Here is a 221,613-nt window from a genome sequence, read left to right as displayed (position 1 = left end):
CTCTTCTGCGTCAGCTTGTAGTCCATGTCCCGCCCCCGTAGGAAGGTCAGTCCGAGTCGCGCTCGTGCCAGACGACGACGCTGGTGTGCCTGATCGGCACGAGGTCGCCGCCGGGTGCGCCGCCCGGTTCCCCGTGCCGCCGCTGCTGCGCCAGCCGCGCCGCGACGGAACGGGTCGATTCGAGTTCGTTGGCGAGCTCCTCCAGCGCGGCGTGCGCCCTGGCGAGCTCCTCGCGGAGCCGCGCGTTGTCGCGCTGCAGCTCCAGGATGTGCTTGATGCCGGACAGGTTGACGCCCTCCTCCTGGGAGAGCCGCTGGATCTCGCGGAGCATCACGATGTCGCGCATCGAGTAGCGGCGGCCCCGTCCCGCCGTCCGGCCGGGGCACACCAGGCCCATCCGGTCGTACGTCCGCAGGGTCTGCGGGTGCAGCCCGGACAGCTGGGCCGCCACGGAGATCACGTAGACCGGAGTGTCGTCGCCGAAGGGATCAGTGTTCATGGCTCACTCCGTTCGCCGCCGCTCATGACTTCACTCCTGTCTGGCCTGCTGGAGGAGCCCGGCGCGCAGGTCGTCGCCGTCGCCGGCGTCGCGGAGCCGGACGAGCGCCTCGCGGGACTGCTCGTCGAGCTTCTGCGGGACGTGCACGTCCACGGAGACGAGCAGGTCGCCCTTCGTGCCGTCGCGGCGGGGCGCCCCGCGGCCCTTGACACGGAACTTGCGGCCGTTCGGGGTGCCCTCCGGCAGCTTCAGCGTGACGGGCTGCCCCTGGAACGTCGGCACCCTGATCTCGGCGCCGAGGGCCGCCTCGGGGAACGTCACCGGGACGGTCAGGGTCAGGTTGTCGCCGCTGCGCCCGAACACCTTGTGCGGGTGCACCTTGATGTTCACGTACAGGTCGCCGGCCGGGCCGCCGTTCTCGCCCGGCGCGCCCTTGCCCTTCAGCCTGATCTTCTGCCCGTCCGCGACGCCCGCCGGGATGCGGGCCTGGATCGTCCGGGTGCCGGTCGCGCGGCCGCTGCCGTGGCAGATCGGGCACGGGTCGTCCACGACGAGGCCCCGGCCGCGGCACTCCTTGCACGGCTCCTGGAAGCCGAAGTTGCCGAGGTTGCGGGTCTCGTGCCCGGTGCCCTCGCAGTTCGGGCACACCCGCGGCACGGTGCCGGCCTTCGCGCCGGTGCCCCGGCAGCCGTTGCAGGCCGCCTCGCTGGTCAGCTTGATCGGGACGGTCACGCCGTTCATCGCGCGGCCGAACGACAGCGTCACCTCGGTCTCGACGTCCGCGCCGCGCCGGGCGCGCCGCGTCCCCGTCGTGCGGGTGCCGCCCCCGCCGCCGCGGCCGAACAGCCCGCCGAACAGGTCGCCGATGCGCTCGCCGGCGCCGCCGGGCTGCGTCCCGCCGCCCTGCTGGCCGAACAGGTCGCCGAGGTCGAACGGGAAGCCGCCGCCCTGCTGGCCGCGGAAGCCGCCCGGCATCGACCGCACCGCGTCGTACTCCTTGCGGCGCTTCTCGTCGGAGAGCACGTCGTAGGCCTCGGAGACCTCCTTGAAGCGGTCCTCGGCTTCGGCGTCGCCCTTGTTGGCGTCCGGGTGGTACTTGCGCGCCAGCTTCCGGTAGGACTTCTTGATCTCCTCCTGCGAGGCCGTCTTCGCGACACCGAGGACCTTGTAGTAGTCCTTCTCCAGATAGTCCTTGGTGCTCACGGCGCCCCGCCTTCTGCTATCGCCACTTGCCACATGTCTTCAAGCCCCGGGCGGGGCCCGCCCCGGACGGGACGGGCCCCGCGGGGTTCACTCGCCCGGTCCGTCGTCGCTGTCGCCCGGCTCGGCGCCGGACGCGTCCGGCGCGGCGTCCGGGTCCGGGTCGGCCACCGCCACGCGGGCGGGCCGCAGGATCCGCTCGCCGATGCGGTAGCCGGGCTGGAGGACGTCGATGACGCTCGTCTCGGTCACGTCCGCCGAGAGCGAGTGCATCAGCGCCTCGTGCACGACCGGGTCGAAGGGCTCGCCCTTCTCCCCGTACCGCTCCAGGCCGAGCTTGCCGGTGACCGCCTCCAGGCTCTCCGCGACGGACTTGAACCCGCCGGTGAGCTCCTCGTGGTCACGGGCGCGGCCGATGTCGTCCAGCACCGGGAGCAGCTCGGACAGCACCTGCCCGAGGGCCTGCTCGCGGACGGCGACCCGGTCGCGCTCGACGCGCTTGCGGTAGTTGTCGTACTCGGCCTTCAGCCGCTGGAGGTCGGCGAGCCGTTCCGTCAGCTGGGTCTTGAGCGAGGAGGTCTCCTCGTCGGTGACCGTGGCGCCCCCGTTCGCCGGGGCCTCCGGGGCCGGCGACGACTCCGCCGCCTGCGCCCGGACTTCCCCCGTTTCGGGATCGATGCGCCGCTTGTCGCGGATCACCGGGCCCTCCTTCTCCTCGCCCTCGTTGGGGGAGGACGTCACGATGCATCACCCTTCGGCTTGTCGTCGTCCACGATCTCGGCGTCGACCACTTCGTCGTCCTGCGGCTCGCCGCTCTGCGCGCCGGCCGTGGGCCCGGGGTCGTCGGCGCCCGCCTGGGCACCCTCCGGGTTCTGCGCGTACATGGCCGCGCCCATCTTCTGGCTGACCTGCGCCAGCTTCTCGGCGCTGCCCTTGATGGCGTCGACGTCGGTGCCCTCCAGGGCCTTCTTCACCTCGGCGACCGCGTCGTTGACCTCGGTCTTGAGCTCCTCGGGGACCTTCTCGTCGTTCTCCCGCAGGAACTTCTCGGTCGAGTACGCGAGGGTGTCGGCCTGGTTGCGGACCTCGGCCTCCTCCTTGCGCCTGCGGTCCTCCTCGGCGTAGTCCTCGGCGTCGCGCATCATCTTCTCGATGTCCTCCTTGGGCAGCGCGCTGCCGCCCGTGATGACCATCGACTGCTCGCGACCGGTGCCCTGGTCCTTCGCGCTGACGTTCACGATGCCGTTCGCGTCGATGTCGAAGGTGACCTCGATCTGCGGGACGCCGCGCGGCGCCGGCGGCAGACCGGTGAGCTGGAAGGTGCCGAGCTTCTTGTTGTACGCGGCGATCTCGCGCTCGCCCTGGTAGACCTGGATCTCCACGGACGGCTGGTTGTCGTCGGCGGTGGTGAACGTCTCCGACCGCTTGGTCGGGATCGTGGTGTTCCGCTCGATGATCTTGGTGAAGATGCCGCCCTTGGTCTCGATGCCGAGGCTCAGCGGGGTCACGTCCAGCAGCAGGACGTCCTTGACCTCGCCCTTCAGCACGCCGGCCTGGAGGCTGGCGCCGATCGCGACGACCTCGTCCGGGTTGACGCCCTTGTTGGGCTCCTTGCCGCCGGTCAGCTCCTTCACCAGGTCGGACACCGCGGGCATCCGGGTCGAGCCGCCGACCAGGACGACCTGGTCGATGCCGTCGACCGTGATGCCGGCGTCCTTGAGCACCGAGTGGAACGGCGCCTTGGTCCGGTCGAGCAGGTCGGAGGTCATCCGCTGGAACTCGGCCCGGGTGAGCTTCTCGTCCAGGTGCAGCGGGCCCTCGGCGGACGCGGTGATGTAGGGCAGGTTGATCTGCGTCTCGGACGAGCCGGACAGCTCGATCTTCGCCTTCTCGGCGGCCTCGCGGAGCCGCTGGAGGGCCATCTTGTCCTTGCCGAGGTCGACGCCGTTGGCGTTCTTGAACTTCTCGACCAGCCAGTCGACGACCTTGTTGTCCCAGTCGTCGCCGCCCAGGTGGTTGTCACCGCTGGTGGCCTTGACCTCGACCACGCCGTCGCCGACCTCCAGCAGGGACACGTCGAACGTGCCGCCGCCGAGGTCGAAGACCAGGATGGTGGCCTCGTTCTCCTTCTCCAGGTGGTAGGCCAGCGCCGCCGAGGTCGGCTCGTTGATGATGCGCAGGACGTTCAGGCCCGCGATCTGGCCGGCCTCCTTGGTGGCCTGCCGCTGGTGGTCGGAGAAGTAGGCGGGGACCGTGATCACCGCGTCGGTGACGGTCTCGCCGAGGTAGGACTCGGCGTCCCTCTTCAGCTTCTGCAGCACGAACGCGCTGATCTGCTGCGGGTTGAAGTCCTTGTCGTCGATCTTGGTCTTCCAGTCGGTGCCCATCTCGCGCTTGACCGACCGGATCGTCCGGTCCACGTTGGTCACCGCCTGGCGCTTGGCGACCTCGCCGACCAGGACCTCCCCGTTCTTGGCGAACGCGACGACGGACGGCGTGGTCCGCGACCCCTCCGCGTTCGCGATGACGGTGGGCTCGCCGCCCTCCAGAATCGCGACGACCGAGTTGGTCGTCCCGAGGTCGATGCCGACCGCACGTGCCATGTTTCTCGTCCTCCGTCGTTTCCGGTTGCAACCCCGTTGCCGGTGTCCTCGCAGCCCCGGTCGCCCCCGAGGCGCGGCCGGTTGAGTCTTCTGTCCGCAAGAGTGCCGTCCGGTCGCGGCCTTGTCAAATGACTTGAGCCGACCCGACTCAACTTTGCTGACGTCCTCTACAACAGGACGATTGACTCACCTATTCCGGTTCCCGACTCGGCCCCGCCCGCTCGGAGTTCGGCTGCACGGAGGAGTACGCCGTCCCCCACCAGGAGGAGCGCCTCGTCCGCAAGACCCCGCCGTCGCCACGCCGCGCCTCGCCGACGATTCCGAGGTCGATGTACTCGCTCCTGCCGTACATGGACACGGTGACGAGCCGGACCGCACCGCGCACACCCGCGCTCGCCCCGCGAAGAGCGCGATCGACGTGGCTCCCGGCACTCCTGGAGGCGGCCACCCAGCCATCAATGACTGTCCGTGTTGTGCCAATGACGCGCGAGTACCGGCCCGGCCTCGGCGAAGGCTCAGTCGTCGTTTTCGAGTTCTCGGCACCGCTGGAACTGGACACCGCACACGTGGAGACTATGGGCGGAAGTATGTACATCGAGGACATCGCCCAGGTGCGGCGCTGTGGCTCGATGTTGGACCGCATCGCCGATGCGGCGTTGCCCCAAGAAGATTCGGTTGCGCTCATCGCCGCCATCCGGGAGGAGCTTCAAACTCATGTCGATGCCTAGGTTCCCGGCCGAAGCCCAGTGGCGGATCAGCAGCCACTCCGGAGCTGGCAACGATTCGTGTGTCGAGGTGGCGCTCAACGTTCCCGGTGTGGTCGGTGTTCGTGACTCGCTGGATCGGGATGGGCCGGTGCTGGTGGTCTCGCCGTCCGCGTGGCGTGCGTTGACGTCCCGAATCAAGAACGGCGAGGTGTAGCGCAGCCGGTCAGGGGCTGCGGACGACCTTCCAAGACCACCTGCCGCGACTCCAGCGCCCTGCGAAGGATCTGCTCCATCCGCTCCGGCAGGCGCACGGCCGTCTCGTGCAAACTCGACTGGCTGAACACGGCCGTGCCTGGGTTGGGGCTCTGAGAAATCGGGGCGTGTGGGCTTCTGGCGAAGACGATCGGCCTCTGCGGGTGATCAAGGGTGACCGTCCAGTACGGGACGGGCATCGCGCAGAGGAGACTCGATGACGTACAGACGCCGGAGCCGGGCCCTGCTCGGCATCCTGCTGGCGGCCGGGGCGCTGGCCGCCATTCCGCCGTCCGCGCACGCGGCGCCGAAGACGGGTGGCCTGGACCCAGGTAAGGCCTGGAAAGTGACGCTGCTGACCGGGGACGTCGTCAGCGTCCGGACGGTCAAGGGGAAGCCCCCGCTCGTCTCGGTGACTCCGGCGCCCGGCCGGGAGAAGCGTTCGTTCCGCAAGGAGATCCGGCCGGACGGGCATGTCGTCGTCATCCCGGTCGACGTCGCCGACCTGGTCGGGCACGTGATCGACCCTGAGTTGTTCGACGTCACCGCGCTGATCGCGCAGGGCTACGACGACGCCCGCAGCAAGGACCTGCCGCTGATCGTCAAGCGCGACAAGGGCGCCCGCGCCCTGCCGACGCTCGGCGGGACGAAGGACCTGCCCAGTATCGGCGCCGTGGCCGTGCGGCAGTCCAAGGGCGACGCGGGCGACCTCGGCAAGACGCTGGCCGGGATGCGGGGACCGTCGGCGAAGGCGACCGGTGGCATCCGGCACATCTGGCTTGACGGCAAGGTCAAGGCGAGCTTCGCCCCGGCCGCGACCGCGCGGCTCGACCGGAACCTGAGCCAGATCGGGGCACCGGAGGCATGGCGGTCCGGTTACACCGGGAAGGGTGCGAAGGTCGCCGTTCTTGACACCGGTGTCGACGCCGGGCACCCGGACCTCCGGGGGCGCATCTCCGCGTCGGCGAACTTCTCCGAGTCGGCCGACACCGTCGACCGGTTCGGGCACGGCACGCACGTCGCCTCGACCGTCGCCGGAACGGGCGCCGCGTCGCGCGGGGAGCGCAAGGGCGTCGCCCCGGACGCGGACCTGCTCATCGGCAAGGTCCTCGGCGACGACGGATACGGCACCGAGTCTGGCGTGATCGCCGGGATGGAGTGGGCCGCGCCGCGCGCCGACGTCGTCAACATGAGCCTCGGCGGTGATCCCACCGACGGCAGTGATCCGCTGTCCATGGCGCTGACCGACCTCACCGCCAAGTACGGGACGCTGTTCGTGGTGGCCGCGGGCAACGAGGGGACGTTCGCGTCGGTCGGCTCACCGGGCACGGCCGAGGCCGCGCTCACGGTCGGCGCGGTCGACGCCCGCGACGGGCTCGCGGAGTTCTCCAGCCGCGGCCCGGTCGGCAACAAGGCCAAACCGGAGATCGTGGCGCCGGGCGTCGGCATCCCGGCGGCCCGTGCCGGGGGCACCGCGGCGGGCACCCCGATGGGGGCGTACTACACGAAGATGTCGGGCACGTCGATGGCGACACCGCACGTCGCGGGCGCCGCCGCGCTGCTCGCCGCGAAGCACCCCGACTGGAAGCCCGCCCGGCTCAAGGCGGCCCTCGTCGGTACCGCTGACCCCGCCACCGGCGGTGACGCGTACGAACTCGGCGCCGGACGGCTCGACGTGGGCGAGGCCGCAAACGCAGCCGTCCTCACCGACCAGAGCGTCGTCGACCTCGGGACGTCGAAGTATCCGGACCACGGTGATCTGTCCACGGACCTCGGCTGGACGTCGGGCACGGACCGTCCCGTCCGGCTCGGGCTGAGCGTCGAGGTGACCGACCGGGACGGCCGTGCCGCCGGCGGCGTCGCGACCCTCCCGTCCAGCGTCAGCGTGCCCGCAGGCGGTGCCGCGACGGCGGCGTTGACCGTGGACGCCTCCCGCCTCGCGGGACGGCCCGGCCTGTACACGGCCGTGGTCACGGCCGAAGGCCACGGCGTCACCCTGGAGACGCCCGTGACGTTCTACGTCGAACCCCCGACGCACACCCTCAAGGTCGAGGGCACGCCGCTGCCGGGCACCGAACCGGCGAACTTCTCCGGCGCCGCCACGGTGGTCAACCTCGACGACCACTCGCTGTTCGCCGGCTGGGCCGAGGTCGGACCCGACGGCGGGACGGAACTCCGCGTACCCGAGGGCCGCTACTCCGTTCTCGGCACCGTGGACGACACCGGTGACTGGCGCTCGGCCCTCGCAGGCGCCCCGGAGGTGGTCGTCGACCGGGACGTGACAGTGACGCTCGACGGCACCGCCGCCGTCAAGATCGGAGCGAGCGTCGAGGGCGTCCGGACGAAGGCGGCGATGTCGTCCGCGGACATTGTCCAGGACGCCGGCGACGGGCTCTGGTACTACTCCGTGTACGCGTTCGATCCCGCCGCTGCGCCCGTCTACGTCCAGCCCATGGAAGGCGGGACGAAGGGGACGATCAAGGCGTCCACCCAGTACCGGCTGACCGCGCCCGGCGCCGTGTACGACATCGTCCACCCGCTGGGCGACGGGATCCCCGCCGACCCGACGCACGTCGTCACCGCCGCCGAACTCAAGCGGATGGCCCGCGTCGACCAGACGTTCGCCGCGTTCGACGGCGACACGGGCCGGTCGATGAGCGAGAAGCGCTACGGCCTCAGCCCGGAGGGCCTGCTGTCATTCGAAGGGAGCGGCGACGTCGAGCCCGGAACGTCCCGGACCGACTACGTCTCGACCGGCGCCGGACAGCTCTGGCTGAGCGAGGGGTTCGTCCAGATCGGTGAAGACATGTGGGTCGACCAGGGGCACTTTGCCGAACTGAAGCCGGGCGAGCGGATCGCGCACCGTTGGGGCCGCCAGCCGATGCGTCCCGGCCCGTACTCCGGTACCGGCATCACGCCGAGTGAATGCGCCCGGTACCCCACGGCCCGGACGGGCGACAACATGCGCATCGCGCTGGTCGACCTCCAGACCCGGCCGGACGGCTTCGACTGCGGGCTGCACGAGGTGAAGGGCCACATGGCGCTGTTCGCCGGGGACGAGAAGGTCGGCGAGAAGAACGGCCCGTTCGGCGACTTCACCGTCCCGTCCGGACCGGCCGAGTACCGGTTGACGTACGAGAACGACGCGTCGGCCATCCTGCCTGTGTCGACGCGGACGTCCACTTCCTGGACGTTCCGTTCGCGCGAGCCGCGCGGCCAGAAGAGCGAGAACCTCCCGCTCCTCCTCGTCGACTACGACCTGAACCTCGACCTGCACAACCAGCCCGCCGGTGAACCCGCCGTGTTCACCGTCGCGCGGATGGCGGGCTCCGGCGAGGCGAAGGTCACCGGCCTGAAGTTCTGGACGTCCGTGGACGACGGCACGACCTGGCAGGCCGTCCAGGTGAAGGATCTCGGCGGCGGGCGGTTCAGCGCACCGCTCCCGGCGCCCGTCAAGGGCCAGGCCGTGTCGCTGCGGGTCGGCGCGCAGGGCGAGGACGGCAGCGGCATCGACCAGCGCATCGTCCGCGCCTACCGCGTCCGGTAGGCCGCGGTACGGCCTGAAAGTGAAAGCGGCGAGGGGTTCCGGGTGATACGTGTGTGACCGCCATCCGCCCGACGGAAAGGCACCACATGACAGGGAAACCCCTCGCCGCGGCGCGGCCGGACCGGCTCGGCACCGGTCCGGCCGCGGCGCGGCCGTCCCTGGACGACCCCGAACGGTTCGGCGAGGTCTTCGACGCCCACTTCGCCGAGATCCACGGGTACGCCGCCAAGCGGCTCGGCCCCGACGCCGCGTCCGACATCGCCTCCCAGACGTTCCTGGAGGCGTTCCGCCGCCGCCACCGCTACGACCCGGCCCGGGCGAACGTGCGGACCTGGCTGTACGGCATCGCGACCAACCTGATCGGCAAGCACCGGCGCGGCGAGGTGCGCGGCCTGCAGGCCCGCGCGCGGCTCGGCCCCGTCCCGGACGAGGGCGGCCACGCGGACCGGGTGGACGCCCGGGTCAGCGCCGAGGGCCTGCGGGGACGGCTGGCCGGCGCCATCGCCGGGCTGCCCGCCGGCGAGCGGGACGTGCTCCTGCTCGTCGCGCTCGCCGACCTCACCCACGAGGAGGTCGCGGCGGCGCTGGACGTCCCGTACGGGACGGTCGGCTCCCGGCTCAGCCGGGCCAGGAAGAAGGTGCGCGAGGCACTCGGCGGCACGAACCCGATGCGCGAAGGGGAGGACGACCATGGATGAGCTGCGGACGATCCGCGAGGCGTACGGGGAGCCCGCCCCGCCGACCGCACGGGAGATCGCCGACGCGCGCGCCGTGTGGGACGGGAAGCCCGCACGGCGCACCCTCTTCGGATGGCCGGCCAGACTGGGCCTGGGGATCGTCGCCGCGGGCGCCGCGGCCGCCGTCGCCGTCGCGGTCACCGCCCAGGGTTCGCCGGGGGCACCGCCGTCCAGGGTCGACCTGGGCAGGCAGGCGGTGCTGGCGGCGGCGGCGAAAGCGGAGCTGATGCCGACCGGCAAGTACTGGTACACCGACCAGATCCAGGGCCAGTCGTACATGGTTCGGCCGAAGACCGGGAGCTACGCGATCGTCGGCGCGCACAGCGAGACGTTCCAGTGGGCCGCCGCGAAGCAGGGCGGGGGCGAGGCGTTCTACGGCCGCGACCTGCCCTCCAGACCGCTGACGGCGAAGGACGAGGCGGCGTGGCGGCGCGCGGGCTCGCCCACGAAGTTCAAGGTGTGGTCGAACGACCACTACTACACCTACGGCCAGAAGACGACCGGATGGGAGGTGGACGATCCCGACCCGGCGGGCGGCGGCAAGTACTTCGTGCAGGGCACCGGCCGATCGCTGACCGTCGCGGAGATCCAGCGGCTTCCGACCGATCCCGAGGCGCTGGCCACGATGTTCTACGCGCCGAAACCCCCGCGCGACAGCAAGGGCGTCCGCCCGTTCGAGCGCAAGGCCGGCCGCCCGCTCGACCGCAAGGCGGTCCGCCCGCTCGACCGGATGAGCACTCCGAGCGCGAAGCTCGGCGTGACCGCGGCACTGCTGGAGAACACGCCGTTGCCGCCGAAGGTGCGCGCGGGGCTGATGCGGGCGCTCGCCGCGCAGCCCGGAATCCGGTCGCTGGGCAAGGCGACCGACCCGCTCGGGCGGAAGGGCGTCGCGCTGGCCGCCGAGGATCGGCCGTCGACGGTGGACGGCGAGTACGGAGCGCCGCCCGAGGAGCAGGGCACCTACAAGGCGCGGTCGGAGCTCGTCTTCGACCCGGCCACCGGTGAGCTGCTCGCCGAGCAGCTGGTGCTGACCGAGCCCGGTGGGGCGTACAGGGACCGCGAGCCCGGATTCGTGATCAACTACTGGCTCGTCCGGGACACGGGCTGGACGGACGCCAAGCCGAAGCCTCCGGCCAAGCCGCCCTTCTGACCGGCCGCCCTCCTGACCCTGCCGCCCTTCTGACCTGGGGCCGCGCACGCCTCCCGCCCTCCGCCCGGGCGGAGGGCGTGCGCCCGTGAAGGCGATACCGGGCTTCGGTTGAGAACGGTATGACCGAGCACTTCCCCACAGCGAGGATCATCCCTATGGCCCCTCACCCACCGCCTGATCTGAGCGCGGACGCGGCGGACGCGGAGGCGATCGTGCGGTCGCGGCGCGACCCCGCCGCGTTCACGGAGATCTTCCACCGCCACTTCGCCGCGATCCACGGGTACGCGGCCCGGCGGCTCGGCGTGGACGCGGCCGACGACATCGCGGCCGAGACGTTCCTCGCCGCGTTCCGCAAGCGCGGGCGCTTCGACCCGGCGCGCGGGAGCGTCCGGCCCTGGCTGTACGGCATCGCGACCCGGCTGATCGGGCTGCACCGCCGCGCGGAGGGCCGCCGCTTCCGGGCGCTCGCCCGCACTCCCGCCGATCACTTCGAGGACGGCCACGAGGAGCTCGTCACGGCGCGCGTCACCGCCGGCGGCGCCGGGGCCGAGCTCGCGGACGCGCTGGCCGGGCTCCCGCGCGGGGACCGGGACGTGCTGCTGCTGGTCGCGCTCGCCGACCTGTCGTACGAGGAGGTCGGGCAGGCGCTCGGCCTGAAGACGGGCACGGTCGCCTCCCGGCTGCACCGGGCCCGGCGCCGGTTGAGGGAGTCGCTCGGCGGGACGCACCGCGCGCTGATGGTTGAGGAGTCGCCCGCGTGAACGAGAAAGAGAAGAACGTGATGGACCAGGTCCGGGCCCTGCTGCAGGAGCCTCCGCCCCCGTCGCAGGAGGTCACGGCGAAGGCGCTGGCCATGCTGGAGGACGCGATGGCGCCGGGCGGCGGGCACGTTCGGACGTCCCGGCCGCGGCGGCGGTTCGGGTGGCCGGTGAAGCTGGGCGCCGGGCTGGTCGCGGTGGGCGCGGCGGCGGCCGTCGCCATCGCCCTCACGGGCCAGGGTTCGCCCGGTTCGCCCGGTTCGCCGGGGACGCCGGGGACCGTCGACCTGAACCGGAAGGCGGTGCTCGCGGCGGCGGCCAAGGCGGAGCTGGCGCCGACCGGCAAGTACTGGCACACCGACAGCATCGACGGGCAGTCGTACATCGTCCGGGCGAAGACCGGCACGTACGCGATCGTCGGCGCGGCGAGCGAGTCGTTCCACTGGGCGGGCGTGAAGAAGGGGACCGGCGAGGCGTACTACGACCGCGACCTGCCCGCCCGGCCGCTCACCCCGCAGGACGAGGCCGCGTGGAAGCGCGCCGGGTCGCCGTCGAGCTTCCGGGTCTGGTCGAACGACCACTACTACACCTACAAGGCCAAGGCGACGCCGTGGCGGTCGAACGGCCCGGAGGTCGGCGTCTTTCCCGAGGGCGGCGGCGAGTTCCTCGGCAAGTCGATCGAGGAGTGGCAGAACCTGCCGGCCGATCCGGCCAGGCTCACCGACATCCTGCTGGGCAACGGGGAGGCGCGCTTCGGGGCGGACCCCTCGGGCGGGAAGCGCAACCCGAGGCTGAAGGCCGAGGCCGCGCAGGCGTCCGACATCTGGCGGACCGCGTCGATCCTCAGCAACACCCCGGTGACGCCGAAGGTGCGGGCGGCGCTGATGCGGGCGCTGGCCGCGCGGCCGGGCGTCCAGGCGATCGGCACCGTCGCCGACCCGCTGGGCCGCCGCGGCGTCGCGCTGGCCTCGGGCGAGCGCACCGCGACCATCGACGGCGAGTGGGGCGGGCCGAAGGCCGAGCGGGGAACCTACCGCCACCGCCAGGTGATCGTGTTCGATCCGCGGACCGGGGGGCTGCTGGCCGTCCAGGACACGCTGACCCAGCCCGGCGGCCGGTACTCGGAGATGAAGCCCGGCTTCATCATCAACTACGTGGCGACCCGCTCGGAGGGCTGGACCGACACCAAGCCGAAGCCTCCCGCGGAACTGCCCTTCTGACGCCTCCGAACTCTCCCGAACCGGGGGTGGTGAGCGCTGCCGTTATCCCTTGGCGAAAGCCACGGCGACTGCCGCCCCCACACGATGCCCTCCGCCCACCGTCCGGGCGGGGGGCATCGCCCGTGCACGGCGTCAGGGGCGCCGTGCCTCCAGGCCGTCCAGGACGCACGCGAGCCCGAACGCGAACCGGCCTTCCAGGACGTCGCCGGTCTCCTTCATCCAGATCTCGCGGATATGGGCGGCGAGCCCGGGACGTTCGGCGTCCAGCCCGCCCAGGTAGGGGCCGAGGCTCTCGACCCACTCCGCGGCGGACGTGCCGGGCTGGTCGCGCTGCCAGCTCACCTCGCTGCCGGCGGCGCCGATGACGTAGTCGACCACGGCGGACCAGGCGTACTCCAGGTCGAAGCCGGCGAACCCGGCGGCGCCGAACGCGGCCAGCACCTCGTCCAGGACGCGGGTGGCGTTCGGGCCGATCATCGGGCGGCTGCCGAAGAGGGTGACCGTCCACGGATGCCGGTGGATCATCGCGCGGAGGCTGCGGGCGTACCCGGCCGCGGCGGCGCGCCAGCCGTCCCCGGCGGGCACCTCCACCTCGGCCATGACGCGGTCGAGCGCGAGTTCGAGCAGCTCGTCCTTGTTCGCGACGTGCCAGTACACCGAGGTGGCGCCGGAGTTCAGCCGGGTGCCGAGGCGGCGCATGCTGAGCCCGTCCAGCCCTTCGGCGTCGAGCAGGCCGAGCGCGGCGTCGACGATCTGGTCGCGGCTCAGCGCCGGCTGCTCGCGCCGGGCCCGCGCGGGCCGCGTCCAGACCGACGCCGGTGCCTTCTCCGCCATCGCGTGCTCCCTCGCCGTCGTCCCTCGCCCTCGTCTCGTACAGAGTACCGCCACTTGAACAGTGTACGAGTTGAGTCATACAGTGTGCGAGCTATCTCGAACGCTGTACGAGAAAGGATGCTCCGATGAGCCATGCCCCCGATCCCCGCCGCTGGCGGATCCTCGGCGTGCTGTGCCTCAGCCTCTTCGTCGTCATGGTCGACAACACGATCCTGAACGTGGCGATCCCGTCCCTGCTGAAGGACCTGGACGCCACCACGTCCGACGTCCAGTGGGTGATCGACGCCTACTCGCTGGTCTTCGCCGGGCTGCTGATCACGGCCGGCGGCCTCGGCGACCGCTACGGCCGCCGCCGCGCGATGCTGATCGGCTTCGCCCTGTTCGGCGCCGGCTCGCTGCTCGCCGCCTTCGCCGCGGATCCCGCGCAGCTCGTCGCGATGCGCGCGCTGATGGGTCTCGGCGGCGCGCTCCTCATGCCCGGGACGCTGTCGATCATGGCCCAGGTGTTCGGCCCCGACGAGCGCGCGAAGGCGTTCGCCATCTGGGGCGCGACGTCCATGGTCGGACTCGCCGCCGGGCCGACGCTCGGCGGGTTCCTGCTGGAGCACTTCTGGTGGGGCTCGGCCTTCCTGGTCAACGTGCCGATCACCGGCGCCGCCGCCCTCGCCCTGTTCGTCCTCTGGCAGCACCGCAACCCCGAGCCGATGCTCGACCTCGGCCTGCTGCGCCGCCGCGCGTTCTCCGGCGCCGCCACCATGATCGCGATGTTCGGGTTCGCCCTGGCCGGGGTGATGTTCGCGCTGACCCAGCTGCTCCAGCTCGTGCTCGGCTACGGGCCGCTGAAGGCCGGGCTGGCGCTGCTGCCCGTCGCCGTCTCGGCGGGCGCCGGCAACGGCCTCGGCGCCTCGCTGGAGTCGCGGTACGGCGCCCGTCCCGCCCTGATCACCGGGTTCGCCGTCCTCGCGGCCGGGCTCGCGGCGCTCGGCCTGACCGACCCGCACGAAGGGTACGCCGTGCTCGCCGCCGGGCTGGTCGTCCTCGGTCTCGGCGCCGGGATCGGCACCCCGGCCGCCTACAGCACGCTGATGGCGGCCGTGCCGCCCGAGGAGGCCGGGGTGGGCTCCGCCGTGAACGACGCCGGGCAGGAACTCGGCAGCGCCCTCGGCGTCGCCGTCCTCGGCAGCGTCGTCTCCGCCGGCTACGCCGCGGGCCTGCCGGACGGCGTGTCCGGCCCCGCCCGCGACTCGCTCGGCGCCGCGCTGGCGACCGGCGACCCCGGCCTAGCGCGGGCCGCGAAGGACGCCTTCGCCGACGCGGTCGCCGCGGGCTCGCTGACGGCGGCCGGGGTGATGCTGGCCGCCGCCGTCTTCGCGGCGTTCGTCATGCGCGGCGTCGCCCGCCCGGCCGCCGCGGACGTGCCGCAGCCCGTCAGGACGTGAGGTCGGACGGGGCGGTGCCGGCCTCGGTGAGGGGGAGGCCGAGCGCCACCCGTTCGGTCAGCCAGGCGCTCGGCCGGTAGCGCGGGTCGCCGGTGGAGGCGTGCAGGCCGCGCAGGATCGCAAGGACGCGGTCCGCGCCCGCGTCGTCGGCCCACTCCAGCGGTCCGCGCGGGTAGCCGAGGCCGAGCCGGACCCCGGTGTCGATGTCCTGCGGGCGGGCGAGCCGCTGCTCGGCGATGCCGCACGCCACGTTCACGATCGACGCGAGGAGCCGCTGCGCCACGGGGGCGGGGGCGTCCCGCACGACGGTGACGTCCCGTCCGGTGGCCGAGAGGGCGGCGAGACCCGCACGGCCCGCGTCCCGGTCGAGACCCGGATGCACCATCGCGGTCAGGCGGGTGAAGAAACCCCCGAGCGGGTCAACGCCCAGGGTGCGCTCAAGAGGGAGGCCTTCGGCGGCGGCCACCGTGCTCTGCCCGAACGGGGCGACCAGCACGACGGCGCGGTCGGAGGGCTCGTCCCCCGTCTCGACCTCTATATCCGCCGTGGACAGCAGCGCACCAAGTTCCTCACGCACATCGCCGTGGACCCACACGGGGCGCGGGTCCACCGCCGGCACCGTGACCTCCGGCGGCTCCTGCTTGGCACCGTCCACATACTTGTAGAAGCCCTCGCCCGTCTTGCGTCCGTAGAGCCCCGCTTCCAGCCGCGCACGTCCGAGCCTGGACGGACGGAACCGCGGCTCCGTGTAGAACCCCGTCCAGATGGACTCCATCACGGGGTGCGACACGTCCATCCCCGTGAGGTCGAGCAGTTCGCAGGGCCCCATCTTCAGACCGAGGACGTCCCGCGCGACCCGGTCGACGTCCGCGGGCTCGGCGGCGCCCTCGGAGAGGATCTGCAGGGCCTCCGTCACCAGGCCGCGCCCGGCGTGGTTGACCAGGAAGCCGGGCGCGTCCGGCGCGAGCACCGGCTCGTGCCCGAGACGCCGGACGAGGTCGGCGAGAGCGCCCGGGATCCACTCCGCCGTGCGCGCCCCGGGAACCACCTCCACGAGGCGCATCAGCGGCACCGGGTTGAAGAAGTGCAGCCCTGCCACCCTGGACGGATCCTCCAGCGCGGCGGCGATGGCCGTCACCGGCAGCGAACTGGTGTTGGTGACGAGGATCGTCCGCGCCGGGCAGACCTTCTCCAAGGACGAGAACAGTTCCCGCTTGGTGTCGATGTCCTCCCGCACCGCCTCCACGACCAGATCGCAGTCCTGGAACGGGGTGAGCGGCTCACCGACCGGCCGGAGCCTCGCCTTGGCCGCCTCCGCCTCAGCCGCCGTCATCCGCCCCTTGGAGACGAGCTTGTCGAACATGCCGCCGATGTACTCGGCCGCGGCGACCACGGCGTCCATCCGGAGGTCGGCCAGTTCCACCGTCAGCCCGCCCGCCGCGGCGAGCTGCGCGATCCCGCGCCCCATCGCCCCGGTGCCGATCACCCGGACCGTCGTCGCCCGCCGCGCCCACTGCTCCACCGTCGCCTCCTCGCTCGTCCGCCTCCCCCGCATTCAACCCTCCACCGCCCGGGAGGGCGGACCCGCCCTCCCGGATCCGCCGCGATACTAGGTCAGCGTGGGCGAGAGGCCGGGGGAGACCAGCAGGACGAGTCCGAAGGCGATCATCACGGCGCCCAGCGGTCCGCTGACCCGTTCCCCGTACCGCCAGACCTTCTCCACGAGGATGACCGCGGCGACGACCCCCATCCAGACCAGGCTCATCATCCCCGCGGCGAGCAGGACGGCCATCAGCGCCCAGCAGCATCCCAGGCAGAAGGCCCCGTGGTGGACGCCGACGAGCAGCGCGCCCGACGGGCCCGCCGTGATCCGCTCCCCGTGCCGGACGACGACGGCGAGCGGCGAGCGGCACAGCCGCAGGCACGCCCGCTTCAGGGGCGAGAGCTGGTAGACGCCCGCGAACACCAGCACGACGGCGCCCGCGCGCACGGCGGTCAGGGCATCGCCCGCCGTGACGGCCGACTGGAAGGCCAGGTACAGGCCGTACGCGGCCGCTCCGGCGGCCGCCCACACGAGCAGGTACCCGGCCGCCAGCATGTACGCCGTCATGCCCCGCCCGTCCCGGCGCCGCACGAGCCGGTCGATCCGCACGATCACCGGTGTGACCGCCGGGAGCATCATCGCCGCCATCATCACGAGCCAGATGCCGAGGAACAGCCCGGCGCTCATGGAATGGTCCATCGGCATGGCGTCCATCCCGCCGGAGCCTCCGGGACGGGCGGCGCCGGTCAGCAGCCCGGCGCGCATGTCCGGCGTGGCCAGGCGGTGGACCGCCAGCCACGCGACCGCGGCGAGGGCGACGAGGACCCCGACGAACACGAGCTCGTGCGTCGCGGGCCGGGCGCCGGTCCGCCGCCGGGGCACCGGGACCGGCGGAGCCCTCACTCCGGTCCGCTCCAGTCGAACGGGATGTGCTTGCTGGAGCGGCCCGCCCAGTCCCAGCTGAAGCCGTAGGCGTCGGCCTGGTCGGCGAGCGCCCTGCCCCAGGTGGCGACCTGTCCGGGCCCCGTCTCGGAACCGGGCGGGTTGAGGGTCTGCACCCGTGCCCCCTCGGGCGTCGTGGGGCCCGTCAGCGCCTCGGCCCTCGCCACGACCCGGCCGGGGACCTCCGCGCTCCAGGTGGCGAGGTCGTCGTCGACCGAGATCGTGACGGGCGAGAACTCGATCCCCCGCACCTCGGGAGCGAGCATCCCCACCAGCTGGGCGGGCCACCCTCCGGCCTCACCGCCGAAGATCTTCCCGAGCGCCTCGCGCTGGGAATCGTCGGCGCGCTCGTCCAGGAAGACGGCCGCGTAGGCGTCGGAGTGCTCGCCCCACACGTTCCCCACGAACGAGCCGAGCATCAGGACGTTGAGGCCGTCGAGAGAGACGTCTCCGTACCTCCCTTCGCGGATGTGCCATGCCAGCACACCGTCGCAGTCACCGTAGGTAGGAGGCTGCGCATAGGTGCACGGGCACGGGACGGCGCACTTGCAGACGTCGAACCAGTCGCCGGCGGCATGCCAGCGAGGTGTCGCGCCGGTCTCGGTCATGGCTTCCCCCGATCGCGCTCCCCGCCGCGTCTGGAGATGCCGGCACACGGCAACCACTCCGACAATCGTCACAGAACAGCAGATCAGGAGCCAGCGGGCGCGGGTAAAACCTGCCGTGCCGGAACCGCCGCCCGGTCAGTTCCGCTCGGCCGTCCAGGAGGGGTCGCGGCCGGTCATGGCGATGAGGCGGTCGAGGGCGGGCGCGTCCTCGGGGACGTCGACGGCGGGACCGAACAGGCCCGGGACGCCCTTGCCCCCGCTCTGCTCGACGGACGGGGCGACGAAGGCCAGGCAGGACTCGATCTCCTCCGCGCTCACCTCGTAGGGCTGGCCGCTGGCGCGGGCGATGTCCCAGCCGTGGACGACCAGCTCGTTCATGGCGACGTTGCCGGCGTCCGCCCCCGGCAGGTCGATGCCGCCCGCATGGGTCATGCCCTCCCACGCGGCCGGGTCGCGCCAGGCGTCGGCGAGCGCGTCGAGCTGCTCGGGCATGCGGGTGCGCCAGTCCGGCGGCAGCAGCGGCGCCTCATCGTCGATCCCGGGCCGGTCCGTGGACGGCGGCTGCGTACCCCCTTCCGGGTAGTCCTTCTTCGCCGCCCAGGTGAAGGCGAGCGTCAGTCCGTTCACATGGTCGATGAGGGCGCCGAGCGAGGTGTCCGCGCAGGGGGTCGGCCGTTCGAGCTGGAAGTCGCGGACGCCCGCGAGCAGGGCGGCCATCCGGCGCGTCGCGGGCGCGAGATCGGGCATCGGGGTCATGGGAGTCCTCCGTTTCGGCATACCGCTGGACGGGACGAGGCTGCCGCGTCCCATCCGGTGATATGACACGTGAAGGGCCGAAAACTCATCGGTAGTCTGACCAGCGGATGTGACGCCTAAGCTACTACCGAGTAGTATTCGGGCCCCGGATGACGAGCGGTTCGTGGCGAGCCCTACGCTGACAGCCATCGCCCGTACCCCAGGAGGACGGAACAGTGTTCTGGATCACGTTGGTCATTGGGCTCGCCGGAACGGCGGTCGCTTTGGCGCTCGCCGGCCGGCGGGTGCTGTTCCTCTACGCCATCGCCAAGAGCGGTCAGCCCGACCCGGAACGGACGCTGCAGGTCAGGCGTGAGCCCGCCAAGGCCGTCGAGGGACAGGCAGTCGAGGTGCTGGGCCAGCGCAAGCTGCTGAAATGGACGCTCGCCGGCAGCGCGCACTTCGCGGTCATGTGGGCGTTCATCCTGCTGATCACCGTCTACCTGGAGGCGGGCGTCGCGCTGCTGTTCGGGCTGGACGCCAAGATCCCGGGCCTGCAGACCTGGCCGCCGATCGGCTTCGTCCAGGACACGATCGCGCTCGCCTGCACCGCGGGGCTCGCGGTGTTCACCGCCATCCGGATCAAGAACTCGCCGAAGCGGCTCGACCGCAGGTCGCGGTTCAAGGGCTCCCACCTGTCCGGCGCGTGGATCACGCTCTTCATGATCTTCAACGTGATCTGGACGCTGTTCTTCTTCCGCGGCGTCGAGTGGGCCAGCGGCAACCTCCCCTACGGCAAGGGCGCCTACTTCTCCTACCTCGTCGGGCGGCTCTTCGAGGGCATGAGCCACGACACGCTGGAGGTCCTGGAGTCCATCGGCCTGCTGCTGCACATCGCGGTCGCGCTGATCTTCCTGGTCTTCGTCGTCCACTCCAAGCACCTGCACATCTTCCTGGCCCCGCTGAACGTCATGTTCAAGCGCAGCCCGGACGGCCTCGGCCCGGCGCAGCCGATGATGTCGGACGGCAAGCCGCTCGACTTCGAGGAGGCCGACCCCGACGAGGACGTCTTCGGCCGCGGCAAGATCGAGGACTTCACCTGGAAGGGCCTCCTCGACATGGCGACCTGCACCGAGTGCGGCCGCTGCCAGTCGCAGTGCCCCGCCTGGAACACCGGCAAGCCGCTGTCGCCGAAGATGCTCGTGCTCGAACTGCGCGACCACGCCCTCGCCAAGGCGCCGTACTTCACCGCGTCGGAGGACCAGCGGGAGAAGTTCACCGACGAGCAGAAGCTCGCCATGCAGGTCGACAAGGAGCTCGTCGCCGACGACGGCGTCATCCACCCGGACGTCCTGTGGTCCTGCACCAACTGCGGCGCCTGCGTCGAGCAGTGCCCGGTCGACATCGAGCACATCGACCACATCCTGGACATGCGCCGCTTCCAGGTCATGATCGAGTCCTCGTTCCCGTCCGAGGCCGGCGTCATGCTGAAGAACCTGGAGAACAAGGGCAACCCGTGGGGGATGTCCGAGATGAAGCGCCTCGAATGGGTCGAGGAGCTGGACTTCGAGGTCGACGTCGTCGACGACAAGGTCGCCGAGGACACCGAGTACCTGTTCTGGGTCGGCTGCGCCGGCGCCCTGGAGGACCGCGCCAAGAAGACCACCAAGGCCGTCGCCGAGCTGCTGCACATCGCGGGCGTCAAGTTCGCCGTCCTCGGCCCGATGGAGGCCTGCACCGGCGACCCGGCCCGGCGGCTCGGCATGGAGTTCGTCTTCCAGATGCTCGGCCAGCAGAACGTCGAGACCCTCAACGACGCGGGCGTCAAGAAGATCGTCGCGACCTGCCCGCACTGCTTCAACACCCTGGCCAACGAGTACCCGCAGATCGGCGGGAACTACGAGGTCGTCCACCACACCCAGCTGCTCGCGCACCTGGTCGAGGAGGGCAGGCTCACCCCGGTCACGCCGATCGAGGAGAACATCACCTACCACGACCCCTGCTTCCTCGGACGCCACAACAAGGTCTACAAGCAGCCGCGCGACATCATGGCGACCGTCCCCGGCGTCAAGACCCAGGAGATGCACCGGCACAAGGACCGCGGTTTCTGCTGCGGCGCCGGCGGCGCCCGGATGTGGATGGAGGAGCGCATCGGCAAGCGCATCAACACCGAGCGCGTGGACGAGGCCCTGGAGACCGACCCCGACACCGTCTCCACCGCCTGCCCGTTCTGCCTGGTGATGCTGGGCGACGCCATCAACGAGAAGAAGAACTCGGGCGACGCCAAGGAGTCGCTGGAGGTCGTCGACGTCTCCCAGCTCCTGATCCGCTCCATCAAGGGCGAGGGCACCGCTCCCGAGAAGGAGCCCGTCGCCGCCGAGTAGGCGCGTCCCGGACGGCCCCGCTCCCGCTTTCCTCTGGGGGGCGGGGCCGTTTTCGTGGGTTGCGGTGGCCGATGAACTGGTAAGACCTGGAAATGGCCGTGCTCGCGTCCCTCCTCGCGTTCGTGATGACGCTCGCCGGAGGGCTGGCGGCGATGCGGATCCGCGACCACCGGCACCTCGTCCTCGGCCTCGCGGGCGGCCTCATGCTCGGCGTCGTCGCGTTCGACCTGATCCCCGAGTCGCTGGAGCTGACCCGGCACCGCCCGCTCGGCGTCCCCGCCCCCATGATCGGCTTCGCGGCCGGGTTCGTCCTGCTGCACGTGGTCGAGCAGGCCGTCGCCATCCACCGCGCTCACGAGGACGAGTACGCCCCGCACGTCCACGCGCACGGCGCCGGCTCCGGCGGGCTCGTCGCCGCGTCCGCGCTCGTCGCCCACAGCCTGGTGGACGGCCTCAGCATCGGCCTCGGCTTCCAGTCCGGGACCGACGTCGGCGTCTTCGTGGCGCTCGCCGTCGTCACCCACGACTTCGCGGACGGCTTCAACACCTTCACCGCCGCCTCGCTGCACCGCACCGACCGGCGGCCCGCCGTCCTGCTGCTCCTCGCCGATGCCGCCGCCCCCGTGGCCGGGGCCGCGCTCGGCACGCTCGCGTCCGTACCGGACGCGGTCCTCGGCCCCTACCTCGGGCTCTTCGCGGGCGTCCTGCTGTACCTGGCGGCGGCCGAGATCCTCCCCGAGGCGCACAGCGTCCACCCGCGGATCATGACGCTGTGCGCCACCGGGCTCGGGCTGCTCGCCGTCCTGTGCACGGTGGGCCTCGCCGGATGAGCACGGTCGGCCTCGCGGGATAAAAGCGCGGAGGGCCGCCCGGCGATGCCGGACGGCCCTCTTCCGAGCGCGGGCGGTCAGCCCGTCAGCGACGTGGCGTAGCTCTGGTTCGTCTTCAGCCACTCGTCGACGGCCTGGTCGGGCTTGCCCTTGAACTTGTTCTCCATCAGGTCCTCAAGCGAGCCCAGCTGCTTGTCGTCCATCCGGAACTTCTTCAGCCAGGCGGTGACCTCCGGCTGGTCCTTGCCGAAGTCCTCGCGGGCGACCGTGTAGATGCCGTCCGGCTTGCCCATCGCGCCCTTCGGGTCCTTCAGGTCGCGGATCGGGTACTTCGTGTACGCCCAGTGCGGGCGCCACAGCGTGACGACGATGTCCTTCTTGCCGTCGATCGCCTTCTTCAGCTCGGTCAGCATCGCCGCCGTCGAGGACGTCGTCACCGTGTACTCGTCCTTCAGGCCGTACGCGGGGAGCATCTCCTCCTGCGACACCCGGTACAGGCCCGAGCTCTTCTCGATGCCGACGATCTTGCCGTCGTACTGGCCGCCCTTGCCCTTCAGGTCCTCCAGCGACTGCAGCGGCGAGTAGTTCGGCACCGCGATCGTCAGCGGGGCCGAGTCGTACCAGGCGCCGATCTTCTCCAGCTTGTCGCCGTACTGCTTCCAGTAGTCCTCGTGGGTGCCGGGGAGCCAGGAGTCCACGAACAGGTCGACGTCGCCCTTCGACATGCCCGCGTACAGCGGCCCGGTGTCGAGGGTCTTGACCTCGACCTTGTAGCCCTTGTCGGTCAGGAGCCGCTTCCACAGCGCCGTCGCGGCCTCACCCTCGGCCCAGCCCGAGACCATGCCGATGGTGATGTTCTTGTCGCTCTCACCCCCACCGGAGTCGGAGTCGCCGCACGCGGCGGCGCTCAGGCCCAGCGTGAGCGTCAGCGCCGCGACCGTGAGGCCCTTGAACTTGAAGCGCATGCCCATCCTTTCGTCGGCTTGCATGGTGTGGGGGGAACGGGGGAAGGCGTCGAACCGGCCGGGGCCGCGGCTAGTCGGCGCCTGCGGTGCCCACGACGGCCGGGGTACCGCGGGAGAACAGTGCGCGCAGCAGGCCGGCGCCGGCGCCGCCGCCGAGCGAACCGGTCAGCCGGTCCAGGTAGATGGCCAGCACGACGACGGCGATGCCGCCCTCGAAGCCCTTGGCGACGTCGACCCGGTTGATGCCCTCCAGCACCTCGCCGCCGAGGCCGCCCGCGCCGACCATGCCCGCGATGACCACCATGGACAGCGACAGCATGATCAGCTGGTTGACGCCCGCCATGATCGACGGCATCGCGAGCGGGATCTGGATCCGGGTCAGGATCCGGTTCGGCGGCGTCCCGAACGCCTCGCCCGCCTCGACCATCTCCGGGTCGACGCCGCGGATGCCGAGCTCGGTCAGCCGCACCCCCGGCGGCATCGCGAAGATCACCGTCGCCACCACGCCGGGCACCGCGCCGATGCTGAAGAAGAAGATCGCCGGGATCAGGTACACGAACGCCGGCATCGTCTGCATGAAGTCGAGGATCGGCCGCACGACCCGGCTCACCATGTCGCTGCGCGCCGCCGCGATGCCGATCGGTATCGACAGGACGGTCGCCACCACCGCCGACACCAGCACCAGCGCCAGCGAGTCCATCGCGGACTCCCACAGTTCCATGCTGTCGATCAGCGCGAACCCGAGGACCGTGAAGACGCCCAGCTTCCAGCCGCTGACCACGAGCGCGAGCAGAGCCAGCACCAGCGTCAGCGCCAGCGGCGGCAGGACCGTCAGGACGTCCGTCAGCACCTCGACCGACGAGTCGATCGCGGAGCCGATCCCGTCGAACAACCACGACAGGTTGTCCGTACACCAGTTCACCAGGCTGTCGAACCACTCACCGACCGGAACCCGGGGCAGCTCGACCGCTCTACTCACCGTCAACGCCACTGCCCTCCTTCGTCAGCGCGAGTTCCGGCTCGGCCACGACCTCCTCCACATGGGAGTTGATCGCACCCAGTGCCGCCAGCAGCGTCACCCGCGGGATCACGCCGAGCAGCGTCCCGTCCTCGTCGGCCACGGGGACCGGCAGGTCGCTCGCGGCGCACCGCACGAACAGGTCCGCGACCGGCGTGTCCGGCGCCACCGGCGCCGGGTCCTCCGGGTCGACCAGCCCGTCCAGCGTCTGCACGTTCTCCTGCACCGCGTCGGCGATCACCGTCGCCCGCACCCGGCCGACCAGCTTCCGGTCCCGCTCGATCACGAACGCCGCCGACGTCTGGTGCTCGCGCATCGTCCGCAGCGCCGTCCGCGGACCCGTCGACGCCAGCACCGTCACGAGCGGCTTCTCCATCACCGAGGACGCCGTCAGCACCCTGGTACGGTCCACATCCGCGACGAACTGGGCGACGTAGTCGTTCGCGGGGTCGGTCAGGATCTCCTCGGCCGTGCCGATCTGCACGATCCGGCCCTCCCGCATGACCGCGATCCGGTCGCCGATGCGCATGGCCTCGTTCAGGTCGTGCGTGATGAACACGATCGTCTTGCCGAACCGCCCCTGCAGGTCGAGCAGCAGGTCCTGGACCTCCCGCCGGATCAGCGGGTCGAGCGCGCTGAACGCCTCGTCCATCAGGATGATGTCGGTGCCGGCCGTCAGCGCCCGCGCCAGCCCCACCCGCTGCTGCATCCCGCCCGACAGCTCCCGGGGGACCTTGCTCTCCCAGCCCTCCAGGCCGACCAGGGCCAGGAACTCCCGGGCCTTCTTCTCTCGTTCCTCCTTCGGGACGCCGCGGACCTCCAGCCCGTACGCGGCGTTCGCCAGGACCGTCCGATGGGGGAACAGCGCGAAGTGCTGGAAGACCATGCTGACCTTGTTCTGCCGGAGCGCCCGCAGCGCCTTCGGCGACATCTTCGCGATGTCCTGGCCGTCGATCTCGACACTCCCGGACGTGACCCCGAGAAGCCCGTTCAGCATCCGGATGAGGGTCGACTTCCCCGACCCCGACAGGCCCATGACCACGAAGATCTCGCCCTGCCGGACCTCGAACGTGGCGTCCACCACCGCGGGGGTGACCCCTAGGTCGCGAACCGCCTGCAGGTCGGCGCCCGCCCTGAGTTTCCGCTGTGCCTCGCCCGCCTTACGGCCGAAGAGCTTGGTGACGCTTTCCGCGCGGAGTACTGACACGATCTCCTTCCGGGTTCCCACGTCAAAGCGCGGAAACGGGTCGCCCTGTCCGTCCGGGCGTCCGGAGTCTCATGCAAAGAGACTGTCAACCAGACGCCAACGTTGTGCGTCGCCCGAAACTACCCGTCCAGAGAACATGTTTCATCTTTTGGTGATCTCCGTCACGTTCAGGTCACGAACCGACTACACCTTCGTCCGATGGAAGTTCAGGTAGGACCGCGAGGGCGTCGGCCCCCGCTGGTCCTGGTACCGCGACCCGTACTTCGCCGACCCGTAGGGGTACTCCGCCGGCGAGCTCGTCCGGAACAGGCACATCTGCCCGATCTTCATCCCGGGCCACAACTTGATCGGCAGCGTCGCCACGTTCGACAGCTCCAGCGTCACGTGCCCGCTGAACCCCGGATCGATCCACCCGGCCGTCGAGTGCGTGAGCAGCCCCAACCGCCCCAGGCTGGACTTCCCCTCCAACCTGGCCGCCAGATCGTCGGGCAGCGCGAACACCTCGTACGTCGACGCCAGCACGAACTCCCCGGGATGCAGGACGAACGCCTCCTCGGGATCGACCTCCACCAGCCGAGTCAGATCCGGCTGCTCCACGGCCGGATCGATGTGCGGATACCTGTGGTTCTCGAACACCCGGAAGTACCGGTCCAGCCTCACGTCCACACTGGACGGCTGAACCATCCCCGGCTCATACGGGTCGATCTTCACCCGCCCGGACCCGAGCTCGGCCCTGATATCGCGATCGGAGAGCAGCACCCCGAAACGCTATCCCACACCCCACCCCACCCGGCGATCCGGTACAGTAACCACAGCATGGAGCCCCACCAGGGCCCCCACGCGGGTGTAGTTCAATGGTAGAACTTCAGCTTCCCAAGCTGACAGCGCGGGTTCGATTCCCGTCACCCGCTCCACTAAGAAGGCCCAGGTCAGAGGCATGATCCTCCAACCTGGGCCTTGATCGTTTCATCGCCCGATCAGCGCCGTGCAATTAGCGTGCAATTACGCCACCGGCACCAGCGATCCGGCCGCCCCGTCGTCATCGTCGCCGTCCCGCTTCTGGTCGGCCTGGACGAGCGCGTTGAGCCCGTCCGCGATCGCACGGTCAGCACTGTTGGACCGGTGCTGATACCGCAGCGCCGCCCGCTCGTTGTCGTGGCCCATGCGCGCCATCAGGTTGCGCAGTGAGACGCCCATGTCCGCCGCGAGGGTGTTGCCCGTGTGCCGAAGGTCGTGGAAGTGCAGGTTCGGTACGCCGAGCGCCTCCACTACGGGCTTCCAGCGCGTGACCTTGTTGAAGCCGCTGCGGCGCAGCGGGCCGCCCTTGATGCCCGTGAACACGAGGGCATCGTCACCCTTCTTGGTGTACTTGGTGAGGTGCGCGACCAGGTGGGGGACGATCGCGTCGGGAATCGCGACCGTGCGCAGTCCTGCTCGTGACTTGGTCGGCCCGAGGACCATCTGTCCGTTCGCCCGTTCGATGTAGGCCCCGCGGACCCGGACCGTGCGGTTGACGATGTCGATGTCAGCGCGCTTGAGCGCGGTCACCTCACCCCACCGCAGACTCGCGAACGCGGCGAGGAGGATGAACGCCCGGAGCCGATCGTCACGGGTCACGTCCGCGTGCCCGTCCTCAGCCAGCTTCCACAGCACCCGTTCGGCCTCTGGCCTGGTCGGGAACGTCTGCGGGAAGCGCCGCATGTGCCCGTTCTTCGCCCTGTATCGCAGCCGGTACTCGCCGGACTCCAGTTTGCGGACGTTGCCGACCGGCCGGACTCCGACCCGTTCGGCCAGTTCGAAGACCTGGGCCACGGTGAGGACCGGACGCTCGGGAGCCTCCTCGGTGCCGGCACCCCGCACGCGGCACGGGTTCCGAAGGAGGATCTTGTCTTCCTCCACCGCCGTCATGAGGATCGCTCGGAGCAGCCGGTACGCCTTTGCCGTCATCGTCGGCGAGACGCCGGAGGCGAGGAGCGTCGACCGCCATTCGCGGATCATGGCCGTGCTCAGCTTGCCCAGCGTGACCCCGCCGAGGTGCGGCGCTATGTACTTGTTCAGGAGCCAGACGTACAACTCCACCGTCCGGGGTCGAAGGCCCGCGCGCTGCTCGATCCACTGCGCGGCGTAGTCGCCCACCTTGACCTTGGCGCGCTCAGGGTCGGTCCATTCGCCGCTGAGGATCTGTGCTTCGGCCAGCGTCAGCCACTTCTCAGCATCGCCCTTGCGCTGGAAGGTCTCAGGAGCCGTCCGCCGCTGCCCATTCGGAGCGAGGTAGCTCGCCTGGAAGCGCCCGGACGGCAGTTTCCGGATGTTGCCGAAGCGACGGTGACCCGGCTTGTTGCCCTTGGCCATTACGCGGCCCTCCAGACGTCAGAGGCGGTCATCGGCTCGACGAGACCAGCCGCGATGAACTCGTGAAGTGCGGATTCGGGGATGCGGACGAAGCGTCCGAGCTTGACGAAGCGGATGCGCCGTTCGGCCACGAGGCGACGAGGGAACCGCGGGGAGGTGTTCAGACGCTCGGCTGCCTCAGTGATCGTCAACAGCCGTTCGTTCAGGTCGATGGGAGCTGTCTGCGGCCTTGCCCTGGTCAAGCTGCGCTCCTAGCGGTCGCTTCTGACGGAGATGGGAGAGGTCTTCCGGTGAGTGCGGCGGTGACGAGTGCTTCGCCGCGTGTGAGGCCCTGGCTGTGGAATCGCCATTCGCCGATGGCGAGGATCTGGTCAGGGTCGTGGTCGTCGGGGGGTTGCCAGCCGGGGTGTTGCTCGCGGACGTAGGCGATGCGTGCTTCGCGGAGTGCGCCGAGGGTGGTGGAGTAGCGGCGGGATTTGGTGGAGAAGTGGCCGCGGAAGCCGAGCATGTGAGCCCATTGGGCGAGCCGGAGGTCTGCGAATTCGTCCAGGGCACCCAAGGTCAGGCATGCGCTCATGAGCCGCCGGGCGTGCGGTGTGATCGGTAGCTGGTCCAGGTCGTCTGTGGGGTGTAGGCGTCGGTCGAGGGTGCCGACGCATTCGGCGGCTTTGGTGGCGTACTTGGCGATGTAGCCCGCTACGGCCTGTTGGGTGAGGGCACCCGAGGAGGTGATGGCCCGGATGTCGACTTGCGCGCCCCAGGACAGCGACCGTGCCGGGATGTCCGGTGCTGCGGGAGTGGTGACCGATACGGCGCCGGCGGCGTGCCGGGCGGCGTCTTCCAGGAGCTGGACGGTGGCCCAGCCGGGCGGGGGTGTGGTCGGTCCGTTGGGGCCGTCGAAGCGGATGACGGCGTGGAAGTGGACGACGCCGCGCCGTTGGTATTCGGCGACCTTGGCGAAGGAGACCGCCAGCGTCTCGCGGAACTCCTTTTGTGTGAGCCCGGCCGCTTTGGTCAGGTAGCGGCGCAGCGCGAGGGTGAAGCGCCGCCACAGTTCCGGGGCCAGGGCGTTGAACAGCACCGACCCGGCGTAGTCGTAGCAGTCGGGGCACAGCGGTTCCCCGAGCCGGGGGTCGTCGGCGGGGTGCCGGGCGGTGCAGGACGCCGTCACGCCATGCGGGCATGGCTTGGCGTTGCGCCGGGGGTGGCAGCGCTCGACCCGTCCACCGTTGCGTTCCCGCCGCGCGTGGACGGGACCGAAGGAGGGCGCGGTCAGGGTGACGAAGGCGGCCGGATGGCTAGAGACGGTTTCGGGGATGCCTTTGCCGCCTGCCAGTCCCGCGCGGATGAGCTGGTAGGTGTCGGCCCGGTAGATCTCGGCGCAGGCCGGGCAGCGGGAGGCCCGCCGGGTCTTGCACGCCACCGGTAGCGCGCCGTCCGGCTCACGGTCGGTGGTGTAGTGGTGCAGCAGTTCCCCGGTTCCGGTGTGGACGTGGCTGACGGTGCCGGTGAGGAACACCGGTTGTGCGCAGCCGCCGGTAGCGCGGGCGCGAGCGGCCCAGCGCTCGAAGTCGGGCCGGTCGATGATCTTGGCCATCAGCCGGGCGTCCTGCGGTGTGAGGGCAGGGTGGGGCACGATGAAGGGGTCTCCTTACCGGTTTCGTGCGGGTGAAGGGGATGGCCCCCGACGTGACGGCGTGACTTGGCGGTTGAGCGGTCACGCCGGGGGCGCTGCGATCACTGGCGGATCACGGGCGGGTCATTGGCAGTTGCCGAGGCCCTGGCAGTGCGGGCAGGTGTCGCCGTAGGAGTCCAGGCCGGTTCCGCCGCAGTTGCAGCACTGCCACCACTGGCCGACCGGGGCGAGCGGGCGCGGGAAGGCGATGGCCGACCCGGTCGCCGAGTCCTGCGCGGTCACCTCGGTCGAGCCGCAGGCCGAGCACGAGGGGCCGCTCCGATGCGCGAGCAGGTTCACCCAGTGCAGACCGCCGCTGGTGACGTGGCAGGCGCGGCAGCGAAGCCGCCACGTCGTGGGGTTCTGGTCGGTCATCAGGCCACCCGCCCACTGATCTCGCCGTGGCCCTGGTCGCTGCGCTGGTCGGCGTCGAGGGTGATGTTGTCGCGGTAGCTGTCGCGGGCGCGGTACTCCTCGCGGCGCCGCTGGGGGATGTGGACGATGCGGTAGGAGACGCGGCCGAAGGTGCGGGTCGCGGTGTAGTGCCCGCCCCGGTCGGTGTCGTCGGTGACGTCGACGCCCAGCAGCGCCGCCGTGGCGTCGACCAGCGCGACCGCCGAGGCGTCGTCGCTGGCTCGGACGCTGACGGTGAGGTCGTGGCCGTACTCGTTGACGGGTACGGCCGGGTTGGCCTCCAAGAAGACGGCCAGGGCGCGCAGGCCGGTGATGGTCTGGTGGCGGGCGAACAGGTCACCGGGCACTACCGGAGCGGCCGGGCCGGTCGGGTTGGAAGGCGTGGTCATGGCGGGTTCCTCCAGCAGGGTCAGGCGACGGGCGCAGTTGCTTCGGTGCGGATCTGGCGGAGCAGGTCTGAGGCGAGCTGGTTGGAGACCCCGAGCCGGGCGCGCAGCGCATCCCGGGTGATCGGCCGCCCGTGCTCGGTTTCGTGCTCGGAGGCGACGCGGCGCGCGAAGTCGACCAGCGGCCCCGCCGGAGCCGACGAGGACGAGCCGGACGGCGACGCGGGCGCCGTAGAGGCAGGGCGTTCGCTCGGGACGGGGATGGAGGTCTGTCCGTCCTGCTCGTCCTCGTCCTGGTCCCGGTCGTCGTGGTCGTGCTGATCGCCGGGACCGGGCGCGGCAGCAGCGGCAGCCGTGGGCCGCTCCCAGACCACCCACGGGGACGAGGCCGGGTCCGCCGGGGACGGGACGGACGGCGCTCCGGACGGAGACGGGGACGGTTCGGGACGGCCGAAGGAGTTGGGGACCGGTGACGGGCGAACCGCCGTACGGGTGCCGGCCTTTCTGCGTTCCAGCATCGACACGGCGACCAGGAACGCGCCCGCCGGAGTGCCAGCGGTGATCCAGCCCCAGACCGAGGGGTCGGCCTGGGCGAGGTTGGCGGCCAGGGAGAGCAGGATGCCGCCGACCAGGACGACGGTCGGCCATGACAGCCGTCCGGTGTCACGTCCGGTGCGCTTGTCGCGTTGCCGTTCCCCGGCGGCCATGACGCAGGTGAGGTCGATGCAGACCGCGATGGCCCAGGCCATCCAGCCGTGTTGGCCGTGTTCGGTGGCGGTGTCGCGGATATGGGTGAACGATCCGGCCGCCGCGATGGCGGCCAGGACCACGACCGGCCCGGAGTCGGCCACCGCGCCGAAGATGCGCCGGGTCATGCCGCCCGCCGGGTGTCGACGAAGGCCAGCAGCGCGGCCAGTTCCGGGTCACAGCGGTGCGTGTCGGCCCAGTCGTCGACCTCAGCCGAGGACGAGGAGGCGAACGAGTCGGCGCACTGCTGGCAGCGGGCGATGTGCAGGGAACGGAACTAGTCCCACTCGACGCCGACCGGCCACACGTCCCAGGACGACACCGCCGACGGCCGGGACGAGCCCGAGGACGGCGACCAGGACGAGGAGGAAGCGGATGCGGGGGCCGGGACGGCGACGAACCGGGGACGAGGACGGGGACGAAGGACACGGATGCGAGCGACCATAGGGCAGCCTCCAGGGCCGGTTTCGGGCATGGGGCGGGTAGGGACGTGGCGCGATCAGGGCTCACGCCGAGCCGAAGAAGAGGAGAAGGAGAGGAGTGCCTATGCGGCGGGAGTGATCGGGACGGCGCCGATGAGGGTGTCCCAGTCCGGCGTCAGGTGCGCGTACTTGTGGGCGGCTTCCTCAGCCGCGGATTCGGGCACGTACACCGACCGGGCACGGTGCCAGGTGCCGTCTTGACCGGCGACCACGCACACGCCCGGGGACTCAGCGGGGATCGCACGGGCAGCGTCCAGGGCGGCCGGGTCGAGGTCGCCGAGCGTCATGTTCGCCGTCTCCGGGTCGTTGACCCGGTGGCAGACCCGGCCGGAGAGCTGTGCGCGGAGCGCGGTGACGCCGGGGCCGAGGTCGGAGCCGATGCGCTGCCCGCACACGATCAGGTGGACCGCGAAAGCCCGGCCGAGCTGGGCGACGCGCAGCAGCGCGGTAGCAGTTTTGGACACCTCCTCTTTCTCGGACTTGTCGGCCATCAGGAACAGTTCGGCGACTTCGTCCACCAGGACCACGACCGGCACCGGCCGTAGCGCCTCGGGCAGGGTCCAGACGTTGCGGGCGCCGTGCGCGCGGCAGGTGGCCATGCGGTTCTCGACCTCGCCGACCAGGTCGGACAGCAGGTCGACCGACTCTTTGCGGGTGGTGGCCAGCGCCGACAGACGGGGCGCGTAGGGGGTGAACTCGACCCCGCCTTTGAGGTCGAAGCCGACCAGCGCGACCGGTTGCGGAGCCAGGCCCTTGAGCAGGGCGTTGGCCCAGTTCGATTTACCGGACTGTGTCGCGCCGGCGTTGAGCCAGTGAGGCACCGTCCGCAGGTCGATCACCCAGTCGCGGCCGTTCTCCAGCTTGCCGGGACGCACGGTGAGCAGTTCACCGGTTTCGGGTTCGGCGATCACGTCCACCAGGGGGTCACGCATGGTCGCCCACAGGGTGACGTAGCCGGGCCGGACGTCGACCACCCGCACCGAGTGCACCCGCCAGGCGTGCGCGATCCCCTCCGCCGCACGTTCGTAGTCCGCCGGGACCTGCCCGTCATGCAGCCGCAGCCGCAGCCGCCACCCCAGCCGGGTCGGCCGCAGGATGCCGAGGCGGGGAGCGCGCTCGACGTCGACCCGCCGCACCCGCCGCTTGTGCTCGACCACCGTCGCAGCGGACCGGGACGCAGGCCCGACCACGGGGATAGCGTCGAGGGTGAGCCGGAACCGGCGCCGGTTGCGGGTGAGCTTGCAGCCCGAGGCGATGTGGTGCCACGTCAGGTACACCAGCACCGCGCGGAGCGGGAAGCCGACGCCGTACCAGAACGACACCGGGTGCCAGCGCCGCCAGGCCCAGAGCCCGGCCGCCGCAGCGGCCAGGACCCCGAGCACCACAAGCAGATCATTCATCACGGCCGCCGATCAGGCCACGCCCGCCGAAGCGGACGAGTCCGGCGATCCCGATCCCGACCCCGACGACGAGGAGGCCGGGGGCGGAGCGACCGAGGAGACGGGGGCGATGCGGTCGGCGCGGTAGGCCACGCCCCAGCGCTTCTCACCGCCCAAGACCGCCTCCCACGGGAACGCGACCAGCCCGACCGGCGTGACGACCTCCCCGATCGTCACCGACTGGTCGCCGACCACCGCCACGTTGAGCAGGTCAACCCGCCCCATCGCGTCGGCCGCCGACAGACCCACCGTGAACACCGTCTGACCGTTGCGGTCCGTCTTCACCTCCCCCGTGTCCTGATTAACCAGCTTGGGACGCGGCGGCGAGACGCACACGAACGTCAACGCCGTCAGGTCCACCGGGATGTTTCGCACGTCAGCCTCCAGGCCATCGATTGCTACCTACGTTCCTAGGTTACATAGGAAAGTGAGTAGGTCAAGTAATAGACCGAAACTTTCCTAGGAACCCACGAACCTAAGTCGGGCGGCTATGCTGCTGACATGGGAAAACCTGGTTCAGCGGACCGCCGGAAGGTGTACGTCCGCATCGCTGACGAGCTGCGGAAGGACATCGTGGCAGGGCGCTACCCCGTGGGCGAAGCACTGCCGTCCATAGCGAAGCTGGGGGAGCGGTTCGGTGCGGCCGGTGCCACAGTGGAGCGCGCGCTCGCAGTCTTGCGGGAAGAGAACATCATCATGAGCAGGCAGGGCACGCCGAGCGTTGTCACGAGGCGGCCGGAGCAGAAGGCGCCAGGCGAGCCCTCCGGAGAAGCAGCCGAAGGCCCGAGCGAAGAGTTCACTCTCCTCCTCGGACAACTTCAGGAGATCCGGGAGCATGTCCGTCGTCTCAGCGCCAAGGTTGATGACCTGGACGAGCGAACGAGGGACCTTTAGGCCGGGCCGCGTTGCCAGTCATCCCGCCGGCCCTCGAAGAGCGACGACCGCGCAGCACAGGAAGTCACGGTGCCCCACCGTCCCCCGTGCCGCACGGCCGTCACGGCCATGGCCACCCGTCAGGGTGCGTGATAGCCATGACCAGCTCGCGGACCGATGCCGCTTCCACCAGGCGCCACCCGCGGTCACAGTGCACCAGCGCCCACCACGACCGGGTGTAGCGGCCCCGCCAGCACGTCACCTCGAAACGTTCCGAGACCTCGGCGAGGGCCGCCCCGGCATCCATCAGGCCCCGTCCGTCCTCCAGGACGAGCCCGCCGCCGCGATCCACCGATCCAGCGACGTCGCCACCCGCAGCGACGCCAGGTCCACATCTGAGCAGGGCGCGAGCAGTTCCCCGGTACTGGACCGGTACCACCAGCCACCATCCCCGCCGACGACGGTGACGCTCTCGCCCAGGCCCGCAACCTTGGGGAAGTGCATCCGCAGCATGGGCAGGGTTTCGGCGTAACGGCGCTCCACCGTCCAGCCCCGCCGCCGTAGGGCACGCGCGAGCCGGTTGAGCAGCCGACGCGCGGTCAACGGCCGAGGCAGCGCGACCAGTGCATCCGGGGGGATAAGCACCCGCCGCGCCGCCTCAGCCTCCCCCCGGGCCGCCCCACCCGGCGCAGGGACGGCCCCGACCGGTGACGGCGGGGGAGTCCACGCCACCATCACCACGCCCTCTTCACTACCGGACGGCCCGCGCGGCCCCTCTCCTGCACGAGCGCCTCACGCAGCGCCGCAGAGTCCGACCGGATCACCGTGAGGTCCACGCCGGCGGCCGAGTCGTGCAGCGTCGCGACCCAGTCGCCCGGACGCCCGTCCCACCGCCGAGCCCGCCAGATCCGATGCCCGGTGAACTCCTCCCGAAGTCGACGAAGTGCCGGGTCATCGTTGTGCGCACGCGTTTCCATCGCAGGGTTCCTCAGTCGAAGTGACTCATCTCAGGCCGCCCCGGTCTCGCGAGCCGGGATAGCCGTACCGGCCCGGTGAACCCGAGCCGTGATCTGCTGTGTCCGAGCGCGGAGTTCATCGAGTTCGGCAGTGATCTCGGCGAGTTCCGCGAGCAGGAGCTGACGCTCTCCCTCGCTCAGCCCACCGGCCCGCCCCGTGGCATTGCTGCGCAGACGCGGCCCGGAGAGCCGCACCACTTTGTCTTCCGAACGCACACGACCGCTCATACCAACCACGGTGTCGTATTGATCAAGCCGTTCCCATGTCCTGGCACCGACGCAGCACTGAACTTGTCCTGCACCCGACCCTGTGAGCAGCCCATACCTACTGACACACTGAGGCCCATGGCTGAACTCAACGGCGTACCTGTCACCCCGGATGAGCTCAAAGCGCTAGCTCTCATGAACTACGGTCACTTCACCTCGATGCGCATGGAAAACCGGCACATCAGAGGCTTTTCGCACCACCTAGAGCGACTTGTCCGGGACTGCCGAGTTCTCTTCGGGCACGAGCTGGACCGCCAACAGGTCCGGGAGTACGTCAGACAGGCCACCGCCGGACGAGACGGCGCGTTCGTCGTCCGCATCACGATCTACGACCCTGACCTCGAACTAGGCCACCCCGGAGCCCGAGCCGAGCCAAAGGTTCTCGTCACGACCCGCCCGTCCGGGACATGGCCGATGTCCTCGATGCGGGTGCAATCCGTTTCCTACGTCCGCGAGCTGCCCGAACAGAAGCACGTGGGCCTGTTCGGCGCCCTGTGGCACCGCCGTAACGCCCAACTCGACGGATTCGACGATTGCGTTTTCACCGACCCGGACCTGTACATCTCTGAGGGCGCAACCTGGAACATCGGCTTCTTCGACGGACAGCAGGTCATCTGGCCTAACGCCGAAGTTCTCCCCGGCGTGACCATGCGCCTACTCCACCAGGTGCACGACGCGACATCTGTTGGCCCCGTAAACCTTTCCGACCTGCCGCGCATGGAAGCCGCGTTCGCCACTAACACAGCCATTGGCGTACGAGCAATCACGGCCATCAACGACGTGGAGTTCCCGGACGCGCACCCGATCTTGGACACCCTCCACAAGGAATACGAAGAGATCCCCGCCGAAGCCGTCTGAGTACCGCCCCGCTACGGAGAGCACCACATGCCCCCCACAGTCTCACGCTGGACCGGCCAGGAAGCCCGCGCCCTGCGGGAAGCCAAGCGCGTCAGCCAGGTGGAGTTCGCCGCGGAACTCGGCGTCAGCGAACGAATGATCGTCCGATGGGAGAAGGGGAACGTCACTCCCCGCCCCATCAACCAGCAGGGCCTAGACACCATCCTGGCGGCCTGTAGCCCGGACGTGCAGGCCCGCTTCGCCGAGATGATCGGCTTGACTGCCGCGACCACGCCCGCACAGTATCCGGGCGTGTCCTCAGAACAGCCAGAAGGCCCCCAGGCAGAGCCCGACGTGCCCGTCGGCGACGAAGACCAGGTCAGACACCCGATCGACGGGAAGTTGATGACGCTGGTCCCGGCCGGCGTCTACTTCGCGGGCGAGAACGCCGAACCGGTCTACCTCCCGGCGTTCTACATCGATGTGTTCCCCACCACAAACGCCGACTACGCCCGGTTCGTCGCAGCGACCGACTACAAGCCACCGCAGCACTGGGAGACCGGCGACATCCCCGAAGGACTCGACAACCACCCAGTCGTGTTCGTCACATGGCACGACGCCCAGGCGTACGCCCAGTGGTCCGCCAAGGCCCTCCCCAGCGCCCAGCAATGGGAGAAGGCAGCCCGAGGCACCCGAGGCGAGATCTACCCATGGGGCAACCAGCGGACCCCCGCCAAGGTCAACTGCCGCGAGGGCGGCAAGCGCAGCACGACCCCCGTTGACTGCTACGCAAGCGGCGTCAGCCCGTACGGCGCGTCTACGACATGTGCGGCAACACCTGGGACTGGTGCTCCACCGAGACCGATCCAGGCCGCTACGAGCTGAAGGGTAGCGCCTTCACGAGCCCCTTCCTACGCTGCGCCCCATCCACGTTCAACGACGCCTCAGCGGACATGCTTGACGACGACACCGGCTTCCGCTGCGTCACCCCAGTCGAAACCATGCGAGCCCTCCTCAACGTGCGGGGCCAGTCAGCCACCTGACCATCCCAGCCCGGCCCTCTGGCCTGCCGAACGGCGTGGCCGATCACCTGTCGTGAAATGATCATGTTCCACCTCTAGCGGATGCATTGGGATGGGTAAAGGGCCGGATGCGGTCGTGGCCACCGGTCACGGAATCGTAAACGGCTGGTGCGGTGGCCGCGTCTGAGCGTTGTGGGCGAGGTGGCGCCGAGCGGCGCGCATGGGCGTGTGAGGCGGGGGCTGGAGCCGATACGGCGGCGCTGGGCACAGACGCGAGCTCGGCGTGAGAGCAAACCGTTACGGGTGCGGCCGTTGGCGGCGGGGTTCTGGATGCTGGCGGCCGCAGGGGCGGCGGCGTTGGCAATCTGGCTGACCACCGCCTGGCTGCTGGACGTTGCCGATGACGCCCCGCCCGGCACCGATCGGGCCAGGATCCGGGTGGATGCCGTCCGCACTGGCCTGGCCGCCGGCGGCGGTGCGGGCGCGGCGGTCGGGTTGATGCTGGCGTTCCGGCGGCAACGGCACGCCGAGCTGTCGACTGCACTGGGGCAGTTGGACGCGGCCGAGCGACGGATCACCGACCTGTACAACGCGGCCGCCGAGCAACTCGGCTCTGACAAGGCACCAGTCCGCCTCACCGCGCTGTACACGCTGGAGCGGTTGGCCAACGACAACGAGCGGCACCGGCAGACCATCGTCAACATCATCTGCGCCTACCTGCGCATGCCCTACACCCCGCCCTCGGCCGACCGCCCCGACCCCCAGGAAGAACACCGGGAGAGGGCACGCCGCAACGCCGCCCGCTACCGCGCCGCCCGCGACAACCGGATGCCCCCTCTCGAACTCCCACCCCACGGCCCAGACCCCCGCGAGGAACATCAGGTTCGCCTCACCGCCCAACGCCTCCTCACCACCCACCTCCAGCGCACCGCCGAACACCACTGGGCGGGCCTCTCCCTGGACCTGACCGGCGCCACCCTTACCGACTTCACCCTGAACAACTGCACCGTCCGCCACGCAGACTTCTCCCACACGACCTTCTCCGGGACCGCCAGGTTCAACGAGGCGACCTTTTCTGAATCTGCCGTGTTCGACGAGGCGACCTTCTCCGGGGCCGCCTGGTTCAGCGAGGCGACCTTCTCCGGGACCGCCCGGTTCAGCGAGGCGACCTTCTCCGAAAGCGCCCGGTTCAGCGAGGCGACCTTCTTTGGGTTTGCCGTGTTCGATGAGGCGATCTTTGCTGGGGTCGCCAGGTTCAGCGAGGCGACCTTCTCTGGGACCGCCAGGTTCAACGAGGCGACCTTTTCTGAATCTGCCGTGTTCGACGAGGCGACCTTCTCTGGGACCGCCTGGTTCGGCGAGGCGACCTTCTCCGGGACCGCCCGGTTCGGCGAGGCGACCTTCTCCGAAAGCGCCCGGTTCAGCGAGGCGACCTTCTCCATGAACGCCTGGTTCCCCAAGACGACCTTCACTGGGACCGCCGTGTTCGATGAGGCGACCTTTGCTGGGGTCGCAAGGTTCGGCGAGGCGACCTTCTCCGAAAGCGCCCGGTTCAGCGAGGCGACCTTCACTGGGACCGCCAGGTTCCCCAAGGCGACCTTCACTGGGACCGCCAGGTTCGACGAGGCGAGGTTCGAAGCTGGCGCCGATATGACGTTGGCCACCGTGGTGGATGCCGCCAGCGAGCATGTGCCACCGCCAGGCTGGCGGATCGAGCCGACCGAAGGGGGCGCGGGCCGCTTCGGTCGAACTCCCGCGCCTGCGAACGGCTCCTGAGCAGCCAAGCCGAACAGGCACCCGTCAAGCATGTGATGGGACAGAGATGTCAAGCATGTCCCGGGACAGGACAACAGCAGGTGTGCGGGCCGGATGAGAACTTTCTTTACGTCTTCAAGGGCGCCCGCTACGCGGTCGCCAGCGGCCGCCCGCCCCGGCGCGCCGGGCATGCGGCCTGTCCCGTCCGGTCCCGCCGCGCCGCGCCGCCCGTCCGCCCGATATCGCCACGAGCAATAAACGATCTTGCTTGAAATGCTGGAATTGACCGCCCTCGCGTTGTTGTCGTCCTACACTCACACCATGGCGCGACGTGACGTGATCAAAGCTGGCAAGGTGTTCGTAGCGGGCGGCCTTCCCACTCTGACGTACATTCCGCGGAGTCAGAATAATCTCGAACAGAAGGTCCTTGATTATCTGGACGAAGGACACCGCATCCTCTCAGTTTCAGGGCCGACCAAAACCGGCAAGACCGTTCTCATGAGAAAAATGTTGAGGAATGAGAACGCTATATGGCTTTCCGGAGGGACGCTAAATAGCCTTGAAGATTTTTGGTCGCAAATCGCCGACGAACTCAATCTCTTCACTGAGATAGAATCAACGGATTCGTCCGCCGAGTCGGAAGGTCGCGTCAACAAGGGGGAGGCTGGCGTTGCAGTCGTCAAAGTCGCCCGCGAAGGACAGTCAGCGACCACCTACACCACAGAAAGTCGAGCGGCGCGCAATCGACCGATAGCATCTGCCGCCCGCGACGGCTTGCGTGGCGCCCTCTCTCCTCTGGTAATCGACGACTTCCACTACGTTGATCAAGAAATTCAGATGCAGATAGTCCGAGGCCTCAAGGATCTCGTCTTCGATGGTCTACCCGTCGTCGTTATTGCCGTGCCCCACAGGGCCTACGATGTGGTACGCGTAGAAAAAGAGATGACGGGCAGAGTGGAACAGCTCGAAGTCGGGTTCTGGTCGACGTCTGAACTGATGGAGATCTCTCGACAAGGCTTCTCTGCGCTGAACGTCATAGACAGGAACGACGCAATCGCAAAAAGGCTCGCGGAGGAGAGCTTTTCAAGTCCTCACCTTATGCAGGATTTTTGTCTACAAATTTGCAAGGTCAACAATATCCGCGAGAAGTCAAGAATGGCAAGCAAACTCAAATCTCCCAATTGGGCTGAATTTTTCTCAGGTCGCTCCTCGTCAACTTCAAAAACGGCGTTTGAAATGCTGGCAAGGGGACCTCGTCAACGAACGGATAGGAAACCCCGCATCCTCCATGGGGGTACAGCCACAGACATTTACGGCGCTGTCCTGTATGCGATTGCCTTCACTGGTCCACTGACTTCGCTCACTTACGAGGGGCTGCGTTCCGCGCTCAGAAATGTCCTCGACGAAGATCTGCCCCAGAGGCACGAAGTGACGAGGGTTCTCGAAGAGATGTCGAAGATCGCAAAGCGTGATCTAGAAGGAGAACCGGTCGTCGACTACGACGAGAGTCTTTCGACACTCCATATTTCCGACCCATACTTCGCTTTCTATCTAAGATGGAAGATTAACGGGAACGTAGCCCCTCACGCAGAGGCTCAGGTTTCCATACCGGCCCAGCAAATTGTTTTTGGCAATCAGGTTGCGGTCGGCCGTGATTTTCACGGCAACGTGATTCATGGCGATGTTCAGATCACAGGAGAGTCGTCAACAGGGCCGAATCAACTGCCCCCTGATAGGTGATCCAAGGCTGTGTTGCTTCAGCTCACGCAAAGCCCTCAGCCAGTGCCCCGGTTGAGCGCGAGAGAAGCGGGGGCCTCGCGGCCCCCAGCCCCCCGCGGGCCGGAGGGCACGCCCGCGCGAATCCGTCTGTCACACCGTCTCGCCGTTCGCGCGGGCGCACCCTCCGGGACGGGTGTACGTGCTAACGGCCGTGTTAACAACGGGGCCGAATGACCTTGGACGGGTGTGGACATGCGGGAGGGTGTGGCCCTGGTCAGGGCATGTGTGGGGACGGTTCTGGACGTCGCTGATCTTGCTACGGATCAGAAGGCCATTGCGCTCAGTGCGGTTATGAGTGCTGATTAGCCGGACGGCGCTACGGATTCTTGAGCCTCGCCCCAGCCATCCGGCCTGTCCACAGACGTGGAGCCCTATACTAGCGCTTTCGATTAGATCAGGCTGCCTTGGCCTTTGGTGGTCTCACCCGGTAGGGCTTGAATGTAGGAGACGCGGCCAGCGATTGCGGCGGCGAAGTTGGCGAAGCCAAGTTCTTGGTCAGGCTCGTCGAGGGTGGCCGGGGGGCCGGCGCTTGTGGTGAGGAAGCAAGCAGCGTCGTAGAGGCGTTCCCGGACGAGTCGCTGGCACAGGATGCGGTAGCGGTCGGCATAGGACGTTCCGTGAAAGATGTCGTCAACAGGGAAGACGGGCTTGGGCAGGCTCACCGGTGCCGTGGACTTCTTGGTGGCTTCGAGGAGGAAGAAGTAGCCGAGCCAGGGCCGGATTCTGCCGAAGGTGCCTTCTTCGTAGGCGCGCCAAACGTCGGCCGCGGAGCCGATGGCTTCTTCACTGCGGTTATTGACGTTGTTGCCGAATGAGGGGCCGACCTGGGATTTGAACTCGATCGCGGCAACCAGGATGCCCCGGTCGAAGACCACCACGTCCCACTTCTTGGCCGGTCTGTAGTAGCCGGGAAGTTCGATGCCGGTCTTACGGCGGATGGAGGTTCGGGGGATCCCTGCCCTGACGAACTCCTCAATGACGATCTCTTCGAGTTGTGCCATATGCTGCCCCGCCGTTACCTTGCCCCGTTCCCCAGCGTCGACCTTGCCGATCTCCACTTGCTTGCGCCCTGCTCGGTCTCGCACGTCCCAGAAGGCATCTACGGCGAATTGCGCGGGGTGTTTGGCCTGTCCGGGGTGTTTGGCCTGTCCGGGGTCTTCGGCCACTGGGGGTCTCCTTAGTCGGGGAGGTCCTCCAAGCCGTAGGCACGGAGCGCGGCCCGGGTGGCGGCTTGGACGTCGCGTTTTTCGAAGGCTTCGATGAGGGCGGTACGTGTCTGGGGGGCGATGTCGGCAGGGTCGGGGACGCGGATCTTACGGAGGTACTGCGCTTGGAACCGGAGGGTGCCGCCGCGCATCCTGACGGCGTAGGCCTGGACGAAGGCCTCAGCGACCTTGGACAGCAGCAGACCGCCAAGAACTTTGAGGTCCCACGTTTCAGAGACCACAAAGTACAGGTTGTGATGGGGGTAGTGGCCGCCCTCGTCCAGAACCGGGTGAATCGTTAGTTTCATGTCCGGGAACAGCAGCTTGGGCCGGGCGGTGAGCCGGTGGTCGACCTTGTCGATGGTCTTGTACCAGCGGGCCGGGTTCTTCTTGGCGATGTGCCGCTTGCTCAGGGCGGCCTGGTGACGTTGGAAGTAGGCCCGCAGCCGCGGGTAGTCGCCGAGGTCGACCAGGTGACCGCTGGCGGTCCAGGGGTTGATGAGGTAGCTGCCGCCCCATTCCAGGGTTCCGGACCGGGCGTCGCGGACCATCGACAACGGCAGGAGGCGATCTGGCTCCACCTGGTCGGCCCTGTCTGTGATGAACACCTTGTCAGCGCCTGTCGCGACCCCGATACCCACCCGGGTCCCGGTCGTCTCGTCCTCCAACGGCCTGAACCGGTCGCTGAGTTCCTCCAGCATCGCTAGTCGTGCCGGAGATGCCGCCGGCCAAGAGTCGTCACCGGCGAACCAGTGCGGAAGCCGCGCAGCGTGGTACTCGGCAGCGTTCACCCGGTCGGCGCTGGCCTGCGCGGACCAGGCCAGCAAGGCCCGAGCCTGCGCCGGGCCGAAGTCGCGCGTGGTGTCGGCCGCGATCGCCGAGCCCTGGGGACGGTTGCTGATGATGGTGATGGCCGGGTAGGCCGACACCTGGTCATGGAAAGCGTTCACGTCATGCATGCTCAGCACCAGGTCGACGCTGAACCGGCGGTTGACCATCTGCCGGAGGTGCCGACCGTACTGGTTGCGCATCCACCGGTCGGCGCATATGAAGCCGAGCTTCCCGCCAGGCTTCAGGCTCCGCAGCCCCAACTCATAGAAGCCCACGTAGATGTCCGCCCGACCGCCCATGGTGGGACACATCGACCGGTAGACCGCCATCCGCTCATCCGGAACGTCCTCCAACCGGATGTAGGGCGGGTTACCCACCACGAAATCCGCGCCCACAGCCCGAGAGCTCTGCAGCAAGAGGAAGTCCCCCCGGCTCACCCACCCTTGAACCACCTTGGACGCCTCAGAAGAGTCCCAGCCATCCCCCCGCAGCTGGTCAACGAGCAGACGCCGGGCGTGTTCGACATTGCGATCCAGAAGATCGAACGCTTCGACCGCCTCCTGTGCGTCCAGCAGCGACCGGCCGAACACACGGCACGAGGCCGACAGCCGTTCCACGATCGGGCCGAGGAACGCCCCCTCACCACAGGCAGGCTCACAGATCCGCAGCCCCGCCAAGTCTCGATCCGGGGTGTAGCCGACAAGATCAAGGATCAGGTCGACGACCCAGCGCCGGGTGAACACCTCACCGTTCTCCACCACCGACTCAGGCGGCAACGGCAGCGGGGACGGGGACAGCCCGACATCGAACAGCGCATCAGCGGTCACCCGCACGAAGATACCGGCCTACCAGGCCACACCTCAGGTACCCAGACCAACGAGAGTCCTGGACGGCACCCACCATCCGGCGTGCCGAGGCCGAGCGGAACGGACACCCGGACCGCCAGCCGAGTGACGGCAACGTTGACGGCAACGTCGGCCACCGACCCCACCCAACGGCACACGTCCACCACCGCCCGACCTCGGCAGACGGCACGAGCTCAGGGCGGTTGCTACTTCTGAAAAGCGGAAGGTCGGCGGTTCGACCCCGCCCCTGCCCACCTCTAAGACCAGCACAAACGTCCCCGAGCCACACGGCAGCGGGAAGTTTTTGACGACAACGCTGACGGCAGCTGCTAGCCGCAGCCATAGCGCTCTCGTCCTTTCTCCGCGCCCAAGCCAGGCAGGCCATACGGTCGAAGCATGACAACCACGCTACAAGTAACTTTCGGCATCCCCGAGCCCAGCGATTCCGAGGCGCACCGCGAGCTGGCTGACCAGATCGGCCTGGGACCTAAGGACCTCGCAGATCTTGAAGCTGCGATCGACGCGGAAGCCACGCTCGCCGAAGGCTCCTTTGGAATCGGCGCATCGGGTTTCGGAGTCTCGGTCCTTCTTGCACTCTCGGACAACGCGGTCAGCACCGTCGCTGGCCTGTTGGTCATCGGAGGGGCTCTGCGCGGATTCATCCGGAAGGTGACGGGGCGGCCGCAGGTCACGATGCCGTCGATCACCGAGAGCTACACGCAGGCCGCAATAGCTGCCGCAGGTGTTCCAAAACTCCGACACGAGCTGATCGAGATGACCTTCGTGGAGGCCAAGCCGCTTGACGACCGTCGGGAGGGCAGACACCTACCCGGTACGGCTTGGGGTGGCACGGACCCACGGGATGTATGGTGCGTCGTCTTCTATCACTCTAGACGCGGTTACAGTTTGATGATCTTCGTGTCGCCTACGGGCGTGATACTCGGCTATGTTCGCGTACCTCACGAGATGTTCTTCGACGGCGACGACTGGATCCATCGCTCCGAGGAAGAGGTACGCAACTTCCAGGTCGAGGAGTCGGACGATAACTAAAAGACCGTTGGGCGCCTGCTCAGGGCAGGCGCGCAACGGTCAACGTTTCAGACTTAGCCCAGTGCGTCACCAAGCTTCCGCAATGCGGCCCGCTTCTCGTCGAGGACCGCGTGCGCGTAGATCGTCATCGTCACCTCGATGTCACACTGCCCGACGATCTCTCGCACGACGTGAGGCGAGACGCCGAGGTCCAGAAGCAAGAGACGCAGGCATGCCGCATGTCGTGCAGTCGCATCGAGCCAAGGCCAGCGGCGGCCCGAATACGTCCCCAGCTACGGCGAAGGTTGTCCGGCTCCATGGGAGTGCCGAGGCTGGACGGTAAGACGAGCCCGTGATCCTGCCAGCGCGGCCAAGCATCGGCCCTTTCGGCATCCTGCTTCACCCGGTGCCCGCAGAGCGCGGTACGCACAGGTCCGGCAGTGGGATGGTTCGCGTTGAGTCCTCGGTCTTGGGCGGAACGAACCGCAGTTCGCGCGAGCACGAGGCGCCGTCAAGGGCGCCGCTTCGTGTCGCCGGCGGCCGCCCCGCCCCAGCGCGCCGGGCATGCGGCCTGTCCCGTCCGGTCCCGCCGCGTCGCTCGCCCGCCCTCCTAAGACGTCTATTACGAGCCCTTGCCCTGACCAGGCAAGTCGACAGGCAACGCGGGTGACCTGCTGAGGCTCGCAATCGGCTGCGCCGAAGTCAGCGGATGGGCCATCCTGTCAATAGCACAAGAGCAACGCACCAGGAAGCATCGAGGGTGAAGTGGAAGTGCATATGAATATGGAAATGGTAGTCTTCATTTGGAGTTTTACGTTGGCTATTATCCCTCCTTTGTATACTCATATCTCCAAAAGGAGGTTTGTCCGTCGGCCGCGGCCTATCGAGGATGACGTCAAGGAGGCGGAGATGTGGAGACGGGAAATAGCCTTGAAGGGAGGAAATGATAAACTTACAATCGAGCTGAAGGAACTAGAGGAAAGAAATTATCGCCGAGTGATGGAAATAGCATATCTGACGCAATGGGAAGGCCTCTTTTGTCTGATTCTACTCTCTGCTGTCGCATTCTTTGTCACAGGAATATCGGTTCATTCATTACTGGCTACAGTCCATCGGAATCACGCAGTAGGACCTTCTGAGACCGTGCAGATAATTACCGCAACGGGCGGGATTGTGGTCGCAATCGGCAGCGCAATCGCAGCCATTATAAAGGCGTATGCTCTCCTTATCCGTGCCCGTGCTGACATGGTCAGAGCGAGGCTAGGATTCGATATGGTCCCCGAACCTCTTGAGGTTGCCGATCCCCAGGCCTCGCAGCTTCCCGCGAGTAGCCCGCCAAGCCAACCGGATCCCTCTTCTCCACAAGGTTAGGCGGAATTCCTCCGTGGCTAAGCTCTACGATCGCCACAGCGCGGTTTGAGGTGGTTGCGTGGTTGAGGGCGATCGCTGCCGCGCGGCTTCCGGTGCTCGGGCCGTTGCCGGCCTGCGCTCCGGGTCCGCTTGCCCTCGGATGACCGGGTACTGTCCTGGTCGAGCAGGCTGAGGACACGCAGCTCAGCACCTACAGCCGCGTGCAATTAGCGTGCAATTAGCCACGGTGATCAGGGGTCAGTCACGGTCACTTGCGGTACGAGCGGAGGCCAGGTCAGCCGCTGTGACGGCCTGGTTCGGTATGATTCCCAAGCTGACAGCGCGGGTTCGATTCCCGTCACCCGCTCCAACCGCGAAAGCCCAGGGCAAGGAGTAGGTCCCGGCCTGGGCCCTTGCTCGTTCTGCAGCCGTCCACGGCTCTCGTGCCCGAAGCGTGCCCCCGGCGCCGCCATCAGCCTGGTGGCCGAACTCATCGACGTCCCGCATCTGGTGTGAAAGAGCCTGAAATCAGCCGTCTGACGCCTCCGTGCGACAACACCTGCTTCCGCGCCCCGCCCCAGTTGAGACCGAGGAAGCCCGCACAACCTGGTGGGCCAGCGGGCAAGACCTAGGAGCGCCCCGCAGATCGCCGCGGAAAGAGAACGAACTTCTTTGCGTCTTCAAAGGGCACCGCTGCGCGCCGTCAGACGGCCGCTCGCACTGGCGCGCCGGGCGTGTGGTCTGTTTTGCCCGGTCCCGCCTCGTCGTCGGTCGTTCGCAATCGAGCTTGTGCGTTGAGGCGTTTTACCGGGGACTTTGAGAACAGGCTAGGAATTGGGTTTCGTTCGGGGCTCGACCGTGGTCGACTCGAAGGGGTGCGGCCACGGGGCTCCAAGGGCCGTCCACCATCTCAAGTAGGGCACACCCAACACCGACGGTTCAGCGCCCTCTTCGTCCCATGTCTCTGATACTTCGTCGAGGACCGATGGCTTCACGCCGAACAGCGCGGCCGCGGCGCGGCGGCTTTCCGCGGTGTCGTTGCTGGGCAGACCATCGCCTTTTTCGTCGATCGAGGCGACATGTACGGTCGTGCCGTCGGGGCCGAGAACCTCGTTGATCACGCCGTGTTCGTCGAAATCGGAGGCCGTGATCGCCCGCACTCCCCACGCTGGCAGCAGGTCGCCCACCACTGAAGGCAATGTCACGCCGAAGTCGGCGAAAATGAAGACTCTTGACCCTTCGGAGACGACGTCGAGGGTCGAGTTGTGGGCATCCGCGAGGGCGAGTGTGAACTCCTCGGGGTCTCGCCCATCTTTTAGATCGATAACGGCCCAGCCGCTGAACGATGACACCATTCGATCGTATCAAGCTGTCGCTCCGGGGGTGCGGAACATGGGCAGTCGGACGGGAGGCTGAGGGAGATGCGGCGCGTGCTGCATTCTTCAGAACCTGGTTAGGACAGGAGCATGGTGTTGTGCGATTCGAGCGCGGTGGCCTGGAGTTGACCACGTCACTTACGTGATGGCGGGCCAGGGCGAAGATGGCGGAGGTCATCAGGTCGTGCGTTCGTGTGCGTCGACGTCGATCCGCCACGAGGCGCCCATCACGGCAATCGCTGCGACGTTCCGTCCTCGTGTTCTGTGTGGCTAGCAGCAGGCGCAGGCGGAGCCGCAGGCATCGCGGGCGTCAGGCATTGAGCCCCTGATGTCGTCGGACGTTGTGCCCTTGCGGGTGGGGACGGCGCAGCAAGCGTCGCCTCGCCAGGCGTCACGGCCTTCCTTGACCGCGACGGCCGCGATCACCAGCGCTGTGATCGGGTCGGCCCAGGCCCAGCCGAACAGTGCGTTGAGCGCCAGCCCGAGCAGCAGCACCGCTGACAGGTAGGTGCACAGCAAGGTTTGCTTCGAGTCGGCCACGGCGCTGGCCGAGCCCAACTCGCGGCCGGCGCGGCGTTGCGCAGCCGACAGAAACGGCATCACCAGCAGCGACAGCGCGGCCAGCACTAGGCCGGGCGTCGAGTGTTCCGCCTGTCCGGTGCCCAGCAGGGTGCGGACCGCGTCGACGGTGACATAGGCAGCCAGCGCGAAGAACGAGGCCGCGATGATGCGCAGCGCGCGATGCTCGCGACGTTCGACCACGGCCGGGTCACGCGCGGAGAACTGCCAGGCGACCGCGGCGGCCGAAGCGACCTCGATTAGCGAGTCGAGCCCGAACGCCACCAGCGCACCCGAAGACGCGACCGTACCAGCGGTGATCGCCGCAACCGCCTCAGCCACGTTGTAGGTGATCGTGGCGGCCACCAGCAGCCGCACCCGTCGCGCCAGCACCGCCCGGCGCCGAGGAGAAGGGCCCAGCGACAGCGTTGTCACGCCCGCACCTCAGCTCCGTTCGCGCACGCCCCCACGTCTTCACCGCCGTCGATGCCGTAGGTCGGGCACAGTGCAACGGCCTGATCTGTCGCGGCAAGAAGACGCTCGGCCGAGCGCAGCAGGTTCAGCAGTTCAGGGGTTGCGATGAAGTAGAACGACTGACGGCCCTCCGCGCGGTAGTCCACCAGCTTGCAGCCGCGCAGGCAGCCCAGGTGCTTCGACACCGTTGACTGAGCCAGCCCCAGCTCACGAGTCAGGTCGACCACGCGAGCCTCCCCACGTGTCAGCCGCTGCACGATCGACAGCCGTACCGGATCGGCCAACGAGTGAAACAGCGCCGCGGCCGGTGCGAGGGCGTCCAGCGAAGTCATTCTACATTCGGAATCAATCGCCATATGACGATGATATGCGTCGAACGTGGTCAGTCAAGCTTCTGGACCCGGGCCAGCCGGTGAACGCCGTCGGTTCGACAGGACGGCCGGAGGGGGAGCGGTGGAGGCGTCTCGGCAGCAGCGGACGCGGGTCAGCGCTTCGTCTGCGTGCCATTAGGGACGGTTAGTGAGGGGTACTCACGGTCATTGGAGGGACGGTCGAATGCCAGGTCAGCGGGGTGACGGCCGAGTTCGTCTTGGTTCCAAGGTGACAGCGCGGGTTCGATTCCCGTTACCCGCTTCACTGAGAAGGCCCAGGTCAGAGGCATGATCCTCCAGCCGCCTTGATCGTTTTGTCGGCCGATCAGCGCAGTGCATTTGGCGTGCAATTACGCCACCGGCATCGGCGGTCTCGCTGTCTCGTCGTCATCGTCGCCGTCCCGCTTCTGGTCGGTCTGGACGAGTGCGTTGAGCCCGTCCGCGATGGCGCGGTCAGCTTTGTTGGACCGGTGCTGATACCGCAGCGCCGCCTGCTCATTGTCATGGCCCATCCGCGCCATGAGGTTGCGCAGCGAGGCGCCCATGTCGGCGGCGAGGGTGGTGCGCGCGTGTCGAGGTCATGGAAGTGCAGGTTCGGGACGCCGAGCGCCTCGACCACCGGCTTCCAGCGCGTGACCTTGTCGAAGCCGTTACGCCGCAGGGGCCCGCCTTTGATGCCCGTGAACATGAGGGCATCGTCATCCTTCTTGGTGTACTTGGTCAGGTGCGTGACCAGGTGGGGGACGTTCGCGTCGGGGATCGCGGCCCTGCGCATTCCCGCCTGTGACTTGGTCGGCCCGAGGATCATCTGTCCGTTCGCCCGCTCGATATCGGCGCCGCGGACCTGGACCATGCGGTTGACGATGTCGATGTCGCAGCGCTTGAGCGCGGTCACTTCACCTCACCGCTGACCTGCGAACGCGGCGAGGAGGATGAGGGCCCGGAGGCGGCGTCACGGGTTACGTCCGCGTGCCGCTTGCGGGTGGTGAACGGTCGGATCGTGGCCGGATTCAGCGGAGGGTGAGTGGGTTTTCGGCGTCGACGTGGGTCAGCTTGTGCGGGTTGCGGACGAAGTAGAGACCGGTGATGCGGGTGTCCTCGACCCGCACCGCGAGGACACCGTCGAGTTCCCCATCGACGTACAGCGCCAACGCCGAGCTGCCGTTGATCGCGGTTGGTTCGACGGTGAGCGCGACGTCGTGCTTGGCGAGACCCTTGACCGCGAACCGCGCGACCTTGTCCGCGCCGATGACGGGCCGTGGGGTGGCCTGCTTGATGCCGCCGCCGTCGCTGATCGCCACCACTTCGGGGGCGAGGACTTCGAGCAGGCCCTGCAGGTCCCGGGTCTCGAGCGCGCGCCGGAACGCGTCGACAACCGCCTGCGCCTCGCGTGGGGTGACCGTGCGGCGCGGTCGGCGGGCTTCGACGTGGCGGCGCGCACGGTGAGCGATCTGGTGCACGGCGGCGGGGGATTTCTCCACCGCAGCCGCGATCTCGTCATAACCAAGTCCGAACGCTTCGCGCAGCACGAATACCGCTCGTTCGGTCGGGGTCAAGGTTTCGAGTACGACCATCAGGCCCATCGACACGCTTTCGGCGAGTTCCACATCGGCGGCCATATCCGGAGTGGTGAGCAGCGGCTCCGGCAGCCAGGAGCCCACATACGCCTCCCGCCGGCGCCTTACCGAGCGCAGCCGGTTGAGCGCCTGCCGCGTGGTGATGCGAACCAGGTAGGCGCGCGGGTCGTCGATGTGCGCCGCGTCGACACCGACCCAACGCAACCAGGTCTCCTGCAGGACATCGTCGGCGTCTGCCCCGGATCCGAGCATCTCGTAAGCGACGGTGAACAGCAGATTGCGGTGCGCTATAAACATCTCCGTCGCCGCCAGGGTGGCTCGGTCACTGTCGCCGCGGCTCGCCGCCTCGCCCGTGGCCCGCCGGGCCGCATCGGCTTCACCTGTCGTGTGCATGAGTTCCTTTTCTGGAGCTGGTCGTGGGACCGGGGTGCACGATGCGCGGTGTTCTCGCTTCGAACGCCGCCGCACACCGTGCCACTGGTGATAGCGACGAAACAGCGTCTACTCGCTCGGTATCTTCACGTTCTCATTCCGGGCTCGTAGCAGGGCGGGCCGGTGTTCACCGTCCTTTGGCCAGTGGTGCGAGCCGGGCTGGCGCGCCTCGGTCACCAGGTGCTTGACACTGGCGGCGCACGAGAACTCCTTGAGCTTGCGGCCCATGAACCCGGTGAAGTACAGCCGTTTCGCCGTATCGTCCTTGTGCAGGAGCTGGAAAATCCCGACACCGCGCCCGAAACTGAAGCACATGGCCTGGAATGCCAGGTCGATCGGCGCAGGCCGCTCACCCGCGATCCGGGCCAGCACCGTGTCGGCGGCGTGGGCGCCCAGGCATCCAGCGATGTAGGCGCTCATACGGAACGGCAGGTCCGATGGCGCCGACGCGTCACCTGCCGCGATGATGCGATCGCTGTCGATGCTGGTCAGCGTCTCGTCGGTGAGCAGCCGTCCGGCGGCGTCGGTGCGGAGCCCGCTGCGGTCGGCCAGATCGGGCACACCGAAACCCGCAGCCCAAACAGTCACCTGACTCGGCAGGGTGCGGCCGTCACCGAGTTCCACGGTTCCCGACCGCACCGCGGTGACCGACGTATCCGGGCCGTCGATCACCTCGACGCCCAGTCGGGCGAGGTATTTGCGGGCCGCGCGCCGGGCGCTGGGATGCATGTTCGGGCCGAGGACACCACCGCAGACCAGCCCGACACTGCGACCCTGTTCGGCGAGTTCCGCCGCGGTCTCGATGCCGACCGGGCCGCCTCCGACGACCGTCACCGCGGCCGTCGCGGGCGTGTCGGAGAGCACCGACCGCAGCCGCTGCGCGGCCTCCAAGGTCGCGACCGGATAAGCGAATTCGGCCGCGCCTGGCACCTGTGGTCCGCCGCCGAAGCTACCTACCGCATAGATCAGATAGTCGTAACCGATGCTGCCGGAGTCGGCGAGGGTCACGGTGCGCGCGGTCGCGTCGATACGCGCCGCAGTGCCGACCACCAGCTCGACACCCTCGGCGAGGACCTCCCGGTAGTCGACGATCGCATCGTGGGTCCCGCCCACCAGCTGGTGCAGCCGCAGCCGCGGGACGAACACCTGCCGCGGATTGATCACGGTCACCGTCACGTCGTCGCGCTGCGTCACACGATTGGCCGCCATCACCCCGGCGTAACCGCCGCCGACCACGACCACCTCGATCCTCTTGTCCATGGTGTCTCCTCCGACCCGAGTGGTTGAGAACAAGACACCGCATCGACGCAGATCCTGACGTTCTGTGAAGCAGATCACATCATCGGTCGGTGCTGTCAGAAAATCGCGACTGGCGGTGTCTTATGCCCGACCAGTCACACCATCGGGAAGCCGACAGGGATGCCCGCGAACGGCATGGTCTGGCAGCCCGTCGGCGATGAACGGCTCGGCGGATCGACGGCCGGTCCGAGTCGCCCCGCACCTGAAGGAACCTCATGGACCTCACCCTCTGGATCGTTGCCGGGCTACTTGCCGCCCTCGCCCTGTTCAGTGGCGCCACCAAAGTGTTCTTGCCTAAGTCCAAGCTGGACGAGTCAACGGATTGGACCGAGAGCGTAAGCGCCGGTTTCGTCAAAACCCTCGGGGGCCTCGAGATCCTGGCCGCGGTGGGCCTGATCCTGCCCGCAGCGCTCGACATTGCGCCGGTGATGGTGCCGGTGACCGCCGTCTGCTGGATTCTGCTGATGATCGGCGGGATGATCACCCACGCCCGCTACGGGCACTACAAAAACGTCGCACTGTGTCTCGCCCTCCTCGCTGCGGCCGCCTTCGTGGCCTGGGGCCGCTTCGGCCCCGAGCCGTTCACCGGCTGAAATGAGGCGTGCCCGACCCTCTAGGGCACGCCTGGAACCTCGGACTCGGCCCCTGTCCGCTCGGATGCAGTGGCGCCCGCCCTCAACGCGAGCGAGGAACGCAACGCCTTCGCCGGCGGGCGAGGAACGCAACTTCACCGTGAGGCTGTTGTGGCCCCGCAGCGCCCGGGGGTGGCGCCCCCAACCTGGGCCTTGATTGGTGTGGTCCTCCAACGCCGTTAATCATCAACGGGCCACTATGTACCGGCACCCCGTCACGCCCTCGTCGTTCTGGCCGTGCTCGGCCTGAGATAGCGCATCGAGGCTATTGGCGATAGTGCGGTCTCCATTGGTCGAGACGCCTGGCCTCATGGGGGCCCGGTCGGCCTGGAGGGATGTGCATTGGTGGCGGTCAGGGCCTGGCGGCGGTCTGCAGTGCGTCGGTTGGTAGACGCGTCCGCCGCTCAGGCCCGGTCGGTCCGTCCTGGTCAGAGGGTTGGGTTGAGGACGAACATTCCGCCCTTCTGGGAGACGGCGGAGAGCTTGGAGGCGCTGATGGTGTGCTTGCCGCCGGTCGCCTTCCAAGGATCCCAGACGGTCATGGTCTTCTTGCCGGCGTTGTAGCCGTACAGGGCCGGGACGAACGCTGGCACCGGTGGAAAGCTGAGCAGACGAAGCTGTGGGACGGTTAACGGTCAGCAGCCCGGTCCTGACCGATTGCGAAACCCCGGTTATGGTCGCGGCTGGACCGTGTTCAGGGAGCCCGCGGCGCGGTGGGAGTGTTGGTCGTAGCTTGCTAGATCATTGCAGTATTCCCCAGCCTCGGCCCGGCAGCGCGGAGTGCGGGACGACGGTAGACGGCTCGGGCAGGGTGGTGTGTGGAGGCGCGCCGGTCACCAGACTCCGAGTGGCATGACGTCCCAAGAGAGACGGATGACCGGACGTGTCTGCAACTGCAACGGATCGAGGGCTTCGCTCGCGAAGTGGATGACCAGGCCCTCATGCTCGCCTCGCTTCTCGATCGTGAGGCTCTGCAGCCTGCGAAGCCTGCCGATCGACGCGGTCTCTTCGCCCGCCTCGAACATCGTCAGGTACGCCTCGCCCGACGTGGGATCGAGTGAGAAGAGCACTTCGCGATCACCTCGCCGGAGACGGAACGACTGAAGACCGACGGGCCAGGAAAGATCCTCGTGGTCGGAGGTCGGTTCGTCCTCGAAGAGCCAGATCAGATCTGCGAGCTCGGGCATCTCCATGAGGCTGACGCTATAGGCGGCAGCGATCAACGGGGAGGTAGGCGGCGGGTGGTCGAGCCTGTTGAAGCGCGCTGGTTGGGCGCCCTGGGATCTCAGTGGGCGGGAGGCCGGGCCCCGCCTGAAAAGTGACGACTACATCGCGAGGGCCTTGAACTAGAGGTCGATCACGATCTTGCCGTGTACGTGGCGGCCGGCCTGGAGTTCGGCCGCGCGGCGGATCTGGTCGCTCGGGAAGCTCGCCGCGATCGGCACCCGGATTCGGCCCGTCGCGACCAGGCGGGCGATCTCTTCCAGGGCGCCGGGGGCGGAGTTCGCGCCGTTGGCCGCCGACACGCCCTCGACTTGCGCGGCGATGGTGCAGATGCGGTCGTCCGGGACGCCGAGTTTCCTTGCGGCGTGCACCGTCTCCGTCCCGTACAGGTCGATGGCGGCGGTGACACCGCCGGGAGCGAGGGCTCGGACCCGGTCGGCCAGACCCTCGCCGTAGGGGACCGGCTCGGCTCCGAGATCGCGCAGGAAATCGGCAGATGTCGCCGATCCCGTCCCGATCACGCGCGCTCCTGTGAGCCTGGCAAGTTGGACGGCGAACACCCCGACCCCGCCCGCCGCGCCGCCGATCAGCACCGTGTCGTCCGGGCCGGGGTCGACCACGGCGAGGGCGGCGGATGCCGTGCGCCCGGCGATCGTGAGGGTGGCGGCGGTGCGGTCGTCGACGCCGTCGGGCGTGTGATGGGCCTCGCTCGCCGCGTCCCCCTCGGCCAGGTCGATCACCACGAAGTCGGCGACCGCGCGGGACAGGGCGCCCCCGAACACCCGGTCGCCCGGCGCGAAGCCGGTCACCCCGTCACCGACCTGGTCGACCAGCCCCGCGTAGTCGGTCCCGAAGCCGGTCGGGAGGCTCAGGCCGAACCGGGCGGCGGTGTCCGCGTCGGCGGTGATGATCCAGTCCATCGGGTTGAGGCCGGCCGCGGTGACTTGCACGCGGATCTGTCCTGGGCCGGCCTGCGGAGCGGGAACCTCACAGATGTCCAGTACTTCGGGGCCGCCGAATGAATCGAGCCGAACCGCTCGGCTCCTGTTCGTCGGCGGGTGGTCGCTCTGTTCCTGCATGTACGCCTGTCTCCTTGGGGGCCGAGGGAACGCATGAAACGGACTATGCTCCGTTTCATGGCTGACTCTAACACAACCGGAGCGTGATCCGTTTTGGGTGAGGCGAAGATGCGCGCGCCGCGGGCGGACGCGGCCCGTAACCGTGACCAGTTGCTCGCGGTGGCGACCCGCGTGTTCGCGTCGGCTGACGCCGAGACGTCGATGCGCGCGATCGCCCGCGAGGCCGGAGTCGGCATCGCCACGCTCTACCGGCACTTCCCGACCCGCGAGTCGCTGGTCGATGCGGTCTACCGGGACCAGGTCGAGCGGCTGACGACCGGCGCCCGCGAGTTGCTCGACCGGCTGCCCCCGGCTGCGGCGATGCGGCGCTGGATGGACTTGTTCGGGGACTGGGTCGCGACCAAGAACGGCATGCTCGACACGCTGGTCGCGATGATCGAGTCGGGCGAGATCGCCCATGTGCAGACGCGGAGCGAGCTACTGGCGGCCGTCACCACGATTCTCGACGCCGGTCGCGCGGCGGGCGACCTCCGCTCCGACGTCACCGCCGAAGACATCGCCGCGTCCCTCATCGGCATCTTCACCGTGGCCCCCCGGCACGAGCATGAAGCCAGGGCCGGTCGCCTGCTCGACCTTCTGATGGACGGCCTCCGGCCCGCCGCCCGGCCGACCTGAGTCCGGATCGAAGTGGCCAGTGCGGTGACCACTATCGATCACCAGGTTGGTCACGCGGCTTGGGGGCGAGGACGTCCCCATCGGCGACAGTTCTCGCTGCGGACCCGCGCGCGTGCCCGCCGTTGCGCGGCCAGGATGGGTTGCAACGCTGGTCAACGGGCGGGTCTGGACGTGCCCGGGCGACCGCAGCGCAATGGTGGCCCATCGGGAATCGATTCGGCCCGGCCAGGCATCTTGATCGTCTGCCAAGGGTCCTTTCAGCGGTAGCGGCCGGAAATGGCAAGCGAAGGCCAGGGCGATTTGCTCGGCCACCGAGACGATGCGCAGACCGGTACCTGCTTGAGGCACGTCTGACGCTCGACCGCAAGGCCGACGAGGCCATGAAGGCCCATATCGAGCGGGCGTCGAATGCGCTGATGGCGTTTCTCGACACCGCCGAACCGCCGGCGAGATGACGTGACGCCAACCCCCGGCATCCTGAAGGTCGCAAGGGGTCCATGTAGCCTGCCGCAGACGGTCTGGGCGAAGGGCCGCGGCGGCGACCGGGAGGTTTCGTGGACGAGCTGTCACTCTTGGTCGTCTTCGCGGGCTGCCTTTTCGTGGCCGGGGTTTTCCTGCTGGCCAGGGCCAGGCTGTTCCGTGCCCGCGCGGTGCGCGTCTCGGGACGCATCACCAAGCTCGACGTCATCTTCAGCGAGAACGGGAGCACCATCCGGGAGGCGATCGTCGAGTTCGTCACCGAGGACGGGCGCGAGATCACGACCAAGGGTGGCGACATCGGGATGCGGAACCTGCGTGAGGGGAGCCAGGTCAAAGTCCTGTACCACCCCAAGAAGCCCGCGGTGGCTTTTGTCGAAGGCACGTCGATGCGCGGCGGCTGGGTCGGCGGAGTCTTCATCTGTTTCGGGCTATGCCTCGCGCTCGCCTTCGTCCTGACACTGCTCTTCGGCCCCGAATGAACAATGCGACCTGGCGCGCTCCGGCAGCGGGCAAGAGCGTGCCAGGTCAGCGGTGGGAGGGCTTCCCGTAGAGGGAGACCCTGTCGTCGCGTTCGAGACTGTAGTGGCGTCCGAGGAACATGGCGCTCTCGGGAGTCTCGTGGGCAATGCTGACTGCCCAGTCGCAGTACGTCCAGGTCATTGAATAGCCGGAGAGCCGGAAGTTGGCCCGGTACGACGCGCTTTGGCCCGGTGCCAGGGTTCCGATGTGGACCATTCGTCTGGTCACCGGAAAGGAAGCCCAGACCGGCTGGCGCTCAATTCGGATCGCGCCGCTCGGTTCGCGCTTCAGGCACAGCCAGTCCACCTCGGAAAGGTCGCCGTGGGTGCGGAGTTCCTCAGACGGGACGTACCCATCGGCCTCCCGCATCCAGACCTCGTGCACAAGTACTTCCCCGCCACCGTCACTCTCTGGGACGGGGAATGCCTTGGGAAGCCGGCCGCGCTTGGTCGCCTCGGCCGCACCTCTGCCGCGTCCGGTCCAGACGGTGCGAACCCGTTGGATGACCAACACGACACCGATCATGCCACCCGGCAGGCGCGAAGCACGCGCCAGCGTGGTCCACTCGGCGGGCGGTGGGTAGATGATTCCTTGACGAATAATTCGGTGACGAACTATATTGATGCCTCTGATGAGAGAGAGGTCTCATGCCCGAATCCGTGACTCCGCGCGAGATCTTTCTGAGGCTGGTGCACGGCGTCTGCGAGGAACGCTGGGAAGACGTGATCGAGTTCTACGCCGAGAAGACCCACGTAGAGCACCCTTTCCATCCACTTGCGGCGCCCCCGCTGCGGTCTCTTGAGGAGTTGCGCGCGCACTTCGGGATCGACGCACCGCCTGGCGCCTATACAGGGCACACCCTGCGTCGCCGGCCGGTCGGCATCACTGTTCACGAGACCGCGGATCCCGAGGTCATCGTGGCCGAGTTCCGGTACGAGGGGACCGTGGTGGAGACCGGCGAGCCCTTCGCCGTTCCGGCGATCTTCGTCATGCGGGTCCGCGACGGGAAGATCGTTGAGTCCCGCGATTACCTCGACCACCTGCGTTCGGCCCAAGCACGTGGTCAGCTGGGCGAGGTCCTCGCCGCTGCCGGGGGGCGATCCAACCCCTGACGGGTGAGGACGGCAGGCTCGCCTTCCAGCTAGAACCCCGTCTCAGTCCAGCCCCGCGTACGTGCGGCACTTCGCTCGCCGGGACGGGAGGCCCCAAGAGCTGAGCATCAGCATGAAGTTGCCCCACCGCCAGGTGTCGTCCCCCATCTCGGCCAGTGTCCGGACGGCGAGCTGCTGCGGTTCGGTCAGCTCCGCGAATGGCGGCAGGGGCGTGCTCCGCGGCTGCCCGAAGACGTGTTGCAGCACGGCCTCGGCCGTTGGGAAGGCATCGGGGCCGGAGCTGAGCGCCAGCCCCTTGAGCAGGGCGCCGAGAAGCCTCGGATGCGCCCGCTCCTCGATCCCCGAGAGCGTGATCGTCGCGTAGCCGCGCACGTTGCCGTCCAGATGATGGATCCCGGGTTCGGAGTTCTCGGGTGGCTGGACGGCGGCCGCCTCCAGCACGTCCAGGACGTCCGGGTCGGTGACCTCCAGGCGGGCCAGTGCGATCGCGGAGGCGCACCGGAGGAGCGCGTCCTGGCCGGTCAGGAAAGCGCGGAGCCGCGGTACGAGGTCATGGCCGGACAGCAGACCCGCGGAGATGATCGCGTTCACCGCGACGGCGGGGACGATGCCCGGCTCCAGGAGCGGCCGCAGGGCGGGCAGCGTGTCGGCCGCCTCTTCCGGGAACCAGCCCAGCGTGTACGCCGCGGCGGCCTGGATCTCCGGGTCAGGATCGCCGAGTAGGTCGCGCAGCGTCGGACTGGTGGCGCGAACGGCGTCGTATGCATCGAGTTCGGCTTCGGCGTGGTGCAGGGACTGGCCGGGTTCGAATGCGGCGAGATGCATCTCGCGGACTCTTCGCTCGCCTTCGTCCTTGGCCTCTGCGACCCACTGCTCCATTCGGCGCAGCTCTTCGTCGGGGTCGGCGGCACGCATCTCTTGGATGCCCGCGCGCCATCCGGTGATGTCGACGCCGTGCGGCAGGTACGACTCGTCGTAGCCGATGGCGATCGCGGAGAGGAGGTGCACGATGCCGGCGCGGTCCTGGACCCGGGGGTCGGCGGCCAGCGCGGCCAGGAACGGGACGGCGTGCGCGGTCGCCTCGTACCGGCTGCCCTGGTGGAAGATGTTGCCGTACAGCTCGTGTCTTGCCTTGTCGCGCTCGCCGGCTGACTCTGAGGCGAGCGCCCGGAGTTGGTCGGGCACGTCCTCGGCCGAGCCGTAGGCATGTTCGAGGGCGGCCCAGTCGACCTCGTCCAGCCCGGCAAGCGGGCCGCCTTCCCTGTCGCTCATGGCCCGTAATACTGCCAGCCGATACCGACACCCGACACCCGGCGGCAATCCGAGAGGAACATTAGTTCGCTGACTGTCTCCCGGTATGCCTGAGCTTGTTTTAAGTGCGGCAGTCGGAGGACGCGGTGCGAACGGTTTCCAGCAGGCCCGCGACTGTCAGGAGATCGCAGGTGCGGAAGTAGGCCGTTGGATCGTCTTGGGCGATGCCGGGCTGTAGACGCTTCTGGAGGACGGTCTTGCAGTTCGTGAAGATCTTGTGCTGTGCGGCGGTGAGCGAGCCACCTGATTCCAGGCACGCGATTACGCAGGTGTTCAGGTCTTCGGTGACCTGGTCAGACGCTTCGAGAAGGGTGGGGAGGCGCTTGCGGGACCAGAACCTCAGAGCGTGCAGGGCCGCCTCTTGCGGAGCGCCGTACCAGTGGCCGGGCGAGTGGCTGGGATCAAGGTCTGCGGGGCGAGGGCTTCGCTGACCCTGCAGTTTCGCGCGTCCACGCTTGGCGGCGTAGTCGCGGACATCCGCCTTCCACAGTTCGCGGCTGGTTGTGAGCGCCTCCAAGGCACGCAGCAGCGATTGCTCGTCGCGTCGAAACGGCCCCGCGATCTCCTCCAAATAGCTGAGGGTCGCATGGAAACCGAGGGGGCGATACAACTGCACGCACGATTGGAGATCTGCGACCCGCCGAGGGTAGGGCCGAGTGGGATCACGCACCTTTCGCGCGTACAAACTGAAACTCACGTTCGAAGGTTAGTACGGCGACCAAAGGGCCGCCCTCAACGCGACCCAGCCTGACGCGACGGGCTGCGCGTCAGGCTGGGGCGGTTCGTTGCGGGTCAGTGTGGGGTTTCCTGGACGATCGGGTTGGTCAATGAGCCGATCTGCTCGATCTCGATCGTGCACTCGTCGCCCGGCTTCAGCCAGACCTGCGGGTCGCGCAGGGCGCCGACGCCGCCGGGGGTGCCGGTGACGATCACATCGCCCGGGTCCAGCGTCATGGCCTCGGAGAGGAGGGAGACCAGGGCGGCCACGCCGAAGATCATGTCCTTGGTGTCGGCCTCCTGCATCGTCTCGCCGTTCAGGAGCGTCCTGATGCGCAGTCCGGCGCAGCCGGGGGGCAGTTCGTCGCGCGTGACGAGTTCCGGGCCGAAGGCGCCGGTGCCGTCGAAGGTCTTGCCCATCGTCCACTGCTGCGACTTGATCTGGAAATCCCGGACGGAGCCGTCGTTGAACGCGGAGTAGCCCGCGACGTGGTCGAGCGCCTCGTCTTCGCCGATGTGCCTGCCGCCCTTGCCGATGACGGCGGCGAGTTCGCACTCGTAGTCGAGGAGGTCGGACGCGTCCGGCCGCACCAGCGGTTCGCCGTGCGCGACCAGGCTGTTGGCGAACCGGGCGAAGACGGCCGGGTAGGACGGCGCCTCGAAGCCGCTCTCCGCCGAGTGCTCGTGGTAGTTCAGCCCGATGCAGAGGATCTTCCCCGGCCGGACGACCGGTGGTAGCAGCCGCACGTCCGGCAGGGCGAGTTCCGGTGCGCCGTCGAGGGTCTTCCCCAGGTCGGCCAGGTCGGCGTCGCTGCGCAGGAAGTGCTGGAGGTCGCCGCCGAGCTCGGAGACCGGACGGCCTCGATAGCCCTCTCCGGATTTGATCGCGACGCCCTCTTCGGTGCCGGTGGTGTAGGTGATGAATCGCACCCGTGCCTCCTGTGACTGGGGTTATGCGGCGTAGATGGCGCCGGTGACGGTGGCGGCGGCCATGGCGATGACGCTGAGGCCGAGGGTCCATGGCCAGGCGAAGCGCTGCAGCGTCCCGATGTCGGTCCGCAGCAGGGTGGCGACGAAGTAGATCGGGGCGATCAGCGGGCTGAGCGAGTGCAGGGGCATGCCGATCAGGGCGGCGCGGGCGACCACCTCGGGCGGGATGCCGAACTCTCCGGCGGTCTGCGCGAGGATCGGGACGACGCCGAGGTAGAAGCCGTCGGTCGACAGGATGATCAGCATCGGCATGGAGAGCGCCGCGGTGACGAAGGCGAAGGCCCCGCCCCAGCTCTCCGGGACGGCCGAGATGATGTGGTCGGACATCGCCTCGACCATGCCGCTCTCGCTGATGATGCCGGTGAACGCGCCGGCCGCCAGGATGAGCGTGATCAGCATGACGACGGTGCCGGCGTGCGGCTTCAGCCGCTCCTGCTGCTCGCGCAGGTTGGGGAAGTTGACCGTGATCGCGATCGCGAACGCGGTCATCACCAGCGCCGGCAGGGGCATGATCCCGAGCCCCAGGCCCACCATGAGCGCGACCGTGAGCGGGAAGTTGAACCAGAAGTTCCGGGGCTCGATCACCGTGCGGGGTTCGTGGGCGCCCCCCGGTGCGTCGGCGCCCCCCGGTGCGTCCGCCTCCGCCGGCGCTTCGAGCCCGCGCAGCCGCTTCCGCTCCGCGCGGCCGAGGACGTAGGCGAAGACGAGGCAGGCCGCGAGCGAGACGAAGAACGCCGGCAGCATGGGGACGACGATGTCGGTGATGTCGATCTTGAGGGAGATCGCCATCCGGGCCGCCGGGCCGCCCCACGGCATCCAGTTGAGGATCGGGCAGATGACGCCCAGCAGCATGGCGATGATCAGCGGGTTGACGCCGACCCGGCGGTAGATCGGATACATCGCGGACACGGTGATCAGCACGGCCGTGGCGCCGTCGCCGTCCAGGCCGACGATCATGACCAGGATCGCGGTGCCCACCACGATCCGCACCGGATCGTCGCCCACCGCGGCGACGATCCGGCGGACGAACGGCTCGAACAGCCCGCATTCGAACATCACCAGGAAATACATCAGGGCGAAGACGAGCATCACCGCGGTCGGCGCGGTTTCCGCGATTCCGGAGATCATCATGTCGCCCAGATCGGCACCGAACCCGCCGATCAGTCCGAATACCGTGGGGACGAGGATGAGGGCGGCGACGGCCGACAGCCTTTTCGTCATGACCAATGCGGTGAAGAGGCCGATCGTCCCGAACCCCAGGAGAGCCAGCATGGTGTTTCCTCTCTGCTGTGACCCCCGCCAAGGCACCCGGCAAGCGGAATGACCTCGGAAGACTTTTGCGACGAGGCCGAGCGTAGGAGCCCGGTCGCGGCGGGTCGTCACACCGTCCGGGGAGGCGTATCCCCTGGTCGGGGGACTCCTCGCCCGGTGTGGTCCGGATAACATCGCTTCGGTGGCGAATGCGGACGACGCCGGGACGGCGGTGGCGCGGGCGTCCCCGCGATGGGCGGACGCTCCCCGCGTGATGCGCTCCCTCGAACGGCGGGCCCTCCCCGTCGCCGTCGCGTGCCTGCTGGTCGACGCCGTGGTGGTGGGCGTCGCGACGCCAGACCTGCCCGTCGCGCTCCGGGCCGGGGTGCTCGCCGCCGTCGTGGGCGTCGACGCCGCCCTGGCGCTGCCCGTCCGGTACTCCGGGTGGGTCGTCGTCCTGCACGCGGTCACCGCGGTCGGCCTCGCCGTCGTGCTCCGCGGGACCCCCGAGCCCGAGCTCGACCTGGTCGGGACGGTGATCGCCGCCTACCGCGCCGGCGCGTGGCTGCGCGGCCGGTGGAGCGTCGGCGCCGTCTCCGCGCTGGCGGTGGGCGCGGTCACCGCGCAGCTGGTCGCCGACCCGGCGAACCCCCTCGCGGCCGCCACCGAGATGATGAAGGACGCGTGCATTCCCTGGCTGGTCGGCAGGTACACCTCGTCCCGCCGCGCGCACATTTCGGAACTGCGCCACAACCGGGAGAACGAATTGCGCGAGGCCGCCGCGGAAATGGAGAGGGCGGTCGACAGGGTCCGGACGTCGATCGCGCGTGATCTGCACGATGTCATTTCCCACCACGTGAGCGCGATCGGGGTGCACGCGGGCGCCGCGCGGATGAAACTCGCGGCCAAACCGGAATTCGCCGATTCGGAGATCATGGACTCGCTCGGGGCCGTCGAGTCGTCCAGCCGTTCGGCGATGGCCGACCTGCGCCGCATGCTCGACGTCCTGCACGAGAAGGCGGACTCGACCGACCAGCTCGGGCTCGCCAACCTCGTCGACCTGTTCGACGGGGTGCACCGGTCGGGGCTGGCCGTCCGGTTCCGGGTGAGCGGCGCGCCGCGCGGGCTGCCCGGCCCCGTCGACGCCGCGCTGTACCGGATCACCCAGGAGATGCTGACCAACGCGCTGCGGTACGGGGACGGGAACGTCGTGGAGGTCGATCTCGACTTCGGCGAGACCCGGATCGTGCTGACCGCGCGCAACGGCATCGGGCCGCGGTCCGAGCGCGGCGACCGCCCCTCGACCGGGCGCGGGCTGGACGGCATCCGCAGCCGGGCCGCCCTGTTCGGGGGCACCGTCTCCCACGGACCCGACGCCGCCGGCCGGACCTGGGCGACCAGGGTCAGCGTGTCCTGCGGCGCCCCATCACCAGGAGAAGCACCGTCATGTTCCGCGTACTGATCGCCGACGACCACGCGACCTTCCGGTCCGGCCTGCGCGCGATCCTCAGCACCCAGCCGGACTTCGAGTGCGTGGCCGAGGTCGCGGACGGGCGCGCCGCGGTCGCGGAGACCATCCGGCTGCGCCCGGACCTCGCGATCCTGGACGTCCGGATGCCCAAGTTCGACGGGCTGGCGGCGGCGGCCGAGATCGTCGCCTCGGGGCTGACCGGTGTCCGCATGCTGATGCTCACCACCTACGACAGCGACGAGTACCTGCACCGCGCGCTGACCGCCGGGGTGCACGGCTTCGTGCTCAAGAGCCTGCCGCCGGAGGAGCTCATCGCCGCGGTCCGGGCGGCGGCGCGCGGCGACGCCTACGTGGACCCGTCGGTCGTGCGGCGGCTCACGCCGCGCATCGCCGACGCCCTGGCCCCGGCCGAGGAGGCGCCTCCGGAGCCGCCGCCCGGGATGGCCCGGCTGACGGCGCGGGAGCGCGAGGTGTTCGTGCTGCTCGCGGAGGGGTTCACGAATCCGGAGATCGGCGCGCGCCTCTACATCGGCGACGAGACCGTCAAGACCCATGTCTCGCGGATCCTCACCAAGCTGAAGTTGCGCGACCGGGTGCACGCCGTCCGGTACGCCTACCGGCACGGCATCGTCCAGGTCGGGGACGAGCAGGACCTCTAGGACGCGCAACCGCCCGCGGGACGCGTCATCCCGCCTTCCTGGTGTTCGCGCGCACGGCCGCGAGGTCGGGGTACCCGTTCACGGCCATCAGCAGATCCGCCTCGGCGAGCAGCATCCGCAGCACGTGGACCAGCCCGGCGACGCCGCCGAGCGCGAGCCCGTAGACGTAGGGGCGGCCGATGCCGACCATGGTGGCGCCGAGGCCGAGCGCCTTGACCACGTCGGACCCGCTCCGGACGCCGGAGTCGAACAGGACCGGCACCCGGTCGTCGCAGGCCGCCACCACGTCCGGCAGGAGTTCAAGGGCGCTGAGGCCGCCGTTGGCCTGGCGCCCGCCGTGGTTGGAGCAGTAGACGCCGTCCACACCGGCGTCGACGGCGCGGCGGGCGTCGTCCGGGTGGCAGATCCCCTTGAGGATGATCGGCAGCTCCGTCAGCGACCGGAGCCAGTCCAGGTCGGCCCAGGTCAGCGGGTTGCCGAAGGTCTCCGCCCAGGCGCGGACGTCCTCCCGCGGCGCGCCGGCCGGACCGGCGAGGCGGCGGAAGACCGGATCGCCGGAGTAGTTCTTCAGGACGTGCCCGCGCAGCTGGGGGAAGTTGCCGGTGGCCAGGTCGCGGGGCCGCCAGCCGGGGATCCAGGTGTCGAGGGTGACCGCGATGGCGCGGTAGCCGGCCTTCTCCGCGCGCTCGACCAGGCTGGCCGCGAGATCGCGGTCCTTGGGCGTGTAGAGCTGGAAGAGGCTCGGCGTCGGGCCCGCGTGCTCGATCACCTCCTCCAGCGGGTCCTGCATGAGCGTGGAGAACATCGCGGGCACGCCGGTCTCGGCGGCGGCCCGCGCGACCGCGATGTCCCCGTGCCCGTCGGCGGTGACCAGCCCGACCACGCCGATCGGCGCCATGAAGATCGGGGCGGGGAACGTCTGCCCCCACGCCGTGACCGACATGTCGCGCTTCTCGGCGCCGACCAGCATGCGCGGTACCAGCCCCCACCGCGCGAAGGCGTCGGCGTTGCGGCGCTGGGTCGCCTCGTCCCCCGCTCCGCCCGCGATGTAGGAGTGCAGCGACCGCGGGAGCGCGGCGGCCGCCTTGCGCTCCAGCGTCGCGTAGTCCATCGGGAGGTCCGAGACGTTCCCGCTCAACGCGTCGAGGTAGATCTCGAACTGGTAGTCACCGAATTGGCCGGTCATGCCGTTCCCGTCCTCTCAGGAGAGTTCGACGTCGAGCAGGTAGGCGTACTGCTGGCCGGAATGCAGGTCGCGTTCCTCGACACCGCCCTGCGGGACGCGCCGTGGATAAGAAATCTTCAGAACCTTCAACTGGGGGATCGGGTAGAAGGACACGGTCTCCGGATCGACGCCGTAGATCGTCCCGACGGACTCGGCGCTGAGCTCCGGGCTCCGGACGTAGCGGTCGTAGTTCTCCTCGCCGTCGAACATCAGGTCGATCGTGACCCAGAACGGCCCCGCCACCTTCGATTCGACGTGCCGGCAGACTTCACTGACCTTGGGCATCGCTGGCCACCTTCTCTCTCTCTCGGTTCTTCAGGCGTCGATCATTTCGAAGCGGACGAGTTCCAGCGGATCGTCGAGGCTGACCACATGGTTCAGCTCGTACTGGTAGACGGGGCCGCGGTCGATGTCGCCGGGCGTGAACGCCCAGCCGTAACTGGGCAGCTCCATTCCCATCCGGATGGGCATGTGGAAGAAGTACGGGTTGCAGGCTTTCGCCATCTCGCTCGCGAGTTCCTGCGTCTTGGCCGTGATGACGCCCATCAGGCCGATTTCGAGGGGCACCGATCCCGGAGCCGGCGGCATGCCGCTCACCCCGTTGTAGCCGTACATGCGCAGGGAGATGTGGAAGTCGCCCTCGTCGAGACCGGTGGCCGACTTCGCCCGTTCGGTCATCGTGAACAGCATCTTGTCGTGGAACGTCTGGGGGGCGGCCAGCACGTCGGGATCGGCGATCCCGACGATCATGATGGTCTGGAAGAGGTTCCCCGAGGCGCCTTCCAGCTTCATCGTGTACGGCCGCGGAATCCACTCCGAGCCGGTCACCCGCACCTTCGACTCGGTCAGCTGGACGTACTCGCAGTCCGTCACGTCGAGTTCGCCGCCCGGCTCGGTCAGCCGCCACGGGTTCTTGTTCTCGTAGAGGAAGTGCCCCGAGATGCCGTTCACCGTGGCCTTGAACCGCGGGTCCACCGGCTCGACGTCGAAGCCGTCCGCGCCGATCTCGATCAGCACCCCGCGCTGGCCGGTCTTCGCCGACGTGGCCTGGCCGCCGCACTCGGCGATCTTGCCGGCGTGCCAGGACGGGCCGGCGGGCGCGCCCTTCCACAGCGGGTAGGCGGCGATGACCGCCGGATCGGAGGCGCGCCCGCCGATGATGATGTCGGCGCCGGCCTCCAGCGCGGCGAAGTAGGGCTCGGGGCCCATCAGGGCGACGATGTGCAGGCAGCGGTCGATCCGCGCCTCGTCGAGGTCGCCGAGCGGCGGCAGGTTGGAGATCCGGCCCTCGGCGAGCTTCCGCTTGACGATCTCCGGCGACTGCTCCGAGTAGAGCAGCGCGATCTTCGGCGAGTACCCCTTCTCCTTGGCGATCTCCAGGACGATGTCCCGCGTCCAGTCGACGTTCAGGTCGCCGCCCGCCTGCCCGGCCGTGCCGATCAGCAGCGGGATCTCCGCGGTCCGCTGGGCGTGCATCAGCAGTTCCAGGTCCCTTTTCACGGAGTTGCGGTCGTTCTTGGACATGCCCTTGGCGAGATAGGCCGCGCCGCTGTCCGTCGATCCCGCGTCCAGCGAGATCGCGTCGGGGTCGCGTGCGAGGGCGAGGTCGATCTCCTCCGGGAAGAGGCCGACTCCCAGTGAACCTTGCGGCACATAGACCTTGATTGACGTGCTCATGCCGGCGTCCTTTCCATAGGGAGGAATCAGTGCTGGTTGGGTGGGACGGCGCTGCCCGTCTTGCCGACGAGGAAATCCAGATCGCACCCGTCGTGCGCCTGGTTCACGGTGTCGATGTAGAGCTTCGCGTAGCCCCGCGTGGCCTTCGGTTCGGGAATTTGACGCGCTTCGAGCCGCTCCCGCAGTTCGTCGTCGGAGATGAGCAGATCGAGCCGTCGCTCGGCCACGTCGAGTTCGATGACGTCGCCATTTCGGACCACGTCCAGCGCGCCGCCGGCGGCCGCTTCGGGGGACACGTGCAGGACGACCGCGCCGAACGAGGTACCGCTCATCCGCGCGTCGGAGATGCGCACCATGTCCCTGACGCCCTGGGCCAGCAGCTTCGCCGGAATGGGCATCATGCCGAGCTCCGGCATGCCGGGAAAGCCCTTGGGGCCGCAGTTCTTCAGGACCATGACCGAGTCCGCGTCGATGTCGAGACCGGGATCGTCGACGCGCTCGTTCAGGTCGTCCTGGTTCTCGAAGACGACGGCCCGGCCCCGGTGCTTGAGCAGCCGCGGCTCCGCGGCGGACGGCTTGATGACGGCGCCGTCCGGGCACAGGTTGCCGCGCAGGACCGCGATCCCCGAGTGCGACTTGAACGGCTCCGCCACGCTGAAGATCACGTCGCGGTCGTGGCAGACGGCGCCGGCGTTGCTCTCCGCGAGCGTGCGGCCGGACGCGGTCAGCGCGCCGCCGTCCAGCAGGCCGGCCTCGCACAGGTCCCGGATGATCACCGGCAGGCCGCCGGCCTCGTGGAAGTCCTGCATCAGGTGGTCGCCGGACGGCTGGATGTTGAGCAGCGTGGGAATGTCCCTGCCGATCCGGTGCCAGTCCTCGATGGACAGCGGCACCTCCATCCGCCGCGCCACCGCGGTCAGGTGGATGACGGCGTTGGTCGAGCCCCCGATCGCGGCGTTGACCTTGATCGCGTTCTCGAACGCCGCGCGGGTCATCAGCCGGTCGAGCGTGAGGTCCTCGCGGACCATGTCGACGACGCGGCGCCCCGCCATGCGCGCGAGCACCCGGCGCCGGGCGTCGACGGCGGGGATCGCGGCGTTGCCCGGCAGGCCGACGCCCATCGCCTCCACCATCGCCGCCATCGTCGACCCGGTGCCCATGACGTTGCAGACGCCGACGGTGCGGTTGAGGCAGGACTCGGCCTCCTCCACGTCCGCGACCGTCGCCCGGCCCGCGCGCAGGTCCGCCGAGAGGTTCCAGACGTCCTTGATCCCGAAGGGCCTGCCGCGGAAGCTGCCGTTGAGCATCGGCCCCGCCGACACGCCGATCGTCGGCAGGTTCACGCTGGCGGCCCCCATCAGCAGTCCGGGGGTCGTCTTGTCGCAGCCCATCATCAGCACCACCCCGTCGAGCGGGTTGGCGCGCAGGGTCTCCTCGACGTCCATGCTGCAGAGGTTGCGCAGCAGCATGGCGGTGGGACGGGTCAGCGTCTCGCCCGTCGAGATGACGGGGAACTCCATCGGGACGCCGCCCGCCTCCAGGATCCCCTCCCGGACGTGCTGCGCCAGCTCGCGGAAGTGGGAGTTGCAGGAGGTCAGCTCGGACCAGGTGTTGCAGATGCCGATGACGGGCCTGCCGTCGAAGTGGTCCTCCGGCACGCCGCGGCTTCGCACCCAGCTCCGATGCGCGAAGCCCTTCGCGCCTCGGCCGCCGAACCAGTCCTGCGACCGGCGATCAGATGTGTCGTCCATTTTCCTCCGCCTCGTCTCAGTTCGCCTCGTCTCAGAGCGTGCGCTGCTGCCCGTCGCGGAACCGGTCGAGTTCGGGCAGGTAACCGACCGATCCCTCTTCCAAGGTCGTGCCGAAATTGCGTGCGACGCAGGACTGAAGGACGTAGAGCCCGTAAACGAGGATGAGATCGGTGACGCCTTCGGGACCGAACTGGTCGAACTGCTTCCAGTGCTCGTCCGATATGCGGTTCCGGTGGTACATGTCGTCGACGGTGCTGACGACCACGCGGTCGAAACTCTCCAGCCGTGAACTCTCGGGGCCTTCGGCGACGCCGAGAAGGTCCTCGTCCGTGACGCCGAGTTTCAGGCTCGCCTTGCGGTGCTGCGACCACAGGTATTCGCTGTCGCACAGCCAGACCGTGCGCATGCAGGCGAGCTGCCACACGCGCGGCGGGAGGCAGGTGTCGTCGATGGCGCGCTTGCCGAAGGGGGAGATCGCCTGGAGGAACTCCGGGTAGTTGATCATCGCCTTCTGCAGCTTCGACGTGCTCGGTTTGCCGCGGCGGCCCATGCGGTTCGCCTGCTCGATCTGCCGCGGGCTCAGGTTCGCGTAGTCGGCCTCGAAGACGCGTTTGGGCAGGCTGCGCGGGGCCTTGAGGTTCCGGTCGCCTTCGTGGTCCGCCACGTCACGCACCGCGCCCCAACCGGTGAGGCCGTCCTCCAACGGCACGCCCATGCTGTTGACGGCGGCCGCGAGCGAGACGAAGAAGCCGTAGGTCGTCATGATGTCCATGAGCGCGTTCGGCCCGAGCCGGCCGATCCGATACCACTTCTCGTCGTTCAGGTAATGCGTCCGGTGCAATTCGTCGATCGCCTCGACGATGTGCCTGTCCATGCCGCTCAGCCCGCCACCCGAGACGCCGGCGGCCACCTCGGCGAGTTCGTCCTCGTTGAGGCCGATCTCCAGGCATCGCTCGCGAATGTGCGACCACAGGTATTCGCTGTCGCCCAGCCAGGCCGTCCGCAGGGAGGCGAGTCCGGCGAGGCGCGGCGGCAGGTCGCCGGTCAGGGTGACGCGCGTGCCGATCCGTCCGATGGAACGGGCGAACTCGGGATAGTTGAGGAAGGTCTTCATCATGGTGGAGGTGCCGCTCTCCCCGTACGGCCCCATCTTGATGCGCACGGCCTCCTGGCGGCCGGAAAGGCCGTCCAGGTCGACTGGCGAAACGCGGGTCGGATATTGCGTCATCGGTTCTCCCAAAAAAGAGGGCGTTATCAGGGCAGGTGGATCGGGGTGACCGGTCCGCCGCCGGTCAGGACGGAGACGACGTTCTCCACCGCGACCTCGGCCATCCGGGTCCGGGTCTCGGTGGTGGCGGAGCCGAGGTGGGGTGCACGTCGAGCAGCAGCGCCGTCGTCAGGTCGGCGGTCGCGTCGACCAGCACGCCCGGGGTGTTCGTGGCGACCGCGCCGCGCGCGGTGATCGCGGCGACGTCGAGGTTGTCGTGGCCGGTGGCCGTGTTCGCCACCACGCGCAGCCGCGGCCCGGCCGTGTCGAGGACGGCCGGTCCGATCCGGTCGTTGAGCGTCGTGATCACCGCGTCGGCGCCGGCCACCGCGGCGCGCGGCTCGGCCGGCGTCAGCGGCCGGTCGTGGGGGGAGACCGTCACCGAGCCGATCCCGGTGAGCGGTGCGAGCACGTCCCCGGGCAGGGCCCGGGTGATGAAGATGCGCACCGGGCCGCCTGGTGCCGGACGCGTTTCAAGGCGAGCAGCCCCTCCGGCGTGAACTCGGGCGACCGCGCCCAGGTCACGAAGGACCGCTCTTCGGCGCGGACCTCCTCGGCCGGCGCGGGAAGCCGGCCGGCGACGGCGCGGGGGACGCGCAGGACGCCGTGCTGGTCGCCGTGCAGGAGGTCGCCGGGTTCCACGTCGAGGCCGCCGACCCGCACCGGTACCCCGATCGCGGTGAGCCGCATGTGGGCGCGGGCGACGCACAGACCGGCCGCGTGCACGGCGAAACCCATCGCGCGCAGGTCCGGCTCGTCCCGCACCCGCCCGTTGGTCACGAACCCGGAGATCGCCGGCGCGGCCAGCAGCGTCCCGTTGACCTCGCCGAGGGACGCCCCGGCGCCGGGCACCTCGTCGAGGTCCTGGACCACGACGACGACCGGTCCCTCGGCGGCGAGCACGGCCCGGTGCAGCTCGGCGACGGGTACCGCGTCGTCGCCCGGTTCGCTCGCCCGCATCGTGGCGGTGACGGCGGTGCCCAGGAAACGTCCCCCGGCGATCCGGCGGAGCGAGCCGTCGGTGTACGCCTGCCCGTCGGCGCCGGCCTCGGTGCGGCGCAGGGCGTTGCTGAGCGCGGGGGTGTCCCGGCCGGCGAGTTGCTCGCAGATGTGGACATGTTCGGACATGCTTGCTCCTCCGGTCGGGTGGGAGGTGGTGATCGCGCCCGGGCTCGTCGCCCGGGGGACATCGGGTGGCCGGCGCCGTCAGAGCAGCGGCGGGACGATCGCGTCGATCAGGTGCGGGCCGGGCTCGGCCAGCGCCCGCCGGAACTGCTCGGCCAGCTCCTCCGCGGTCGTCGCCCGCGTCGCGGGAACGCCCATGCCTTCGGCGATCCCGACGAAGTCGATCTCCGGCCGGGACAGGTCGAGCAGCTCGGCCGCCTTGGGGCCGCCGTCCGCCCCGACCCGCTGCAGCTCCAGCCGCAGGATGGCGTAGGCGCCGTTGTTCAGCAGGACCGTGGTGACGTCGAGGTCCTCCCGCGCCTGCGTCCACAGCGCCGAGATCGTGTACATCGCGCTGCCGTCGGACTGCAGGTCGATCACCGGCCGGTCCGGCGCGGCGACGGCCGCGCCGGTCGCGACGGGCATGCCGAAGCCGATCGCGCCCCCGGTCAGGGTCAGCACGTCGTGCCGCGGCGCGCCCGCGGTCGCGGCGGGCAGCGCCAGCCCGGAGGTGTTCGCCTCGTCCGCGATGATCGCGCGCTCGGGGAGCAGCGCGCCGATCACCTCGGCCCAGTTCTGCAGGGTCAGCGGCCCGGACGGCAGCGCGGGACGGGAGGGCTCCTGCAGCACCGGCTCGGTTCCGGCGGCGACCAGGTCGGCGAGGTCGGCCAACGCGCGCGGGACGTCCTGCCCGGGTTCCGCCAGTACGTGAACCCGCGCGCCCTCGGGTACCAGGTCGCTCGGCCTGCCCGGGTAGGCGAAGAACGAGGCGGGCGCCTTCGCCCCGGCGACGACCACGTGCGCGACCCCGTCGAGCTGCTGCGCGACCTGCTCGCCGAGGTAGCCGAGCCGCTCGATCGCCGGCAGGCCCGCGCCGCGTTCGAGCCGCGCAGGGAACGTCTCGGCGAACGCCCGCGCGCCGGTCGCGGCGGCGATCCGGCCGGTCGCGCGCAGCCCGGCCTCGCGGCAGGCGTCGCCGCCGATGATCAGTGCCACCGGCTCGCCGCCGGTCAGCACCCCGGCGACGTCCCGCACGGTGGTCGCGTCGACGGCCCGGGGGCCGCGCGGCGGGACGGGAGCGGCGGTCTCGCCGCCCTCGCCCCAGGACGCGTCGGCCGGGAGGAGCAGCGTCGCGATGCGCCCGGGGGCGTCCTGGGCGGCCGCGACCGCCGCGGCGGCGTCGGCGCCGACGTCCTTCGCGTGCTCGGACCGGCGGACCCAGCCTTCGAGCGAGCCGGCCACGGCCTCGATGTCGGAGTCGAGCGGTGCGTCGTAGCGCCGGTGGTAGGTCGCGTGGTCGCCGACCACGTTGACGATCGGGGTGCGCGCGCGGCGCGCGTTGTGCAGGTTCGCCAGCCCGTTGCCGAGACCCGGGCCGAGGTGCAGCAGCGTCGCGGCCGGCTTCCCGGCGATCCGCGCGTAGCCGTCCGCGGCGCCGGTGACGACCCCCTCGAACAGGCCGAGCACGCCCCGCATCCCGGGGACGGAGTCGAGCGCGGCGACGAAGTGCATCTCCGAGGTGCCGGGATTGGCGAAGCACACCTCCACGCCTGCGTCCGCGAGCGTGCGGATCAGTGACTGCGCGCCGTTCACCTGGCGGCCTCCTCGTCGGAAAGCAGACCCGGGTTGAGGATCCCGGCCGGGTCGAAGGTCGCCTTGATGCGCCGCATCAGCGCGATCTTCGCCGGGTCCTCCAGTTCCAGGAAGTACCCGGACTTCGTCCGGCCGAGACCATGCTCGCCGGAGATCGCGCCGCCCAGTTCCATGCCCAGCGCGAAGACGCCGGTCAGCAGCTTCCTCCGCTCGTCCGGGTCCTCGCAGAAGACGGCGAGGTGGACGTTGCCGTCGCCGGCGTGCCCGCACCCGGCCACGCTCGCCCCGTACGGCTCCGCGAGCCGCTTGGTCCGGCGCAGGAACTCCGGCATCGCGGCCCGCGGGACCACCACGTCGATGACGTCGTCGGCGCCGAACGCCTTGGCCGTCCAGAACGACTTCTCGCGCGCCTCGATGAGCCTGCGGGCCGAGCCGCCTTCGAGGACGTAGACGTCCAGCGCGCCGAGGGCGTCGAGCAGGCCGCCGAGCTCGCCGATGTCGTCCTGCAGCCGGTCGCCGTCGCGGTCCTCCAGCGCCACCACCAGGTACGCCTCCGCGGAGTCGCGGACGTCCGCGGGCATTCCGAGGTTGAGCCGCACGTGGTCGCTGATCGCGGTGAGCGTCAGGGTGTCGAGGTATTCGAGGATGTGCGGTTCGAGCCCGCTGGAGACGATCTTCGGGACGGCGGTCAGCACCTCGTCGAAGGTCGCGAACGGGGCGAGCACCGTCGCGCCGTGCGGCAGGCGCGGGTGGAGCCGCACGATGATCTCGGTCGCGATCGCGAGCGTGCCCTCGGAGCCGATGATCAGCTGGGTCAGGTCGTAGCCGGTCGAGACCTTCGAGATCTTGCCGCCGGTCCGGATGATCTCTCCGGTCGGCAGCACCGCCTCCAGCCCGACGACGTGGTGCCGCGTGACGCCGTACTTGACCGCGCGCATCCCGCCGGCGTTCGTCCCGACGTTGCCGCCGACGCTCGCGCTCAGCTCGCCGGGGTGGACGGTGTACCCGAGCCCGGCCTCGGCCGTCCGCGCGTCCAGGTCGGCCAGCGTGACGCCCGGCTGGACCACGGCGACGTGGTTCGCGGTGTCGACCTCCAGCACGGCGTTCATCCGCTCGAACGAGATCACCAGGCCGTTCTCCCGCGGCCGCGCGGCCCCCGAGAGCCCGGTGCCCGAGCCCCGCGCGGTGACCGGCACGCCGTGCTCGCCCGCGGCCCTGAGCAGCCCCGCGACCTCCTCGGCGCTTCCCGGCTTCGCCAGGTAGGCGGGACGCCGAGGGGCGACCCGCAGGGCCTCGTCGTGCGCGTAGTCCTCGGGGATCGCCGCGCCTGTCAGCAGATTCGCGTCCCCGACGATATTCGCGAATTGCGCCGCAACACCGCTCATCGCCATTCCTCCTCGGCCATTGGACCGAGATTAGGAAGCGGTGTCGCGGCGGATCGTCCCCCCGCCCGGGGACACCTCTCCCCCAAGCGGGGGACCCGCCGGCCTGGGGAGTGGCGTGGACATGGTCGGCGATGTGCGACTTAATGCCGACATGAAGTCAATCGGCGAGGTGGCGGCCCGGTTCGGGCTTCCGGCGCACGTGCTGCGCTACTGGGAGGCGGAAGGGCTGCTGGCACCGGCCCGCGCGGGCGACCGCCGCCGCTACACCGACGCGGACCTGCGCCGGGTGGCGGCGATCCTGATCGCGAAGGAGGCGGGCTTCGAGCTCGCGGACATCCGGACGATGCTGGCCGCCCGGTCCGCACCGGCCCGCCGCGAGGTGGTGGCCCGGCACCGCGAGCGGCTGCTGACACGGATCGCGCGGGCGCAGGCCGCACTCCACATGATCGAGGGCGACTGCCCGCACGACGACATCATGACGTGCCCGCATTTCCAGAGCCTTCTGACCGATCGCCTGGAGCAGGCCGGCGGGAGAGGCTGAAGCGGGCGGGCGGCGGTGGCCACCTTTTTGTGGGTACTTGCAGGTCGGACGCGGTGCCGTGAGGCTGGGTCATGGGCGGTCGGACGGCCCCCGGACACGGACGGAGGCGTGGCGGTGTATCAGGAGGCCGGCTCGGAAGCGGCCAGTCTCTCCAGGCGGCGGTGGCCCCATTCGGAGAGCGGCTCCAGCGCTTCGGAGAGGTCGCGGCCGAACGGAGTCAACGAGTACACGGTCTTCAGCGGGCGCTCGTCGTGCACCTCGCGATGGACCAGCCCGTCGCTCTCCATCTCCCGGAGCGCCTGAGTCAGCACCTTCTCGGTGAGACCGGGCAACCGCCGGCGCAGCTCGCCGGGACGGTGCGGGCGCGATTCCAGGAGCCAGAGCAGAAGCGTCTTCCATTTGCCATCGATCACGGCGATGGCGGCGGTCACTCCGCAGACATTCGGATCCTGAGCGCGGCTGCGCGTCATCGTCCATCCCCATTCGCACTAACGCAGGAGTTGAGCCATGCCCTCGTACAACGAACAGTCTGCCGTCACGGTGCTCGGTCTCGGGCCGATGGGCCGGGCCCTGGCCGGCGCCTTCCTGGACGCCGGCGTGCCGACCACCGTCTGGAACCGGACGCCGGGCAAGGACCGGGACCTGGTCGAGCGGGGCGCGACCCGCGCGGAGTCGCCCGAAGCCGCGGTCGCCGCGAGCGGGGTGACCGTCGTCTGCGTGGTCAACGGAGATGCGGTGGACGCGATCGTGCGCCGCGCCGCGGTGACCACGGCCCTCAAAGGCCGCGCCCTGGTAAACCTGACCGCCGACACCCCGGACCGGGCCCGGAGCACCGCGGCCTGGGCCGCCGAGCACGGCATCGGGTACCTGGACGGGGCGATCATGACGCCGACCACGACCATCGGCACGCCCGACGCGGTGTTCCTCCACAGCGGCCCGGACGAGCTGTACCGGGCGCATCGTCCCGTCCTGGACGCCCTGGGAGGCGGCCACACCCACCTGGGCGAGGACATCGGGCGGGCGGCGGCCTACGACGTCGCGCTGCTCGACATCTTCTGGACGGCGATGGCCGGCTACGCCCACGCGCTGGCCCTGGCCGGTGCCGAGGGCATCGGCGCACGCGAGCTGGCGCCGTTCGCCAAGGGCATCGGCGCCATCCTGCCGCCGATCTTCGAGCAGACCGCGGAGGACGTGGCCGGCGGCGGGTTCTCCGGCGAGGGCAACCCGATCACGTCCGCGGCGTCGTCCATGGCCCACATCATCGAGACGTCCGAAGCCCACGGCATCGACGCGCGCATGATGCGCGCGGCGGACGAGATGGCGCGCCGCGTCATCGAGCGCGGACACGGCACGTCCGGATTCATCCGCATCGTCGAGTCGATGGAAGCCCGCGGATAGGGTCGCCCCATGGTGATCTTTGGGCCGGCCGTCGACGTCCGTCCACTGTTCCCCCGCGAACGGCGGGCGCTGCTCGACCTGCTCGGCGGCCTGGCCCCCGCCGACTGGGCCGCGCCGACGGTGTGCCCCGGCTGGGACGTGCACGACGTCGTCGCGCACGTGCTCAACGACTACATGCGCCGCCTGTCGGGCAGCCGCGACGGGCACGCCGGAGCCGTCTTCGCCGATGACGAGACGCTGCCCGCCTATCTGGCCCGGACCAACGAGGAGTTCGTCCGGGCCTCCCGGCAGCTCAGCCCGCGACTGATGATCGAATTGCTGGATCACCTGGGGCCGCGGCTCGATGCCCTGTGGGCGGCTCGGGACCTCAAGGCCACCGCGGATCTGAACGTCTCATGGGCCGCCACCGACATCGACAGTCCCGCCTGGCTGGACATCGGCCGCGACTACACCGAGTTCTGGGTCCACCAGCAGCAGGTGCGCGACGCGGTCTCCGCTCCTGGCGCCGTCGAACCCGACCTCATGGCTCCGGTGCTGGACCTCTTCGCGCGGGCCCTGCCGGAGACGTTGCGGACGCACGACCGGCCCGAGAACAGCACGGCACATCTGGAAGTGCGCGGCCCGGCGGGCGGATGGTGGGCCGTGGTCCGGCAGGGTGGGCGGTGGTGTATGGCCGACGCCCGAGGGGCGCCGGCCGCGTTCGTCGCGATGGATCAGGACACCTTCTGGCGCCTGGCGACCAGAGGCATCACCGTGGAGGAGGCCCGCCGGCGGTCGACTTCGGAGGGTGACCCGGAGCTCACCAGCGCCATGACGGCGCTGCTCGCGATCGTCGCCTAGCGGGTCTGGCCGCCGAGGCTGAGTTCGTTGCCCTCCGGGTCGCGGTAGATCACTTTGGTGACGCCGTTGCCGTAGGTCTCGCGGTCCGCGGGTTCGAGGCCACGCTCGGCGAGCCCGGCGACCCGGTCGTCGAGGTCGTCGACGAACGACATGACGAGCGCCTTACCCGCGCGTTCCGGGTCCTGGACGATGTAGATGTAGCGGTTCTCGGCCACCTCCCACACCGCCTCGATGTCGTTCGGCAGGAATGACGGCTTCCCGCCGAAGAACCGCTCGTACCACGGCAACGCCGCCTGGTAGTCGGTGACGGGGACTCCGGCGAAGAGATCGAGTGACATGTCGTCCTTCTGTCCGTGATCGATGTGTCACCGGTTTCGACCACGGAAATGCCGGAAACTCATCGCCGACCGCGCGGGAGCGGGCCTCGTCGAGTCCGGGCGGACGACCCTGCCGGAGGAGATGCAGGGCCCCGCCTCGGCGCCACGGGGGAAAGCGCAGAGGCGGGGCGGGGCACGGTGTCCCGCGATCGTGCGCCTCCGATCGCGAAGTCACCAACCAGGACCGTCCGTGACCGCCCGGGTTTGCAACCTTCCGATCCGAGACGTGTTTCCCCGAGTGGCCGTGCCCCTGCGAGGCGCCGATCGAGGCCGGTTCGGAAGTTGCCATGTGGTGATTCCTCGGAACGGTTTCCTCTGGATGTCGCGCGTTGTTCGTCGTGCAATCCGGAGATGGGAGAACACATGTCGGGACCCGATTCCACCGAAAATCGTTCGATGGACATCGTGGCGGGGGGACAGGAGGAACCGAGCCCGCGGGTGAGCGTCGAACCGCCGGACGAGGACGCCTTGGACCAGGTGCTCGGCCGTGACCTTCCGGGCTACTGGGCTCTGGCGGCCGTCCACGTGAAGGAACTCGCCGCGCTCGGTGACGAGGCCGCCGTGCAGGCGCGATGCCTTCTGGCCGGTCGGCTCGACGAGATCCTCAACGACCATGCGGTGGTCTACCAGACCCGCAGCGGGGTCGCCGTACTCGTCGGTCCGAGTGAGGATCTGGCCAAGACACGGATCGGAGCCTCCCTGCTGATGAAGGCGACGCGGCGCCATCTCGCCGGCTTCGGGCTCCCTCACGCCGGCATATCCGCGCCGACCTACACGGTCGAGGCGTTCGGCGCCGAACTGCGGGAGCTGCGGCGGCGGGTGAGGGATCCGGAGGGGAGCCGGGTGAGCGCCTGAAAGCCCGGCAGCGGCCCGTGTGATTCGCTTGCGCGGCCTCGTGCTCGATCGAGCCCGCCCGGGTCGCGGCCTCCGGGCGGGACGCACGAGTGCCCTTCTTTCAGCCGTTCTTGACGGCCTTCTCGATCCACCCCATCACGCCGGGTCCGTGCCCGCCGACCCGCCATTCGTAGAGTTCGCCGGTCTTGCGCAGATCCCGGTCACCCGTCTTCCAGTCGTGGATCTGGGCGGGCCCGTCCGGCGTGTCGATGAGCCACTCGTAGCGGATCTCGTCCACGTTCAGGTCGCGGTAGTCGTCCGGGTAGGCGCCGATGTCGGGGGGCCCGAACACGGCGGTGAGACGGCCGTAGGTGGTGGTGATGGTGCCCTGGTCGTAGCCGCCGGCCGTCACTCCGCCGGCGGGGCCGCGGACTATCGTCCCGTCTTCGTTGATCTTTGCCATGGTGCCTCTGACCGTGCGTGGAACGTCCCGGGTGTCAACGCGCCGCGTCCGCCGTCAGACCGCGGCGAGCGGCTCGTGCAGCTTGGCCAGCGCCTTCTGCTGGATCTGCCGGACGCCCTCCCGGGAGAGCCCGAGGCGCTCGCCGATGACGCGGAGCGACTCCTCCGGCTCGCCGTCCAGCCCGAAGCGGCGGGTCAGCACGTACAGTTCGCGGCCGTCCAGGTTCGGCAGGCCCTCGCGGGTGACGATGCCCAGGTGCAGCCTGAGCAGCACCTCCTCCTCAAGGCTTGAGGAGGAGTCCGCCAGCCGGTCCTCCCATTGGACCGGGTGGCCGTCCTCGCACCTCAGCGGGGTCTGCAGGCTGTCCAGCCGGGGCGCGTCGAGGACGCGGCGGACCTGGGCCTCCGACACCCCCGCCCGGCGGGCGATGGCGGCGTGCTCCACGGTGGCGTCCGGCCCGGCCTCGTCGCACAGCGCCCGCTCCGCCGCCAGGATGACCGGCCGCTTCTCGAAGTCGCCGAGATTGAGGTTCGGGTAGTCGGCGTCCCGGACGGCCCGCAGCACCTCGCGCTGGATCGGCTTGAACGCCCAGCTCGCGAACGGGCCCCGGGCCGGATCGTAGGAGGAGATGGCCCACAGCAGCCCGACCTTGCCGGCGCTCTCGAAGTCCTGGCTGTGCTCGTTGGACTTGGAGGTGAACATGGAGACGTACTGCCTGACCAGGCCGTAGTTCGCGATCATGATCTCGTAGGTGAGATCGTCGAGCTCGCGTTCCACCCGGCGCACCTCGGCCTGGTCGGCGCCGGACCCGGCGTGCAGGGCGGCGAGCCGGTCCTTGAGCGCGGTGCGCCGTTCGAAGAGATCGTCGTTGTGGCTCTGGTACGTGTCGGTGGTGGGGTGGCCGTCGCGGTGCGGGTGCACGATGTCCATCTCCCTCGGCTGCTCGTGTGCTGTGCCGCTTGACGATCACTCAAAACGGGCCCGCGTCTTGACACGTGTTGACAGCGCCCCCGAGGCGGTTTCCGCGGCGCACGCACGGAGACGAAGGCGACACGGAGCGGTGAATGCCGAGGTGGCGCCCCATGTCCCCGCGGCGGGCCGCCCTCCGGGAATTTCGCCGGGGCGCCAGCGCGTTGATCTGAAATTGATCTTGTATCGGACGCCCGTTGCGGCTGCGGTGGGCGCCCGGTGCGCCCGCGGTGTGCGATCTCGGCCAGGTTCCCGGTCGGATGACCGGATACGGTTGCCGATTCACGAGCGCACGGACCTTAGAGGGGGCGGGGGGAAGACGCCGACGGCGGTTCAGGACGGGCGGCGTCCCCGCCTCCCAGAGGACGAGAGGAACCATTACGGTGCGAACGATGAGCTATGCCGGTCCCGAGTCACCGCCCGCCGGGAGGACGGCCACCGCGCACCCGTGCCCGGGCGGCCCCGACACGGCCGCTCGCTGAGGTGTCGCGACCCGATGCTTCCCGTGTGCGTGCATTCCCGCTCGGGCGTCCCGCCCGGCCGGGTGGATGACCTGACCGGCGACCTGGGCGCGGTCCTGGACAAGGAGTCGCTCATCACCGCCGGGCAGGCGATGAGCTGGCAGTCGACGTTCACCTGCGGCGCCGTCACCGCGGTCCCGCTGACGCCGGCGTCCGCCATGATCTTCAAGACTCCCGGGCCGGCGGACCCGCAGCGCTGGCACGACCGGTTCACCCGGGGGCTCGCCCACCGGATGGCCGGTGAGCTCACCATCGCGGCGGTGACGACCGAGCTGCTCGGTCACGCGGCGATGGGGGACACGAACGAGGACGCGGTCCTGCTGGGCTCGGCCATCGACGCGCTGGGCCGGCTGCTCGCCGACCTGACCGAGGCGCAGCGGCCGGAGGAGGGCGCGGACCGGATCGTCACGGACGCCAAGCGCACCCACGAGGCCCTGCTCGGCGTCGTCCGCCAGCGTGTGCACGTCCGGCGGCAGAAGGAGTTCACCGTCCACACCGTGCGGTCGGTCACGAAGGACCGGAACCGGGCCGATCTCGAACGGGCGGTCGCGCGGGTCGGGCTGCCGTGGCCGTCAAGGGCCGGTCAGGGGATCGGCGGAGAACTCGGGCTCGCCCGGTGGCGGGCGGCGATGCAGGCCCACGGCCACCAGATGTGGTCGCGGACCGAGCGCGAGGACGTCCTCGTCACTGAGTTGTGGTTGCGCGATCCCCCGGAGGCGCGGGGATCAGGTAGCCGTATCCCGTCTGGGTCATGATCAGGTCGTCGCCGAGCTTGCGGCGCAGCCGCGAGATGTGCTCGGCGAGGGTCCGGGACACGCCCCGGCTGGTGCCCCACACGCTCAGCATGAGCTCCTCCTTGGAGACCGCCCTTCCGCGGTTGACCGCCAGGAACTCCAGGACGGCGTACTCCAGGGGGGCGAGCCGCACCGGCATGCCGTCCTTGTACGCCAGCCGGGCGGTGAGGTCGATCGTGACCGGCGGGATCTCCAGGTGCTCGTTGCGGGGGGTCTCGGTCCGGCTCGGGGTGCTGGGGGCACTGCGCCGCAGCACGGCGTCGATCCGGGCGAGCAGCACCTCGGGGTTGAACGGTTTGACGATGTAGTCGTCGCCGCCGAGGCGGAGCCCGAGCGCCTGCTCGTGCACCTCGGTGCGGACGGTCAGCAGGATGATCGGTGTGGTGTTGCCCTCCTCGCGGAGCTGGAAGATCAGCGAAAGGCCGTTGACGTCGGGGAGGTTGACGTCCAGCAGGGCGATGTCGATGTCGCCGCGGCGCAGGGCCTGGCGGCCGAGTTCGCCGTTGGGTACCGACTCCACCTGGAACTCGTGCTTGCGGAGAAGGTTCGCGACCACTTTCACCAGCCGCGGATCGTCGTCCACCACCAGTACGCGTGCCACGCAAGTCATGTTATCCAGGTGAACGGTTGATGTGCTTGGGGTGATCGAACAGTCACGCGCCGCCTCCATCTGTCTTGATCGACTCTTCGGTCGGCATTGGACGATCCGCGGCGTCTAGCCGGTTCCGGGGCGTTTCGGGGTTTCTGGGCGGCTCTGCGGCGCGGGGGGTGCCCGGGCGCGGGACGGCGCACTGGTAACGTCCGCGTCGGTCACGCCGGTGTCGTCGTGACGCCTCCAGAACAGAGGACGAAACGTGCGGGTGCTTATCGTCGAGGACTCCCGGGTCGGTCAGCTCCTCCGTGCCGTCTTGCAGCGTGACGGGCACGAGCCGGTCCTCGCCGAGGACGGGGAGAACGGCTGGACGATGCTCAGCCAGGCGCCCGCGCCGGACCTGGTCGTGCTCGACCGGATGCTGCCCGACATGGACGGCGCCGACCTCCTGGACAGGCTCCGCGCCGACGCCCGCACGGCGGAGCTGCCGGTGCTGGTGGTCACCGCCTCCGCCCAGGCGTCGGCCCACCTGGACGACGGCGTGCGGACCCGCGTCCTCGGCAAGCCGTTCGACCTCGGGGAGCTCAGGGCCCTCGTGGCCTCGCTGACGGATCACTGATCCTCAGTTCCGCCGGGCGTCCACCGTTACCCGCCACGACGCGTTGCCGGTCGTGTCCTTCCCCGCCGGGGCCGCGGGTCTCTCCGCCTTGGCCGGTGGTTCCGCTGCCTTGGCCGCGGGTCTCTGCGCCTTGGCCGGTGGTTCCTCCGCCTTGCCCGCGGTGGCCAGCGGCAGCCACAGGCTGACCTTGAGGCCGCCCGACGGCGCGTCCGCCAGCTCGATCCGGCCGTTCATCGTGGTCATCAGCGTCTCGGCGATGTGCAGCCCCAGCCCGGAACCGGGCAGGTCCCGCGTGGCGGGCAGCCGGTAGTACGGCTTGAGGGCCAGATCGCGCCGGGCGGGCGGGATCCCCGGGCCCTCGTCCGCGATGCCGATCACGCCGTGAGTGCCGTCCCTGCGCGTGGTGATGGTGATCGTCCCCTCGGGGGCGTACTTCTCGGCGTTGTTGAGCAGGAGGAGCAGGCACTGCCGCAGATGCACGGGGTCGGCCATGACGGCGAGGTCCGGCTCCGCCGAGATGACGGTGCGCGCCCCCACGGACGGGAGGCTCAGCAGCGTCCTGCGGACCAGCGGCTTCACCTCGGTGGGCTCCGCCGTCGTGGTCGGCCGTTCCGTCCGGTCGTCGTCGACGAGCGAGACCAGGTCGGCGATGACGTGCTGCATCATGTCGACCGCTTCGGCGATCGCCTCCAGCGACTCGGCCGAGGACTCGTTGGAGACGGTCGGTTCGAGCAGCTGGGCGTGCCCGCGGATCATCGTGAGCGGGCCGTGCAGTTCGTGGTGGATGGAGGCGAGCACCAGGTGCCGCGTGTATTCGAGCTGCCGCTTCGCGGACTTGTCGACGAACACCGCGGTCAGGAGCTTCGGCGCGGTTCCGGCCGGCATGGCCGAGGACGAGAACTCCACCCAGCGGGAGCGGCCGGCGGTCGAGGTCAGCCGGGCGCTGCCCCGGGGCCGCTCGGCGATGCTCACCGCGTCGCCGTCCTCGTCGGTCAGCGTGAAGAGGTCGTCGACGCGCCTCCCCATGGCGGACGACCCGGGCAGGCCGGTCAGCTCCGCCATCGCCGCGTTCCAGGTGACGACCTTGCCGCGCGCGTCGACGGCCAGGATCGCGACGTCGGAGTGGTCGATCACGGTGCTGAGCCTGGAGCGTTCGCGTTCCAGCTCGTCCGCCCTCCACGGTCCCGTCCAGAACGTGGCGATCCTCTTGCCCAGCCTGGACAGCGCCGCGCTCATGGCCCGGGACGTGAGCCGCCGTGCGCTCACCGGATCCCGCCCGGCCGGTGCCGTCCGCGCGGGGGGTGGACGGCGGCGAAGGTCACGATGGGAACTGCCCGGGACGCGGGCCTGCTGGCTGTGCGGACCGTCGGCTGATGTGCCATGGAGCCCTCTTGCAGATGGGACGGTTTCTCTGAGGTATGGGGGAGAGGCCCGCGGCGGACCCCGTACGACCTGGTCCGGGGACCATGGGTCCGCCTGCGGGGTGCGGCCGCGGGCGAGGGGACGCCGCCGTTTCGGCGTCCCGGTCGGTTAAGAATGATCTTGGTCGACTCGGTCATTGTGCCACGGGGGACGGGCGGCGTGGGACGGGTTCACTGCGTTGACCTGGGGTGACCACTCGTGGTGGCTTCCTCTGGGGGTGAGGCGGCGGTGCGCTTGGCTCCGACGCCCTCGCTCCCGCCGGTCCCTGCCGCGGGGTCAGGACGGGACCGGCCATTGTCAAGAGGCGTGTCAATTGAAATTTAACCGATCGCGAGGATCGCGACGGGCCATTTAAGCAAGAAGGACGCGAAGGATTCCGGATGGCTGGCTATGCTAGTGCGGCTGGTGTTCGTAGACAGCCTCAATTGGCACCTCTGAGAAGACCTTCTCCTCCAGCGGGGTTCGCGTGCGGTCTTCGCGGAGTGTTTCGCGGGCGCCGGCGTCCGGTGCCGCCTCGACCTCTTCGCGGTCGTTCTCGGAGAGCGGCTTCCCCTCGGCCGCGTCCATCGCCGGACGGTGAGCACGACCGAATCCACGCTGCCACGTGTACTCGAAGAGGTCGCCGGCCGCGGCATGGGCCTCCAGCGTCTCGGTGTGGGAGGCCGCTTCACGTGCTCGGATGTAGTCGCTCAGCGAGATGCCGCGCCTGACCGCCGCGACCACCTCGTCCTCGGGGATGTGCATCCGGACCGCCGTGGCGTAGCCACGGGCCCGTTCACCCCAGAAGGCCAGCCACAGCATCCTTCGCGCCGAGGCGCCCGCCTTCCGCGACTCGATCAGATTCCAGATCATGGTTCCCCTTGACCGTCCACCTCGATGGGCACGCCACTGTGCCCATCGGTGGGTACCGTCCGGGGGAGTTCGGCGATGGCAAGAGCCGATATCGAATAAGCCTGCCCTGGGGAATTGCTTAGCCTGGCTATGCGGGGGTGGTGTCTATTTCAGCCCACATGCCTTCGTAATCGTCCGAGCGGCGGGTGCCGAACGTCGCCGGAGTCAGGTCGAGGCCGGTGAACCTGGCGGACCAGTCGCTCTCGTCCGGCCACCCCGGAGCGGTGTGGGAGACCTCGATCCTGACGTAGCACTTCTCGCGCTTGCGCACGAGCCGGACCGTGATGTCGAGGTCGTCGGAACGGCCCGTGTCCAGCCGGTCGCGCACGGCGCTGCCCGCCAGTTCGCTGGCGGCGACCTGCGCGGCGGCGATGACCTTGAAGTCCCGTATCCCCCATCCTCGGAGGGCCGCGCGGAGAAGCCCCTCCGCGGCCCGCACCGCCCCGAGCGTGGGTTCGTGCGCGACGACCCACCGGGCGTCGTCGTGTGCCGGGGGAACCGGGTCCGTGGCAGTTGTCTCGATCATGAGGTCTCTTCCCTCGTGGCCTGTGGTGCCCGACCGTCCGGGAATCCTCCGCCACGACAACTCCCGGTCCCGCGCCGGCGGCCGCTCCGATGTGACTGAGGCCACACCTGCGCGATGTCACGCCCCTCATCGCCCTGGATGTCGTAAGCACGTTGGTACGTCGATGCGTGAAGGGTGGAGGCGGATGGCTTACCACGTGCTCGTGATCGGCGGGGGTTACGCCGGACTGCTGGCGGCGAAGCGCATCGCGCGGCAGGTCCGCCGGGACGAGGTCCGGGTCACCCTCGTCAACGACCACGAGAACTTCGTGGAACGCATCCGGCTCCACCAGATGGCGACCGGGCAGAGGCTGCCCACCCGCACCCTCGCCGGCATGGTGCGCGGCACCGGCGTCAGGGTCGTCGTCGGCGAGGTGGTCGCCCTCGACCGTCGGGCCAGGCAGGTGAGGCTGCGGACGGAGGAGCGTTCGCGGGTCATCGGCTACGACACGCTGGTGTACGCGCTCGGCAGCGGCGCCGACACCGAGACCGTGCCGGGCGTGGCGGACCACGCGTACTCGCTGGCCGACGTCGAGCACGCGCGGGCCTTCGCGAGCAAGGCGCTGCGCGAGCTCGCCGCGTCCGGCCGCCGCGTCTGCGTCGTCGGCGGCGGGCTGACCGGCATCGAGACGGCGGCCGAGCTCGCCGAGTTCTACCCGGACCTGCGCGTGTGCCTGGTGTCGGGCGAGGTGGTCGGCCCCGGGCTGTCGAAGGGCGGACGCGCCCACGTGCGGCGCGTCATGTCGGCCCTCGAAGTCGAGATCAGGGAGCACGCCAAGGTCAAGGAGGTGACCGCCGACGGCCTGGTGCTCGTCGACGGCACCCGCGTGGAGGCCGGCGCCGTGATCTGGAACGCGGGCTTCTCGGTGCCCTCGCTCGCCCGCGAGTCGGGCCTGGAGGTGGACGACGACGGGCGCGCGCTCGTCGACGACACCCAGCGCTCGACGACGGACGCCGACCTGTACGTCATCGGCGACGCGGCCCGGGTGATCGGCCCCGGCGGGCGGGAGCTGCGCATGGCGTGCGCCACGGGGATCCCGATGGCGGTGACCGCCGCCGACGCGATCGCCGACCGGCTGACCGGGCGGATCCCGCGCGGCCACCGGTTCGGGTACATCATGCAGACCGTGAGCCTCGGACGCGGGGACGGCCTGTGCCAGTTCGTCCGTCCCGACGACACGCCGCGGCGCCTGTTCTTCACCGGCCGGCCGGCCGCGTGGGCGAAGGAGCTGGGGGTGCGCCTCGCGGCCGTGCGCTCCCTGTACCTGACCGGCCCGTACCCGGCCAGGCGCCGGCACCTGGGCCGCCCGCTCTGACACCCGCCCCTCAAGGCGCCGCGGCTTGACCACCGCCGAGGCCTACTGCCAGGGGAAGCGGTCGGTGAAGGCGGGTTTGAGGTCGTCCAGCCAGACCGCGTCGGGGTCGTAGTGGGCGAAGAAGGGCTTGCCGACCAGGTCGGCGTCGCGGCACTGGATGAAATGCAACGCCAACACCTTGTGGCCCATCACCTCCACCACCCCGTCCACGCAGACCTTGCCGGGGGTGGCCGACATCGACGGGCCTCGCACCGTCCGCGCCAGCCCCGAGACGTTCTTGTAGGCGTCCCGGAAGATCTCATACGCCCGCGCCAGCGGTACCGCGAAGTAGTCCTGCGGGCCGGTGTCACGCTCGACGAACATGTAGTACGGCACCAGCCCCAGCCGGGTCTGGGTCCGCCACATGCCCTCCCACACCGCCGGATCATCGTTGATCGTGCGGATCAGCGGCGCCTGCGTCCGGATCACCGCGCCGGTGTCGCGGATCCGGCGGCACGCCTCGGTCACCATCAGCGGCTCCAACTCCCGCGGATGGGTGAAGTGCGCCATGAACGCCAGGTTCTTACCCGACTCCACCACCTGCTCGAACAACCGCAGCATCGGCTCGGCATCGGGATCGGTGACGAACTTCTGCGGCCAGTAGGCCAGCGACTTGGTCCCGATCCGGATCGATTCCAGCTGCTCCAACTCCAGCAGCGGCTCGATGTAGCGGCGCAGCACCGGCTCACCCATGATCATCGCGTCGCCGCCGGTGAACAGCACACTGGTCACCTGCGGATGCGCCAGCAGGTAGTCGCGCAACGCGGCCGGCCGGTCCCCGGCCATCTTCAGATCGGCCTCGCCCACGAACTGGGCCCACCGGAAGCAGTAGGTGCAGTACGCGTGACAGGTCTGCCCCTGCTTGGGAAAGTACAGCACCGTCTCGTCGTACTTGTGCTGCATCCCGGGGATCTTGCCGTCCCCGAAGCTGGGGATGTTCAGCTCCATCTGCCCGGCCGGATGCGGGTTCAGCTTCATCCGCACCCGATGCGCCGCCGCCTCCACCTCGGCCTTGGGCGCATCGCGCCGCAACAGATCCGACAACACCGCCACATCCTCGGCCGGCAGCATGTCCTCCTGCGGGAACACCAGCCGGTACATCGGATCATCGGGCGCCGCCGACCAGTCGATGAGCTCCTCGACCACATAGGCGTTGGTCCTGAACGGCAGCACCGTGGCCACCGCCCGGGTCGCCAGCCGCTGCTCGGGCGACAACCCCGCCCGAGCGGTCAACTCCTCCAGGTGCTTGGCCGTGAAGGCACGGAACTTGCGACCGGTGGATCCCACCGCGGGAGCCGCGTCGTTCACCAGTGTCACGTGTTGGTACTCCTTGCTGTCACCCGCGTCGCGGGACGCGGTGGGTGCAGACGGGCTTGGCCTGGGAGACCCGGTCGACGTCCATGACGGCGACCACGGTCAGGCAGTAGTCCACGCTCGGGTTCAGGGCGGTGACCGTGACCTTCGCGGTCCCCGGCATGGCGCTGGCGAGCGTCGAGGGCGGGCGCCCCGACGGACCGCCGACGACATAGTGCGCGGCCCGCCCCCCGCTGCGGTCCGTCCAGGTGACCTCGATCGAGATCCTGCCGTCGACGATCCGCACCTGCCCCGGCACGTACTCCTGGACGGGCTTCAGCGACGTCGGGGCGGACGCGGGAGGCCGGGAGGGCTTCGCCTGGGACGTCCGCGTCCCGGGGGCCGGCGTCCCGGGCGTTCGCGCCGGTGAAGGGGCCGGCGGCGAGGACGCCGCTCGCGTCGGCCGCCCGGTGGTCTCGCTCCCGGCCGTCAGGGTGGTGACACCGACCGCCGTCCCGGCGAGGACGAGGACCGCCAGGGCCGCCGCCAGCACGGGCTTGCGGCGCCCGCGGCGGTGGACCGGAGCCGCGGGCGCGGCCAGGGCCGCCGCCGCCTCCCGGGGGTCGAAGGTGTCACCCGGCTCGGGTGCCGTCTCCTCCCATGACCATCCCGTGAGGTTCTCCCAGTCGTTGGAGGGAGAGGGCTCCACGGGCTCGACCGGGGCGTCGCCGTCGCCGGGCACGTGGACAGGGCCGGGCGCGGGAACGGGCGCGGGAACGGGTGCGGGGGCGGCGTCGGGGGCGGCGTCGGGGGCGGCCTCGGGGGCGGCCTCGGGGGCGGTGGCAGCCCGGGATGTCCGCCAGGAAGCGACCAGTTTGTCGGTCGGAGCGACGGACCTGTCCGGCGGCGGCTCCGCGGCTTCGCCCGGATGCGGCGGTTCCGGAAGGTCTCCCGGACGCGGTCGCTCCGGGGCGTCTCCCGGACGGTCCGGACGGGCGACCGGTTCGGAGGGCACCGCCGTCGGGAGCGCCCACGGCTCCGGGGGCGGCTCGGGGAGCAGGTCAGGCTCCGCGCCGCCGGTGGGCTCGGGGGCGCCGAGCATCGTCATCAGATCCGACAAGGACAGCGGCCCGGTGTTCGCGATCACTTCTGGACCGAAAAGGTCGCCGCGTTCGGTGAAGAAGCCGTGGACGAGCACGGTGGAGCCTCGCGCGGCCAGGTCGCCGGCCAGGTGCGGGACTCCCGCCCCGGGGAGGTTCTCGTCGAATTCCGGCCCGAACACGAACGCGGCCGGGGGCCCCACATGGCCGCTCTCGTGCAGCTCCCACAGCTCGGTGGCGGAGGCGACGTCGATCACGGTCCGGAACCGTCCGGTGCCGCGCAGTTTCCCTGACAGGCCCCGGTCTCCCGCCACCACGAGGTCGGGCGCAGTAGTCATCACACGTGTCCTCAGTGCTGTCGTCGTCGGCCGGACTGGGACGAATCCGGTTTCCACTGATGACAGTCCAGGCAAAAGGCCTCGCCGCCATCCCCACCCTGCGGCGGAATCGGCGGGCCCTCGGCGCTCGCGGCGCGCGTCGCGGATCCGTCCCCGATTTCGAGATGCGCATCGTGCGCCGCTCCGGACGGTCAGCCCTGGGGATCCCTCATGCGTGTGCACAGCGTGGAAGAAGACGAAGGAGTGCCTCCGATGGCGCGTGGAAGGACCGAGGCGAAGGGGCGCTCGCGCCTCGGCGGCTGGGGCGCGGCGGGCCTGGCGGTCGTGGCGCTGGCGGCGACGCTGTTCGGCGGTGGCCGGGTCGGCCAGGCCGTCGAGTCGTTCGACGGCAGCGCCTGGCTCTGGAGCCGGACGGCCGGCGAGGTGGACAGGGTCAACCCCGACAGCGGCAAGGTGGAGCAGCGCCGCGAGGTGACCGACGCCAAGGGCCACCGGGTGCAGGTCACCCAGAACGACCAGCACCTGCTCATCCACGACCTCGACACCGGGCGCGTGTCCTCCCTGGACCTGAGCGGCCTCGGCCTGTCGGGACGGCTGAACGTCGGGACCAAGGACGACCAGCATCTGGTGATGGGCTCGTCCGTGGCCGCGATCGTCGGCCGCACCACCGGCGAGGTGCGCGCGCTCGATCCCGCCACGCTGCGTCCCGTGGGGCCCGTCCTGCGGCTGCCCGGGCCGCTGGTCGGCGGCGAGTTCGACTCCGCCGGGCTGCTGTGGGTGGGGGTGCCCGGCCAGGGGACGGTCGCGGCGCTGAAGGTCTCCGCGCAGGGCGTCGCCGTCTCCCGCACCGTGGAGGTCGCCAAGCCCGGCGCCGACCTCGTGCTGAGCGTGCTCGACCAGGGCGCGCTCGCGGTCGACCGCGGCGGGCGCGACCTGGTGGTCGCGACCGAAAGCGGCGCCCGCCGGATCACGGCGCCGGTCCCGCTCGCCGGGGCGATGGTGCCCGACCGCACGCACGGCGCGCTCGCGGTCGTCACCGTCCCGGCCGCCGGTGCGCTGGTCACGCTGGGCGACGTCGGCAAGGGCGGCCCGGTCCTGTCGTCGCCGCTGCGCGATCCCGTCCAAGAGCCGGCCGTGCCGTTCGCGGGCAAGGTGTACATCCCCGTCCGGGAGACCGGGCAGGTCCGGATCCAGGACCCCACCGGACGGCAGACCGGGGTGCTCTCCATGCCGGAGGGACGCGGCGACCTGGTCCTGCAGGTCCGGGAGAACAACCTGTTCGTCAACGCGCCCGGCAGCCCGAACGCGCAGGTGGTGGACGCCGGCGGCCGGGTGAGGATGATCGGCAAGTACCCCGTCGGCCCGGGGCGGGGAGGCGACCGGCCGGGACGGACGCCCCCCGGGGACGGCCCGCCCCTGGTGGAGGCCCCCCCGGTGGATCCGCGGTTCCCCGACCCCGTGCTCCCGGACCTTCCTCCCACGCGCATCTCGCCCGCGCCGCCGCGGACGGAGGCTCCCACGCCGACCCCTCCCGGGCCCGAGCGGGGCACCAGGCCCTCGACCGCGCCCACGACGCGCGAGCCACGGCCCCCGTCCCCCGGTGGCGGGTCCGCCGCACCGAGACCCACGACGTCGAAGCCGCGGCCTGGGCCGACATCGTCGAAGCCGACGTCGAAGCCCTCCTCGAAGCCGACATCGAAGCCGTCCTCCAAACCGAAGCCGAAGCCCACGTCTAAGCCGAAGCCGAAGCCGACGAAGAACCCGTACACGCCGCAGCAGGTGTGCAACAGCGGCGGCAGCGGCGGCGACTACGTCGTGCAGCGGTCGTCGTCGTTCTCCGGCGGGCGCGTCTACCAGCTCTACAGCCCCAGCACGAAGAAGAACTGCGCGGTCACGATGAAGACCGCGAACGTCGGCAAGGGCACCAGCGTCTGGGTCCGGCTGGAGAAGCAGACCGGAGGCGCCGACGGCTATGACAGCGGCACGTTCAAGTACTACGCAGGGCCGGTGTACGTGAACGCGTCCGGCATCTGCGTCCGCTACTCCGGTGGCGCGTCCGGCGCGAGCGCGTCGGCCGGCTGGGGCAACTGCGGCTGACCGGGAGGGACGACGTTGAGCATCACCACGGTCGATTCCGCCGCGCCCACGGGCGAGGAGGCGGTGCTGGCGGCCGACGCCTTCGAGCGGATGGCGGCGGGCGTCGGGTCGGTGGCCCGCTGCGCGCCCGCGACGGTGCGGCTGGTCCTCACCGCGTTCGCCGCGGGCGGGCACGTGCTGCTGGAGGACCTGCCCGGCATGGGCAAGACGACGCTGGCCCGCGCGCTGGCCGCGGTGACCGGCGGGACGGTCCGCCGCGTGCAGTGCACCCCGGACCTGCTGCCGTCCGACATCACCGGCGTGACGATCTACAACGACCGGACCCGGGAGTTCGAGTTCCACCCCGGCCCGGTCTTCGGCAACGTCGTCATCGTGGACGAGATCAACCGGGCCTCGCCGAAGACCCAGTCCGCGCTGCTGGAGGTCATGCAGGAGGAGCAGGTCACCGTGGACGGGACGGCGCATCCGGCGCCGAGCCCGTTCCTGGTCGTCGCGACGCAGAACCCGCTCGACCTGGAGGGCACGTTCCCGCTGCCGGAGGCCCAGCTCGACCGCTTCCTGATGCGGCTGTCGCTGGGATACCCCGCCGAGGAGGCCGAGCTGGCGCTGATGCGCGGCTCGTCCCGCACCGCCCCCGAGGACCTGGACCCGGTGCTGGACGGTGAGGGCATGGCGCGGCTCGCCGCCGCCGCCGACCGGGTCATCGTCGCCGACCCGGTCTACGAGTACGTGCTGCGGCTGGCCCAGCACACCCGCCGGCATCCGCGGCTGCGGGCCGGGGTCTCGCCGCGCGCGTCCATCGCGCTGTGCGAGGGGGCGCGCATGTACGCGCTGGCCGCCGGCCGCGTGTACGTCACCCCCGAGGACGTCAAGGCCCTCGCCGGGCCGGTGTGGGGGCACCGGCTGGTGCCGCTGTCGGGCGCCGCCACCGCGCAGGAGGCCGCCCTGCTGCTGGACGAGGTCCTGGACGAGGTCCCGGTGCCCGGCCCGCACGAGAACCGGCGCTAGACATGGGAGGCGGCTCGCCCCGCCCCACCCGCCGCGGCTGGGGCCTGCTCGCGTCGGGGGCCGTCCTGGCGGGCGGGGGCCTGGCCCTCGGCTACCTGGCGCCGGCCGCACTCGGCGTGATGGCGTTCCCCACGGTCGCGCTGGCCGCGGCCCTGGCCCGGCGCCCCCGAGCGACCCGCGTGCACCGCCGCGTCACCAACGCGCGGGTGCGCGCCGGCGGGTCCGTCACCGTCACCCTCGAAACCGGCGGCGGGCACGCCGGGCGCGTGACCGCCGCCGAACGCGTCACCACGCCCGCCGGCGCCTTCGTCCTCCCGCTGGGGCGGGCCCGCGACCAGATCCGCTACGAGCTGTCCGCGGAGCGGCGGGGCGCTCTGGAGGTGGGCCCGCTCGACCTGGTGCGCACCGACCCGCTCGGGCTCGTCCGGTCCGTCCGGCGGGCCGACGACGAGACCGTGCGGCTGCTCGTCCATCCCCGGCACCACGAACTCGCCGCGCCGCCCGCGGCCGGTTCCGGCGGCCGGGACACCTCGTCGGCCGTGATCCGGGCGACCGAGGGCGCCTTCGCGGGGCTGCGCGAGCACGCGCCCGGCGACGACATCCGCCAGATCCACTGGCGGACGTCGGCCCGCCGCGGCCGCCTGATGGTGCGCGAGCACGCCGACTCGGCCCGTCCCGGCGTCAGCGTCCTCGTCGACGACCGCCGGGGCCCGGCGGAACTGGACGACCTCGCCGAGGCGGCGGCGTCGATCGTGCTGGCCGCCCCGGACGTCCCGGTCGACCTGGCCCTGGCCGGCGGCGGCCGCTCGCCCGCGGACGCGGGCGTCACCGCGCACCTGGACCTGCTCGCCGAGGCTGCGGCCCGCCCGGACGCGGACTTCCCGGCGGCCTGCGCGCGGCTGCGCTCCGGCCCCCGCGGCCGCGCGGTGGTGCTGCTGCCCGCCGCCGCGGCTCCGGCGGACGTCGCCGCGGCGGCGGAGGCCCTCTCAGCGCGCCGCGTCCTGTCCCTGGTCGGGCTGGTGGGCCCCGCGGCCGGGGCGGCGGCGCCGGTGCTCCCGTCCGGGGTCCGGCTCTTGCACGCCGACACCCCGGAGGACTTCGCCGCCGGCTGGAACCAGAGCCGCTGGTGGACGCGGTGAGCCGCGGACGGGACGTCCTCGCGGCGGTCACGGTGGCGATGGCGGCGGCGGCCCCGGCACCGCTGCTGGCCGCCGGGTACGAGCGGCCCGCACCGGTGGCGGCCGTCCTCGTCGGCACGGCGATCGCGGCGGCGGCCGTCACGGCGGCGGCGCACCGGCTGCTGCGGGGGCCCGTCGCCGTGCCGGCGGGGCTGCCCGCGGCGGCGGTCGTGCTGCTCGCGCTGGCCGCCTGGTCGCCCGGACCGGTCAAGGCGCCGGTGCCCGCGGTGGTGGACGCCGTGCTGCACTCCGGGCCCCGCATCCTGACCACCGCGCCGCACCCCCCGGCGACCGTGGACCTGCTGGCGTTCCCCGTCCTGGCGGTCTGGCTCGCCGCCGCCGTCGCGACCGCGCTGCGCCGCGACGGGCGGGTCCTGCCCGCGCTGTTCCCCTGCGCGCTGCTCCTGTGCGGGGCCGCCGCGCTCAACCCGGAGGCGATCGAGGCCGGATACCTGTCGGTGGGGCTGCTGGGAGGCGCCGCCGCGCCGGCGCTGGCCTCCGCCCCGCAGACCGCGCCGGACACCTCCCGGGCCGGGTTCGCGCTGCGGGTGAGGACGCCCTCCGCCGCGCGTCCGCGACGGCGGCCGCTTCCCCGGGTCGCCGCGGCGGGGACGGCGGTGGCGTGCGCGGTGGCCCTTCCCGGCGTCGGCGCGGCGGTCGCGATGCCCGGGATGCTGGGCGGATGGCCGGTGCGGGCGGACGATCCGCGCGGGCAGGGCGACGTCCCCGACAGGCCCCGCGAGGTGCGCAACCCGCTCGCGTACCTGTCGGGATGGGCCGCCGCCCCCGACGTGCCGCTCATGACGGTGTCGGGACCGCGCACCGATCTCCGCTGGGTCGCCCTCGCGGAGTTCACCGGCCCGGTGTGGCTGCCCGACAGCACCTACCGTCCGGCGGGATCGGTCCTGCCGCCCGCCGGCCCGGTGCCGCCGGGGTCGGTCTCGACCACGGTGCGGGTCTCGGTCCGCGACCTGCCCGGCGACTGGGTGCCCGTCCCCGGGGTTCCCACCCGGGTCGACGGGATCCCGGTCGGGCACGACACCGCCTCCGGCACGCTGCTCTCCGTGGACGGCCCGGTGACCGGCCGGTCGTACACGGCGACCGGGGCGGTCCCCGACTGGCGCGGATGGCGGGGCACCGGCGCCGCGGCCGCCTCCGGTCCGGGGTTCGAGCGCTACCTGCGGTTGCCGCCGGGCGCGCCGGCGAAGCTGGCCGGGATCGCCCGCTCGGCCGCCGGGGACGGCAGCGCGCACCAGCGCGCGTCCCGGATCGCCGAGTACCTGCGCGACTCCTACACCTTCGCGCCGGGAGCGCCGGGCGGGCACGGCTACGCCGACCTCGCCGAGCTGCTGGTGGCGCCGGGCCGCAAGGGCGGCGGCGCCACCTCCGAGCAGTTCGCCAGCGCGTTCGCGGTCCTCGCCCGCGCGGCCGGGCTGCCGAGCCGGGTGGTGGTCGGGTTCGGACCGGGGAGCGGCGGCGACACCCGCCTGATCCGTGCCGGGGACGCGGTGGCCTGGGGCGAGGTCTACTTCGAGGGCCTCGGGTGGGTGCCCTACGACCCCAACCCGCGGAAGCGCTCGGCGGTGCCCCCGCCCTCGTCGCAGTCGCCGGGAGACAAGGGAACGCACTATGACAAGGACGCCCCCAGCGCGGCGGCGGGCGGCGCGGGCGGTGCCGCGCGGTCGTCGGAAGGCGGCGGGTCCGCCCTGCTTCTGGCCGTCCTTCCGCTGGCGCTCCTCCTGTTCCTCCTGCTCTTCCTGGTCGCGGCGCCGCTGCTTCGGCTGCCGGGCCGGCGCAGGTCCCGGCGAGGCCCGCCGGCCGACCGGATCCTGGCGGCGTGGGTGGAACTCCTGGTGGCGCTACGGCTCGCGGGCTCGGCGGTGCCCGCGTCCGCCACGGCAACGGACGTGTCGGCGCGCCTCGCGACAGAGCTGCCGGGTTCCGATCCCGGACGGCTGCGCCGGCTGAACACGCTGGTGAACGCGGCCGGCTTCGGCGGCCCGGTCACGGCGGACGACGCCGCCTTCACGTCCGAGCAGGTCCGCCTGCTGGCCGCCGGCCTGCGGCGCTCCAGCCCGCTGCCCCGCCGCCTGTCCTGGTGGTGGAACCCCCGCCCACCGCTCTGGGCCCTGCGAACGACCCGGCCGGCGTCCGCCGCGAAGCGGCGCTGACACCGCTTCGGCCGCGCCTCGTCCTGCGCGGTCATCCAGCACGGTGTCGTCTTCATCACTGAGCGTCGAGCACTCCAATGACCTGCGACTTCCCAGATGCCGAGACGGCCTGCCCGGACCGCCGGGCTTATTCCCGCAACGACCGGTTGACGATCACGCCGGTTTCCGGACCGTCCAGAGCAAAGCGCCAGAGCTATGCCGAGGCGCTCGTCCCGCCGGTTCAGTCCTGGCCGACGAGCGACCGTTCGTGGAAGGGGGTCGAACACACATGCAAATGGCGGACGTGGCCCGATCGCCGTCGCCACCTGGCCCTGCGGGTCCGCCGAGCCCACCGGGCCCGCCGGCGGGGTACGCCCCCGGCCCCGGACAGGCAGGACCCCAAGCCGGCCGGTTCCAGGCGCGGGCGGTCACACCGGCGCGCCTGGCGCCGCCGCCCACCAGCTCGCTGGGGCTCGCCCGTTTCAACGGCCCCGGCCCCGCGGTCTGGTTCACCTCCTGCCACGGGGGAACCGGCGCCTCCACGCTGGCCACGCTCTACCCGGGCGGCACCTGCGCCGGACGGTACTGGCCGGTGCCCGAGCCTCCGGGGCAAGCGCGCGTGGTGCTCGTCGCGCGCACTCACGCCTCCGGCCTGATCGCGGCCCAGGCCGCCGCCCGGCAGTGGGCGGCCGGTGTGCTGCCGGGCGTCCGGCTGCTCGGACTGGTCGCGGTCGCCGACGCCCCCGGAAAGCGCCCCAAGCCGCTGAAGGAACTGCTGCGCCTCATTTCCGGAGGCGTCCCGCAGGTCTGGGAACTCCCCTGGGTCGAGGCCCTCCGCCTCGGTGACCCCCCGACGCAGGTCAGGTTGCCGTCCCCTTACGCACGGCTGACCCAAGACCTCAATCGCATCATCTCGGAGGACGCACATGCTTGACGCGATGATCACGTGGACGAGCGACCTGGTGCACCACTCGGGGCTTCACGACCTGGTCCAGGCGGATCCCACGCCGACGCCCTCCGGAGGAGGAGGCATCCCCCAGCCCGAAAACGGGGTGCGGCCGCCGGGAGCGGAGAAGTTCGAGACCATGCTCGGATGGGCCAAATGGGGTGCGCTCTTCTGCTGCGTGGCCGGCTTCCTCGTCATCGGCGCCCGGATGGGGTACCAGCACAAGCGGGGCGAGGCGGGCGGCCACATGGGAAGTCTGGCCATCGCAAGCGCCGCCTGCATCATCGTGGCGTCCGCGGTTCTCTTCGTTGAGAAATTCGCCGGGTCCTAGGCGGATGAGAGGCCTGGCGTGAAAGGCCCGAGGGCTGCCGCGCTCATCGTGACAGGGATCGTCCTGGGCGTGACCTGCTGCGTGGGCGCCGTCGCCCCGGGGACGTACGGTCAGGGCGGGCCCGGACCGAAGGGGGGAACCGCACGGCTCGCGGCGGATATCGCTCTGCCCCGGGAATCGGTGGATGAAGTCGCCGCACGCCCCGCGAGCTCGGCCGGTTCCGTTCCGGCCCAGGCGGCGGGGCGGGTGGTCCCGGCCGGTTTCGCCGAGCCGAGGGACAACGAGTACTGGGACCGGATGAGCGACATCCACACCGTCGACGGTGATCCCGGCGGCAGGCTCCAGTTCGATCCGAAAAGCGGCCGGGCGAGAGTGTGCGATGTCGAGGCCGACAACCGCGACGTGTTCGCCCAGGTATCTCTCGGAAGCAAGACGATCTCACTACGCGCCAATGGCAAGGGCCGCTGCGACGAGGCCGAGATCCCTGATGTCGGCTCTTACCAGCGGAACAAGAAGACCAAGAAGATGAAATACGGATTCTTGGTTTGCTTGGCTTATACGCAGAAACTGGAGAGGCAAGATCCCACCCCCCCAGGACAGGACATTCCGGTGCCTCCTCCGAGGGAAGTGGTGGAATGGTGCAACACGGCCACCCTGGCCAAATGGCCCGACGGAGACAAAAGCGCGGGCGGCTGTATGACGCTGGGCGGTGACGCGAAGGTCAACTGCCTCAAGGCTCAAGCCAATCCGGAGTCTTCATGCCATCTTATAGATGGCCCCGCTTATGATTACTGCATGATGGGTTCGATAGAAAAGTGCGACGTGCCTGCAAAGGCAAAGCAATACTGTGATTCCTATGGCGTCAATATCATCAGCGCTCCTGGCGCTCCCCCTTCTGGGGCTGGCGGTGGTGGTGTCCCTGGTAACGCGGAAATTCCCGGAAATAGGCCGCCTAAAGCGAACTACAGAGACCGCCCGGATGAGACCCTCAAACTGCGTGGTCACGCGGACGAGGTCTCCAAGGTCACTCCGCCGGCGGAGTTGTTGCTCGGGTGGTTGCGCTGGTTCGCGTTGGGTGGCTGTGTCGCAGGGTTCTTGCTCGTCGGCGGCAACATGGCGCTCCGGCACAAGAGGGGTGAGGCCGGTGCGCATGCCACGGGGCTGACCTGGGTGATGGTCGCCTGCATCGTATCGGCCGGAGGCACGGCCCTCGGCTTCATTTCCCTCCTCTTCTCTTGACTCTGAGGGCTTCCAGGGAAGGAGCACTCGGTCCGCCCTCGGCCGGGCTCGGTGACGCTCGCACGCATGATGTTGTTGGTTTTACCCTTTGGGGGTGTTGACCGTTGGTTCTCGACGAGCTTCTTAAAGGCGTAGGCGAGATCTTCTTGGCGGCTGCGGCGTTCGCCCTTAAATTGTTCGCGAGCTGGTTCATCAACGGCGCATATGACCTGAATATGAACACCCCGAACGGTGCGGGCGGAGTGCTTCAGACGCTTCGCCAGCATGCCAACTGGATCACCGCGATGGCGCAGGGATGCGGCTTTCTCGTTGCGGCTTTCCGGCTTGCCATAAAGCGCAGTGGCGAACCTTTTCGGGCACTCATGTCCCAGTTCTTCGAGCTGGCGATCCTGGTTCTCTGCCTGGCCACCGTGGTCCATGTGGCGAACGTGCTCGCCGATGGGTACTGCCGGTGGATCCTGTCGGGCGATGACAGCTGGACCGACAACATCATGAAGGATTTCGAAACGGTCGGTGGTGGCACTGATGTGCCCGGCACGATGGGCATGATGGTGGTCTCTGCGGTTTTTGCGGTATTTGCCACGGTGTCCGCGGTGATCCAGTGGATGCTCATGCTCTTCCGCTCCGCCGCCATGGTGATTCTCGTTGCACTTTTGCCCACCTTCGCCGCAGCGAGGTTCACCTCATATGGAGACTATGCTTACAAGCGGGCCCTGGCCATCCTGGTCTCGATCTACCTGTGGGCGCCGCTCGGCGCGACGGGCCTCGCCGCGGGCAAGCAGTTCCTGAAGTCCGACTACACGACAGACCACCTTGTCGGCCTGGCATGGATCGTCGCCATGGTCGTGGTCTATCCCACGGTCAATTCCGCCATCATGCCGGCGATCACCCAGGACACCAGCTCGTTCGGTATACGTCAGGCCGGACACTTCTGGTTCGGCGGTTCCGCGATGAATTACGCCGACGGAAAGTCTCTGCTGAGGAACCGGCTTCGCCGTGGAAGCGGCGGCAGCGGCAGCGGCACCGGGGAGGGCAACTCGATCACCTATGTCGGGCGGCCGGGTGGCGGTAGCCCGGCCGGTGGAGGCACTCCGACCCGTGGCGGTACCGGGTCTGGAGGCGGTGGCCTGACCGGCGGTGGCGGCACCGGACGCGGTGGCGGTACCGGTGGCGGCACCGGGAGCGGCACCGGTACCGATAGTGGTGGCGGCACCGGGAGCGGTGGCGGCGTCCCGACCGGTAGTGGCGATACCGGGGGCGGCGGCGGTAGCCCGGCCAGTGGCGGTACCACGGACTGGTGGACGACCGGCGGTGGCGGTAGCCCGGCCAGTGGCGCTCCGGCCAGTGTCCCGAGTGGCTCCAGTGGCGGTGGGCCCGGGACGGGTCCGATCGGTGGTTCGGGTACCGATTCGGGTGGCGACCCGAGCGGTGCGCCGGGGGCCGCCTATATCGCTCGTGCCGTTCAGGCGGCCGGTCTGGCGTCCGATCGGGCCTTCGAAGGTGCCTCTGGCGCTGCGGATCAAGCCGTCAAGGGTGCTGCCGGAGCAGTCGACAGGTTCGCTCCGGGCGGTTCGAGCGGTCCTCCCAGTTCGGGCGGTGCCACCCGACCGCTCACCCCTCCCCCCACTGGTCCCTCGGGAGCGAATCCCAATCCCCGCGACGACAGCGTGCCCGGGTGACGGCGATCGGCAGCAGGTGAAGCAGCAGCGATCATGGAAATGCGAACGGCAGCCGGTAGGCCCGGGGAATGAGGTGAGCTGAAATGGCGTCTGAGTATCGTGAGCCCACATACGGGAACTGGCGTAAACCGGTGTCTCCGGGGATCGGGCGGCTGGGTCTGGTCGGCACCCTGATCCTCATGTTCGGGCTGGTCATCCTCACCTTGGTGGCGATGGTGTCGACACGGGCCGCCGTGATCGGCGTCGTGCTGCTGGGGGTCGTCATGCTGCCGCTGGTGCTCCAGGACCGGAACGGGCGGACGGCGCTTCAGGCGATCACGGCCCGGCTGACCTGGTGGTGGGGGCGTTCGCAGGGCTGGCATCTGTACCGGTCGGGGCCGTTGAGCGTCGTCTCGCGCGGCTCCCACAAGCTTCCGGGGTTGCTCGCCGCGTCCCGGCTGGTGGAGGGCCGCGACTCTTACGGGCGCCCGTTCGCCCTGGTCGTGATCCCGTCCACGAGGCATTACACCGTCGTGTTCGAGTGCAACGCCGACGGGGCGGCGCTGGTCGACCAGCAACAGGTCGACGCGTGGGTCGCGCATTGGGGGCACTGGCTGGCCTCGCTCGGTTACGAGCCGGGGTGTGTGGCGGCGAGCGCGACCGTCGAGACGGCCCCCGACCTCGGGCACCGCCTTCGTGACGAGGTCCACGCCAACACCGATCCGAACGCTCCGGATCTGGCGCGGGCGGCGCTGGAGGAGATCGTGTGGAACTATCCGGTGGGCAGCGCCAGGGTCTCCACCCGGATCGCGGTCACCTTCGCGGCACTGCCGCATCCCGGTGGCAAGCGCCGCGACCAGGACGCGATGGTGCGGGAGATCGGGATGCGGATCCCGGGGCTGATCGCGGGGCTGGAGATGACCGGTGCGGGTTCGGCGCGTCCGATGACCGCCGACCAGCTCGCCCGGGCTGTGCGGACCGCCTACGACCCGGGCGCGCAGTCGGACATGGAGACCGGCGACGGGCCGGCGCGGTGGGAGGACGTCGGTCCGGTCGCGGCGCAGGAATCATGGGACCACTACGTCCACGACAGCGGCCGCTCCATCACCTGGGGCATGACCGAGGCGCCCCGTGGCGAAGTGCTGTCGAGCGTGATGACCAGTCTGGTGTCCCCGCATCACGACATCGCCCGCAAGCGCGTCACCTTTCTCTACCGGCCGCATGATCCGGCCTCGGCGGCCCGGATCGTGGAACGCGACCGCAGGGACTCGCGGTTCCGTCTCGACGGCACCACCAACGCCGCCCGCAACGAACTCGACGTCATGAAGAGCGACCAATCGGCCCTTGAAGAGGCCAGAGGGGCGGGGGTGACCCGGTTCACCGTCCTGGTCACCGCGACCGTCCATACAGCCGAGCAGCTCCCGGTCGCGGCCGCCGCCGTCGACACGCTCGCGGCTCCCGCGCGCCTGCGGTTGCGGCGGATGTACGGGTCGCAGGCGTCGGCGTTCGCGGCCGCGCTTCCGGTGGGCATCGTCCTGCCCGATCACCTTCAGGTCCCGGCGATGGTGAGGGAGTCCCTGTGAACGGCCCGTCAGAAGACGAGAAGGGCAAGAAGAAGGGCAAGAAGGATAAGGAGAAGAAGTCCGGCCGGCCCGAACCCAAACCCGGACTTCGGGGGTTCACCCGCCGCGGCGGGGGACGGGCCTCCTATGTGGAGATGCCGGCTGAGTGGCGTGGGACCACGGTGCAGGTGTGCGGGCTGTGGCCGTTCGGGGCGGGGTCGGGGACACCGATGATGGGTGTGCCGCTGGGCCGGGAGCTGACCACCGGCGCCGCGCTGTGCTGCGATCCGATCTCCTGGTTCCAGCGGGCCAACCTGATCCACAACCCCTCAGCGCTGGTGCTGGGCAAACCCGGGCTGGGCAAATCCACCCTGATCCGCCGGATGGTGCTGGGGCTGGTCGGGCAGGGCGTGTTCCCCATGGTGCTGGGGGACCTCAAACCCGACTACGTCGACCTGATCCGGGCGCTGGGCGGGCAGATCATCAAACTCGGCCGCGGGCTCGGGTCGTTGAACGTGCTCGACCCTGGCGCCACGGCGGCCGCGGCGGCGCGGCTGCCCGAGCAGGCGCGGACCAAGCTGGTCGCCGACGCGCACGGCCGCCGCCTGAACATGGTCGCGGCGCTGCTGACGGTGCTGCGCGGCGGGCCGATCGCCGACACCGAACGCACCGTCCTCAACGCCGCCCTGCGGGTACTGGACGAGCGCCACCCCGGCGTGCCCGTCCTGCCCGACCTGATCAAGGTGATCGACGAGGGCCCCGAACGGCTCCGCTCGGTCACCCTGGCCCGAGGAGACGAGGCCAAGTACCGCGCCGCCGTCGACCCGCTGCACGCCTCACTGCTCGGGATCCTGGACGGGCCCATGGGAGAGACCTTCGCCCGGCACACCACCACCAAGATCGACCTGGACAAACCGGGCGGTGTCTGCATCGACATCAGCGGCATCGACGACTCCGACGCCGAACTACAGGCCGCCGTTTTGCTGGCGTGCTGGTCGGACGGGTTCGGCGCGGTGGAGGCCGCGCACGCACTGGCCGATGAGGGCCTGGAACCACGACGGCACTTCTTCGTTGTCCTGGACGAGCTATGGCGAGTGCTGCGCTCCGGACGCGGCCTGGTCGACCGGGTCGACGCCCTGACCCGGCTGAACCGGCAGCGCGGTGCCGGCCAGGTGCTGATCACCCACACCATGGCCGACCTGCTGTCACTGCAGGACGAGGCCGACCGGCTCAAGGCCAAAGGCTTCGCCGAGCGCGCCGGGATGGTGATCTGCGGCGGGCTGCCACAGGCGGAGATGCCACTGGTGAACGAGGTGGTGCGGATGTCGGGTATCGAGCAGCGCATGATCGTCGACTGGTCCACCCCGCCGTCCTGGAACCCCGACGCCCGCGAGGACAGCGAACCGCCGGGGCGGGGCCGGTTCCTGGTCAAGGTCGGCGGCCGCCCCGGCATCCCGTTCAGAGTGGAACTCACCTCGGTCGAACGCGACGTCAACGACACCAACAAGCGCTGGACCAACTCGACGACCGTGCCTGCCGTCAGCCCGTCGCCAGGCCTCGGGCGAGGATGAAGCCGCCGTAGCCCTCACGGAGCGCCTCGCCGCTGATGTGGATCCGATCGACCTCCAGGCGGGCGGAGCGGTCCCGAAGGCAGCCGGCGACGTCGTCGACGGTGACCGGGACGGCCGGGTAGCGCCGGTCACCCACCGTGTAGCCCGCGGACCGCTCCATGAAGGCCGCCGCGAACGGGGCTCCTCCGCGCAGAGAACCCACGAAACGCTCGGTGGCCTCCTCGAACTCGCCCGGTGTCTCCGTGATCGACTCTGCCACGAAGAACATGGATCCGATGTCCCAGCGGTTCCGCGGCAGTTCGAAGACGTCTCCCCGCGTCAGGGTCGTCCGCCTGCGGAGCTCCGCCCACGGTTCGCTGATCTCGCGGTAGCGGGATTCCCGGGCCAGGACGTCCCAGTACGCCTGCCATGCGGGGCTGGGATCCCGCAGTTCCTTCTCCAGCCAGCGGAGATTCGCCTCGGAATAGTCCAGCAGGGTGATCGACTCGCAGACCGGCAGCATCGCCAGAGCCGGATAGATGTTCGGGCCCGTTCCGACGTCGATACCGTCTTCGACGGAGGAGGCGAATCGGAAGTGCTCACTGACGAGTTCGATCAGCTGCAGTTCGTCCGTTCGCAACTCCACGAAGTCGTAGTTCGCCTTGAAGTACGATTCCGAGTCGAATTCATTCCAGGAAACCTTATCATTGGCCAGCATGATGCACCGCCCGTGCGTGAGGAACATTCAGGTCTCAGAGCTTGAGCGTGGAGCTCACCACTCCTGAGTGAAGATGTAGTCGATCCTGTCCCGCTGCTCGGGAGCGATATGGCCGAGAATCGTCATGACGGCGTGCTCCACCATGAGCAGTTTGGAGGGCAGGACGGAGATCGTCCGATCCGCGACGAGCGGTGGCGCCTCCGGGGACATCCGGATGACCGCCGGGACGTTCCGCCACCTGCGGGACAGTGTGAGGTCCTCCCAGAGCGCGGGCTCTCCCAGACCGGCGTCCACGGCACCGAGCCGCACGAGCTGCCAGACGGAGGCGAGCAGCGCGCAGGCCAGCTGCGTGTCGTTCCAGAGTTCCACCTGGGTCGAGATCGAGTGCCGGTAGGAGCTCTCGCGCACCGCGAGGTACCTGGGCAGCGGGCGGGGCGCCGTTCTGTCGACGAAGGCCCTGCCGAGTTCGATCAAGGCGCCGCCCAGCTCGACCAAGCCGGACTCCCGGACGATGTAGTCCAGCCGGAGCCCGGCCTTCTCGGTGGCCTCGACGATGTTGGGCAGCACGTACTTGGGCGGTTTCGGATCCGCGGCATAGTCGTCGATCAGCAGGCAGGTACTGACCGGAGCGTCGTTCGGGTCACTGTCGAGCGCTCTTTCCCACATGGGTAGCAGGCGACGGAAGTAACGCTCCAGCTCCGCGGGATCCTTCCCCAAAGCTCGGGTTTCCAGATGTCCGAGCTCGATCGAGAGCCGGGTGGTGGTCAACAATGCGGTTTCCACGTTGGGCATTCACGCTTTCGTTCGAACGAATTCCGACCACATCATTCCGCGGCGGTTGGATCAGGGGTGGTGGGATCCGGGGTGGCGGTCGCGGCGGACCCACCCGCGGTTTGCTTCGCGATCTTCTCTTCGACGATCCGCTTGCCCTGGGCGAGGGTGTCGGCGTCCTTGCGCTTCCACCACGGCGTGAGCCACATCTCGACCGGGCGGGCCGTGCCCGCGACGACCGCAGCGCGGCCGAAGGGCATGGTCCTGAGCTCTTCGGGACTGAGGATGTGCTTTCCGTTCTCCTTGCCGACGAGACCGGAGAGCTCGTCGAGGTCCTTGGCACTTCCGGCGCCACCAGAAACGATCTTGATGGACGAGTTCTCCCACAGGCGTGCGGCGCCGTCCGATCCCCACCTGGCACGAGCGTCCGCCAGCGACGTCAGGTAGACGTGCACCGAGATCGAGTAGCCACCGGACTCGCCCATGTACACCGGCAGGCCGCCCATCGGGCAGATGTCGGTCGCCTGGTTCAACTCGAAGGTCAGGGGTGGATCGAGGCGTCCGGTCGGGTTCTTCATCGCCGTACCGCGGGCGGACCGGAAGTACTGCTCGATGATCGTGGTGACGACCGGCGCGATCCCGCCCCAGTCGGGCTGCTGCTTGCCGACGAAGTAGAGGGTGTTGCGGCCCTTGAGGAAATTGATGAAGTCGAACTCCTCGCCCAGGGGCGGCGAGCAGTCCTCCAGCACGTTCGGGTGCGAGAAGCAGTGCATGACCTGGATCGTGTTGGTCCAGGCCGCCTCGTCCTTTCTGACGAACTCGAACTGCGAGGCGTATCCCGGTGCGGCGGTTCCGTCGCGCTCGCCCTGGCGCAGGATGTCGAGCGCCTCGTCGCCGTTCGCCTCGTAGACCCAGCGCATCACCTCGCGGAAGTTGACCTTGCCGATCGCGCCGGCGTGCAGGAGGCAGCGGATGATGGTGAGCACTCCGGTGAGGTAGGTGCCCTCGACCCCCATCTGGAAATGGCTGGACTGGACGAGCGTCCCGGACCTGACCGCGCACACGTTCGGGTCTTCGCACCCCTGCAACGGTGACCAGCGCATCCGCTTCGGCCACCCGGTCCAGTTGAACGGGTCGAACACATACACCTCGCCGTACTGGGCCCGCACCATCGCGGTGTTGACGAACGTCTCCCGCCGGGTGGAGGTGACGATGCAGGGGCCGGGCGCGTCGATGGTGAAGGGCGTGACGAAGTGCACGTCCTTGCCCTGCCGCGGTGCGGAGACGATGATCGCCGTGTCCTCGATCGAGGCGTACAGCTTGCGCCGGGATCTGATGTCCCGTCCGAGGTAGAAGCCCACCTCCTCGGGCTTCACCTCGCTCGCCGGCCGGCTCGCGGTGGACGGCCGCACCTGCTGGGCCTTGCTGAGGACGGTCCGCGCACTGAGCAGGTTGCGGACCTCCCAGCCGGAGGCGAAGCCCAGGCGCAGCCGCCGGAACTGCCGGTGCCGCCGCACGTTCAGGAACACCCGCAAACCAACGTAGACACCCGCCGACGCCACGGCGAAGAGCATGATCAGCAGGAAGAAGAACAGCGGGCCGGCCCCCATGGCGGCGGCGGCCGCCGGCGGCCACGCGGCGTGCGGGTCGCCGGGGTTCCGGATGAAGTTGAAAGCGATCTCCGGGAAGTCCAGCGGATCCGAATCCGGCCAGCCCTTTCCCGCCAGCAGGCCGGACAGCTGGCCCGCCAGCCAGATCAGGAAGCTGAACACACCGCCCAGCAGCACGACGATGACGCCGATACCGAACAAGAAGGCGTAAACGTCGTCATCATCTCCACTGCTCACCTATGACTCCTCAAGTCTGTATCGCCGGTCGCGATGTTTCTCTGCCCGGGGCTAGTCTTCGTCGCTTACGGTCACGCTGGAGATCCGCCAGGGAGCCTCCGCCGACGACCTGGTAAGCCCCACATAGACCACGGACCTTCTGGGATCCCCGCGCCATTTATCCCGCCCCGTGGGGGTCGCGATCATCTCCCATTGCCGGTAAGCGGCGGTCGGTCCATCGGGCGGAGCTCCCTCCTCTTTCGCGAGCGGTTCGAGACGCACCGCGAGATAGGCTCGGTGCCGCCGCCATTCAGCGGGGACGTACTGCCGTACTTCTGCCTTGACCTCGGCCGCGTAGTCGGCGGTGAAGTAGCGTTCCGCGCGCAGTTTGGCGTCGCGCAATCCCGTGTCGACGGTGCTGTCGGCCGTGTACATGAGGGTCAGGGCACCCTTCGACAGTGCCGTCGGGTCCTGCTCCACGATCTGGCGGGGGATCGGCAGATCATCGGGCAGCCCGTTCGGTGACGGCACCGACGAGACGGCAGCGGACGGCGAAGTACCGGCCGCCCCACCTCGTCCGGATGATCGCGCATCGGGCCGTCCTCCGTCGCCGCCGCCGCAGCCGGCGGCGAGGGCCGCGGCCACGATGACGCAGCCGGCGGAGCGGAACGCCGTGGCCCGTCGCCCGGTCACGCCGCACCCGTGTCCGCGCCGGCCCCGGCCGGAGCCATCGCGCGGATGGTTCCGGAAGACTTCTGCCCGCTGAAACGAAGGGCCCCCAGAAAATTGCTGCCGGGGGTGAATTTGGAGAACATGACGAAGGTGCCGGTCTTCTTGGCCTCGACCATCCAGTGCGTGCCGTTTTCCTGGCCGTAGTAGATCGCCACGTGCGTGGGCGGGGGGCCGCCGAAGTAGAGTAGATCGCCAGGGGCGAACGGACCGCTACGGGGAATCTTCTTGCCGATGCCCTGGCTCCACTGCGCCTGCGTCGTCCGGGCGATTTTGATCTTCTTTTTGGACGCTTGGTAGACCGCGTACATCGCGAGGCTCGAACAGTCGAACCCCTTGAAGCCCGCGCCTCTGCCCTTCCCTGGGTCCCAGGGGCCGTTCTCAGTGCCACCGCCCCACGAGTAGGGAGTCTTTCCGCCCACGCGCTGGGGTGGCGTCGGCGCGCTGCTGTCCTCCATCGTCCACCTCGCGGCGGCATAGGCGATCTGCTGGCCGAACGATCCGGCCGCCAGGCCCGATCCGGCGGCACAGCGCGGCATGTTCACATAGTTGGGCGCTCCCAGGCTGTAGTCGCCCTTGAGGTACTTGTCCCGTACCGCCAGCACGTCTCTCACGTACGGATTGCTCTGCGGGGTGTAATTTCCGGGATTGTAGCGATGGACGGCGTTTCTTATGTCGTTCTCGCTGAGTGGTCCTCGCGGAGGGCCGTCCTTGGGGTTCGCCTTGCCGATACTGCCCCGAAGGTGGTTGGCGGCACCGAGAATCGCGTCCTGCGGATCGTAACGGTCTTCCTTTCCATCCCCGTTGCCATCGTCCCCGTACCCGCTCCCGCCGGCGGCTCCCGCCCACGAGGTCTGGAGGAATTGCATGGGGCCGCCCGCCCCCGCGTAGTTCTCCTCGCCGCGACGCATGCCCTTCAGCGTGGTCCTGCCGTGATCGGTCTCAATCTTGCCGATGGCGGCCAGCACTTGCCATGGGATGTTCTCTTCTTCGCCGATCCGTTTATAGTATTCAAAATAGTTCTCAGGAATGGAGTTCTTCTTCGCGCTCGCCTGTACCACTCCCGTGCTCCCCGTCGAGCCGCTCGGAGCACATGCCTGCATCGCGAACTGCCCCAGTGGTCCCATCTGCTGCGACATGACCGACAGGCCCACCGCGGTGACCACCACCAATGTCATGGTGCCGCTCCCGAAGATCATGGTGAGCAACCACCACACCATGGGGTTCCTCCGCACGCTGACCTCCTGGATGACGCCCGGTTTCCGGGGAACTCACCGAAAATCGTCCTGAGTTCCTGCTGTCGGACGGTTGTTTCGCTGCACCGATGAATCGCGGGCCATGGCTGACGCATATCCCTGCCCTCCGGCAGTGGATCGCCCGTTTCTCCTTTTGCCGCAACGGCGGACGCGGTCGGCAGATGAAGCCCTCGCGTCGAATGGCCCCGAACACCTGATCAGGTGATGTTCGAGGCGACGAGGTCGTCACGTCCTCCGCCGATGGGATCGCCGTGGGCAGGGCCGGGCCGCCGCCCGGTGCGAGGGCGGCGAGCGCTCCCGCAGGGCGGCCGGGATCGTTGGGCGTGGGGACGCCGAGTGATCGACCTGGCCAGGTGCGTCGGCGGCTTTTCGGGCATGGCTCACCTCCTGCGACGCTGGAGTAGACAGTCCGGCGGGCTTCCGGAAGCGCAAGCCCCCTCCGGCCTGCTGGTTCCGCCTTCGTCGTGCGGGAGTGCCTCGGGGCGGCCGGTGACCATTTTGTGGCCGGTTCGGCAGTGGCCGACGGGCATCCGGTCCTGACGGTCGTCTTCGGCCCGACACAGTTGAGTCTCCCTGGAGAGGACCGAGATGAAGTGCTTGAACCGGTGCAGCGGGGTTGTCAGGAATGCCAGTTCGGGACGAGCGCAACTCGAGTGCCCCTCCTGCGGTGCCACCTACAACCGGTGCGGTCGCTTCGGGTGCGATGGGCTTCTGCGCGCACACCGGCTGACCGGCGGGACCACCGGCTCCTGCAGCGACCAGTACTGCGGCACCACCGGCCGCGCCCCCGCGACGAGCGAGGGGTGAGGGTCGTGTACACCGCCTCCGCCACCGCCGTCACCGTCGTCCGAGGCGAGCAGAAGAAATACATGCGGTCGTGTAGACACTGGCATCTCGCCAAGGCCGGCGCGGAGCGGTGCGCGCGCCACCTGGAGGACGAGATCCGGGAGCTGGCCGGCGACCGGGCCGACCAGCTGGTCATCACGCACGCCGTCACCCGGACGGCCGGCGACTGAGCGAGGCCGGCGCCGGGCCGCCGGCACGTGTCCGGCACGTGTCCGGGACGCGTGCCGGCGGACGTCGAGAGGCGGACGTGCTGCCGAGCCCGCCCGAACGCGCACGGTAGGCGGCATGAGCGCAACGCGACGCGTCCTGGTGATCGGCGACATCGAGATAGCCCGGCTCGCATGCACGTCCCTCACCCGGCACGGCAACGACGTCACCCATCTGCTCCGGCCCAACGAGGACGACCTGCGCGGCGCGCTAGGTGACGTGGACGCGGTCGCGGTCCTCGTCCGCGGCGACGTCGTCGCGCTGCGGTACGCGCTGCTGGCCGAGCATCTGCGCCCCGGCATCCGCCTCGTGGTCATGCTCTTCGACCGGACCGTCGCCGACCAGCTGCTGAGGGCCGTCCCCAACTGCCAGGTGACCTCCCCGGCCGACATCGCGGTGCCCGCGATCGTCGGGGCCTGCCTCGGCCCGCCGGTCCTCGCCGTCGACGTCCGCAGTTCGCCCGCCACCGTGTTCGTCGAGACCGCCGACGGGGTCGCCGCCGACGTCTGGCGTCCCGACCGCCTGCCCCGCAGGATCATGCGCGGCTTCACCCGCCAGCTCCGTCCCCATGACCTGACCAGCAGGATCCTGCTCACCGGCCTGGCGGGACTGGCCGTCACGCTGCTCCTGGAATGGGCGCTGGCCGTCCTCGTCCTGCACCAGCCGGCCGCCGCGGCGTTCTACACCGCTACCCGTGTGGTCGCGACGGTCGGCTCCGGGGAGCATCCGGCGCCCGGCTGGTTCCTCGTCCTGTCGGGCACCGGGATGCTGCTGACCATCGGTTTCAGTGCCCTGTTCACCGCGGGGATCGTGAACCGGTTCCTGTCCGGCCGCAGCGTCGACATCGTCGGCCCGCGTACGCTTCCCACCCGTGACCATGTGGTCGTGGTGGGGCTGGGGCAGGTCAGCCTTCGGCTGTGCATGGCACTGCGGCACCTGCGCATCCCGGTGCTCGCGGTCGAACGCGACCCGCGGGCCGCCAACCTGCGGCTCGCCAGGGCGGCCGGGATCCCCGTCCTGATCGCGCACGCCGAGGACCGGGACGTCCTCCAGCGGCTCAGCCTGCACCGGGCCCGCGCTTTCGCCGCCATGGGCGCCGACGACCTGGACAACGTCGAAGCGGCCATCGCGGCCCTCGCGCTGGTGCCGGACCTGCGCGTGGTGCTGCGCGCGGGCGACCACGCCGTGATCAACGAGACCAGGTCGCTCTTCCCGATCGGCGACGTGTGCGACATCCCCGCGATGACGGCCCAGGCGGTGACCGGGGGAGTGAACGGGGCGTCCGTGCACTTCGTCCGTCCGCGCGACGGGGAGTCCGCGGGAGCAGGGGGCGACCGGGTCTCCAGGTGCGCCTGTCCGGTCACGGCACCGGCTGGTAACGAGACGGGACTCCGAGACCCACATGAGGCATCCACATCCTGAGCGCCAGCAGGTACAGGCCGAGGATGAGGACCGGTGACAGCCATCTGGAGACCGGCGACCGGTCGTCCGGGATGGTCAGGGTCACCAGCACCAGGGTCGCCGACGCGGTGAACCCCAGGCCGAGCACGCTGAGGAGCACACCCGACCGGTTCTGGCAGCCGAACGACCAGGCACCACCTCCGACGCAGACGTCGGCCTGGGCATGGACGAACCGGAGAAGCGAGAACAGACCGCCGACGAACCACGCCGCCGTGCCCAGTGCGACGCTGAGACTCTGGGCCCGAACCGGTGTCGGCATGCCGTCGTGCCGGACGCCACGCACGTCCCTGACCGCCATCATCACGAGCGGACCGACTGCGGCCGCCACTGCCAGAGTCCCCGCGCCCCACCCCGCGCCGCTCGCCCACAGGGGCGGGTTCTCGGGGTTCGTGCCGCTCGACGGCCAGGTCGACATGGTCATGACGTAGAGGAGCGCTATCGCGGCCCCGACCCCGCCTATCACCGTGTACTCACGAGAGCGGCCGCTCGCCGTCACCAGGTTGCTCGTCACGCGGGTGACTCCTGTCTCGCCCGAGCCCACCGTGCGTGTGCTCAGGGACAGGACCGTCCGTCCCCCGAACGGGCCGGCAACCGGTGCCGCGCGCCGCCCGTCTATCGTCGATGAGCGATGACTGGGGAGAAGAAGTGGCCGCTCGACCGGAACGCCGGGCCGGATCACCGGCGCCGCGGCATCGGCATCCGGGAGATGCGGGCCGAGGACGCGGATCGAGTCTTGGAGATCTACCAGCTCGGCCTGGACACCGGTGAGGCGAGCTTCGAGACGACCGCTCCCACCTGGGAGGAGTTCGATGCCGCCAAGCTCGACCGGTACCGGTATGTCGCGACCGGCGCGGAGGGTGACGTGCTCGGCTGGATCGCCGCCGGCCGTGTGTCCGCCCGCCGCTGCTACGCCGGTGTGGTGGAGCACAGCGTCTACATCAGCCCGGACGCCCGCGGGCTGGGCCTCGGCGCCGCGCTGCTGGACGCCTTCATCGCCGCCACCGAGGCCGGCGGCATCTGGACGGTCCAGGCCGGCATCTTCCCGGAGAACGCCGCGAGCCTCCGGATGCACGCCAGGGCCGGGTTCCGAACCGTCGGAACCCGGCGGCGCATCGGCCGCCTGAACGGCCGGTGGCGGGACGTCGTCCTGCTCGAACGGCGCAGCCCCGCCATCGAGTGAGACCGGGGGCGCACCGGGCCCGGAATTCGAGGGGTTCCGAGCCCGATGGCGGGACGGTCAGTAGTGCGGGTTGTTGGTCTGGGGGATCTCGATGCTGATCGGGAAGTCGCCCTCGGAGAGGAAGATCAGGGCCGCCTGGCGGAGGATCTCGTCGAACGTCCAGTAGAGGTCGCGCAGGGCCTTCGGCGCGTCGGTGAGGTCGAGCAGGCCTTCGCGGACGGCGATGAACGGCGGCCAGAGGGTCTTCAGGAGGTTGTCCCAGAGCGGCTCCCTGGGGATCTTCAGCCAGCCGGCGATCTCGTCGCCGAGCATGAAGCGGGTGAGGGCGCCGAGGATCGGCTTGGTGAGCAGGCCGCCGTCGATGACGGAGCCGAGGTTGAGCAGGATGTCGGCCAGCTTGATGCCCTCGGGGGTGGGGGCGAGGATCGGGTCCAGGACCTGCTCGGCCTGGGAGTCGGCCTCGTCCCACGAGGCGGGGATGTACTCGTCCAGGATGCCGAGCATGTGCGCGGTCACCTGCCACGAGTGCAGGAAGGCCGCGGACTCGGCGGCGGGGATCGGCACCTTCCACTTGACCAGGTTCTGCATGACGGTCGTGGGCAGGCTGTGCCAGGTGACCATCATGTCGGCCTGGCTGATCGGGATCTCCTCGTCGGCGACCTTGCTCCAGTACGGGGACTTCGGCAGCAGGTGCCGCACGGCCGCGTGCACCAGCCGGGTCTTGACGCAGGTGACGATCATCTCGCCGTCGGGGTCGAAGGCGTTCTCCGTCCCGACGTCGTAGCCGAGCTTGGCGGTCTTGGTGATGCGGTCCTTCATGTCCGCGCCGCCCTGGGAGTAGTAGACGGCGCGCGCCTCCTTGGGGATGGCGGTGCTCATCATCCCGCTGGCGAAGCCGTAGGTGACGCCGAGGTAGAGGCCGCGCTTCTGGTTGAACTCGAACGCCTTCGCCAGCTTGCCCTGGTCGGCCCAGGACGGGAGTTGCCGGGCCTTCTCCATGAACGCGCGCAGGTCGGCCGGCAGGCCCTCGGGCAGGGCCTGGCCGTTCTTGGTCCAGGTCCGCAGCAGCTTGTTGACCTCGGGGACGGCGCCCCGGTCGAGGAGTGAGGCGACGAGCGGGTCGGCCTCCTCGTCCCAGACCCACTTCGGGTCGGCGCCCTTCCCCGCGCCCGCGACCGACCCCTTCGGCGACCACGTCCACAGTGAGCTCGCGTTCGCGGGCGTCGCGACGCTCAGCGCGCCGAGCGCGCCCAGCGTTCCGCCCGCCATCAGCACGTTCCGCCTGCTGGGTTTCTCCATGCTTTCGCTCCTCCTCGGGGCCGAGAGCGGTTCTGATACGATGAAACACATCCTGCATCCATGTATCAGATGCTCTTCATCACAGCACACCGTGTCGGCCATCACAAGACCTAACGTGACGAACATTCGCGATTGGGACAGAATCGGTCGCGTCAGGAGGAGATCGTGGAACCTGTGCCGTCCTCGAACCCGGAGTCGCTGCTCGAACGCGCCTACGTCGACGCCGTCGAACAGGTGGCGGACCTGGACGAGGCCCGGTCGCGCGTCCTCGACGCCGCCTACGACCAGTTCTCCCGGCTGGGGATCCAGCGGTCCACCATGGAGGACGTGGCCCGCCGGGCGGGGGTCTCGCGGATCACGGTCTACCGGCGGTTCGCCACCAAGGACGCGCTCGTCGAGCAGGTGATCCGCCGGGAGTTCCGCAGGTACTTCGACCGGTTCCTCGTCGAGATCGAGCAGGCCGAGACCGCGGCGGACCGGGTGGTACTGGGCTTCGTCAGCTCGATGCGCGCCATCCGGAGGAACCCGCTGATCGGCGGGCTGATGGCCACCGAGCCGGACACCGTCCTGCCCACCATGATCAACGACGAGGGGCGGACGCTCGCGACGGTGCGCCGGTTCGTCGCGGGCCAGCTCCGCCGCGAGCAGCGCGCCGGGACCGTCCCGGACGACCTGGACGTCGACTTCGTGGCCGAGATGATGGTCCGCGTCTCCGCCTCCTTCCTGGCGATCCCGAGCGAGCTCGTCGACCTCGACGACGACGAGCAGGTCGCCGAGGTGGCCCGGCGGTTCCTGGTGCCCATGCTGGAGCCGGGCGGACCCTCGGCATAGCGGCGGCCGCCCGGCCGTGGCGTCCCGGCGCGCGGGCCGGCCCGTACCCCCGCTCCGGAGCCCGCGGCCCGGCTGCCTGCTCGGTCGTCAACCAAGCGTCGCTTAGGTGGCGGGCGATCAGCCGGGTTCCGCCGGGCGGATCGTGTCGGCGAGGCGTTTGGGGGCCGAGAGGCGCCAGGCCTCCGTGACCAGCTCGCTCACTTCGGCGGGGTCGGCGTTCGCCAGGCGGAACTCGACCCACGCGAAACGGCCGCCGGTGGCCCACGACGCGGAGAACGTCTCCGGGTCTTCGGCGATGAGGGCGGCCTGCTCCTCACGGGTGGCCTTGAGCATGACGACCTCGTCGGCGTCTCGGAGGTAGCAGAACCCCTTGTCCCGCACCCGGAAGCCGGTCAACTCGGGATGCCCGTCGTTTCGGGTGACCTCGGGCAGGCCGAGCACGATGCTCAGGAACTCGTCAACGCTCATACACAGGGATCTATCAGCCTTGTCGGACGGTGAGACCCGGGCCCGGCCGCCCGTCACGAGTCGGCGGGAACGGTCTTGACGACCTTGCCCTTGAGGTTCGCGGCGAGGTAGCCGCCGCCGTAGTCGTCGCTGAGGTAGACCATCATGGTCGGCCGGTCGCCGTTGAAGGTCCAGGCGGCCTTGGCGATGACGTACCGGCTGGTCGGCTTCGGCACCTTGAGGGTGCGTTCGGCGCGGCGCATCAGCGCGGGCAGGGCCTCCCAGTTGAAGGTGCGCATGTTCACCTTGGCGTCGCCGGTCGTGATGGCGATGCTGGGACGGCTCCGGACGGCCGCCTCCGCGCCCTTCTCGTAGGTGTAGTTGTCGAACGCGCCGCGCCGTCCGGACACGGGGGCGTCGGCGGAGGCGCGGTCCTCGTGCACCGTGAGTTCGGCGAACTCCCGGCTGCCGGACGCCGCCTCGAACTCCTTGATCACAGTGCGGACGGCGGCGGGGGCGAGCAGGCTCTTGACCTCCCCGGACTCGCCGCCGCCTTCGGTGTCGAAGGTTCCGGGGTCGTCCTCCGGCGTCTGCAGGCGGCCGGCGCTGTCCTCCGCCGTGGCGAAGGCGTCCAGCACCTTGGGGAGGACGATGACGACCGACCCGACGACCGCGGCGACCATGCCGGCCGCGATGGCGCCGATCGCGACCCCGGTCAGCCCGCGGCGCCGCGGCGGCCGCACGGGACCGGTCGGCGGGACGGGACCGGTCGGCGGGACGGGACCGGTCGGCGGGACCGGGTTCGTCCCGGGGCCCGGCATGGGGGCGATCGGGGGAGGCGGCGACACGATGCCGGTCGGGCTCGCACCGGCCACCTGGGCGAGCATCTGGTCGAGCTGGGACGGGGAGGGGCGGGCGGCCGGCTCCCGCACCAGCAGCGCCTGCAGCACGGGCGCCAGGGGACCCGCGCGGTGGGACGGCGGGATCTGAGCCGTCATCACGGCGGCCAGCGTCGCCGCGGTGCTGGGGCGGCGCAGCGGGTTCCGGCCTTCCACGGCCGTGTAGAGCAGGAGGCCGAGCGACCACAGGTCCGAGGCGGGCTCGCCCTCCTGGCCGTGCAGCCGCTCCGGCGCGATGTACTCGGGGGAGCCGACCAGCCCGCCGGTGACGGTGACGCGGGACGCCTCCTGGAGGACGGCGATGCCGAAGTCGGTCAGGACCGGCGTGCCGTCCGTCCGCAGCAGGACGTTCGCGGGCTTGACGTCGCGGTGGCAGATCCCGGCCTCGTGGGCCGCGCGCAGCGCCGCGAGGATCCCGCGCCCGACGGCCGCGCCCTCGGGCGGCGAGAGCGGCCCCTCCGCCAGCCGCTCCTGGAGGGACCGCCCGCGGACGAGCTCCATGACCAGCCACGGATGCGGCATGTCGGGCGAGTCCACGATGTGGTGGATGGTCACGACGTTCGGGTGATCGAGCCGGGCGAGGGCGCGGGCCTCGCGCATCACCCGCTCGCGCAGCATCCGCGCGACGTCCGGATCGAGGTCCGCCGTCTCGGTGTCGGAGAGCCGCACCTCCTTCAGCGCGACCTCGCGCTCCAGGGCGAGGTCGAACGCGCGCCAGACCGTGCCCATCCCGCCGCTGCCGAGCCGGTCCCGCAGCTCGAAACGGCCGTCGATCACCATCCGCCCAGACGTCACGGCGGACAGCCTACGGCCACGACCTCCTCAAAGCCGGTCAAATCGCTCTTTCAGGCAACTCGGGCGCAGAGGACGCCCTCCCGGAAGTCGCTCCATTTGTGCGAGCCTTCCGGGCATCTGGTCGCGTAGTAGCCGGTGTACTTGAGGACGTAGTCGAACTTCCTCGGAACGGTGTCCCTGCTGCATCCCCACGCGGTCATCAGACCGTGCCCGTTGATGAAGATCCTCCCCGGCTGGCCGCTCTTCTTCGAGCCCAGGAAGCACTCCCCCATGTGGAATTCCCGGCGCACGCACAGGTAGATCGCCTCCCCGTCGTGCACGGGGGATTTCCAGTAGGACTCCCCGTCCAGCGGCTCGTAGCCGCAGTCGGAGGCCGAGTCCTGGATGCCGAACACTTTCACGTAGGCGTTGGGGGCGCCGCAGGGGACCACGTTCGGCTCCTCCTCGCTCCACCCGTCGGAGTCGTAGGGGTCCTTGTGCGCGTCGAGGCAGTCACCTCGCCTGATGGCCTCGAAGGCCTTGAAGGTCGGATCGGGCGTCGGGCTGCTGGACGGCGTGCTGCTCGGCCCACCGCTCGTTCGGGGCGTCGCGGACGGCGTCGACGTGGAGCCGGCGTTACTGGAAGAGCCGTTGGAGTCGTTGTTGGCCATGGCGAGAATCAGGGCGACCAGCAGGACTCCCACGACCCCGGCGACGACCGCGGCGTTCGGCTTGGGCCGGGTGCTCTGCTGGGCAGGCCGCTGCGAGGGCTGCGGAGACCGCTGGGTCCGGTCACCGGACTTGGGCGGCTGGGGCCGGTCACCGGACTTGGGCCGCTGGACCCGGTCGCCGGACGGCGGCGGCGGCGGCGAAGCCTGCTCAGGGCGCCGCTTCCGTCCGCCGCCCGTGTCCTTGGCGAAGACCTCGGTCTCGGCGACGCGCGTGGCGATCATCCGGCTGAACTTCTCGGGCAGGGTCATGCCCTCGTCCGCCGACAGCGCCGAGCACCGCTCCAGGAACTCCTGGGCCGGCGGGCGGTCGTCGGGGTCCTTCGCCAACCCGGCCGCGACGAGAGGCCGTAACGACTCCGGAACGCCCGTCAGATCCGGTTCCTCGTGCCGGACGCGGTACCCGAGGGCGTCGGGCGGCCCCTCCCCGAACGGGTGGTGGCCGGTCGCCGCGAAGACCAGCACGGCCGCCAGGCAGAACACGTCGCTGGCGGTCCCGACGTCCCCGCCCAGGTACTGCTCGGGCGACATGTAGCCGGGCGTGCCGACCATGGTGATGCTCTGGGACGTGGCGTCCGTCGCCCGCGCGATGCCGAAGTCGATGATCCGCGGCCCGTCCTGGGCGAGCAGGACGTTGCCGGGTTTGAGGTCGCGGTGGATGACGTTCTGGTCGTGCACGGCCAGCAGCCCCTCGGCGAGCCCGGCGCCCAGGGCCGCCACCGACACCTCGGGCAGCGCGCCGTTGGTGTCGATGGCGGCCTGCAACGACGGCCCGGCGATGTACTCGGTCGCCAGCCAGGGCGGGTCGGCGTCGGGGTCGGCGTCGATCACCTGGGCGGTGTAGAAGCCGCCGATCCTTCTCGCCGCCGCGACCTCCTTGGTGAACCGGCGCCGGAACACCGTGTCGTCGGCGAAGTGCGGGTGCACGACCTTGACCGCGACGAGCCGCCGTCCGGGGGAGCGGCCCAGGTAGACCTGCCCCATCCCCCCGGCCCCGAGCCGTGCCAGCAGCCGGTAGGGCCCGATTCTCGCCGGGTCGGCGGCCTTGAGCGACCCGAGTCCCGCGCCCGCCATCCGCCCTGCCTCACGTCTGTCGAACACCACCGTCTGTCTGCAATAAGGGTACCCGCGGTGATCATCCGCATATGCGTCTTCCGACGCACTCGCGAACGAGGGTCGCCGGATGACTTCCCGGACGCGTCGCGACAGCACGGAGACTGAGGGGCGACCTCGTCCCGCTTTTGAATTGGCGTCCACCCGAACGCCGACACGGGGGAGTGACTCCGGCTGAGAAATGAGTGAGTCCATCACTGAGAGCCTGGTGGGGCCCGCAATCGGGATGCTGGTGCTTTGGGGATCCGCGGTGGCCTCGATCGCAACACAGGATTGGCTGCACGCCTGGATCCCGCGCCATTCTCGTACCAGCGTAATGCTCGCCGTTGTCTACGGAACCGTTCTGCATGCAGGCACGCTGTCGTCTCGCTTTCGCGGTCGGCGGCGACGGCCGGGAGGTGCGGGAGAATCGGGGACATGACGGACTCTGTGGTCACGACCGGAAGTGACGTCGTCGAGGAGACACGGGCGTTCAACGTCAAGCTGGCCGCGGCTCTCGCCGCCGAGCCCAAGCCGTACGACATCGGCGTGGCCGAGTCGCGGCGCCGCCGGGAGCAGGGCGAGGGGCTGCACTCGGTGCCGGTGAGGCTTCCCGAGGGCCTCGACCGGACGGTTCCGGGTCGAGCCGGTGACGTGCCCGTCCGGGTCCTGCGTCCCGCCGGCGTCCGGGGAGTCCTGCTGCATGTGCACGGCGGCGGCTGGACGTTCGGCAGCGCAGACGGTCAGGACACTCGCCTGTGGGAGCTGGCCCAGGCCGCGAAGCTGGCCGTCGTGAGCGTCGGCTACCGGCGCGCGCCCGAGGATCCGCATCCCGCCGCCGCCGACGACGTCGAGGACGTGGCCCGCTGGCTGATCACGGCGGCGTCCGCGGAGTTCGGCACGGACCGGCTGGCGATCGCCGGAGAGTCCGCCGGCGCGCACCTCGCCGCGCTCACGCTGGTGCGCCTGGGCGACCGGGCGCGGGCGTTCCGCGCCGCGCAGCTCACCTACGGCGCGTACGACCTGTCGATGACGCCGAGCCAGCGTCTCGGCACCGACAAGCTGCTCGTCCCGACCGATGTGCTGGCCTGGTTCAGGGACCAGCTCCTGCCCGGACGTTCGGCCGAGGAGCGACGCGACCCGGCGGTCTCCCCGCTCTACGCCGACCTGCGCGGCATGCCGCCCGCGCGTTTCGTGGCCGGCACCGAGGATCCGCTCCTGGACGACTCGCTCTTCATGGCGGCCCGCTGGCGGGCGGCCGGGAACGTCGCCGAGCTGGAGGTCGTGGCGGACGCGACCCACGGCTTCCTGAACCTCCCGATCACGATCACCAAGCGCGAACGCGCCCGCCAGGCCGAGTACCTCGCCGCCGCCGTCTCCTGACACCGGCCCCCCGCTGGTTTCCGGGGGCGTTGGTGCGTGCCTGCGACGCCGCATCCCGCGCCGCCGGTCGATCCCGGCGTGCTCTCGACGGGATGCCGGAGATCCGCTTGACGGAGCCAATAGCTAACGGCTATCTATTTGGCTAGCCGTTAGGGAGATGATCGGATGCAGGACGCGGTGCTGGCGATGCTCGCGAAGGAGCCGTCGCACGGGTACCGGCTGCGCGCGCGCTTGCGGGAGGCTCTCGGGCCACTCGGGGAGTCGATGAACGCTGGCCAGGTCTACGTGACCCTGAACCGGCTGGAGAAGGCGGGCCTGGTCGTCTCCGAGCGGGCGGACGGGCTGCCGGACCGGCCGGACCGCAAGGTGTACGCGCTGACGCCGTCCGGGCAGCAGCGGGTGGCGGCCTGGCTGACCGAGGTGAACTGGCCGAAACCGAACCTGGCGGAGTTCCATCTCAAGCTCGCCGCGGCGGCCGCGGCCCGGCTCGCCGATCCGGTCGAGCTGGTGGACGCGCAGCGCCGCGAGCTGCTGCGACGTCTGCGTGACGTGCAGCGCGCGACGCTGGCCGAGCCGGACGGCTCGACCGCCGGGCTGCTGCTGGAAGGCGTCGCGCTGCGACTGCAGGCGGACCTGCGCTGGCTGGAAACCTGCGAACGCGTCTGGGCAAAGGCTGATGACGAATGAACGATGACGTGCTGCAGGTCCGTGGCCTGTGCAAGGAGCACGGCCAGGGGCAGGCCCTGGTCCGGGCGGTCGACGACGTCGACCTGGACGTACCTGTGGGGCAGATGCTGGCGGTGATGGGGCCGAGCGGCTGCGGCAAGTCCACCCTGCTGCACATGCTGGGCGGCCTGGAGCGGCCGACCCGCGGGGAGGTGTGGCTGGCCGGGCGGCGGATCGACACCGTGAGCGAGCGGCAACTGGCCCGGCTGCGGCGCCGGTCGGTGGGGTTCGTCTTCCAGTCGTTCCACCTGGTGGAGGAGCTGTCGGCGGCGGAGAACGTGGAGTTGCCCGCGCTGCTCGCCGGACGTTCGGCGCGTGCGGCCAGGCGCCGCGCGGCCTTCCTGCTGGAGCGGGTGGGGCTCGCCGAGCGCGCCCGGCATCTGCCCCGGGAGCTGTCGGGGGGACAGCGGCAGCGGGTGGCCATCGCCCGTGCCCTGGCCAACGAGCCGCCGGTCCTGCTGGCCGACGAGCCGACCGGGAACCTGGACAGCGCGGCGACGGCCGACGTGCTGAGGCTCTTCGAGGGCCTGCGCGCCGCCGGGCAGACCGTCGTGATCGTCACCCATGACGCGCGGATCGCGGCCACCGCGGACCGGCTGGTCTCGATGCGCGACGGGGCGTTCGTCGACGACACCCGGCTGGCGGCGGGGAGTGCCGGGCGGCTCGGCGACCTGATCGAGATGGGGGACTGACCCCGTGGGCCGCGTCCTGCTCGTGTTCCGCCTCGTGCTGGCCGATGTCCGCCGGCATCCCGCCCAGGCCGCGGTGCTCGTCGTCGCGGTCACCGCGGCCACCGCCGCGCTGGCCCTCGGCCTGTCGTTGCGCGGGGGGACCGAGAAGCTCTACTGGCAGACCCGGGAGGTCACGGCGGGGCCGGACGTGGTCGCGCTGTCCCCGGGCGCCGACCTGAAAACGATCAATGCCCTGAAGGCTTTGGAGCACGCGTCAGGGGTGGTCGCGCACAGCGGGCCGTACCGCCAGTACTACACGAGCCTCACGGCGAACGGCTCCACGGGGGCCGCGGTGGTGCAGGTCGCCGATATGACGCCGGGCCCGGTCGACCGCCCGCTGGTGACCTCGGGCAGCTGGGTGCGTCCGGGAGGCGCCGTCCTCGAACGCGGCTTCGCCGCCGCCATGGGCGCCGGGGTGGGTGACCACGTCACCGTCGCCGGCCGCTCGCTTCCCGTCGTCGGGGTCGCCGTGACCGCGGCCCGCTCGGTCTACCCGTGGGCACTGGGGATCGGGCCGGGCGGCGGGCCGAGCGACGGCGGCGGCCTGGTCTGGCTGGCCGAGCGGGACACCCGGGCACTGGAGTCGCCCGACGTCCCGGTGACCTCCTTCATCAACCTGAAGCTGCGGGACCCCGACGAGGCCCGGGCGCTGAACAGGCATGACCCCGCTGTGGCTCCAGCGTTCGAGAACACCTGGGTGAACATGAAGACCTGGCAGCACATCGCCGAGCAGGATTTCGTCATGCTCCGGAACAGCCAGCCGATCCTGGTCATCGGCAGCTGGCTGCTCAGCTTCCTGGCCGTCGGCGGCGTGGCGACACTGGCGGCGGGACGCGCCGCCGGCCAGACCCGCAGGGTCGGGCTGCTCAAGGCGGTCGGCGCCACACCCGGCCTCATCGGCGCCGTCCTGCTCGCCGAATACCTGATCCTGGCGCTGCTCGCGGACGCGCTGGGCCTGGCGATCGCCGGGCTGGCCGCACCCACCGTCGTCAACCCCTCCGCGAGCCTGGTCAGCACCGCCATCGGCCCGAGCGGCGACACGATCGCGTTCACGACCGTCGCCGCCGTCTTCGCGGCGGTCCTCACCACCGTGGGCCCGACGCTGCGGGCATTGCGCACCGGCACCGTTTCCGCTCTGGCGGACACCGCCCGCCGGCCCAGGCGCCGGGCTTGGCTGAACAGGGTGTCGGCGCCGCTGCCGACCTCGCTCCTGCTCGGGCTGCGCCTGATCGCCCGCCGGCCCGGCCGCGCCGTCCTGTACGCGTGCACCATCGCGACGACGCTGCTCGCGGTCACCGCACTGCTGATGGTCTACGTCCAGCCGGACCGGGGCTATCCGGGCTCGGCCATGGCGACCCACGCGCGGACCGCTCAGGACCGCCACCTGCTGCTGGGCGTCACCATCGCGGTGATCGCGCTCGCCCTCGTGAACACCATCACGGTGACCTGGACCCTGGCCATGGAAGCCCGTCCCACCATGGCCATCGCCCGTGCGTTCGGCGCCACACCCGGGCAGACCGCGGCCGGACTGTCGGCGGCACAGCTCCTGCCGGCCCTGTCCGGCGCCTTCGCCGGTGTCCCGCTCGGGATCGCCCTGGTCCTGTCCTTCAGCCGTGGGGACGTGCCCAAGCCGCCCACGTGGTGGCTCCTCGCCGCCGCGGTCGCGGCGGTCCTGGCCACGGCGGCGCTCACCGCCGTACCCGCACGCATGGCGGCCCGCCGCTCCGTCGCGCGAACCCTGGGCGCCGTATCACCCTGAGCACGTCCGCCGCGATCACCGGGGTCCGGGAAGCCGCGGCGTGACGTGCCGCCCCGCACGCTCGCCGGCCTAGTGGAGGCGTTGGTGGAGCGGGGTGGCCAGCTCGGTGGTGCTCAGGACCAGGGCGACCGTGTAGTCGACCAGGTGGTCGCGGTCGATGCCGAGGTCGCCGCGGAACCAGGTGGTGAACAGCTCCCACAGGCCGGCCGTGAGGGTCAGGCCGGTCAGTTCCACGTCGACGTCCGGCAGGAGGACCTGGTCCAGGGTCTCGTGGGTCTGGGCGGCGAAGATCGCGGTCATGGTCCGGATGATCTCGACGCGGCGCCGCTGGAGCAGGGGCGAGGCGGGGAACGCGTGGGTGAGGATGTGGGCGCGGCGCGGGTCCCCGGTCAGGAAGTCGAGGATCGCGGTCACCACGGCGCGGGTGCGGGGCTGCGGCCGGCGGGGGGCCTGCCGGGCGGCGGACAGGATCACGTCGGTGCCCTGGGCGACCTGGTCGTCGATGATCGCCAGGAGCAGGGCGTCCCGGTCCGGGAAGTTCTCGTAGAAGTACCGGTCGTTGAGCCCGGCCTCGGCGCACACCTGCCGGACGGTCGTGGCGGCCCATCCCCGGGTGCCGAGCAGTTCCAGCCCGGCCTCCATCAGCGCGGCGCGGCGGCGGGCCCGGCGCTGGTCGGCGGGCACGCCGCGGTAGGGACGTGTGCGCGGGGGCTCGGAGGTCACAGCCCGATTGTGCCGCATCCCTTGACTTCGTCCGCAGATCTGGGGACGCTGATCACCAGATATTCTGGTGCAACGCTTCACCAGAATTCGCGGTCGCGACGAGGGGAGCGTGAGGCGCGTGGCCACGGAGAACCCGCCACAGCCGGCGGACATCGATCTGAGCGATCTGCGGTTCTGGGCCCGTCCCCTGCCGGAGCGGGCGGAGGCGTTCGCGGTGCTCCGCGCCCAGCCGGGACCGGTGTTCTTCACCCTGCCCAAGCTGCCGTTCCTTCCGCAGAGCCCGGGGTCCTGGGCGCTGACCCACCATGCCGAGGTGGCCGAGGCCAGCCGCCATCCGGAGGTGTTCAGCAGCGAGCCCAGCGCCACCAGCCCGGCCGACATGCCGCGCTGGATGGACAAGTACTTCAACTCGATGATCGACATGGACGATCCGCGGCACGCGAAGATCCGCCGGATCGTGTCCCGGGCGTTCAGCCCGAAGATGCTCGCCAAGGCCGAGGACGACATCGCGCGGCGGGCCACCCGGATCGTGGACGGGCTCATCGAGTCCGGCGGCGGCGACTTCGTGTCCCAGGCCGCGGCGCGGCTGCCGGTCGAGGTCATCTGCGACATGCTCGGCATCCCCGTCCGGCAGCACCGGCGGGTGGTGGAGCTGACCAACATCATCGTCGGCTACAGCGACCCCGAGTACGTGGGCGCCACCGTGGAGTACGGCGGCGACGGCCCGAAGCTCGGCCGGCTCGCGACGCTCCGCATGCTGGGCACCGTGGCGTCGGCGGGGTGGCGGCTGCACCGGCTGGCCTTCCAGCTCGGACGGGAGCGCCGCGCCGCGCCCACCGGCGACCTGACCTCGGCCCTGGTGAACGCCAACGTCGACGGCGAGCGGCTGAGCCCGCGCGAGTTCGCCGCGTTCTTCCTGCTGCTGGTGGTGGCGGGGAACGAGACCACGCGCAACGCGATCGCGCATGGCCTGAAGCTGTTCACCGAACATCCCGACCAGCGCGACCTGCTGCTGGCCGACTTCGACGGACGCATCGCCGGGGCGGTCGAGGAGATCGTCCGGTACAGCAGCCCGGTCATCTTCATGCGCCGCAACCTGACCCGCGACTACGAGATGAACGGCCACACCTACCGCAAGGGCGAGCGGGTGACGCTGTTCTACTGGTCCGCGAACCGGGACGAGGCGGTCTTCACCGACCCCGAGCGCTTCGACATCCTGCGCTCGCCGAACCCGCACGTCGGGTTCGGCGGTCCGGGCCCGCACTTCTGCCTGGGCGCCAACCTGGCCCGGCGTGAGATCACCGTGATGTTCCGCGAGCTGTTCACCCGCCTGCCCGACATCACCGCCGGGGAGCCCGACCGGCTGATGTCCGGCTTCATCAACGGCTACAAGCGCCTGCCCTGCGCCTTCACCCCACCCGGCGCCCGCCCGCGCGCATCGGCCTGAGCCGACGCGCGCGGACGGACGCGGCGAGGTCTCAGCCGACGTTGACGGTCAGGCGTTGCGGGTTGCCGTCGGCGGCGGCGCCGGAGACGTCCGGCGCCCCGTCGGGACACACGTCGTCGTACGGGAACGCGTACCCGATCGGGGTGTTGGCGTGCAGGATCCGTGCCCAGTGGTTCGTGGTCGGGTCCTTGTAGTAGTCGGACTGCGGCGTGCCGTTCGGCTGGTCGGCGCTGCTCAGGATCGTGCTGCGGTTGAACGCGGCGGCGATGCGGGCGAGCAGGCCCTTCTTGATGTCGGAGTCGCTCGGGTTGTTGGCGAACGGCCCGTCGTTGCAGGTGAAGATGTCCTTGGACGAGGGCCGCGCGAACGTGCTCCCGTCGTTGAACCTGAGCACACCGCCGCTGACGCGCCCGGTGTAGACGCCGCGCCCGCCCTGGAGATCCACCTTGAGGTCGGTTCCGGCGTACTTGTCCCACACCTGGTTGACGTAGCCGTCCCAGTACGTGGAGAAGGCACCGGGATTGGACGCCATGTGGCCCTGCGGTGAGACGACCCGCAGCACGCCGCCGCCGTTGCGGATGACGAGCTGGTCCCAGGGCTGCCCGTCCGCGTTCTTCTGCGCGACGAGACCGTCGGCGACCGCCTGCACCGCCCCGGCGGGCGCGGCCTCGACCGTGTGCCGGGAGTCGCCGACCAGGTCGAGCCCGATCGGCAGCGCGGTGAGCAGGTCGACGTAGGAGATGTTCGCGAAGATCTGCTGGGGGTTGAAGGTGAACTCGCAGAACGACCAGGTCTTCTGGTAGTTCGGGTCGGCCGGGGTCCCGAACGCCGGTTCGACCAGCGCCGGGCCGGGATTGACGAAGAAGTCGAGCGCGTCGTTCTTCACGAAGTAGATGCGGGCGCCGTACATCTGCCCGAGGGTGAGGTTCGCCGCGCCGCCGGCGCCGATCGGGATCGAGCAGTCCGCGCCCAGCGGGGTCTGCGGCGCCGAGGGCGACGGGGGATAGTACGGCGTACTGTCGGCGCGGAGCAGCATGAGCCGGTCGGTGCCCTGCTCACGGCCGGTGATGTAGGCCCTCACGGGCGCGGAACCGTGATTGGCGAGCGTGAGCGCGCACGTCGACGGCGCCGCGAACGCGGGCCTGCCGAGCAGGTCGCGCCCGAACGGGATGGCGAGAGCGGCCGTTCCGGCCGCAGCGAGGAATGATCTGCGGGTGACCAACGGGAACTCCTGGCGGGGGGAGGGTTCGGTTGCCGTTGTCTGAAACGCGCGTATCAGGGGAGCTGTAGTACAAGGTCCCGGATCGTTCCACTACTGTCAAGACTCTTTCCAATTAACCTGCACACGGGCCCCTGCCGTCCCGCGGATCTCACGGGTGCCATCCGGTGACGCCTGGTCTCGGACAGACTGGTGACCTGCCGAAGCTCCCCAGCGCGTCAGCCTCGTCTACGGAGAACTCGTCGTGAACCCACGTCCTCGCCCACTCCACCAGCGCACCGCTCGCCGGCTGGCGAATCGCATCGAGGACGCGGCCCCCGCCGCTTGGCAGGTCGACACCGGCGTGGACGTCCTCTTGGACGACGAGGCGGAGCCGGTAGACATCTCTCCCGGCCTCGTCGTGTACAGCCGGCTCCGTACGCGGAGGCTCGAATCCGGCACTTCTGGCGGGTCGAAACCGACCAGACCGCGCCGGCATTCGCGATCTACACCTACGAGCTGGACGACGCGACCGGCGGATACGTCGGAACCGGCGTCCACCATGACCGGATCACCGTCAGCGTGCCGTTCGAGATCGACATCGAACTGAAGGCCGTACGCGAGCGCTGACCCCTGAACCGTCTCGCGGGCAGCGCCGCGCGGGCGGCGGCCGCGCTTACGCGTCCCGGAACGGCCGGACCTCGACCTTTCGGTTGCAGGCTTTCGACCCCTCGGCGGCCAGCTTGAGCGCCGCGTCCAGGTCGGGCGCCTCGACGACCCAGAAGCCGGCGAGGTACTCCTTCGTCTCCAAGAACGGCCCGTCGGTGACCATCGCCTTCCCGCCCCGGTTGTCGATGACGGTGGCCGTGTCGGGCGAGGCGAGACCGCCGGCGAAAACCCAGTGGCCCTCGGCCTGGAGCCGGTCATTGAACACATCGATCGCCGCGTCCTCGTCCGGGGTGGCGAGGCCGGCCTGGTCGTGGATCACGGAAAGCAGGTACTGCATCTGAGGATCGTCTCCTGTGGTCTCTAGTCAGGTCGAGCGCAAGCCCTGGGACCTAGCCCACGTCTCGGCGTCGCGGCCCGACACCCTCGGGGATCTCGCCGTGAAGGTGCGGGGTGTACACGAGCTTGTGCGTCCGACCGTCGAGCACGGTCGACTCGATGAGCTCCAGGTCGAACTCAGCTCCGTCGTGGAAGAGCGCCGATCCGCCGGCGCGGCCGGAGATGGCGGGGAACATGATGACTTCGAGCCGGTCGACGAGGCCGGCGGCGAGCAGGGCGCGGTTCAGCGAGATGCTGCCGTGCGAACGCATCGGGACGTCCGTGGTGCGCTTGAGGCGCTCGATCGCCGTCACCGCGTCCTCGTTGAGAACCGTCGAGTTCTGCCACCCGAGCGGCTCTTCGAGCGTGCTGGAGAACACGATCTTCGGCAACTCGTTCAGGCTGTCGTAGTAAGGCTCGTCGTACTCGACGACGAACTCGCGGAACTCTCGGAACGTCGTCGCGCCGAAGACGAGCACCTGCTCCTGCGCGAAGGTGCGCACCCGGTCCTCGCGGATCTCGGGACCCTCCTTCCCCCAGTATCCGGGCCAACCGTGGGCCATGCCGTAGCCGTCCAGGCTGCAGAAGAAGTCGACAGTGAAGGTGGTGCTCATGGCGCAACTCCCTGTTTCTGCGCCGCCCCCGTTGGGCGGCTTCACTACCTCCACGAACACGACCACCCCGATCCGACACCGCCGCGGAAAAACTTTGAGGACTTCTTCCGCCCGCCGCCGATCACCGTCACGGCCCCAGGGTCGGGTCAAGCCCTCGGACGAGGGGAGAAGCCGATCTCGAACTCGCGACCAACCCGTACAACCAGGAGGCCCACCCGGCCGCGCGGGACCCGCGCTGGGCGCCGGCGATGAGGTCGATCGGTTGGGCACGCGACACGTCGATCAGCGTCGGCGGCGGCTCGCCGCCGACGCTGGCCTGGCGCTCGGCTACCTGGACGGGCTGCTCGTCAGCCACGGCATGAGCGCTTCCCCGGCACTGAGCTGACCAAAACGCTGGGGCTGCGCGTGACCTGCGGATGCTGTGATGAGCCAACGCGTAGGGCGCCACGGCCGGGGGCGATGGCGCCGTACGCAGCCATGGCGGTGCTGGACGGGACGGCGACCACGGCCGCGTGCGTGTGGGGCGTGGTTTCGTCGTCCGCCCGCGCGGCGCCGCGGTGGCGAGGAGACCAGCACGCGGCCCTTGGCGGCCTTCCTCGTCGCCACGGCGAGGGGGCGGGCTCAGTGCGTCCGGGCGGCGGACTGCACGGCCGTCCGCAGGGCCGCGCGGGTTAGTAGGAGGATGGGGCCGTCCGGGTCCTTGCTGTCCCGCACCGCCACCACGACCCCGGCCGCGTCCGCCAACTCGACGCACTCGGCGGCATTCGAGCCGCTGTGTGTGCTTTTGCGCCAGGTGAGCCCTGCTAGCTCGACGCAGTTGCCGCCGTTCTCGCCGCTGCGGCTCGCCTTGCGCCAGGTGGCCCTGTTCTGGTCCATTGCTCTTTTGCCGCCTTCCTGCTTGGGCGGGTGGGGGACGGCGGGGTGGTCGGTGGCGGGCGGTCAGTGTGTGGTGGCAGACTGGATGGCGGTGCGAAGAGCCGCGCGGGTTAGCAGGAGGACGGGGCCGTGCGGGTCCTTGCTGTCTCGCACCGCCACCACCGCGCCAGCCATCCCAGCCAACTCGACGCACTCGCCGCCATTACTTAGGCTTCGCGTCGACTTTCTCCAGGTGAGGTTGTTGAAGTCCATCGCTCTTGGGCCACCTTCTTGATCAGGTCCCGCGACATGTCTCCAGGAAGTGTTCGGTTCCGGAGGTCGACCAGAACACGTGAGATTGCAGCCAGGTCGGCGGGGTCGTCAGTTGTGAGTCCGCGAATAGCCGTCTCCACGTAGGCTACCTGGCTCATGTCGGCCATCGTAGCGACGATGAAGCTACTGCCGTTTCCGTCGTGCTCCCCGCCGCTGAGCACCACCTGGACGGTCACGTTAAGTAACTCGCCGAGTGACAGCAGGTGATGGAGTTGCTCTCTCGTCGTCTCTGGAGTGCCGACCGGCCGATATAAAACCTGCTCATCGACTAGGAAAGTTACTGAGGGGGCGCCCTCTTTCAGTAGAATCTGTTGACGTTCAAGTCGGGCTGCAACGGCCTCATCTTCACCCTTGAGAATCGTGGCCGCGTAAGACGGTGACTGCGCAAGACCTGCAATGACGCTTAGTTGATAGCAGGTCAGGTCGATCGCGTCGGCCTCGATCTTTGGCCAGTCGAACCAGATTGGTACGGGGTGACCGTCCTTGTTGAGGTCCTCCCACAGGCTGATGAGCGAGCCGCCCGCTTCCAGGTAGTCGTCTACGGCGATCACGAATGAGCGCGTGGCTCGCTTCTTCCCGTTCTCGATGCGGCTGACCTGGGGGCCGCTCACCTTCGTGAGATGAGCGATGGTCTCCTGCTTGACGTCCTTGGCTTCCCTCATCCGGCGCATCTGACGTCCGAAGGCGACGAGGGCGGGCGATTCCCGGGGGCGTTGGCGTCGCGGGGGCATGGCATCTGCCTTTCGGTGAAATCTGTCGAGCTCAGCGGGGGGATTACCGGTGTCTGCCACCTCACAGCGGTAGGCACATCGTAGCCGCGATGGTGGCTCACTGTGTATTGAAGGACACACACGGTGAGGAGAGATCGTGGGCGAGGCGGCGGGGTGTGAGGACGAGATGGTGGTGAAGCAGGACCTCAAGGTCGTCGCGGAGGTGCGGCGGTTCGTGCGGCTGGTGATCGGGCGGTGGGGCATGGACGACTTCGTCCCGTGCCTGGTGGCGAGTGAGCTGGTCACCAATGCCCTGCGGTATGCGTCGGCGTCCGATGAGGATGTGCGGTTCCGGCTGGGGCGGACCGAGGACGGTGCGCTGTGGATGGAGGTCCAGGACGCCACCTGCGACCTGCCGCACATGCAGGAGTCCGACACGATCAGCGAGGCAGGGCGGGGGCTGTTCATCGTGGATCAGTTCTGCCGGTGCTGGGGTGTCCGGCCGCTGGCGGGCAACGTCGGCAAGGTCGTCTTCGCCGTCCTCAACCCAGTTTGAAGACCGGCGGCGGCCGGCGAGGTCGTGCGGGTCGGCAGATGGTGGGGCGAGGGTGCGGCCACGTGGTCGGCTGGAGCTCGAAAACCTGTGGGAGGGGTCTTCGCCACCCTGGGACTCTGGGGGCATGGGTGGTGTGCGTTTGTTTGAGGAGTTGGTTGCGGAGGCTGAGGCCGTCCCTACCGAGGGGTGGGACTTCTCGTGGTTCGAGGGGCGGGCCACCGAGGCGCGGCCCTCTTGGGGGTATCAGCGGTCGATGGGGGAGCGCATGGCCTCGGCCAGTGCCGCGCTGGACATCCAGACCGGTGGGGGTGAAGTGCTCGCCGGCGTGCCCGAGCGGCCGCCGCTGTGTGTGGCGACCGAGGCTTGGCCGCCCAACGTCGCCAAGGCCACGGACTTGCTGCACCCGCTCGGTACGGTCGTGGTCGCCGCACCGGAGGAGCCGCCGTTGCCGTTCGCGGACGATGCGTTCGACCTGGTGGTCAGCCGGCATCCCGTGAAGCCCTACTTCGAGGAGATCGCGCGCGTCCTGCGTCCTGGTGGGACGTACTTCGCCCAGCATGTCGGCCCGGCGAGCGTCTTCGAGCTCGTCGAGTACTTCCGCGGCCCGCAGCCGGAGGAGACCAGGAACAGCCGCCACCCGGATCTGGAGCGGACGCGGGCGGACGCTGCCGGGCTGGAGGTCGTAGACGTGCGAACGGAACGGTTGCGGATGGAGTTCTACGACGTCGGAGCGGTCGTCCACTTCCTGCGCAAGGTGATCTGGATGGTGCCGGGCTTCACGGTGGCGGCTTACCTTCCCCAGCTCAAGGAGCTGCACGAGCAGATCGTGGCGGAAGGGCCTTTCGTGGCGCACAGCACCCGCACCTTGTTCGAGGCGCGGAAGCCGCGCTAACCAGACTTCGGCCCTTCAGGCGCAGCGCTCGACGAAGTCGAGGGTGGTCTGGGCTACCTCGGGCCAGGCGTGGTCGATGGTGAGGGAGTGGCCTCGGTCCGGCATCTTCACGATCTCCGTCACGGCGGGATTGTGCTTCTGCCGTTTGTAGGCGGCGTTCGCGATCGCCCAGGGCACCGTGTGGTCCTTCTCCCCGTCGATGATCAGCAGGGGACCGCGGTCGGGGTTCCTCGTGTCCGCCTTCGCCTCCGTCCACGGGTTGAGGTTCGCGTTGCCCATCTGCATGAGCGCCATCCCGGAACCGGCGACGTGGAAGGTGTCGTAGAGGTTCCGCGCCTCCTCCTCGTCCAGCGCGTTCGCCCAGCCGTAGACGAACTGGTCGAACGTGAGCGTGATCGCACGGCCCCGCGTGCGCGGGTCGATCAGGAAGGGGCCGACACCTCGGAGCACGGAGGCCGGCAGCGGCAGCACACCGCGGAAGATCCCGGGGTCGATGGCGACCGTGGTCGCCGAGAGGCCCTCCCCCGCGAGCATCTCCGCCAGCAGGCCGCCGGTCGAGTGCCCTACCAGCACCGGCTTCCTGTCCAAGGCGCTGACGACCTCCCTGGTGTGGTCGGCGATCTGCTTTAAGGTCTTCTTGGCGAGGACATCCGGATTCGCCCGAGCCTCTTCCACTGTCTCCGGATCGTCCGGCCAGTCCGGCGTCAGCGGCGCGTAGCCGGCCTGCTCGAAGAAGTCCGCCCACTTGTCCCAGCTGCTCGGCAGCAGCCAGAGGCCGTGGATGAAGACGACCGGTGTCTTGCCCGAGGCGTTGGCCGCCTCGATCTCCCGGTTCTCTCTTTCGGAAATGGACGCCATAGCGCGCCTCCTTCGTATCCGACCGGTCTCGAATCAGGCCTCGGCGCCGTTTTGCAGGAAGGCCAGCAGTTCTGCGTTGACCCGGTCCTGGAGGGTGGCGGTCAGCCCGTGAGGGGCCCCGGGGTAATAGACGTCCTTGGCGCCCTTGATCAGCCGGGCCGATTTGACCGCCGAGTCCTTGACCGGGACGATCTGGTCGTCCTCGCCGTGCAGCACCAGCGTCGGCACGTCGAACTTGGCGAGGTCGTCGTGGAAGTCGGTCTCGGAGAACGCCTTGATGCTCTCGTAGGCGTTGATGAGACCCGCTTGCATGCTCCACATCCAGAACTGGTCGAGCACGCCCTGGGAGACGGTGGCGCCGGGTCGGTTGGCGCCGTAGAACTGGACGGCCAGATCCTTGTAGAACTGCGAACGATCGTTGACGAGGTCCTCGCGCATCTTGTCGAACACCTCGATGGGCAGGCCCTCGGGATTGTCCGCGGTCTTCACCATGATCGGGGGCACGGCGGCGATCAGGACCGCCTTGGCGACCCGGCTCGTGCCGTGCCGGCCGATGTAGCGGGCGACCTCGCCGCCTCCGGTGGAGTGGCCCACCAGCGTCACATCGTCGAGGTTGAGCGCCTCGATCAACGCGGCCAGATCGTCGGCGTACCCGTCCATGTCGTTTCCCGTGGAGCCCTGGCTGGACCGGCCGTGCCCGCGCCGGTCGTGCGCGACCACCCGGTAGCCGTGCTGGACGAGGAACAGCATCTGGCCGTCCCACGCATCAGAACTCAACGGCCAGCCGTGAGAGAACGTGACGACCGGGCCCTTTCCCCAATCCTTGTAGTAGATCTCTGTACCGTCGCGCGTTTTGATCGTGCTCATGGCATCTGCTCCCTGCGAAAGGCGGGTCGATACGGGGACACCGCCGGTCTCGTCCGAGTCCGTAGCACACCTCGGCCCCGTCCGGAGTTCGCAACTCGCCACACCAAACCCGTAACTCCCTCCCCCCTGCGCGGAAACTCGTAACCTTAAGTTCGGAAAGGCTCGGATGACGGACGGCGAATTCTTCTTTGCCCGTCAGACGGTGGTCGCGGCCTCGGCCCGGGGCTCCCGGATCGGGTCGCCGGGCCGCCGCGGGCTTCGGAGGCCGAAGGCGATGACGACGGCGCCGAGCGCGGACGCCGTCACGGGCACGACCAGTGCGGTGCGCAGGGCGTCCAGTCCCGAGCCCGCCGAGACGCTGACGGCGGTGACGGTCGACAGGCCGAGCGCCGTGCCGAACTGGATGGAGGTGTAGAGCAGGCCACCCGCCAGGCCGTGCTCGTCCTCGGCGACGCCGTCGGTGGCGGCCATGGTGAGCGGCCCGTACGCCAGGGAGAAGGCCAGCCCGAGCAGGATCAGCGCCGGGAGCATGGCGGCATAGGCCCAGTCGATCCCGAGGGGCAGGAACAGCGCGTACGCGACCGCCGCGAGCGTGAGGCCGCAGAACAGGACGCGGATGTTGCCGAAGCGGTTCACCAGGCGCGGTGTCAGGACGGGCGCGAGGACGGCGTCGATGCTGATCACCAGCAGGGCCAGGCCGGTCTGCATCGCGCTCCAGCCGCGCAACTCCTGGAAGTACAGGGTCGCCAGGAACTGGAAGCCCGCGAACGCGGCCAGGAACAGCAGCGCGGCCACGTTGACGCGCACCAGCGGCGCCGAGCGGAGGATCCCGAGCCGCAGCAGCGGTGACGAAGATCGCCGCTCGACCGCGAGGAACAGCCCCAGCAGGGCCAGCCCGCCGGCGAACACTCCGGCGGTCAGGCCGGTGCCGTCGCCGGGATGCTCCAGCCGCACCACCCCGTACGCCAGGAGCAGCATCGCTCCGGTGATGGTGAAGGCCCCCGCCAGGTCGAAGCCGCCGGAGGGACGTGCGCCGCCCGTGTCGCGGACGAGTGCCAGGGCCGCCACCAGGATCAGCGCCGACAGGATGACCGGTGCGAAGAACACCCAGCGCCAGCCGAGCGAGGTGAGCGCGCCGCCCGCGACCACGCCGAACGAGTAGCCGCCCGCCGCCGTCCCCGCGTAGACGCCGAGTGCCCTGGTGCGCGCGGGCCCCTCCGGGAAGTTGGACGTGATCAGTGCCAGCCCGGCGGGTGCCATGAACGCGGCCGCGACGCCCGTGACGAACCGGGCGGCCAGCAGCATCCAGCCCTCGGTGGCGAGCCCGCCGAACCCGGAGAAGACCAGGAAGACGACGAGCCACAGCACGAACATCCGGCGGTGGCCCAGCAGGTCGGCGGCGCGTCCGCCCAGGAGCATGAACCCGCCGTAGCCGAGCACGTAGGCGCTGACGACGCCGCTGAGCATCCCGGTGGACAGGCCCAGGTCGGCGCGGATCGACGGCAGTGCCACGTTCAGCATCGCCACGTCGATCCCCTCCAGGAAGATCGCGCCGCACAGGACCAGCAGCAGACCCAGCGAGCGGCCCGTCAGATGGGATGGCCCACCGGCGGGTCCGGTGACGGAATTGGACATCGGTGCCCGACCCTCTCCATCGGGAACCGGCCCCGGGATGGTTCCCCGAGTGCCTGCCGGTTCCCTCTTGTAACCGACAGCATCGTCAGGCACCATCGGTGACCATGGAAGACGGAACTTTCGAGTCCCCCGGTTACTGCGGGGATACCGACCTCGACGACGACGTTCTCCAGTGGGACCAGCGCGCCGACTGCGAGGTGCGGCAGATCCTCGACCGCGTCGCCGACAAGTGGTCGCTCCTCGTCATCGCGCTGCTCGACAAGCGCAGCCTGCGGTTCACCGAGCTCCGCCGCGCGATCGACGGGGTCAGCCAGCGGATGCTGGCCCGGACCCTGCGGCACCTGGAACGCGACGGCCTGGTGAGCCGGACCGTGCACCCGACCGTCCCGCCGCGCGTGGACTACGAGCTGACGCCCATGGGCGCGACCCTGCACAGCACCATCCGCGCCCTCGTCGTCTGGACGGAAGAGCACCAGAACGCCATCGCCGCGGCCCGTTCCGCCTACGACAGGCGCGCCGCCGCCGAGAAGGCCGCCGCCGAACGCGAAGCCGCCGAACGCGCCGCCATCGCCCGCACCGTCCTCCCCACCAGGCCCTGACCCACCCCGGCCGGACACGTCACACGTCTTCCGGTGTCCCTTGATATGGATTGGTGAAGGACAGGCCGCCGTGCGGTCCCGCGGTTGAGGGAGGTGAGTAGCTTGTGGGAGTGGTCAGCCAGCGGCGTGTTCAGTACGGGTCTGGACGGCCGCCCGCAGGACCGTGCTCACCGCGGTTGGGGTCCGCTGTGTGTGCACTTGCGTCAGCGGGAGAAGCCCAGAGGCCGGCATGCTCTGATGGCCTATCGCGCGGAGGCAGTCCCGCGCGAGGGCAGCACGTTGATCGAGTGGAAGGCAGGGCGCGGGCCATTCGAGGCAGCCGTCTGGATGAGGTCGAGAGTGCCGTCCGGCGCTACCGCGAACGCGTTGACGATGCTCTCGGTGTAATCGCTGACGTACAGGTGGCGCCCGTCCGCCGAGAACCCGATGCCGATCGGACTCGCCATCGTGACGCGCCGAGGCTTTTCGGTGAGCCTCCCGTCGTCGCCGATCGTGAAACTCAGCACCTGGCCCGCGCGCGCATCCGGGTCGTTCCCCTCGACGCCGACCGCAGCGACGTACAGTCCGCGTCCGTCCGGGCTTATTCCGGCGCCCTCCGGGAAGTCGCCGCCGTCGACGGGTGAGTTCGGCACGGGGGTGAGCGCGCCGTCGACGCCGATGCGGAATCCGTGCACGTTGTTCGAGCCCTGGTTCACGACGTAAACAAACCGGCCGTCCGGGGTGATGACGGTCTCCGCGCCGGAGATCCCGATCTTCTTCCGTGCGACCTCGCGTCCCACGGAGCCGTTCGATCGCAGGGCGAAGCCGGTCATCACGGTCGGCGTGGTGTCGCTTGGCGAGCCGTGGCTGACGTACACGAAGCGGCCGTCGGGCGTCACGGAGACTCCCTTGGCGACCTCCGCCCCAGTGTCCACCGAGCGCAGCGGCTTGAGCTCGCCCCCTCTCCCGACCGTGAACGGCGACAGCATGCGGGTGCCCGCGTTGCTGACATAGATCGTCTTTCCGTCCGGGGCGATCGCCATCGCGAACGGTCCCGGGGTCTCGACCTCACCGAGGCGTTCGAGCGCGCCGCCGGGCCCGATCCGGAACCTCACCACCCGGTCGACCCGGGTGTTCGCCAGGTAGGCGAATCGCAGGTCGGGGGTGAAGACCATACTGCGCGCCCCGCCGCGGTCGCCCAGCGCCACCGCGTCGACCGGCGTCAGGGCGCCGGTCGCGCCGATCGAGAAGCGAGTGACATTGGCGGTGCCGCCGACGTTCGCGCTGTTCGTCACGTAGGCCGTGCGCCCGCCAGGGGACGCGGCGCTCCGGTTCTCGGTCGCCCGGCTCGGATCGGCTGCCGCGTCAGCCGGTCCGGCCTCGGATAAGGGCGCGACCACGGCCGCGGCGGTGAGCAGGCCGATGGCCGCGTCGATCGCCACCCGATCACGAGCGAGTCGTCGCATGATGGAACCTCCCCTGTGTGTTCATCGAGCCGACGCACGTCGACGGCGCCGTCACACCACCCACGTACCGCGCGCAGAATCGGTTCAAGAATTGAAAGGTGCACGTCCGGTTCGGGCCGGGCCACTGGATCTCCCACGGCAGCCTGGACCGGGCCGGTAATGGTCGAATATATTTTCGAGAATGGTGCCGGGGCTTGTGTGCGTTGATCGATGGTTGGACGAGGACGGTCAGCGGCGGGTGGTGGCGGAGGTCGATGCCGCGCCCTGGTCGTCGCAGTTGCGGCGGCGCGTCCAGCATTACGGGCACCGCTACGACTACGGCAGCCGCGGGGTGGGCGGCGCCCCGGCCCCGCCGCTTCCCGGCTGGGCGATGGCGCTGGTCCGGCGGCTGCACGAGGAGGGGCACTTCGAGCGGCCCGCCGACCAGGTGATCGTGAACGAGTACCTGCCCGGTCAGGGCATCAGCGCCCACGTCGACCGCGTGCCCGCCTTCGGGCCGGTCGTCGCCTCGGTGAGCCTGCTGTCGGGGTGCGTCATGGAGTTCACCCACCCGCAGGACAAGACACGCGTGCCGGTGCGCCTCGAACGCGGCAGCCTGTGCGTGATGACCGGCCCGGCACGGTTCACCTGGCGGCACGCCATCCCGGCGCGCAAGTCCGACCCGGGCCCGGACGGACGGGTGCCCCGCGGCCGACGCGTGTCGGTCACCCTGCGGACGGTGTTGTAGCAGGTCACAGCTCCATGAGGAGCATGCCGGCGACCGCCAGGTCGACGACCCCGGGGGCTTCGGCGTAGGAGGCGAGAGGGAGGTGTGGCGTCCGGGGAGGACGAGCGGTCATGGGGTCAGGGCGCGGGCCACGCAGTCGCGCAGGAGCGCGCGGCGGCGGTCGTGATCGGCGGTCGGCTCGTCCGAGGTGGCGACGTGGACGCCGCTGACCGGTGACCAGGCGCAGGCCATGGCGACGACCATGGCGATCAGGTCGGACGGGTCGCCCTCGCGTATCCGGCCTTCCGTCTGGGCGCGGGTGATGGCGGCGATCTTCGGCTCGTGGTCCGAAGCGTCGGACAGCCGGCCCTGGGAGCGCCGTTCCAGTCGCAGCCAGGCCATGAGGCGGACCAGCTCGGGGTGGCGCACGTTCTCGTCGTACATCCCGACGGCCCAGCCGGGGAGGTCGTTCGCGTCGATCGGGACGGCGCTCATCAGGCGGTCGGCGCGGTCGGCGATCACCGCGTCGAACAGGCCGTCCTTGCTGCCGAAGTAGCCGTAGAGCTGGGCCTTGTTGGTGCGCGCCGCGGCGATGATGCGGTCGATCCGGGCGCCGGCGATGCCGCGCTCCGCGAACTCCTCGGCGGCCGCGTCGAGGATGCGCCGGCTCGTCGCGGCGCCGCGCGTCGTCGTCGGCAGTTCGGGCACGGGACCACTGTAGCAGACAGACTAGTTGGTTTGTTTCTGCGTCCGGATCAGGCTACGGTCGAAACAGACCGAATAGTCTGTCTTTGGAGGAAGCATGCGTCCCACCACCGCTTGGCAGAGCGTCGACGACGGCTCGACCGTCCTGGAGCGGGTCGCGATCGAACGCCGGGATCTGCGCGACGACGACATCGCGGTGCGCGTCGACTACTGCGGCGTCTGCCACAGCGACCTGCACAGGATCCGCGGCATGCTCGGTGAGGGCGCGGTGGTCCCCGGCCACGAGTTCACCGGCACGGTCACCGCCGCCGGTACCGCGGTGACCGGCTTGGCGCCCGGTGACCGGGTCGCGGTCGGGACCCTCGTCGACTCCTGCGGAACCTGCCCGATGTGCCAGGTGGGGCAGGAGAACTACTGCTACGAAGGCCCCGTCTCCACCTACGGCGGGACCGAACGTGTCGACGGGACGAAGACGCGAGGCGGGTACAGCCGCGAGTACGTCCTGCGCGAGAAGTTCGCCTATCGGCTGCCCGGCGGGCTCGACCCGGCCGCCGCCGCGCCGCTGATGTGCGCCGGGATCAGCATGTGGGAGCCGATGCGGGCGGCCGGGGTCGGACCGGGCAGCCGGGTCGCCGTGGCCGGACTGGGCGGGCTGGGGCACCTCGGGGTGAAGCTGGCCGCCGCTCTCGGCGCCGAGGTCACCGTGCTCAGCCGCACCCCCGGCAAGGCCGCGGACGCTCGCGGGCTCGGAGCCGCGGACCTGCTCCTGACCACCGACGAGGCGCGGGCGCGGCAGGCGCGGGGGCGGTTCGACCTCGTCCTGGACACCGTCTCGGCCGCGCACGACCTCTCTCCGCTGCTGAGCATGGTGGGACTGGACGGCACGCTGTCCGTGCTCGGCTACCCCATGCCGACATCGGTGCGGATCATGGAGCTGGCCATCGGCCGCAAGAAGCTGTCCTCGTCGGGCACGGGCGGCCGCCGGGAAACGGCGGAGATGCTCGCCTTCTGCGCCGAGCACGGCATCGCCGCGGACGTCGAGGTGCTCCCCTCGTCGCGCGTCCAGGAGGCGCTGGAACGTCTGGACCGGGGCGACGTCCGTTACCGGTTCGTGCTGGACCTGTCCGACCTCGACCGGTCCGCGTCCTGAAGGCTTGAGGGCTACGTCGCTTCGGCGGGCGGAAGCTGGATGTGGAGGGAGACCGCGCCGGTCAGGTCCAGCCAGGCGGCGTCCGGGGTTCGGACGAGGCGTAGGACGACGTGGTCGCAGCCGGGGCAGCGGGCGACCATGCCGGGCGCCCGGTCGTAGACGCGCAGCGCGGCGACCGGGCCGGTCAGGCCGCAGTTGGCGCAGCGGCCGATGGCCGCGGTGACGTCCACGGCGAACACTTCGCCCAGCGGGCCGGCGAGCGCGTTGCCGTCCACCGGGGCGGGTGCGCCCGGGGAGTCTCGATGGGGCACGGTCATGTCTGCCTCCGCTCAGCCGAACCGTTCGGTCTTGATGCGCCGGGGGTCGTGGCCGCGGTCGACGAGGAGGTCGGCGGCCGCCTCCACAAAGGCGGTCGGCCCGCAGATGAAGCAGTCCGGGTCGGCGGGGCCGCCGTCCAGGTCGGACGGGGTCAGGCGGCCCGGCGGGCGCGGCCAGCCGTCCGGGGCCTCCCGGGTGTAGACGTGGGTGACGTCCAGAAAGGGGTCGGGGCGCCGCAGCTCGTCGGCGTAGTAGACGTCGCCGGGCGTGCGCGTTGAGTACAGCAGCCGGAACGGGGCGCCGTCCCCGGCGCGGCGGCGGGCCCGGATCATGGCCATCAGCGGTGCGACGCCGGAGCCGCCCGCGACCAGCAGGACGGGACGTCCCGTGCCCGGCCGCCACACGAACCAGCCGCCGACCGGGCCGCGAAGCTCGACCGCGTCGCCGATGTCGAGCACGTCGGCGAGGTAGGGGGAGACCTCGCCGTCCGCTATCCGCTGGACGGTCAACTCGACCCGGTCGGGTGCGGAGAGCGAGTAGCTGCGCTGCGCGGTGTACCCGTCATCGGCCGTCAGCCGGACGTCGACGTGCTGACCGGCCAGATGCCCCGGCCAGTCGGGCACGTCGAAGACCAGCGTGCGGGCCGTCGCCGTCTCGGCGCGGGACTCGGTGAGCCGCGCGACGCGCCAGGTCAGTCGCCCTGGTACCGCTGCTCGCGCCATGGGTCCCCGTAGTCGTGGTAGCCGGCGGTCTCCCAGAAGCCGGGCTCGTTCTCGGTGAGCAGGTCGATGCCGCGCACCCATTTCGCCGACTTCCAGAAGTACAGGTGCGGCACGAGCAGTCGCGCCGGGCCCCCGTGCTCCGGCGCGAGATCGTCACCGTCGAAGCCGTGGACGATCCAGGCCTGCCCGTCCAGCAGGTCCTCCAGCGGGAGGTTCGTGGTGTACCCGCCGTAGGACGACACGAGCGCGAAGTCGGCCGCGGTCTCGACATCGGCCAGCAGGACGTCCAGCGAGACCCCCTGCCAGTCCGTGCCCAGCTTGGACCATTTGGTGACGCAGTGGATGTCCACATGCGGTGCCTCGGACGGCAGGTCGAGCAGTTCGCGCCATGTCCACCGGTGCCGCTGCCCGGTCTCCGTGGTGACGGTGAACTCCCAGTCGTCCCGCGAGATCCGCGGGGTCGGGCCGGCCGAGAGCACCGGGAAGTCCTCGGTCAGGTACTGTCCGGGCGGCAGGTCGGCGGACTCGCGCCGCCGGCCGTGAAACCCGCGTGAGACGATTCCCATCACAGCCTCCTTCCGTGCTCACCCCACCTGGTGTACCCACGGCCGGGCGAGGGCGCTCAGCGGCGGGTCCGGTAATGGTGGACGATCAGGCCGACCGTGCCGACCAGGCTGACCGTGCTGAACGCGATGTTTCCGGCCATCGGCAGGCCGGCGCCGGAGAAGCAGATGTTGCCCACCACGCCGATCGCCAGCACCGCCCACAGAATCGGGCGCAGTATTCCGCCGTCGCGCTGGGTGGCCGGAACGCCGCCGGTGTTCGTCATGTCATGCTCCTTCGTGAAGAGGTCCGATCGACACTGATCACGGTAGGAACGGCGACGGCGGGAGACGATCCAGCGGGCGTGTCTTCCTTGGTACAGCAGGCTGTACTTCACGTCCGATCACGGGACGGAGATCAGCACGCCGCCCTAGTGTCGCGGGCGTTGGAGGTGGCATGCCCGTGAAGAATCGTGGACGGGCCGCCGGGCGGGGACGGGCGCGCGCCCTGCTCGAAGCGGTCGAGCGCCTGGTCGGCGGCCTCGGGACGGCCCTGCTGGCGTTCGCCGTGCTGATGTGGCTCGTCATCGTCGCCCTGCTGTGCGCCCTGGTCGTGGGCCTGCCGCTGGCGGCGACCGTGCCGCGCGCCGTCCGGGCCGTGGCCGACCGGGAGCGGGGGCGGCTGTCGCGGTCCGGGCCGGAGATCCTCGGGCCGGGGCCCGCGCCCGCCGCGCTGCGTCCCGCCCTCGGCGACCCGTCCGTCCGGCGCGAGCTGCTGTGGCTGCCGGTGCACGCGACGCTCGGCCTGCTCACCGGCGGCGCCGGGGTGCTGCTGTCGGTGAACGCCCTCCAGTACGTGACCTATCCGGCATGGTGGCGGGTGCTGCCCCGGGAGTCGGCCGAGCCGACCTTCGTGTTCTGGGACGTGCACAACGAGGCCACCGCGCTGGCCGTCGGGGTCCTCGGCGTCGTCCTGGGCGTCGTCTTCGTGATCGTCGGGCCCGGACTGGCCCGGCTGCAGGCGTGGCCGGGCCGGCGGCTCCTCACACCCGACGCCGATGCCGACCTGTCCCTGCGGATCGCGCAGCTGTCCGCGACCCGGGCGGCGGCGCTGGACGCGCACGCGACGGAACTGCGGCGCATCGAGCGTTCGCTGCACGACGGCGCGCAGAACCGGCTGGTCGCCGTCACCGTCCTGCTCGGCGCGACCCGCCGCGCGCTGGCCCGCGACCCGGCCAAGGCCGACGAGCTGATCGGGCAGGCGCAGGACGTCGCCGAGCAGGCGCTGGCCGAGCTGCGGACGGTCGTGCGCAGCATCCTGCCGCCCGTCCTGGAGGGCCGGGGCCTGGAGGGCGCCCTCGCCGGGCTCGCCGCCGACTGCGCCGTCCCCTGCGAGGTCGACGTCGACCTGCCGGGCCGCTGCGCCGCGTCCGTCGAGGCCACCGCCTATTTCGTGACGGCCGAGGCGCTCACCAACATCTCCAAGCACAGCCGGGCGCGGCACGCGTCCGTGGCCGTGCGCCTCAAGGGCGACCGGCTGGTCGTGCGGGTGGACGATGACGGGGTCGGCGGCGCGGACGCGGGCGCCGGGTCCGGGCTCACCGGCATCCGCAGCCGGATCGAGGCGCACGACGGCACCCTCGCCGTGACCAGCCCACCCGGTGGGCCGACGACAGTACAGGTGGAGCTGCCATGCGGATTGTGATCGCCGACGACGACTTCCTGCTGCGCGAGGGCGTCGCGCTGCTGCTGCGCGCCGAGGACCTCGACGTGGTCGCCACCACCGAGGACCCCGAGTCCTTCCTGAAGGCCGTCGACGACCACGAGCCGGACGTCGCGATCGTCGACGTCCGCATGCCGCCCACCCACACCGACGAGGGGATCAAGGCGGCGGTGGAGGCGCGGCGCCGCCATCCCGGGCTGGCCGTGCTCGTCCTGTCCGCCTACGTCGAGCAGTCGTTCGCCACCGAGCTGCTGACCGCCGGCGCCGAACGGCTCGGCTACCTGCTCAAGGAGCGGGTCGGCCGCGTCGAGCAGTTCCTGGACGCCCTGCACCGCGTCGCCGGCGGCGGGACGGCCATCGACCCCGACGTCGTCACGCAGCTGCTCACCCGCACCCGGCACGACAGCGCGCTGGAGCGGCTGACGGCCCGGGAGCGCGACGTCCTCGCCCTGATGGCCGAAGGGCTCGGCAACACCGCGATCGCCGAACGGCTCGTCGTGACGGAGGGGGCCGTCCACAAGCACATCCGGAACATCTTCGCGAAGCTCGACCTGGCGCCCACCGACCGCGCGGACCGGCGGGTCGCCGCCGTCCTGCGCTACCTGGAGGAGACCCAGGGGCACGCCTGACGCCCGCGGTCCAGCCTGCTGTACCACCCGGCGGGCAGAGCGCTGGACGGACGTTCGAGCAGGTGACGGGAGTGATCCGGAGGGTGCGCCGATGGTGCGATAGGTCGTGTTCGCACCACGACCCCCACCCCGATGGAGGCTCCCGATGAGCACGCCCACGCGGCCGGACACCGTCCAGTTCGCCCCGGCGCCCGTCCCCCGCCGCCGCGGACCGCTCGGACTCGTCCAGCGGCACCCGCTCCTGTCGTTCTTCACCGTGGCGTTCGCGGCGAGCTGGCTGTGCTGGCTGCCGTACCTGCTGTCCGCTCAGGGCCTCGGGGTGCTGGACTTCCGCTTCCCCGGGTTCACCGACGAGGCCCAGCTCCTCGGCATCCTCCCCGGCGCGTACGTCGGCCCGCTCGGCGCGGCGCTGCTCGTCACGCTCGTCACCGGCGGCCGCGCGGGGCTGCGCGACTGGAAGCGGCGGCTGCTGCGGATGCGGGTCGGCTGGTACTGGTACCCGCTCGTGGTGCTCGGCGTCACGGCGATGCTCATCGGCGGGACCCTGGCGCTGCCCGGCGCGGCCGGCGACCTGCGGACGCCCTCCGTCCTGGTCCTGGTGGCCTTCGTCCCCGCTCTCGTCGTCCAGATCCTGACGACCGGCCTCGCCGAGGAGCCCGGCTGGCGCGACCTCGCCCTCCCGCTGCTGCAGCGCCGCCACGGGGCCGCCGTAGGCACCCTGATCCTCGGTGTGGTGTGGGCCTTCTGGCACCTTCCGCTGTTCTTCACGGCCTGGTCGCTCGGCGGGACGCGGCCGGACACCGCCGGCTGGTGGAGCATGGTCGGCACGTTCCTCGTGATGTGCGTCGCGATCAGCTTCATCATCACCTGGGTCTTCAACCACACCAACGAGAGCCTGCCCCTCGCCCTGCTGCTGCACGCGACCAACAACAACGTCGCGAGCCTCGTCCTGCCGGAGATGTTCAAGGACACCGAGCCCTCGCTGATCCTGGTGGCGGGCAGCATCGGCTACGGGACGGTGGCGCTGGTGCTCCTGATCGTCACCCGCGGCCGGCTCGGCTACACCGGCCCGCGCGACTGACCGCACCGACCCGCACCGACCCGCACCGACAGGCACGGCGTGGCCCCGGCGGGGCCGCGCCCTGCCGCTTGTCGCTTTTGACCTGGGGTTTGGTCGGATGCGGCGGCTCGGGGGGTAGGTGGGCGTGCATGACGAAACGTGAGGACGAGTTCAAGGCGGGGGACGAGGTCACCTGGCGGAGCCACGGGTCCGAGGCCGAGGGACGGGTCGAGAAGAAGGTCACCGACCGGCGCGAGGAGGGCGGACGGACGGTCGCGGCGTCGCCGGAGGAGCCGCAGTACGTCGTCCGCAGCCACAAGAGCGGGAAGAAGGCCGTCCACAAGGCGTCGGCGCTGAAGAGGCGGAAGTCGTGACGGACGACGAGGTGGCGGCCGAGTTCGGGAAGGTCGTCAACATGACCGCCGGGGAGCTCGAACGCTGGCTGGAGACGGACGAGTCGCGGTCGGCCGGGCAGAAGGACGGCGGCGGGGAGTCGACCGGGCACGCGTCCGGGCGCAGGATCGTGGAGCTGCTCCGGGCGAAGAAGGCGGATCTGGGCGAGGACGACTACGCCCACATGAACAAGGTCGTCGGGTACGTGCACCGGCATCTCGCGCAGCGGCCGTCCGGGGACGTCACGGAGAGCAGGTGGCGGTACTCGCTGATGAACTGGGGTCACGACCCGCTCAAGTGATGGCGCCGGACAGTCGTCGGCGGGATCTCACCGGGTAGGGGGGCCTCCATGGAGAAAACGACATTCCTGGCGATCTACATGAACGATCACCTGGCCGGGGCGGCGGGCGGGGTGGCCCGGTCCCGTGCCCTCGCGCAGGCGCACGAGGGCAGGCCGGACGGGGAGCGGTTGCGCCGGCTGGCCGACGACATCGCGACCGACCGGGGCGCCCTGCTCGCGACCATGAAGGCGCTCGGCATCCCCGTCCGGCGCTACAAGAGCATCGCGATGTCCGCGGGGGAGAAGCTGGGACGGCTGAAGCTCAACGGGCAGCTGCGGGGCCGGCCCCCGCTGACCGACGTGGTGGAGGCCGAGGCCATGCGGCTCGGAGTCGAGGGGAAGGCGGCGTGCTGGCGCACCCTGCTCGCCCTCACCGGCGATTACCCCGCCCTGGACGCCGAGGAGCTGCGGAAACTGCTCGCGCGGGCCGAGGCGCAGATCACCATCCTGGAGGAGTTCCGGACGGTGGCCGCCACGGAGGCCTTCGGCGGCCGGCGCGGCCCCCGGCGGATGCCGTCCCCGGCCGAGCCCGTCTGAGAGCATGGACGTCGTCACCAGGAACAACGTGACCGTCCAGGGCCCGGCCGAGGGGCGCGTCGTCGTCCTCGCGCACGGGTTCGGTTGCGACCAGAACCTGTGGCGGCTGGTGGCCCCCCGCTTGGCCGAGACCTTCCGGGTGGTGCTGTTCGACTATGTCGGTTCCGGGCGGTCCGACCTGTCGGCCTGGGACGAGGCCCGCTACGGGTCGCTCGACGGGTACGCCCGCGACGTCGTGGAGATCTGCGAGGGGCTGGACGTCCGGGACGCCGTGTTCGTCGGGCACTCGGTCAGCGCGATGGTGGGCGTCCTCGCGGCGGCGGCCATGCCCGAGCGGATCACGGGACTGGTGATGCTGGTCCCGTCGCCGCGCTACATCGACGAGGCCGGCTACCGGGGCGGGTTCACCGCGGAGGACATCGAGGAGCTGCTGGCGTCGCTGGAGTCGAACTACCTGGGCTGGTCCGCCGCCATGGCCCCGGTGATCATGGGGAATCCGGACCGTCCCGAGCTCGGCGCGGAGCTGACCAACGCGTTCTGCCGCACCGACCCCGACATCGCCCGGGTCTTCGCGCGCACCACCTTCCTGTCGGACAACCGCGAGGACCTGCGCAACGTCACGGTGCCGACGCTGGTGCTGGACTGCGCCCAGGACGTGATCGCGCCGCCCGAGGTGGGCGCGTACGTGCACGCCGCGATCCCCGGCAGCCGGCTGCGGACGCTCGACGCGTCCGGCCGCTGCCCCCAGCTCAGCGCGCCCGAGCCCACCGCGGAGGCGATCATCGCCTTCGTCCGGGACCTGCCGCCGTGACGCGTCCCGCCGAGGAGTTCTACGAGAGCGCCCCGGTCGGCTACGTGTCCACCCGCATGGACGGGACGATCACCAAGATCAACCGGACGCTGCTGGACTGGATCGGCCGCGACCGCGCCGAGGTGCTGGACCGGCTGCGGTTCGCGGACCTGCTCACCGTGGGCGGCAAGCTCTACCACGAGACCCATTTCGCGCCGCTGCTGCACATGCAGGGCCGCGTCGACGGCATCGCCATGGAGGTCGTGGCCGCCGGCGGCGACCGCATCCCGGTGCTGGTCACGGCGGTCGTCACGAAGGTCCCGAACGGCGAGGACGGCGCGAGCGGGGCGGGCGGCGCGGCGGGCGAGAGCGGGGCGGGCGCGAGCAAGGCCGGCGGTGAGTCGCGGCAGATCCGCATGACGCTGCTTGAGGCCCGCGACCGCCGCGCCTACGAGGAGGAGCTCCTTCGCGCCCGCCGTGCGGCGGAGGAGGAGCATCGGAAGGCCGAGGTCGACCGCGACAGGTTGCAGGAGGCGCTCGACGTCCTGCAGCAGAGCCTCCTGCCTCCCCTCCTCCCGGAGGTTCCCGGCCTCCAGATCGCCTCGTCGTACCGCACCGCTTCGCCCGACCGTATGGGCGGCGACTTCTACGACGTGTTCCCCCTGGACGCGATGCGCTGGGGGTTCTTCCTCGGTGACGTGCGCGGCAAGGGCCCCAAGGCCGCCGCCATCACCTCGCTCACCCGCTACACGTTGCGCGCGGCGGCCGTTCAGGATCCCGAACCGGTGGCGGCGCTGACCGTCCTCAACACCGTCCTGGACGCGCACGGCACGGACGAGGACCTCCAGTACTGCACCGCCGTCTACGGGATGTTGACGCCGGGCCCCGCCTCTTTCACCGTCCATCTCGCCAGCGGCGGGCATCCGCCGGCGCTCGTCCTGCGGCGTGACGGACGGGCCGGGTACCTGCACACTCCGGGAGGCCAGCTCGTCGGAGCCCTGCCCGATGCGTTCTTCGCCAGCGCCGACACGGTCCTGCATCCGGGCGACACCCTCTTGCTGTATACCGACGGTCTGACCGAGGCTCGCACCGGCGCCGGCCGGGAACTGTTCGGCGAGGAGGCCCTGCGCTCCTTCGTCGCCGATCTCGCCCCCATGGACGCCAAGCCGCTGATCACCGCGTTGAACGGACTGCTCGAACAGTTCGGCGAGGCACTCCAGGACGACACGGCGCTGCTCGCGTTCAGCGTCTCTTCCTAGGCTCATGCATCCACGGCGGCATCCGGCCACGAAAAGGCTATGTGGGGCAGGTGCGGGTCGGGCGCATGGGACGAGCCGGACGGCATAGGAGGGCCGTCCGGCGGCGTCCGGCCGTCCGGCGGCGTCCGAGCGCATGGGCACTCGCGGGAACCGGGTTTCTCGCCGCGATGATGGCGGCGCAGGTGCTGTCCGGGGTGCGTCCGAGGCCGATCGTCCTGACCAGCGTCGTCGTGGCACTCCTGGCCGCGAGCGCCGTGTCGTACCTTGCCGCCCGGCACGGGCTCCGCCGGGCGGCGGCGGCCTTCGGCGCGGCGGTGGCCGTCGGGTACGTGGCCGAGTGGGTGGGAGTCCGGGCGGGCGTGCCGTTCGGGGAGTACTCCTACACGCCGGTGCTGCGACCGCAGGTGGGCGGCGTGCCGGTCACGGTGGCGGTGGCGTGGGGCGGCATGGGGCTCGCGGCCCACGCGGTCGCGGCGTCCGTCCTGCCGGAGAACCGGCTCGCGCGATGGGCGGCCGGAGCGCTGGCCCTGACCGCCTGGGACCTGTTCCTCGATCCGCAAATGCTGCGCCTCGGCCTGTGGACCTGGCCGGACGGCGGCCCGTACCGGGGCGTTCCGGTCAGCAACTTCGCGGGGTGGCTGCTGGTGTCGTTCCTGGTCATGGTGCTGATCGACGTCGTGGTTAGGCGGACGGACGTGTCCCGCGGGCTGGTCGCGCTCTACACGGTGATGGCGGCGATGGAGACGCTGGCGTTCGCGGCGGTGTTCGAGCCGCGCGACCTCCTCGTGGCGGCGGCCGGCGGCGCCGCGATGGGGGCGTTCGCCGTCCCGGCGTGGAGGCGCGCATGGCGGAGGTGATCGTGGTCGGCGGCGGAGTCGGCGGGATGGTCGCGGCACTGCTGCTGGCGCGCGGCGGCCACGACGTCCGGCTCTACGAGAGGCTCGGTCGGCTCGGCGGCAAGCTGGCGGAGCACGAGCGGGACGGCTTCGTGTTCTCGCTCGGCCCGTCGCTGCTCACGCTGCCCGGACTGTTCCGCGAGCTGGGCGTGGGCCGCCCCCTGCTGGAACTGGACGAGCTGTGCCGGTACCACTTCGCCGACGGAACGCTCCTGCGCGCCCACCGCGACCCCGCCCGGATGGCCAAGGAGGTCGACCGGCTGGCCCCAGGCCAGGGCGCCGCGTGGAGTGCCTACTACACCTGGGCCGAGAAGTGCCTGGCGGCCTCACAGCGAACCTTCTTCGCCGGGCCCCTGGGACGTCCACCGGAGCACGCCCGGCCCCGCGACCTGCTCGCGGTCGCGCCCGGCCGGACCCTGAACGGGCTGGCCCGCCGTTTCTTCGACGACCCGCGGCTGCGCCAGTACGTGAACCGGTACGCGACGTACGCGGGGTCGAACCCGTACCGGGCGCCGGCGGCGCTCGGCTGCGTCCCGGCGATCGAGCACGGGGACGGCGGCTGGTACGTGCCCGGCGGCATGCGGCGCCTCGCCGACGACCTCGCCGCGCTCCTGAGTTCGGCCGGCGTGGACGTCCGCACCGGTGCCGAGGTGGAGCGGGTGACCGCCTCTCGTTCGGCGGTCTCGGGCGTGATGCTGGCGTCGGGCGAACACGTGAGGGCGGACGCCGTGGTGGTCAACGCCGACGCCGCCGCCCTGTACGGCCGCCTGCTCCCCGACCGCCGCCGCCTGCGCCGGATCGCGACCCTCGGCACGTCGTCCTCGGCGTTCCTGCTGCTCGCCGGCGTCGACGGCCGGACCGACGGGCTGCCGCACCACTCGGTCCTCTTCTCGGCCGACTACCGGCGGGAGTTCGACGACATCTTCCTCCGCCGGGTGCCGCCCGAGGACCCCACGATCTACATCGGTTGCTCGGCGGTGGACGACCCCACCCAGGCGCCCGCCGGAGCGGAGAACTGGGTGCTGCTGGTGAACGTCCCGTCCCGCGACCCGGGCCGCTGGCCGATGTCCGTCGACGGCTACCGGGACCTGGTGCTGGAGCACTTGGCGCGCCGCGGCCACGACCTGTCGGGCCGCCTGCGCTTCGTCGAGCCGTTCACCCCGGCGGACCTCCGCGACCGCTACGGCGCCTGGGGCGGCGCGATCTACGGCACCCCCCACCTCGGCCGCCTCGCCCCCTTCCGCCGCCCCACCAACCGCGGCCCCCGCCACGGCCTGTACCTGGTAGGCGGCTCCACCCACCCAGGCGGCGGCCTCCCCCTGGTAGCAATGAGCGCCCGAATAGTAACCACCCTCCTCAACCAGGACTTCACCCCCGAAAGCCGATACCGATGAGGGTGCTTTCGGTGGGGCAGGGGGTGGCGGCCGGGGTGGTGGCGGGGCGGTTGGCGCGGGGGCGTGGACGTCCGACACCGCTGAGAGCCGGGGTGTCCGGTGAGCCGGCGGAGGCGATCTCGGTGGTGGTCCCCGCTCGCGACGAGGAGGCCCGCCTCCGGGGGTGCCTGGTGCGGGTGCTCGCCGACCCCGCGGTGAGCGAGGTGATCGTCGTGGACGACGAGTCGCGCGACGGCACGCCGCGCTTGGCCGCGGAACTGGGCGCGACGGTCGTCACGGGCGCGCCGCTGCCGGACGGATGGGTCGGCAAGCAGTGGGCGCTGCACCAGGGCGTCCAGGCGGCGAAGGGGCCGGTCGTGGTCCTGCTGGACGCCGACACGCGTCCCGAAGCCGGGCTCTGTGCGGAACTCGCCGCACTGCTCGACCGCTACGACCTGGTCAGCGTGGGGCCGCGGTTCATCTGCGGAGGCGTGGCCGAGCAGGCGCTGCACGCGTCGCTGCTGGCGACGCTCGTCTACCGGTTCGGCCCGGTCGGGCCCGCGGCGCCGTCCGCCGGACGTTTGCTGGTCAACGGCCAGTGCATGGCGTTTCGGAAGGCCCGGATGGCCGAGGCCGACGGGTTCGCCCGCGTCCGCGGCCACCTCACCGACGACGTCGCGCTCGGACGGCTCCTCGCGCGGGACGGCTGGCGGGTCGGATTCCTGGACGCGGGTCCCCTGCTCGGAGTGGACATGCACGAGTCGGCCGGCGCGGTGTGGCGGGAGTGGGGCCGGTCGATCTCCCTGCGGGACGTGACCCCGGCTCGACGGCTGGCGATGGACGTGGCGACGGTCTGGCTGACGGCCGCACTGCCCGTCCTGCGGGCCGCGATGGGACGTCCAACACCGCTCGACCTCGCCCTCCTGGCGCAGAGGTTCCTGCTGGTGGCCGCGCTGCGCGGAAGCTACGCGCGGCCGGGCCTGGGGCTCGCGCTTTCCCCGTTGCTGGACGTGGCCGCGGCCGTCCGGCTGACGCGGTCGGCGTTGTCTCCGGCGCGGGCCTGGCGCGGGCGGGGGTACGGGCGGGAGGCGGTCATGTCCGGCGGCCCGCCAGGGCGGCCTGTCCGAAGCGCAGCCCGATGAGGCACATCAGCGCCCCGGTTCCGGCGACCTGCTCGACCGGCGCGAAGAACAGTTGCAGCACCGGCAGCGAGAACACGGCGAGGCGGGTGCCCCGGGCGAACGACCGGAAGGTCAGGCTCCCCGCGACGAGCAACGCGACACCGAGCGCGAACGCCGCCGGGCAGATCACCGCGAACCCGCCGGCGAACGTGAGGATGGAGCGTCCGCCGCGCCCGCCCGCGAACACCGGCCAGGCGTGGCCGACCATCGCCGCCGCCACCGCCGCGTACACCGGCAGGACGCTCTCCCCGGCCACCGACCCCGCCGCGCTCGTCTCGGCCCCGCTCGCCAGCAGGCCGAGCAGGCCCGCCGCCGTGCCCTTGAGCATGTCGCCGGCGAAGACGGGTGCGGCCGCCTTCCAGCCGAGCCGCTCCATGACGTTCCAGAAGCCGGGATTGCGGTCGCCGACGTCACGCGGGTCGAAGCCGTGCGCGCGCCCGACGAGCACCGCGACCGGCACCGAACCGAGCAGGTAGCCGCCGATGACCGCCACGAGCACGGGAATCATCGCCTCGTTTCACCTCGTCAGGTACGCGGGTGTGGACGCCATGCGGTACATGGCGTTCGACCGTCCGGAACTGCGGGGCACCGGCGGCCTGCGGTTCTGGCGGCTGCTCGGCACGGGCCGGGGCCGGTCGATGAGTCTCGGCGCCGACCTGCGCCGCTGGGCGCTGTTCGCCGTGTGGGACGGCGAACCGGCGCTGGAGCGGTTCCTGGCGCGCTCCCGGATGGCGGCGCGATGGCGGGCGGAGGCCGAGGAGTCGTGGCATGTGCGCCTCGCGCCGATCACGTCCCGTGGCCGCTGGGGTGGGCGAGACCCGTTCGAGGACGTCCCTGCCCGCCCGGCCCCGCGCGGGCCGGTGGCTGTGCTGACCCGGGCGTCGATCCGCCCGCGCCGCCTCGTGGCGTTCTACCGCGCCGTCCCCGACGTGGACAGGCTGCTGCGCCACCAGGACGGCTGCCTCGCCTCCGTCGGCATCGGGGAGTGGCCGCTGGCCCGGCAGGCCACATTTTCCTTGTGGGACGAGGAAAATGCCGTCCGGTGCTTCGCCTACGGCCGGACCGCACACCGCGACGTCATCGGACGCGTCCGCGACGAAGGCTGGTACAGCGAGGAGCTCTTCGCCCGCTTCGCTCCCTACGGAAGCCAGGGCACATGGGACGGCCGCGACCCCCTCGCCTGACCCGCTCACACACCCGCCCCTCTGACCGCCAGGTCACGCGCCACCACGCAGGCACGCGCGATGGCGGCGGGCCCGGACGAGCCGTGCGCGACGACCACCGTCCCGTCCAGCCCCAGCAGCGCCGCACCCCCGTGCGTGTCGGCCGCGTACAGCCGCGCGACCTCGTCCAGCGGACCCGTCTCAGCAAGCCCAGCACGCGCCACCATGCCGAGCGTGGTGCGGACACAGCCCTCGATGTTCTTCAGGACGACATTTCCGGTGAAGCCGTCGGTGACGACCACGTCGACGGTCCCCGCCAGCACGTCATGCCCCTCGACGTTGCCGTGGAAGCGGACCGGCATGTCCGGCAACAACCTCGCGGCATCCCGGACAAGCCGATTCCCCTTCCCAGGCTCGGAACCGACAGACAGCAACCCCACCGACGGATCGCGCACGCCCAGCACGCCGCGCGCATACTCGGCGCCGAGCGTCGCGAACTGCGCCAGCATCTCGGCCGACGGATCGGCGGTCCCGCCGGCGTCGACCAGCACTGTCGACCCAGCCGCCGTTGGAAGCGCGACGGCCAGCGCGGGACGCAACACACTCTCGCGCCGCCCGAACGCACGCACCGCGCACGCCACGACCGCCCCCGTCGACCCCGCCGACACGAACGGCGCCCCCTCTCGCCGGGCGAGCTCGCACCCCACCGTGAGACTCGCCCCCCGCCGCGCCACTGACCGCGCCCCCGCCTCGGCCATGGGAACGACCTCGTCGGCATGGTGGACGTCCAACTCGCCCACACCGCCCTGCCGCCCCAACTCCCGCTCGACCACCTCCGCCCGTCCCACCAGAACGACCGGCACCCCGAACTCCCGCCAAGCCACCAACGCCCCCGCCACCGCCACCGCGGGCCCAGAATCACCCCCCATCGCATCCAACACAACAAACCCCCCACCCGCGTCGGAGTCTTTGGTGGGGGCGTGGTCGGGTGGTGGGGTGGGCATTTCAGGTGGTTTCTGGGCGGCGTTCGGCTCGGGTGGCGGCGTTGGCCGCTAGGAGGTGGCGGGCGTAGATCGCGGCTCGGCGTCTACGGGGGACTCGGGCGCGGCCGGTCAGGACGTCGTGGTCCGCGGCGGCGATCTCGTCCAGGATGCCGCCGTACAGCTGGTGCGCCGCGCGAATGCAGGGGCGCGAGGACGGGGTCAGCAGTTCCACGCCTTGCAGCGCTTGCCGGTAGTGGTCGCGGGCGCGGTTGGCCTCGAAAGCCACTAGGTCTCGCATTGGGCGGGTGCAGGTTCCGGAGGCTAGGTCGGTTTCGGTGACGCCGAACTTCGCCATGTCCTCCAGAGGGAGGTAGACGCGGCCCCGGGCGAGGTCTTCGGAGACGTCCCGGAGGAAGTTGGTGAGCTGGAACGCCCGGCCCAGCTCGCGGGCGGGTTCGCGTGCGGAGTGCAGGGCGCCCGGCACGGTCTCCAGGACCGGCAGCATCATCAGCCCGATGGCCGCGGCTGATCCCTCCATGTAGGCCCGCAGGTCCTCGTAGGTGTTGTAGCTGGTGACGGTCAGGTCGGCGCGCATCGACTCCAGGAACGCGTCGATGTCCGCGCGTCCGACGTCGAAGGACCGGACGGTGTGCGCGAAGGCGGGCAGCACCGGGTCGCGGACGGGCTCGCCGGCCATCGCGGCGTCCAGGCGGGCGGTGACCTCGTCCAGGGCCGCGGCGCGTGCGGCCGGGTCGCCGGGTCCGCACTCGTCGACGATGTCGTCGACGTGGCGGGCGAACCCGTAGAGGGCGTGCACGTGCCTGCGCTTCCACTCCGGGAGCAGCAGCGTGGCGAGGTAGAAGGAGCGGCCGTGCCGGGCGTTGAGGCGGCGGCAGTGCTCGTAGCTCGCGGTCAGCGCCATGGGGCGTCCTCCAGGATCCGGGCGGCGGCGAGCCTTCCGGAGATCAGGGCGGGCGGGACGCCCACACCGGGGGCGGTGTACATGCCGGCGAAGTGGAGCCGCGGGACGCGGCTGCGGCCCGACGGCCGGAACCACGCGGTCTGCCGGAAGCGGTGGTCCAGGGCGAACGGGGTGCCCGCCGAATGGCCGAGCCGGGCCCATGCGGGCGGGTCGATGATCAGTCGCGGGGCCGACGGCAGGTCGTAGCCGAGGTCGGCCAGCCGGTTCCGCAGGCGTTGGGTGAGGTGGTCCCAGTCGGCGCCGCCTGTCAGGTTGGGGGCGGGTTCCAGGACGCTGAGCGTCGCGTCTCCGGGATAGGTGATCAGCAGGCTCGGGTCGGGTTGGGGGCGGCCGGCCGTCAGGGCGCCGAACCCGTCCCGCCAGTGGCGGCCGAAATGCAGGGTGTGGTGGGCCTGGTCGGGCAGGCGTTCGTCGAGCCCGAAGTGCATGACCAGGCAGGACGGCGAGTAGCGGGGGCTGCGCAGGCGCCAGTCGCTTGCCGTCTCGGGGAGGAGCCCGGCGTGTGCGCGCGGCAGGTCGCAGGCGACGACGACGTGGCTCGCGGGCAGCCGCTCGCCTGTGTTCAGGCGGACGGCCGTCACCCCGGACGCGTCCGTCTCCACCCGCTCGGCCACGACTCCGTATCTAAAAGTTGCGCCAGATTTTTCCGCCACGTCAGCCAGCGCCTGGGGAATGGCATGCATACCGCCACGGGAAGGGAAGAAGACGCCATTCACCGTGTCCATGTGGGCGATGATCGCGTAGATGGCCAGTGCTTTGTGGGGAGCCAAGCCGACGTAGAGGGACTGGAAAGTGTGTGCCTTGATAAGGCGTTCGTCGGTCAATTGGCTGGACACCCATCGGTCCAGTCTCCGGAACCCGCCCGCCGCCGCCAGTTTCAGCAACGCGTAAGGGCGGGCCATGCTGCGCAGCCGGGTCATGTCCGCGTCGATGAATGAGGACCATTCCGCCTCGAAGAGCGTTCCGAGGCGGTGCCGGAAACGCAGGTACCGGGCCGCCTCTGCCGGGCCGCACAGCTCCCGGACGTTGCCGGCCATCCGCTCCGCGCCGGCCACCACGTCCAGCCGGGAGCCGTCAGGGAACGCCAGCCGGTACGACGGATCCAGCCGCCGGAGCGGCAGCACGCCGTCCATGTCCACGCCCGCGGCGCCGAACGTGGCGGCCAGCACGTCCGGCATGGTCAGCACGGACGGGCCCGTGTCGAACCGGTAGGGGCCGGAGGTCACCGACCCGCAGCAGCCGCCCGGCGCGCCGCGGCCCTCGACGACCAGCACGTCACGGCCCCGCGCGGCCAGGTGAAGCGCCGCGGACAGGCCGCCGAGGCCCGCCCCGACGACCACGACGGGATCGCGCGCCGTCCGGTGCCAGAGATCCACCGCTTCCTCCAGCGTCGTCCGTGAGGTTCTGCACGGTCCTTCGGGACGTGACGGCCGGGCGGTTGCATCCGCCTTCCACACCCGTCCTCGACAAGCGTGGGCCGCGGTGCGGTCAGCGGACCGTGGTCGAGTGCGCTTCCCGGCCGGCGACACGCTCGTTCATTGCGTCGCGCCGCCCGAGCATGTCCATCGTCTTGTCGCGCATTTCCTCCATGCGCAGGGCGATGCCCATGGCGAAGAATGTCGGGGCCCATTCACCGACGAAGATGCCCCATCGGTCGGCCCGTTCCAGACCGGCGTCCTCCAGCCGGTTGGACATCGCCCACGAGGCGAACGCCAGCCCGATCGACCCGATTCCCGCCATGTACATGATGTTCGACTTCAGGCCCCACTTGTGCAGTGTGTCGATCATTTTCCCTCCTTGGTTCGGTCGCCCCCGTACCCTGGGCCCGTGTACGCAAGCGCGTATTAACGGGATTTTGCCCGCGATGCGGAATGTCGGGTCTCGTCCGGGTGTGGGGGTGACATCGCGCGGGCACGGGTAGAGTCGACGCGGAAGTTCCGCCCTGTGTCCGCGGATCAGCACTGACGGCTGCCCGAGGTGACGATCATGGCGAACGATTCCGGCACCGGTTTCTCCGGTACCGACCGCACCCTGTTCCTGGCGGCGGGACGCCTGTGCCGCGCGCTGCGCTCGATGGTCGCGATCTCGCGGGCCGACGGCGTGGCGCTGATGCTCGACGACCCGGAGGCGGGGCTGCGCGCGGTGGCCGGGTCCACCGCCGAGGGGCTGGAGCTGGAGTACGCCGAGCAGTCCGAGCGGGACGGCCCGGCCCACGAGTCCGTGGCCGCCGACCACCCGGTCGCCGTGGACGACCTGGAGGGCCGCGGCGGCACCGCGTACGCGAGGCTGGCGCGCCGGGCCGCACCGGTCCGGGCCGTGCTGGCGGTGCCCGTGCACGCCGGCGGTGCCGTCATCGGGGCGCTGAACTTCTACCGGATCACACCGGGGGCGTGGACGAGCGACCAGATCGCGGTCGGGCAGAGCCTGGCCGACACCGCGGCCGACCTTCTGGTCCGGCTCCCCGTGCCTCCGCCGGCGTACGACCAGGACGGCCGTGGCGCCATGACGTCCCATTAACGGGCATCCGAGGACGGGGAACACCGTGCAGATCGACAGCGAAGCATTGGGGGCGAGCCTGAAGCGCCTGCGGAAGGCTCCGCACGAACCTGATGTCGTGCGCGCCCTGCAGCGGGTGGTCAGCTCGGTGGACCGCCTGTTCGGCTACGACGGCGCGGGCATCATGCTCATCGATCAGGAGGAGCAACTCCGCTACGTGGCCGCGGGCGACGAGGCCGGCCGGTCCCTGGAGGAGGCGCAGGCCCGCGCCGAGCAGGGGCCCTGCTACGACACCTACGTCGTGGGGCACCCGGTCACCACCAAGGACGTGCGCTCGGACGCCCGGTGGCCCCAGCTCGCGGAGGTGCTCGACGAGCGGGTGCGCGCCGTGGCCGGCGTCCCGATCCTGCTGGGCGGCAGCCCGGTCGGCACCCTGAACGTCTACCAGTCCGAGCCCGCCGAATGGGACGAGTCCGACATCGTCGCACTGCGCGCCTACGCCGGGCTCGCCGGGGAGCTCGTGGCGGCCGCGCTGGCGTCCCAGGAGCACAGCGCCACCGCCGCCCAGCTGCAGTACGCGCTGGACTACCGGGTGGTCATCGAACGCGCCATCGGCTTCCTGATGGCGACCCACGGCGAGGACGCCGTCGCGGCCTTCAACCGGCTGCGCCGGCGGGCCCGCGCCAGCCGCCGGCGCGTCGCCGACCTCGCCGCCGAGGTCCTGAGCGGGGGCGACGCCTGAACCTGCGCACGTGCCGACCATCCCCGACCCGATCTTGATCTTCCCTTCTCGATGGTCCGGCCCCTGCCCCCGTCCGGCCCGGAGATCCCGCGCAGCCCTTGGAGGCTCAGTGACCTCGGCCGACCGTTCGACCTCGCCGCCCGCGCAAGGCAGCATCAGCTGCGCCGGCGGCCTGCTTCTGCTGGACATCCTCGTCCATCCCGACGAGCCCACCACCGAGCTGCGCCTCACCGGCGAGCTCGACTGCTCCACCGCCGACGACCTGCGGCATCACATCGCGGTCGCCATCGACGCGCACGACCCGCACCGGCTCCTGCTGGACCTCTCCGAACTCGCGTTCATCGACTCCAGCGGACTGTCGGTCATGGTGCGGGCGCACCAGCTGATGGCCCGGCGCGGACGGCTGCTGTCCCTGTGCGATCCGCAGCCGCGGGTGCGCCGCATCCTGCACGTCGCCGGGCTGCACACCCGGCTGCACATCACGAACGGCAAAGCGCTCTAAACGAGACCTTTGCCATGTATCAACCTTCCTGAAAGGGGCACACCCGAGGCGCTGAGACGCACCACGAGGAGGCCCCCGATGCCCTGGTTGATGATCCTGGTACTGCTGCTCGCGCTGATCCTGTTCGGGGTCGGCTTCACGCTCAAGGTCCTGTGGATCGTGGCCGCCGTCGTCCTGCTGGTGTGGCTGCTGGGCTTCGTGGCCCGCGGCACGGGACCGTCCGGTCGGCGAGGCCGCTGGTACCGCTGGTGAGCAAGCGGCGGCAGGCGGCGCCGTCCCGTCCTATCCGGGACGGGGCGGCGCGACCGCGCCGGAGGCGTCAGCGGCGGGCCAGGCGGCGCTCGCTCGGGCCCGCCTTGTACGGGATGTCGTAGTGGGCGAAGACCGCCGGTTCGGCGGCGGCGAGCAGCTCGCCGTCGGTGTCGATCGACGGGGCGTCCTTCACCTGCTTCTTCGGGTAGGCGAGCCGGAGGTGCTCCGGGCCCAATGTCGCGCCGTCCAGCGGCGCGAACACCAGGCGCTGCCGGGTCGGCAGCCCGACCTTCACCGTGGCGAAGAACGGCTCGTCGGTCAGCGTGTCGACGTAGACGGCCTCCAGCTGGCCCACCTTGCTCCCGGACGCGTCGATGACGTCCCGGCCGCGCCACTGCCTGATGTCCTCGATCTGAAACATGATTCCGTCCAGCTTTCGGGTCATGTGTCGCGTCTACCCAGCCGACGCGAGTCATGCGCCTTTACGGGTGCGTGAAGGTGTGAGTCTGACCTGGGGCGACGTAGGCGGCCCTGTCGGACAGTCCACGGCGTTCCAGTTCCCGCCGGAAATCCTCCAAAGATGAGGTCATCACGGTGTAGTCCTCGTAGTGGACGGGCACCGCGGTCGCCGGACGGATCGTCTCTATGAGATCGGCGCCCTGGACGGCGTCCATGGTGACCAGAAGGCCGCCGGGCAGCCTGGTGCCGCCCAGATGCAGGACGGCCACATGAATGTCGCGGTGGCGCCGGGCTATTTGTTCGATTCCGTCGAACATCAGCGTGTCACCGGTGATGTAGAGGCGGAACTGCACATCGCCGGTGGCGGGTCCGAATTCCAGAAGGCTGCCCATGACCGGCGGCAGCATGTACTGGACGGGGCCGGGAGCGTGCCGGCCGGGCATGGACGTGACGCGCAGCAGCGCCCCGTCCTTGACCAGCGTGTGCGACTCCCACGTGCGCAGGCCGACGGCGTGCCGGAAGCGGTGCCATCCCTGGAGGCGGCGCGCCGCGTGGGGCGTGGTGACGATCGGCAGTCCCCGGTCGAGTTTCGCGCGCGCGACCCGGTCCCAGTGGTCGCCGTGCAGGTGGGACAGGACGACGGCGTCCAACTGCGGCAGGTCGCCGATGCGCACCGCGGGCTCGGTGAGCCGCCGCGTGGTCAGCCCGAATCCGAGATAGGCGCGCTGCCCCCGGTGCAGGAAGTTGGGATCCGTCAGCAGCGTGAACGGCCCGCAACGCAGCAGCATGGTCGCATTGCCGACGAACTGCATCGTGAGCTGACGCAGGGCGAGTTCCGGCGCGGTCTTCATATTTTCCCCCTTTCGCCTCGCCCATGCCCGGGGAAGGGGAGGCGAACCCTGGACCGGCGTTGACCGAAACATCGCACGGTCAAGGGCCTTGCTTCATAATTCGTGCATCACAAGTTGCGGCAATGGAGGCGAAACGGTGAGCGGCATGGAGAAGGCTCCTCCCGGGGTGGACATCACCGTCCCCAGCCCGGCCCGGATGTACGACTACATCCTCGGCGGAACGGAGAACTACGACGTCGACCGCAAGGCCGCGGAGGCGGTCCGGAAGAACATGCCCGACCTGGAGGACGCCGCCTGGGCGAACCGCGGGTTCCTGCAGCGGTCGGTGCGCCGGCTCGCCGAGGGCGGCATTCGGCAGTTCGTCGACATCGGCGCGGGCCTGCCGACGCGGAACAACACGCACGACGCCGCGCAGGCGGTGGCGCCCGACGCCCGCGTCCTGTACGCCGACAACGACCCGATGGTGGCGGCGCACGCGAAGAACCTGCTGGCCGGGTCGTCCGGGACGGCGTTCATCACGGCCGACTTCCGCGACCCCGACGGGCTGCTCGGGCACGAGGAGGCCCTCGCCCTGATCGACTTCACGAAGCCCGTGGCGCTGCTGCTGGTCGCGGTGACCCACTTCGTCCCGGACGAGGACGACCCGTGGGGCGTCGTCCAGCGGTACATGAGCCGGCTGGTGCCCGGCAGCTACCTGGTGCTGTCCTCCATCACCAGCGAGCGGCAGCCCGACAAGGCGATCGACACGGTCGAGGAGGTGTACTCCAAGTCGTCCACCGGAGCCGTCCGCGTCCGGGCGCGTGCCGACATCGAGCGGTTCTTCACCGGGCTGGAGATCGTCCCGCCCTATGGCGGGGCCCCGGCGGAGCTCGCCTACGTTGGGCAGTGGGGTGCCGAAGACCCTGACGCCGCCGACAGTGATGGGTCGCGGTGGGGATACTGCGCTGTGGCGAGGAAGCCGATATGAGGAAACCGTCAGTCGAGGAGCTGGGCGTCGATCCGGACGCCCTGGAGTGGAAGCGGTCGGAGACGGACGAGGGAGCCATCGAGGTGGCGTTCGTCGGGGAGTGGACGCTGCTGCGCACGTCCGGTGACCTGATCTCGGTCTTCGACGAGCATGAGTGGGCGTGCTTCCTGGACGGTGTCAAGAAGGGCGAGTTCGATCGCGCCGCTTCCTGATCCGATCGGATCTGTGATTCACAAGTTCGGAAGGCGTATGCTGATGGCGGCCGGATGTCAAGGGAGGTGGTTCCGGTGAGCGAGGCGTACGGGGCCACCATCGCCAAGCGGGGGCTGGCGCGCCGTTTGAAGGAGCTGCGCGTCGAGGCGGGATACACGGCCAACCAGGTCTGCGACCGGCTGAACTGGGGACGGGGCAAGGTCGGCCGGTTCGAGGCCAACAGCTGGGTACGGCCCGAGCTCAGCGATATCCGCGATCTGGCGCGCATCTACGAGGGCAGCGATCTCGACGAGCTCGAAGAGCTCGCCGCCCGCGCGCGCCGGCGGGCCTGGTGGCGTGACTACTCGGATGTGTACGACAACGAGTTCCCCGGCTTCGAGGGAGACGCGTCGAGCATCCGGGTGGTCATGCCGCTGGTACTTCCCGGGTTGTTGCAGACGTTGCCGTACATGCAGGCGCTCCTGTCGTCCGGTACCAGGACGCCCGAATGGCGCGAGCGCGCCCTGCGGGCACGGCTGAGGCGGCAGCAGATCCTCGACAGGGACGAGCACGCCCCGGAGCTGATCGCGGTCATCACCGAGGCGTCGCTGATGTACGAGTGGGGCGACGCCGGCGACCGGCGGGCGCAGCTCGCCCATCTGCTGACGATGTCCCGGCGTTCCAACGTGGAGCTGCGGCTGCTGCGGCTCGCGGACGGGCTGCACCCGGGCATGTCCACGCTGGTCAACATCTTCCGATTCCCCGGCGGCGAGCCGCCCATGGTCTTCCTCGAGAACGACGCGGCGATCCAGGAGATCGACACCCCCGGCGACGTGGAGGCATATGACGCCATCTTCGACCAGATCCGCCAGGCGGCGCTCGGCCCAGCCGACACCGCGGACCATCTGCAGAAACTGATCTCAACGCTGGAGTAGACCGGTATGGATCTCTCTCAGGCACGGTGGTTCAAGGCCACCGCCAGCGCGAGCAGCAACGGAGGCTGCGTCGAGGTCGCCGACCTCGAGACGGCCACCGGGCTGCGTGACAGCAGGACACCGGAGGCCGGGGCGCACGTCGTCGCCCGGACCGTCTTCGCGTCGTTCCTCGAGGACGTCCGGGCGGGACGCTACGACCGCTGACCCGGGCCGCACACAGATCCCCCAGGGCTGCACCCCTGGGGGATCTTCATGTGTGCGGCCCTCTCTCAGGCGACGTCCACGCTACAGCGGCGCGGAGGGCCGGTCCCCTGTCCGCCGGTACACGTTTCAGGCGCCCCCGGGCGACGTGGTTTGGGCCATTACGGGCACATCGGTGAACGTCTCACTCGTGGGTGGATGATCCTTGCGGTCCGCCGCCCCGGGACGCCAGAAATGTGCGAAGCTTGGAACTGTGATTCACACATAGCGAGTCGCGAACCATGAGGGCGCATGTCGCGAATGTCTGGATCACGACCGGCTCCGCTAACGACCCTGTGCTGTGAGGGTGGGCGTCATGACGAAGGCCGCAGCGATGTGCGGGATTCCCTGGAGACTGGAAAACGGCGGCTGCGCCGCCCTCCCCCTCCCCGCGGACACCTCCATCGCCAGGGTCGCCCGCGCCCACGTCACCGGCCTCCTGCCCGCGTTCGGCCTGTCGATCGGCGACGTCGACGACATCACGCTCATGGTCAGCGAGCTGGCCACCAACGTCCTGCAGCACGCGACGTCCCGCGACGGCGCCCCGGGAGCCGAACTCTGGGTCTACCAGCGCGACAACGGGCACGGCCAGGACGAGCTGGTCGTCAAGACGTTCGACACGCTGCGCGGATGGCGCCCGCCCGCCGACCCCGGCGACGACATCCTCGACCACGGCCGCGGCCTGGAGATCATCGAGCTCCTCACGCGGGGCCGGTGGGGCCACCACCCGACGCGGTCCCGGCTGCGGACGCCGGCCGTCCGCGGCAAGGCGACCTGGTTCGCCGTCCCGCTCCCGCACACCGTGCGCCGCCGCCACGTCTGGCGGGTGGACGGCCCGCACGCCACGCGGGACCTCCACGCGCTGATCGTCCGGCGCGGGATCGTCCACCTCACCCCCACCGAGAAGTCCGGTCGACCCGTCCTGCACGGCATGGGCGACCTGACCGTCTGGTGCGAGGCCGCGTCGTTCCGCTGGTGCGCCCGCTCCGGCGCGGACGGCCGTCTCCCCATCACCGACATCACCGAAGCCTGCGAACAGATCGTCCAGCTCTGCGAGACGCTGGACGATCCCGATCGCGGGTGACCCCGCCCGGCGTCGCGTGGCCCGGCGGGGGGGCGGGCCACGCGACTCCCGGGCGTCAGCCCGCGACCTCCTCCCGGACGCGCCGGGCCGCCGCGACGAGGTTGCGCAGCGACGCCTCCGTCTCCGGATAGGCGCGGGTCTTCAGGCCGCAGTCGGGGTTGACCCACAGCCGTGCGGGCTCCACCGCCCGGAGCGCGCGCCGCAGGTTGTCCTCCATCTCCTCCGCGGACGGGACGCGCGGGGAGTGGATGTCGTACACGCCGGGCCCGATGCCGTTCTCGTACCCCGCGGCGCGCAGGTCACCGACCAGCTCCATGCGGGAACGGGCCGCCTCGACGCTGGTGACGTCGGCGTCCAGCGCACCGATGGCCCCGATAATCTCCCCGAACTCCGAGTAGCACATGTGCGTGTGGATCTGGGTGGAGTCGGCGACCCCCGAGGTGGCGAGCCGGAACGCCCCGACCGCCCAGTCCAGGTAGGCGGGACGGTCGGCGGCCCGCAGCGGCAGCAGCTCGCGCAGCGCGGGCTCGTCCACCTGGATGACGCGGATCCCGGCCGCCTCCAGATCGGCGATCTCGTCCCGCAGAGCCAGGGCGACCTGGCGCGCGGTGTCGGCGAGCGGCTGGTCGTCCCGCACGAACGACCACGCCAGCATCGTCACCGGACCGGTCAGCATCCCCTTGACCGGCCTGCTCGTCAGCGACTGCGCGTACGTCGCCCACTCGACCGTCATCGGACGGGGCCGCGCGACGTCGCCGTGCAGGATCGGCGGGCGGACGTACCGCGACCCGTACGACTGCACCCACCCGTGCTCGGTCGCCGCATACCCGTCGAGCTGCTCGGCGAAGTACTGCACCATGTCGTTGCGCTCCGGCTCGCCGTGCACGAGGACGTCCAGCCCCAGGTCCTCCTGCAACGCGATGACGCGGGCGATCTCGTCCTTCATCGCCCGTGTGTAGGCCTCCTCGCCGATGCGCCCGGCACGCCGGTCAGCGCGGATCCTGCGGATCTCGGGCGTCTGCGGGAACGAGCCGATCGTGGTCGTGGCCAGCGCGGGCAGCCCCAGCGCCTCCCGCTGGGCGGCGAACCGGACGGCCCGGTCACCCCGCCGCGCGTCGCCGATCGCCTTCACCCGCTCGCGGACGGCCCTGTCGACCGCCGGCCCGGCCGCCGCGGCCTCGGCGGGCACGTCCTCGCGCAGCGCACGCCCGAGCGCGACGACCTCACCGACCTTCTGCCGGGCGAACGCGAGCCGGCTCCGTACTTCGGGGGCCGGCGACGTCTCGGCGTCCAGATCGATCGGAACGTGCATCAGCGAACACGACGTGCTCACCACCAGCCGGTCGACGAGCCCGAGCAGCGAGGCGCTGGTCGCCCTGGCCCGCCGCTGGTCCGTCCGCCACACATTGCGTCCGTCGACCACACCCGCGACGAGCGTCTTGCGAGGCAGCCCACCGACCGACGCCAGCACATCGACGTTCTGCGCCCCAGCGACGAGATCGAGCCCGACGGCCTCGACACGGCTCCTCGCGAGAACCCGCAACGCGTCCACACCGATCGTGCCGAAATAGGTGGCGACCATCAGCCGCGGCCTGCTGGTCAGCCGCCCGAGCCGCGCGTAGGCACGGGCGAGCGCGTCGATCTCCTCGGACGTCCGGTCCTCGACGAGCGCGGGCTCGTCCAGCTGTACCCATTCCGCGCCCGCCCCGGCGAGCCGCTCCAGCACCTCGGCGTACACGTCGACGAGCCCGTCGAGCAGGCTCAGCGGGCGGAACCCGTCCACCGCGGGCTTGGCCAGCAACAGGTATGTCAGCGGCCCGACGAGCACGGGCCGCGTCTCGATCCCGAGCGCCCTCGCCTCCCGGTACTCGGCGAGCGGCTTGGCCGCCGCCCCCTCCGCCAGCCGGAACCGCGTCCCCGGCCCCACCTCGGGCACGATGTAGTGGTAGTTGGTGTCGTACCATTTGGTCATCTCAAGCGGCGGGACGTCCTGCACGCCCCGCGCCATGGCGAAGTACCGGTCGAACCCGGTCAGGTGCCGATACCGCTCGGGAATCGCATCGACCAACACACTGGTGTCGAGCACGTGGTCGTAGAACGAGAACGTGTTGGACGGGACGCTGCCGAGCCCGGCGTCACGCAGCTGCGTCCAGACCTCCGCCCGAAGGCGGGCACCGGCCTCGACAAGCGCGCCGGCGTCGGCACGTCCGGCCCAGTAGTTCTCTGTGGCGACCTTGAGTTCCCGGTTCGGGCCGATCCGGGGATATCCGAGGATCGTGGTGTTCATGGCGGCTTCCCTCGCTCTGCCACGGGCGGACACGCGGGAGGGCGCACGGCCTTGCCGTGTCGCGGGCCGTCCCACGAGGCCGCGGACCACCGCACGCCGGCCGGCGCACGGGCGGAGGCAGGTCTTCGGACTCGCGGGCATCGCCTCTCCGAGGCGTCCTACTGGCCGTCGCTTCCCAGGCCGCGTGGCCCAGTGCGTGATGACGGCGGTCGTTCCCGCTCACCGCTGCGGGGCAGTCCCGGACTCACACCGGGTTCCCTCTTACGACACTCACGCCCAAGCGCAAGCGAACCATCCGCACCCCCACCCTACCGACCCTCACGCAGAGGCAGCCTTGTTAGGAGAGGTCGTGTGTCCCGCGCTTGATGTTCGTGGCGAGTTGGCGGAAGGAGGTGGCCGTGAGGGTGAGGTGGGGTCCGTTGGGGTGTTTGCTGTCGCGCACGCCGATGTTTCCCGAGAGCCCCGCAACCTCGACACAGTCGGACTGCTGACCGGTACCGCTGTGACTCGATCTGCGCCACGTGGTCATGGTTGCCCCTTCAGGGCGGCTCCTGAGCGGACGGCCTTGCTAGGGGAGGTCGTGTGTGCCGCGCTTGATGTTCGTGGCGAGTTGGCGGAAGGAGGTGGCCGTGAGGGTGAGGTGGGGGCCGTCGGGGTGTTTGCTGTCGCGCACGCCGATGTTTCCGGAGAGCGCCGCAACCTCGACACAGTTGGACTGTCCGCTGGTGCCGCTGCGGCTCGACTTACGCCATCTGGTCACGTCCATCTCTCCAATGCGGCTTCTAGGAGCGCCCTAGACGGGCTGACCGGGGTGGCTATGTCACCAATTGAGTCGTATTGTACTTCGACGTCCTGGACATCGATCGGGTCCATCAGAAACCGCCCACGAGTCGTCGCTTCGTCATATGCCAGATCGCGGTCATCGACCGTGAGGATCATGATCGGACCATCCAGCCCGGGGTGCGCTCCTGCACTGTTCTCGACCACCCGGATATTCACATGGGGAAGCTCACTCAGCTCTATGAGTTGAGTGAGCTGGTCCCGCATGATCTCGCGCGAGCCGACCAGTTGCGCCAGGGCGGCCCAACTGAGGTAGGCCGTCACGCGTGGCGGGGCCTCCTTGTCGAAGACGGCGGCCTTGCGGGACATGCGACGTTCCAAGTCGGCGTCCAGCTCGTTGGAAGTCCCTGCCATCAGCGCGGCACGTGCATAGTCGGATGTCTGCAGGAGTCCAGGGATCATGGTGGGCTCCCACATGCGGATTCGTGTCGCGCGGCGCTCGAACTCGGCGAGCGACAGCAGCCAGTCGCCCTCGTCCGCCATCTCCGCGAAGCCGACGAGGTGCGTGAACATCCCGTCCGTCCCCCAGAGGCGGTCGACGGTTTCGGCGTGCGCGCGCTTGAGCCGGAGCGTCGCGGACTCGTATCGGGAAACAGTCGAACGATCGCAGTCGAGGGCGTCGCCGAGAGCTTGCCCCGACATACCGTGCGTTTCGCGGTATCGGCGCAGGTGAACCGCGATGAAGTGCCAGATCGATCGTGACGGGTCCAATGAGTCCCGCGCGCGCATGGCTCCTCCGGTTTGTTGCGGTCCAATCCGGAACGTAGCGAACCTATCGCTCAGCGTGCAGGCTGTCCGGCGGATCAGCGGAAACGTCCGAAGAGGTCATGCCATGCCGACAGCCCCTGCCCCCGAGATACCGACCGTGGTTCTCGACCCCGGTGACCGCGCGCCCGCCCTCGCCCGCCGCTTCCTCGCCGACCAGTTCCGGGAGTGGGGATCCACGGACGACTACGTGGGACGGCTGGTGGTGTGCGAGCTGGTGACCAACGCCTGCCGGCACGGCGAGGGGTCGATCATCGTCCGCCTCTTCCGCGACGCGCGACCGGACTTCGTGGTGATCGAGGTTTGGGACCGAGGCGAGGGCCTCCCTGTGATCGGCCCAGAGAACTTCGCGGCGACATCGGGCCGGGGCCTGCTGCTGATGTCCCATCTCGTGCTCGACTGGGGAACCCGACCGATCCTGGAAGGCGGAAAGATCGTCTGGGCCAAATGCGCCCTCTGAGTTCCATGGGGGCGACTGCGAGAAGTTTTGGCCGACGGACCGTGTCGGCAATTCCACGCGACGGTGATCGCATGTCCACTCGTGGCCATCTTGCAAGCGGGAAGGCGACCGAATGTAGTCTGAGCTTATCTCGCTGCGCAAATCACCGTCACGCTCCGGGGGAAACATGAAGATCTTTCTCAGCTATGCTGCTTACGATCAGCCTGTTGCGCATTTCTTGAAAGAGAGTCTGAGCGTGGAGATGGGGGTGTCGTTCTGGATGATGTCCGATGACACTCCGCCTGGGACGGTGTGGAGCGAACGCATCAAAATGGGCATCGAAAAATGCGATGCCATCTACTCCATCGTCACTCCGGAGTCCGTTGGACGGCCCTGGATAACGGCTGAATGGGCGAGCTTCTGGATACTCGGCAAGCCGACGACGCCGTTGTTGATAGACGTTAAGGTGGAGCGGTTGTGGGAACCGATGCGAGCCTTCCAGTCTGTGATCCTCACCGACGTGAGCTCGGTAATGCGTTTCTTGAAGGCGCTCTCTGGTGCAACTGGAAATTCACCGGTCGATGGGACCAGGCGTCTGGCCAACGAGATCACGCAGGAAATACCGCTCATCAGAGAGCGGCAAGCGCTGGGAGACATCGAAAGAGCGATAACCCGGGTCGGCTCCCGGCTGCGTTCCGGCACCCCCAACATCGACCCTCTCGATATTCGAACGCTGCTGTCGCACGACAGGCTCGAAGAACTTCTGAGCATGGTCGAGTCCGACGAGGCCACGTCCGTCAAACAGCGGCAGGCGGCGGTCGCGCTGGTGAACTTGGGCCGCTACGGAGAGGCGGCGAGTATCGCGGTGCTGATCAAGAACCGGAACGAAGCCCGTACCGTGTGCATGGAGATCGTGCGGAGGATACCCCGGGGCGCTACCGAGGCCTCCGATGAATGGCAGGCCCTCGATCGGGTGTTCCCCAGACTGGGGAGACCTCAGATCAGGGACGTGCTTGAGGGCATGGAACAGGCCGGCGTAGCCCCGTTGGGGCCGTGGGCGTCAGGCGAATCTCTGGCCGATGACGCGCCTTGATGCAACGAGCGTGAAGTGGCGCGATGCCCGGCCTGGCCACCGGCGGCCGGCGGTGTGGGATCGGGCCTGCGGTAGGGAGTTGCGGCAGGCGACGTAGTGGGACGCGCGGTGGTTGCCCCTGGCCGTGGTCAGGGAGCCGGTCGGCTCGGTGGCGGCAGCGCAAACTGGTCCGGGTTTGGTGGTTGACGATCGGGGGTTTCTGGTGACTGTTGTTCATGGTGACTCGCTGGCCGAGTTTGGGAGCACGGATCGCGGTCACTTCGCTGGTCCCGCCTCTGCCTTGTTCTCCGTGGGCGCAGGGGCGGGATCATGCCTTGCCATGTTCGATGTGGCGTAGGCCTCGGTTCCGCCGCTCGGACGATGCACGGGTACTATTCGGCGGAGAGCAGTCGCTCTTTGAGGGCCTTGCTGATTTCTGGTAGTTCGGCGCGGATGAGCGCCCGTTCCTCGTCGGTTATATCTTGGGCTGCGCGGCGAATCCTGTCGACGTAGTCGGCCTCGAATTCTGTTTCCAGGTCGATCTCGTCCACCCAGCCTGCCCCAGCGGCGTCGCCGAAGAGGTCGAAGAATACTGCCATGAAGAGAAAGGGACGCTGTAGTCCGGGCTCGTCGTATCGGGGTGGTCGGCCCGCAGTCGCGATCGACTGGCTGAAGAGGTGGATCGCCTCCCTCGTGTTACCCGAGAACAATGCGACCTCGGCGGCGCGCATCAGCAGGGAATGCTTCGTCTTGCAGTGTTTCGCGGCACTTCTGGCGATTTCTATGGCGCTCCGCGCTCGTTCCTCGCGGTCGAGGAAACTGACAAGCCAGACGTACGGTGTCTCGTGGTCGGGTTGCCGGGCCGCCTCGTCCAGGAAGACCGGCACGGCGTCCGTCCAGCGGTTCTCGTCGCGGGCGTGTTTGATCGCCGATCGTAGAGCAGGGCCGCCTCGCCCGCGGGAGTCTGGCGTTTCGCGGCCGTATCGGCTGAGCATTTCCTTGACCGTCTCGGACTCGGGGAACTGCTCTCTATCAAGGACATTCTCAATCTGGGCGACGAGTCTGCGTGCGTCGCGGTTCTCGCGGCTGAATGGATTTCGCATGGGCAAGATCATACATGTGGCGCCCTGTGAACCAATTGGACCGCATCCGGATGATAGGGAGGGTGCATGATCGGGTGGCGAGAGGAAGGTGTGTGCTGTGGGTGAGTCGTATGTCGTGACCGGTGGTGGGCGGGGTGTGGGGCGCGCGATCGTTGAGCGGTTGGTGGCGGGTGGCGGGCGTGTGGTCGTCATCGAGTTCGACCCGGAGGCCTTGGCTTGGACGGAGGATCGGCCGGGCGTGAGTTCGGTCGTGGGTGATGCCTCTGAGGAAGGGGTCGCCGAGCGGGCCGCCGACCTCGCGCAGGAGGTGGGGGCGTTGGTGGGGTGGGTGAACAATGCCGCGGTTTTTCGGGACGTCGGAAACCCGTCTGCTCGGGAGCTTCTGGGGCTTGTTGCCATGAACTTTGAGCCGGCGGTGGTGGGGTGTGTTACTGCCGTGCGGCGGTTCCTGGATGCCGGGACAGGGGGCGCGATTGTTAACGTGTCGTCGCATCAGGCGCAGCGGCCGGTGCGTGGGGCGTTGCCTTATGCGACGGCCAAGGCGGCCATTGAGGGGTTCAGCCGGGCCTTGGCCGTTGATTATGGGCCTCGCGGGATTCGTACGAATGTCGTGGCGCTCGGGTCCATCACGACTGAACGGTATGAGGCATTTCTCGGGCGGCAGGCGCCCGGGGAGGTCGCGCGGATCGAGAATGAGATGCGGTTGCTTCATCCGGTGGGGCGGGTCGGGCGGCCGGATGAGGTGGCGGCGGCTGTGGCTTTTCTGCTTTCGGATGAATCGAGCTTCGTCAACGGGGCCGTGGTTCCGGTGGACGGCGGGCGGCATGCCGTGGGGCGGGATCCCGAAGAGGTCTGAGATCCCGTGTTTTCCCGGATCACCTGGGCAAACGCGGTTCGTTGGACGCCTGGGGCATCCCGTCGGTTGGCGGGATGCCCCAAGGTGGTCAGGATGCCCCATCGATCAGCGAATACCGGTACTTCTAGGGATTCGTTCGATCGGAAGGGATCCACAGGGGTGAAGAGGCTTTTCGTTGCGGGGGCCGCCGCCGTCGCGGTGGCGGGCGGGGCCGGGCTGCTGGTGGCGACGCCGGCCGAGGCCGCGAGTGCCGTGCAGATCTATCGGGTGTACTACAACTCGCCGGGGAGCGACCGGGGGTCGAACTCGTCGCTGAACGCCGAATGGGTGCAGCTGTTCAACACGTCGAAGTCGTCCAAGAACATGAAGGGCGTGAAGATCCGCGACAAGGCCGGGTACACGTACACCTTCGGGGCCTTCACGTTGAAGGGGCGCAAGTCGGTTTACGTCCACACCGGCCGGGGCTCCAACAACGCGACGCACCGGTATTGGGGCAAGAAGTGGTACGTGTGGAACAACACCGGTGACACCGCTTACCTGCTCTACCCGAGTGGCCGTCTCGCGGACAAGTGCTCGTGGGGGAAGAAGGGGTCGTCCAAGTACTGCTGACTGCACGGTGGCAGAGTTGAGGCGTGCGGGTTGGGATCCTTGGGCCGCTGACGGTCACGGACCGCGGGCGTGACGTCGTGGTCGGCGGGGCTCGCCTGCGGGCGCTGCTGATCAGGTTGGCGCTCGAAGAGGGGCGGGCGGTGACCGCCGAGTCGCTCGTCCGGGCGCTGTGGCCGGACGGCGGCCCCGGAGATCGGGTGCATGCGCTGCACGCGCTCGTCTCGCGCCTGCGGCGGTGCCTGCCCGAGGGGCGGATCCGGTCGGTGCCCGGCGGTTATGTCCTGGACGCGGACGTGGACGCGCCGGAGTTCGAGCGGCTCGCCCGGGAGGGCGGCCGGGCGCTGCGCGACGGGGACGCGCGGTGCGCCGTCGAGCGGTTGCGCGAGGCGCTGGAGCTGTGGCGGGGCGACGCGCTCGCGGACGCCTCCGGGCTGCCGTTCGCGGACGCCGCGGCTGTCCGGTACGAGGCGCTCCGGCTCTCGGCCACCGAGGACCGGATCGCCGCCGACCTGGTCGCCGGTGCCGAGCCGGCGCGGTCGGTCGCGGAGCTGGAGGAGCTGGCGGCGCGCCATCCGCTGCGGGAACGGTGCAGGGCCCTGCTGGTCCAGGCCCTGCACCGGGCGGGACGGCCGGCCGAGGCGCTGGCGGTGTTCGAGCGGTTCAGGGGCGTGCTCGCCGAGGAGCTGGGGACCGATCCGGGGCGGGAGCTGCGGGACGCCTACCTGGGCGTCCTGCGGTCCGCCCCGCGGGAACGGGTGCGCGGCAACCTGCGGGTGCCGCCGACCAGCTTCGTCGGACGGGAGGACGAGCGCGCGTGGATCGCGCGGCGGCTCTGGGAGGGGCGCCTCGTCACGCTCGTCGGGCCCGGCGGGGCGGGCAAGACCCGGCTCGCGACGCAGGTCGCCGCCGACCTGGCCGGGCGGTACCCGGGCGGGGTCTGGCTGGTGGAGCTGGCGGTGATCGACGAGCCGGACGAGGTGGTCCACGCGGTCGCGGGCGTGCTCGGCCTGCGGGACGGGGCGGGCCGGCTGGTGGAGGCGCTGTCCACCGACGAGACGCTGATCGTCCTGGACAACTGCGAGCACGTAGTCGAGGCCGCGGCCCGGCTGGCGGACGGCCTGCTCGCCGCCTGCCCCGGCCTCCGCGTCCTCGCGACGAGCCGGGAGCGCCTCGGCGTCGACGGCGAGGCGCTCTGCCCGGTGCCGCCGCTCGACGTCCCCGGGCCGGGGGAGGACGGCCTGGCGTCGGCGTCGGTGGAGCTGTTCGCCGAGCGCGCGGCGGCCGTCCGGCCCGGGTTCACGGTGCGGGGCGACGTCGTGGGCGAGATCTGCCGCCGGCTGGACGGGTTGCCGCTGGCGATCGAGCTGGCCGCGGCGCGGCTGCGGTCCATGTCGCCCGAGCGGCTGGCCGCGCGGCTGGACGACCGGTTCCGGGTGCTGACCGGCGGGCCGAGGACCGCCTTGCCCCGGCACCGGACCCTGCGCGCCGTCGTCGCCTGGAGCTGGGATCTGCTGCCCGCCGGGGAACGCCGGTTCGCCGAGCGCCTCTCGGTGTTCCCCGGGACGATCACGCCGGAGAGCGCGGCCCGGGTGACCGGGGCCGGGCGGTCTCTGGAGCTGCTCGAATCCCTCGTGGACCGTTCGCTTCTCCAGGTCGTGGACGATTCCGAGCCGCGGTTCCGGATGCTGGAGACGATCCGCGAGTACGGGCGGGAGCGGCTGGCGGACGAGACGGGCCGCGTCCGGGCCGAGTATGTCCGCTGCTTCCTCGAACTGGCCGAGCGGGCGGAACCGCACCTGCGGGGATCCGGCCAGCTGGAGTGGGTCCGCCTGCTCACGGCGGAACGCGACAACCTCCACACCGCGCTGCAGCACGCCGTGGACGCCGGGGACGCCGAGCCGGCCGTCCGGTTGGGAGCCGCGCTCGCCACGTTCTGGATGATCCAGGGCGATCACGCCGAGGCGGCGCGCAGGCTGCGGCAGGTGCTGCGGGTGCCGCGGCGGTCGCCCGTCCCGGGAGAGGACGCCGCGCTGGGCGGTTACGCGTTCAACACCGTCCTCGCGGGCGGCGACGCCCGGGACGACCCGCTGATCGGTGAACGGCCGCGGGACGCGCGCCATCCGCTGGCCGCGCTGGCCGAGCCCGCCGCCGCCCTGCTCACCGGCGACAACGCCGCCGGAGTGGCGGCGATCGACCGGCGCCCGCCGGACGACGACCCGTGGGCGCGCGCGGCGCTGCGGCTGATGCGGGCGATGCTGAACGGCAACCGCGGCGAGATGGGGCAGGCCGGCGACGACATCGCCGCCGCCCGGCGGGGTTTCCGGGAGGCCGGTGAGCGGGCCGGGCTGGCGCTCGTGCTCACGTTCGGGGCCGAGACGCAGACCGTCGCCGGGGACTTCGCCGGGGCCGCCACCGCGCTGGAGGAGTCGATCGGGCTGCTGCGCGAGCTGGGGCAGGACGACGCCGCCGGCATGCAGCGGGTGATGCTCGCCGTGGCCCGTGCCCGGTCCGGCGACGTGCGGCGCGCCCGCGACGAGCTCGCCGCGATGATCGAGCCGGGCGCCGGGACCCCGTCCCGCCACCTCGTCCCCGCCCGGCTGGCGCTCGGCGACCTCGCCCGCCACGCAGGTGCCGCGGACGAGGCCCGCGAGCACTACGCCGCCGCCGGACGGGAGATCGGCCGGGTGCGGGCCTACCCGCAGTACCGCTCACTGCTGGAGGCGGCGCACGCCCAGATGGCCATGGGACGGGGCGAGCCGGACGCGGCGCACGACCATCTGCGAAGGGCGCTCGCCCTCGCCGTCGACTCGCCCGACATGCCGATCGCGGCCGTCGCCGGATACGCGGTGGCCCGGTTGCGCGCCGTCGCCGACCCGGAGGGCGCGGCGGAGGTGCTCGGCGCCGCGTCCGTCCTGCGCGGCTCGTCCGATGCGCACAACCCCGACGTCGCGCAGGTGGCCGGACGCATCCGGAAGGCCCTGGGCGAGCACGCCCACCGCGCCGCCGTCGACCGCGGCCGCAGGCTGGACGTGGCCGGCGCGCTCGCCCTGCTCGACGATCAGCTGCGCCGCCGGTAGGCGTACACGGCGAGCGGCCCGAAGACCGCCAGGAACCCCGCCGACCACAGCAGCGTCATCGCCGCCGGATGCGCGACGGGCCCGCCGAGCAGCAGCCCGCGCGCGGCGTCCACGGCGTGGCTGACCGGGTTGACCTCGACCCAGGCCCGGAGCCAGCCCGGCAGCGTGTCCGCCGGGACGACCATGGTCGTCCCGAACGCCAGCGGGAAGATCCCGAGGAACGCCACCGTCTGCACGATGACCTCCTCCCTGATCAGCACGCCGATGAGCACGTTGAGCCACCCCAGCGAGAACCCGAGCACGGTCGCGAGCCCGGCCGCGGCGACCGCCGACGCCGCGTCGGTCTGGACGCGGAAGCCCAGCAGGTAGCCGGTCGCGAACAGCACGACGGCGGCGACGACGTACCGGATCATGTCGCCGAGGACGATGCCGGTCAGCGGCGCGGAACGTCCGATCGGCAGGCTCCGGAAACGGTCGAAGACGCCCTTCTTGATGTCGGTGTTGATGCTCAGCCCGGTCGCCAGCATCCCGGCGAGGAGCATGGTCATCACCAGCACGCCCGGGAAGACGTACTGCAGGTAGGCGTGCGTGGAGCCGGACACCGCGCCGCCGAACAGGTACACGAACAGCAGCAGGAAGATGATCGGCATGAACAGCGCGTCCAGGAGCACGCCGGGGTTGCGCCGCGTCTTCGTCAGGCTGCGCCCGGCCAGCAGCAGGCTGTGCCGGACGAGCCGGTGGCGGGGCCGCGCCGCCGCGCCGGCCGCGGGCCGCAGAGCGATCTCGGTCATGCGGCCTCCCTCTCCGCGTGGTGGCCGGTCAGGGTGAAGAACACCTCGTCGAGGCTGGGCAGCCGGAGGGACAGCTCGGTGACGGAGATGCCGGCCGCAGCCAGGCGCCGCACGGTCTCGGTGAACGCGGCGTCCCCCGTGACCGGCACCGTGACGACGTCCCGGCGGGGCGGCTCGACCTCGCGTCCCGACACCTCCCGCAGGATGGCGGTGACCTCGGCGAGCCGGCCGGGGTCGCGCGGCCGGACGGCGATCGTCTGCCCGCCCGCGACCCGTTTCAGCTCGGCCGGGGTGCCCGCGGCGATCACGGTTCCGCGGTCGATGACGGTGATCTCGTCGGCGAGCGCGTCGGCCTCCTCCATGTACTGGGTGGTCAGCAGCACGGTCCCGCCGCCGGTGGTCATCGACCGGATCAGCCGCCAGGCCTCCTCCCGCCGGCCCGGGTCGAGGCCCGTCGTCGGCTCGTCCAGGTAGATCACGGCGGGACGTCCCATCATGCTCGCGGCCAGGTCGAGGCGGCGCCGCATGCCGCCGGAGTACGTGGACACGCGGCGCCCGGCGTCGTCGGTCAGCTCGAAGCGGTCCAGCAGCTCGGCGGCGCGGGCCCGCGCGTCCGCCTTGCGCATGTCGAGGAGCCGCCCGATGAGGACGAGGTTCTCCGTCGCGGTGAGGTCCTCGTCCACCGACGCGTACTGGCCGGTGAGGCCGGCCAGCTCCCGCACCCTGGCGGCGTCGCGGACGACGTCGAGCCCGCAGACCTCCGCCCTGCCGCCGTCCGGCCGCAGGAGCGTGGCGAGGATCCGCACGGCGGTCGTCTTGCCCGCGCCGTTCGGGCCGAGGACGCCGAGGACCGTGCCGGGCCGCGCGGCCAGGTCCACCCCGGCCAGCGCGGTCGTCTTTCCGAATCGTTTGACCAGGCCCTCCGCCTGGAATGCGTAGTCCATGGCGCCGAGGCTGCCGGGCGGCGCTCACAATCCGCTCACACGGCCACCGGCGCCCGTCCGCGGGTCAGATCGTCCCGGTGGCCTCCAGTGCGGCGATCTGCTCGGGGGTCAGGCCGAGGCCGCCGTAGATCTCCACGTTGTGCCGGCCGAGCGCAGGGCCAAGCGAGCGGACCTCGCCCGGCGTCTCGGACAGCTTCGGGAAGACGTTGTGCATCGGGAAGTCGCCGAACTCGGGATGCGCCATCCGGATGATCGCCTCGCGGGCCCTGTAGTGCGGGTCGGCGAGCATGTCCTTGGCGCGGTACGTGAGCCCGGCCGGGATGCCGTTGTCGTGGAGGAGTTCCAGGAGGGGAGCCGACTCCTGGGCGGCCGTCCAGGCGCCGATGAGGTCGTCCAGCTCCTCGGCGTTGGCGCCGCGGGCGCCGTGCGTGGCGTAGCGCTCGTCGTCGGCCAGTTCGGGACGTCCCATGAGCGCGGCCAGGCGGCGCCAGATCGTGTCCCGGTTCGCGGCGATGAGGACGGGTCCGTCCTTCGTCGGGTAGACGTTGCTGGGCGCGACGTTCGGCAGCACGGAACCGGTGCGCTCCCGCTGGTAGCCGGCGATCTCCCATTCCGGGACGAGCGACTCCATCATCGCCAGCACCGCCTCGTACAGGGCCGAGTCGACGATCTGGCCGCGTCCGGTCCGGTGCCGGGCGTGCAGCGCGACGAGGGTGCCGAGGGCGGCGAACGTGCCGGCCAGCTCGTCCCCGAGGGAGATGCCCGCGCGGGACGGCGGCCTGTCCGGATCGCCGGTCACGTACCGGATGCCGCCCATCGCCTCCCCGATCGAGCCGAACCCGGCGCGCGGCGCGTACGGGCCGTCCTGCCCGTAGCCGGTGACGCGGGTGATGATCAGCCGCGGGTTCTCGGCGTGGAGGTCGGCGGGCGCGAGGCCCCAGCGTTCGAGGGTTCCGGGACGGAAGTTCTCCACCAGCACGTCCGCCTGGGCGATGAGCCGGCGGGCGAGTGCCTGCCCTTCCGGTGTGCGCAGGTTCAGGGTCACCGACTTCTTGTTGCGCGCGAGGATCGGCCACCACAGCGACATGCCGTGGGGCTTCTCCCGCCCCCACTCGCGCATCGGGTCCCCGGCGCCGGGTGGTTCGATCTTGACGACCTCGGCGCCGAAGTCGCCGAGCAACTGGCCGCAGAACGGCCCGGCCAGCAGCTGCCCCATCTCCACGACCCGCAGATCGCCGAGCGCCTCGGTGCTCATCATCCTCCTCGCCCGCAGCCCTTCTGGGCGCTGTTTGCATGCAATATAGTGCCGACAACGGACAATCCCGCAAGAAGTGAGTCGGATTGCATACAACTGTGCTGGAGGTCGGCCCTCGCGACGGCCTGCAGAACGAGGACCGCGTGCTCTCGCCCGACGACCGGATCGCCTTCGTCACGCGCTGCGTGGACGCGGGCGTGCGCCGCGTCGAGGCCGTCTCGTTCGTCCATCCCGAGCGCGTCCCGCAGATGGCGGGAGCCGAGGAGGTCATGGCGGGCGTGCCCCGCCGCGAGGGCGTCTCCTACAGCGGGCTGGTCCTCAACCGCCGCGGCCTGGACCGCGCGCTGGAGGCGGGCGTGGACGAGATCAACGTGGCCATACCGGCGTCCGACACGTTCTGCGTCCGCAACCAGGGGTGCACCACGTCCGAGATGCTGGACGCCTGGGACGGCATCGCCGCTGCCGCCGCCGACGCGGGCATACCCGCCGGGATGACCATCGCGACCGCGTTCGGCTGTCCCTTCGAGGGCGACACGCCGCCCGGCCGCGTGGCCGACATCGCCCGCCGCGCCGCCGCGTCCGGCGCCGTCGAGATCGCCCTCGCCGACACGGTCGGGGTCGGCGTCCCGTCCGAGGTCCGCGACCTGTCCCGCCGCGTCCGCGACGCCGCCCCCGGCACGCCGCTGCGCTTCCACTTCCACAACACGCGGAACACCGGCTACGCGAACGCGCTCACCGCCCTGGACGAGGGCGCCGCGACGCTGGACGCGAGCACCGGCGGCTTCGGCGGCTGCCCCTTCGCGCCGGCGGCCACCGGGAACATCGCCACCGAGGACCTTCTCTACGCCCTCCACCGCACCGGCGTCGAAACCGGGATCGACCTGGTCCGGGTATCAGAAACGGGCCTGTGGCTGGCCGAACTGCTCGGCAGGCCCGCATCCGCCCTTCTCGGACGTGCCGGCCCGTTCTAGGGGCCGTGGTACGCCTCGCGCTCCCACTCGTCCCGCTCCTGCGTGTGGAGCCGCCAGTAGTGCTCGGCGATGTCGTCGGGGTCGAAGTCCGTCCCCGGCGCGACCGTGCCCGCCACGGTGACGCTCGCGACGTGCACGCCGGACGGCCCGTACTCCTGGTGGAGCAGCTCGACCAGCGTCCGCACCCCCGCCTTGCCCAGCGACAGGCTCACGTACCGACGCTTCGGCTCCGGCATCCCGCCGGTGATGAGGAACGTTCCACGCCCCCGTTCCGCCATCGCGGGCGCGACGTGGGCGGCGGCGACGGCCGCCCCGGCCACGTTCACCGCCCAGGCCTCCATGTGGCCCTGGACCGACAGGTCTCTCGGGCCGTCCGGCCTGATGAGCGCCGCGTTGTAGACGACGACGTCCGGTGTGCCGTGCTTGCCGGCGATCTCGTCGAGCGCGGCGCGCAGCGCGACCTCGTCGGTCGCGTCCGCCGGTCGCGCGACCACGTCCGCTCCATCGGACGCGACCGCCCGGGCCTCGTCCCGCAGCGCCCCCTCGTTCCGCGCGACGAGCCCGACCGGCAGCCCCTCCCGGGCGAACCTGCGGGCCACCGCCCGTCCGATGCCCGGACCGGCACCGATGATCACTGCTCCTGCCATCCCCGCCTCCTTCGGCCGGGGACGACGCTACGCCCTCACATCGATGTGAGGGTCAAGCCTCAGCTCAGGTCGAACTTGACCTTCTCGCCCTCGATCGACGTGATCGTGATCGTGACCGGCCCGACCCGCGAACTCTGCCCGTTCCCGATGGTGGCGGGCGCCGAACCTCCGGCGGAGACGGTCATGCCCTGCGCGGAGATCTCCGAGACGGTGACGTCCACGTCGTTGATCTCCACGGTCTGCCCGGCGCCGTTCACCGTCACATGGCATTTCCCGTTGACGCACGAGTGCGAGTTGCTCTGGCATCCGGTGATCAACAATGCCCCGCCCACCGCGAGTACCGAGAGGAACGATGCGGAACGCTTCACTTTCTACCCCCTGATCGAGCGACCTTAGAGGTACAGATGCGCCGAAACCACCCCTGGTTCCGCTACAAGAGGATCGGCTCCTCTCGTGCAGGTCGGCCTGCGTCCTCGAAGGCCGGATTCCGGTCAGCCGGGGAGGGAGAGGTGGCGCGGGTTGGCCACCGTGAGTTTGTCGATCACCGTGGCGCGGACGGTGGCGATCACCTCGTCCATCCGGGCGTCGAGGGTGCCTTCACGGATGGCCTTCGCAAGCGCGATGTCGGTTCCGCAGTCCAGGGCTTTCAGGCGGTTCTCGTGGGCGGCCCCGTGGGCTTCGGCCAGCAGGAGTTCCCGGCGGGCTATGCGGAGCGCGGCGGCTGCGACGCGGGCGTGGAAGCGCAGACGGTCGTCGGGTTGCTCGGCCGTGGCCAGGAAACCGCCGGCGGCGTCGATGAGGGCGTGCGCGTCCGGCTGGTCGTGGGGTGATGCGTCCGGTGCTTGCGCGTTCTCCAGGGGGTCTTGGACGGTCACCGGTTCCGTCAGGCCCATCGCGAGGAGGAGGTCGTGTTCCTGCTCGCAGACCCGCCGCCCCAGGACGGCGTACTCGATCGACCGGTCGGAGCCGCTCAGGTAGCGCTCGGCCTGGTGGCGGCACAGGATCAGCCAGCGGAGCGTCCCGTACACCTCCCACCAGTGGAGTTCCTCGGGGGTGGGCGGGGTGCCGCCGGCGGCGGCGTACCCGGCGAGGAGGTCGTCACGGGGACCGAACCCGCCGACGGGATGCGGCGACCCGAAGCGCCACGCCTTCACGCAGAGCCAGCCGAGATCCTCGGCCGGGTCGCCGAGGTGGGCGAGCTCCCAGTCCAGGACGCCCGTCACGCCGCCCGTGCCGATCATCAGGTTGCCGTTGCGGAAGTCGCCGTGCACGACCGTCCGGCGGCCCGACGCGGGCGGACGCCGGTCGTCCAGCCAGCGCAGGGCCAGCTCGACGGCGGGCCGCATCTCGAACGTCGAGTACAGGGCTTTGAGCGCGGTGAGGGGGTCGTCGTCCGGCAGGCCGGGGACGGGCGCCATCGCGTGCAGCCGGGCCAGGATGCCGCCCAGCTCGCGGGCGAGGCCCGGACGGACGGCGGCGAAGCGGTCGTCGCGCAGGAGCCGGCGGGGGATCGTCTCGCCCGCCAGCCGCTCCATGACCAGGTAGGCCGTGCCCTCCAGGTCGTCGCCGTGGCCGACGAGGCGGGGCACGGGGACGCCGGCGTCCGCGGCGGAGGCGAGCAGCGCGGCCTCGCGCGCCATTGCGGTGGGGTCGAGGACCGCGGGCGGGTCGCGGCGCAGGATCAGCGGGCGGCCGCCCGCGTCGAACGACCACGTCTCGCGGCTCGCGCCGCCCGACAGCCGCCGGAGCCCGGTGACCGGCGCGCCCAGCCGTCCGGCGAGCGCGGTCTCCAGGGCGTTCATGCGCGGGCCGCGCGCTGGGCGGAGGTGATGGCGGTCATGAGGCGGTCGGCGAGTTCCACGGGTCTCCTAGCTGGGACGGCAGGCCGAGGGCGCGGACGCTGAGCGCGTCGAGGGTGTCGAGGAGGCGTTCGGTGCCGGGCGGGTCGTCGCTCTGGACGAGCCACAGGTACAGGGAGTGGTCGACCATCGCGCCGAGGGCGCGGGCGGCCATCTCCGCGTCCAGGTCGGACGGGACGAGCCCCTCGCGCTGCCAGCGCGCGATCGCCCGTGCGGACCGTCCCACCTGGGTGGCCCGGTGCTTGCGCCGCAGCCGCTGGAACTCCTCGTTGAAGGTCGCGACCTGCTCGATGATCGCCATCATCTTCGCGTTGCGCCGGTACGCCTCGTAGTAGGCGCGGTTGGCGCGGCGGATGCGGGCGGCGGGGGACGGGCCGGCGGACGGGACGAGGTCCTGCCGCGTCATCTCCTCGAACAGCCGGTCGGCGACCTCCAGGAACACCGCTTCCTTGGACGGGAAGTAGGTGTAGAAGGACCCGTACGCGACGCCCGCGTGCCGGGTGATGTGCGCGACGCGGGTCTCCGGGAAGCCGCGCTCCTCGAACACCTCGCGCGCCGCGGCCACGAGGCGCTCCCTGGTCCGCGCGCCGCGCTCGGTGAGCGGCGGGCCGCCGGGGTCGTCGCGGCTCGGCATCGCCGTGGTTCCTCTCGCCAGGGGTTGACAGCCCGATGTTCGCGGGAACAGTATCCGAGCATCGAGCAAGTTGATATGACTGTCAAGTCAACTTCTGGGCGCACCGCCGCCCTGTTCGAGGAGGTCCCATGAACACCGAGTTCGAACTCGGCGGCATCAACCATCTGGCGCTGGTGTCGTCCGACATGAAGCGCACCATCGACTTCTACTCCGGCGTCCTCGGAATGCCGCTCATCAAGACGCTCGACCTGCCGGGCGGAATGGGCCAGCACTTCTTCTTCGACTGCGGCGGCGGCGACTGCGTGGCGTTCTTCTGGTTCCCGGACGCGCCCGACGGCGTCCCCGGGGTCTCCGCGCCCGCGGGCCGTCCCGAGCAGGGCGAACTGCTCAGCGCGGTCGGGTCGATGAACCATGTGGCGTTCCACGTCCCCGTCGACAAGTTCGAGGACTACCGGCGGCGACTGAAGGAGAAGGGCGTCACCGTCAGCCCGATCCTGAACCACGACGACAGTCCGGCCGGTGTTTCTCGCGACGTCCACGACGGCGTCTTCGTCCGGTCGTTCTATTTCCAGGACCCGGACGGGATTCTTCTCGAATTCGCCTGCTGGACGCGGACGTTCGACGAGTCCGACGTCTCCCACGAACCCAAGACCGGCGCCGACCGGACCACCCGGAAGGAAACGCATGCCGCGACTGCGTGAGGTTCCGCGCGCCGAAGTCACCGACGAGCGCATCCTCTTCTTCTACGACCACCTGTTCGCCCCCGACCGCGACCCGGCCGTCGACCACGGCACCGCGACCGGATCGCCCGGCGACTGGTGGACGGTGTTCGCCCAGTCCCCGGACGTGTTCCGGCACGCGGTCCGCGGCTTCGCCCTGTACCGGAACGCCGACCTCGACCCCGTCCTGCGCGAGCTGGGCCAGTGCCGGGCGGGCTGGGCGCGCGGCAGCCAGTTCGTCTTCTCCCAGCACTGCAAGCAGATGCGGGCGCTCGGCATGCCCGAGGAGAAGATCGAGTCGATCCCGCACTGGCAGACCGCCGACTGCTACTCGCCCCTCGAACGCGCCGTCCTCGCCTACACCGACTGCCTCGTCCTGGACGGCGGCCGGACGCCCGACGCCGTCTTCGATGTTCTGAAGAAGCACCTCCCCGACAACGAGATCCTCCAGCTCACCTACATCACCTGCATGTACGACATGCACGCGACGATGTCGCGGGCGCTGCGGCTGGAGTTCGACGACCGTCCCGAGCCGGTCGTCGAGGTCGCCGCGCCGGAGGGCTACGGCAATCGCGACATCTCCGCCGACCTGACCGGCGCGGGCTGATGCTGTTCCCCGTGCCGGACCGCGTCCGGGACGTCCGCGACGCAGTCCACGCCTTCATGACCGAACGCGTCGAGCCGGCGGAACCCGCGCTCAACGCCGGCGACCGCGACCTGCTCCTCCAACTGCGGCATGAAGCCAAGGCCGAGGGGCTGTGGGCCCTCGGCCACCCCGCCGAACTGGGCGGCGGGGGCATGCCCTTCCTCGACTACGTGTACGTGAACGAGGTCCAGGGACGCAGCGAGTGGGGCCAGCTCGTCCTCGGCACGTTCACCCTCCAGGACTCGCTGATGCTCCACAAGTACGCGAGCCCTCAATGGCGTGAGCGATACCTCGCCCCCTTGGTCGCGGGCGAAATCTCTCCGAGCTTCGCGATGACCGAGCCCGACCACGCCGGCTCTGACCCCACCCAGTTGCAGACCAGGGCCGTCCTGGACGGCGACCACTGGGTCATCAGCGGCCGCAAGTGGTTCACCACGGGCGCCGCCCAGGCCGCCTACACCACGGTCATGTGCCGCACCGAACCCGAGGGGACGCCCCCGCACCTGTCCTTCAGCATGATCGTCGTGCCGACGGACACGCCGGGGTACCGGATCGTCCGGGAGACGCCCGTCCTCGGCCTGAACGGCGGCCACTACGAGGTCGCCTACGACGACGTCCGCGTCCCGGCCGGGAACCTGCTCGGCCCGCGCGGGCACGGCTTCGTCATCGCCCAGGAGCGCCTCGGCCCCGGCCGCATCTTCCACTGCATGCGCTGGCTCGGCCAGGCCCAGCGCGCCTTCGAGCTGATGTGCGACCGCCTCGGCACCCGCGTCGCGTTCGGCGAGCCGCTCGCGGCGAAGCAGCTCATGCAGCAGCACGTCTTCGACTCCTACACCGAGATCCAGGCGTCCCGCCTGCTCACCCTCCAGGCCGCCGAGCAGATCGACGCGGGCGGCCAAGCCCGCATCGAGATCGGCGCGATCAAGGTCGTCGGGGCCCGCATGCTGCACAACGTCGTCGACCGCGCCGTCCAGGTGCACGGCGCCGCCGGCCTCACCGACGACACCCCGCTCTCCCGCATGTACCGGCACGCCCGCGAGGCCCGCGTCTACGACGGCCCCGACGAGGTCCACATCCAGAGCACCGCCAGACGAATCCTCCGGGCCGCCCGGCCGCGAAGGGAGGAAAGATGAAGATCACGAAGCCGGCAGGCGGCCTGCTGTTCCCCAAGGGCCAGGCACCGGGCGTTCCGTGCCCGCCGAAGTGCTCGGTGTGACGGCCGACCCGGTCAAGGCTCGCCATGCGACGGTCCCCGGCGTCGACCGGTTCCTCGACCGGGTCGCCGAGGAGATCACGGTGCTGACCGTCGATGCGGCGACGGTCTTATGGACGGTCTGGGAGGTGGATCGTTACTTGGGCGCCGCCTGTTCGGTGGTTGGTGAGGGTCAGGGTGGCGCCTAGGACGGCTGCCTGGCCCTTGGCGATGGTCAGGCCTAGGCCGTGGCCGCCCGGGGTTTCGGCGGAGCCCTTGCGGAAGCGGGTCGGGCCCTCCTGGAGGAGGTCGTCGAGGAAGCCCGGGCCATGGTCGCGGATCGTGATCGTCGGGCCGTCCACCTCCACCTCGATCGGGTGGGCGCCGTGGCGGGTCGCGTTGGCCAGGACGTTGGTCAGGATGCGTTCGAGGCGCAGGGGGTCGGTTGCCACGACCGTGTCGGTGAGCACGTTGACCTGGGCGTCGGGGGTCAGGGCCCGGACGCGGCGGGACGTGAACGCGCCGAGGGGCACCTCGGACAGGTCGGCGCGTTCGGTGGCGGTGTCCAGGCGGGCGACCTCCAGGACGTCCTCGACCAGGCCGCGGAGCGCGCCGACCCGGTCCCGCACCAGTTCGGCGGGACGGCTCGGCGGGAGGAGTTCCGCCGCGGTGGTGAGGCCGGTCAGGGGTGTGCGGAGCTCGTGCGCGATGTCGGCGGTGACGCGGCGCTCGGCGTCCAGGCGGGCCTGGAGGGCGGTCGCCATCGCGTCCACCGCGCGGGCGAGGTCGGCGGTCTCGTCGCGGGCCCGGTCGCCGACCGCGTCGCCGACCCGGGTGCCGTGCTCGCCGTCCGCCACCTGGCGGGCCGCCGCGGCGGCGCGGCGGAGGCGGGACGAGAGCCGCGCGCCGATCAGGACGCCGGCGCCCGTCCCGCAGGCGACGACGGCGAGGGAGCCGAAGAGCAGGACCCGGTCGAGGGACGCGAGTTGTGCGCGGCGGTCCTCATAGGTGGACGCGAGGGAGAGCACGCTGCCGCCGGCCGGGGCCGCCGCCCAGATCGTGTCGCCGTCCAGGAGCGTGGCGTGGTTGCCGCGGGCGGCGGCTCTGCGGAGTTCCGGGGGGAGGTCGGGGTCGTCGAGGGTGCCGCCGAAGGCCGGGGCGCCGGTGCGGGCGTACTCGCGCAGGACGAGGTCGAGGCGCTCTGTTTGGAGGCGGCGCGCCTCGTCGGCCTGGCGGCGGGCGAACGCGATGTGCACGGTCAGGCTGAGCGCCACCGCCGCGGCCGTGCTGACCAGGGCGATCACCGCGGAGATCTTCCAGCGCAGGCTCATTCGGTGTTCCGCAGCTTGTAGCCGAACCCCCGGACGGTCTCGATGCGGTCGGCGCCGATCTTGTTGCGGAGGCGCTGGACGTGCACGTCGACGAGGCGCGTGTCGCCGCCCGCCTCGTACTCCCAGACGTTCGCGAGCAGGACGTCCCGGGTCAGGACCGTGCCGGGGGACTCGGCGAACCGGAGCATGAGCTTCATCTCGGTGGGGGTCAGCGCGACGATCTTCCCCGCGCGGCGGACCTGCACGCCGTCCGGGTCGATCTCGACGTCGCCGAAGCGGCGGACTCCGGTCGGTCGGGTCGGCTGTCCCGCGCGCCTGAGTTGGGCGCGGATGCGGGCGGTCAGGACGGCGCCGTCGAACGGCTTGGTGACGTAGTCGTCGGCGCCCGCCTCCAGGCCCACGATGATGTCCACCGGGTCGTCCCGCGCGGACACCATGATCACCGGGATGAGGCTCGCCTCGCGGATGCGACGGCACAGGCTCACGCCGTTGAGGCCGGGGAGCATCACGTCGAGGAGGGCCAGGTCGGGACGTTCGGCGTGGAAGGCGTCCAGGGCCGCGCGGCCGTCGGCGGAGGCGGTCACGCGGAAGCCGTCGCGTTCAAGGGTGAGCTGGGTCGTCTCCCTGATCACGTCGTCGTCCTCGACGAGGAGCACGTGGCTCACCGGCCGGCCTCCGCGAACCGGGTGCCGTCCCAGCGCAGCGGTGTCGCGCGGGTCGTGCTCGGGCACGGCTCGTCGTCGCCGGGGTTGAACACCGGACGTTCCAGGCGGAGGCCGGTGCCGTCCGCCGTGACCCGGCCGCCCGCCTCCTCGGTGCCGAAGACCCGCTCGGGGCGTCCCTCGTCCAGGCGGTAGACGAACGCTCCCAGCGTGCCGCCGCAGGCGGTGTGGTCCTCGCAGCCGGCGACGTCCATCAGCACGACCGTGCCCGCGCCGCCGACCGTGGCGTAGCGCGTGTACACCGGGTACCAGCCGCGGAACGCGCCGTTCGCGCAGGGGCGGGCCACCGCGGCCTTGATGCGGTGGCCGACGCCAGGGTCGTCGCGGAGCACGCGGACCTCGTCGACCGTGGGGCTGCCGTCCGCCACCGGCGGTGTCGACGCCCGCACGTCCTCGGCCCGGCCCTCGACGCGCAGCCCGGCCCCGGGCGTCCCGCATCCGGTCAGGGCCAGCCCGGCGAGCACGACCGTGAGCGTTCTCCTCATGATGCGGCGATGCTATCCGCCGGGCCGGGACGCGCCGGACGCTGTTACACAACCTACGGAAAACCGCCGGGTAGCCGAGTGAAAGGCGTGAATGGCCCGAGGTTTCCGCTTTCTAGCGTGACCGCCATGATGACCAAGAAATGGCTCGTGATCGTGTCACTTCCCCTTTTCGCGCTGGCCTGCGGCGCTGAGACCGCCATCGTCAGATCGGCGCCCGGTGCCCCTCCGGACAACACCGTCTACGGGGTGCGGACGACCGATCGGGTCGCGTTCCTGACCATCGACGACGGCGTCACCCGCGACCCCGGAATGGTCAGGGCGCTGCGCGACGCGAAGGTCAAGGCGACCTTCTTCCTCACCGCCCAGTACGTCCGCGCCGACCCCGGATTCTTCGCCCGGCTGGCCCGCGAGACCGGGTCCGTCGTCGAGAACCACACCCTCACCCATCCGAACCTGGAGGGCATGTCGCGCGATGCGCAGCGCCACGAGATCTGCGGTGCCTCGGACGACTTCGCCAAGGACTTCGGCCGCCGTCCGACGCTGCTGCGTCCGCCTTATGGCGCCCGGGACGAGACCACCGCCGACGCCGCCGCCGAATGCGGCATCACGCACATCGTGAACTGGAGCGCCGAAATAGCCGGAGGCAAGACGACCTTCGCCGCGGGGAACCGGCTCAAGCCCGGTGACATCGTCCTCGCGCACTTCCGGCGCACGTTCGCCGCGGACGTGGCCGAATTCGTCCGCCAGACCGAACGGGCGAACCTGACGCCCGCGCTGCTGGAGGACTATCTCGATTGATCAGGGCTGGAGGAGGAACAGTTTCCGGTCGACGCGGTCCAGGGCGCCGCCGCGGCCGAAGACGAGACCGGTGGCGAAGTCGACCAGGCGTTTGGCGTCGCCGTCCGTGAGGTCCGTCAGGTCCATGAGCACCGGGACGCCCTTGCGGAAGAAGTGCCCGACGTACAGGACCTCGTTGTAGTTCTGGGGACGCAGCGACTTGACCACCGCACCAGTCTGCCCGTTCGGCGCGCCCGGTCAAGGGACCCGCGCCAGAAGAAATTCGTCAAGAAGACTTGACGTCAGGGTAGCTTGACGCGCAGACTCGCGGGATGGTCACTCCAGATGCGATAGAGCGGGACATCACGCTGACGAGCGCGGCGGCCAGGTACGACGAGCTGTGGGTGCGGGACGCCGTGGGGGAGTCGCCGCTCGGGCGCGAGGAGGTGCTCGAGATGCTCGCGCTCGGGGAGGTGATCGCGCGGAAGGCGGTGTACGGGCGGCAGCTCGCCGTCCGGTCCGCGCGGCGGGCCGGGGCGTCGTGGGCGCAGATCGGCGCGGCGACCGGGGTCAGCAAGCAGGCCGCCTGGGAGGCGCACGGCAAATGGATCGACGATCAGGCCGAGCAGCACCGGCACCGTGACTACCAGGGGCTGGACGAGGAACAGGTGGCGGCCGCCCGGCGGCTGGCGGGCCGCGCCGACGAGTAGCCTGGCCCGGCGTTCCGATAATGGCGCTTCCGGTCATCTCTTTTTCCGGTGGCTGGAGTTTCCCTTCAGGATCAAGGGGAAATCTGCCAGTCGAGGGAACGGAGGCGATTGGCATGGAGGTCGTTCTCGAAATGACCCTGCCGAGGAACGCCGAGAGTGCACCGCTGGTGCGGCACACGCTCGACGCCTCCCTCCGCGGGCTCGGAGTGGGATCCGAGATCCGTGCCGATATCGCGCTCGCGCTGGGCGAGGCGTGCGCGAACGTCATTCAGCACGCGGCGGCCGGAATGGAGTACGAGGTCCGGGCGCGGATGGACGGGGCGCGATGCGTCGTGGACGTCATCGACGGGGGCACGGACGACGCGGCGGAAGGAGCCGACGGCTGGGAGGGCGCGCAGGCGCCGCCGCTCGCCGAGCACGGGCGGGGGCTGCGGCTGATGCGGGCGTTCACGGAGGACCTGCGGATCGCCGCGCGGGACCGGAGCAGGGGCTCGGTCGTGCATTTCGAGAAGTCGCTGGCGGGCTGACCGGCATGGAGACGGCCCGGCGGGCTGTTGCCCACCGGGCCGCGCATCGGGCACCGGTCAGCCGGTGACGGGCAGGTCGTGCTCGACCGGGGTCGGGGCGGGCGCCTCGGCCGGGGCCTTCGCGCGCCCGCAGGTGGCGGACGCGACCCGGACGGCGCCCTTGCCGCCGGGCAGGTTCAGCTCCATGGCGGTGACGGCGAGCCGGCCGTCGGCCGTGCGCTGCTGCTTGTTGAGGACCAGGGACGTCCGGCCGAGGCCGTCCACGTCGACGGGGACGGTGGTGTTCGGCGGCGGCGAGGCGTCCAGCCGGCGGCCGGCGAGGACGGCGTGCGCGAGGTGCGCCGAGCCGCGCCCGGCGGTGCACTTCGCGGACACCGCGCTGGCCAGCAGCTTGGCCTTCGGGACGGCCAGCCGCGCGACGGTCGAGCTGGCGCGGGCGGCGGAGGCCTTCACGTCCAGCGCGGAGGCCGACACGAGCCCGGTGCGGTTCTCCCGCAGCAGGCTCTTGCTGACCGTGCCCGTGCGGGACGCGACGGCGGGCACCGGCGGGACGGCCACCGGCCCGGTGACCGTCAGCCCGTACGCGGAGCCCTCGCCCCCGGGCGTCGCGGCGAGGGCGGGCGCCGAGGCGAGGGCGGGCGCGGCGGGCGCGGCGAGGCCGGCGGCCAGGAGCCCGGTCGTGGCGAGGCGCTTGGCGAGATGGGTGTGACGCATGGACGTACTCCGATTCTTGAGAGAGCTGGGGGTGCCTGCGGCCGGTCAGGCCGTGATGAGCACCAGTGATCCGAGCGGGACGCGGGACAGGGCCTTCAGCGCGTCCGCGGGTACCCGGACGCAGCCGTGCGTGATCGCCTTGCCGAACACCGAGGCGTCGGGCCAGCCGTGCAGCGCGACGGTGCCGGGACCGCCGCCGAAGGTGTCGAGGGTCGCCGAGTGGGTGCCGAGCGGCAGGACGGTCGGGCTCGGCGTCTTCTTGGCCGGCGCGAGGTTCGCCATGAGGAACGTCCGGCCCGGCGGTGTCGGGGTCTTCGCGCCGCCGACCGCGACCTTCCACCGGCCGACCGTGCGCTCGGACCTGCGCAGCGTGAGCCGCCTCTGGGCGAGCTCGACCCGGACGGTGTAGGGCGAGTGCGCCGTCTTCAGCCCGGCGGCGGAGACCCAACCGCTCGCCTGGTTGGGACGGCTCGGCAGGAGCACCCGCCGCCAGTCGCCGGAGCTCTCCACCACGGGCACCCAGGTAGGGCCGCCCAGTTCGGTGGTGGGAAGGGTGGCGATCCGGCGCCCGCCCGGACGGTCGAACACCGCCGCCGCCGTGGCCGGGTGCGCGACCAGGCCGTCGGTGGTGCCGTCGGGCGCGTCGTCCCTGGGAGCGCCGGAGATCGTGGTGAACGTGGTCGCCTCGGGGACCTTGGCGGCTCCCGCCGCCCCCGGGCCCCCGCTCCGTCCTCCGCCCGCGGACGCCGTGTTCTGCCGGGTCGCCCCGCCGCAGCCGGCGAGCGACAGCAGCAGGACGGCGGTGAGCCCGCCCGCGGTGAGGGCACGGGCGGAATGCCGCCGGGCCATTGTTGTCGCCATGGGCCGCGATGTTAGTAGTGGTGAAGGCGCCCGTAGCGGTAATGGCGAAAAACGCGCCGGAACCCGCGAATGTAAATGTCGATAAGCCTCGATTTTATTGGCTCTTTGTGGAGCGTCGCGACTAAGCCGAGAAAAGCGGATTCATGGGACAGGTCAGACGCGTATGGAGACCGAGCCGTCCTCGCCGTCGCGTTTGGAGGCAGCGTCGTGGAACTCGGTGAGCCCCCACAGCAGCGCGGCCCGCGCGGGCGCCGGCATCTTGGCCAGCACGCGGGCGAGGTCCGCGCGGCGGCGCAGCCGGAGCCGGTCGAGGAGCGCCTGCCCGTCCGGGCTCAGCCGGACCGTCACCTCGCGGCGATCGCGCCCCGGGTCGCGGGTCAGCAGGCCGGCGGCCTCCAGCCGGTCGCACAGGCGGCTCGCCGACGACACCAGGGCGCCCAGCGTGCCCGCCAGGTGGCTGATGTTGACCGGGCCGCGCTCCAGCACGAACAGCGCGCGCAGTTGTGCGGACGGGACGGGGACGTCGGCGGCGTTGTGGGCGCGCGACCAGACGTCCATCAGGGTGGAGGCCGCGTCGTCGAGCGCGGCGGCGGAGTCCTCGGCTTGCTCACTCGACGTGTCCACCATGCCCTCCACTGTTACACACGAGGACGACCGCGGCATACCGGGATCAGGGGGTGATCGTCCGCCTCGGCGGGCAGGCCGGACGTCAGCGCGGGAGCTTGACCACGGTGACGAAGAAGTCGTCGATGCGGCGGACGACGGAGATGAACTGGTCGAAGTCGACGGGCTTGGTGACGTAGGCGTTGGCGTGCAGGTGGTAGCTGCGCAGGATGTCCTCGTCCGCCTCGGACGTGGTGAGGACGACGACCGGGATCCGGCGCAGGTCGTCGTCGTCCTTGACCTCCTGCAGCACCTCGCGGCCGTCCTTGCGCGGCAGGTTCAGGTCGAGCAGCATCAGGTCCGGGCGCGGCGCGTCCGCGTACTCCCCCTCCCGGCGCAGGAACGCCATCGCCTGCTCGCCGTCGTTGACGACGTGCAGGGAGTTGTTGACCTTGTTGTGCTCGAACGCCTCGACCGTCAGCAGGACGTCACCCGGGTCGTCCTCGACCAGCAGGACCTCGATGGGGCGCGGGCCTTCATTCATCCGTGTCTCCGTTGTCAGCGTTGTCGGCGTTGTCGGCGGACGGCCGCGCGGGCAGCGTCCAGTGGAAGGTCGTGCCCGGGGTGTCCTCCGGCCCGTCGGTGCCGAGCCAGATCCGGCCGCCGTGGTACTCGACGATCTTCTTGCAGAGCGCCAGGCCGATGCCCGTCCCGGTGTACTCGTCGCGCGGGTGCAGCCGCTGGAAGATCAGGAAGATGCGGTCGGCGTACCGGGGCTCGATCCCGATGCCGTTGTCGGTGCAGTGGAACACCCACTCGTCGCCGTCGCGGCGGACGCCGATCGTGACCCGGGGCGGCGCGTCCGGGCGCCGGAACTTGATCGCGTTTCCGACGAGGTTCTGGAACAGCTGGGTGAGCTGGGTGCGGTCGCCGGGCACCTCGGGCAGGTCGGCGACGTCCACCTCGGCGCCGGTCTCCTCGCGGAGGGTCGCCAGGTTGTCCAGCGCCTGCCGGGCGACCTCGTCCAGGGCGACGGCCTCCTCCGGCCGCGACATCCGCCCCACCCTGGAGAAGCTCAGCAGGTCGTTGATCAGGGCCTGCATGCGCTTGGCGCCGTCGACGGCGAACGCGATGTACTGCCGCCCGCGCTCGTCGAGCTGGTCGCCGTACCGGCGCTCGATCATCTGGCAGAAGCTCGCGACCTTGCGCAGCGGCTCCTGGAGGTCGTGGCTCGCGACGTAGGCGAACTGCTCCAGCTCGGCGTTGGAGCGGCGCAGCTCCTCGGTCTGCTCGTTCAGCGCCGCCGTCTGCTCGTTCAGCCGGCGGGTCTTGTCCTCGCTGGCCCGCCACTCGTCGATGATCCGGGCGCGCATGGCGTCGATGATCGCCGCCAGCTCGTTGATCTCCGCCGGGCCGGGGACGTCGGCGAGCCGGTGCCCGAAGTCGCCCTGGGACACGGCGCGGACGCGTCCGGTCAGCGCGGACACCGGCGTCAGCACTGTCCGGCTGAACAGCAGGGCGAGCAGCAGCGCCGCCACGACGACCATGACGAGCGCGGCGAGCGCCGAGTACTGGGCCGTGCGCGCGCGGGACCGCAGGTCCTCGGCGGCATGCTCGTGCACCCTGACGATGGCGGCCTGCAGCGGCGTCATGTCGCCGCGCGCCTGGTTGAGCAGCCGCCGCGCCCGCCTGCTCTCGTCCGGGTCCACGTTCTCCCCGCCGGGCCCGGCCGCGATCCGGTCGGCGAACTCGGCCCGCCATGCCCGCGAGTCGGCGGTGGCCCTGGCGAGCAGGCGGTCGACGTCCTCATGGCCCGGCACGCCGGTGAGGAGCCGGCGCATCCGCGCGGCCGACTCCGCCTCGCTGCGGACGGCGGCCCGGTACCGCGCGACGTGCTCGGCGCCGCCGTCCTGCGCGTAGTCGCGGATCGCCGTGTCCTGGTTGGTGACGGCCGTCGACAGGCGGAACTGCTCCAGCGTCGCCGGGTCGACCTTGTCGATGAGGACGTCCCGCGCCCGGTTGTTCCCGTTCAGCGCGATCCCGGCCTGGACGACCGCGGCCAGCAGCAGCACGCCCAGGACGAGCGCGCCGATCCGGTAGATCTGGACGAGCCGGACCCGGCCGAGCCCGTGCCCCTCGGGGATGCCGGTCTCGGGCAGCACGACCCCCGGCCCGGTGATCCGCGGTTCCCGCCCGGTATCGCCGTCCGAGCCCTCCTCGGTCATCGGTCGTCCTCCCGGGTCAGCAGCAGTACGGCCAGGTCGTCGGCCAGGACGTCGCCGTTCAGGCGCTCGGCCTCGGCGATGAGCCCGTCGACGAGCACGTCGCCGCGCCGCCCGGCCGCGTGCGCGGGACGGGCCAGCTCGATCAGGCCGGCCAGGTCGAGGTAGTCGCCGGGGGCGCCCGCCTGGCCCTCGATCAGCCCGTCGGTGTAGAGCATCAGGCCCCACGAGTCGCCGAGCTCCAGGTCGAGGGCGGGCCAGTCGACGACGGGGAACAGCCCGAGCGCCGGGCCGCGCGGCTCGTCCGGGACGGGATCGACGCCGTCCGGGCCGAAGAACAGCGGGCGCGGGTGCCCGGCCCGGTACAGCCGCGCGCTGCGCCGGTCGGGCGCGATCGTCGCCATGCAGACGGTCGTGAAGATCTCGTCGCTCCACCGCTCGTGCCGGAGCACCGCGTCGAGCGTGCTCAGCAGCCGCGGGGCGGTGTGCCCGGCGAGGACGAGCGTCCGCCACGCCATGCGGAGCCGGACCCCGAGGGACGCCTCGTCGGCGCCGTGCCCGCTCACGTCGCCGATCACGGCGTGCACGGTGCCGTCCGCGGTCTCCACGGTGTCGTGGAAGTCGCCGCCGAGCAGGGCCCGGTAGCGGCCCGGCCGGTACCGGGTGTGGTGCCCGAGCGTCCGGTCGTGCAGGATCGGGACGGGCAGCAGGCCGCGCTCCAGCCGGGCGTTCTCCTGGCTCAGCGCCCGCGCCTCGACGAGCTGGCGCTCGGTCTCGTCGGCGCGCTTGCGCTCGATCGCGTAGCTGATCGCGCGGGTGAGCAGGGCGCCGTCCACGTCCTGCTTGACGAGGTAGTCCTGGGCGCCGGCGGCGACGGCCGCCACGCCGACGTGCGCATCGGCGAGCCCGGTCAGTACGAGGACGGCGGTGGCGGGGGCGTGCCTGCGCATCTGGTGGAGCGCGTCGAGGCCCTGCGCGTCCGGGAGGGACAGGTCGACGATGACGCACTGGATGTCGGCGCGCAGCGCGGTGAGCGCCTCGGCCAGCGTGGTCGCGACGGTGATCCGCAGGCCGGGCTGCGCCTCGGTCAGCAGCTCCTCGAACAGGAAGGCGTCGCCGGGGTCGTCCTCGACCAGGAGCAGGTGCGGGGAGCCGGCCACGCCGAGGAGCCGCTCCGCACCGCGACTGTTCATCGCGGCCATGTTGTGCTCCTTCGGTCCGGCACGACCGGTCTGTCGGGCGGGGTGTCCGTTGTCGTCCAGCAAATGTTAAAGGCACGTGGTAGCCGGAAAAACACGAAGTCCCCATGCCGCGTAACGATGCGGCGTTTCGGCCCACTACCTCCTGACAGCGACACCCGGACGGACGGAGGACCACGCGGTGGCGGACGAAGTCCCCGATGAACAGCGCTTCACCGCGATCTACGAGGAATGCCGCCAGCGGGTCTGGGCGTACGCCACCGCCCGCGCCGGCCGGCAGATCGCGGACGAGGTGGTGAGCGAGACCTTCGCGGTGGCGTGGCGGCGGCTCGCCGACGTGCCCGACCCGGCGCTGCCGTGGCTGCTCGGCGTCGCGCGGAACGTGCTGCGCGACGGGCACCGCGCGCAGGTGCGGCGCGAGGCGTTCGCGCACGAGCTGCGGCGGTGGGCGCCGCGGGCGTCCGGCGACATCGCCGAGGACGTGGCGGAGCGGCTCGCCGTCCTGCGCGCGATGGCGGACCTGCCCGAGGGCGACCGGGAGGTCCTCATCCTCGTCGCCTGGCAGGGCCTGGCGCCGCGTGATGCCGCCCGGGTCGTCGGCTGCTCCCCGGCGGCGCTGCGGGTGCGGCTGCACCGCGCCCGCCGCCGGCTCGCCCGCACGGCCGGGACGGCCCCGCGGGAACCGGCGGAGGGCCGGGCCGGGTCGCGTCCGCAGGTGGGGATGATCAGTGAGGAGATGTCATGAACGACGTGCTGCGGGCCCTGCGCGAGGCCCGGCCCGCCGAGCTGGACCCGGACCTGCCGGTCGGCGAGGACGTCCGGCGCGCCGAGCTGGCGCGGGCCATGGCCGCGGCGCCCACAGGGGCGCGCACGGCGGCGCCCACGGCGGTGCCGCCGGCGCCGGCCCGGCGGCGGGTGCGGCCGGCGTGGGGCCTCGGGCTGGCCGGGGCGGTCACGGCGGGCGCGGTCGTCGCGGCGGCCGTGCTGACGGCGCCCATGATCAATGAGGGCGGCGGAACCGATGGGGACGGCCCGCGGCCGGGGAGCGGGGGCGGGGCGGCCGTGGCGCTCGACGCCCGGACCGTCCTGCTCGCGGCGGCCGGGAAGGCCGACGGGCAGGCCGAGCGGGTGCGGGCGTACTGGCACCAGGTGACGATCTCGTCCAGCACCTACACGGTGGGGACGGGCGGCGACCGCTACGCCGTCACGCTGCGGAGCAGGTCGGAGAGCTGGACGCCGAGCAGGCCGGGCGGCACGGCGTGGGGCGCCGAGCAGGACCTCGGCGCGAGGCCCGCGACGAAGGCGGACGAGGCGGCCTGGCGGAGGGCCGGGTCGCCGGACACGTTCAAGGTCGAGGTCCCCGTCACGCCGGGCGGCAAGGGACGGCTCAAGGGGTTCACGGCGACGACCGCGCCGGGCGAGCGCCACTTCAGCGGCTCGCCGCTGGTCGACGGCGACAAGGTGTTCTGGCTGGGCCGGAACGTGACGATGAAGGACCTGCGATCGCTGCCGTCCGACCCCGCGCGGCTCAAGGCGGAGCTGCTGCGCTGGTACGAGGGCCATGACACCGAGTCGGACCGGCCGATGGCCTCCGGCGAGTGGCTCTACAACGTGGCGCGCGGCCTGGTGATGGACATGCCGGTGAAGCCCGCCGTGCGGGCGGCCGGGTTCCGGATGCTGGCCGGGCTGCCGGAGGTGCGGTCGCTCGGAAAGGTCACCGATCCGGAGGGGCGGACGGGGGACGCCATCGCCCTGGACGAAAGGACGCCGGCCGGCGTCATCCGGCATGAGCTGATCATCGATGTGCCGTCCGGTACCGCGCTGGCCAGCCGGAACGTGATGGTGAGGCCGGCGGCCGGGTCGGCGGTCCCCGCCGGGCGGACGATGAATTCCACGGTCACGCTCGCGACCGGCTGGACCGATTCGCGGCCGCGCTGACGCCCTTGGCGGAGGGACGGTGCCGCCTGCCGGTGCCGTCCCTTCTCCCGGTGTTAGTGGCCGAGATGTGATCAGGCGCTTTTCGGGGTCCGGCGGGCGGCTTTCTGCGCGGCCCTGCGCTGCGCGGCGGCGGCCCTGGCGCGGTTCATGCTTTCGCGGACCTTGGCGGCGCCGCGGGTCGCGGTCCTGGTGTCCTTGGCGCGCCCGGCGTAAACGGCGAGAACCTCGGCGACGGGCGGCGGCTGCCATTCCTCCTTCAGCACGATCGGCAGGACGGGGGCGGGTGCGGCGGCGGCGGAGTTTCCGGGCACGGGGACGAGCGCGAGATGCGATTGGCAGTGCGGGCACTGCACCCCCGGATGGGTGTCTCTGCTCATAACACAAATCATTACCCAGGGGTCTGACAAAACGACCCCGCGACCTTTCGAGAGGCCGCCGTTATCTGCCCGTGCCGCTCATGCCCGTGCCGATCATGTGCCTGTGCCGCTCATGTGCCTGTGCCGCTCATGTGCCTGTGCCGCTCATGTGCCTGTGCCGCTCATGTGCGGTGGGCCGGCGGGCGCCACGCGGTGGTGGGGGCCCGGCCGCTCGGGTGCCGTGGCCGGGCGTCGTGGCGGACCAGCGACACGCCCGAGCAGACGAGTGCCGTGATGACCACGATCCACGCGACGGCGCGGCCGGCCCGCAGCCCGTATCCGCAGGTCAGCCAGAGGACGTGCAGGCCCGCGCGGCGCCAGGGGTCGCGCTCGCCGCGCCGCCGCACCTCGTGCGCGTTGTAGCGGAAGTCCCTGGCCAGCCGGCCCTCGTCCAGGTCGGCGGCGGCGCGGGCCAGCGCCAGGTAGAGGGGCCGCAGCCGGACGTCGCCGGTGCCGCCGGCGCCGCGGGCGAGGTCTTCGGCGAGCACGGCCCGCGCGGCGCCGCGCCACGGGCCGAGGTGCCGGCCGGGGACGGTCGCGAACGAGCAGCCGCGGCCGATCTTCAGCGTGTCCGGCCGCCGCAGCCCGAGGAACCCGCAGCGGCTCAGGTCGACGCCGGTGAGGACGAGCCGCGCCGTGTCCGCCCGGCGCAGCGAGACGAGCCGGACGTCGGCCGGGCCGGTCCACGGCGGCTCGGTGAGCCCCTGGATCGGGTGGGGCAGGGACCGGACGGCCGCCGGGCCCTCGAACGCGACCTCCTCCAGGTCGAGCTCGGCGTGCCGCAGCCGGAACACCGCGTCCCCGTGGACGGTCGCGCCGCGGGCCGTGACCAGCCGCGCCGCCGCGTGCACCCGCAGGGCGCCGTGGACGGCCGCGTCGGTCAGCCCGATCAGGCCGCCCGCCACCAGCGGGCCGAGGCACATGCCGTGCCGGAACCGCGTCCGCTCGAAGTGGGCGTGCCGGGCCACCTGGACGCGCTTGAAGGACACGGGGCCGCCGAAGCACGCCGCCTGCATCGCCGCGTCCCGTCCGAACCGCGCGCGGTCGAAGCTGGCCGCGCCCATGAACACGGCGCGCCGGAACGCGGCGTCGGCGTGCCACCGCGTCTCGCCGAACACGGCGTCGCCGCTGAAGACGACCTCCTCGAACGAGGCGTGCCGGTGGAAGCGGGCCTCGTGGAAGGAGACGTTGCGTCCGAAACGGGCGCCGCGGAACGAGGCGTTGCCGAAGAACCGCGCGTCGTAGAACGACACGCCGCCGAGGAAGCACGCGCCGTCGAAGGAGCTGTCGCCCTCGACGCAGCAGCCGCGCAGGCCCGCGTCCGCCGTCAGGACGGCGCCGTCGAAGCGCGTCCGGCCGAGGTGGGGGCGCCCGTCCGGGCCGGTGACGGCGTCCAGGACGGCGTCCAGCAGCCAGGCGGTGACGGTGACGCCGCGCAGGTCGAGGTCGGCGCCGGGACGCAGCGCGCCCACGAACCGCTCGAACTCGCGGGGGCGCAGGTGGGCGGCGCAGCCTCCCGTCTCTCCGGCCACCCGTCCGGTGCAGCCGTGGACGGTCCGGCAGCGCGGCCAGAACACCGTCGGCATGGAAGGCTCGTGATGGGTCACGCCTCTTCTTTTACCCACGCATGGCCGAGCCGTGAAGCCTCTTTGTAGTCAGGTCGTTACAACCCGCAGGCCATGTCCCGCTCGGTCGGGGAAGCCGGAGTGATCTGCGGGAACCGCGGGCATGATCGACGTATCTGATAGGTCGGCGAAGGCCGCGAGTTTCACAGTCGTTCACCTTAATCAGGGAAAATTACGGCATGACCGTTAATCCGGGACAACACCTCCCCCAGCAGTCCGAAGCGCTGCCCGATGACCGCTTCCTCGACCGGGAGGAGAGCTGGCTGAGATTCAACCAGCGCGTCCTGGAACTGGCCGAGGACCCGGACCTCCCGCTGCTCGAACGCGTCCGCTTCCTGGCGATCTTCTCCAGCAACCTGGACGAGTTCTTCATGGTGCGCGTCGCCGGCCTCGCCCGCCGGATGGCGACCGGGCTCGCCGTGCAGTCCGCGAGCGGCCGGCAGCCCCGCGAGGTGCTGGCGCGCACCGGGGAGGTCGCGCACGAGCTGATGCTGCGGCAGGCGTCCTGCTTCCGGCACGAGATGCGGCCCGCGCTCGGCGACGAGGGCATCGACATCCTGCGCTGGGACGAGCTGGCCGAGACCGAGCAGGAGCGGCTGCGGCGCCTCTTCCGCGACCGCATCTACCCCGTCCTCACCCCGCTCGTCGTCGACTCGGCGCACCCGTTCCCTTACATCTCGGGCCTGTCGCTGAACCTCGCGGTGATCGTCCGCGACCCGGAGACGGACGCCACGATGTTCGCCCGGGTCAAGGTGCCCCCGCTGCTGCCGCGCTTCATCGAGGCGTCCCCGGACCGGTTCACGCCGCTGGAGGACGTCATCGCCGCCCACCTCGGGCAGCTGTTCGTCGGCATGGAGGTCGTCGAGCACCACGCGTTCCGCGTCACCCGCAACCAGGACCTGGAGATCGACGACGACATCAGCGAGGGCCTCCTGCAGGCCCTGGAGCGCGAGCTGCTGCGCCGCCGGTTCGGCCCGGTCGTCCGCCTGGAGGTCGAGGAGTCGATCTCCGAGGGGGTGCTGGAGCTGCTCACCTCCGAGCTGGCGGTGGACGAGGGGCAGATCTACCGCGTCGCCGGGCCGCTCGACCTCGGCGGGCTCGCGGCCATCGCCGACCTCGACCGTCCGGAGCTGAAGTACCCCCCTTTCGTCCCGTCCAAGGAGGCGCTTCCTGAGGACGCGAGCATCTTCAGCGCCATCCGCGAGCGCGACGTCCTCGTCCACCACCCGTACGACTCGTTCACCACGACCGTCCAGCGGCTGATCGAGGACGCGGCGACCGACCCGCGCGTCCTCGCGATCAAGCAGACGCTGTACCGGACGAGCGGCGACTCCCCGATCGTGGACGCGCTGATGAGCGCGGCCGAGGCCGGCAAGCAGGTGGTGGTCGTCGTCGAGCTGAAGGCCCGGTTCGACGAGCGCGCCAACATCGCGTGGGCGCGCAAGCTGGAGACGGCCGGCTGCCACGTCGTCTACGGGTTCGTCGGGCTGAAGACGCATTGCAAGCTCGCGCTGATCGTCCGGCAGGACGCCGAGGGCCAGCTGCGCCGCTACTGCCACATCGGCACCGGCAACTACCACCCGAAGACGGCCCGCCTGTACGAGGACTTCGGGCTGCTCACCGCCGACCCCGAGGTGGGCGAGGACGTCAGCGCCCTGTTCAACCACCTCACCGGCTACTCGCGGCAGAGCTCCTACCACCGGCTGCTCGTCGCGCCGAACAACCTGCGGTCCGGGCTCGTCCAGCGGATCGAGCACGAGATCGACAACCGGCGGGCCGGGCATCCCGCGCGGGTGCGGATCAAGTGCAACTCGCTGGTGGACGAGGTGGTCATCGACGCGCTGTACCGGGCGTCGCGGGCCGGGGTGCCGGTGGACGTCTGGGTCCGCGGCATCTGCGCGCTCCGTCCCGGCGTGCCCGGCCTGTCGGACCTGATCCGGGTGCGCAGCGTCCTCGGCCGGTTCCTGGAGCACTCCCGCGTGTTCGCGTTCGAGAACGGCGGCGAGCCCGAGGTGTGGATCGGCAGCGCCGACCTGATGCACCGCAACCTGGACCGCCGTGTCGAGGCGCTCGTCACCGTCACCGACCGGGCGCAGCGCGACGGGCTGCTCGACCTGCTCGACCTCGCCCCCGACGACGGCACCCACGCGTGGACGCTCGCCGGCGACGGCACCTGGACGCGGAACCGGCCCCGCCCCGGCGAGACCCTGCTCGACATCCAGACCCACCTCGTCAAGACCCGCCGCTGGAGGACGATCGATGGCTGACCCCGGGCCCGGCGTCATCCGGGCGGCGGGCGCCCTGCTGTGGCGCGACGGACCGGAGGTCGCGCTGATCCACCGCCCCCGGTACGACGACTGGTCGTTCCCGAAGGGCAAGGCCGACCGCGGCGAGCACCTCCTGCGGGCCGCCGTCCGCGAGACCGAGGAGGAGACGGGCATCGTCCCGCGCCTCGGGCGGCGGCTGCCGACCATCACCTATCCCGTCGGGGACCGCGTGAAGGAGGTCGATTACTGGGCCGCCCGCCCGGCGGCCGAGAGCGCGTTCATCCCCAACGACGAGGTCGACGACGTGGTCTGGCTGCCCGCGGACGAGGCGGAGGCCAGGCTCAGCTACCGGCACGACGCCGACCTGCTGCGCGGCTTCCTGAGCGGCCCCGCCCGCACGTCGCCGCTCGTGATCCTGCGGCACGCGAGCGCTGGGGAGAAGCACGCGTGGCGGGACGCCGACGAGCTGCGCCCGCTGGACGAGGCGGGCCGCGCGGAGGCGGCCGCCCTCGCCGCCCTGCTGCACTCCTACGGGCCCATGCGGGTGGTCAGCTCGACCACGGCGCGCTGCCTGGAGACCGTGCTGCCCTACGCGCGCCTGGCCCGCACGTCCATCGTGACGGAGCCGGCGTTCACGGTCGGCGACACGAACCCGGAACAGGCCGTGGAGCGGCTGCTCGCCCTGGCCGGGGAACCGACCGTCGTCTGCACGCACGGCGAGGTCGTCTCCGAGCTCATCGGCGGGCTGTGCGCGAAGCTGGGCGAGGACGTGCCGGAGGACCCGGAGCTGCGGAAGGGCGAGTTCTGGACCGCACACCTGGCGGGCGGCTCGATGGCCGCCCTGGAGCGGCACGGCCCCAGAACGGACGGCTCTAGAACGAGGGCCCCAGCGTCTGGGACCACGTAGTCGCGAGCCGGTCCCGGGCGGCCTCGGCCTCGCACTTCTCCTTGCCGTAGAGGGCGCCGAGCGTGAACGCCTCCCCGGTCGTCCTCGCGCGTCCGGCGGCGTTCTCCAGGTGCTCCATGGCGATCACGCCGTCCTGGTAGTCGCCGAGGACCTCCTGGATGCGCCTGGCGTCCTTCACGACCCGCTTGGCCGCCACCCCCAGCACCGGGACCGCCAGCTCGGCGGCGTACCGGGCGCGCTTGGCGGCCTTGCGGGTCTCGTGGCGCGCGTAGTCGGGGTCGCGGGCCGTCCTGATCGACCCGTACTCCTTGGCCATCCGGTCCCACGCGCGGGTGACGAGCCCGGGAAGCTCCTTGCGGGCCTTCCGCTCGGCCCCCATCGCGAACGGCGGGTCGGCGACGAGCCGGTCGAGCTCGTCGAGGAGGGTGAAGTACCGCTGGTCCTTCAGGGCCGCGTTCAGCCGCCGGTACGCGGCGCCCTCCTGCCGCCGCAGATCGTCCAGCAGGAAGGCCGGTGCGTCCCGGAACCGCATGCGCAGCACCTCCAGGTCGCGCACCTCGCCGAGGACCTGCGCCAGCCACCGCAGCTCGGGGCCGAGTTCCACGGTCCGCTCGGTGTCGAGGACGGGACGGTAGCTGCGCAGGGCGCTCCGCGTCCGGCGGACCGCCACCCGCATCCGGTGGACCGCGTCCTCCTCCCCGAGCCGCGCCTTCGGGTCGTACCGGAGGACCGCCTCGACCTGCTCGGCGAGGTAGGCCAGCACGACCTCGCCCGTGGTGATCGACGGCGCCTTCCCGTTGGAGGTGGCCTCCGTGAGCCGCGACCTGGCCGCGGCCCGCTGCGCCGCCTCCTCCGACGGCACGATCGCGGCGCCGAGGAGCCGCCCCAGCTTGGACGACGACTTGGCCTTCTTCGCCCCGGCCTTGCGCAGCCGCTTGCCGGCCGCCTTCAGCAGCTCCGGCGTGCCGCGCGGCCCCAGCTCGACCTCGATCTCCCGCCAGTGCCGCGGCTCGGCGTCCTGCTCGCCGCGCCCGGTCACCAGGTCGTCGGCGACCTCGGCGAGCAGGTCGCCGTCCGCGTCGAGGAGCCGGACGACCGTCCGCCGCGTCTCCAGCGTCGCGACGGGGCGCAGCTCCGCCCCGCGCGTGCGCGCCGCGACCAGCCCGGCCAGCCGCGCCGGCACGACCAGCGGCCGGCCGAGCGGAGCCCGCAGCTCCTCCTTGCCGTCCGGCCCGGCCGGCACCTTGAGATGCCAGCCGGCGTCGTGCCCGCCCCGCCGCCGGCGCAGCGCGATCCCCGCGGCGGCGAGCCGCAGGCCGGCGGTGTCGAAGTAGGTGGCGTGCAGCTCGTGGACCTCGGGCTCCCCGATCGACGCCACGCCCGGCAGCCCGTCCAGGTCCGGCAGGGCGAAGGCGGCCGCGGCGTCGTACTTCTGCTCGATCTCCAGATGCCTTTCGGTCACGCTCTGCTCCTCCGGGCTGATCGATGACACGGCGCACACCACGCAGGTGACCAGCATTTCACGCCGAGATGATCGGCAAAAGAAACCTTCCGTACGCTTGACCGTCACGCCGCGTACGGATGACCGGGGGAGGACGCCGCGGCAGGTAAGGGCGCTACAGGGGCAGAGTGCGGGCCACCGGGCGGCCCCATGACGGTGCGCCGGCAGGAGGCTCTCAGGTGAGGTGGTACTTCATGCCCATGTGGGACGGGCGGAAGCCGATCTTCTGGTAGAAGCGGATCGCGTCGGGGCGCTGGCGGTCGGTGGTGAGCTGGACGACGCGGCAGCCGCGGGCGCGGGCCCGGTCGATGGCCCAGTTGATCATCTGCTGGCCGAGGCCGGCGCCGCGGTACTCGGCCGCGACGCGGACGCCCTCGATCTGCGCGCGCTCGCCGCCGGTGTAGGTGAGGCCGGGGATGAAGGTGAGCTGGAGCGTGCCGGCGACCCGCCCGCCGGCCTCCGCGACGACGACGGTGTTGTTGGGGTCCTTGTCGATCGCGGCGAAGGCGGAGAAATAGGCCTCCGGGATGTCCTCTCCCGGTGTTTCGCGCGTGGCGCCCAGGGGATCGTCGGCGAGTAGCCGGACGATCTGGGGCAGATCGTCCACGGTCGCATCGCGGAAGGTCACTTCTTGATCACTCTGCACACTCCCAGGTTATCGGGGCGCTAATTTGCAACGTTCACGTATGTCTTGTAGTACTACGAGTTGTAGTACTACGCTGAGTGGAGACCACCTCCGGACTGCACGGTGGTCTCGTCGCCGCGCAGGGAGATCCAATGCACAACAACGAGAACGAGGAACACTGGACCGACCACGCCATCTGCCGCGGCGCCGATCCTGACCTGTTCTTCCCGATCGGGTACTCCGCGCCGGTGCTCCAGGCGCAGGAGGACGCCGCCAAGGCGATCTGCGCCAACTGCCCGGTGAAGGCCGACTGCCTCGCGTGGGCCCTGAAGGTCGGCGAGCCCGACGGCATCTGGGGCGGGACGACCCCCGAGGAGCGCCGCTACCTGCGCCGGACCGCCGACGCCCCCGCGCGGCGCCCGCTGCCCGTCATCGTGGTCCGCGGGGACGCCTCGGAGCCGGAGCACGCCTCGGCCGCCTAGGGGACGCCGCCCAGGGGACGAGGGCCACTTTTCCCACGAGCCGGCTGTTCGGCAGGTCATGCCGGAAGCGCTCCCTGGCACCTTCCGGGGGGCCCGTGCGTTGACGATGCAGGGACGTCCAGACTTACGGTGGCTGACATGAGCTATACCCCCGACCGGCAGCGTTCCGAATCGCTCGCCACGCACGGCGCTCGCGCGCTTTCGGCGGGCGTGCTGATCCTGTCCGTGACCGCCGTGATGTGGGTGCTGGAGGCGGTCGACTACACGAGCGACGGGTGGCTCGACCGGTTCGGGATCCAGCCGCGGGACGTCGACGACCTGCCGGACATCTTCACCGCGCCGTTCATGCACGGCGGCTTCGGGCACCTGATGGCCAACACGGTGCCGTTCCTCATTCTCGGGTTCATCGCGGCGGCGCGGGGGATCGTGAAGTTCCTCGTCGCCAGCCTGATCATCATCGTGGTCGGCGGGCTCGGCGTGTGGTTCATCAGCTCCGCGAACACGCTCGGCTCCAGCATCCTGATCTTCGGCTTCTTCGGCTACCTCGTCGGCCGCGGGGTCTTCGAGCGGCGGCTGCTCGACATCGGCATCGCGGTCGCCGTCGTGGCCGTCTACGGGACGATGCTGTTCGGCGTCATCCCGAGCGACCCGACCATCTCGTGGCAGGGCCACCTGTTCGGGCTGCTCGGCGGCGTCCTCGCCTCGTGGGTGCTGCGCAGGGACACTAGTTCGGCCTGACGGTGACGTCCGAGACCACCGCGTCGCGGGGCGTCTCCAGCGCGGCCACGAGGACGCGCGCCACGGTGCCGGGGGCCGCGAAGTCGTCCTCGGCGTAGGGGTGGCCCTCCTGGGCGCGGACGCTCCGCTGCATCTGGGTGGCCGTCCGGCCGGGGTAGACGCTCGTGACGCGCAGGGACGGCTCCTCCGCGCGCAGCGAGTCGGCGAGCGCGCGCAGGCCGTACTTGCTCGCCGCGTACGCCGACCACTCCGGGTTGGCGCGCAGCCCGGCGGTGGAGTTGACGAAGACGACGTGCCCCCCGGCGGCGCGCAGCGCGGGCAGCAGCAGCCGGGTCATCTCCGCCGCCGACACCAGGTTGACCGACAGGTGCTCCATCCACTCGTCGGCCTCCATCTCGGCGACCGGCCCGAGATGCACCATCCCCGCCGTGTGGATCAGGCCGTCGAGCCGCGGGGGGATCCCCGCCAGCGCGAGGGCCGCCTCGATGCGGCGCGGCTCCGTCAGGTCCAGCGGGATGGTGGCGATGCCCGCGGCCCGCGGCGGCGAGGCGACCGCGCCGGGGTTGATGACCTGGGTGGCGGCGTTCGCTCCGCCGCGCAGCGCGGCGGCGAGCTTGTCCAGGCGCTCGGGAGAGCGGCCGGCGAGGAGGAGGTCGTGCCCGCGCTCACGCAGCAGCTCGGCCACCGCCGTGCCGATGCCGCCGGTGGCCCCCGTGATCAGATACGTGCCCATGGCGTTCCATTCTCGTCGATCCCCTACCCCGGTGGACGCCGGGGGCCGCGCGTTAGTTCGGCCGCAGCACCCGCGTCGCGCCCGCGATGAGGGCCGTGGCCAGCACCCAGCCCGTCGTGACGAGCCCGTAGGCCACCCAGCGGGACCAGTCGACCGCGTCGTAGGACAGCTGCTGCCCGAACGTGTCCAGCGGGATCAGCAGGTCCAGCGTGTAGATCAGCGCGTGGAACGTCGGGAGCTCGTTGCCCGGCTTGATCGGACGCGGATGCTCTATCGAGAACACCGTCGTCCCGATGGCCAGCAGGGCGGCGAACCACGCGAACGCCAGCCACGGCCGGTACCCGAACCCGACCGTCCAGTCGAGCAGGTGGTTCCACGCCTTGCCGACCGGGTTCAGGCCGCGGCGGCGCGCCCGCAGCTTGGCGAGATGCACCTTGCGGGCCAGGTCGTCGTGGCCGATGCCGTGGTACCAGGCGGCGAGCTGCTCGTACGGCTGGAGATGGAACTCCTTGTCCCGTGACACCCAGTCGAGCCGGTCCTTGAACTTGGCGTTGCGCAGCGTCTGGTACGTCATGCCGTTCAGGTACAGCTCGTCCGGCCAGACGTCCGGATGGTCCATGATCAGGTCGATCCGGGAGTAGGAGAGGGACACCCGGCCCTTGATCCGCTCCTCCGGCCAGAGCAGCAGCTCGTCCGCCTGGATGTGGCTGGCGTGCAGCGCCATCCGGGCCGGGTCTCCGGAGTCGAGGCGCGCCCGGGAGAACGACAGGATGCCGGCGAAGCGGGCGCTGCGCAGCCGGACGGTGCCGAGGGCGGTGAAGCCGTTGCTGAACTCGGCGGTGTCCTCGACGATCATGTTCTGCGCGTCCAGCGCGATGCGGCCCGGGTTGGACAGCGTGGTCCGCTCCATGAACAGGCCGCCGTTCATGCGGGCCCCGACGAACCGGACCCCGCCGGTGATCTCGGCGTCCCGGATGAAGGCGCCGACGTCCACGACGAGCCCCCCGCTGAACACCGCCCACTTGTCCGGCTCGGACGCGGTGATGCGGGTGCCGTTCATCCGCAGGCCGCCGCTCAGCTGCGCCCGGGGAAGCCGCACCTCGCCGTCGATCTCCGACCCGGACATGCTGAGGTAGCCGTCCGCGCGGAGCCCGCCGCCGTCGAACCCGGGCATCCAGCAACCTGAGAACCGCAGCTGCCGCGTGTCGGCGTTGGAGAAGTCCGGTTCCTCGACGAGCCGGCACTCCGCCAGGAGCAGCTCGTACTGGACGTCGCCGCCGGACACGTCGAGCTGCCCCGTGATGTAGGCGCCCTGGAGCCGGACGGCCGCGACCGCGCCGGGACGGGTCTCGCACGCCCCGAGCAGCAGCCGGGTGATGATCTCCGCGCGGACGATCCGCTCGGGGTCGGGGCCGGCGGGTCGGTCGTCGCCGAGCACGACGGTCGAGCCGGTGGGGAACGCGTTCCAGAGGCGCCGTTCCGCGTCGTTGAGTCCGGGGGGTTGGGGCACGGAACCTCTTTCTACGCGGAGATCCCCTCCGCGATCAACATCGCGGAGGGGATCCCGGGGGTGGCTAGAAGAAGCCGCGGCGGCGTCCGGCGTCCTGGAGGAAGCCGTCGAGCTGCTGCTCCCAGTTGGTCTGCTCGACGGTCGCGTAGTCGACCGTGAACCGGCTGAACGCGTCGTGGCCCTCGGTGAAGACCCCGCCGCGCTTGTCGAGCTCCAGCACGACCTCCATCGACTGCGGGTAGGACACGAACGTCACTTCGAGCTGCTTGATCCCGCGCGCGTACTGGCCCGGAGGGTAGAACTCGATCTCCTGGTAGAAGGGGAGCTCCTGGTGGACGCCCCAGATGCGGCCCTTCTCGCAGTCGGCGTTGCGGAACTGGAAGCCGAGGTTGGAGAAGGCCGCGAGGATGCGCTCCTGCGCGGGCAGCGGGTGGACGGCGATCGGGTCGAGGTCGCCCGGGTCGACGGCGCCCGCGACCTCCAGCTCCGTCGCGATCCCGACGGTCGTGCCGTGCAGCGGCCGCCCGTACATGTGGGTCAGCGGCGCCTCCCACGGGATGGGGAACTGGAACGGGACGCTGTGCCGCGCGCCCTCCTGGAGGCTGAACCCGCCGGCGACGGGCATCTTGGCGTACTCCAGGTTGGAGGAGTACTCGTTGTCGCCCGACTCGACCTCGACCCGGGTGCGCAGGGCGAGGTTCACCGCCTTGATGTCGGAGTTGAACTGGCCGCCGATGATGGTGATCTCACCGGTGACGACGCCGCCCGGCGACGTGTTCGGATTCTGCAGGATCGTCTCGATCGAGGGGCCGCCGATGCCCATCGCCTGACGCAGCTTCTTGAAGACCAAGGTCCGTCCTCCCGTGTTCGAGCGACTCCCCGCGCTCTCGTCCCATAGACGCTGTCACGGGAGACTACGTTCCGGGAAGTCGCGGCGACCTGCGAACGGCCGCCTCAGTGGCCGCCCCCGGCCAGGTTGAGGCCGACGACGCCGGCGATGATGCACGCCAGCGCGGCGACCTTGAGGACGGAGACCTGGTCGCCCATGAGCGCCATGCCGAGCGCGGCCGTCCCGACGGCGCCGATGCCGACCCAGACCGCGTAGGCGGTCCCGACGTCGAGGTTCTTCAGGGCGAGGCTGAGCAGGCCGAAGCTGGTCACGGCGAACAGCGCGAACCCGGCGGACGGCAGCGGTTCGGTGAAGCCCTTGCTGCCCTTCAGGCACAGGGCCATCGCGACTTCGAAGAGGCCGGCGACGATGACGAGGATCCAGGCCATGGTTCTGCTCCCGGTACGAGACGGCTGCGGTCACGCGCCGTCTTCGCCTGCCGGGTACGACGCACCTCGTCCGGGAGGGAACGCCTGAGCATGCCCTCGTCTTCGTCAACGGCCCCTAGGCGCCGCCTGTTCCCGCGCTGGGACGTCCCAGCGCGCGGTACTCCCACCCCGCTTTCCGCCAGGTGACGGCGTCGAGCGCGTGGCGTCCGTCCACGACCCGCTTGTGGCGGACGACGTCCGCCAGCGCCGCCGGGTCGATCTCCCGGAAGTCCGACCACTCGGTCAGCAGGACGACGACGTCGGCGTCTCGCGCGACGTCGATCGCGCTGTCGCCGTACCGCAGCTCGGGGAACGCCCTGCGGGCGTTGCCGAGCGCGGCCGGGTCGTAGATCCGGACGTCCGCGCCGAGGCCGTGCATGGTGCGCGCCACGTCCAGGCCGGGCGCGTCGCGGATGTCGTCGGAGTTGGGCTTGAAGGCGGCGCCCCACGCGGCGATGCGTTTCCCGGCGAAGTCGCCGCCGAGCAGCTCCCGGACGAGGTCGACGGTGCGGGCGCGGCGGCGCCGGTTGATGTCGTCCACCTCGCGCAGGAACGACACCGCCTGGCCGACGCCGATCTCCTCCGCGCGGTGCGCGAACGCCCGGATGTCCTTGGGCAGGCAGCCGCCGCCGAAGCCGAGGCCGGGACGCAGGAACTTGCCGCCGATCCGGTCGTCGAGCGCCAGCGAGTCGGCGAGGTCCTTGACGTCCGCGCCGACCGCCTCGCAGACCTCCGCCATCGCGTTGATGTAGGAGATCTTGGTGGCCAGGAACGAGTTCGCCGCGACCTTGACCAGCTCGGCGGTGGCGAGGTCGGTCCGGACCACCGGGGTGCCGAGGTCGAGGACGGGCTTGAACGCCGCGCGCAGCCGCGCGTCCGCCCAGTCGGACGCGACGCCGAACACCAGCCGGTCGGGACGCAGCGTGTCGTCCACGGCGAAGCCCTCGCGCAGGAACTCGGGGTTCCACGCCAGCTCGACGTCGGTGCCGGCGGGCGCGAGCTCCTGGACGAGGCCGGTGAGGCGCGCGGCCGTCCCGACCGGCACCGTGGACTTGCCGACGACGAGGGCGCGGCGGCGCAGGTGCGGTGCGAGGGAGCGGACGGCGGCGTCGACGTAGGACAGGTCGGCGGCGTCCGAGCCCTCCTGCTGGGGGGTGCCGACGCAGACGAAGTGGACGTCCCCGAACTCCCCGGCCTCCGCGAAGGAGGTGGTGAAGCGGAGCCGGCCCGAGTCGAGCGCCTTGGTGAGCAGCTCCGGCAGCCCCGGTTCGAAGATCGGGACCTCGCCGGACGCCAGCCGTTCGACCTTGCGCCGGTCGACGTCCACGCCGAGGACCTCATAGCCGAGCACGGCCATGCAGATCGCGTGCGTGGCGCCGAGGTAGCCGGTGCCGATGACGGTCAGCCTCGGCGCCTCCGACTCCTCCTGCTGCATTGCGCACCTCCTCGTGCACCGCGGGTGTGTTCGCGCCCGCTCGATCTTGCCACCACGTGCGGGGCGGCTGTAGCCGGGTGGGGCCCGCGGGACGAACCCGCCGGTCGTGGATCGGCGGGCCCGGTGGGTCGGCCCGCGACCCGGGTGACGTGGCTCACGCGGGACGTCCGGGCGTGGTATCGATGTGGCCTGCGTCCCCCAGATTCAGGGGGATCCGGGGTGGTTGCCACTGGTTACCAGCGGGTAGCATGATGTCGAGTTACTAACCAGTACGAAGCGGGGCCCCCGGCCGCCGCCGGACCAGACGGAGTCTCGAATGGGGCACTACAAGAGCAACCTCCGGGACCTGGAGTTCAACCTCTTCGAGGTGTTCAGGCGCCAGGACCTCCTCGGCAGCGGCCCGTACGCGGAGCTGGACGAGGACACCGCGCGCAGCATCCTCGACGAGGTGAAGCGGCTGGCCGAGGGACCGATCGCCGACTCCTTCGAGGACGCCGACCGCAACCCCCCGGTGTTCGACCCCGCCACCGGCACGGTGACGATGCCGGAGGGCTTCAAGAAGTCGTTCCGGGCGTTGATGGACGCCGAATGGTATCGCCTCGACCTCGCCCCCGAGTTCGGCGGCAGCGGCGCCCCCCGCTCCCTGACCTGGGCGGTCGCCGAGCAGGTGCTGGGCGCCAACCCGGCCGTCTACATGTTCGCCTCCGGCCCCGGTTTCGCGCAGATCCTGTGGCACATCGGCACGCCCGAGCAGAAGCGGTTCGCCGAGCTGGCCCTTGAGCGGCAGTGGGGCGCCACGATGGTGCTGACTGAGCCGGACGCCGGCTCCGACGTCGGCGCCGGGCGCGCCAAGGCCGTCCGGCAGCCGGACGGCACCTGGCACATCGAGGGCGTCAAGCGCTTCATCACCTCGGCCGAGCACGACATGGCCGAGAACATCTTCCACCTGGTGCTGGCCCGTCCCGAGGGCGCCGGCCCCGGCACCAAGGGCCTGTCGATGTTCCTCGTCCCCAAGTACCTGGTCGACCTGGAGACCGGCGAGCTGGGCGAGCGCAACGGCGCCTACGTGACGAACGTCGAGAAGAAGATGGGCCTGAAGGTCTCCACGACCTGCGAGCTGACCTTCGGCGAGAAGCACCCGGCGATCGGCTACCTGGTCGGCGACGTTCACCAGGGCATCAGGCAGATGTTCCTCGTCATCGAGTACGCCCGGATGATGGTCGGCACCAAGGCCATCGCGACCCTGTCGACCGGCTACCTGAACGCGCTGGAGTACGCCAAGGAGCGCGTGCAGGGCGCCGACATGACGCAGATGACGGACAAGACCGCTCCGCGCGTCACGATCACCCACCACCCGGACGTCCGCCGCAGCCTCATGACGCAGAAGGCCTACGCCGAGGGCATGCGCGCGCTGGTGCTGCTCACCGCGTCCTACCAGGACGCCGTGCAGCTCGCCGAGCACGAGGGCCGCAAGGACGAGACCGCCGAGAAGATCAACGATCTGCTGCTGCCGATCGTGAAGGGCTTCGGCTCCGAGCGGGCCTACGCGCTGCTCGGCGCCGAGTCGCTGCAGACCCTCGGCGGCTCCGGCTTCCTGCAGGACTACCCGATCGAGCAGTACATCCGCGACTCCAAGATCGACACCCTGTACGAGGGCACCACCGCGATCCAGGGCCAGGACCTGTTCTTCCGCAAGATCCTCCGCGACAACGGCGAGGCGCTGAAGGTGCTCGCCGGCGAGATCAGGACGTTCGCCGAGTCCGAGGCCGGCAACGGGCGGCTGAAGAACGAGCGGGCCCTGCTCGGCCGCGCCCTCGACGACGTCCAGGGCATCATCGACCCGATGGTCGGTTGGGCGCTCGGCTCGATGGAGAACCCGAAGGAGCTGTACAAGATCGGGCTCAACTCGTCCCGGCTGCTGCTCGCCCTCGGCGACCTCATCGTCGGCTGGCTGCTCCTCCGCCAGGCCGACGTCGCGCTGACCGCCCTCGGCGGCGGGGACGTCTCCGGCTCCGACAAGGCGTTCTACACGGGCAAGGTCGCGGCCGCGCAGTTCTTCTGCCAGACCGTCCTCCCCCGCCTGGCCTCCGAGCGCGCCATCACCGAGGCCACCAACCTGGACGTCATGGACCTCCCCGAAGAAGCCTTCTAACCGCCCGCCCACAGGCCCCCGCCGGATTCCGGCGGGGGCCTTCGGCTGGCGGAGGCATCAGAACGCCCGCTGGCGGTCTTCAAGCATGACGTCGAGACGCTCGCGGAACAGCGCACCCATGTGTGACGGTCGGAGGGCGCTAGGCCGGGTGGGGGGTGACCTCGTCTAGGGAGGCTAGGAAGGCGTGGGTGGCGGGGCTCGGGTTGAACTCGCTCCAGACCAGGTACTCGACGCGGCGGGGGCCGTTGATCACTTGGATCGCTGACAGGTCTGGGGCGATTCCTGCTACGGCGGAGGGTAGGAGGGCGATTGCTAGGCCTTGGCGGACTATGCGGGTCAGTAGGTCCGGGGCCATTACCTCGAATGCGACGTCGCGGGCTAGGCCTGCTGCGGCGAACGCTCGGTCGCTCTGGGCGCGGCCGGGGGTGTGGGCGGGGAAGTCGACGAAGGTCTCCTCGGCGAGCCTTTCGAGACCGACACGGGTCTTGCCCGCTAGGGCGTGAGTGGGTGGGACGACCGCGACGAGTCGGTCGCGGGCCAGTTCGCGGACCTGGACGCCGCGAGGGCGGTCGCCTTCGGGGAGGCCCAGCGCGGCGACGTCCAGTTCGCCGGACGCCACCTGCGCGGTCAGCTCGTCGCTTCCGCCTACGCGGAGGCTGATCCGTACCTCGGGGTGCCGCTGGCGGAAGTGCTGGAGGACGGCGGGCATGTCGACGGCCGCGGCGGTGGGGATGACGCCCACCGCGAGCCGTCCGCGCACCAGGCCCACCGCGGCGGCGGCCTCGGCCACCGCACGGTCCGCCGCCTCCAACGCCTGGCGGGCCGCGGGAAGGAACGCCGCGCCGGCGGGGGTGAGCTCGACCCGGCGGCTGGTGCGGGCGAACAGCTTCACGCCGAGCTCGCGCTCCAGGTTCGCGACCCGGTGGCTCAGCGCCGACTGCACCACGAAGCACCGCTCGGCGGCGCGGGTGAAGTTGCGGGTCTCCGCCACCGCGACGACGTAGCGGAGTTGCTGCAGGTCCATCGATCGATCTTAGTTCGCGATTGATGGGATGAGAACCATGTGTTGGACGCATTGATGGGTGGGCGCTGAGACTTCTTGCATGACCACGATCACTGCTCCGAACACTCCTTCGCTTTCACGGCCCCCGTTCAAGCTGCTCGCCCTTGTCGCCGCGACCGCCCTCGCGCCCATGGCCTGGGGGACGACCTACGCGGTGACCACCGAGCTGCTGCCGCCGGACCGGCCGCTGTTCGCCGCGCTGATGCGCTCGCTGCCGCTCGGCCTGCTCGCCGTCGCGCTGTCCCGGACGCTGCCGCGCGGCGACTGGTGGTGGAAGGCCCCCGTGCTGGGCATCTTCAACATCGGCGCGTTCTTCCCGCTGCTCTTCCTGGCCGCCGAGCGGCTGCCCGGCGGTGTGGCGGCCACGCTGGGCTCCGTCCAGCCGCTGATCGTCGCCGGGCTGGCCGTCGCCGTCCTGCGGGAGTCGCCCTCGTCCTGGCGGCTGTCCTGGGGGACGGCCGGTGTGGTCGGCGTGGGCCTTGTTGTCATCGGTCCCGGCGCGGGACTCGACCCGGTGGGCATTGTCGCCGGGCTCGGCGGCGCGGTGTCCATGGCGACCGGCGTCACCCTGACCAAGCGCTGGGGACGGCCCGCGGGAGTAAGCCCGCTGACGCTCACCGGATGGCTGCTCTCCAGCGGCGGGCTGTTCCTCCTTCCGCTGACGCTGGTCTTCGAGGGCGTTCCGGCCCGTGTGGACGCGCCGGCCGTCGCGGGTTACCTCTGGCTCGCCACCGTGGGCGGAGTGATCGCCTACATGCTGTGGTTCCGGGGCATCGGGAGGCTGCCCGTCACTGCGGCGGCGTTGCTCGGCCTGCTGTCCCCGCTCGTCGCCGCGCTCCTTGGTGTCCTGCTGGTGGGCGAGGCCTTCACGGTCGTCCAGGTCGCCGGGTTCGCCCTCGCTCTCGCCGCCCTGGTCGCGGGCCAGTTCAACCCTGCCCGGGCCCGTGCCGCGGCGGAGTGATGGCGGGGCGGTGGGCGTTTCACTAATCTGGGCCGCGTTCCCCGTCCGTTTCCCCCCGACCGGATGGCCGATGCGCCCTTTGCCCCTCGCCGCCGCCCTCGCCGGGCTCCTCCTCGCCGCCGCCTGCGGTGACGCCGACCGGGCCCAGAACGTCGCCCCTCCCACGGTCCGCGCCGGCGGCTCCGCGCCTGCCGCGCAGAGCGTGGGGGCGTACTCCAAGGAAGGCTGGTTCGGCGGCGCGGACGGCCTGCACGCCCGGGTGGACGTCAAGGGCGTCGAACGGCAGGCGTCGAAGTCGGTGCTGCGGTACAGCGTCACGTCGCTGGACTCGTCCGCGAAGTCCGTGCCCTTCGAGATCGCGATCCTCGACCCGGTCGGGCGCAAGCTCTACAAGCCGACCGGCACGACGAGCGGCGAGGGCTTCACGCCCGGCACGATCCGCCAGATGGCCGCCGAGTACCCGCCGATCCCGTCGACCGTCCAGAAGGTCACCCTGATCACGCCCGGGACGGCGGGGGAGTTCACCGGCATTCCGGTGACCAGCGGCACCGGGACGCCGTCCTCGGCGCCCACTACGCCGCCCACGTCGTCGGCACCGTCGAGCACGCCGTCGTCGTCCGCGCCTTCGGTCGGGGCCGAGCCGTCTGTCGGCGCCGAGCCGTTCATGGCCTCCACGCCGTCCAGCCTGACCTCGCCCAGCCCCTCCACGTCGACGTCCACGTCCCCTACGCCCTCCACGGGTGCGCAGAGCGGGAATCCTGCGGACCTGTTCGGCATCGTCGAGGGTGAGAACGGGACCGTCGCGTCCAGCGGTTCGGGCGTGACGGTCAGCCTGGGCGGCGACGTGCTGTTCGAGACGAACTCGGCGAAGCTGTCGAGCCGCGCGAAGGCCGCCCTGGACGGCGCCGCGCAGGAGATCAAGGCGAAGGCGGGGCGCGCGCTGACGTTCGAGGGGCACGCGGGCGACCAGAAGCTGTCCCAGGAGCGCGCCGACGCCGTCATGAAGGAGATGAAGTCGCGGCTCGGCGACGACTTCACCTACACGGCGACCGGCAAGCAGGGCGGCAACGGGCTCGACATCTCCTACCAGCTCAAGAGCACCGCGGCGGGCACCGGGACGCCGGCCGCCTTCCGCGCGCAGGACGGCGGGACGGTGAAGACCCTCACCGCGCGCTTCGGTGCCGACAAGCGGCGCCTGGAGGTCAAGCCCTTCTACAAGGACGGCGCCTACCTCGTCGCCGTGTTCGACATCGTGAACGAAGGCCCCGGCACCACGCCGCCGGACGCGTCCTACCCGAACACCACCTACCCGGGAGCCGTGTTCGGCTCGTTCTCCGTCCAGGTGCCGGGTGGCAAGGACGTCTACCGCGCCGTTCGCGTCGGACCCGCCGTGCCGGGCAGTCCCAGCGCCTACGTCGACCCTGGCCGCGCGGTGTTCCGCACCGCCGTGAATCAGCCCGTCCGCGGCTTCGTCTACCTGCTCGCGCCGCCCGGCGACATCAAGTCCGTCACCTTCGACGCGGGTCCCTTCGGCAAGGCCGAGAAGGTTCCCGTCTCGTAGACCACGCCTCCGACGTGTGACGGACGATCCGAACGGATAGTTAAAAGACACGGCATCGGATCGTCCGGCGGAGGTCAGCACATGGGTGTCGGCGTCAGTGTTTTCACGATCACGCTCGGGCTGATCCTCAAGTTCGCGATCAAACCGGACGCGATGACCGACCCGGTGGACATCCACATCATCGGGGTCATCCTGATCATCGTCGGCGGGGTGTCGTTCGCGCTCCAGCTGCTGATGATGTCCCGCATGCAGCAGCGCGGCCCGCGCTTCCAGAGCGGGCGGGACGAGCGCATGTACGACGGCGACAACCCGCCCCGGCCCTGAGACGCCCGAGGGGCCGGCGCGTCCCGCGCCGGCCCCTCGGAACGGTCCTCAGCTCCAGGCGAGCATGCGGATCGGGTCTTCGAGCATGTCGCCGACGTCGCGCAGGACCCGCGAGCCCAGCTCGCCGTCGACGATGCGGTGGTCGAACGAGAGCGACAGCGTGGTGACCTTGCGGATCGCCAGCTCGCCCTCGTGCACCCACGGCATGTCCCGGATCTGGCCGAACGCCAGGATCGCCGCCTCGCCCGGGGTGAGGATCGGGGTCCCGGTGTCCACGCCGAACACGCCCACGTTGGTGATCGTGATCGTCCCGTCGGACAGGTCGGCGGGTGTCGCCTTGCCCGCGCGCGCCTTCTCGGTCAGGTCGGCGAGCGCGCGTGCCAGGCCGGGCAGGTCGAGGTCCTGCGCGTCCTTCACCTTGGGGACGAGCAGGCCGCGGTCGGTGGCCGCCGCGATCCCCAGGTTCACGTAGCGCTTGACGACGATCTCCGCGCCGTCCGGGCCGTCCGCCCACGTGGAGTTCACCATCGGGTTCCGCGCCACGGCCGTGAGCAGGGCGCGCGCCACCAGCAGCAGCGGCGACACCTTCACGTCCGCGAACTCGGGCAGCTCGCGGAGCCGCTTGATTGTCTCCATCGTCCGCGTCACGTCCACCTGGAGGAACTCGGTGACGTGCGGGGCGGTGAACGCCGACGACGACATCGCCGCCGCGGTCGCCTTGCGGACGCCCTTGACCGGCACCCGCTCCTCGCGCGGCCCCGCCTGGACGGGACGCGCCCGCGCGGACGCCGCCTGGGTGTGCGACTGGGCCCCGGCCTGCGCGGCGAGGACGTCCTCGCGCGTGATCGACCCCTGCGGGCCCGACCCCGTGATCGACGCGAGGTCGACCCCGAGGTCCCTGGCCATCTTGCGGACGGGCGGCTTCGCCAGCGGCAGCCCGTCGCCCCCGGGCTGCGGACGAGGCGCCGGCAGCGGCTTCTCCGGAGCCGGCGCGGGGGCCGGCGAGGCGGCGGGCGCGGCGGTGGACGCGGCGGCGGAGGCCGTGCCGTTGGCCGCCTTGCGCGGGCGCCGCCTGGTCGCCCCCTCCTTGACCCCGTAGCCGACGAGGACGGGCTGGCGCTTCGGCTTCTCCTCGGGCGACACCATGCCGGGCTCGTTGACCGTCGGCACGCCCTCCTCGCGCATCGCCGCGGCCTGCGCCGGCGGCTCGGACACCGGGGTCGCCACGCCGCCCGAGCCCTCGGCGTCCACCGAGATGATCGGCACGCCGACGTCCACGGTCTGGCCCTCGGTGACCAGCAGCTCGGCCACCACGCCCTCGAACGGGCAGGGCAGCTCCACGATCGCCTTCGCGGTCTCGATCTCCACGATCGTCTGGTTGACCTCGACGGTGTCGCCGGGCTGGACGTGCCACTTGACGATCTCGGCCTCGGTCAGGCCCTCGCCCACGTCCGGCAGCTTGAACAGTTTCGGCTGGCTCACGGGCGTCACCACGCGAAGGTCCGGTCGACCGCGTCCAGGATGCGGTCGAGGTCGGGCAGGTACTGGTCCTCGATGCGGGACGGCGGGTACGGCGTGGAGAACCCGCCGACGCGCAGCACCGGCGACTCCAGCCGGTAGAAGCACCGCTCGGTGATCCGCGCGGCCAGCTCGGCGCCGAACCCGCTGTAGACCGGCGCCTCGTGGACGACGACGCAGCGCCCGGTCCGGTTCACCGAGTCCGTCACGGCGCCGATGTCGAGCGGGTTGAGCGAGCGCAGGTCGATGACCTCCAGGGAGCGTCCCTCCTCGGACGCCGCGGCGGCCGCCTCCAGGCACGTCTTCACCGACGGCCCGTACGCCAGCACGGTGACGTGCTCGCCCGGCCGGACGACCTTCGCCTCGTGCAGCGGCGCCCAGTCGGTGGAGTCGACGTCGACCTCGGCCTTCTCCCAGTACCGGCGCTTCGGCTCGAAGAAGACCACCGGGTCGGGGGAGGCGATCGACTGCTGGATCATCGCGTACGCGTCCACCGGGTTCGAGCAGGCCACCACCCGCAGGCCGGCCGTGTGCGTGAAGTACGCCTCCGGCGACTCCGAGTGGTGCTCCACCGCGCCGATGCCGCCGCCGCACGGGATCCGGACGACGACCGGCAGCGACACCTTGCCGAGCGAGCGCATCCGCATCTTCGCCAGCTGCGTGATGATCTGGTCGGCGGCGGGGAACACGAACCCGTCGAACTGGATCTCCACGACGGGCCGGTAGCCGCGCAGCGCCAGCCCGATCGCCGTCCCGACGATGCCGGACTCGGCGAGCGGGGTGTCGATGACGCGCTCCTCGCCGAAGTCCTTCTGCAGGCCGTCGGTGATCCGGAAGACGCCGCCGAGCTTCCCGACGTCCTCGCCCATGACGAGGACCTTCGGGTCGTTCTCCATGGCCTTGCGCAGGCCTTCGTTCAACGCCTTGCCGAGGGTCAGGGTGGTCACTTCGCCTCCTCCTCGAACGACGCCAGGTAGGCGGCGAACCGCTCCTGCTCCTCGGTCATCAGCGGATGCCGGTCGGCGTACACGTGGTCGAACATCGACAGCGGCTCCGGGTCGGGCAGCGCCAGGCACGCCTCGCGCAGCTCGCGGGCCATCTGCTTGGCCTCGTCGTCGACCTTGTCGAAGAAGGCCGCGTCCGCCAGGTCACCGCGCACCAGGTACGCCTTGACGCGCTCGATCGGGTCCTTGAGCTTCCAGGCCTCTTCCTCGGCCTTCAGCCGGTAGCGCGTGGGGTCGTCCGTCGTGGTGTGGGCGCCCATCCGGTACGTGAACGCCTCGATGAGCGTCGGGCCCTGGCCCGTCCTGGCGTTCTCCAGGGCCTTCCTGGTCACGGCCAGGCAGGCGAACACGTCGTTCCCGTCCACCCGCAGGCCCGGGAAGCCGTAGCCCTGCGCGCGCTTGTAGAGCGGGATCCTCGACTGGCGTTCCAGGGGCTCGGAGATGGCCCACTGGTTGTTCTGGCAGAAGAACACGATCGGCGCGTTGAACACGGAGGCGAACACGAACGACTCGTTCACGTCGCCCTGCGATGTCGCGCCGTCGCCGAAGTAGGCGATGGTGGCGCCCGCCGACGGTGTGCCGAGGACACCGTCGCGCTGGATGCCCATCGCGTACCCGGTCGCGTGCAGCGTCTGGCTGCCGATCACGATGGTGTAGAGGTGGAAGCCGTGTTCCGCGGGGTCCCAGCCGCCGTGGTTCACGCCCCGGAACAGGCCGAGCAGCTTCAGCGGCTCCACGTCCCGGCACCAGGCGACACCGTGCTCCCGGTAGGTCGGGAACACCATGTCGTTCTCGGTCAGGGCGCGCCCCGACCCGATCTGCGCCGCCTCCTGTCCCAGCAGGGACGCCCAGATGCCGAGCTCGCCCTGCCGGGTGAGCGCCACGGCCTCCAGGTCGATCTTCCGCACGATCACCAGATCGCGGTACAGGTCGCGGACGTCCTCGGCGCTGAGGTCCAGGGGGTAGTCGGGATGCTCGACGCGCTCCCCTTCGGGGGTGAGCAACTGGACGAGCTCGGGTCGGGCGAGCTCAGGGGTGTCGGGCGCGCCGCGCACGGAGTCGATCGTCATCGATGGACACTCCTCGTTCGGGGCCGTTACGCGGGATCGCCGCGCAGCCGGCCGATGTCAGCGGCCTTGCTCCCCGGTAAGGGACAAAGGCCGCAATACCATCGTGGCAGACATCACACCCTGTGATGCAAGCCCCGGCATCGAGGTCCCTACCCCGCTCCCGCCCACTGACGCCGCCGTTCCGGGGTGCCACACCCCCGGCCGCTACTCGCGGGAGAGCGCCCGCGTCGCGCCGGCCGCGACGGTCAGGCCGAGGATCAGGCCCGCCGCGACGATGAGGTTGGCGATCCACTGGTAGACGCCCTTCGGGGCGAACTCCATCTCCTGGCCGAGGCTGCCGATGGGCAGGAGCAGGTCGAGCGTGTAGAAGAACGCGTTGAAGTGCGGTTTGTGGCCGGTGTCGAGGACGTCCGGCTTGTGGAGGGAGAAGACGATCGTCCCGAAGGCCAGGAGGCCGACTAGCCAGCTCGCGGCGCGGAACGGGCGGTAGCCGTACCCGACCAGGCCGTCCTGCATCCAGCCGACGATCTTGCGGGGGACGCCCTGGGTCTTGCGCCGGTCGCGGGCCTTGGCGAGCAGGACGGAGCGGCCGTCGGCGTCCAGGCCGAGCGAGCGGTACGTCTGCGCGAGCCGCTCGTACGGTTGCGGTGCGTAACCGTCGGTGTCGCGGCGCAGCCAGGCGAGGCGCTCGCGGGCGGTGAGCGGCGGTTCGAGGGTCTCGTACTGGAGGCCGTCGAGCTGGAGGCGCTCCGGCCACGAGGCGGCGTCGTCGCGCATCAGGTTGATCCGGGCGTAGGACAGGTCCGTGGTGCCCCTGACCGGCTCGGCGGTGCGCAGGAGCAGCTCCTCGGCCTGGACGCGCTGCAGGCTGAGGGCCGTCCCCTGGTCGTGCCGCAGCCGGGCGTCCCGCAGGCTCAGCTGGCCGGTGACGCGCGCGCCGGAGAAGCTGACCGCCCCGGTCGCGGTGAAGCCGTCCGAGCAGTAGACGTCGGTCTCGACGGCCAGGTCGTCGGCGTTGAGCGCGGTCCGCTGGGGCGCGGACAGGCGGGCGCCGACGAACGAGAGGTAGCCGCCGACCCGGGCGCCGCGCAGCCGCACCTCGCCCTCGGCGACGAACCCGCCGTCGCAGAACACGTTCGCGGCCACGTCCAGGCGGCTGGCGTACAGGGCCGCGCCGGACGGGTTGTGCAGCCGGGCGCCCCGGAAGATCAGCTGGCCGCCGACGCGGGCGCCCGGCAGCCGGACCTCGCCGTTGGCCGAGAACCCCTGGTCGCAGTAGACGTTCGCCTCGACCGACAGGCGGTCGGCCAGCAGCGCGTCCCCGCCGGGGTTGGCCAGGTGGACGCCCGACATGTTCAGGATGCCGGTGATGTTCGCCCCGTCCAGCCACAGGCCGCCGTTGATGCGGCTGCCCTCCAGCCACAGGTGCCCGTCCACCCGGGTGCCGGACGCGATCAGGCCCGGCAGGCGGCAGCGCATCAGGTGCACGCTGCTCATGCTCGCCCAGTACAGGTGCGGCGCCTCGTCGAAGTCGCACCCGGTGAGCGCCAGCGGGACGTGGACCTCCGCGTGCCCGAGGTTCAGCGAGCCGGTGATGCGCGCCCCGCCGAGCCGGACGGCGGCGACCTGCCCGGGCTCGGCCTCCACGGCGCCGACGAGCAGCGCGACGAGGACCTCCGCCCTGACCACCCGGTCGTGTCCCCAGCGGTCGGACCGCGTGATGTCGTCGAGCTGCCGGTCGCCGGATGACAGGTCGACCGATTCGCCCCTGGGGAAGGCCTCCCAGAGGCGGCGCTCCGGCGGGGTCAGGTCGTCGATGTTCATCGCGTGGCTCCGGGGGTGCGGATGGATCGTGCTCGGCCATGGTGCCGTACGCTTCAGGATCGTAAGGAAAAGCGCTGATCAGTGAGGGGGCGACCGTGGCGCGTGTCGTCGTGGACGTCATGCTCAAGCCGGAGATCCTCGACCCGCAGGGCCAGGCGATCGCCCGGAAGCTGCCGCAGATGGGCTACGACGGGGTCGTCGCCGTCCGGCAGGGCAAGCGGTTCGAGGTGGAGCTGGAGGGGGACGCCGACGAGGCCGCCCTGGAGCAGGTCGGCAAGATCGCCGAAACGCTGCTGGCGAACCCCGTCATCGAGAACTACGAGGTTCACGTTCTGTAACCACCGGCGAGTATGGCGGTTACGCGATATTCCGCCGGGGAAGTGTTAGCTGCGTCGAGTCGTCGAGCACGCTCCGGGGCCGGGGGAAACGGTGGGAAGCCCGGGGCATGACACGAGGTGTCCGGGTGGAGATGAGGTTCTCGCTCGCGCTGCCGCGCGACGCGCGGAGCATCCCGGTGGTCCGCCGGGTGGTGGGGGACGCGCTGCGCGGGCTGGGCGTTTCCGAGGGCTGCGTCGACGACCTCCTGGTCGCCGTCTCCGAGGCGTGCACCAACGTCGTCCAGCATGTCCGGGCGGCCGGGGACTACAGGGTCACGGGGCACGTCGACGCGGGCATGGGCCAGTTCAAGATCATGGATTGGGGCCGCGGGCCCCGGCCGGCCCCGGAGGACCGGGGGGTTTTGAGCGAGTCCGGGCGCGGCATTAGGATCATGCGTGCGCTGGTGGACGACCTGGACATCGACTCCGCGCCGGATCGAGGCACCGTCGTTCACCTGCGGAAGCGCCTGACCTGGAGCGACGGGGCACTGATAGGTCGCCTCGACCGCGACCTCATGCACAACGCCGGGTAGATTGGTACGCGCGCAGGGGGAATGCGACGCGCAGCGGGGTGATCGGCGGAGAGGATCCCGCCCGTCCCGGCCGCACCTCATTTCGGAGGAACAGAACAGATGGACGCTGCCCGGGTGGGGATCATCACCTTCCCTGGTTCCCTGGACGACAGGGACGCCGCACGCGCGGTGCGGCTCGCCGGCGCCGAGCCGGTCGCGCTCTGGCACGCCGACCACGACCTGCAGGGCGTCGACGCGGTCGTCCTGCCCGGCGGGTTCTCCTACGGGGACTACCTGCGGGCGGGGGCGATCGCCCGGTTCGCGCCGCTGATGACCGAGCTGACGGCCGCCGCCGGCGACGGCCTGCCCGTCCTCGGCATCTGCAACGGCTTCCAGGTGCTGTGCGAGTCGCACCTGCTGCCGGGCGCGCTGCTCCCGAACGCCGGCCTGCACTTCGTCTGCCGCGACCAGCGGTTGCGGGTGGAGAACACCGACACCGCGTGGACCAGTGAGTACACCGAGGGGCAGGAGCTGGTGATCCCGGTGAAGAACCGGGACGGCCGCTACACCGCCGACCGGGAGACCCTGATCGAGCTGGCCGACACCGGCCGGATCGTCGCCCGGTACCTCGACCTGAACCCGAACGGCTCTCTCGACGACATCGCCGGGATCTGCAACGAGGCCGGCAACGTTGTCGGGCTCATGCCCCATCCCGAGCACGCCGTGGAGTCCCTTACCGGGCCTTCTACGGACGGGCTCGGGTTCTTTGCTTCGGTTGTTAAGAGACTGGTCAACGCATGAGCGCAGCGAACCAGGGGACGTGGGGGATCGCTCCCCCACAGGAAGAGCGCATGAGCGGCGCGAACCAGGGGGTGTGGGGGATCGTCCCCCACAAGGAGGACGC

General features: G+C 70.6%; 230 protein-coding genes, 1 tRNA gene, 1 pseudogene and 2 riboswitches (1 of these 234 cut by a window edge). Of the genes and pseudogenes, 102 read left to right on the top strand and 130 right to left on the bottom strand.

Annotated features, from left to right (window positions below):
* The 6 genes from clpB to K8Z49_RS28165 all read right to left on the bottom strand — a co-directional run.
* A protein-coding gene (gene clpB / locus K8Z49_RS28190) for an ATP-dependent chaperone ClpB (RefSeq protein ID WP_021595971.1) crosses the window boundary here: on the bottom strand, positions 1-26 show its 5' end (the start). The gene continues 2,566 nt to the left of window position 1, outside the view; only the first 26 of its 2,592 coding nucleotides appear in the window; the start codon lies at positions 24-26; its stop codon lies beyond the left edge, outside the window.
* Positions 27-46: 20 nt separating this feature from the next.
* On the bottom strand, positions 47-499 hold the full coding sequence (locus tag K8Z49_RS28185) for a heat shock protein transcriptional repressor HspR (protein WP_021595970.1): 453 nt from the start codon (positions 497-499) through the stop codon (positions 47-49).
* Positions 500-529: 30 nt separating this feature from the next.
* Entirely contained in the window at positions 530-1,702 is a 1,173-nt protein-coding gene (gene dnaJ / locus K8Z49_RS28180; RefSeq protein ID WP_412515656.1) for a molecular chaperone DnaJ, read from the bottom strand.
* Positions 1,703-1,789: 87 nt separating this feature from the next.
* Positions 1,790-2,443, bottom strand: a complete 654-nt coding sequence (gene grpE / locus K8Z49_RS28175) for a nucleotide exchange factor GrpE (protein WP_052357718.1) — start codon at positions 2,441-2,443, stop codon at positions 1,790-1,792.
* A complete protein-coding gene (gene dnaK / locus K8Z49_RS28170; protein WP_021595967.1) occupies positions 2,437-4,302 on the bottom strand; it encodes a molecular chaperone DnaK in 1,866 nt (621 codons plus the stop codon). The genes grpE and dnaK overlap by 7 nt, the downstream gene beginning before the upstream one ends.
* Before the next feature lie 190 nt (positions 4,303-4,492).
* Complete coding sequence (locus K8Z49_RS28165; RefSeq protein ID WP_412521335.1) at positions 4,493-4,687, bottom strand: hypothetical protein; 195 nt, start codon at positions 4,685-4,687, stop codon at positions 4,493-4,495.
* On the opposite strand from K8Z49_RS28165, the gene K8Z49_RS28160 reads away from it, so the two are divergent.
* The 7 genes from K8Z49_RS28160 (at position 4,632) to K8Z49_RS28130 (ending at position 12,673) form a co-directional block, all read left to right on the top strand.
* The gene (locus K8Z49_RS28160; RefSeq protein ID WP_412515655.1) at positions 4,632-5,030 is read left to right on the top strand and encodes a Scr1 family TA system antitoxin-like transcriptional regulator; all 399 of its coding nucleotides are present in this window, start codon (positions 4,632-4,634) and stop codon (positions 5,028-5,030) included. The two genes, K8Z49_RS28165 and K8Z49_RS28160, sit on opposite strands and share 56 nt — an antisense overlap.
* A complete protein-coding gene (locus K8Z49_RS28155; RefSeq protein ID WP_412515654.1) occupies positions 4,951-5,223 on the top strand; it encodes a DUF397 domain-containing protein in 273 nt (90 codons plus the stop codon). Before K8Z49_RS28160 ends, K8Z49_RS28155 begins: the two co-directional genes overlap by 80 nt.
* 255 nt (positions 5,224-5,478) lie before the next feature.
* Positions 5,479-8,808, top strand: coding sequence for a S8 family peptidase (locus K8Z49_RS28150; protein WP_412515653.1), 3,330 nt, complete (start codon positions 5,479-5,481; stop codon positions 8,806-8,808).
* Positions 8,809-8,894: 86 nt separating this feature from the next.
* Entirely contained in the window at positions 8,895-9,506 is a 612-nt protein-coding gene (locus K8Z49_RS28145; protein ID WP_412515652.1) for an RNA polymerase sigma factor, read from the top strand.
* On the top strand, positions 9,499-10,695 hold the full coding sequence (locus K8Z49_RS28140) for a CU044_5270 family protein (RefSeq protein WP_075022766.1): 1,197 nt from the start codon (positions 9,499-9,501) through the stop codon (positions 10,693-10,695). The genes K8Z49_RS28145 and K8Z49_RS28140 overlap by 8 nt, the downstream gene beginning before the upstream one ends.
* A gap of 155 nt (positions 10,696-10,850) precedes the next feature.
* Positions 10,851-11,456 (top strand): RNA polymerase sigma factor, encoded by a 606-nt coding sequence (locus K8Z49_RS28135; protein WP_024935872.1) that lies wholly within the window; start codon positions 10,851-10,853, stop codon positions 11,454-11,456.
* Positions 11,453-12,673, top strand: coding sequence for a CU044_5270 family protein (locus K8Z49_RS28130; RefSeq protein WP_075022764.1), 1,221 nt, complete (start codon positions 11,453-11,455; stop codon positions 12,671-12,673). The genes K8Z49_RS28135 and K8Z49_RS28130 overlap by 4 nt, the downstream gene beginning before the upstream one ends.
* Positions 12,674-12,805: 132 nt before the next feature.
* Here the strand turns inward: K8Z49_RS28130 and K8Z49_RS28125 are convergent, their stop codons facing one another.
* On the bottom strand, positions 12,806-13,507 hold the full coding sequence (locus K8Z49_RS28125; protein ID WP_412515651.1) for a TetR/AcrR family transcriptional regulator: 702 nt from the start codon (positions 13,505-13,507) through the stop codon (positions 12,806-12,808).
* 125 nt (positions 13,508-13,632) lie between these two features.
* Here K8Z49_RS28125 and K8Z49_RS28120 point away from each other — a divergent pair, with 125 nt between their 5' ends.
* The gene (locus K8Z49_RS28120; RefSeq protein WP_412515650.1) at positions 13,633-14,946 is read left to right on the top strand and encodes an MFS transporter; all 1,314 of its coding nucleotides are present in this window, start codon (positions 13,633-13,635) and stop codon (positions 14,944-14,946) included.
* On the opposite strand, the gene K8Z49_RS28115 is transcribed toward K8Z49_RS28120, so the two are convergent.
* The 4 genes from K8Z49_RS28115 to K8Z49_RS28100 form a co-directional block, all read right to left on the bottom strand.
* A complete protein-coding gene (locus K8Z49_RS28115; protein WP_412515649.1) occupies positions 14,936-16,501 on the bottom strand; it encodes a 3-hydroxyacyl-CoA dehydrogenase in 1,566 nt (521 codons plus the stop codon). The genes K8Z49_RS28120 and K8Z49_RS28115 overlap by 11 nt on opposite strands.
* A 54-nt stretch (positions 16,502-16,555) precedes the next feature.
* Positions 16,556-17,392 carry a DUF2182 domain-containing protein gene (locus K8Z49_RS28110; RefSeq protein ID WP_220126603.1) on the bottom strand — a complete coding sequence of 279 codons (837 nt, stop codon included), beginning with the start codon at positions 17,390-17,392 and terminating at the stop codon, positions 16,556-16,558.
* On the bottom strand, positions 17,389-18,039 hold the full coding sequence (locus K8Z49_RS28105) for a DUF1326 domain-containing protein (RefSeq protein ID WP_021597237.1): 651 nt from the start codon (positions 18,037-18,039) through the stop codon (positions 17,389-17,391). The genes K8Z49_RS28110 and K8Z49_RS28105 overlap by 4 nt, the downstream gene beginning before the upstream one ends.
* Before the next feature lie 135 nt (positions 18,040-18,174).
* On the bottom strand, positions 18,175-18,795 hold the full coding sequence (locus K8Z49_RS28100) for a TIGR03086 family metal-binding protein (protein WP_412515648.1): 621 nt from the start codon (positions 18,793-18,795) through the stop codon (positions 18,175-18,177).
* A 215-nt stretch (positions 18,796-19,010) separates the two neighbouring features.
* Between K8Z49_RS28100 and K8Z49_RS28095 the strand changes: the two genes are divergently transcribed.
* Positions 19,011-21,158: a (Fe-S)-binding protein gene (locus K8Z49_RS28095; RefSeq protein WP_021597235.1), complete on the top strand. Its 2,148-nt coding sequence runs from the start codon at positions 19,011-19,013 to the stop codon at positions 21,156-21,158.
* Positions 21,159-21,250: 92 nt separating this feature from the next.
* The gene (locus K8Z49_RS28090) at positions 21,251-21,988 is read left to right on the top strand and encodes a ZIP family metal transporter (RefSeq protein ID WP_412515647.1); all 738 of its coding nucleotides are present in this window, start codon (positions 21,251-21,253) and stop codon (positions 21,986-21,988) included.
* 77 nt (positions 21,989-22,065) lie between these two features.
* Here the strand turns inward: K8Z49_RS28090 and K8Z49_RS28085 are convergent, their stop codons facing one another.
* The 4 genes and pseudogenes from K8Z49_RS28085 to dcd all read right to left on the bottom strand — a co-directional run bounded on the left by K8Z49_RS28085 (position 22,066) and on the right by dcd (position 25,937).
* Positions 22,066-22,953 (bottom strand): glycine betaine ABC transporter substrate-binding protein, encoded by an 888-nt coding sequence (locus tag K8Z49_RS28085; protein ID WP_021597233.1) that lies wholly within the window; start codon positions 22,951-22,953, stop codon positions 22,066-22,068.
* Positions 22,954-23,023: 70 nt separating this feature from the next.
* Positions 23,024-23,770: pseudogene (locus K8Z49_RS28080) on the bottom strand (ABC transporter permease); the annotation flags it as partial.
* Between the two features lie 154 nt (positions 23,771-23,924).
* Complete coding sequence (locus tag K8Z49_RS28075; protein WP_024935868.1) at positions 23,925-25,178, bottom strand: quaternary amine ABC transporter ATP-binding protein; 1,254 nt, start codon at positions 25,176-25,178, stop codon at positions 23,925-23,927.
* Positions 25,179-25,361: 183 nt separating this feature from the next.
* Positions 25,362-25,937, bottom strand: coding sequence for a dCTP deaminase (dcd, locus tag K8Z49_RS28070; RefSeq protein ID WP_024935867.1), 576 nt, complete (start codon positions 25,935-25,937; stop codon positions 25,362-25,364).
* Positions 25,938-26,018: 81 nt separating this feature from the next.
* Between dcd and K8Z49_RS28065 the strand changes: the two genes are divergently transcribed.
* Positions 26,019-26,092: transfer RNA gene (locus tag K8Z49_RS28065), tRNA-Gly, on the top strand.
* Between the two features lie 88 nt (positions 26,093-26,180).
* On the opposite strand, the gene K8Z49_RS28060 is transcribed toward K8Z49_RS28065, so the two are convergent.
* The 8 genes from K8Z49_RS28060 to K8Z49_RS28025 all read right to left on the bottom strand — a co-directional run bounded on the left by K8Z49_RS28060 (position 26,181) and on the right by K8Z49_RS28025 (position 33,048).
* Positions 26,181-27,530 carry a tyrosine-type recombinase/integrase gene (locus K8Z49_RS28060; RefSeq protein ID WP_412515646.1) on the bottom strand — a complete coding sequence of 450 codons (1,350 nt, stop codon included), beginning with the start codon at positions 27,528-27,530 and terminating at the stop codon, positions 26,181-26,183.
* Positions 27,530-27,772: a helix-turn-helix domain-containing protein gene (locus K8Z49_RS28055; RefSeq protein ID WP_412515645.1), complete on the bottom strand. Its 243-nt coding sequence runs from the start codon at positions 27,770-27,772 to the stop codon at positions 27,530-27,532. The genes K8Z49_RS28060 and K8Z49_RS28055 overlap by 1 nt, the downstream gene beginning before the upstream one ends.
* A complete protein-coding gene (locus K8Z49_RS28050; protein ID WP_412515644.1) occupies positions 27,769-29,166 on the bottom strand; it encodes a replication initiator in 1,398 nt (465 codons plus the stop codon). The genes K8Z49_RS28055 and K8Z49_RS28050 overlap by 4 nt, the downstream gene beginning before the upstream one ends.
* A 123-nt stretch (positions 29,167-29,289) precedes the next feature.
* The gene (locus tag K8Z49_RS28045; protein ID WP_412515643.1) at positions 29,290-29,580 is read right to left on the bottom strand and encodes a hypothetical protein; all 291 of its coding nucleotides are present in this window, start codon (positions 29,578-29,580) and stop codon (positions 29,290-29,292) included.
* A complete protein-coding gene (locus tag K8Z49_RS28040) occupies positions 29,580-30,008 on the bottom strand; it encodes a hypothetical protein (RefSeq protein ID WP_412515642.1) in 429 nt (142 codons plus the stop codon). The genes K8Z49_RS28045 and K8Z49_RS28040 overlap by 1 nt, the downstream gene beginning before the upstream one ends.
* 20 nt (positions 30,009-30,028) lie before the next feature.
* The gene (locus K8Z49_RS28035; protein ID WP_412515641.1) at positions 30,029-30,880 is read right to left on the bottom strand and encodes a DUF2637 domain-containing protein; all 852 of its coding nucleotides are present in this window, start codon (positions 30,878-30,880) and stop codon (positions 30,029-30,031) included.
* A gap of 416 nt (positions 30,881-31,296) precedes the next feature.
* On the bottom strand, positions 31,297-32,634 hold the full coding sequence (locus K8Z49_RS28030) for an FtsK/SpoIIIE domain-containing protein (protein ID WP_412515640.1): 1,338 nt from the start codon (positions 32,632-32,634) through the stop codon (positions 31,297-31,299).
* A gap of 12 nt (positions 32,635-32,646) precedes the next feature.
* Positions 32,647-33,048, bottom strand: a complete 402-nt coding sequence (locus tag K8Z49_RS28025; RefSeq protein WP_412515639.1) for a hypothetical protein — start codon at positions 33,046-33,048, stop codon at positions 32,647-32,649.
* A 126-nt stretch (positions 33,049-33,174) separates the two neighbouring features.
* On the opposite strand from K8Z49_RS28025, the gene K8Z49_RS28020 reads away from it, so the two are divergent.
* Entirely contained in the window at positions 33,175-33,567 is a 393-nt protein-coding gene (locus K8Z49_RS28020) for a GntR family transcriptional regulator (protein ID WP_412515637.1), read from the top strand.
* 285 nt (positions 33,568-33,852) lie between these two features.
* On the opposite strand, the gene K8Z49_RS28015 is transcribed toward K8Z49_RS28020, so the two are convergent.
* The 3 genes from K8Z49_RS28015 to K8Z49_RS28005 all read right to left on the bottom strand — a co-directional run bounded on the left by K8Z49_RS28015 (position 33,853) and on the right by K8Z49_RS28005 (position 34,790).
* On the bottom strand, positions 33,853-34,149 hold the full coding sequence (locus K8Z49_RS28015; RefSeq protein ID WP_412515636.1) for a hypothetical protein: 297 nt from the start codon (positions 34,147-34,149) through the stop codon (positions 33,853-33,855).
* Between the two features lie 131 nt (positions 34,150-34,280).
* Positions 34,281-34,523 carry a hypothetical protein gene (locus K8Z49_RS28010; protein WP_412515635.1) on the bottom strand — a complete coding sequence of 81 codons (243 nt, stop codon included), beginning with the start codon at positions 34,521-34,523 and terminating at the stop codon, positions 34,281-34,283.
* A gap of 30 nt (positions 34,524-34,553) precedes the next feature.
* Complete coding sequence (locus K8Z49_RS28005; protein ID WP_152564053.1) at positions 34,554-34,790, bottom strand: hypothetical protein; 237 nt, start codon at positions 34,788-34,790, stop codon at positions 34,554-34,556.
* A 117-nt stretch (positions 34,791-34,907) separates the two neighbouring features.
* On the opposite strand from K8Z49_RS28005, the gene K8Z49_RS28000 reads away from it, so the two are divergent.
* From K8Z49_RS28000 to K8Z49_RS27985, 4 genes are all read left to right on the top strand, one after another.
* The gene (locus tag K8Z49_RS28000; protein WP_412515634.1) at positions 34,908-35,687 is read left to right on the top strand and encodes an aminotransferase class IV family protein; all 780 of its coding nucleotides are present in this window, start codon (positions 34,908-34,910) and stop codon (positions 35,685-35,687) included.
* Between the two features lie 27 nt (positions 35,688-35,714).
* A complete protein-coding gene (locus K8Z49_RS27995; protein WP_412515633.1) occupies positions 35,715-36,551 on the top strand; it encodes an SUMF1/EgtB/PvdO family nonheme iron enzyme in 837 nt (278 codons plus the stop codon).
* Positions 36,552-37,000: 449 nt separating this feature from the next.
* Positions 37,001-38,464, top strand: a complete 1,464-nt coding sequence (locus K8Z49_RS27990) for a pentapeptide repeat-containing protein (RefSeq protein WP_412515632.1) — start codon at positions 37,001-37,003, stop codon at positions 38,462-38,464.
* 300 nt (positions 38,465-38,764) lie between these two features.
* Positions 38,765-40,183, top strand: a complete 1,419-nt coding sequence (locus tag K8Z49_RS27985; protein ID WP_412515631.1) for an ATP-binding protein — start codon at positions 38,765-38,767, stop codon at positions 40,181-40,183.
* Between the two features lie 428 nt (positions 40,184-40,611).
* On the opposite strand, the gene K8Z49_RS27980 is transcribed toward K8Z49_RS27985, so the two are convergent.
* Both K8Z49_RS27980 and K8Z49_RS27975 read right to left on the bottom strand, forming a co-directional pair.
* A complete protein-coding gene (locus K8Z49_RS27980) occupies positions 40,612-41,388 on the bottom strand; it encodes a PaeR7I family type II restriction endonuclease (protein ID WP_412515630.1) in 777 nt (258 codons plus the stop codon).
* 11 nt (positions 41,389-41,399) lie between these two features.
* Positions 41,400-43,085 carry an Eco57I restriction-modification methylase domain-containing protein gene (locus K8Z49_RS27975; protein ID WP_412515629.1) on the bottom strand — a complete coding sequence of 562 codons (1,686 nt, stop codon included), beginning with the start codon at positions 43,083-43,085 and terminating at the stop codon, positions 41,400-41,402.
* Positions 43,086-43,499: 414 nt separating this feature from the next.
* Between K8Z49_RS27975 and K8Z49_RS27970 the strand changes: the two genes are divergently transcribed.
* Together K8Z49_RS27970 and K8Z49_RS27965 are read left to right on the top strand one after the other, a co-directional pair.
* A complete protein-coding gene (locus tag K8Z49_RS27970) occupies positions 43,500-44,153 on the top strand; it encodes a hypothetical protein (protein ID WP_412515628.1) in 654 nt (217 codons plus the stop codon).
* A 744-nt stretch (positions 44,154-44,897) separates the two neighbouring features.
* A complete protein-coding gene (locus K8Z49_RS27965) occupies positions 44,898-45,503 on the top strand; it encodes a hypothetical protein (RefSeq protein WP_412515627.1) in 606 nt (201 codons plus the stop codon).
* 806 nt (positions 45,504-46,309) lie between these two features.
* Here K8Z49_RS27965 and K8Z49_RS27960 read toward each other — a convergent pair.
* From K8Z49_RS27960 to K8Z49_RS27935, 6 genes are all read right to left on the bottom strand, one after another.
* Positions 46,310-46,834, bottom strand: coding sequence for a hypothetical protein (locus tag K8Z49_RS27960; protein ID WP_412515626.1), 525 nt, complete (start codon positions 46,832-46,834; stop codon positions 46,310-46,312).
* Between the two features lie 294 nt (positions 46,835-47,128).
* Positions 47,129-47,851: a cation transporter gene (locus K8Z49_RS27955; RefSeq protein ID WP_412515625.1), complete on the bottom strand. Its 723-nt coding sequence runs from the start codon at positions 47,849-47,851 to the stop codon at positions 47,129-47,131.
* On the bottom strand, positions 47,848-48,246 hold the full coding sequence (locus K8Z49_RS27950) for an ArsR/SmtB family transcription factor (protein ID WP_024935859.1): 399 nt from the start codon (positions 48,244-48,246) through the stop codon (positions 47,848-47,850). Before K8Z49_RS27950 ends, K8Z49_RS27955 begins: the two co-directional genes overlap by 4 nt.
* 340 nt (positions 48,247-48,586) lie before the next feature.
* Entirely contained in the window at positions 48,587-49,156 is a 570-nt protein-coding gene (locus tag K8Z49_RS27945; protein ID WP_412515624.1) for a hypothetical protein, read from the bottom strand.
* 115 nt (positions 49,157-49,271) lie between these two features.
* Complete coding sequence (locus K8Z49_RS27940) at positions 49,272-50,135, bottom strand: RNA polymerase sigma-70 factor (RefSeq protein WP_033332738.1); 864 nt, start codon at positions 50,133-50,135, stop codon at positions 49,272-49,274.
* A 204-nt stretch (positions 50,136-50,339) separates the two neighbouring features.
* On the bottom strand, positions 50,340-51,530 hold the full coding sequence (locus tag K8Z49_RS27935) for an NAD(P)/FAD-dependent oxidoreductase (RefSeq protein ID WP_412515623.1): 1,191 nt from the start codon (positions 51,528-51,530) through the stop codon (positions 50,340-50,342).
* A 254-nt stretch (positions 51,531-51,784) separates the two neighbouring features.
* On the opposite strand from K8Z49_RS27935, the gene K8Z49_RS27930 reads away from it, so the two are divergent.
* Positions 51,785-52,162, top strand: coding sequence for a DoxX family protein (locus tag K8Z49_RS27930; protein ID WP_412515622.1), 378 nt, complete (start codon positions 51,785-51,787; stop codon positions 52,160-52,162).
* Between the two features lie 467 nt (positions 52,163-52,629).
* Here the strand turns inward: K8Z49_RS27930 and K8Z49_RS27925 are convergent, their stop codons facing one another.
* The 3 genes from K8Z49_RS27925 to K8Z49_RS27915 all read right to left on the bottom strand — a co-directional run bounded on the left by K8Z49_RS27925 (position 52,630) and on the right by K8Z49_RS27915 (position 54,504).
* Positions 52,630-52,794: a hypothetical protein gene (locus K8Z49_RS27925; protein ID WP_412515621.1), complete on the bottom strand. Its 165-nt coding sequence runs from the start codon at positions 52,792-52,794 to the stop codon at positions 52,630-52,632.
* Between the two features lie 240 nt (positions 52,795-53,034).
* Complete coding sequence (locus K8Z49_RS27920) at positions 53,035-53,394, bottom strand: hypothetical protein (protein ID WP_075024986.1); 360 nt, start codon at positions 53,392-53,394, stop codon at positions 53,035-53,037.
* Between the two features lie 153 nt (positions 53,395-53,547).
* Entirely contained in the window at positions 53,548-54,504 is a 957-nt protein-coding gene (locus tag K8Z49_RS27915; RefSeq protein ID WP_412515620.1) for an NADP-dependent oxidoreductase, read from the bottom strand.
* A gap of 93 nt (positions 54,505-54,597) precedes the next feature.
* Here K8Z49_RS27915 and K8Z49_RS27910 point away from each other — a divergent pair, with 93 nt between their 5' ends.
* On the top strand, positions 54,598-55,179 hold the full coding sequence (locus K8Z49_RS27910; RefSeq protein ID WP_075024988.1) for a TetR/AcrR family transcriptional regulator: 582 nt from the start codon (positions 54,598-54,600) through the stop codon (positions 55,177-55,179).
* A 554-nt stretch (positions 55,180-55,733) separates the two neighbouring features.
* Complete coding sequence (locus K8Z49_RS27905) at positions 55,734-56,138, top strand: DUF3592 domain-containing protein (protein ID WP_412515619.1); 405 nt, start codon at positions 55,734-55,736, stop codon at positions 56,136-56,138.
* A gap of 46 nt (positions 56,139-56,184) precedes the next feature.
* Here the strand turns inward: K8Z49_RS27905 and K8Z49_RS27900 are convergent, their stop codons facing one another.
* A complete protein-coding gene (locus tag K8Z49_RS27900) occupies positions 56,185-56,703 on the bottom strand; it encodes a hypothetical protein (RefSeq protein WP_412515618.1) in 519 nt (172 codons plus the stop codon).
* Positions 56,704-56,825: 122 nt separating this feature from the next.
* Between K8Z49_RS27900 and K8Z49_RS27895 the strand changes: the two genes are divergently transcribed.
* Positions 56,826-57,290, top strand: coding sequence for a nuclear transport factor 2 family protein (locus K8Z49_RS27895; RefSeq protein WP_412515617.1), 465 nt, complete (start codon positions 56,826-56,828; stop codon positions 57,288-57,290).
* 42 nt (positions 57,291-57,332) lie between these two features.
* On the opposite strand, the gene K8Z49_RS27890 is transcribed toward K8Z49_RS27895, so the two are convergent.
* The 4 genes from K8Z49_RS27890 to K8Z49_RS27875 form a co-directional block, all read right to left on the bottom strand.
* Positions 57,333-58,562, bottom strand: a complete 1,230-nt coding sequence (locus tag K8Z49_RS27890) for a HEAT repeat domain-containing protein (RefSeq protein ID WP_412515616.1) — start codon at positions 58,560-58,562, stop codon at positions 57,333-57,335.
* A 100-nt stretch (positions 58,563-58,662) separates the two neighbouring features.
* On the bottom strand, positions 58,663-59,172 hold the full coding sequence (locus K8Z49_RS27885; RefSeq protein WP_412515615.1) for a hypothetical protein: 510 nt from the start codon (positions 59,170-59,172) through the stop codon (positions 58,663-58,665).
* Positions 59,173-59,393: 221 nt separating this feature from the next.
* The gene (locus tag K8Z49_RS27880) at positions 59,394-60,248 is read right to left on the bottom strand and encodes a fumarylacetoacetate hydrolase family protein (RefSeq protein WP_075024992.1); all 855 of its coding nucleotides are present in this window, start codon (positions 60,246-60,248) and stop codon (positions 59,394-59,396) included.
* A 21-nt stretch (positions 60,249-60,269) separates the two neighbouring features.
* On the bottom strand, positions 60,270-61,580 hold the full coding sequence (locus K8Z49_RS27875) for a CitMHS family transporter (RefSeq protein WP_412515614.1): 1,311 nt from the start codon (positions 61,578-61,580) through the stop codon (positions 60,270-60,272).
* A gap of 181 nt (positions 61,581-61,761) precedes the next feature.
* Between K8Z49_RS27875 and K8Z49_RS27870 the strand changes: the two genes are divergently transcribed.
* Both K8Z49_RS27870 and K8Z49_RS27865 read left to right on the top strand, forming a co-directional pair.
* Positions 61,762-63,021, top strand: coding sequence for a sensor histidine kinase (locus K8Z49_RS27870; protein ID WP_412515613.1), 1,260 nt, complete (start codon positions 61,762-61,764; stop codon positions 63,019-63,021).
* The gene (locus tag K8Z49_RS27865; protein WP_021594017.1) at positions 63,006-63,689 is read left to right on the top strand and encodes a response regulator; all 684 of its coding nucleotides are present in this window, start codon (positions 63,006-63,008) and stop codon (positions 63,687-63,689) included. The genes K8Z49_RS27870 and K8Z49_RS27865 overlap by 16 nt, the downstream gene beginning before the upstream one ends.
* 25 nt (positions 63,690-63,714) lie before the next feature.
* Here the strand turns inward: K8Z49_RS27865 and K8Z49_RS27860 are convergent, their stop codons facing one another.
* The 9 genes from K8Z49_RS27860 to K8Z49_RS27820 all read right to left on the bottom strand — a co-directional run bounded on the left by K8Z49_RS27860 (position 63,715) and on the right by K8Z49_RS27820 (position 73,751).
* Positions 63,715-64,875 (bottom strand): alpha-hydroxy-acid oxidizing protein, encoded by a 1,161-nt coding sequence (locus K8Z49_RS27860; RefSeq protein WP_412515612.1) that lies wholly within the window; start codon positions 64,873-64,875, stop codon positions 63,715-63,717.
* A 15-nt stretch (positions 64,876-64,890) separates the two neighbouring features.
* Entirely contained in the window at positions 64,891-65,199 is a 309-nt protein-coding gene (locus tag K8Z49_RS27855) for a DUF4387 domain-containing protein (RefSeq protein WP_412515611.1), read from the bottom strand.
* A gap of 30 nt (positions 65,200-65,229) precedes the next feature.
* Positions 65,230-66,591, bottom strand: a complete 1,362-nt coding sequence (locus K8Z49_RS27850; RefSeq protein ID WP_412515610.1) for an acyclic terpene utilization AtuA family protein — start codon at positions 66,589-66,591, stop codon at positions 65,230-65,232.
* 26 nt (positions 66,592-66,617) lie between these two features.
* Positions 66,618-68,342, bottom strand: coding sequence for an IlvD/Edd family dehydratase (locus K8Z49_RS27845; RefSeq protein WP_412515609.1), 1,725 nt, complete (start codon positions 68,340-68,342; stop codon positions 66,618-66,620).
* Between the two features lie 31 nt (positions 68,343-68,373).
* Entirely contained in the window at positions 68,374-69,570 is a 1,197-nt protein-coding gene (locus K8Z49_RS27840; RefSeq protein ID WP_412515608.1) for a carboxymuconolactone decarboxylase family protein, read from the bottom strand.
* A 64-nt stretch (positions 69,571-69,634) separates the two neighbouring features.
* The gene (locus tag K8Z49_RS27835; protein ID WP_412515607.1) at positions 69,635-69,991 is read right to left on the bottom strand and encodes a hypothetical protein; all 357 of its coding nucleotides are present in this window, start codon (positions 69,989-69,991) and stop codon (positions 69,635-69,637) included.
* Entirely contained in the window at positions 69,988-70,737 is a 750-nt protein-coding gene (locus K8Z49_RS27830; RefSeq protein ID WP_412515606.1) for an RraA family protein, read from the bottom strand. The genes K8Z49_RS27835 and K8Z49_RS27830 overlap by 4 nt, the downstream gene beginning before the upstream one ends.
* Before the next feature lie 78 nt (positions 70,738-70,815).
* On the bottom strand, positions 70,816-72,366 hold the full coding sequence (locus tag K8Z49_RS27825; RefSeq protein ID WP_024935852.1) for an acetolactate synthase large subunit: 1,551 nt from the start codon (positions 72,364-72,366) through the stop codon (positions 70,816-70,818).
* Positions 72,363-73,751: an FAD-binding oxidoreductase gene (locus tag K8Z49_RS27820; RefSeq protein WP_412515605.1), complete on the bottom strand. Its 1,389-nt coding sequence runs from the start codon at positions 73,749-73,751 to the stop codon at positions 72,363-72,365. The genes K8Z49_RS27825 and K8Z49_RS27820 overlap by 4 nt, the downstream gene beginning before the upstream one ends.
* A gap of 151 nt (positions 73,752-73,902) precedes the next feature.
* Between K8Z49_RS27820 and K8Z49_RS27815 the strand changes: the two genes are divergently transcribed.
* On the top strand, positions 73,903-74,292 hold the full coding sequence (locus K8Z49_RS27815) for a MerR family transcriptional regulator (protein ID WP_075025000.1): 390 nt from the start codon (positions 73,903-73,905) through the stop codon (positions 74,290-74,292).
* A gap of 119 nt (positions 74,293-74,411) precedes the next feature.
* Here K8Z49_RS27815 and K8Z49_RS27810 read toward each other — a convergent pair whose 3' ends face one another.
* The gene (locus K8Z49_RS27810; protein WP_024935850.1) at positions 74,412-74,762 is read right to left on the bottom strand and encodes a winged helix-turn-helix transcriptional regulator; all 351 of its coding nucleotides are present in this window, start codon (positions 74,760-74,762) and stop codon (positions 74,412-74,414) included.
* A 37-nt stretch (positions 74,763-74,799) separates the two neighbouring features.
* Here K8Z49_RS27810 and K8Z49_RS27805 point away from each other — a divergent pair, with 37 nt between their 5' ends.
* Complete coding sequence (locus tag K8Z49_RS27805; protein ID WP_075025001.1) at positions 74,800-75,690, top strand: NAD(P)-dependent oxidoreductase; 891 nt, start codon at positions 74,800-74,802, stop codon at positions 75,688-75,690.
* 9 nt (positions 75,691-75,699) lie between these two features.
* A complete protein-coding gene (locus K8Z49_RS27800) occupies positions 75,700-76,530 on the top strand; it encodes a maleylpyruvate isomerase family mycothiol-dependent enzyme (RefSeq protein ID WP_412515604.1) in 831 nt (276 codons plus the stop codon).
* On the opposite strand, the gene K8Z49_RS27795 is transcribed toward K8Z49_RS27800, so the two are convergent.
* Positions 76,527-76,868: a VOC family protein gene (locus K8Z49_RS27795; RefSeq protein ID WP_021597251.1), complete on the bottom strand. Its 342-nt coding sequence runs from the start codon at positions 76,866-76,868 to the stop codon at positions 76,527-76,529. The two genes, K8Z49_RS27800 and K8Z49_RS27795, sit on opposite strands and share 4 nt — an antisense overlap.
* A gap of 435 nt (positions 76,869-77,303) precedes the next feature.
* Between K8Z49_RS27795 and K8Z49_RS27790 the strand changes: the two genes are divergently transcribed.
* Complete coding sequence (locus K8Z49_RS27790) at positions 77,304-77,762, top strand: hypothetical protein (RefSeq protein ID WP_412515603.1); 459 nt, start codon at positions 77,304-77,306, stop codon at positions 77,760-77,762.
* 100 nt (positions 77,763-77,862) lie between these two features.
* Here K8Z49_RS27790 and K8Z49_RS27785 read toward each other — a convergent pair whose 3' ends face one another.
* Entirely contained in the window at positions 77,863-78,204 is a 342-nt protein-coding gene (locus K8Z49_RS27785; protein WP_143118881.1) for a hypothetical protein, read from the bottom strand.
* Positions 78,205-78,258: 54 nt separating this feature from the next.
* Entirely contained in the window at positions 78,259-79,134 is an 876-nt protein-coding gene (locus K8Z49_RS27780) for a sigma-70 family RNA polymerase sigma factor (protein WP_021597248.1), read from the bottom strand.
* 535 nt (positions 79,135-79,669) lie between these two features.
* On the opposite strand from K8Z49_RS27780, the gene K8Z49_RS27775 reads away from it, so the two are divergent.
* A complete protein-coding gene (locus K8Z49_RS27775; protein WP_075025003.1) occupies positions 79,670-80,449 on the top strand; it encodes a hypothetical protein in 780 nt (259 codons plus the stop codon).
* Here K8Z49_RS27775 and K8Z49_RS27770 read toward each other — a convergent pair.
* Positions 80,379-81,089 carry a response regulator transcription factor gene (locus tag K8Z49_RS27770; protein ID WP_075025004.1) on the bottom strand — a complete coding sequence of 237 codons (711 nt, stop codon included), beginning with the start codon at positions 81,087-81,089 and terminating at the stop codon, positions 80,379-80,381. The genes K8Z49_RS27775 and K8Z49_RS27770 overlap by 71 nt on opposite strands.
* Positions 81,090-81,342: 253 nt before the next feature.
* Here K8Z49_RS27770 and K8Z49_RS27765 point away from each other — a divergent pair, with 253 nt between their 5' ends.
* Positions 81,343-81,699 carry a response regulator gene (locus K8Z49_RS27765; RefSeq protein ID WP_021597245.1) on the top strand — a complete coding sequence of 119 codons (357 nt, stop codon included), beginning with the start codon at positions 81,343-81,345 and terminating at the stop codon, positions 81,697-81,699.
* A gap of 3 nt (positions 81,700-81,702) precedes the next feature.
* On the opposite strand, the gene K8Z49_RS27760 is transcribed toward K8Z49_RS27765, so the two are convergent.
* The 3 genes from K8Z49_RS27760 to K8Z49_RS27750 form a co-directional block, all read right to left on the bottom strand.
* Positions 81,703-82,935 carry an ATP-binding protein gene (locus tag K8Z49_RS27760; protein WP_412515602.1) on the bottom strand — a complete coding sequence of 411 codons (1,233 nt, stop codon included), beginning with the start codon at positions 82,933-82,935 and terminating at the stop codon, positions 81,703-81,705.
* Positions 82,936-83,514: 579 nt separating this feature from the next.
* A complete protein-coding gene (locus K8Z49_RS27755; protein ID WP_412515601.1) occupies positions 83,515-83,973 on the bottom strand; it encodes a hypothetical protein in 459 nt (152 codons plus the stop codon).
* Positions 83,974-84,100: 127 nt separating this feature from the next.
* On the bottom strand, positions 84,101-84,538 hold the full coding sequence (locus K8Z49_RS27750) for a hypothetical protein (RefSeq protein WP_021597242.1): 438 nt from the start codon (positions 84,536-84,538) through the stop codon (positions 84,101-84,103).
* A 184-nt stretch (positions 84,539-84,722) separates the two neighbouring features.
* On the opposite strand from K8Z49_RS27750, the gene K8Z49_RS27745 reads away from it, so the two are divergent.
* The gene (locus K8Z49_RS27745) at positions 84,723-85,892 is read left to right on the top strand and encodes an NAD(P)/FAD-dependent oxidoreductase (RefSeq protein WP_412515600.1); all 1,170 of its coding nucleotides are present in this window, start codon (positions 84,723-84,725) and stop codon (positions 85,890-85,892) included.
* Between the two features lie 42 nt (positions 85,893-85,934).
* Here K8Z49_RS27745 and K8Z49_RS27740 read toward each other — a convergent pair whose 3' ends face one another.
* Positions 85,935-87,248, bottom strand: a complete 1,314-nt coding sequence (locus tag K8Z49_RS27740) for a KamA family radical SAM protein (protein ID WP_412515599.1) — start codon at positions 87,246-87,248, stop codon at positions 85,935-85,937.
* A gap of 19 nt (positions 87,249-87,267) precedes the next feature.
* Positions 87,268-88,662 (bottom strand): hypothetical protein, encoded by a 1,395-nt coding sequence (locus tag K8Z49_RS27735; RefSeq protein ID WP_412515598.1) that lies wholly within the window; start codon positions 88,660-88,662, stop codon positions 87,268-87,270.
* A gap of 252 nt (positions 88,663-88,914) precedes the next feature.
* Between K8Z49_RS27735 and K8Z49_RS27730 the strand changes: the two genes are divergently transcribed.
* The 10 genes from K8Z49_RS27730 (at position 88,915) to K8Z49_RS27685 (ending at position 102,402) form a co-directional block, all read left to right on the top strand.
* Positions 88,915-90,759, top strand: coding sequence for a hypothetical protein (locus K8Z49_RS27730; protein WP_075024870.1), 1,845 nt, complete (start codon positions 88,915-88,917; stop codon positions 90,757-90,759).
* Positions 90,760-90,849: 90 nt separating this feature from the next.
* Positions 90,850-91,767 carry an AAA family ATPase gene (locus K8Z49_RS27725; protein WP_081842963.1) on the top strand — a complete coding sequence of 306 codons (918 nt, stop codon included), beginning with the start codon at positions 90,850-90,852 and terminating at the stop codon, positions 91,765-91,767.
* 2 nt (positions 91,768-91,769) lie between these two features.
* Positions 91,770-92,906, top strand: a complete 1,137-nt coding sequence (locus K8Z49_RS27720) for a DUF58 domain-containing protein (RefSeq protein ID WP_111830836.1) — start codon at positions 91,770-91,772, stop codon at positions 92,904-92,906.
* On the top strand, positions 92,903-95,116 hold the full coding sequence (locus K8Z49_RS27715; RefSeq protein WP_412515597.1) for a transglutaminaseTgpA domain-containing protein: 2,214 nt from the start codon (positions 92,903-92,905) through the stop codon (positions 95,114-95,116). Before K8Z49_RS27720 ends, K8Z49_RS27715 begins: the two co-directional genes overlap by 4 nt.
* A gap of 268 nt (positions 95,117-95,384) precedes the next feature.
* Complete coding sequence (locus K8Z49_RS27710) at positions 95,385-96,029, top strand: DUF6668 family protein (protein WP_338059727.1); 645 nt, start codon at positions 95,385-95,387, stop codon at positions 96,027-96,029.
* Entirely contained in the window at positions 96,022-96,372 is a 351-nt protein-coding gene (locus K8Z49_RS27705) for a hypothetical protein (protein WP_083598561.1), read from the top strand. The genes K8Z49_RS27710 and K8Z49_RS27705 overlap by 8 nt, the downstream gene beginning before the upstream one ends.
* A gap of 180 nt (positions 96,373-96,552) precedes the next feature.
* Positions 96,553-97,611, top strand: coding sequence for a hypothetical protein (locus tag K8Z49_RS27700; protein ID WP_143118855.1), 1,059 nt, complete (start codon positions 96,553-96,555; stop codon positions 97,609-97,611).
* 104 nt (positions 97,612-97,715) lie between these two features.
* The gene (locus K8Z49_RS27695) at positions 97,716-99,290 is read left to right on the top strand and encodes a hypothetical protein (RefSeq protein WP_412515596.1); all 1,575 of its coding nucleotides are present in this window, start codon (positions 97,716-97,718) and stop codon (positions 99,288-99,290) included.
* A gap of 131 nt (positions 99,291-99,421) precedes the next feature.
* Complete coding sequence (locus tag K8Z49_RS27690; protein ID WP_256255855.1) at positions 99,422-100,852, top strand: SCO6880 family protein; 1,431 nt, start codon at positions 99,422-99,424, stop codon at positions 100,850-100,852.
* A complete protein-coding gene (locus tag K8Z49_RS27685) occupies positions 100,849-102,402 on the top strand; it encodes an ATP/GTP-binding protein (RefSeq protein WP_412515595.1) in 1,554 nt (517 codons plus the stop codon). Before K8Z49_RS27690 ends, K8Z49_RS27685 begins: the two co-directional genes overlap by 4 nt.
* On the opposite strand, the gene K8Z49_RS27680 is transcribed toward K8Z49_RS27685, so the two are convergent.
* From K8Z49_RS27680 to K8Z49_RS27660, 5 genes are all read right to left on the bottom strand, one after another.
* Positions 102,371-103,099: an SCO2525 family SAM-dependent methyltransferase gene (locus K8Z49_RS27680; RefSeq protein WP_412515594.1), complete on the bottom strand. Its 729-nt coding sequence runs from the start codon at positions 103,097-103,099 to the stop codon at positions 102,371-102,373. The genes K8Z49_RS27685 and K8Z49_RS27680 overlap by 32 nt on opposite strands.
* A 54-nt stretch (positions 103,100-103,153) precedes the next feature.
* The gene (locus tag K8Z49_RS27675; protein ID WP_412515593.1) at positions 103,154-103,765 is read right to left on the bottom strand and encodes a hypothetical protein; all 612 of its coding nucleotides are present in this window, start codon (positions 103,763-103,765) and stop codon (positions 103,154-103,156) included.
* Between the two features lie 158 nt (positions 103,766-103,923).
* Positions 103,924-105,717 (bottom strand): type IV secretory system conjugative DNA transfer family protein, encoded by a 1,794-nt coding sequence (locus K8Z49_RS27670; RefSeq protein ID WP_412515592.1) that lies wholly within the window; start codon positions 105,715-105,717, stop codon positions 103,924-103,926.
* A gap of 51 nt (positions 105,718-105,768) precedes the next feature.
* A complete protein-coding gene (locus tag K8Z49_RS27665; RefSeq protein WP_412515591.1) occupies positions 105,769-106,227 on the bottom strand; it encodes a hypothetical protein in 459 nt (152 codons plus the stop codon).
* Between the two features lie 158 nt (positions 106,228-106,385).
* Positions 106,386-107,624: an NlpC/P60 family protein gene (locus tag K8Z49_RS27660; RefSeq protein ID WP_412521183.1), complete on the bottom strand. Its 1,239-nt coding sequence runs from the start codon at positions 107,622-107,624 to the stop codon at positions 106,386-106,388.
* A gap of 926 nt (positions 107,625-108,550) precedes the next feature.
* Between K8Z49_RS27660 and K8Z49_RS27655 the strand changes: the two genes are divergently transcribed.
* The gene (locus K8Z49_RS27655; RefSeq protein WP_412515590.1) at positions 108,551-108,697 is read left to right on the top strand and encodes a hypothetical protein; all 147 of its coding nucleotides are present in this window, start codon (positions 108,551-108,553) and stop codon (positions 108,695-108,697) included.
* A 115-nt stretch (positions 108,698-108,812) separates the two neighbouring features.
* A complete protein-coding gene (locus K8Z49_RS27650; protein WP_412515589.1) occupies positions 108,813-110,156 on the top strand; it encodes an NAD-binding protein in 1,344 nt (447 codons plus the stop codon).
* Here K8Z49_RS27650 and K8Z49_RS27645 read toward each other — a convergent pair.
* Positions 110,095-110,706 (bottom strand): hypothetical protein, encoded by a 612-nt coding sequence (locus K8Z49_RS27645; protein WP_412515588.1) that lies wholly within the window; start codon positions 110,704-110,706, stop codon positions 110,095-110,097. The two genes, K8Z49_RS27650 and K8Z49_RS27645, sit on opposite strands and share 62 nt — an antisense overlap.
* 117 nt (positions 110,707-110,823) lie before the next feature.
* Here K8Z49_RS27645 and K8Z49_RS27640 point away from each other — a divergent pair, with 117 nt between their 5' ends.
* A complete protein-coding gene (locus tag K8Z49_RS27640) occupies positions 110,824-111,375 on the top strand; it encodes an N-acetyltransferase family protein (RefSeq protein ID WP_412515587.1) in 552 nt (183 codons plus the stop codon).
* Between the two features lie 57 nt (positions 111,376-111,432).
* On the opposite strand, the gene K8Z49_RS27635 is transcribed toward K8Z49_RS27640, so the two are convergent.
* On the bottom strand, positions 111,433-112,674 hold the full coding sequence (locus K8Z49_RS27635; RefSeq protein WP_021592180.1) for an oxygenase MpaB family protein: 1,242 nt from the start codon (positions 112,672-112,674) through the stop codon (positions 111,433-111,435).
* Positions 112,675-112,839: 165 nt separating this feature from the next.
* Here K8Z49_RS27635 and K8Z49_RS27630 point away from each other — a divergent pair, with 165 nt between their 5' ends.
* Entirely contained in the window at positions 112,840-113,505 is a 666-nt protein-coding gene (locus tag K8Z49_RS27630) for a TetR/AcrR family transcriptional regulator (protein WP_412515586.1), read from the top strand.
* A 117-nt stretch (positions 113,506-113,622) separates the two neighbouring features.
* On the opposite strand, the gene K8Z49_RS27625 is transcribed toward K8Z49_RS27630, so the two are convergent.
* From K8Z49_RS27625 to K8Z49_RS27615, 3 genes are read right to left on the bottom strand one after another with little or no spacing between them, the layout of a single operon-like run.
* Positions 113,623-113,973, bottom strand: coding sequence for an MmcQ/YjbR family DNA-binding protein (locus K8Z49_RS27625; protein ID WP_075024879.1), 351 nt, complete (start codon positions 113,971-113,973; stop codon positions 113,623-113,625).
* Between the two features lie 53 nt (positions 113,974-114,026).
* Positions 114,027-115,646, bottom strand: coding sequence for a serine/threonine-protein kinase (locus tag K8Z49_RS27620; protein WP_412515585.1), 1,620 nt, complete (start codon positions 115,644-115,646; stop codon positions 114,027-114,029).
* Between the two features lie 50 nt (positions 115,647-115,696).
* Positions 115,697-117,454: a serine/threonine-protein kinase gene (locus tag K8Z49_RS27615; RefSeq protein WP_412515584.1), complete on the bottom strand. Its 1,758-nt coding sequence runs from the start codon at positions 117,452-117,454 to the stop codon at positions 115,697-115,699.
* 429 nt (positions 117,455-117,883) lie between these two features.
* Here K8Z49_RS27615 and K8Z49_RS27610 point away from each other — a divergent pair, with 429 nt between their 5' ends.
* The 4 genes from K8Z49_RS27610 to K8Z49_RS27595 all read left to right on the top strand — a co-directional run bounded on the left by K8Z49_RS27610 (position 117,884) and on the right by K8Z49_RS27595 (position 122,044).
* Positions 117,884-118,828: an alpha/beta hydrolase gene (locus K8Z49_RS27610; protein WP_412515583.1), complete on the top strand. Its 945-nt coding sequence runs from the start codon at positions 117,884-117,886 to the stop codon at positions 118,826-118,828.
* 165 nt (positions 118,829-118,993) lie between these two features.
* Entirely contained in the window at positions 118,994-119,515 is a 522-nt protein-coding gene (locus K8Z49_RS27605; protein WP_021592174.1) for a PadR family transcriptional regulator, read from the top strand.
* Positions 119,512-120,246, top strand: a complete 735-nt coding sequence (locus tag K8Z49_RS27600) for an ABC transporter ATP-binding protein (protein ID WP_021592173.1) — start codon at positions 119,512-119,514, stop codon at positions 120,244-120,246. The genes K8Z49_RS27605 and K8Z49_RS27600 overlap by 4 nt, the downstream gene beginning before the upstream one ends.
* 4 nt (positions 120,247-120,250) lie before the next feature.
* Positions 120,251-122,044, top strand: a complete 1,794-nt coding sequence (locus tag K8Z49_RS27595) for an FtsX-like permease family protein (RefSeq protein WP_412515582.1) — start codon at positions 120,251-120,253, stop codon at positions 122,042-122,044.
* A 69-nt stretch (positions 122,045-122,113) separates the two neighbouring features.
* Here the strand turns inward: K8Z49_RS27595 and K8Z49_RS27590 are convergent, their stop codons facing one another.
* Positions 122,114-122,767: a TetR/AcrR family transcriptional regulator gene (locus K8Z49_RS27590; RefSeq protein WP_021592171.1), complete on the bottom strand. Its 654-nt coding sequence runs from the start codon at positions 122,765-122,767 to the stop codon at positions 122,114-122,116.
* Between the two features lie 118 nt (positions 122,768-122,885).
* Between K8Z49_RS27590 and K8Z49_RS27585 the strand changes: the two genes are divergently transcribed.
* Positions 122,886-124,214, top strand: coding sequence for a cytochrome P450 (locus tag K8Z49_RS27585; protein ID WP_021592170.1), 1,329 nt, complete (start codon positions 122,886-122,888; stop codon positions 124,212-124,214).
* A 31-nt stretch (positions 124,215-124,245) separates the two neighbouring features.
* On the opposite strand, the gene K8Z49_RS27580 is transcribed toward K8Z49_RS27585, so the two are convergent.
* The 3 genes from K8Z49_RS27580 to K8Z49_RS27570 form a co-directional block, all read right to left on the bottom strand.
* Positions 124,246-125,436 (bottom strand): glycoside hydrolase family 64 protein, encoded by a 1,191-nt coding sequence (locus tag K8Z49_RS27580; RefSeq protein ID WP_021592169.1) that lies wholly within the window; start codon positions 125,434-125,436, stop codon positions 124,246-124,248.
* A gap of 652 nt (positions 125,437-126,088) precedes the next feature.
* Positions 126,089-126,418, bottom strand: a complete 330-nt coding sequence (locus K8Z49_RS27575; RefSeq protein ID WP_021592167.1) for a YciI family protein — start codon at positions 126,416-126,418, stop codon at positions 126,089-126,091.
* Between the two features lie 52 nt (positions 126,419-126,470).
* A complete protein-coding gene (locus K8Z49_RS27570) occupies positions 126,471-127,070 on the bottom strand; it encodes a dihydrofolate reductase family protein (RefSeq protein WP_021592166.1) in 600 nt (199 codons plus the stop codon).
* 262 nt (positions 127,071-127,332) lie between these two features.
* Here K8Z49_RS27570 and K8Z49_RS27565 point away from each other — a divergent pair, with 262 nt between their 5' ends.
* Entirely contained in the window at positions 127,333-127,455 is a 123-nt protein-coding gene (locus K8Z49_RS27565; protein WP_268746438.1) for a hypothetical protein, read from the top strand.
* 236 nt (positions 127,456-127,691) lie between these two features.
* On the opposite strand, the gene K8Z49_RS27560 is transcribed toward K8Z49_RS27565, so the two are convergent.
* The 3 genes from K8Z49_RS27560 to K8Z49_RS27550 form a co-directional block, all read right to left on the bottom strand.
* A complete protein-coding gene (locus K8Z49_RS27560; protein WP_412515581.1) occupies positions 127,692-127,946 on the bottom strand; it encodes a DUF397 domain-containing protein in 255 nt (84 codons plus the stop codon).
* Positions 127,947-128,009: 63 nt separating this feature from the next.
* Positions 128,010-128,198: a DUF397 domain-containing protein gene (locus tag K8Z49_RS27555; RefSeq protein ID WP_250358876.1), complete on the bottom strand. Its 189-nt coding sequence runs from the start codon at positions 128,196-128,198 to the stop codon at positions 128,010-128,012.
* Positions 128,153-128,989, bottom strand: coding sequence for a helix-turn-helix domain-containing protein (locus K8Z49_RS27550; RefSeq protein ID WP_276330298.1), 837 nt, complete (start codon positions 128,987-128,989; stop codon positions 128,153-128,155). Before K8Z49_RS27550 ends, K8Z49_RS27555 begins: the two co-directional genes overlap by 46 nt.
* A gap of 136 nt (positions 128,990-129,125) precedes the next feature.
* Between K8Z49_RS27550 and K8Z49_RS27545 the strand changes: the two genes are divergently transcribed.
* A complete protein-coding gene (locus K8Z49_RS27545) occupies positions 129,126-129,524 on the top strand; it encodes an ATP-binding protein (RefSeq protein WP_412515580.1) in 399 nt (132 codons plus the stop codon).
* A gap of 124 nt (positions 129,525-129,648) precedes the next feature.
* Positions 129,649-130,416, top strand: a complete 768-nt coding sequence (locus K8Z49_RS27540) for a methyltransferase domain-containing protein (protein ID WP_412515579.1) — start codon at positions 129,649-129,651, stop codon at positions 130,414-130,416.
* Positions 130,417-130,431: 15 nt separating this feature from the next.
* Here K8Z49_RS27540 and K8Z49_RS27535 read toward each other — a convergent pair whose 3' ends face one another.
* The 3 genes from K8Z49_RS27535 to K8Z49_RS27525 all read right to left on the bottom strand — a co-directional run bounded on the left by K8Z49_RS27535 (position 130,432) and on the right by K8Z49_RS27525 (position 133,776).
* Complete coding sequence (locus K8Z49_RS27535) at positions 130,432-131,274, bottom strand: alpha/beta hydrolase (RefSeq protein WP_412515578.1); 843 nt, start codon at positions 131,272-131,274, stop codon at positions 130,432-130,434.
* Between the two features lie 33 nt (positions 131,275-131,307).
* Entirely contained in the window at positions 131,308-132,141 is an 834-nt protein-coding gene (locus K8Z49_RS27530; protein ID WP_111830817.1) for an alpha/beta fold hydrolase, read from the bottom strand.
* Between the two features lie 195 nt (positions 132,142-132,336).
* Positions 132,337-133,776, bottom strand: coding sequence for an MFS transporter (locus K8Z49_RS27525; RefSeq protein WP_412515577.1), 1,440 nt, complete (start codon positions 133,774-133,776; stop codon positions 132,337-132,339).
* 104 nt (positions 133,777-133,880) lie between these two features.
* Here K8Z49_RS27525 and K8Z49_RS27520 point away from each other — a divergent pair, with 104 nt between their 5' ends.
* A complete protein-coding gene (locus K8Z49_RS27520) occupies positions 133,881-134,375 on the top strand; it encodes a winged helix-turn-helix transcriptional regulator (protein ID WP_021592155.1) in 495 nt (164 codons plus the stop codon).
* Between the two features lie 242 nt (positions 134,376-134,617).
* Here K8Z49_RS27520 and K8Z49_RS27515 read toward each other — a convergent pair whose 3' ends face one another.
* On the bottom strand, positions 134,618-135,796 hold the full coding sequence (locus K8Z49_RS27515) for a lactonase family protein (protein ID WP_075024899.1): 1,179 nt from the start codon (positions 135,794-135,796) through the stop codon (positions 134,618-134,620).
* Positions 135,797-136,034: 238 nt separating this feature from the next.
* Here K8Z49_RS27515 and K8Z49_RS27510 point away from each other — a divergent pair, with 238 nt between their 5' ends.
* Entirely contained in the window at positions 136,035-136,547 is a 513-nt protein-coding gene (locus K8Z49_RS27510; RefSeq protein ID WP_412515576.1) for an alpha-ketoglutarate-dependent dioxygenase AlkB, read from the top strand.
* Positions 136,548-136,655: 108 nt separating this feature from the next.
* Here the strand turns inward: K8Z49_RS27510 and K8Z49_RS27505 are convergent, their stop codons facing one another.
* Positions 136,656-137,234 carry a TetR/AcrR family transcriptional regulator gene (locus K8Z49_RS27505; RefSeq protein ID WP_021592152.1) on the bottom strand — a complete coding sequence of 193 codons (579 nt, stop codon included), beginning with the start codon at positions 137,232-137,234 and terminating at the stop codon, positions 136,656-136,658.
* 94 nt (positions 137,235-137,328) lie between these two features.
* Between K8Z49_RS27505 and K8Z49_RS27500 the strand changes: the two genes are divergently transcribed.
* Entirely contained in the window at positions 137,329-138,381 is a 1,053-nt protein-coding gene (locus tag K8Z49_RS27500) for an NAD(P)-dependent alcohol dehydrogenase (protein WP_412515575.1), read from the top strand.
* Positions 138,382-138,392: 11 nt separating this feature from the next.
* Here the strand turns inward: K8Z49_RS27500 and K8Z49_RS27495 are convergent, their stop codons facing one another.
* Genes K8Z49_RS27495 through K8Z49_RS27480 form a run of 4 tightly spaced genes read right to left on the bottom strand, consistent with a single transcriptional unit; the run spans position 138,393 to position 140,250 of the window.
* Entirely contained in the window at positions 138,393-138,698 is a 306-nt protein-coding gene (locus K8Z49_RS27495; RefSeq protein WP_052357751.1) for a DUF6510 family protein, read from the bottom strand.
* A gap of 12 nt (positions 138,699-138,710) precedes the next feature.
* Entirely contained in the window at positions 138,711-139,421 is a 711-nt protein-coding gene (locus K8Z49_RS27490; protein WP_412515574.1) for a ferredoxin reductase, read from the bottom strand.
* Entirely contained in the window at positions 139,391-139,987 is a 597-nt protein-coding gene (locus K8Z49_RS27485; RefSeq protein ID WP_021592148.1) for a sulfite oxidase-like oxidoreductase, read from the bottom strand. The genes K8Z49_RS27490 and K8Z49_RS27485 overlap by 31 nt, the downstream gene beginning before the upstream one ends.
* 56 nt (positions 139,988-140,043) lie before the next feature.
* Positions 140,044-140,250, bottom strand: coding sequence for a hypothetical protein (locus tag K8Z49_RS27480; protein WP_021592147.1), 207 nt, complete (start codon positions 140,248-140,250; stop codon positions 140,044-140,046).
* Positions 140,251-140,420: 170 nt separating this feature from the next.
* Here K8Z49_RS27480 and K8Z49_RS27475 point away from each other — a divergent pair, with 170 nt between their 5' ends.
* From K8Z49_RS27475 to K8Z49_RS27425, 11 genes are all read left to right on the top strand, one after another.
* The gene (locus K8Z49_RS27475; RefSeq protein ID WP_075024903.1) at positions 140,421-141,668 is read left to right on the top strand and encodes a sensor histidine kinase; all 1,248 of its coding nucleotides are present in this window, start codon (positions 140,421-140,423) and stop codon (positions 141,666-141,668) included.
* Entirely contained in the window at positions 141,656-142,315 is a 660-nt protein-coding gene (locus tag K8Z49_RS27470) for a response regulator transcription factor (protein WP_024935958.1), read from the top strand. Before K8Z49_RS27475 ends, K8Z49_RS27470 begins: the two co-directional genes overlap by 13 nt.
* Positions 142,316-142,460: 145 nt before the next feature.
* Positions 142,461-143,396, top strand: coding sequence for a CPBP family intramembrane glutamic endopeptidase (locus K8Z49_RS27465; protein WP_075024904.1), 936 nt, complete (start codon positions 142,461-142,463; stop codon positions 143,394-143,396).
* Positions 143,397-143,524: 128 nt separating this feature from the next.
* The gene (locus K8Z49_RS27460) at positions 143,525-143,749 is read left to right on the top strand and encodes a DUF2945 domain-containing protein (RefSeq protein WP_075024905.1); all 225 of its coding nucleotides are present in this window, start codon (positions 143,525-143,527) and stop codon (positions 143,747-143,749) included.
* Entirely contained in the window at positions 143,746-144,069 is a 324-nt protein-coding gene (locus K8Z49_RS27455) for a DUF3140 domain-containing protein (protein WP_412515573.1), read from the top strand. Before K8Z49_RS27460 ends, K8Z49_RS27455 begins: the two co-directional genes overlap by 4 nt.
* A 48-nt stretch (positions 144,070-144,117) precedes the next feature.
* Positions 144,118-144,645, top strand: coding sequence for a hypothetical protein (locus K8Z49_RS27450; RefSeq protein ID WP_024935957.1), 528 nt, complete (start codon positions 144,118-144,120; stop codon positions 144,643-144,645).
* Between the two features lie 4 nt (positions 144,646-144,649).
* A complete protein-coding gene (locus tag K8Z49_RS27445) occupies positions 144,650-145,456 on the top strand; it encodes an alpha/beta fold hydrolase (protein WP_412515572.1) in 807 nt (268 codons plus the stop codon).
* Positions 145,453-146,694 (top strand): PP2C family protein-serine/threonine phosphatase, encoded by a 1,242-nt coding sequence (locus K8Z49_RS27440; protein WP_412515571.1) that lies wholly within the window; start codon positions 145,453-145,455, stop codon positions 146,692-146,694. Before K8Z49_RS27445 ends, K8Z49_RS27440 begins: the two co-directional genes overlap by 4 nt.
* A 65-nt stretch (positions 146,695-146,759) precedes the next feature.
* On the top strand, positions 146,760-147,551 hold the full coding sequence (locus tag K8Z49_RS27435) for a carotenoid biosynthesis protein (RefSeq protein ID WP_081842793.1): 792 nt from the start codon (positions 146,760-146,762) through the stop codon (positions 147,549-147,551).
* Positions 147,539-148,984, top strand: a complete 1,446-nt coding sequence (locus K8Z49_RS27430; protein WP_111830810.1) for a phytoene desaturase family protein — start codon at positions 147,539-147,541, stop codon at positions 148,982-148,984. Before K8Z49_RS27435 ends, K8Z49_RS27430 begins: the two co-directional genes overlap by 13 nt.
* 92 nt (positions 148,985-149,076) lie before the next feature.
* On the top strand, positions 149,077-150,105 hold the full coding sequence (locus K8Z49_RS27425; RefSeq protein ID WP_412515570.1) for a glycosyltransferase: 1,029 nt from the start codon (positions 149,077-149,079) through the stop codon (positions 150,103-150,105).
* Here the strand turns inward: K8Z49_RS27425 and K8Z49_RS27420 are convergent.
* Complete coding sequence (locus tag K8Z49_RS27420; RefSeq protein ID WP_111830808.1) at positions 150,056-150,652, bottom strand: glycerol-3-phosphate acyltransferase; 597 nt, start codon at positions 150,650-150,652, stop codon at positions 150,056-150,058. The two genes, K8Z49_RS27425 and K8Z49_RS27420, sit on opposite strands and share 50 nt — an antisense overlap.
* On the opposite strand from K8Z49_RS27420, the gene K8Z49_RS27415 reads away from it, so the two are divergent.
* Positions 150,627-151,328 carry a spheroidene monooxygenase gene (locus K8Z49_RS27415; protein WP_412515569.1) on the top strand — a complete coding sequence of 234 codons (702 nt, stop codon included), beginning with the start codon at positions 150,627-150,629 and terminating at the stop codon, positions 151,326-151,328. The two genes, K8Z49_RS27420 and K8Z49_RS27415, sit on opposite strands and share 26 nt — an antisense overlap.
* Before the next feature lie 5 nt (positions 151,329-151,333).
* Here K8Z49_RS27415 and K8Z49_RS27410 read toward each other — a convergent pair whose 3' ends face one another.
* The 4 genes from K8Z49_RS27410 to K8Z49_RS27395 all read right to left on the bottom strand — a co-directional run bounded on the left by K8Z49_RS27410 (position 151,334) and on the right by K8Z49_RS27395 (position 155,060).
* Positions 151,334-152,311 (bottom strand): phosphate acyltransferase, encoded by a 978-nt coding sequence (locus K8Z49_RS27410; RefSeq protein ID WP_412515568.1) that lies wholly within the window; start codon positions 152,309-152,311, stop codon positions 151,334-151,336.
* Between the two features lies 1 nt (position 152,312).
* A complete protein-coding gene (locus K8Z49_RS27405; RefSeq protein ID WP_412515567.1) occupies positions 152,313-153,212 on the bottom strand; it encodes a phytoene/squalene synthase family protein in 900 nt (299 codons plus the stop codon).
* Entirely contained in the window at positions 153,203-154,648 is a 1,446-nt protein-coding gene (locus K8Z49_RS27400; protein ID WP_412515566.1) for a phytoene desaturase family protein, read from the bottom strand. The genes K8Z49_RS27405 and K8Z49_RS27400 overlap by 10 nt, the downstream gene beginning before the upstream one ends.
* 112 nt (positions 154,649-154,760) lie before the next feature.
* Positions 154,761-155,060 carry a hypothetical protein gene (locus tag K8Z49_RS27395; RefSeq protein ID WP_021592130.1) on the bottom strand — a complete coding sequence of 100 codons (300 nt, stop codon included), beginning with the start codon at positions 155,058-155,060 and terminating at the stop codon, positions 154,761-154,763.
* A gap of 198 nt (positions 155,061-155,258) precedes the next feature.
* On the opposite strand from K8Z49_RS27395, the gene K8Z49_RS27390 reads away from it, so the two are divergent.
* The 4 genes from K8Z49_RS27390 (at position 155,259) to K8Z49_RS27375 (ending at position 157,264) form a co-directional block, all read left to right on the top strand.
* Positions 155,259-155,789 carry a GAF domain-containing protein gene (locus tag K8Z49_RS27390; protein ID WP_021592129.1) on the top strand — a complete coding sequence of 177 codons (531 nt, stop codon included), beginning with the start codon at positions 155,259-155,261 and terminating at the stop codon, positions 155,787-155,789.
* Positions 155,790-155,814: 25 nt separating this feature from the next.
* Positions 155,815-156,510, top strand: a complete 696-nt coding sequence (locus K8Z49_RS27385) for a GAF domain-containing protein (RefSeq protein WP_412515565.1) — start codon at positions 155,815-155,817, stop codon at positions 156,508-156,510.
* A 109-nt stretch (positions 156,511-156,619) separates the two neighbouring features.
* A complete protein-coding gene (locus tag K8Z49_RS27380; RefSeq protein ID WP_021592127.1) occupies positions 156,620-157,012 on the top strand; it encodes an STAS domain-containing protein in 393 nt (130 codons plus the stop codon).
* Positions 157,013-157,090: 78 nt separating this feature from the next.
* A complete protein-coding gene (locus tag K8Z49_RS27375) occupies positions 157,091-157,264 on the top strand; it encodes a hypothetical protein (RefSeq protein WP_021592126.1) in 174 nt (57 codons plus the stop codon).
* Positions 157,265-157,331: 67 nt separating this feature from the next.
* On the opposite strand, the gene K8Z49_RS27370 is transcribed toward K8Z49_RS27375, so the two are convergent.
* On the bottom strand, positions 157,332-157,709 hold the full coding sequence (locus K8Z49_RS27370) for a PRC-barrel domain-containing protein (protein WP_412515564.1): 378 nt from the start codon (positions 157,707-157,709) through the stop codon (positions 157,332-157,334).
* 37 nt (positions 157,710-157,746) lie between these two features.
* A complete protein-coding gene (locus K8Z49_RS27365) occupies positions 157,747-158,574 on the bottom strand; it encodes an MBL fold metallo-hydrolase (RefSeq protein ID WP_021592124.1) in 828 nt (275 codons plus the stop codon).
* Positions 158,575-158,719: 145 nt separating this feature from the next.
* On the opposite strand from K8Z49_RS27365, the gene K8Z49_RS27360 reads away from it, so the two are divergent.
* From K8Z49_RS27360 to K8Z49_RS27340, 5 genes are all read left to right on the top strand, one after another.
* Positions 158,720-159,541 (top strand): SAM-dependent methyltransferase, encoded by an 822-nt coding sequence (locus K8Z49_RS27360; protein ID WP_024935950.1) that lies wholly within the window; start codon positions 158,720-158,722, stop codon positions 159,539-159,541.
* On the top strand, positions 159,538-159,753 hold the full coding sequence (locus K8Z49_RS27355) for a DUF397 domain-containing protein (RefSeq protein WP_075025031.1): 216 nt from the start codon (positions 159,538-159,540) through the stop codon (positions 159,751-159,753). Before K8Z49_RS27360 ends, K8Z49_RS27355 begins: the two co-directional genes overlap by 4 nt.
* Positions 159,754-159,828: 75 nt before the next feature.
* Positions 159,829-160,668: a helix-turn-helix domain-containing protein gene (locus tag K8Z49_RS27350; protein ID WP_181663203.1), complete on the top strand. Its 840-nt coding sequence runs from the start codon at positions 159,829-159,831 to the stop codon at positions 160,666-160,668.
* Between the two features lie 6 nt (positions 160,669-160,674).
* Positions 160,675-160,872, top strand: coding sequence for a DUF397 domain-containing protein (locus K8Z49_RS27345; protein ID WP_021592120.1), 198 nt, complete (start codon positions 160,675-160,677; stop codon positions 160,870-160,872).
* 352 nt (positions 160,873-161,224) lie between these two features.
* Positions 161,225-161,992, top strand: coding sequence for an ATP-binding protein (locus K8Z49_RS27340; protein ID WP_412515563.1), 768 nt, complete (start codon positions 161,225-161,227; stop codon positions 161,990-161,992).
* Between the two features lie 55 nt (positions 161,993-162,047).
* Here the strand turns inward: K8Z49_RS27340 and metE are convergent, their stop codons facing one another.
* The 4 genes from metE to K8Z49_RS27320 form a co-directional block, all read right to left on the bottom strand.
* Positions 162,048-164,279, bottom strand: coding sequence for a 5-methyltetrahydropteroyltriglutamate--homocysteine S-methyltransferase (gene metE, locus K8Z49_RS27335; RefSeq protein ID WP_412515562.1), 2,232 nt, complete (start codon positions 164,277-164,279; stop codon positions 162,048-162,050).
* A gap of 115 nt (positions 164,280-164,394) precedes the next feature.
* Positions 164,395-164,573, bottom strand: a riboswitch (cobalamin riboswitch).
* Positions 164,574-164,616: 43 nt separating this feature from the next.
* Positions 164,617-164,808, bottom strand: a complete 192-nt coding sequence (locus tag K8Z49_RS27330; RefSeq protein WP_412515561.1) for a DUF397 domain-containing protein — start codon at positions 164,806-164,808, stop codon at positions 164,617-164,619.
* A 39-nt stretch (positions 164,809-164,847) separates the two neighbouring features.
* On the bottom strand, positions 164,848-165,045 hold the full coding sequence (locus K8Z49_RS27325; protein ID WP_075025037.1) for a DUF397 domain-containing protein: 198 nt from the start codon (positions 165,043-165,045) through the stop codon (positions 164,848-164,850).
* Positions 165,036-165,848 (bottom strand): helix-turn-helix domain-containing protein, encoded by an 813-nt coding sequence (locus K8Z49_RS27320; RefSeq protein ID WP_111830800.1) that lies wholly within the window; start codon positions 165,846-165,848, stop codon positions 165,036-165,038. Before K8Z49_RS27320 ends, K8Z49_RS27325 begins: the two co-directional genes overlap by 10 nt.
* Before the next feature lie 103 nt (positions 165,849-165,951).
* Here K8Z49_RS27320 and K8Z49_RS27315 point away from each other — a divergent pair, with 103 nt between their 5' ends.
* Positions 165,952-166,344: an ATP-binding protein gene (locus K8Z49_RS27315; protein WP_412515560.1), complete on the top strand. Its 393-nt coding sequence runs from the start codon at positions 165,952-165,954 to the stop codon at positions 166,342-166,344.
* A 166-nt stretch (positions 166,345-166,510) separates the two neighbouring features.
* Positions 166,511-167,416, top strand: coding sequence for a toll/interleukin-1 receptor domain-containing protein (locus K8Z49_RS27310; RefSeq protein ID WP_111830799.1), 906 nt, complete (start codon positions 166,511-166,513; stop codon positions 167,414-167,416).
* 371 nt (positions 167,417-167,787) lie between these two features.
* Here the strand turns inward: K8Z49_RS27310 and K8Z49_RS27305 are convergent, their stop codons facing one another.
* Complete coding sequence (locus K8Z49_RS27305; protein WP_146877412.1) at positions 167,788-168,498, bottom strand: hypothetical protein; 711 nt, start codon at positions 168,496-168,498, stop codon at positions 167,788-167,790.
* A gap of 97 nt (positions 168,499-168,595) precedes the next feature.
* Between K8Z49_RS27305 and K8Z49_RS27300 the strand changes: the two genes are divergently transcribed.
* The 3 genes from K8Z49_RS27300 to K8Z49_RS27290 all read left to right on the top strand — a co-directional run bounded on the left by K8Z49_RS27300 (position 168,596) and on the right by K8Z49_RS27290 (position 173,040).
* Positions 168,596-169,354: an SDR family NAD(P)-dependent oxidoreductase gene (locus K8Z49_RS27300; protein WP_412515558.1), complete on the top strand. Its 759-nt coding sequence runs from the start codon at positions 168,596-168,598 to the stop codon at positions 169,352-169,354.
* A 159-nt stretch (positions 169,355-169,513) separates the two neighbouring features.
* The gene (locus K8Z49_RS27295; RefSeq protein ID WP_244938514.1) at positions 169,514-169,963 is read left to right on the top strand and encodes a lamin tail domain-containing protein; all 450 of its coding nucleotides are present in this window, start codon (positions 169,514-169,516) and stop codon (positions 169,961-169,963) included.
* 23 nt (positions 169,964-169,986) lie between these two features.
* Entirely contained in the window at positions 169,987-173,040 is a 3,054-nt protein-coding gene (locus K8Z49_RS27290) for a BTAD domain-containing putative transcriptional regulator (protein ID WP_412515557.1), read from the top strand.
* Here the strand turns inward: K8Z49_RS27290 and K8Z49_RS27285 are convergent.
* The 3 genes from K8Z49_RS27285 to K8Z49_RS27275 form a co-directional block, all read right to left on the bottom strand.
* Positions 173,022-173,831, bottom strand: coding sequence for an ABC transporter permease (locus tag K8Z49_RS27285; RefSeq protein WP_075025043.1), 810 nt, complete (start codon positions 173,829-173,831; stop codon positions 173,022-173,024). The genes K8Z49_RS27290 and K8Z49_RS27285 overlap by 19 nt on opposite strands.
* Positions 173,828-174,775: an ATP-binding cassette domain-containing protein gene (locus K8Z49_RS27280; protein WP_075025044.1), complete on the bottom strand. Its 948-nt coding sequence runs from the start codon at positions 174,773-174,775 to the stop codon at positions 173,828-173,830. The genes K8Z49_RS27285 and K8Z49_RS27280 overlap by 4 nt, the downstream gene beginning before the upstream one ends.
* 64 nt (positions 174,776-174,839) lie before the next feature.
* Positions 174,840-176,030: a CaiB/BaiF CoA transferase family protein gene (locus K8Z49_RS27275; RefSeq protein ID WP_412515556.1), complete on the bottom strand. Its 1,191-nt coding sequence runs from the start codon at positions 176,028-176,030 to the stop codon at positions 174,840-174,842.
* A 98-nt stretch (positions 176,031-176,128) separates the two neighbouring features.
* Between K8Z49_RS27275 and K8Z49_RS27270 the strand changes: the two genes are divergently transcribed.
* Entirely contained in the window at positions 176,129-177,001 is an 873-nt protein-coding gene (locus K8Z49_RS27270; protein WP_021596688.1) for a hydroxymethylglutaryl-CoA lyase, read from the top strand.
* Here the strand turns inward: K8Z49_RS27270 and K8Z49_RS27265 are convergent.
* The 4 genes from K8Z49_RS27265 to K8Z49_RS27250 form a co-directional block, all read right to left on the bottom strand.
* Complete coding sequence (locus tag K8Z49_RS27265) at positions 176,998-177,648, bottom strand: SDR family NAD(P)-dependent oxidoreductase (protein ID WP_412515555.1); 651 nt, start codon at positions 177,646-177,648, stop codon at positions 176,998-177,000. The two genes, K8Z49_RS27270 and K8Z49_RS27265, sit on opposite strands and share 4 nt — an antisense overlap.
* Positions 177,649-177,707: 59 nt before the next feature.
* Positions 177,708-178,016 (bottom strand): hypothetical protein, encoded by a 309-nt coding sequence (locus K8Z49_RS27260; protein ID WP_412515554.1) that lies wholly within the window; start codon positions 178,014-178,016, stop codon positions 177,708-177,710.
* A gap of 123 nt (positions 178,017-178,139) precedes the next feature.
* Positions 178,140-179,450 (bottom strand): phosphotransferase, encoded by a 1,311-nt coding sequence (locus tag K8Z49_RS27255; protein ID WP_412515553.1) that lies wholly within the window; start codon positions 179,448-179,450, stop codon positions 178,140-178,142.
* Positions 179,451-179,484: 34 nt separating this feature from the next.
* Positions 179,485-180,141, bottom strand: coding sequence for a TetR/AcrR family transcriptional regulator (locus tag K8Z49_RS27250; RefSeq protein ID WP_021596684.1), 657 nt, complete (start codon positions 180,139-180,141; stop codon positions 179,485-179,487).
* Between the two features lie 128 nt (positions 180,142-180,269).
* Here K8Z49_RS27250 and K8Z49_RS27245 point away from each other — a divergent pair, with 128 nt between their 5' ends.
* Genes K8Z49_RS27245 through K8Z49_RS27235 form a run of 3 tightly spaced genes read left to right on the top strand, consistent with a single transcriptional unit; the run spans position 180,270 to position 182,639 of the window.
* Positions 180,270-180,842, top strand: a complete 573-nt coding sequence (locus tag K8Z49_RS27245; protein WP_021596683.1) for a VOC family protein — start codon at positions 180,270-180,272, stop codon at positions 180,840-180,842.
* Positions 180,826-181,467: a carboxymuconolactone decarboxylase family protein gene (locus K8Z49_RS27240; protein ID WP_111830792.1), complete on the top strand. Its 642-nt coding sequence runs from the start codon at positions 180,826-180,828 to the stop codon at positions 181,465-181,467. Before K8Z49_RS27245 ends, K8Z49_RS27240 begins: the two co-directional genes overlap by 17 nt.
* Positions 181,468-181,478: 11 nt before the next feature.
* Positions 181,479-182,639: an acyl-CoA dehydrogenase family protein gene (locus tag K8Z49_RS27235; protein WP_412515552.1), complete on the top strand. Its 1,161-nt coding sequence runs from the start codon at positions 181,479-181,481 to the stop codon at positions 182,637-182,639.
* Between the two features lie 190 nt (positions 182,640-182,829).
* On the opposite strand, the gene K8Z49_RS27230 is transcribed toward K8Z49_RS27235, so the two are convergent.
* The 3 genes from K8Z49_RS27230 to K8Z49_RS27220 are packed head-to-tail and all read right to left on the bottom strand — an operon-like array spanning position 182,830 to position 185,236.
* A complete protein-coding gene (locus K8Z49_RS27230) occupies positions 182,830-184,029 on the bottom strand; it encodes a sensor histidine kinase (RefSeq protein ID WP_412515551.1) in 1,200 nt (399 codons plus the stop codon).
* A complete protein-coding gene (gene cseB, locus K8Z49_RS27225; RefSeq protein ID WP_024934213.1) occupies positions 184,026-184,694 on the bottom strand; it encodes a two-component system response regulator CseB in 669 nt (222 codons plus the stop codon). Before cseB ends, K8Z49_RS27230 begins: the two co-directional genes overlap by 4 nt.
* Positions 184,691-185,236, bottom strand: a complete 546-nt coding sequence (locus K8Z49_RS27220) for a hypothetical protein (RefSeq protein ID WP_256255687.1) — start codon at positions 185,234-185,236, stop codon at positions 184,691-184,693. Before K8Z49_RS27220 ends, cseB begins: the two co-directional genes overlap by 4 nt.
* A 126-nt stretch (positions 185,237-185,362) precedes the next feature.
* Between K8Z49_RS27220 and K8Z49_RS27215 the strand changes: the two genes are divergently transcribed.
* On the top strand, positions 185,363-186,034 hold the full coding sequence (locus tag K8Z49_RS27215; protein ID WP_024934214.1) for a polysaccharide deacetylase family protein: 672 nt from the start codon (positions 185,363-185,365) through the stop codon (positions 186,032-186,034).
* Here the strand turns inward: K8Z49_RS27215 and sepF are convergent, their stop codons facing one another.
* Positions 186,035-186,241, bottom strand: a complete 207-nt coding sequence (gene sepF / locus K8Z49_RS27210) for a cell division protein SepF (RefSeq protein WP_021598327.1) — start codon at positions 186,239-186,241, stop codon at positions 186,035-186,037.
* A gap of 104 nt (positions 186,242-186,345) precedes the next feature.
* Between sepF and K8Z49_RS27205 the strand changes: the two genes are divergently transcribed.
* The gene (locus tag K8Z49_RS27205) at positions 186,346-186,723 is read left to right on the top strand and encodes a hypothetical protein (RefSeq protein ID WP_021598326.1); all 378 of its coding nucleotides are present in this window, start codon (positions 186,346-186,348) and stop codon (positions 186,721-186,723) included.
* A gap of 113 nt (positions 186,724-186,836) precedes the next feature.
* A complete protein-coding gene (locus K8Z49_RS27200) occupies positions 186,837-187,250 on the top strand; it encodes an ATP-binding protein (protein WP_021598325.1) in 414 nt (137 codons plus the stop codon).
* A 57-nt stretch (positions 187,251-187,307) separates the two neighbouring features.
* Here the strand turns inward: K8Z49_RS27200 and K8Z49_RS27195 are convergent, their stop codons facing one another.
* The 6 genes from K8Z49_RS27195 to K8Z49_RS27170 form a co-directional block, all read right to left on the bottom strand.
* Entirely contained in the window at positions 187,308-187,964 is a 657-nt protein-coding gene (locus tag K8Z49_RS27195) for a choice-of-anchor P family protein (RefSeq protein WP_075024044.1), read from the bottom strand.
* A gap of 45 nt (positions 187,965-188,009) precedes the next feature.
* A complete protein-coding gene (locus K8Z49_RS27190; RefSeq protein ID WP_033330147.1) occupies positions 188,010-188,825 on the bottom strand; it encodes a L,D-transpeptidase in 816 nt (271 codons plus the stop codon).
* Between the two features lie 153 nt (positions 188,826-188,978).
* Entirely contained in the window at positions 188,979-189,452 is a 474-nt protein-coding gene (locus K8Z49_RS27185; protein WP_021598322.1) for a MarR family winged helix-turn-helix transcriptional regulator, read from the bottom strand.
* Positions 189,453-189,534: 82 nt separating this feature from the next.
* On the bottom strand, positions 189,535-189,972 hold the full coding sequence (locus K8Z49_RS27180; RefSeq protein WP_021598321.1) for a response regulator: 438 nt from the start codon (positions 189,970-189,972) through the stop codon (positions 189,535-189,537).
* Complete coding sequence (locus K8Z49_RS27175) at positions 189,965-191,653, bottom strand: sensor histidine kinase (protein ID WP_412515550.1); 1,689 nt, start codon at positions 191,651-191,653, stop codon at positions 189,965-189,967. Before K8Z49_RS27175 ends, K8Z49_RS27180 begins: the two co-directional genes overlap by 8 nt.
* A complete protein-coding gene (locus K8Z49_RS27170) occupies positions 191,650-192,852 on the bottom strand; it encodes a PP2C family protein-serine/threonine phosphatase (protein WP_075024045.1) in 1,203 nt (400 codons plus the stop codon). The genes K8Z49_RS27175 and K8Z49_RS27170 overlap by 4 nt, the downstream gene beginning before the upstream one ends.
* 178 nt (positions 192,853-193,030) lie before the next feature.
* On the opposite strand from K8Z49_RS27170, the gene K8Z49_RS27165 reads away from it, so the two are divergent.
* A complete protein-coding gene (locus tag K8Z49_RS27165; RefSeq protein ID WP_412515549.1) occupies positions 193,031-193,594 on the top strand; it encodes an RNA polymerase sigma factor in 564 nt (187 codons plus the stop codon).
* Positions 193,591-194,787 (top strand): CU044_5270 family protein, encoded by a 1,197-nt coding sequence (locus K8Z49_RS27160; protein WP_412515548.1) that lies wholly within the window; start codon positions 193,591-193,593, stop codon positions 194,785-194,787. Before K8Z49_RS27165 ends, K8Z49_RS27160 begins: the two co-directional genes overlap by 4 nt.
* 71 nt (positions 194,788-194,858) lie before the next feature.
* On the opposite strand, the gene K8Z49_RS27155 is transcribed toward K8Z49_RS27160, so the two are convergent.
* Positions 194,859-195,164 carry a hypothetical protein gene (locus K8Z49_RS27155; protein WP_021595499.1) on the bottom strand — a complete coding sequence of 102 codons (306 nt, stop codon included), beginning with the start codon at positions 195,162-195,164 and terminating at the stop codon, positions 194,859-194,861.
* A 161-nt stretch (positions 195,165-195,325) separates the two neighbouring features.
* Complete coding sequence (locus K8Z49_RS27150) at positions 195,326-196,810, bottom strand: pentapeptide repeat-containing protein (RefSeq protein WP_143118763.1); 1,485 nt, start codon at positions 196,808-196,810, stop codon at positions 195,326-195,328.
* A gap of 197 nt (positions 196,811-197,007) precedes the next feature.
* Between K8Z49_RS27150 and K8Z49_RS27145 the strand changes: the two genes are divergently transcribed.
* Positions 197,008-199,095, top strand: a complete 2,088-nt coding sequence (locus K8Z49_RS27145; RefSeq protein WP_111830779.1) for an RNA degradosome polyphosphate kinase — start codon at positions 197,008-197,010, stop codon at positions 199,093-199,095.
* Positions 199,088-200,002: an NUDIX hydrolase gene (locus K8Z49_RS27140; RefSeq protein WP_021595496.1), complete on the top strand. Its 915-nt coding sequence runs from the start codon at positions 199,088-199,090 to the stop codon at positions 200,000-200,002. Before K8Z49_RS27145 ends, K8Z49_RS27140 begins: the two co-directional genes overlap by 8 nt.
* On the opposite strand, the gene K8Z49_RS27135 is transcribed toward K8Z49_RS27140, so the two are convergent.
* On the bottom strand, positions 199,968-201,464 hold the full coding sequence (locus tag K8Z49_RS27135) for a CYTH and CHAD domain-containing protein (RefSeq protein WP_024934217.1): 1,497 nt from the start codon (positions 201,462-201,464) through the stop codon (positions 199,968-199,970). The genes K8Z49_RS27140 and K8Z49_RS27135 overlap by 35 nt on opposite strands.
* Positions 201,465-201,678: 214 nt before the next feature.
* On the bottom strand, positions 201,679-202,131 hold the full coding sequence (locus tag K8Z49_RS27130; protein ID WP_021595494.1) for a GNAT family N-acetyltransferase: 453 nt from the start codon (positions 202,129-202,131) through the stop codon (positions 201,679-201,681).
* A gap of 149 nt (positions 202,132-202,280) precedes the next feature.
* Here K8Z49_RS27130 and K8Z49_RS27125 point away from each other — a divergent pair, with 149 nt between their 5' ends.
* Both K8Z49_RS27125 and K8Z49_RS27120 read left to right on the top strand, forming a co-directional pair.
* Positions 202,281-202,610 carry a WhiB family transcriptional regulator gene (locus K8Z49_RS27125; protein ID WP_021595493.1) on the top strand — a complete coding sequence of 110 codons (330 nt, stop codon included), beginning with the start codon at positions 202,281-202,283 and terminating at the stop codon, positions 202,608-202,610.
* A 138-nt stretch (positions 202,611-202,748) separates the two neighbouring features.
* Entirely contained in the window at positions 202,749-203,348 is a 600-nt protein-coding gene (locus K8Z49_RS27120; protein WP_021595492.1) for a rhomboid family intramembrane serine protease, read from the top strand.
* On the opposite strand, the gene K8Z49_RS27115 is transcribed toward K8Z49_RS27120, so the two are convergent.
* From K8Z49_RS27115 to K8Z49_RS27095, 5 genes are all read right to left on the bottom strand, one after another.
* Positions 203,335-204,081, bottom strand: coding sequence for an SDR family oxidoreductase (locus tag K8Z49_RS27115; RefSeq protein WP_021595491.1), 747 nt, complete (start codon positions 204,079-204,081; stop codon positions 203,335-203,337). The genes K8Z49_RS27120 and K8Z49_RS27115 overlap by 14 nt on opposite strands.
* 52 nt (positions 204,082-204,133) lie before the next feature.
* Positions 204,134-205,591 carry a hypothetical protein gene (locus tag K8Z49_RS27110; protein WP_412515547.1) on the bottom strand — a complete coding sequence of 486 codons (1,458 nt, stop codon included), beginning with the start codon at positions 205,589-205,591 and terminating at the stop codon, positions 204,134-204,136.
* A 64-nt stretch (positions 205,592-205,655) separates the two neighbouring features.
* Positions 205,656-206,441 (bottom strand): sporulation protein, encoded by a 786-nt coding sequence (locus K8Z49_RS27105; protein ID WP_021595489.1) that lies wholly within the window; start codon positions 206,439-206,441, stop codon positions 205,656-205,658.
* Between the two features lie 104 nt (positions 206,442-206,545).
* On the bottom strand, positions 206,546-206,869 hold the full coding sequence (locus K8Z49_RS27100; RefSeq protein ID WP_021595488.1) for a DMT family transporter: 324 nt from the start codon (positions 206,867-206,869) through the stop codon (positions 206,546-206,548).
* Between the two features lie 31 nt (positions 206,870-206,900).
* Positions 206,901-206,959: riboswitch (guanidine-III (ykkC-III) riboswitch) on the bottom strand.
* Positions 206,960-206,984: 25 nt separating this feature from the next.
* Positions 206,985-208,343 carry a UDP-glucose dehydrogenase family protein gene (locus tag K8Z49_RS27095; protein WP_021595487.1) on the bottom strand — a complete coding sequence of 453 codons (1,359 nt, stop codon included), beginning with the start codon at positions 208,341-208,343 and terminating at the stop codon, positions 206,985-206,987.
* A gap of 316 nt (positions 208,344-208,659) precedes the next feature.
* Between K8Z49_RS27095 and K8Z49_RS27090 the strand changes: the two genes are divergently transcribed.
* The gene (locus K8Z49_RS27090; protein WP_412515546.1) at positions 208,660-210,495 is read left to right on the top strand and encodes an acyl-CoA dehydrogenase; all 1,836 of its coding nucleotides are present in this window, start codon (positions 208,660-208,662) and stop codon (positions 210,493-210,495) included.
* Between the two features lie 139 nt (positions 210,496-210,634).
* On the opposite strand, the gene K8Z49_RS27085 is transcribed toward K8Z49_RS27090, so the two are convergent.
* Complete coding sequence (locus tag K8Z49_RS27085; RefSeq protein ID WP_021595485.1) at positions 210,635-211,519, bottom strand: LysR family transcriptional regulator; 885 nt, start codon at positions 211,517-211,519, stop codon at positions 210,635-210,637.
* A 79-nt stretch (positions 211,520-211,598) separates the two neighbouring features.
* Between K8Z49_RS27085 and K8Z49_RS27080 the strand changes: the two genes are divergently transcribed.
* The 3 genes from K8Z49_RS27080 (at position 211,599) to K8Z49_RS27070 (ending at position 214,404) form a co-directional block, all read left to right on the top strand.
* The gene (locus K8Z49_RS27080; protein ID WP_021595484.1) at positions 211,599-212,519 is read left to right on the top strand and encodes an EamA family transporter; all 921 of its coding nucleotides are present in this window, start codon (positions 211,599-211,601) and stop codon (positions 212,517-212,519) included.
* Between the two features lie 70 nt (positions 212,520-212,589).
* Complete coding sequence (locus K8Z49_RS27075) at positions 212,590-214,080, top strand: OmpA family protein (protein WP_143118765.1); 1,491 nt, start codon at positions 212,590-212,592, stop codon at positions 214,078-214,080.
* Between the two features lie 81 nt (positions 214,081-214,161).
* A complete protein-coding gene (locus tag K8Z49_RS27070) occupies positions 214,162-214,404 on the top strand; it encodes a DUF6458 family protein (RefSeq protein ID WP_021595482.1) in 243 nt (80 codons plus the stop codon).
* Positions 214,405-214,452: 48 nt separating this feature from the next.
* On the opposite strand, the gene K8Z49_RS27065 is transcribed toward K8Z49_RS27070, so the two are convergent.
* The 4 genes from K8Z49_RS27065 to K8Z49_RS27050 form a co-directional block, all read right to left on the bottom strand.
* Positions 214,453-215,886: a dihydrolipoamide acetyltransferase family protein gene (locus tag K8Z49_RS27065; RefSeq protein WP_412515545.1), complete on the bottom strand. Its 1,434-nt coding sequence runs from the start codon at positions 215,884-215,886 to the stop codon at positions 214,453-214,455.
* A gap of 5 nt (positions 215,887-215,891) precedes the next feature.
* Positions 215,892-216,869, bottom strand: coding sequence for an alpha-ketoacid dehydrogenase subunit beta (locus K8Z49_RS27060; RefSeq protein WP_021599210.1), 978 nt, complete (start codon positions 216,867-216,869; stop codon positions 215,892-215,894).
* Complete coding sequence (pdhA, locus tag K8Z49_RS27055) at positions 216,866-217,996, bottom strand: pyruvate dehydrogenase (acetyl-transferring) E1 component subunit alpha (RefSeq protein WP_021599209.1); 1,131 nt, start codon at positions 217,994-217,996, stop codon at positions 216,866-216,868. Before pdhA ends, K8Z49_RS27060 begins: the two co-directional genes overlap by 4 nt.
* 204 nt (positions 217,997-218,200) lie before the next feature.
* Positions 218,201-219,820 (bottom strand): hypothetical protein, encoded by a 1,620-nt coding sequence (locus K8Z49_RS27050; RefSeq protein WP_021599208.1) that lies wholly within the window; start codon positions 219,818-219,820, stop codon positions 218,201-218,203.
* A gap of 95 nt (positions 219,821-219,915) precedes the next feature.
* Here K8Z49_RS27050 and purS point away from each other — a divergent pair, with 95 nt between their 5' ends.
* From purS to purQ, 3 genes are all read left to right on the top strand, one after another.
* Positions 219,916-220,158, top strand: a complete 243-nt coding sequence (gene purS / locus K8Z49_RS27045) for a phosphoribosylformylglycinamidine synthase subunit PurS (protein ID WP_021599207.1) — start codon at positions 219,916-219,918, stop codon at positions 220,156-220,158.
* 131 nt (positions 220,159-220,289) lie between these two features.
* Complete coding sequence (locus tag K8Z49_RS27040) at positions 220,290-220,730, top strand: ATP-binding protein (RefSeq protein WP_244938551.1); 441 nt, start codon at positions 220,290-220,292, stop codon at positions 220,728-220,730.
* 99 nt (positions 220,731-220,829) lie between these two features.
* Positions 220,830-221,510 (top strand): phosphoribosylformylglycinamidine synthase subunit PurQ, encoded by a 681-nt coding sequence (purQ, locus tag K8Z49_RS27035; protein WP_021599205.1) that lies wholly within the window; start codon positions 220,830-220,832, stop codon positions 221,508-221,510.
* The last annotated feature ends 103 nt before the right edge of the window (positions 221,511-221,613 follow it).

This window comes from Actinomadura madurae, from assembly GCF_047130825.1.
GTDB classification, from domain to species: Bacteria; Actinomycetota; Actinomycetes; order Streptosporangiales; family Streptosporangiaceae; genus Spirillospora; species Spirillospora madurae.
The sequence above is the reverse complement of the archived record's forward strand: the minus strand, read 5'-3'. Positions and strand labels throughout refer to the sequence as shown.

Excerpts from the sequence above, each read along its gene's own strand:
- K8Z49_RS28185 (WP_021595970.1), bottom strand. The coding sequence starts at position 499 with ATGAACACTGATCCCTTCGGCGACGACACTCCGGTCTACGTGATCTCC.
- dnaK (WP_021595967.1), bottom strand. The coding sequence starts at position 4,302 with ATGGCACGTGCGGTCGGCATCGACCTCGGGACGACCAACTCGGTCGTC.
- K8Z49_RS28160 (WP_412515655.1), top strand. The coding sequence starts at position 4,632 with ATGTACTCGCTCCTGCCGTACATGGACACGGTGACGAGCCGGACCGCA.
- K8Z49_RS28155 (WP_412515654.1), top strand. The coding sequence starts at position 4,951 with ATGCGGCGTTGCCCCAAGAAGATTCGGTTGCGCTCATCGCCGCCATCC.
- K8Z49_RS28150 (WP_412515653.1), top strand. The coding sequence starts at position 5,479 with ATGACGTACAGACGCCGGAGCCGGGCCCTGCTCGGCATCCTGCTGGCG.
- K8Z49_RS28145 (WP_412515652.1), top strand. The coding sequence starts at position 8,895 with ATGACAGGGAAACCCCTCGCCGCGGCGCGGCCGGACCGGCTCGGCACC.
- K8Z49_RS28140 (WP_075022766.1), top strand. The coding sequence starts at position 9,499 with ATGGATGAGCTGCGGACGATCCGCGAGGCGTACGGGGAGCCCGCCCCG.
- K8Z49_RS28135 (WP_024935872.1), top strand. The coding sequence starts at position 10,851 with ATGGCCCCTCACCCACCGCCTGATCTGAGCGCGGACGCGGCGGACGCG.
- K8Z49_RS28125 (WP_412515651.1), bottom strand. The coding sequence starts at position 13,507 with ATGGCGGAGAAGGCACCGGCGTCGGTCTGGACGCGGCCCGCGCGGGCC.
- K8Z49_RS28120 (WP_412515650.1), top strand. The coding sequence starts at position 13,633 with ATGAGCCATGCCCCCGATCCCCGCCGCTGGCGGATCCTCGGCGTGCTG.
- K8Z49_RS28115 (WP_412515649.1), bottom strand. The coding sequence starts at position 16,501 with ATGCGGGGGAGGCGGACGAGCGAGGAGGCGACGGTGGAGCAGTGGGCG.
- K8Z49_RS28105 (WP_021597237.1), bottom strand. The coding sequence starts at position 18,039 with ATGACCGAGACCGGCGCGACACCTCGCTGGCATGCCGCCGGCGACTGG.
- K8Z49_RS28100 (WP_412515648.1), bottom strand. The coding sequence starts at position 18,795 with ATGACCCCGATGCCCGATCTCGCGCCCGCGACGCGCCGGATGGCCGCC.
- K8Z49_RS28090 (WP_412515647.1), top strand. The coding sequence starts at position 21,251 with ATGGCCGTGCTCGCGTCCCTCCTCGCGTTCGTGATGACGCTCGCCGGA.
- K8Z49_RS28085 (WP_021597233.1), bottom strand. The coding sequence starts at position 22,953 with ATGCGCTTCAAGTTCAAGGGCCTCACGGTCGCGGCGCTGACGCTCACG.
- K8Z49_RS28060 (WP_412515646.1), bottom strand. The coding sequence starts at position 27,530 with ATGGCCAAGGGCAACAAGCCGGGTCACCGTCGCTTCGGCAACATCCGG.
- K8Z49_RS28045 (WP_412515643.1), bottom strand. The coding sequence starts at position 29,580 with ATGACCGACCAGAACCCCACGACGTGGCGGCTTCGCTGCCGCGCCTGC.
- K8Z49_RS28040 (WP_412515642.1), bottom strand. The coding sequence starts at position 30,008 with ATGACCACGCCTTCCAACCCGACCGGCCCGGCCGCTCCGGTAGTGCCC.
- K8Z49_RS28035 (WP_412515641.1), bottom strand. The coding sequence starts at position 30,880 with ATGACCCGGCGCATCTTCGGCGCGGTGGCCGACTCCGGGCCGGTCGTG.
- K8Z49_RS28030 (WP_412515640.1), bottom strand. The coding sequence starts at position 32,634 with ATGAATGATCTGCTTGTGGTGCTCGGGGTCCTGGCCGCTGCGGCGGCC.
- K8Z49_RS28020 (WP_412515637.1), top strand. The coding sequence starts at position 33,175 with ATGGGAAAACCTGGTTCAGCGGACCGCCGGAAGGTGTACGTCCGCATC.
- K8Z49_RS28010 (WP_412515635.1), bottom strand. The coding sequence starts at position 34,523 with ATGGAAACGCGTGCGCACAACGATGACCCGGCACTTCGTCGACTTCGG.
- K8Z49_RS28005 (WP_152564053.1), bottom strand. The coding sequence starts at position 34,790 with ATGAGCGGTCGTGTGCGTTCGGAAGACAAAGTGGTGCGGCTCTCCGGG.
- K8Z49_RS28000 (WP_412515634.1), top strand. The coding sequence starts at position 34,908 with ATGGCTGAACTCAACGGCGTACCTGTCACCCCGGATGAGCTCAAAGCG.
- K8Z49_RS27995 (WP_412515633.1), top strand. The coding sequence starts at position 35,715 with ATGCCCCCCACAGTCTCACGCTGGACCGGCCAGGAAGCCCGCGCCCTG.
- K8Z49_RS27985 (WP_412515631.1), top strand. The coding sequence starts at position 38,765 with ATGGCGCGACGTGACGTGATCAAAGCTGGCAAGGTGTTCGTAGCGGGC.
- K8Z49_RS27970 (WP_412515628.1), top strand. The coding sequence starts at position 43,500 with ATGACAACCACGCTACAAGTAACTTTCGGCATCCCCGAGCCCAGCGAT.
- K8Z49_RS27950 (WP_024935859.1), bottom strand. The coding sequence starts at position 48,246 with ATGGCGATTGATTCCGAATGTAGAATGACTTCGCTGGACGCCCTCGCA.
- K8Z49_RS27940 (WP_033332738.1), bottom strand. The coding sequence starts at position 50,135 with ATGTTTATAGCGCACCGCAATCTGCTGTTCACCGTCGCTTACGAGATG.
- K8Z49_RS27935 (WP_412515623.1), bottom strand. The coding sequence starts at position 51,530 with ATGGACAAGAGGATCGAGGTGGTCGTGGTCGGCGGCGGTTACGCCGGG.
- K8Z49_RS27930 (WP_412515622.1), top strand. The coding sequence starts at position 51,785 with ATGGACCTCACCCTCTGGATCGTTGCCGGGCTACTTGCCGCCCTCGCC.
- K8Z49_RS27920 (WP_075024986.1), bottom strand. The coding sequence starts at position 53,394 with ATGGAGATGCCCGAGCTCGCAGATCTGATCTGGCTCTTCGAGGACGAA.
- K8Z49_RS27915 (WP_412515620.1), bottom strand. The coding sequence starts at position 54,504 with ATGCAGGAACAGAGCGACCACCCGCCGACGAACAGGAGCCGAGCGGTT.
- K8Z49_RS27900 (WP_412515618.1), bottom strand. The coding sequence starts at position 56,703 with ATGATCGGTGTCGTGTTGGTCATCCAACGGGTTCGCACCGTCTGGACC.
- K8Z49_RS27895 (WP_412515617.1), top strand. The coding sequence starts at position 56,826 with ATGCCCGAATCCGTGACTCCGCGCGAGATCTTTCTGAGGCTGGTGCAC.
- K8Z49_RS27890 (WP_412515616.1), bottom strand. The coding sequence starts at position 58,562 with ATGAGCGACAGGGAAGGCGGCCCGCTTGCCGGGCTGGACGAGGTCGAC.
- K8Z49_RS27875 (WP_412515614.1), bottom strand. The coding sequence starts at position 61,580 with ATGCTGGCTCTCCTGGGGTTCGGGACGATCGGCCTCTTCACCGCATTG.
- K8Z49_RS27865 (WP_021594017.1), top strand. The coding sequence starts at position 63,006 with ATGTTCCGCGTACTGATCGCCGACGACCACGCGACCTTCCGGTCCGGC.
- K8Z49_RS27860 (WP_412515612.1), bottom strand. The coding sequence starts at position 64,875 with ATGACCGGCCAATTCGGTGACTACCAGTTCGAGATCTACCTCGACGCG.
- K8Z49_RS27855 (WP_412515611.1), bottom strand. The coding sequence starts at position 65,199 with ATGCCCAAGGTCAGTGAAGTCTGCCGGCACGTCGAATCGAAGGTGGCG.
- K8Z49_RS27850 (WP_412515610.1), bottom strand. The coding sequence starts at position 66,591 with ATGAGCACGTCAATCAAGGTCTATGTGCCGCAAGGTTCACTGGGAGTC.
- K8Z49_RS27845 (WP_412515609.1), bottom strand. The coding sequence starts at position 68,342 with ATGGACGACACATCTGATCGCCGGTCGCAGGACTGGTTCGGCGGCCGA.
- K8Z49_RS27840 (WP_412515608.1), bottom strand. The coding sequence starts at position 69,570 with ATGACGCAATATCCGACCCGCGTTTCGCCAGTCGACCTGGACGGCCTT.
- K8Z49_RS27830 (WP_412515606.1), bottom strand. The coding sequence starts at position 70,737 with ATGTCCGAACATGTCCACATCTGCGAGCAACTCGCCGGCCGGGACACC.
- K8Z49_RS27820 (WP_412515605.1), bottom strand. The coding sequence starts at position 73,751 with ATGAGCGGTGTTGCGGCGCAATTCGCGAATATCGTCGGGGACGCGAAT.
- K8Z49_RS27815 (WP_075025000.1), top strand. The coding sequence starts at position 73,903 with ATGAAGTCAATCGGCGAGGTGGCGGCCCGGTTCGGGCTTCCGGCGCAC.
- K8Z49_RS27810 (WP_024935850.1), bottom strand. The coding sequence starts at position 74,762 with ATGACGCGCAGCCGCGCTCAGGATCCGAATGTCTGCGGAGTGACCGCC.
- K8Z49_RS27805 (WP_075025001.1), top strand. The coding sequence starts at position 74,800 with ATGCCCTCGTACAACGAACAGTCTGCCGTCACGGTGCTCGGTCTCGGG.
- K8Z49_RS27800 (WP_412515604.1), top strand. The coding sequence starts at position 75,700 with ATGGTGATCTTTGGGCCGGCCGTCGACGTCCGTCCACTGTTCCCCCGC.
- K8Z49_RS27795 (WP_021597251.1), bottom strand. The coding sequence starts at position 76,868 with ATGTCACTCGATCTCTTCGCCGGAGTCCCCGTCACCGACTACCAGGCG.
- K8Z49_RS27790 (WP_412515603.1), top strand. The coding sequence starts at position 77,304 with ATGGACATCGTGGCGGGGGGACAGGAGGAACCGAGCCCGCGGGTGAGC.
- K8Z49_RS27785 (WP_143118881.1), bottom strand. The coding sequence starts at position 78,204 with ATGGCAAAGATCAACGAAGACGGGACGATAGTCCGCGGCCCCGCCGGC.
- K8Z49_RS27780 (WP_021597248.1), bottom strand. The coding sequence starts at position 79,134 with ATGGACATCGTGCACCCGCACCGCGACGGCCACCCCACCACCGACACG.
- K8Z49_RS27775 (WP_075025003.1), top strand. The coding sequence starts at position 79,670 with ATGCTTCCCGTGTGCGTGCATTCCCGCTCGGGCGTCCCGCCCGGCCGG.
- K8Z49_RS27760 (WP_412515602.1), bottom strand. The coding sequence starts at position 82,935 with ATGAGCGCGGCGCTGTCCAGGCTGGGCAAGAGGATCGCCACGTTCTGG.
- K8Z49_RS27755 (WP_412515601.1), bottom strand. The coding sequence starts at position 83,973 with ATGATCTGGAATCTGATCGAGTCGCGGAAGGCGGGCGCCTCGGCGCGA.
- K8Z49_RS27750 (WP_021597242.1), bottom strand. The coding sequence starts at position 84,538 with ATGATCGAGACAACTGCCACGGACCCGGTTCCCCCGGCACACGACGAC.
- K8Z49_RS27745 (WP_412515600.1), top strand. The coding sequence starts at position 84,723 with ATGGCTTACCACGTGCTCGTGATCGGCGGGGGTTACGCCGGACTGCTG.
- K8Z49_RS27735 (WP_412515598.1), bottom strand. The coding sequence starts at position 88,662 with ATGACTACTGCGCCCGACCTCGTGGTGGCGGGAGACCGGGGCCTGTCA.
- K8Z49_RS27730 (WP_075024870.1), top strand. The coding sequence starts at position 88,915 with ATGGCGCGTGGAAGGACCGAGGCGAAGGGGCGCTCGCGCCTCGGCGGC.
- K8Z49_RS27725 (WP_081842963.1), top strand. The coding sequence starts at position 90,850 with ATGGCGGCGGGCGTCGGGTCGGTGGCCCGCTGCGCGCCCGCGACGGTG.
- K8Z49_RS27720 (WP_111830836.1), top strand. The coding sequence starts at position 91,770 with ATGGGAGGCGGCTCGCCCCGCCCCACCCGCCGCGGCTGGGGCCTGCTC.
- K8Z49_RS27710 (WP_338059727.1), top strand. The coding sequence starts at position 95,385 with ATGCAAATGGCGGACGTGGCCCGATCGCCGTCGCCACCTGGCCCTGCG.
- K8Z49_RS27705 (WP_083598561.1), top strand. The coding sequence starts at position 96,022 with ATGCTTGACGCGATGATCACGTGGACGAGCGACCTGGTGCACCACTCG.
- K8Z49_RS27680 (WP_412515594.1), bottom strand. The coding sequence starts at position 103,099 with ATGCTGGCCAATGATAAGGTTTCCTGGAATGAATTCGACTCGGAATCG.
- K8Z49_RS27675 (WP_412515593.1), bottom strand. The coding sequence starts at position 103,765 with ATGTGGGAAAGAGCGCTCGACAGTGACCCGAACGACGCTCCGGTCAGT.
- K8Z49_RS27660 (WP_412521183.1), bottom strand. The coding sequence starts at position 107,624 with ATGATCTTCGGGAGCGGCACCATGACATTGGTGGTGGTCACCGCGGTG.
- K8Z49_RS27655 (WP_412515590.1), top strand. The coding sequence starts at position 108,551 with ATGCGGTCGTGTAGACACTGGCATCTCGCCAAGGCCGGCGCGGAGCGG.
- K8Z49_RS27650 (WP_412515589.1), top strand. The coding sequence starts at position 108,813 with ATGAGCGCAACGCGACGCGTCCTGGTGATCGGCGACATCGAGATAGCC.
- K8Z49_RS27640 (WP_412515587.1), top strand. The coding sequence starts at position 110,824 with ATGACTGGGGAGAAGAAGTGGCCGCTCGACCGGAACGCCGGGCCGGAT.
- K8Z49_RS27635 (WP_021592180.1), bottom strand. The coding sequence starts at position 112,674 with ATGGAGAAACCCAGCAGGCGGAACGTGCTGATGGCGGGCGGAACGCTG.
- K8Z49_RS27625 (WP_075024879.1), bottom strand. The coding sequence starts at position 113,973 with ATGAGCGTTGACGAGTTCCTGAGCATCGTGCTCGGCCTGCCCGAGGTC.
- K8Z49_RS27610 (WP_412515583.1), top strand. The coding sequence starts at position 117,884 with ATGACGGACTCTGTGGTCACGACCGGAAGTGACGTCGTCGAGGAGACA.
- K8Z49_RS27605 (WP_021592174.1), top strand. The coding sequence starts at position 118,994 with ATGCAGGACGCGGTGCTGGCGATGCTCGCGAAGGAGCCGTCGCACGGG.
- K8Z49_RS27600 (WP_021592173.1), top strand. The coding sequence starts at position 119,512 with ATGAACGATGACGTGCTGCAGGTCCGTGGCCTGTGCAAGGAGCACGGC.
- K8Z49_RS27575 (WP_021592167.1), bottom strand. The coding sequence starts at position 126,418 with ATGCAGTACCTGCTTTCCGTGATCCACGACCAGGCCGGCCTCGCCACC.
- K8Z49_RS27570 (WP_021592166.1), bottom strand. The coding sequence starts at position 127,070 with ATGAGCACCACCTTCACTGTCGACTTCTTCTGCAGCCTGGACGGCTAC.
- K8Z49_RS27560 (WP_412515581.1), bottom strand. The coding sequence starts at position 127,946 with ATGGACCAGAACAGGGCCACCTGGCGCAAGGCGAGCCGCAGCGGCGAG.
- K8Z49_RS27555 (WP_250358876.1), bottom strand. The coding sequence starts at position 128,198 with ATGGACTTCAACAACCTCACCTGGAGAAAGTCGACGCGAAGCCTAAGT.
- K8Z49_RS27550 (WP_276330298.1), bottom strand. The coding sequence starts at position 128,989 with ATGCCCCCGCGACGCCAACGCCCCCGGGAATCGCCCGCCCTCGTCGCC.
- K8Z49_RS27540 (WP_412515579.1), top strand. The coding sequence starts at position 129,649 with ATGGGTGGTGTGCGTTTGTTTGAGGAGTTGGTTGCGGAGGCTGAGGCC.
- K8Z49_RS27535 (WP_412515578.1), bottom strand. The coding sequence starts at position 131,274 with ATGGCGTCCATTTCCGAAAGAGAGAACCGGGAGATCGAGGCGGCCAAC.
- K8Z49_RS27530 (WP_111830817.1), bottom strand. The coding sequence starts at position 132,141 with ATGAGCACGATCAAAACGCGCGACGGTACAGAGATCTACTACAAGGAT.
- K8Z49_RS27525 (WP_412515577.1), bottom strand. The coding sequence starts at position 133,776 with ATGTCCAATTCCGTCACCGGACCCGCCGGTGGGCCATCCCATCTGACG.
- K8Z49_RS27520 (WP_021592155.1), top strand. The coding sequence starts at position 133,881 with ATGGAAGACGGAACTTTCGAGTCCCCCGGTTACTGCGGGGATACCGAC.
- K8Z49_RS27500 (WP_412515575.1), top strand. The coding sequence starts at position 137,329 with ATGCGTCCCACCACCGCTTGGCAGAGCGTCGACGACGGCTCGACCGTC.
- K8Z49_RS27495 (WP_052357751.1), bottom strand. The coding sequence starts at position 138,698 with ATGACCGTGCCCCATCGAGACTCCCCGGGCGCACCCGCCCCGGTGGAC.
- K8Z49_RS27490 (WP_412515574.1), bottom strand. The coding sequence starts at position 139,421 with ATGGCGCGAGCAGCGGTACCAGGGCGACTGACCTGGCGCGTCGCGCGG.
- K8Z49_RS27485 (WP_021592148.1), bottom strand. The coding sequence starts at position 139,987 with ATGGGAATCGTCTCACGCGGGTTTCACGGCCGGCGGCGCGAGTCCGCC.
- K8Z49_RS27480 (WP_021592147.1), bottom strand. The coding sequence starts at position 140,250 with ATGACGAACACCGGCGGCGTTCCGGCCACCCAGCGCGACGGCGGAATA.
- K8Z49_RS27475 (WP_075024903.1), top strand. The coding sequence starts at position 140,421 with ATGCCCGTGAAGAATCGTGGACGGGCCGCCGGGCGGGGACGGGCGCGC.
- K8Z49_RS27470 (WP_024935958.1), top strand. The coding sequence starts at position 141,656 with ATGCGGATTGTGATCGCCGACGACGACTTCCTGCTGCGCGAGGGCGTC.
- K8Z49_RS27465 (WP_075024904.1), top strand. The coding sequence starts at position 142,461 with ATGAGCACGCCCACGCGGCCGGACACCGTCCAGTTCGCCCCGGCGCCC.
- K8Z49_RS27460 (WP_075024905.1), top strand. The coding sequence starts at position 143,525 with ATGACGAAACGTGAGGACGAGTTCAAGGCGGGGGACGAGGTCACCTGG.
- K8Z49_RS27450 (WP_024935957.1), top strand. The coding sequence starts at position 144,118 with ATGGAGAAAACGACATTCCTGGCGATCTACATGAACGATCACCTGGCC.
- K8Z49_RS27445 (WP_412515572.1), top strand. The coding sequence starts at position 144,650 with ATGGACGTCGTCACCAGGAACAACGTGACCGTCCAGGGCCCGGCCGAG.
- K8Z49_RS27435 (WP_081842793.1), top strand. The coding sequence starts at position 146,760 with ATGGGACGAGCCGGACGGCATAGGAGGGCCGTCCGGCGGCGTCCGGCC.
- K8Z49_RS27430 (WP_111830810.1), top strand. The coding sequence starts at position 147,539 with ATGGCGGAGGTGATCGTGGTCGGCGGCGGAGTCGGCGGGATGGTCGCG.
- K8Z49_RS27415 (WP_412515569.1), top strand. The coding sequence starts at position 150,627 with ATGACCGCCACGAGCACGGGAATCATCGCCTCGTTTCACCTCGTCAGG.
- K8Z49_RS27420 (WP_111830808.1), bottom strand. The coding sequence starts at position 150,652 with ATGATTCCCGTGCTCGTGGCGGTCATCGGCGGCTACCTGCTCGGTTCG.
- K8Z49_RS27410 (WP_412515568.1), bottom strand. The coding sequence starts at position 152,311 with ATGCCCACCCCACCACCCGACCACGCCCCCACCAAAGACTCCGACGCG.
- K8Z49_RS27405 (WP_412515567.1), bottom strand. The coding sequence starts at position 153,212 with ATGGCGCTGACCGCGAGCTACGAGCACTGCCGCCGCCTCAACGCCCGG.
- K8Z49_RS27395 (WP_021592130.1), bottom strand. The coding sequence starts at position 155,060 with ATGATCGACACACTGCACAAGTGGGGCCTGAAGTCGAACATCATGTAC.
- K8Z49_RS27390 (WP_021592129.1), top strand. The coding sequence starts at position 155,259 with ATGGCGAACGATTCCGGCACCGGTTTCTCCGGTACCGACCGCACCCTG.
- K8Z49_RS27375 (WP_021592126.1), top strand. The coding sequence starts at position 157,091 with ATGCCCTGGTTGATGATCCTGGTACTGCTGCTCGCGCTGATCCTGTTC.
- K8Z49_RS27370 (WP_412515564.1), bottom strand. The coding sequence starts at position 157,709 with ATGACCCGAAAGCTGGACGGAATCATGTTTCAGATCGAGGACATCAGG.
- K8Z49_RS27365 (WP_021592124.1), bottom strand. The coding sequence starts at position 158,574 with ATGAAGACCGCGCCGGAACTCGCCCTGCGTCAGCTCACGATGCAGTTC.
- K8Z49_RS27360 (WP_024935950.1), top strand. The coding sequence starts at position 158,720 with ATGGAGAAGGCTCCTCCCGGGGTGGACATCACCGTCCCCAGCCCGGCC.
- K8Z49_RS27355 (WP_075025031.1), top strand. The coding sequence starts at position 159,538 with ATGAGGAAACCGTCAGTCGAGGAGCTGGGCGTCGATCCGGACGCCCTG.
- K8Z49_RS27345 (WP_021592120.1), top strand. The coding sequence starts at position 160,675 with ATGGATCTCTCTCAGGCACGGTGGTTCAAGGCCACCGCCAGCGCGAGC.
- K8Z49_RS27340 (WP_412515563.1), top strand. The coding sequence starts at position 161,225 with ATGACGAAGGCCGCAGCGATGTGCGGGATTCCCTGGAGACTGGAAAAC.
- metE (WP_412515562.1), bottom strand. The coding sequence starts at position 164,279 with ATGAACACCACGATCCTCGGATATCCCCGGATCGGCCCGAACCGGGAA.
- K8Z49_RS27330 (WP_412515561.1), bottom strand. The coding sequence starts at position 164,808 with ATGACCACGTGGCGCAGATCGAGTCACAGCGGTACCGGTCAGCAGTCC.
- K8Z49_RS27325 (WP_075025037.1), bottom strand. The coding sequence starts at position 165,045 with ATGGACGTGACCAGATGGCGTAAGTCGAGCCGCAGCGGCACCAGCGGA.
- K8Z49_RS27320 (WP_111830800.1), bottom strand. The coding sequence starts at position 165,848 with ATGCGCGCGCGGGACTCATTGGACCCGTCACGATCGATCTGGCACTTC.
- K8Z49_RS27315 (WP_412515560.1), top strand. The coding sequence starts at position 165,952 with ATGCCGACAGCCCCTGCCCCCGAGATACCGACCGTGGTTCTCGACCCC.
- K8Z49_RS27310 (WP_111830799.1), top strand. The coding sequence starts at position 166,511 with ATGAAGATCTTTCTCAGCTATGCTGCTTACGATCAGCCTGTTGCGCAT.
- K8Z49_RS27305 (WP_146877412.1), bottom strand. The coding sequence starts at position 168,498 with ATGCGAAATCCATTCAGCCGCGAGAACCGCGACGCACGCAGACTCGTC.
- K8Z49_RS27285 (WP_075025043.1), bottom strand. The coding sequence starts at position 173,831 with ATGACCGAGATCGCTCTGCGGCCCGCGGCCGGCGCGGCGGCGCGGCCC.
- K8Z49_RS27280 (WP_075025044.1), bottom strand. The coding sequence starts at position 174,775 with ATGGACTACGCATTCCAGGCGGAGGGCCTGGTCAAACGATTCGGAAAG.
- K8Z49_RS27275 (WP_412515556.1), bottom strand. The coding sequence starts at position 176,030 with ATGAGCACCGAGGCGCTCGGCGATCTGCGGGTCGTGGAGATGGGGCAG.
- K8Z49_RS27265 (WP_412515555.1), bottom strand. The coding sequence starts at position 177,648 with ATGGCAGGAGCAGTGATCATCGGTGCCGGTCCGGGCATCGGACGGGCG.
- K8Z49_RS27255 (WP_412515553.1), bottom strand. The coding sequence starts at position 179,450 with ATGAACGCCCTGGAGACCGCGCTCGCCGGACGGCTGGGCGCGCCGGTC.
- K8Z49_RS27250 (WP_021596684.1), bottom strand. The coding sequence starts at position 180,141 with ATGCCGAGCCGCGACGACCCCGGCGGCCCGCCGCTCACCGAGCGCGGC.
- K8Z49_RS27245 (WP_021596683.1), top strand. The coding sequence starts at position 180,270 with ATGAACACCGAGTTCGAACTCGGCGGCATCAACCATCTGGCGCTGGTG.
- K8Z49_RS27240 (WP_111830792.1), top strand. The coding sequence starts at position 180,826 with ATGCCGCGACTGCGTGAGGTTCCGCGCGCCGAAGTCACCGACGAGCGC.
- K8Z49_RS27230 (WP_412515551.1), bottom strand. The coding sequence starts at position 184,029 with ATGAGCCTGCGCTGGAAGATCTCCGCGGTGATCGCCCTGGTCAGCACG.
- K8Z49_RS27220 (WP_256255687.1), bottom strand. The coding sequence starts at position 185,236 with ATGAGGAGAACGCTCACGGTCGTGCTCGCCGGGCTGGCCCTGACCGGA.
- K8Z49_RS27215 (WP_024934214.1), top strand. The coding sequence starts at position 185,363 with ATGATGACCAAGAAATGGCTCGTGATCGTGTCACTTCCCCTTTTCGCG.
- K8Z49_RS27205 (WP_021598326.1), top strand. The coding sequence starts at position 186,346 with ATGGTCACTCCAGATGCGATAGAGCGGGACATCACGCTGACGAGCGCG.
- K8Z49_RS27200 (WP_021598325.1), top strand. The coding sequence starts at position 186,837 with ATGGAGGTCGTTCTCGAAATGACCCTGCCGAGGAACGCCGAGAGTGCA.
- K8Z49_RS27195 (WP_075024044.1), bottom strand. The coding sequence starts at position 187,964 with ATGCGTCACACCCATCTCGCCAAGCGCCTCGCCACGACCGGGCTCCTG.
- K8Z49_RS27190 (WP_033330147.1), bottom strand. The coding sequence starts at position 188,825 with ATGGCGACAACAATGGCCCGGCGGCATTCCGCCCGTGCCCTCACCGCG.
- K8Z49_RS27185 (WP_021598322.1), bottom strand. The coding sequence starts at position 189,452 with ATGGTGGACACGTCGAGTGAGCAAGCCGAGGACTCCGCCGCCGCGCTC.
- K8Z49_RS27180 (WP_021598321.1), bottom strand. The coding sequence starts at position 189,972 with ATGAATGAAGGCCCGCGCCCCATCGAGGTCCTGCTGGTCGAGGACGAC.
- K8Z49_RS27175 (WP_412515550.1), bottom strand. The coding sequence starts at position 191,653 with ATGACCGAGGAGGGCTCGGACGGCGATACCGGGCGGGAACCGCGGATC.
- K8Z49_RS27170 (WP_075024045.1), bottom strand. The coding sequence starts at position 192,852 with ATGGCCGCGATGAACAGTCGCGGTGCGGAGCGGCTCCTCGGCGTGGCC.
- K8Z49_RS27160 (WP_412515548.1), top strand. The coding sequence starts at position 193,591 with ATGAACGACGTGCTGCGGGCCCTGCGCGAGGCCCGGCCCGCCGAGCTG.
- K8Z49_RS27155 (WP_021595499.1), bottom strand. The coding sequence starts at position 195,164 with ATGAGCAGAGACACCCATCCGGGGGTGCAGTGCCCGCACTGCCAATCG.
- K8Z49_RS27145 (WP_111830779.1), top strand. The coding sequence starts at position 197,008 with ATGACCGTTAATCCGGGACAACACCTCCCCCAGCAGTCCGAAGCGCTG.
- K8Z49_RS27140 (WP_021595496.1), top strand. The coding sequence starts at position 199,088 with ATGGCTGACCCCGGGCCCGGCGTCATCCGGGCGGCGGGCGCCCTGCTG.
- K8Z49_RS27125 (WP_021595493.1), top strand. The coding sequence starts at position 202,281 with ATGCACAACAACGAGAACGAGGAACACTGGACCGACCACGCCATCTGC.
- K8Z49_RS27120 (WP_021595492.1), top strand. The coding sequence starts at position 202,749 with ATGAGCTATACCCCCGACCGGCAGCGTTCCGAATCGCTCGCCACGCAC.
- K8Z49_RS27115 (WP_021595491.1), bottom strand. The coding sequence starts at position 204,081 with ATGGGCACGTATCTGATCACGGGGGCCACCGGCGGCATCGGCACGGCG.
- K8Z49_RS27100 (WP_021595488.1), bottom strand. The coding sequence starts at position 206,869 with ATGGCCTGGATCCTCGTCATCGTCGCCGGCCTCTTCGAAGTCGCGATG.
- K8Z49_RS27095 (WP_021595487.1), bottom strand. The coding sequence starts at position 208,343 with ATGCAGCAGGAGGAGTCGGAGGCGCCGAGGCTGACCGTCATCGGCACC.
- K8Z49_RS27090 (WP_412515546.1), top strand. The coding sequence starts at position 208,660 with ATGGGGCACTACAAGAGCAACCTCCGGGACCTGGAGTTCAACCTCTTC.
- K8Z49_RS27085 (WP_021595485.1), bottom strand. The coding sequence starts at position 211,519 with ATGGACCTGCAGCAACTCCGCTACGTCGTCGCGGTGGCGGAGACCCGC.
- K8Z49_RS27080 (WP_021595484.1), top strand. The coding sequence starts at position 211,599 with ATGACCACGATCACTGCTCCGAACACTCCTTCGCTTTCACGGCCCCCG.
- K8Z49_RS27075 (WP_143118765.1), top strand. The coding sequence starts at position 212,590 with ATGCGCCCTTTGCCCCTCGCCGCCGCCCTCGCCGGGCTCCTCCTCGCC.
- K8Z49_RS27070 (WP_021595482.1), top strand. The coding sequence starts at position 214,162 with ATGGGTGTCGGCGTCAGTGTTTTCACGATCACGCTCGGGCTGATCCTC.
- pdhA (WP_021599209.1), bottom strand. The coding sequence starts at position 217,996 with ATGACGATCGACTCCGTGCGCGGCGCGCCCGACACCCCTGAGCTCGCC.
- K8Z49_RS27050 (WP_021599208.1), bottom strand. The coding sequence starts at position 219,820 with ATGAACATCGACGACCTGACCCCGCCGGAGCGCCGCCTCTGGGAGGCC.
- K8Z49_RS27040 (WP_244938551.1), top strand. The coding sequence starts at position 220,290 with ATGAGGTTCTCGCTCGCGCTGCCGCGCGACGCGCGGAGCATCCCGGTG.
- purQ (WP_021599205.1), top strand. The coding sequence starts at position 220,830 with ATGGACGCTGCCCGGGTGGGGATCATCACCTTCCCTGGTTCCCTGGAC.